The sequence below is a fragment of the Streptomyces sp. NBC_00464 genome (assembly GCF_036013915.1).
In the GTDB taxonomy this organism is placed as follows: domain Bacteria; phylum Actinomycetota; class Actinomycetes; order Streptomycetales; family Streptomycetaceae; genus Streptomyces.
Genome location: NZ_CP107899.1, coordinates 5482085 through 5707241 on the forward strand (window position 1 = coordinate 5482085; position 225157 = coordinate 5707241).

Below are 225157 nucleotides of genomic sequence, written 5' to 3' on the forward strand. Positions count from 1 at the left end.
CCCGCAGGTCAGATCGGCCTTGCCGGGTAACCGCCCCTCCCCGCCTCAGCGCGCCGAGAAGCCGTACACCGTCGTCGACACGTACTCCTCGCCCGGCCGCAGCACCGTGCTCGGGAACTCCGGCCGGTTCGGTGAGTCCGGGAAGTGCTGGGTCTCCAGCGCGATACCGGCACACGGGCCGAACGGCTGCCCGTCGAAGTGGTCCGCCGTGTACAGCTGCATGCCCGGCTCCGTCGTCGTGACGGTCAGGACGCGCCCCGACACCTCGTCGTACAACTCGGCGACCGGACCCGCCACGCCCTCGTCCAGTACGAAGTTGTGGTCGTACTCCTTGGAGACCGGCTGCGGCTCCCGGAAGTCGAACCGGGTCCCGTCCACCGACAGGAACTCGCCCGTCGGCAGCGACTCGGCGTCCGCCGGGGTGATCAGGCCGGCCGCGATCCGCAGCCGCTGGCCCAGCGCACTGCCGGAGTCGGCGCCCGCCAGGTTCCAGTACGTGTGGTTCGTCAGGTTCAGCACGGTCGGCGCGTCCGTCGTCGCCCGGTAAGCGATCCGCAGCGCCCCGTCCTCGTCCAGCGTGTAGGCCACCGAGAGCTCCAGGCGCCCCGGGAAGCCCTCCTCGCCGTCCGCCGCGACCAGGGACAGCTCCACCCCGCCGTCGATCTCGCGGGCGTCCCACACCCGCTTGTCGAAGCCGATGGCCCCGCCGTGCACATGGTTGCGGCCCTCGTTGCGCGTGATGTGATGGGTCGTCCCGTCGAGGACGAACGCCGCCCCGCCGATCCGGTTCGCGTACCGCCCGACCAGTGCGCCGAAGTAGGGCCCCGTGTACCGGACGTACGACGCGAGATCGGGCAGTCCGAGCGCCACCCCGCGCTGCACGCCGTCCCGGTCCGGCACCTCGACGGACTGCACGATGGCGCCGTACGTCAGCACCCGCACGCGCGTACTGCCGCGCTCCAGCGTCCAGCGGTCCACGGCGGTGCCGTCCCCGAGGGTGCCGAAGTGTTCCGTACGCATCACCGTGTTCGAACCCGTCTCCATGATCGAAACCTTAGCCCGGGGGCCGCGCCGCGGTGACATTGCGGTAGGCGATCTCGGCCAGCCGGGCCTGCCCGTTGCGTCCCGGGTGGAACCAGTCCCACTGGCTCAGCTGCTTGCCGGTGAACCGGTAGTCGAACACCGCCCCGCCGTCGTAGCGGCAGCGCGAGTCCTTCGCGCACACCTCGCGCAGCACCTCGTTGTACGCGATGACGCGGTCCTGCACCGCCCCGCGCCGGGCCACCGCCGAGGCGCCCAGGTTGTCGGCGTCACCCAGCATCGACTTGCAGATGCCCAGCTTCCAGATCTGCTTGCCCAGCTGACTGCCCCGGCCCGTGGACCAGAGCCGCTTGAGGTCCGGCACGCTCGACACGTACACCTGCGCCTTCGGCGCCGCACTGCGCAGCTGACGCATCGACGCCTCGAACGACGTGCGGAAATCGGCCACCGGCGTCATGGTCCGCACCGAGTCCCGGCAGGCGTCATTGGCGCCGATCATCACCGTCACCAGATCGGGGTCCTCCTTCGCGGCCAGCGCCATCTGCTCCGGCAACTGCGCGATCCGGGCACCCGTCTCGGCGTGGTTCCAGCTGTGGGCCGCCGCGCCCGAGGCGCCGAGGAGCCGCACCGCCAGGCTGCGCACCGCGCTGTCCGTGCCGGTCGACCAGGAGGCCTCGGGGCAGTCGGCCAGCACCGAACAGGCGTCGAAGCCCCGCGTGATGGAGTCTCCGACCGCGGCGACCGACTCCGGACTGCGGTCCCAGAGCGGTGCGGCAGCAGGCCGCCTGCCCGCGTCGGCCGTCGCGCCCTTGGTCGTCCGGTCGGAGCCGGAGTCACAGCCCGTCAGGACGGCCGTGCCGAGGAACGACACGGCGGCCAGCGCGGCCAGTGCGGTGCGTGAACGGTGCCGTACGGAGCGATCCGGCATTGCCCTCGTCCTCTCCTGTTCCTGTCCCATGCCTCCGGCACACCCGTGCGGCACCGGTCGGCGGGCCCGCGCGCCCTGCCGGGTGAATGCCGAGCGAATCATGGGCCCAGGACCGACGGTACGTCACACCTCGGACGCCGCCGCACGGTAGCTTTTCCACGTCGAACCAGTGGCTCCTTCGGTCACCCGGCTCCACTCGGGTGGCTCTCGAACATCACATCACGTCACATACCCTCCCTTCTCCGGACATTAACTCCCGATACTGTTTACTGATGACAGCCTCGGGAACCGGCCGGTAAGAGGTGGTACGGCGCGAGGCCGCTGGGGAAGGCGAACCTCGTCCCACACTGGAGGTCCCGGTGACGACACGTGGAGTCCTGTACGTCCACTCAGCCCCGCGCGCGCTCTGTCCACACGTCGAATGGGCGGTGGGGGGCGTACTCGGCGTGCGGGTCCAGCTCGACTGGATCAGACAGCCGGCCGCACCCGGCACCTGGCGTTCCGAATTCTCCTGGCAGGCCGGCCCGGGTACGGCGTCCCAGCTCGCCTCCGCGCTGCGCGGCTGGGATCTGCTGCGTTTCGAGGTGACGGCGGAACCGTCGCCGACCGCGGAGGGGGAGCGTTACAGCTCCACGCCCGAGCTGGGCATCTTCCACGCCGTCACCGGCATGCACGGCGACATCCTGGTCCCCGAGGACCGGCTGCGAGCCGCGTTGGCGCGGTCGCTGAGCGGGGAGAGCGACCTGGAGGCGGAGATCGCCAAGCTCCTGGGCAAGCCGTGGGACGACGAACTGGAGTCCTTCCGCCACGCGGGCGAGGGCGCGCCGGTGCGGTGGCTCCACCAGGTGGTGTGACCCCTCCCGGGGCGCTGCCCCGGACCCCGCGCCTCAATCGCCGGCGGGGCTTGAACGCAAGGCCCAACCGGGGCTCCGCCCCGCGCCCCGCGCCTCAAACGCCGGCGGGGCTGGGTTTTGGGCTTCGCCCCGTGCCCCGCGTCTCAATCGTCGGCGGGGCTGGGATGTGGCGGGGCTGGTTTGGCCACTCCTGGCGGTGGGTGCTTTCAAGCGGTGATCAGGCCAAATCAAGCCCCTCCGGCGATTGAGGAGCGGGGGCACGGGGGCAGCGCCCCCGAAAAGGCCCGCGGCACGTGTGAAGCCCGCCTCCCCTCACCGGGGGAAGCGGGCTTCACACGTACAGCCGAAAAGATCACACGCTACGGAACGCCAGCACCACGTTGTGCCCGCCGAAGCCGAACGAGTTGTTGATCGCCGCGATCGGCCCCTCCGGCAGCGCCCGAGGCGCGTCCCGCACGATGTCCGCCTCGACCGCGTCGTCGAGGTTGTCGATGTTGATGGTCGGCGGAGCCATCCGGTGGTGCAGGGCCAGGACCGTCGCGACGGTCTCGATACCGCCCGCGCCACCGAGCAGGTGACCGGTCATCGACTTCGTCGCGGAGATCGCGACATGGTCCAGGTCGTCGCCCAGGATCTTGCGCAGCGCCTTCAGCTCCGCGACATCGCCCTGCGGCGTGGACGTCGCGTGCGCGTTGAGGTGCACGACCTCGGACGGCTTGAGGTCCGTCTGGTCCAGCAGGTTCTGCATCGCCGCGGCGATACCGCGCCCGGTCGGCTCGGGCTGGGCGATGTGGTGGGCGTCCGCGGACAGCCCCTGGCCCAGCACCTCGCAGTAGACCCGGGCGCCGCGCGCGGCGGCGTGCTCCGCGGACTCCAGGACGACGACGCCGGCGCCCTCACCGAGGACGAAACCGTCGCGGCCGGTGTCGTACGGACGCGAGGCCTTCTCGGGCTCGTCGTTGCTCTTGGACATCGCCATCATGTTGGCGAACGCGGCGATCGGCAGCGGGTGGATCGCCGCCTCGGTGCCACCGGCGAGGACCACATCGGCACGGCCGGTGCGGATCATCTCGACGGCGTACCCGATCGCCTCGGCACCCGACGCACAGGCGGAGACCGGGGTGTGGACGCCCGCCCGGGCGTTCACCTCGATACCCACGTTGGCGGCCGGGCCGTTGGGCATGAGCATGGGCACGGTGTGCGGGGAGACGCGGCGTACGCCCTTCTCCTTCAGCACGTCGTACTGGTCGAGCAGGGTGATCACGCCGCCGATGCCGGAGGCGATGACCGAACCCAGCCGCTCGGGCTGGATCTTCTCGTCCTCACCGGCAGGACCGGTGAAGCCCGCGTCCGCCCACGCCTCGCGGGCCGCGATCAGCGCGAACTGCGCCGAGCGGTCCAGCTTGCGGGCGAGCGGTCGGGGCAGGACGTCGCCCGGGTCGACGGCCGCGAGGGCCGCGATCCGGACAGGCAGTTCGGCGAAACGTTCGCCCTCAAGAGGCTTGACGCCGGAACGGCCGGCCATCAGACCTTCCCAGGTCGATGCGGAATCGCCACCCAGCGGAGTGGTTGCGCCGATACCGGTGACGACCACGGTGCGATTGGTCGAGCTCACTGGAAAATCTTCTCCACGTGTAGAGGGTCGTGAATCAGCGGCGCCACCGCCGGGTGGCGACACAGCTGGGCTGGGATCAGCCCTGGTGCTTGAGGATGTACTCGGTGGCGTCGCCCACCGTCTTGAGGTTCTTGACGTCCTCGTCGGGGATCTTGACGTCGAAGCGCTCCTCGGCGGCGACGACGACCTCGACCATGGACAGCGAGTCGACGTCCAGGTCGTCGGTGAAGGACTTCTCCAGCTCGACGTCCTCGGCCGGGATACCGGCGATCTCGTTGACGATCTCGGCGAGACCGTCGAGGATCTCCTTCTGCGTGGCGGCCATGTTGGCGCTCCTTCGGTGTATGTCTGCTGGGTTCGGGCGTCCGGGCGAAAAGGCCCGGTGTGCCTAGGGGAGGGTAACGACCGTTGCGGCGTAGACGAGACCCGCCCCGAAGCCGATGACGAGCGCGGTGTCGCCGCTCTTCGCCTGACCGGTCGCCAGAAGCCGCTCCATTGCGAGCGGAATCGAGGCGGCGGAGGTGTTGCCGGTGGTCTCCACGTCACGGGCGACCATGACGTGTTCCGGCAGCTTCAGGGTCTTCACCATCGAGTCGATGATCCGCATGTTGGCCTGGTGCGGGATGAAGACGTCCAGGTCTTCCGGGGCGATCCCGGCCGCTTCCAGCGCCTGCTGGGCGACCTTCGCCATCTCGAAGACGGCCCAGCGGAAGACCGCCTGGCCCTCCTGCGTGATGGCGGGGAACTTCTCCGGCCGGTCGGCGTGGAAGGTGTCCCACGCCACGGTCTGCTTGATCGTGTCGGACTTGTCGCCCTCGGAGCCCCAGACCGTCGGGCCGATGGCCGGCTCCTTGGACGGGCCGACGATCACGGCACCGGCTCCGTCGCCGAACAGGAACGCCGTCGCGCGGTCGCTCAGGTCGGTGAGGTCGCTCAGCCGCTCCACGCCGATCACGAGTACGTACTCCGCGGAGCCCTCGACGATCATGCCCTTGGCGAGCGTCAGGCCGTAGCCGAAGCCCGCGCAGCCGGCCGAGATGTCGAAGGCGGCGGGCTTGCCCGCGCCGACCTTGTGGGCGATCTCGGTCGCGATGGCCGGGGTCTGCTTGAAGTGCGAGACGGTGGAGACGATGACCGCGCCGATCTGCTCCGGCGTGATCCCGGCGTCGGCGATGGCCTTGCCGGACGCCTCGACGGACATCGCGGACACGGTCTCCTGCTCGGAGGCCCAGTGACGGCTGGCGATTCCGGACCGGGAGCGGATCCACTCGTCGGACGAGTCGATCGTCTCGAGGATCACCTCGTTGGGCACGACACGGGTCGGGCGGTAGCCGCCGACACCCATGATCCGTGCGTACGGGGCGCCCTTGCTGGGCTTGATCTTCGACATGCTCTCGGGCTCCTTAGGCGCCTGCGTGCTCAGCGATGAGCGCGCGGGCCGCGTCGAGGTCGTCGGGGGTCTTGAGCGCGAGGGTCTGCACGCCGGGCAGTGCGCGCTTGGCCAGGCCGGTCAGCGTGCCGCCGGGGCAGGCCTCGATGAGCGCGGTGACGCCCAGCGCCTTGAACGTCTCCATGCACAGGTCCCAGCGGACCGGGTTGGCGACCTGGCCGACCAGCCGGGAGATGACCTCCGCGCCGGTGGCCACGGTCTGCCCGTCGGCGTTCGAGACATATGTCACGGCCGGGTCGGAGACCTCCAGAGCCGTGGCGGCCTCACGGAGACGTTCGACCGCGGGAGCCATGTGGTGCGTGTGGAACGCACCGGCGACCTTGAGCGGGACCACCCGGCGCACGCCCTCGGGCTTGTCCTCGGTGAGCGCGGCGATCTGCGCAGCCGTGCCGGCGGCGACGATCTGACCGGCCCCGTTGACGTTCGCGGGCGTCAGACCGAGCTTCTCCAGGTGCGCGACGGTGACCTCGGGGTCGCCGCCGAGCAGCGCGGCCATGCCGGTCTCGGTGACCGCCGCGGCCTCGGCCATGCCGAGCCCACGGGTGCGTACGAAACGCAGCGCCGCCTCGTCGCCGATGACTCCGGCGAGAGCGGCCGCGGTGATTTCGCCAACGCTGTGACCTGCGACGACACCCGGCGACGCGTCGAGCGCGGCGGCGGAGAGCAGACCGGCGGCGACCAGTAGCGGCTGAGCCACCGCGGTGTCACGGATCTCCTCCGCATCGGCCTTCGTGCCGAAGTGGGCAAGGTCGAGCTCGATGGCGTCGGACCAGGCCGCGATGCGGTCGGAGGCACCGGGGAGGTCGAGCCAGGGAGTCAGGAAGCCGGGCGTCTGAGCGCCTTGGCCGGGAGCGACGAGTACGAGCACCCTCACACTCTCTCTTGTGAACGGTCCGGAACGCCCGTGGGGACAGGGACGAAGAACCGTATGGGGAATTGTTGAAGTCCGACAAAAGTCTAGGACTGGAGATCTCTGTCGGCCAAGCGCCCCAGGATCAGGGCGATCCGCAGAGTGAACGCCGAGCGGACGTCGGAGGGCGACCAGCCGGTGACGTCTGTCACACGTCGGAGCCGGTAGCGCACGGTGTTGGGGTGGACGAACAGCATCCGGGCCGCACCTTCGAGGCTGCTCGCCTGTTCCAGATACACACTCAGCGTCTCCAGGAGGGCCGAACCTGCTTCTTCGAGCGGTCTGTAGATCTCCTCCACCAACTGATCGCGCGCGGCAGGGTCGCCCGCCATCGCGCGCTCCGGCAGCAGATCGTCCGCGAGGACGGGCCGCGGGGCGTCCTGCCAGGCGCTGCACGCCTTGAGTCCGGCGGCGGCCGCCTGCGCGGACCGGGTGGCCGCCAGCAGGTCCGGCACCACGGGACCGGCGACGACCGGACCCGCCGCATACGGGCCGATCAGCGCCTTCGCGACCTGGAGCGGGTTGTCGCTGCCGCCCGCGATGACGACCAGGCGGTTGCCCAGCACCCCGGTCAGGACCTGGAGCTTGGCGTGCCGGGCGGCCCGGCGGATCGCCTCCACCGTCAGCTCGCTGTCCCCGTCCGGGGCCGTACCGAGCAGCACGCATACATGCTCGGGCGAGTTCCAGCCGAGCGCGGCGGCCCGGGACACGGCGCCCTCGTCGGCCTCCCCGGACAGCACCGCGTTGACCACGAGCGATTCGAGGCGGGCGTCCCAGGCGCCCCGGGCCTCGGCGGCCTGGGCGTACACCTGCGCGGTCGCGAAGGCGATCTCCCGCGCATAGACGAGCAGCGCCTCACGCAGTACCGACTCGTCGCCGGGCGCGGCGACTTCGTCGATCGCGGCCTCCATGACCTCGATGGTCGTCCGCACCATCTCGACGGTCTGCCGCAGCGTGATCGCCCGGGTCAGCTCGCGCGGAGCCGTACCGAACACATCGGTGGAGATCGCCTGCGGGGTCTCCGGATGCCGGAACCACTCCGTGAACGCGGCGATACCGGCCTGGGCCACCAGGCCGATCCAGGACCGGTTCTCCGGTGGCATCGCCCGGTACCAGGGCAGCGACTCGTCCATGCGGGCGATCGCGTTCGCGGCCAGCCGGCCGGAGGACTGCTCCAGCCGTTTCAGGGTCGCGGCATGGAGATGGGCGGCGTTCGCAGCGGGCTGCTCAGGATCGGGTCGGGGCACGGGGACAAGACTGCCCTATCCGGACGGGTGCCCGAAGGGGCGGGGCGGGTGGCGGGTCGTACCGCCGGGTAGCCGGCCACGGACGGTCCTTGTTCCGCGGGGCCGGGCTACCGTGGGCGGGTGATTTCCGTATGTCGCTCGGGCGACCGCTTCAGAGGCGGGGACGGGGCGGCCGGCATCGAGTCCCGGCACTCCTTCTCCTTCGGCACCTTCTACGACCCCGACAACCTCCGCTTCGGCCCGATCCTGGCCTGCAACGAGGAGCGCCTCGCCCCCGGCGCGGGCTTCGAGGAGCACCCGCACAGCCACACGGAGATCGTGACCTGGGTGGTGGAGGGCGAGCTGACCCACCGCGACTCGGCCGGTCACGCCACGGTCGTACGGCCCGGGGACGTCCAGCACCTCAGCGCCGCATCCGGCGTCCGGCACGTCGAACGCAACGACGGGGAAGGCCCGTTGACGTTCCTCCAGATGTGGCTCGCACCCCTGGAACCGAGCGGCGAACCCGCGTACACGACCGTCCCCGGCATCGCCGACTCCACCCCGTACGCCCTGCCGGAAGCCGGCGCGATGCTCCATGTGCGCCGGCTGACCGAAGGGGAGCGCACGGCGGTGCCGGACGCGCCGCAGGTGTACGTGCATGTGGTGGCCGGGGACGTGCGGCTCGGCGACGAGGCGCTGGCGGCCGGCGACGCGGTGCGGATCGCCGGGGAGGAGGGCCTGGAGCTGGTGGCGGGCGGGGCGGCCGAGGTGCTGATCTGGGAACTGCCGGCCTGACCTACTGACCGGTGTCCCGGCGCCACATCGACCACATCGGCGGCCCGGACCGGAACGCCATCTCCTCGTGCACGGCGAACCCGTGCCGCTCGTAGAACGTCAGGTTGCGCCGGTTGCTCGACTCCAGGAACACCGGCCGCCCGTCCGTGTCGGCCTGCTCCAGCAGCCCGCCCAGCACCTGAGACCCGCGCCCCGTGCCGCGCGCGTCGGCGTGGGTGCCGATGTACTCGACGTACCAGTGCGCGGGCTCGGCCGGATGGCGGTGCTCCAGCGCCAGCAACCGCAGGCCCGTCCGGGGGAGTTGGGCCCGGCCCGCCCGCAGCAGCGTGCCCGCGTTGCGCAGCAGGTAGCTCACCGGGAGCTTCCACTGCCCGGGTTCCGCCCACACCGCCGCCACCGTGCGGTCCGGGTCGGTCCACACCCGGCCCGCAGGCACCTGCTGGGCCAGATGCGCGGTGAACAGCAGCCGCAGCCGCCGGTCCCGGTCGTGCGGCATCAGCCAGGACCAGACGGGGTCCTCGGCGTAGGCACTGGCGAGGACGGCGGCGAGCGCCGGGACGTCGGAGGCGGTGGCGCGGGCTATGTCGGTCATGGCCGGGGAGGTTAGCGGCTCTCCGCGATCTCCGGGAGTGGGACGGCAAGACCGGCCGACCGGCCAACCGGGCGCGAGTTTCGGCTATCACCGTGAAGCGTCTCGACCCGGCACCGAACCCCGTGGAAATCTTCCGGTGCCTCAGGAATACGTCCCTGGTTCGCCCGCCGTTCGCCCCGGCGGCCTAGTTTTCGCAGGAACGCGCCGACGTTCGCCCCCTGAACCACTCTCCCCCAGAGGTCCCCCTGATGACTTTCAGCACCCATGAACTCCCCCTCACCCGGCGCCGGATGCTCCAGACGGCCGCCGTCACCCTCGGCGCGATCGCTGCCGGCCCGGTCGCCGGGGCGGTCGGCGGGGCGCAGGCCAGTGCGGCCGAGTACCACCTGCCCAAGGGCTTCAACGGAGACATATCCGATCTGAAGCACGTGGTGATCCTGATGCAGGAGAACCGCTCCTTCGACCACTACCTCGGCCAGCTGCCCGGCGTACGCGGGCACCACGACAAGCAGGTCCTGAAGTTCCAGGACGGCACCGACGTCTTCCAGCAGCGCGACGCCACCGGCGCCATCGTGACGCCCGCCGTGTCGACCGCCACCTGGAGCGACAACCACAACTTCTACGGTGCCAACGACGGGCGTTGGAACACCTGGGTGAAGGACAAGGGCGACCACTGCATGTGGTACTACACGCCCGACTACATGCCGTGGATGTACTCGCTCGCCTCCCAGTACACCGTCTGCGACATGAACTTCTGCTCGCTGCACGGGCCGACCATCCCGAACCGCTACTACCTGATGACCGGTGCGGCGGGCGGCGAGGTCACCAACGCCAGGCAGAACGACTACAGCCGCAGCTGGACCACCGTCCCCGAGCAGCTCCAGCAGGCCGGCATCGACTGGCGTGTCTACTCCGACAACAGCGGCAACGGTGTCCGGGGCAGCCTCCAGAGCGGTTACGTCGGTGAGTACGGCTGCAACGTCACCAACAGTTTCGCCTCCTTCGACCCCCGTACGGCGGACGAGGCCGACCTCGCACCGGGCACCGGCAAGATCTGGAAGGCCAACTCCTTCGTCTACGAGGGCGCCACCACGCCCAACGACGACTCCGAGGCGAACCTCGACGCCGTGCTCCGCGACCTGATCGCGGCCTGCGAGCCGGGCGCCGAGCACCCGCTTCCCGAGGTCTCCTGGGTGGTGATGCCCGCCGCGTGGAGCGAGCACCCGGGCTTCGACACGGTGCACGGCGAGCGGTACATGAACAAGGTCCTCAAGACGCTCCAGAGCAACGAGGACATCTGGAACCACACCCTGGTGATCATCACCTACGACGAGAACGACGGAAAGTTCGACCACGTCCTGCCCCCGCGCCCGGAGGAGGGCACGCCCGGCGAGTTCTCCGGCACCACTCCGTACGGGTTCGGCCCCCGGGTGCCGATGGTGCTGGTCTCGCCGTGGACGCGGGGCGGCTATGTCGCATCGGAGGTGTTCGACCACACCTCGACGGTGAAGTTCCTGGAGACCTGGGCCTCCCATCTGGGCAAGCCGTTCACCTGCCCGAACATCACCGACTGGCGCCGCTCCATCGCCGGCGACCTGACCAGCGCGATCGACTTCGCGCACCCCCGGCCGGGCCCGGTCGTCATCGCCGACCCGGTCACCGGGACCCCGCCCAAGCTGCCGGAGGACAGGATGAAGCCGCGCGGCCTCTCCTTCCACCCGCACGCGACCTTCACCGAGGACCGCTCGGCCGGCACGGTGACGGCGTCCATGACCCTGGCCGGCGGCCCGGAGGGCAAGGCGGTGAGCCTCCAGGTCTTCCCCGACCAGTACCTCGCCTTCGACAACGCGCCGTACACGGTGAGCGCGGCGACCCCGCGTTCGTACACCTGGGACACGAACGGGACCGACGGCAGGTACGCCTTCTCCGTCTACGGCCCCGACGGCTTCCTGCGCTCCTTCGCCGGACAGGTGATCCCCGAGAGCGAGAGCAGGGGCAAGAAGCACATCGGCATTCCGCACGTCGAGGCGGAGTTGGTGAGGGGCCGGCGCGCCGAGGTCAGGCTGCGGCTGCACAACGACGGCAAGCACCCCGTCCGTTACGCCCTGAAGGCCAACGACTATCTCGGCGGCACCCGGAAGTTCATCGTTCCCGGCGGCGCCTCCACCGTCGTGCACTGGCCCACCGAGCACGGCTACTACGACGTGGTGCTCACCGCCAACACCGGGACGGGGTGGACCCAGCGGTACGCGGGACGCGTGGCGACGGTCTGACCGGAGCGGTGAGCGACCGCTGACCGACGCGACGGATCCCGGCCCCGACGGGGCCGGGATCCGCCGTGCTCCTCGCGGTGCGGCTACTTCAGGCCGAACGCCCGGACGACGTCCTGCGTGACCTTCAGCCCGTCCGGCCCCTCAGCGGTCGCCCGCAGCGAGACCCAGTCACCGGGGTGGCGCGGCGTGCTGAGGGTCGTCCGCCACTTCCCGTCGCCGGACTTCGTCAGCGTGACGGGCCGCCACGTCTTCCCGTCGTCGTACGACGCCTGGAGCGTGGCCCCGGTCGCCGTGACGCCGCTGGTGTAGCTGGACGAGCTCAGACCCAGCGGTACCCGGCTGCCCGCGCGCACCTGCCCGCGCAGGTCGGTGTCGACGTCGTACCCGAGGTCGAGGACCGGGACCTCCTTCTTGGGAGTGCCCTGCGGCGGCGCCGCCGAGCGGAACGTCCAGGTGGTGTCCGTGGACGTGGACCCGGCCCAGGTGCCGTTGTCGCGGTCCGCCTTGAACCTGAGCGTGTACTCCTGCTCGGCGGCCTGCAGACCGGTGTAGTAGCCGGCGTAGGCGCCCGTGCCCAACACCGTGTCACCACGGCGCAGTTCGGAGGAGGCGGCGCCGCCGGGCGACCGCGCGATGTGGCCGTCGGAGCCACCGGACCAGGCGGGCACGCTCCAGGAGAGCCCGTTGCTGGTACGGCTGGGCCGCCACAGGCCCTCACCGAACCGGGGGGCGTTGACGGGCTTGAACCAGTCACCGGGGTAGCGCTTGCCCGCGGCGTACACCTGCCCCGGCGCGACCTCCAGGACGGAGTCGGCGCCGAGGGAACTCAGGGTGAACCGGTGGTCCTCGTTCCACACGCCGAGCCCGGCCGGTGCCGGAGTGATGTAGTCGGTGCGCTCGTCCGGGTAGCCCTCCTTCTGCGTACCGCCCACGCCCTGACCCCAGGCGGGCGAGAAGAGGCGGTGGCCGAGCCCTTCGCGCGTCCCCGCCTCCTTGCGGAGCGCGTAGAACGAGGTGTCCACACGCGCCAGGTCCGCGGCGTCGGGGGAGTAGACCAGGTCCCGGTCCGGGATGGAACCCTTCTGGTACTGGAGCAGGTCGTACTGGTAGTCCGGGTAGCGGTGCTCGGTGAGGCTCAGGAAGCCGAAGCCGGTCCTCGCCTCCTTGACCAGCCGCGCCCCGTCCGCGCTGCCCGTGCTGGCCAGCGTCAGACCGTGGTTGTCGCCGAACGCCTCGTACAGCCGGCCGAGCTCGTCGTCCACGGTGATCAGCATGGCCGCCCCCGCGTCGGCGGCGGCGCGGGCCCGCTCCTCGGGGCTCGACGTGCCGCGGTCGACGATGACGGCCCTGCCCTTCGCGTTCAGGCCCGTGTAGTCGGCCGGGGTGCCGGCGCCCGCGTACACGGTCCTGAGGATCCGGAGACCGTCGTGGTGGGCGGTGCCGTCCTGCCCGGTGAGTTCGACGGTGCGACCGGTGCCGGTGGTCGCGTCGAGGGCCTTCTGCCGCAGCTGCCAGTGGACCATCAGGTCCTGGACGCCGTTCTCCGTCTGAGCCGTGGGCGAGATGTACAGATCCGTGTACGTCTTGTCCAGGACGAACGCCGAACCGAGGGCGCCACCACCGGCGAGGCTGCGCCGGTACTGGATGACCGTCTGCCCGTTCTCCGTCTCGCGCGGCGCGGTGGCGCGCACCCGGCGGGCCTTGGTGGCGTCGAGGTGCGCCGTCGCACCGCCGGGGCCCACGGCGATGTCCGGAGCGACGAGCATCGCCATGCCGAGGTCGTCAGGGCCTTCCCCGTTCACGTCCAGGAAGCCGAACGCCGAGTAGCTGCGGGGCGGGAGGCGCAGCGTGGTGCTGCCGTACACCGCGACGAAGCCGGGTGCCGCGTTGCCGGGATAGGTCAGGGCGACCGTGCCGTTGGCGGGCTTTCCGTCCCGGCCGGTCAGCTCGATCGTGTAGTCGTAGGCCTCCGGCTCCTTGAACAGGGCGTACGCCGTGTGCGCGACGGCCGCGCCGGTCGCCCGGTCCGTCGCGGTGACCTGACCGGACAGCCCCGTGGCCGCAGTGGACGCGGGCAGACCCGTCGGGTCGATCCGCACCGTCGCCTGCGCGGTGCCGCCCGCCGGGACGGTCACCGACGAGTCGGGCAGCGACACCGTCGCGCTCTTGGTGTCCAGGCTCAGGTCCAGGGTGATGTCGGCCGTGCCGGTGTTGTGGTAGGTGACGGTGCGGTCGACCGGGGCCGCGTCCGCGTTCGGCCACTTGAAGGCCGCCGTCGGAACGGAGCCGGGCGCCTCGATGGTGGATTCCACGGCCGCGGTGACGTCCATGCGTCCGTTGCCCTGCTGATAGGGCGTCATGCCGGTCAGCTTCTTCGACGTCGTCATCAGCGCGTTCTTGATCCGGTCCGCGTCCCAGTCGGGGTGTGCCTGGTGCAGGATCGCGGCGCCGCCCGCGACGTGCGGCGTGGCCATCGACGTACCGCTCATCGACTGGTACATCGGTGCGCCGGCCGCCGGGTGGGCGGCAGCGGCGCTGATGGACACGCCGGGTGCGGAGATGTCCGGCTTCAGGGCGTAGGAGTGCGCCACCGGCCCCATGCTGGAGAAGGCCGCCCGGCCATCACGCTGGTCGACCGCGCCCACCGTCAGCGCGGAGGCCGCGGCGCCGGGCGAACCGATCGAGCCCGCCGTGTAGTTGTTTCCGGCGGCGATCACGAACAGCGGGCCGCCGTCGGCGGACAGCCGGTCGACGGCCTGCGAGAGCGGGTCGGTTCCGTCGGACGAGGTGTTGGTGCCCAGGCTCATCGACACCACGTCGACACCCTGCTCCCGGGCCCACTCCATGCCCTCGATGATCCCCGACTCGGCGCCGCCGCCCGCGTTGGACAGGACCTTGCCGATGTAGAGCTTCGCGCCCGGTGCGACGCCCTTCTCCTTGCCGCCGGACGCGGCGCCCGACCCGGCGATCGTGGAGGCCACATGCGTACCGTGCCCGTGCCCGTCGTCCGCGCTCTCTCCCGGCACGAAGCTCTTCTCGGCCGCGACCACGTCCTTCAGGTCCGGGTGGGTGTCGTCGATCCCGGTGTCGAGGACGGCCACCTTGCTGCCGGTCCCGTCCAGCCCCTTCGCCCAGGCCTCGGGCGCGCGCACCTGCGCGACCGAGTCGCTGAGCGCCGCCTGCACCTTGCGGTCGAGCCACAGCTTGCCGATGCCGCTGTCCGCGTCGAACGCGCGCGTCTTCGGCGCGGCCGACGGGGCGATGTCCTTCCAGAACGCACGGGCGTGACCGGCGTCGGCCTTCATCGCCGTGGCGTCGACCCCGCCGAGCTTCCGCACCTGCGAGGCCCCGTCCGGCGCCGCGGGCGCCACGGCACCGCGCCCGCTCGGCGCGGTGGCGATCACGGGTATGCCATCGGACCGGGCGTCGTCATAGCCCATGTCCACCAGCCCGGTGACGTTGAACAGCTCCGCGTCGAGCTTCCCGGCGGCGATCAGCCCCATCGCCTCGGTGGGGATCACATAGGTGTGGTGTCCGTAGCTCTGCACGCTCACTCCACCGTGAGCGCCCGGGGCCCGGTCGACGGTGACGTCGTCCTGGTCACCGGGCCGGTCCGTGTAGTGGACGACGTCCCCGGTGACCAGCGTGATGTCGTGGGCGGCCTGCCCGGCTGACGCCGTGACCGCGGTGGTCGCACTGCTCGTCGAAGCCGCGTCGTCCGCAGCGGCCGCCGGTGAGACCAGCAGAGCACCGCTGAGCGCCAGGGGCAGAGCGGTGGCGGTTGCCGCGGGGAGATATCGAAGTTTGCGTCTTGGTCGCGTCATAGGTGGGATCTGCGCGGCCGGAGATCCCGCCAATCGCGGTTCCTGTGGCGGGACTGCGTCATGGCGAGAGTTCGTCAGGGAAGCGGACGGCGGCGTTCAGCCGGCGACGGTCAGCTCACGGGCGCGGTTACGCCCTCAGCTCCGCCAGCACCGCGTCCGTGAACGGCGGCCACACCTCGGCCGCCCACGGCCCGAAGGCCCGGTCGGTGAGCGCCACGCAGGCCACCCCGGCGGCGGGGTCGATCCACAGGAACGTGCCCGACTGCCCGAAGTGCCCGAAGGTCGCGGGGGAGGAGGAACCACCGGTCCAGTGCGGTGACTTGTGGTCCCGGATCTCGAAGCCGAGGCCCCAGTCGTTGGGGTTCTGGTGGCCGTATCCCGGCAGGACGCCCTTCAGCCCGGGGTGGACGACGCTCTGCGCCTCCAGCACCGTGCGCGGGTCGAGGAGGCGGGGTGCCTGGACCTCGGCCGCGAACCGCGCCAGGTCGTCGACGGTCGAGACGCCGTCACGGGCGGGCGAGCCGTCCAGGGTCGTCGAGGCCATGCCCAGGGGCTCCAGCACCGCCTGGCGCAGGTACTCCGGGAACGGGATGTCGGTGGCCTTCGCGATGTGGTCGCCCAGCACCTCGAAGCCGGCGTTGGAGTACAGCCGACGGGTGCCGGGCGGGGCCGTGACCCGGTGCTCGTCGAACGCGAGACCGCTGGTGTGGGCGAGCAGGTGGCGGACCGTGGAACCCTCGGGACCGGCCGGCTCGTCGAGCTCGACCGCGCCCTCCTCGTACGCCACCAGGGCCGCGTAGGCCGCGAGCGGCTTGGTGACGGAGGCGAGCGGGAAGCGGTGCGCGGTGGGGCCGTGCCTGCCGAGGACGGTGCCGTCCGCTCGTACGACGGCTGCTGCCGCGGTGGGGACGGGCCAGTTCTCGATCATCGCCAGGCTCTGCATACGTACGAGATTAGTGCCCGTGGCGAGATGCCCCGTGCGGCAGGCTCACATCGCGCGCAGGCCCCGGTCGGCGAAGGTGATCAGCCACTCGAAGCTCTCGTCGACGTCGGTGCTCCACTGAAAGGCGTTGGCCGCCTGCAACGTGGCGAAGCCGTGGCAGAGGCCGCGGAGCATGCGCAGGGCGTGGTTCGCATCGGACTCGGCGATGTCGTAGCCGTGCAGGACCGCCATGAACGCGTCGAGCAACCGTCGGCCTGCGGTGGCCAGCGGATCGTCCGGGCCGGACGGTTCCACGCCGATCGTCGCGGCGTACCGGCCGGGGTGCTCCAGGACGAAGGCGCGGAAGGCACGGGCCGCTGCCGCAAGCGCGTCGCGGCCCGCGTACCCCTGGACCGCGGCGCCGACGGCGTCGGCCGTCTCGCTCAACGCCAGGGCCGCGATGCGGCGGATGAGGTCGTCCTGGCCGCCCACGTGCTTGTACAGGGACGGAGTGCGTACGCCCACCCGCTCGGCCAGCAGCGCCATCGTCAGACGGGAGAGGCCCACCTCGTCGGCGAGCGCGGCACCCGCGGCGACCACGGCCGTCGGGTCCAGGCCGGCCCTAGGCACGGGTGGCGTCCGAGCGGATGAAGGCGAGCATGAGGGAAACCACCTCGTCGGGGAACTGGTCGTGCGGGTAGTGCCCCGCGCCCTCGATCATCTCAAGGCGGCCGAGGCCGGGCGGCAGGGCATCGACGATCGCCGAACCCTCGGCGTGCGGGTCGGCCCAGTCGGGGTCGAGCGTGCCCATGACGACCAGGACCGGGCAGCGGACGTTGCCGAGCTGCGCGCCGGCGTCGGTCGGGGCGCTGCGGCCCATGCCCTGGAGGGCCTTCATCCGGCCGGGCTCGCGCAGCAGGGAGTCGATGCGGCCGAGCCGCTCGTCCCAGTCGGCCGGCTTCACCCCGGGGTAGGCCACATCGAGGTACGCGCGCCACAGCGGCACGCTGCCGAACACGCCCGCGCCGAGCAGGCGCAGCATGCCCCGCCGGAAGCGCTTCACCCGCAGGTCACCGAGGCGGATCGACTGCTTGCGGGTGAACGGCGTCAGCTCGACGACCGCGCTGATCAGGGAGGGTTCCTGCGCTGCGGCGACGGTGGCGGCGCCGCCGGAGATCGAATGGCCGACGAGCACGGCGGGGCCGCCCAGATGACGGATCAGGGCGAGCAGATCGCCGGCGATGGCGGTGCGGCTCCAGTCCGGCCAGTCGGTGCCGGACTCGCCGCAGCCGCGGAGATCGACCGCGGCGACCCGGTAGCCGGCCGTCACGAGTGAAGGAATCACCGTGCGGTACGCGGCGCGGCTGTCGCCCATGCCGTGTGCGAGCACGATCAGCGGACCGGACCCCGCCACCTCGTAAGCGATCGTGCCGCCGTCGACGGCAAGGTATTCGGTCATGACATCCTCCACGTGGCTAATGTTGTTAGCTCAAAGCTATCGTCATTAGCCAGAATCGTCAACGGTCGAAACCCGCATCCGATTGCGCTTGCTTAGAGTGCACTCCAGGGTTCTAGCGTGGAGGACATGACGGTGACGGAGACTGAGATCGCTTCGGCAGGGGTGGACGCCTGCTCATCGGCTCCCCGGCCGCATCCGCGTCCCGAGGGCCAGGACCGCTACACCATCAGCGAGGTGGCCGCCTTCACCGGGCTGAGCGCCCACACCCTGCGCTGGTACGAGCGGATCGGTCTGATGTCGCACGTCGACCGGTCGCACACGGGACAGCGCCGCTTCACCAACGCCGACCTGGACTGGCTCGGCTTCGTCGGCAAGCTGCGGCTGACCGGAATGCCGGTCGCGGACATGGTCCGGTACGCGGAACTGCTGCGCGAGGGCGACCACACCTTCGAGGAACGCAAGGAACTGCTGGAGGCGACCCGCCGCGACGTGAGGACGCGGATCGCGGAGCTCCAGGACACCCTCGCCGTCCTCGACTACAAGATCGAGTTCTACGCAGGCGCCCGACGGGCGCCGGAAAGGCCCAGTGCCTGATGACTGACAACAAGATCGCCACCGTGGAGCTCGGCACCGGCGGCCCGCAGGTCGGTGTCCAGGGGCTCGGCTGCATGGGCATGAGCGAGTTCTACGGCGACACCGACGAGGCCGCCGCCCGCGAAACGCTGGAGACGGCCCTCGCGGCCGGCGTCACGCTCTTCGACACCGCCGACATCTACGGCAGCGGCGCCAACGAGACGTTCATCGCGCCCTTCGTCGGCGCGCACCGCGACGAGATCACCCTCGCCACGAAGTTCGCCATCGAGCGGCGCGACGAAGACCCGCACTACCGGGGCGTGCGCAACGACCCCGCGTACATCCGGCAGGCGGTCGAGAACAGCCTGCGCCGGCTGAACACCGACGTCATCGACCTCTACTACATGCACCGCCGCGACCCGGCCGTCCCGCTCGCCGAGTCCGTGGGCGCGATGGCCGAGCTGGTGCAGCAGGGCAAGGTCAAGCAGCTCGGGCTGAGCGAGGTGACCGGTGCGGAGCTGCGCGAGGCGCACGCCGTGCACCCGATCGCCGCCCTTCAGTCCGAGTGGTCGCTCTTCAGTCGTGACGTCGAGCGCAGCGCCGTGCCCGCCGCCGTGGAGCTGGGCGTGACCTTCGTGCCGTACTCGCCGCTCGGCCGGGGCTTCTTGACCGGGGCGTTCGCGGACGCGGGCAAGGACCTGGCGAAGGACGACTTCCGCCAGTTCCAGCCGCGCTTCACCGGCGACAACGCGAGGACGAACGCCGCCCTCCTTGAGCCCGTCCACAAGATCGCCGCCGCGCACGGGGCCACCGCCGCCCAGGTGGCGCTCGCCTGGGTCCAGCAGCGGGCCCAGGTGCACGGGCTGGCCGTGGTGCCGATTCCCGGCACCCGCAAGAGCAGCCGGCTCCTGGAGAACGTCGGCGCGACCCGGCTGACGCTGTCGGCCGAGGAGCTGGCGCTGCTGGAGCCGATCGCCGGCCAGGTGGCGGGGGACCGCTACCCGGACATGAGCTCGACGTCCGCCGCGCGCGAGTAGGGCCGGGGGCTCCGCCTTCACGCCAGCCCCAGCGCGAACACCGCGAACCCCGCCGCGAGCACCCCCGCCATCGCGCGGCGGGCGTTCGCGGCCCGCGTTCCCGCCTTCCACGGTGCCTCGAACCGCCGGGCGTACCGCGCGATCAGCACCAGCAGCCCCGCGAACACCGGCATCCAGGCCAGCCGGGCCAGGATCCAGCCGAGCGTGTCCGGACCGGTCGTCAGGCCGGGCACCGTACCGGCGAAGGAGGCCGGTACCGCTGCCGCCAGCATCGCCGTCTGGTGCCAGCACAGGATCGTCATCGCCGACAGGTTGATCACCACGACCGGCGCCCACACCAGCGGCCTGCGCAGCAGCCCGCCGATCCGGCCACGCAGCAGGATCGCCGCACCGCTCTGCGCGGCGGCCAGTGCCAGGACCAACAGCGACGGCGGATGCGAGTTGGTACGGGCCTCGCCCGGCACCCCGACCATCGACGCCGGGTAGTGGAAGAGCAGCAGCAGAGCGGCGAACAGCACGCCACCGGCGACGAGGAGGAACCGGGCGCCCCTCTTCCCGATCCGGCCCTCGCCCCAGGAGACGCCGAGCTGGTACGCGAAGAGCCACCCGGGAACGATGTTCAGCATGCTCAGCCAGGAGGGCATGGCGTCGGCGAGCGGTCCGTAGCGCAGCAGGTCGACGACGGCGACCGCGCCGAGCAGCGGGGCCGCGGCCCAGCCGCCGAGCCTCTTCGCCATCCGGATGCAGTACGGCGTCAGCGCGGTGACCACCGCGTACACGCCGACGAACCAGAGCGGCTGGATCACCAGCGTCGACCCGGTCCGCAGCGTGTCGCCCGGCACGCCGAGCGTGTGCAGCACCGGGATCATCGCCGCCCAGACGGCCGTCACCCCGAGCACCGGCCTGCCCAGGCGGGCCATCCTGCCCCGCAGCCAGGCCCCCGTCGTGGACTTCCTCCGGCGGTAGGAGAGCACCGAGGCGTACCCGCCGACCAGGAAGAAGACGCCCAGCATTTGGAGCACCCAGCTGATCGGGGCGAGCGCGCCGAAGGCCGAGAGCGGACTGGCGTTGTGCAGGGCCCCGCCGTCATCGAGCCGGAACCCGCCGAGCAGCCAGTGCCCGGTGGGTACGGCGAGCAGTGCCAGGGCGCGCAGCCCGTCGAGGGCCCGGTCGCGGTGGGCGGGGGTACGGGATTCGATACGGGAAGCGAGGGCGCGCAGACTCATCGCAGGCTCCCTTCCGTGTACGAGCCCACGGTGTACGTGCCGTCCGCGATCGCGGCGAAGGCGTGCAGGGATTCGGTGCCGGGGGCGAAGTACCCGGTGTGGCCGTGGGCGTCGGCGGCGGGCACCCGGCGGGCGCCGAACTCCGGGGAGGTCGGGTCGGCGCCGTGGCCGAGCCCGGCGAACTCGACGTTCGGTACGTTGTCGATCCAGTCGTCGGGGTCCTTGGCGGCCCACACCCGGGCATCGGTGTGCAGGTCGTCGACATGGTCGGCCCGCATCCCGGGCGAGCCGAGGACCACCAGGTCGGTGGCGCGCAGCCGGGACGCGGCGAGACCGCAGACGACCGAGCCGTAGCTGTGGCAGAACACGGTGGGCTCGGGCACGCCGGCGGCCGCGAGTCCGTCCGTGAACCGGGTCAGCCGGTCCGCCCCGGCCTCGGCGAGCGAGCCGGTCGCGGCGTCCACGCCGACGCCGACGGGGGTGGTGTACCCCGCCCAGGCGATCACCGCACTGCCCGGACCGGTTTCCGCGTACAGCGACTTGGCCATACCGGCGGGCGTTCCGTACACATCGTTCGAACGGTCGAAGGTCCCGGCGTCGATGTCCGAACCCGGCACCACGACGGACACCCGGTCCGCGGTGTCCAAGTCTCCGAAGACCTCGGCTACCTGGCCGCGGCCGCGCGGGTCGAACGCGAGGATGTGGCGGTGCGGGTCCGCGGCGAGGCTTGCGTACCGGGGGTCGTGATCCGCCTTCAGGGCCAGGGCGTTGGCCCGGTAGCGCAGTTCGGCCGGGGCGCCGTCCAGGTTCCCGACGACGAGCGGATGCCGGGCGGTCAGGGACCGCTGGTCCTGCTCGCTCAACCCCCGGAAGAACCGTGCCACTTCGGCGGGCGTGTCCCGCTCCGGATCGGGCAGCTGCCGCCCCAGTACGTGATCCGACCGCCAGGCGGCGGTGCCGGGCGGCGGACCCGTCAGCGCCTGCTGGGCATTTCCCGACGCCCATCCGGCGGTCCCTGACACGACGGTGGTCGCCAGGGCGACCGCGACCAAGGTCCTCGCATAGCGGCGCATCCGACCCTCCCTCTCCGGCTGAACCGGCTCGCGCACGCCGTTCGGCGCGTCGGGGAGGAAGGTAGGAGGACGACGGGTGCGGGGGCGTCACACCGGGGGGCCAAGTGCGGGGTGATACCGGGGTAGGGGGCGTACGGGGGGGCTGCCCCCACCTCCGGGCTGGTGTCCTCACCCCTCGCCCGGCACCACCAGCCCCGCCTCGTACGCGAAGATCACCGCCTGGGCGCGGTCGCGCAGGTCCAGCTTGGCCAGCACCCGCCCGATGTGGGTCTTCACCGTCTGCTCCGCCAGCACCAGGTGCCCCGCGATCTCCTGGTTCGACAGCCCTCGCGCGATCAGTTCCAGTACCTCCTTCTCGCGCGGGGTCAGCCCGTTCAGCCGCAGCGCCGGCCCACTGCGCGTGGTGCCCGACGGCCGCTGCCGGGCGAAGTCCGCGATCAGGCGCCGCGTCACGGACGGCGCCAGCAGTGCGTCACCGGCCGCCACCACCCGGACCGCCGAGATCAGGTCGGCCGGCGGGGCGTCCTTCAGCAGGAAGCCGGACGCGCCGACGCGCAGCGCCTCGTACACGTAGTCGTCCACGTCGAAGGTGGTGAGCATCAGCACCTTGGGCACGTGCACCACGCCCACCGGCGGGTTCAGCAGTTCGCGGGCCGCGGCCAGGCCGTCCATCTCGGGCATCCGCACATCCATCAGGACCACGTCCGGATGGGTGCGGCGGCTGACGTCGACGCCCTGGCGGCCGTCAGGGGCCTCACCGACCACGTCGATGTCGGCCTGCGCCGCCAGCAGCGCCGCGAATCCTGCCCGCACCATGGCCTGGTCGTCGACGATGATCACACGGATGGTCAAGAGTGCTCCGGATTCGAGGGCGGGACCAAGGAGGCGGAAGGGGCCGATGCAGGTGGCAGCGGGAGCCGTGCGGCCACCCGGAAGCCGCCGTCCGGCAGCGGGCCGGTATCGAGCGTGCCGCCGGTCAACCGTACGCGTTCCCGCATGCCGACCAGCCCGTGGCCCGTCCCCGTCGTCTCCACCGGAGTACGCGGAGCGAGCGACGAACCCGTGGGTTCCGGCGGGTCGTTGACGACCAGCACCGTCAGATGCGCACCGTCGGAGCTGATCGACACCCGGGTCCGGGCGCCCGGCGCGTGCCGCATCACATTGGCCAGGGCCTCCTGCACGATCCGGTACGCGGACAGGTCCACCGCCGGCGGGACACCCTTCAGCCCGGCGGGCAGCGACAGCTCGGCCGGCAGCCCGGCCCGTACCGTCGCCTCCACCAGCTGCTGCACCCGGTCCAGCCCCGGCTGAGGCGCCCGCTCACCCTCCGTGCCCTCGCTGCGCAGCACCGTCAGCAGTCGCCGCATCTCGGTGAGGGACTCCCGCGCACTCGCGGCGATCGAACCGAACTCCTCGCGCGCCTCGTCCGACAGCCCCTGCAGCCGGTACGGGGCGGAGTCGGCCTGGACCGTGATCACCGACATGTGGTGCGCGACCACGTCGTGGAGCTCGCGGGCGATCCTGGTCCGCTCCTCCAGCAGCGTCCGCTGCGCCCGCTCGGCCTCGTTGATGGTCTCCTGCTCGGCGAGCAGACGCTGCGCGTCGCCCCGTTCCCGTACCGCCGTGCCGATCACCAGCACTACGGCGCCGAGGATCATGAGCAGGATCGAGTTGTTGTCGCCGCGGTCGCTCGAGACCAGATACAGGACGAACCCCGCCACACCCGGCGCCAGCCAGACACCGATCAGCGTCCGCCGCCGCTCGCGCAGGCTCAGTGCCAGGAGCAGGAAGAGGTAGCTGACGAAACCGGGCGGTGTCCACGGCCAGGCGGAGTTCTGCGCGGAGTCCTGGACGAGCAGCACGATCGCGCCCAGGACATCGGCCGGGAAAATGATCCACCAGGCCTCCAGCGGGCGGTGCGCCAGCATCAGGAGCGGCGCGGCCTGCGCGACGCCGAGCGCGCCCGCGATGCCGCCGCTCAGGCCGTACTCGTGCTTCAGGACGGTGATCGTGACCGGGATGAAGACGGCGGCGAGAGCCACGACGACGACGTACGGAAGCAGTCGCTGCCACGGCTTCGGCGCGCCGGACAGGAGGGGTGTCGGGGGATGGGACGGATGGGACAGTGCATGGCCGATCTCGCGCAGATTGCGCAGGGCGGCGCGCGGCAGACCGTCCGCCGGCGGGCGTGCGGGCGGCGGTGACGGGGGCGGGGAGGATGGGGGCATGGCGTGCTCAGGGTAGGCAGCGAAGCCGCCCGGCGGCGTCATACCGGGGTTGCGGTCTGCCGCCGCCGTTGTCGTACGGGGGTATGAGGTCCGGGTACGGGAACGGCCGCTACAGCTCGGCGAGCAGCTGTGCCTTCTTCGCGCTGAACTCGTCGTCCGTCACCAGACCCGCCTGGTGCAGCTCCCCGAGATGACGGATCCGCTCCGCGATGTCCGCCGGGTCCCGTCGTCCCGCGCCCACCAGGGCGGCCGAGGCCGCGACGGGGGTGGTCTGCTTCCTGCGTACGGACTCCAGCACGGCCGCGGCGAAGGGCAGCGACTCGTGCACCGGGCCGTAACCCAGGCCGAAGATCACCGCGGCCGGGTCCTGATCCACGCGGGTCACAGGCGCCGCCATCGACTCCGAACTCGGGGCGGTGCTCGTCAGCAGGCCCGCGCCCGTACCGGTGGCCGCCGGTCCGACGCCCGTACCGGTGGCCGGGCCCACGGACTCCAGCCCGCGCGGCAACAGCCGCAGATAGCCCTCGAAGGCCTCGGGCGAACGCCACTCGACCCCGCTCAGCTCCGTGACCGGGAACGTCTGGTCGCCCGCCTTCCACTTCTCCGAGGAGGCGCCCGTCCAGAACCACCGGAAGGAGATCCGTTCCCCGTCGAAGCTGGCCCTGCCGTCGTACGCCTTGAAACGCATCGGCGCCTCGGGGGCCGCGACCAGGAACCGGTCGGCGGGTTCACCGGCGTCGGGTCCCAGCCTCGCGCGCAGCTCGTCCGCGTAGTACTCGGCGAGTGTCTCGCGTTCGGCGGGGAGCACCAGGCGGTACGGATCGCAGCCGTCCTTCAGCTGCCCGGCCGCCGCTTCCACCAGCGGATCGGCGCCGGGTCTCGGGACCGCACGCAGCACCACCGTGCCCCGCTTGCCCGGGGTCAGCGTCACCGACGACAGCGCCGCGTGCGGCACGCGGCGCTCACGGAGGCTCTGGAGGAGCCTCGGCGTACGGATACCCCGTTCGAAGCGGATGAGCACGGAGTCGGTGTCGAACTCCCAGGTGGCATGAATTCCGGCCAGCACATCACCCATGTGCCTCATCGTATGCGGCACTTGCCCGCTCGTCCCCCCTCGGAGGCCCTCGCAATTCGTGGCCGGTCGCAGTTCTCTACGCGCGTCAGACACGTTCGCGCGATTGATTACGCCCGTCAGACCGTCGCGTGGCCGGAAATCTGTTCGTGGCAGCCGTTGTCGGACGGGGCGCAGGTCACGTCGTCGTAGGCGCCGGCACCGATCGCGGCGAAGTTGCCGAGGCTCTCGGTCCCGGGCTCGAAGTAGCCGCTGTGGCCGACCGCGTCGCCCGCCGACGCGATCCGTGCACCGAAGTCCGGATCGACCGGGTCGGCCCCGTGGCCGAGGCCTCCGACCTCCAGGTTCGGCACGTCCTCGATCCAGTCGCCGTTGTCCCGCATCGCCCACACATTGGCCCGGGTGTGCAGCTGGCCGGCGTTGTCGACCCGCATTCCGGGGCTGCCCGCGACCGCGATGTCCGTCACCCGGCCGGGCAGTTCGTCCGCGGCGACGCCGCACAGGACGGAGCCGTAGCTGTGGCAGAACAACGAGACGGGAGCCGTTCCCGGGAGCGCCCCGACGAGTGCGTCGAGCCGGACCGCCCCGCGCTCGGCGAGGTTCCCCGTGGCCGCGTCCATGCCGATGCCGGCCGGTGCGGTGTAGTCGGCCCAGGCGATCACCGCGGTCCGCACGCCGGGATGCGCGGAGTGCTCGGCCGCGTACAGGGACTTGGCCATGCCGACGGGTGCGGCGTTCGTCTTGCTTCCGGTGCGTTCCAGCGTCAGGAGGTTCGTGTCGACGCCCGGGACGATCACCGAGACCCGGTCGGCCCGGTCGAGGTCGCCGATCACCTCGGCGGCGTGGCCGCGGCCCGTCGGGTCGAACGCGAGGAAGTGCCGGCCGGCGGCGAGCATCGAGCGGAAGCGGTCCGCCCGGTGCTGCGCCTCGGCGCGGCCGTCGGGGGAGAGCCGCTGGTCGTGCACCCGGGTCTGCTCGGTCGTGCGCGCCTGTTCCAGTGCCAGCCGGTTGGCCCGGTAGCGCAGGGTGACCGGGGCGCCGTTCAGATTCCCCACCACGAGCGGGTACTTGCGGGCCAGCCGGGCACTCTGCGCGTCCGTGAGGGCGGCGAAGAAGTGCGCCAGCTTGTAGGGGGGTGCGTCCGCCGAGGGGAGCGTCTGTCCCGCTATCGATCCCTTGGCCCAGGAAGCGAGTGCGACGGTGCGGGGCGCGTCGGACTGCTGATGACGCACGGCGGTCCAGCCGGTGGTCGCCAGCATCACGAACACGACCGCGATGGCGAGAAGAGCGCGCCAGGCGGTGAGCGTGGGGGAGGAGTCGAAGGAAGTCACTTCGGCCCACATTAGGAGACGTGCGTAAGGCGTCGTTAAGCGGGTGACGCACATCACTCGACTATGGGGAAGGGAACGCCGTTTCGCTCACGCTGTGTTCGGCCTTGCGGCACGCTCCGACGCGCCCGGCGTCACCGGGGTGCCGCATCGGGGCGCCGTGGCCCGGTTGTTGTGAGGTCGGTCATGTCCCGCGTCCGAGGCGTGCGCCACACCACCTCAGTTGAGGTGCGCCGTCCCGGCCGGGTGCGCGCGCCAGTCCCCGGCGAGGGCCGGGCCCAACTGGTCCAGGTAGCTCTCGGTCAGCGTCCGCAGCGAGTCCATGCTGCCGTCGCAGCCCCGTCCCCACAGCTGTCCGGTCACCCGCATCACCCCGGAGAACGCGGCGACGGCGACGCGCGGCCGCGGGTCCCGCGCCATGTCCAGGCCCTCGCGCTCGGCGATCAGCCCGGCGATCTGCTCCTCCAGGGCCACGCTGCGCCGCATGTGGGCGGCGAGCAGGGAGGGGGTGGACTCGATCATCTGATACGTCCGCATGTGGAGCTCGACCGGGATGATGGCCTCGATGGCCTCTCCGATACTGTTCCAGGCGCACAGGACCGCGCGGCGCATGGCCTCGAAAGGGGTTTCGGCGGTGGGACGTTGACGGAGTTCGAGGATGAAGCGCGACTCCACCATGTCCTGGACGGCGAAGACGACCGACTCCTTGCCCGCGAAGTAGCGGAAGAAGGTGCGCTGGGAGACCTCGACGGCGTCGGCGATCTCGTCGACGGTGGTCTCCTCGTACCCCTGGGTGGTGAAGAGATCGAGGGCGGCACGGAGCAGGGCGTCCCGGGTGCGGCGCTTCTTGCGTTCGCGCAGCCCGGCCGGAAGGCCTGCGGCTCGTTGCCCGTCGGTCACTGAACTGGTCCTCTTTTCCCTGCTTTGTCCAGCTCAGCCTACCTGTGAGCTACGTGACAGTTACCGACTTGTGAATTGGTTTGTCAACTGTCAGCGACTGACACTAACCTCCGGGTATGACTAGTCAGACCACCGTCGAGAAGGCGTCGCGGGAACCTCAGGACCCTCTCGGCACCCCACCAGTCAAGGGCCTGCGCGGCCACCCCTGGCTGACGCTCTTCTCCGTGGCCATCGGCGTGATGATGGTCGCGCTCGACGGCACGATCGTCGCGATAGCCAACCCCGCGATCCAGCAGGACCTCGGCGCCTCGCTCGCCGATGTCCAGTGGATCACCAACGGCTACATGCTCGCCCTCGCCGTCTCCCTGATCACTGCGGGCAAGCTCGGTGACCGGTTCGGCCACCGCCAGACCTTCCTGATCGGCATCGCCGGCTTCGCCGCGGCGTCGGCGGCCATCGGGTTCTCCAGCAGCGTGGCCCTGGTGATCGTGTTCCGGGTGCTTCAGGGGCTCTTCGGCGCCCTGCTGATGCCTGCCGCGCTCGGCCTGCTGCGCGCCACCTTCCCGGCCGAGAAGCTGAACATGGCGATCGGCATCTGGGGCATGGTGATCGGCGCCTCGACCGCGGGCGGCCCGATCCTGGGCGGCGTGCTCGTCGAGCACGTCAGCTGGCAGTCCGTCTTCTTCATCAACGTGCCGGTCGGTGTGATCGCCCTCGTCATGGGCGTGCTGATCCTCAAGGACCACCGCGCCGAGAACGCGCCGCGCTCCTTCGACATCGCGGGCATCGTGCTGCTGTCGACTGCGATGTTCTGCCTGATCTGGGCGCTCATCAAGGGCGCGGAGTGGGGCTGGGGCGACCCCAAGACGGTCGGCTTCCTGGTCGCCGCCGTCGCCCTGTTCGTCGCGTTCGCCCTCGTCCAGCAGCGCGTCAGGGAACCGCTGATCCCGCTGGCGATGTTCCGCTCCGTACCGCTGTCCGCGGGCACGGTCCTGATGGTGTTGATGGCCTTCGGTTTCATGGGCGGCCTGTTCTTCGTCACCTTCTACCTTCAGAACGTGCACGGTCTGAGCCCGGTCGACAGCGGTCTGCACCTGCTGCCGCTGACCGGGATGATGATCGTCGCCTCGCCGCTCGCGGGCGCCATGATCACCAAGTTCGGCCCGCGGGTTCCGCTCGTCGGCGGCATGGTGAGTACCGCGGTCGCCATGTTCGGTATGTCCCAGCTGACCGTCGACACCAGCACCCTGACCATGTCGATCTGGTTCGCCCTGCTCGGTCTCGGTCTCGCGCCGGTCATGGTCGGCGCCACCGAGGTCATCGTGGGCAACGCCCCGATGGAGCTCTCCGGCGTCGCCGGTGGTCTGCAGCAGGCCGCCATGCAGGTCGGTGGCAGTCTCGGTACGGCGGTGCTGGGCGCGATCATGGCAGCCGGCGTCGATTCCAAGCTGCCCGACAACTGGAAGGAAGCGCAGCTTCCGCCGCTGTCGCCCGAGCAGCTCGACCAGGCGTCCTCCGCGATCAAGGTCGGCATGCCGCCGGTCGCCGAGGGAACCCCGCCGGAGGTCGCGGGCAAGATCGTGAACGTCGCCCACGACACCTTCGTCTCGGGCATGAGCACCGCGTTCATGGTCGCCGGCATCGTCGCGGTCATCGCCGCCCTGGTCGCCACACTGACCAAGCGCGGGGAGAACGCCGAGGCGGGCGTGGGCGCCGGTCACATCTGACCTGACCCGCCCTGGCGCCCCAGGGCGTCAACACGGTACGCACAACAGCCCCGCCGGAACGTTCCGGCGGGGCTGTCGCCTATCAGGGTGGTCCCGCCCCCGGGCCCCTTCCCCAGTCGTTGCCACGCAGCTCAGGGTGGGTGCGGAAGATCCACATCAACACGGGGGCTGATTCATATGCGTACGACCGTTGTCGCGGCCGCCCTGGCCGCCACCGCACTCGTCCCACAGGCTCCGGCCCAAGCCGCTCCCGGCCGGCTCGGGGACTGCGGAAGCGGCCAGCTCTGTCTCTGGGCGAAACCCGACTTCACCGGCGCCCGGCAGGTCCACGAACTCTCCACCATCGACATCGAGAGCTGCGTACCGCTGAAGGCGGGCACCACCGTCCAGGCACTGGCCAACCGCACCGGCCGGCCCGTCACCACCTATCAGTCGGCGGAGTGCGACGAGACCGGCGAGTTCGACACCTACCCGGGAGACGGCACCTGGGTCCCGCACGCCCCGTACCAGGTACGGGCCTTCAAGATCTGGGAGAACTGACCGGACACGGAAAACGCCGCGGGGCGACGGGAGCTGTCAGGCTCCCGCCGCCCCGCGGCCGTTCGTTCGTCCGTGACTACGCGTCGCCGCCCGCGGCGCCGGGGTCTGCCGAGGTCACGTCCAGCAGCTCGTAACGGTCGACCGCGATCTTCAGCGCCGAACGGTCGACCTTCCCCTCCTTCGCGAGCTCGGTGAGCACCGCGAGGACGATCGACTGCGCGTCGATGTGGAAGAACCGCCGGGCCGCCCCGCGGGTGTCCGCGAAGCCGAACCCGTCCGCGCCGAGCGACTGGTACGCACCGGGCACCCAGCGCGCGATCTGGTCCGGCACGGACCGCATCCAGTCAGACACCGCCACGAACGGCCCCTGCGCCCCGGACAGCTTGCGCGTCACATACGGCACGCGCTGCTCCTCCTCCGGGTGCAGCAGGTTGTGCCGCTCGACGTCCACGGCCTCGCGCCGCAGCTCGTTCCAGGAGGTCGCCGACCAGACGTCCGCCTTCACGTTCCACTCGTCGGCGAGGATGCGCTGTGCCTCGACCGCCCAGGGGACCGCCACACCGGACGCCATGATCTGCGCCGGGATCTCGCCCCGCTCGCCGCTGCTGTAGCGGTAGACGCCCGCCAGGATCCCCTCGACGTCCACGTCGGCGGGCTCGGCCGGGTGCTGGATCGGCTCGTTGTACACGGTGAGGTAGTAGAAGACGTCCTCGTTCTCGTCGGGCGTCCCGCCGTACATCCTGCGCAGACCGTCCTTGACGATGTGCGCGATCTCGAACCCGAACGCCGGGTCGTACGCCACACAGGCCGGGTTGGTCGAGGCGAGCAGCTGCGAGTGGCCGTCCGCGTGCTGCAGACCCTCGCCCGTCAGCGTCGTACGGCCGGCCGTCGCACCCAGCACGAAGCCGCGTGCCAGCTGGTCGGCCATCTGCCAGAACTGGTCACCCGTGCGCTGGAAGCCGAACATCGAGTAGAAGACGTACACCGGAATCAGCGGCTCGCCGTGCGTGGCGTACGCCGAACCCGCGGCGATCAGCGACGCCGTGCAGCCCGCCTCGGAGATGCCGTCGTGCAGCATCTGACCGGTCGGCGACTCCTTGTACGCGAGCAGCAGATCGCGGTCCACCGACTCGTACTGCTGCCCGAGCGGGTTGTAGATCTTCGCGCTCGGGAAGAACGCGTCCATACCGAAGGTGCGGTACTCATCGGGCGCGATCAGCACGAAACGCTTGCCGATCTCCTTGTCCCGCATGAGGTCCTTCAGGATGCGGACGAACGCCATGGTGGTGGCGATCGACTGCTGACCCGAACCCTTCTTCGCGGTCGCGTACGTCTTGTCCTCGGGCAGGACCAACGGCTTCGCCCGCACCACACGCGTCGGGACGTAACCGCCCAGACCCTTGCGGCGGTCGTGCATGTACTGGATCTCTTCCGAGTCGCGGCCCGGGTGGTAGTACGGCGGGTTGCCGTCCTCCAGCTGGGAGTCCGCGATCGGGATGTGCAGCCGGTCCCGGAAGCGCTTGAGGTCCTCGGCCGTGAGCTTCTTCATCTGGTGGGTCGCGTTGCGGCCCTCGAAGTTCGGCCCCAGCGTCCAGCCCTTGACCGTCTGCGCCAGGATCACCGTCGGCTGGCCCTTGTGGGCCTTGGCCGCCGCGTACGCCGCGTAGACCTTCTTGTGGTCGTGACCGCCGCGCCCGAGGTGCAGGATCTGCTGGTCGGTCATGTCCTTGACCATGTCGCGCAGCCGCGGGTCGTCACCGAAGAAGTGGTCCCGGATGTACGCACCCGTCTCGGTGGCGTACGTCTGGAACTGGCCGTCCGGCGTCGTGTTCAGCTTGTTGACGAGGATGCCCGTGCGGTCCTGCGCCAGCAGCGGGTCCCAGGAACGGTCCCAGACCAGCTTGATGACGTTCCATCCGGCACCGCGGAACTGCGACTCCAGCTCCTGGATCACCTTGCCGTTGCCGCGCACCGGGCCGTCGAGGCGCTGCAGGTTGCAGTTGACGACGAAGGTCAGGTTGTCCAGGCCCTCACGGGCGGCGATGGAGAGCTGGCCGAGCGACTCCGGCTCGTCCATCTCGCCGTCGCCGAGATACGCCCAGACGTGCGAATCGGAGGTGTCGGCGATGTCGCGCGCCTGCATGTAGCGGTTCATCCGCGCCTGGTAGATCGCGCCGAGCGGGCCGAGGCCCATCGACACGGTCGGGAACTCCCAGAAGTCCGGCATCAGCCGCGGGTGCGGGTAGCTGGACAGTCCGTCGGGCGCCTTCGACTTCTCCTGGCGGAACGCGTCGAGCTGCGTCTCGCTCAGCCGGTCCAGCAGGAAGGCGCGGGCGTAGATCCCGGGGGATGCGTGCCCCTGGAAGAAGATCTGGTCGCCGCCCCGGCCGTCGTCCTTGCCGCGGAAGAAGTGGTTGAAACCCACGTCGTACAGCGAGGCGGAGGACGCGAACGTGGCGATGTGACCGCCCACGCCGATCCCCGGACGCTGAGCGCGCGAGACCATCACGGCCGCGTTCCAGCGGGTCGCGTTGAGGACCTTGCGCTCGATCTCCTCGTCGCCGGGGAAGAACGGCTCGTCCTTCGTGGCGATCGTGTTCACGTAGTCCGTGCTGCGCATCTCCGGCACGGCGACACGCTTCTCGCGCGCGCGCTCGATGAGCCGGAGCATGAGGTAGCGGGCCCGCTCACGGCCTCGCTCGTCGACGGCGGCGTCGAGGGAGTCGAGCCATTCCTGGGTCTCTTCGGGATCGAAATCCGGGACCTGACTCGGAAGGCCGCCAATGATGATCGGGTTGCGATCGGATCCGGAAGCCACGCTGTTCCTTCGCTGTTCGGTGCTGCTCTACGGGGCCTGGGCACGGGGAGACGTCCCCCGGTGTGTCTGCTGCGTACGCCAACCCATCGTGTACCGCGAGGGCGCAAACGTCATCTCTACCCAGAGGTAACCGCCGACTTTCGCGACTCCGTGTCCCGGACGGACGCACGGGCCGCGCCGGATCGGGTGACCGACCGGGCAGGAGTCACCGGGCGGGAGCCGCCCGGCGGGAGACATCAACCAGGAGACATCGGGCAGGAGGCATCGGGCAGGATGAGCCGGGCAGCAGGATGGGTCGGGCCAAACCGCAACCATACGCCCAAGGCGGCCAAGCGTTCCCAAACGCTGTTCGACTCCGATTGCCGGACCGAAACCGCATAAGCTGTTCAAGGACGTAAAGGGTGTGGACGGCAGCGCCGGCTCCCACGGAGGGTCCGCCGACAGTGCGGTGACGTGGCAGGGAACGTCACCGTTTAGGCGGTCTCGTACGCTGGGTACTTGCGCGATCCGCCGCTCCCGTGTGGACTACGGCCAACGCCCCGCGCACGCGCGTGGCTGAAGCATTTTCCGAAACATGATCAGGAGGCAACCCGTGAGCGCGACCGCGGACCACGCGGAGGAGCGGACCAACCCGGCAGCACGCCTGGGGTTCGAGCCCGGACAGGTGGTCCAGGAGATCGGCTACGACGACGACGTCGAGCTGGAGCTCCGTGAGGGCATTGAGGCCACTACCGGCCAGGATCTCGTCGATGAGGAGTACGACGACGTCGCAGACGTCGTCCTGCTCTGGTTCCGCGACGAGGACGGCGACCTTACGGACGCGCTGGTGGATGCCATTGGTCTGCTCGAGGACGGCGGTACGGTCTGGCTGATGACGCCGAAGACCGGCCGTGACGGATACGTCGAGCCGAGCGATATCAACGAGGCTGCCCAGACAGCCGGTCTCGCCCAGACCAAGAGCATCAGTGCGGGCAAGGACTGGACGGGCAGCCGTCTGGTCACGCCGAAGGCGGCCAAGGCCAAGCGCTGAACCGCACTCGCCCCTGAAGGCCCCCGACGGCATCGCGCCGTCCGGGGCCTTCGTACATTCCCGGCGACGCCCGGCACGTCCATCCCCGGCACGTCCATCCCCCGCACGTCCGTTTCCCGTAGGTCCGCAGGAACCTTTCACGGGTGCTGCACGGCCGCCCCGCGCCTCTGCGTAGGGTGGGAGTCACCCGGACAGCCCAGCCCGGTGACGTAGCGAAGGGACGCGTTTCATGGCGATCGAGGTCGGCACCAAGGCCCCGGATTTCGAGCTGAAGGACAACCACGGCCGGACCGTGAAGCTCTCCGACTTCCGCGGTGAGAAGAACGTGGTGCTGCTGTTCTACCCGTTCGCCTTCACCGGCGTCTGCACGGGCGAGCTCTGCGCGCTGCGCGACGAGCTGCCCGCCTTCGAGAACGACGACACGCAGCTGATCGCCGTCTCCAACGACTCCATCCACACGCTGCGCGTCTTCGCCGAGCAGGAGGGTCTCGAGTACCCGCTCGTCTCGGACTTCTGGCCGCACGGCGAGACCTCGCGTGCGTACGGCGTCTTCGACGAGGACAAGGGCTGTGCGGTGCGCGGGACCTTCATCATCGACAAGGAGGGCGTGGTGCGCTGGACGGTCGTCAACGGCCTGCCCGACGCGCGCGACCTGAACGAGTACCTCAAGGCGCTCGGCGCTCTCTGATCCGTGATCCGGTGGATCTCGCGCGACCCGGGCCAAAAGCCTGTTTTGGCCGGGAACCGGTCACTAGGATCCATTCGTTGATCGGATGCCAACACGACGTGGAGGCGCCGGCACCGGCCGGCCCCCAAAGAAACCAATGGGAGGACTCGTGGGAGTCAGCCTCAGCAAGGGCGGCAACGTCTCGCTGACCAAGGCCGCGCCCAACCTGACCGCGGTCATCGTGGGTCTGGGCTGGGACGCTCGTACCACCACCGGCGGCGACTTCGACCTCGACGCCAGCGCCCTGCTGACGAACGCCGAGGGCAAGGTCGGCAACGACGGCAACTTCGTCTTCTTCAACAACCTCAAGAGCCCCGACGGTTCCGTCGAGCACACCGGTGACAACCTCACCGGTGAGGGCGAGGGCGACGACGAGGTCGTCAAGGTGAACCTGGCCGGCGTCCCGGCCGACGTGGACAAGATCGTCTTCCCGGTCTCGATCTACGAGGCCGAGTCCCGCCAGCAGAGCTTCGGCCAGGTGCGCAACGCGTACATCCGCGTGGTCAACCAGGCCGACAACACCGAGCTCGCGCGTTACGACCTCAGCGAGGACGCCTCGACGGAGACCGCCATGGTCTTCGGCGAGCTGTACCGCAACGGTGCGGAGTGGAAGTTCCGCGCCATCGGTCAGGGCTACGCCTCGGGTCTGCGCGGGATCGCGCAGGACTTCGGCGTCAACGTCTAGCAGGCGGTCCGGGGCGCACGTCCCGGACCGCACCAGCATGTCCCGTCCGGCGCCGCACCCTGTGCGGCGCCGGACGCGCTCAGCAGACGGATTCACCGGCTCATCAACGGTTCATCGACTCGGGGAGGACACACCATGGGCGTCACGCTCGCCAAGGGAGGCAATGTCTCCCTCTCCAAGGCCGCACCCAATCTCACCCAGGTGCTCATCGGTCTCGGCTGGGACGCACGATCCACGACGGGGGCGGATTTCGACCTCGACGCCAGCGCACTGCTGTGCCAGTCGGGCCGGGTGCTCGGCGATGAATGGTTCGTGTTCTACAACAACCTCACGAGCCCCGATGGCTCCGTCGAGCACACCGGTGACAATCTCACGGGTGAGGGCGAGGGCGACGACGAGTCGGTCATCGTGAACCTCAACGAGGTGCCGGCCCACTGCGACAAGATCGTTTTTCCGGTCTCCATTCATGAGGCCGACAATCGCGGGCAGACGTTCGGCCAGGTCAGCAATGCGTTCATCCGGGTGGTCAACCAGGCCGACGGCCAGGAACTCGCGCGTTACGACCTCAGCGAGGACGCCTCCACGGAGACCGCGATGATCTTCGGTGAGCTGTACCGGTACAACGGCGAGTGGAAGTTCCGTGCAGTAGGACAGGGGTACGCGTCGGGGCTGCGGGGCATCGCTCTAGACTTCGGGGTCAACGTTTCGTAAAGCCGCGCACGGCGCGGGGGAGCCCCGTGCTCTTCGGGGGAGACCCGTTACATACATGATGGGGTAGCCAGTGGTTCTGAAAACCTTCGGCTGGTCGTTCGCGATTACCGTGATCGGTCTGGTCGCAGCGTGGTTCTACGGGGGGTGGGAAGCCTTCGGAGTGGTGGCGATCCTTTCCGTCCTGGAGATCTCGCTGTCCTTCGACAATGCGGTGATCAACGCCGGAATCCTGAAGAAGATGAGTGCCTTCTGGCAGAAGATCTTCCTCACGATCGGTGTGCTCATCGCGGTCTTCGGTATGCGGCTGGTATTCCCCGTCGTGATCGTGGCCGTCACCGCGGGGCTGGGACCGATCGAGGCGATCGATCTCTCCTTCAACGACCCGGACCGCTACAAGGAACTGGTCACCGACGCCCACCCGGCGATCGCCGCCTTCGGTGGCATGTTCCTGCTCATGATCTTCCTCGACTTCATCTTCGAGGACCGTGACATCCAGTGGCTGCGCTGGATCGAGCGCCCGCTCGCCAAGCTCGGCAAGGTCGACATGCTGTCGGTCTGCATCGCGCTGATCGTCCTGCTGATCTCGGCCCTGACCTTCGCGACCCATGCACACCAGCACGGCGGCGGACACGCGGACAAGGCCGAGACGGTCATGCTCTCGGGCATCGCGGGTCTGATCACGTACCTCGTCGTCGGCGGTCTCTCCGGCTTCTTCGAGAACAAGCTCGAGGAGGAGGAGGAACGCGAGCACGAGGCGGAGGAAGAGGCCAGGCGCGCGGGCAAGAAGGTCTCCGCGATCGCGCTCTCCGGCAAGGCCGCGTTCTTCATGTTCCTCTACCTGGAAGTGCTCGACGCGTCCTTCTCGTTCGACGGTGTCATCGGCGCCTTCGCCATCACCAACGAGATCGTGCTGATGGCCCTGGGTCTCGGTATCGGCGCCATGTACGTCCGTTCGCTCACGGTCTACCTGGTCCGCCAGGGCACCCTGGACGACTACGTCTACCTGGAGCACGGCGCGCACTACGCGATCGGCGCCCTGGCCCTCATCCTGCTCGTCACGATCCAGTACGAGATCCACGAGCTCATCACCGGTTCCGTCGGCGTCATCCTGATCGGCTGGTCCTTCTGGTCCTCGGTCCGGCGCAACAAGGCGATCGCGGCCGATGGAGGCGAAGGCAGTACGGAAGTCTCCGCCGGGGTGTGACCCGGCAGGGAATGAGGAACGCTCTCTGCGGGGCGGCTCGTAAGGCAACGGCTTCGGGAATCACCCGGATCCGGCCCGGGAGCCGCCCCGCAGCGGTGTGTGCGTCGCATGTGCCGCGTGCGACCGGTGGGGCCGACATGTATGGGGGTTGGGGATGGCGTTCTGGAACAGCCTGTGGCCGGGGCGGGAGGCGCAGTTCGAGTCGGGCAACGCGGCCACCAACTCCATCGTGCTCTCGCGGCGGCACCCCACGGTCTCGCTGACGAAACAGGGCGCGCTGACCGGCAACCTCCGGGTCAACCTCTCCTGGCAGATGCGTACGTCCGACATCGAGGGCCGGTCCCGGCAGAGCGGCCGGCTGCTGCGGCCGTTCAAGCTCTTCCAGCCCGATGTGGTCCAGGCGCACACCCAGGGCGTGGTCAACGTCGACCTGGACCTGGGCTGCATGTACGAACTGACGGACGGCACCAAGGGCGTGGTGCAGCCGCTCGGCAATCTGCTCGGTGATCTGAATGCGCCGCCGTACATCAAGCTCAGCGGCGACGACCGTTTCGGATCGGCCTCCGGGGAGACCGTCTACGTCAACCTCGACCAGCGCGACCAGATCAAGCGGATGCTGTGCTTCGTCTACATCTACGACCAGACCCCGGCTTTCGAGCGTACGCACGCGAAGGTGACGCTCTACCCGGGCAACGGTCCGCGCATCGAGATCGAGTTGGAGGAACGCGCCCCGCAGGCCCGCTCGTGTGCCGTGTTCACGCTGGAGAACGTCAAGGGCGAGCTGATCGTGCGGCGCGAGGTGAAGTTCGTGTACGGCTTCCAGTCGGAGCTGGACCGGCTGTACGGGTACGGCATGCAGTGGGGACGCGGCTACAAGACCCGCGCCTAGGGCGTGTTTTGAAAGTCCCGCCTGCCCGGCGGCGTCTGGCACGCACGCTCGCGGCGTTGCGGAAATGCCCTAGTGGCTCCGCTACGAGACCACTTCCGCGCCTTGCGATCGCACGCACCAGACGCCGCCGGGCCCGCCCTTCGGGCGGACGGCGCTACTTTCAAAACACGCCCTAGGTCCGTTCCGCGGGGTGGATCACGGCCGTATGAACTGCGGCCCCTGCGGTGGCAGGACGAAATTCGGGTCGGGTGCGTGCGCTGCCGCCGCCGCTGGCTGCGGATAGCCGTAGGCGGGCTGTGCGGACGCCGGCTGGGGGTAGCCGTAGGCGGAGCTCGGGGGCGGCGCCGCAGGGGCCGCAGCGGGCTGTGGGTAGCCGTACGCGGGCTGCTGGTGCTGGACCGTGGTCTGCGCGTCGGGGCCGGGAGCCGGTGCCGGCGGGAACGCGGGCACCGGCGGCGGTGTCGGGCCGGGCGGCGTCGGGTCGGGCTCGGCGGCGGCCTCCGACTCGTCCACCGAGATGCCGAAGGCGGTCGCGAGACCGATCAGGCCGGTCAGGTACCCCTGCCCCACGGCCCGGAATTTCCAGCCATCGCCGCGCCGGTACAGCTCGCCGCAGATGATCGCGGTCTCCTCGCCCGTCTCCGCCCGCACGTCGAAGTAGGCGAGGGCTTCGCCGCCCGATGCCGCGGCGTCGTAGAGCAGGATGCGGAGATCGCGCACGTGCCCGAAGGCGGCCCCGTCGGAGGACGCGGCGATGACGACCTGGTCGACCGAGGGGTCGAGCGCGTTGAGATCGGCCTCGACGGTGTCCGTCAGACCCTCGGGCAGGCTGCGCTTCGGCAGCCGTCGCACCAGGCCGGAGGGGTGGCGGGGCTGGTTGTAGAAGACGAAGTCCTCGTCGGAGCGCACGCGGCCGCCGGCGCCGAGCAGCAGGGCCGAGGCGTCCACATCGGGAACCCCGGTGCCCGGGGTCCAGCGCAGCACGGCCCGTACGGCCATGGCGTCGAGGGGGACGTTCGAGCCTTTCACCATCGCGTGCGTCATGCCGGTCATCCTGCCTGCTGGCTGCCCGTGCGGACAACGCGGGGGTCGCAAACCGTGTCTCGCGGGAATGTCGGAACGACTCCCTCCGCACCCTTCGGAACCGTCGCTAAATGGACGAGTTACCCGGAATTCATGTGGGCAGGGAACTGCCGACACCCGTCCGTACGTACTATTACCGGCCACACGTTGTCCGGTCGGCCAGGTAGTACGGGGGGAATCACATGCGTCATTTCGGTCATATCGCAGCTGCGACGAGGGGCGATCTGTTCTTCCGGGAGCCGAGCGCCTTCGATGCCGGTTCGCCGGCCCCTGTCCTCGCGGCCGCCCTCGGTGCCACGCTCTACAGCCCCGCCACCCGGCCCAGACTCGCCGACGACGTCATCAAGCAGGCCCGCCGCGGAGTCGTCTCCATGGTGCTGTGCCTGGAGGATTCGATCGACGACTCCGAGGTGGCGGGCGCCGAGGAGAACCTGGTCAGGCAGTTCGCCGACCTTGCGGCGCGCGGTGGCGAAGTGCCCCTGCTGTTCATCCGCGTCCGCGAACCGCACCAGATCACGGACCTCGCGCGCCGGCTCGGCGAATCCGTCCGACTGTTGTCCGGTTTTGTACTTCCCAAGTTCACGCAAGAGCGTGGCGTGCCGTTCATGGAAGCGCTCACCAAGGCCGAGTCCACCGCCGGGCAGCGGCTCTTCGCCATGCCCGTGCTGGAATCCCCCGAGCTGCTGCACCTGGAGACCCGCCAGGAGTCCCTCCAGAAGATCGCCCGGACCGTCGACACGTACCGCGACCGGGTGCTTGCGCTGCGGCTCGGCGTCACCGACTTCTGCTCGGCGTACGGCCTGCGCCGCGCGCCCGACATGACGGCGTACGACGTCCGGATCGTCGGAGACGTCATCGCCGACGTGGTCAACGTGCTGGGCCGGGCGGACGGCACGGGCTTCACCATCACCGGCCCCGTCTGGGAGTACTTCAGGCTCCAGGAGCGCATGTTCAAGCCACAGCTGCGCCGCAGCCCCTTCCTGGAGGGCCGGGCGGAGGAGCTTCGTACGGCCCTGATCGAGCACGACCTGGACGGACTGCTGCGGGAGATCGAGCTCGACCGGGCCAACGGTCTGCTCGGCAAGACGTGCATCCACCCGTCGCACGTCGCACCCGTGCACGCGCTGTCCGTGGTCAGCCACGAGGAGTTCAGCGACGCGCAGGACATCCTGCGGCCGGAGCGCGACGGCGGCGGGGTGCTGCGCTCGTCGTACACGAACAAGATGAATGAAGTGAAGCCCCACCGCGCCTGGGCCGAACGCACGCTGCGGCGGGCCGAGGTCTTCGGCGTGGCGAAGGAGGACGTCGGCTTCGTGGAACTGCTGGCGGCGAGCGTCGCGGAATGAGCGGTGTGCCCGCACGCGCGGGGGCGTGATGCTTGACGGGCGGGTCCGCGTGGGCGGACGCGTGAGAGACCGACGGAAAGAGGCAGCGAACGTGGTGTGGTCGGGTAGCTGGGTCGCGGAGCGGCTGGGCGTCGAGCTGGAGGGCGACGGGGAGCTCCGTGAGCTGCTGGGCCTCGCCCTGCGGCGCAACCCCAAGCGGGCACACCTGCTCGTGTCCAACGTGCTCGGCAAGCACGTGCCCCAGCGCCCCTCGGTGGTGTACGGCGCCGGGGTCGAGCTCGGCCGCCGGGTGCACGAGCTGCTCGGCGAGGACGGTGCGCGGCACGCGGTCGTCCTCGGCTACGCGGAAACGGCCACCGGACTCGGGCACGCCGTCGCCGACGGGCTCGGATCGGCGCCCTACCTCCACTCGACGCGACGCCCCGTAGAAGGCGTGGCACGGGCGGGCGGCTTCGAGGAGTCGCACTCGCACGCCACCTCGCACCTGCTGCTGCCGGAAGACCCGGACCTGCTGGCGGGGGAACGGAGCGGCGAGGCGGACGCCACCGTCGTCGACTCGACCCTCGTTCTCGTGGACGACGAGTTCTCCACCGGCAACACCGTCCTCAACACCATCCGCGCCCTGCACGAGCGCTACCCCCGCAAGCGGTACGTCATCGTGGCGCTGGTCGACATGCGCTCACCGGCCGACCAGGGGCGCCTCGCCGAGTTCGCCGAGGAGATCGGCGCCCGCGTCGACCTGGTGGCGAGGAACACCGGCACGGTCCGCCTCCCCGAAGGTGTCCTGGAGAAGGGGCAGGCGCTGGTCGCCGAGCAGGAAGCGGCCCAGTCGGCGGCGCAGCCCCGCGTGGGGTGGCCCGGGGGAAAGCCCGAGCCGCTGTGCATCCTTCCCCGCCCCCACACCCGGATCGACCTCCAGTGGCCCGCCGGAGTACCCGACGGCGGCCGGCACGGCTTCACCCCCGCACACCGCGCACTCCTGGAACCCGCCCTCCCCGCGATGGCGGACCGCATCGCGCAGGCGCTGGGCGAGCACCCCCGCCGGGTCCTGGTCCTCGGCTTCGAGGAGCTGATGTACGCGCCCCTGCGCCTGGGCACCGCCCTGGAGGAGCGCACCGGCGCCGAGATCCGCTACTCCACCACCACCCGCTCCCCGGTCCTCGCCGTGGACGACCCCGGCTATGCGATACGCACCCGGCTGGCCTTCCCGGCCCACGACGACCCGGCCGACGGCCCCGGCGAGCGCTACGCGTACAACGTCGCGGGCGGCGGCTTCGACGCCGTGGTCCTCGTCGTCGACTCCACCGCCGACACCCACGCACTGCACGGCCCCCGCGGCCTGCTGCAACAACTCACCCCGCACACCGCCCACGTCCTGCTGGCGGTCGTCCCCTCGTACGCACCGCCCGGGGCCCGTGCCGCCGGGCCGGCCCCGGCGTACGCCCCCCAACGGCAGGAAGAGCCCGCCATGCTGCCCGAGCCCCTCCGCGGCCCCGCCTTCTCCTCCTACGCACCGGACGAGGTCGGCTGGCTGCTCCAGGACCTGTCGGACACCGAGCTGGAGGCGCCCACGGAGGAGCGCGAGGAGGCGATACAGAGCGGTGGCGCGCACTACGCCGAGTCGCTGCCCGTCGAGTACCAGCCGTCCGAGCAGTACCAGAACCTGTTCAAGGTGGCCCTGGACCTGTCCGCCGCCCGCATCGCCCGCGCCGTCGGCACGGTCACCGAGACGGTCCTCGCCGAGCGCGGCCCCCGCCCCGTGCTCGTCTCGCTGGCCCGCGCCGGCACCCCCGTCGGCGTACTGATGCGCCGCTGGGCCCGCCTCCGGAACGGCATCGACCTGCCGCACTACGCCGTCTCGATCGTGCGCGGCCGCGGCATCGACGCCAACGCCCTGCGCTGGCTGGCCGCCCACCACAACCCGGCCGACGTGGTCTTCGTCGACGGCTGGACCGGAAAGGGCGCCATCACCCGCGAACTGGCCGCGGCGATCGCCGAGTTCGAGGCGTCCGACGGGACCGAGGGCTTCAACCCGGAGATCGCGGTCCTGGCCGACCCGGGCGGCTGCGTCCGCACCTACGGCACCCGCGAGGACTTCCTGATCCCCTCCGCCTGCCTCAACTCCACGGTGTCCGGACTGATCTCCCGTACGGTCCTGCGCTCCGACCTGGTGGGACCCGACGACTTCCACGGCGCGAAGTTCTACCGGGAACTCGCCGGATCCGATGTCTCCGGCCACTTCCTCGACACCGTCACCGACCGGTTCGGCGAGGTCGTCGACGCCGTGGACGCCGAGGTCAAGGAACTGCTCACGGCCGACCGGGCACCGACCTGGGAGGGCTGGGCCGCGGTGGAGCGCATCAGCGAGGAGTACGGCATCCACGACGTGAACCTCGTCAAGCCGGGCGTCGGCGAGACGACCCGCGTCCTGCTGCGCCGCGTCCCGTGGAAGATCCTCGCCAAGCGAGGCGCCGGCGCCGACCTGGAACACATCAGACTGCTGGCCGAGCAGCGCGGCGTACCGGTCGAAGAGGTCGACGAACTCCCTTACACCTGCGTCGGGTTGATCCACCCCAAGTACACGCGCGGAGCGACCGGCGCGGACGGCAGGGCGGTGGAGTCCAAGTGACGTCCCAGGTGGCCTCCCCTTCGTCCTCCCGGCCGGCTTCCCCCGTGACGCTGGTCGCCAGCGACCTCGACCGCACCCTCATCTACTCGGCAGCAGCCCTCCAGCTCCCGATGCCGGACGCCGAGGCCCCCCGCCTGCTCTGCGTCGAGGTGTACGGCAAGAAGCCCCTCTCGTACGTCACGGAGACGGCCGCCGGCCTGCTCGCCGAACTGACCGGCTCCCCGTCCACGGTCTTCGTACCGACCACCACCCGCACCCGCGAGCAGTACCACCGCATCCATCTCCCGGGCGCCGCCGCCGAATTCGCGATCTGCGCCAACGGAGGGCACATCCTGGTGGACGGCGAGTCCGACCGGGACTGGCAGCGGACCGTGGCCGGCCGGCTGGCCGAGGAGTGCGCCTCGCTCGACGAGATCCGCGCCCACCTCGTCTCCGCCGCCGACCCCGCCTGGCTGCTCAAGGAGCGGGTGGCCGAGGACCTCTTCGCCTACCTCGTCGTCGACCGCGCCCAGCTCCCGCCGGACTGGACGAAGGAACTCGCCGCATGGGCGGAGCCGCGCGGCTGGACCGTGTCACTCCAGGGCCGCAAGATCTACGTCGTACCGCGCCCGCTCACCAAGAGCGCGGCCATGCGCGAGGTCGCCCGCCGCACCGGCGCCACGCTCACCCTGGCCGCCGGTGACTCCCTCCTCGACGCCGACCTGCTGCTCGCCGCCGACCGGGGCTGGCGCCCCGGCCACGGCGAACTGGCCGACGCCGGCTGGAGCGCCCCGCACGTGGAGGCAACCGCGGCGAGCGGTGTGGCCGCGGGCGAGGAGATCCTGCGACGCTTCCTGGAAGCGGCGACGGACCTGCGGCGGGCCGCCTGAGGCGGGGACCGGCCGACCCCGCGACGCGCCCCGAAATCGCTCGTACCCGGCCCTGCCCCGCGACTACAGTCACCGCGTTCCCGCTCATCGGGGGGAGCGTTCGGCCGGACAGGGAGTGGTGCGATGACCAAGGGCAACCAGACAAAGATCACGGACGAGCTGTACGCGTACATGCTGGCGCACAACCCGCCGCTGGACGCGGTGCAGCGCGAACTCGTCGAAACGACGTACGCCCAGCTGCCCGGCCACGCGGGCATGCAGTCGGCCGAGGAACAGGGCCCGCTGCTCGCCTTCCTCGTACGGCTGACCGGGGCCCGGCACATCGTGGAAGTGGGGACCTTCACCGGGTTCTCCGCCCTGGCGATGGCCCAGGCGCTGCCGGACGGCGGAAAGCTGATCGCGTGCGACGTCTCGGAGGAGTGGACCGCCTACGGCCGTGAGGCCTGGACGAAGGCAGGCGTCGCCGACCGGATCGAACTGCGGATCGCCCCGGCCCTCGACACACTGCGGGCCATGCCCGCGGAGCCCCACATCGACTTCGCCTACCTGGACGCGGACAAGGAGAACTACATCGCGTACTGGGAGGAGCTGGTGCCCCGCATGCGCCAGGGCGGCCTCATCACCACGGACAACGTGCTCTTCCACGGCGGCGTGACGGACCCGGGGGCGACCGGGGCGGCAGCCGCCATCCAGGAGTTCAACAACCACGTGTCCGCCGACCCGCGGATGGACAGCGTGCTGCTCACGGTGTCGGACGGACTGACGCTGTCGCGCAAGCGGTAGGCGCGGTCCGCTTGCGCCGGGGCACCGCGACGGCTCAGCCGCAGCAGCCCCCACCGCAGCAACCGCCGCCTCCGCCACCGGCCGAGGGCGCGGGAGCGGAACCGGCAGAGCCGCCCACGGCGACGGCCGAGAGAAGCTTCACGGTGTCCTCGTGCCCGGCGGGGCAGGAGGCGGGTGCCGAGGACTCGGCCATCGGACGGCTGAGCTCGAAGGTGTCTCCGCAGGAGCGGCAGCGGTACTCGTAACGAGGCATGACCCCAGGCTATCGGCCGGGACGCGCAACGGACGGCCGGACGGCCACACGTTCCATGAACCACAGGGTTGCGAACCGCAGGGTCGCGAACCACAGGGTTGCGAACCGCAGGGCTATGAACCCCCGCGCCGGACGACGGGCATTTCCTCGACCGCCCGCCGCCGCGCGAGCCGCTGCTCCTGCGCGGCCTCCTCGGGATGGCGGGCCCGCCAGTACGGATTGTCATGGGGGAGCCCGCCACTGACACGCCCGTACATCCCGAACATCATCAGCAGCAGTCCGACCACGAAGCTGAACAGCACGTTCTGGATCTCGAAGGCGAGGAAGTTGAGCCCGGTGTCCAGCAGGGCGAGATTGACGAAGCCGCTGAGGACGAAGGCGATGCCCAGCACCATGTTGAGCGTCGAGGCGAAGTTGCCGCCGATGACCATCCCGATGAAAAGCAGCAGCCCGACGCAGATCGACAGGACGCTGAGCGCGCCGTTGGTGCTCAGACCCGCGACGGTGTCGCCGCCGGTGTCGAAGAAGCCGACCTGGTCGGTCAGCCCGAGGATGCCGAAGGCGAGAAGCACCAGACCCATCAGCCCGGCGCCGATCCGGTAGACGCGGCTGAGCCGGTGGTCCACGGGGAGGTGCTCATCGAGCCGCGTGGCCTTGCGATGGCCGGCCGGCCGCCGTGCTGGACGCAGTACATGGGTGGCCATGGGGCCTCCTTCACGTACTACCAGGATCCCGCCGGACCGGGGCCGCCGCACGCGGGGGAAGCCCCGGGCGCGATACGTACGCGCCCGCCGCCCCGGTCATCAGGCGCCGGCCCCGCGCTCCTCACGGATCTCGGAGACGACGCGAGCAGCGGTCTGCCGTACGCCCTCCGTCACGGTCAGGAAGTGCCAGTAGTCAGGGTGGCGTCCCTCAAGAGCGGTGACGGCCTGGTCGAGCCGGGCCACCGCGTCGTCGAGCGGCTGGGCATGGCGCGGCTCGGGGGTGTGGCGCCCGGCCATGGCGAGGCGCTGGGCGTCACGGATCGCGAAGCGGGTGCGCTGGATCTCCTGCTGCGGGTCCTTGGCGACGGCGTCCAGCCGCTGCAGCCGGTCACCGGCCGCGGACACCGCTTCGTCCGTGGCGTTGAGCAGCGCCCGTACCGTACTCAACCGCGACGTCGCATCCGCCCAGCGCTGCTCGTCGCGCGCCTTCGCGGCCTCCTTGAGCTTCTCCTCGGCCTGGCGCACATTGACGGCCGCCTGCTCGGGAACGGGCTGGAGGTCCTGCCAGCAGGCCGCCGAGAACCGCCGCCGCAGCTCGCTGAGCACGGGCTCGACGGAGGCCGACCGGGTCGTCAGCGCCTGGGCCCGCGTACGCAGCGTCACCAGCCGTTTGTCGATCTCGGCGGCCCGCTCGGGCAGCTGAGCCGCCTCGACGCGCACGGCTTCGGCATCGCGCAGCACCTGATCGGCGCGCTGGAGGGTCTCGGGCACACCGTGCCGGCCGGCGCCCTGGTTGAGCTTGGTCAGCTCGGGGGCGAGGGCGGCCAGCCGCGCGGCGAGATCGTCCGCCCGCAGTCCGGACGCCCGAACCGCGTCGAGAGCATTGCTCGCGGCCAGGAGCGCCTGTCGCGCCCGCTCCACCGCGGGGGCGAGCCGGGCGAGCTGTGTCTCGGCCGTCCCCAGCAGCGGACCGAGCCCGGCGGCGAACCGGTCGAGCTCGCCCTTGACACGTACGAGCTCATCCTTGGCGGCGGACAGCTCGGTCCGGGCACGGGAGGCGATCGAAGGCTCAAGATCATCCCGGTCGAGATCGTGTGCGTCGACGGCCGTGATGTAGGCGTGGCTGGCCTCGTCGATGCGCCGCCCGAGAGCGGCGAAGCCATCGACGGCCTTCCGGGCGGCCGGTGAACTGTCCACGGCCGTGATGGTCTCGATGGAGATCTGCAGATCGCGCTGAGCGGTGTCGAGCTCGTAGAAGGCCTCCGCGGCGGCGTCCTTCGCCGCCTGCGCCTCGGCCCGCTGCCCCTCCCCGCGCCCGCCGAACCAACGCCGCGTACCGCCCCCGGCGACGGCGGCAGGCAGCGCCGAGACCAACAGCGGCACAGGCAGCAACATCAGCAGAAGAACATCGCGAACGCCGCGGACACGGCGGACGCGGCCGTGCGGCCGGACGGGAACATCGCCGTACCGGCTGACAGGGACATCACTGACGGCGGAACTCCCACCCGCTCTCGCCTGCGGCTTCGCGTGTGTCGCCGTCACATCCCTCTCCCGTGCTGTTTCGCCCTGCCCGGTACATTCTCCCACCAGGTAAGGACGAACACACGGGCCTGTTAGTTCGCGCTTCGTACGGTGACTTCGCCGTTGTCGCTGTGCGCCTTCACCGCGTGCGGGCTGTCATCACTGCGAGGCACCTTCACGGAGACATGCCCGTTGTCGGCCGACGCGGACACGGCGTACCGGTCCTTGCCCGCCGGCAGGTCGATGGTGATGCCCCCGTTGTCACTGACGGTGTCCACGAGATCCGGCACACGCGTGAAGTCGAGCTTCACCGAACCATTGTCCGAACGGGCCACCACGGACGCCGCCGAGATCCGCTCACCACGCACGGAGCCGTTGTCGCTCTTCAGCTCCAGCGGCCCGGTGACATCCCGCACGACGACTCCGCCGTTGTCGGAGAAGAGCTTGAGCGGCGTACCGAACCCGGACGCGGTGACCTTCCCGTTGTCCGCATCCACGGTCAGCGCGAGCCCACGGGGCACCTTCACCTGATGCTGCGCCCCGCAGTCACTGATCATCGCGTCGCACTTCACCCGAAGCGTCAGCGTGTCGCCCTCCAGCTTCCACACGGGATCCGGCCCACTCCCGAGCACGACCCACCCGTCGACCTTGCGGGTCACCTCGATCCGCTCCACATCGGCGGGCACGACCTCCACGGTGGAGTTCTCCGCATCGATGGTCAGCGCCTTCCCGTTGTACGCGAACGACTTGTGCTCGGCGGGGGCGTCCTCCACGTCGGTGCTGCCGCACCCACTGAGCACGCCGACGAGCAGAACGGCACCCCCGGTGGCCATGAGGGCGTTGGTGCGGGTGCGGGTGCGGGTGCGGGTGCGGGTGTGACTGCGACTGTGGATGGTCATGGCGGTGGTGTCCCCCTGGATGGTGCTGCCGGTGTGAGACCAACGTATGCAGCGCCCGGCCGGGGGACGATACGGACGGCTACCGTCTTGGGGTGGGGATATCCCCCGTACCGGCTTCGGCTTCGGGGGCGGGCGTTCGGCGGGGCCGCGGGGTCGGGTAACCGATTGTCGATGGGCGCCGTGAGGCATGTAACCTGTTGCCTCATCCACGGGTGCGTAGCTCAGGGGTAGAGCGCTGCTCTTACAAAGCAGATGTCGGCAGTTCGAAACTGCCCGCGCCCACCGCAGGTCACAGGCCGTTTTGGGGTCCCTCCGCAAGGCGGGCCCCGGGGCCGCAGTACACATTCAGTACACATGCCTAGTGATCTTCCTTGCTCTCCGCGTACCGGGTGAGCGCCGTGACCACGTCCCGCAGGCCGGCCCGTCGGGCTCGCTCGCGGTCGAGCCGGTCGGCCACCTCGTCGAGCCGGTCCGGGAATAGATGCCCGTACGTATCCAGCGTCATGGCGGCCGACTTGTGGCCGAGCATCGTCTGCACCACCTTCACATCGGCGCCTGACGCGATGCTGAGCGACGCTGCGGTGTGCCGCAGCTTGTGCGGGGTGACGCCGAACCCGTCGAGGCCGGCCGCCTTCACTGCCGGGTCGAACACCCGCGGGCGGAAGTTGTCCCCGTACAGCGGGCCCCCGCCCGGGGCGGTGAACAGCAACTCGGTTGGGGCCCTGTCCTTCACGAGCGGCACCAACTCGACCGCGAGCGACCGCAGCAGAGGCACCTTGCGACGCTCGTGCGTCTTCGGCATGCCGAGCACGAGCCCGTGCTCACGCGTCTTCTTGTACGCCTGCCGTACGGAGAGGCGCCGCGCGGGGAGGTCGACGGCCCCGACGGTCACGGCGGACGCCTCACCCCAGCGCAGCCCGGTGTAGGCGAGCAGGAGCAGGAGTAGCCGGTACTCGCCCGCCGCGGCCGCGATCCGGTCGACTTGTGCGTGAGTCAGGTACAGGTGCTCGCGCGGTACCGGCCGGGGGAGTGGCACGCCGGCCGCCGGGTTGACCGCTATCCGCTTCGCCCGGACCGCGTGCCCGAGCACGAGGGACAGCACAAGGTGAATCTTCTGGATCCGGGCGGGTCCTACCTTGCGGCAGCCGTGCGATCCCTCGGCGAGGTGGCCGACCCACTCGGCGATGTCTTCCCACTCGATGCGTCGCACCTGGTGCTGACCCCACCGCGGCTCGACGTGCACCCGCCACGTGTCGAGGTACGTCTCGCGCGTCGTCGGCTCCAGCCCGCCAAGGGTGGTCTTCCACTTCTCGGCCACCTCGGCGAGCGTCGCCTTACCGGCCGCCGCGTCCCGGTACGAGCCGTCCCGCATACGGGCCTCGACCTGGTGCACGTGGTCCTCGGCCTGCGGGAGCTTCTGGAACGTCTTCGACGCGCCCTTGCCGTTCGGCCCGTACCAGCGAACCCGCCACCGGCCGGGCGGCAGACGCTTACTGCCGGCCTTCTTCGCGGCCTGCCACTTCGTCATGGCCTCCCGGTACTCGGCATGCGTCTGCCGGTCCTCAATCCACACTCTGGCCATCGGTCCCCCCCTCATCAGACCAGGCCTTGAAGACTTCGAGCGCTGCGCGCTGTCCTTCCTGGGTCGTCTGGTCCCACCCGACTCCGTCGGGCGTCGCCTTCATGAGGTACATCGCCAGCAACTTTCGGCGCGTCCCTTCGTCCGCACCTTCCGGGTATTTGAGTGGGACTCGCCCTTGGGCCCAGCGCCACGCGAGCGTGCCGTTGACTTCCCCTTCGCCTGTGAGCTCCACCGGCCCCCGCACGCTTTCAGGCAGAAGAAGCGTGATCACTGGAACATCGAGCACCACGGCAAGGGCCATGAGGTCGTCAACGTCGACTCGCCGGACACCTCGCTCTGGGGCCGCTGCTCCGTTCTCAATCTTGTTCACGGCGTCAGCGCTCAACGGGCGCCCACGCTCCTTGAGAGCAGCGGACAGCCCCCGCAGGGTCAGCCCCTGACTCTCGCGCAGCCGCTTCACATTCGCGGCGACGGTGCGTCCTGTCGGTCCCACTTCAATGCGTCCTGTCGTCATGATCCGGACGCTATCAGTCGAGGTTTTCTCGACAAGAGGCCGGATCTTGCGGTGCCGAATCTTCCCGGGTACGCTCCGCATCATCGCTGACTATCCCGCGATGATGCAAGTGTGTGTCGAGAAAAACGCGACAGGAGATTCCCGTGGCACAGCAGCTCATGACTCCGGCGCAGGTGGCTGCGGAGTACGGCATCGCCGCCCAGACGCTCGCCAACTACCGCTGGCAGGGCGTCGGGCCCGCCTACGTGAAGAAGACCCCGGGCCGGGCTGGCCGCGTCGTCTACCGCCGCACCGCGATCGAAGCGTGGCTCGACGCGCAGACCGTGCAGACCGGGGGCGCCGCAGCATGAGTGCAAAGCAAAGCGCCCCGGGGGCAACCGGGGCGCAGAGAGACCAGCGGGCGAGCGGGTCGACCTTCACCGTACCGAAGACGTCTGACGCTGCGCAGCCGATCCGACCCCTGCGGGCCGTGGCAGGGCAAGGGCGCGCGCTGCGCGCGGTACCCGAGCACGTCACCGCGGGCGACGTCACCGCGCTCCGGGCCGAGACGCAGATCGCCGCGCTGCGGGTCGAGGACTGGCCGGCCTACGGGACACCGGCGTGGCTCCACCTCGACCCGAAGGACCCCCGCGCCTACGCGGCCACCCTCGAAGCGGCCGAGCAGCACCGCCGTACTGAGGCCGAGCAGCGACGACTCGACGACCTCATGGACAACGACCCCGTCGGGTGGTGGCGGGAGATCACCGCCGACGCGAACGCGTATGCCGCCCGGCAGGGCTACGTCATTGCGGCCCGCCGCACCGCCGAAGAGATCCGGATCGCCCGCGACAACGCCAACAACCGACCCCCGCACCAGCTGCGCGCATCTCCGGGATGGCCTCCCATTGCGATCCCCGGACAGCCGGGCCGCTACCTCACCCATGGTCAGGAGAACACCGCGTGACCACCTCGTACGACCCCACTTCACCCCTGCCGCCGGACGACGTTCTGACAGCCGGGCTCGCGGACCTCCCCGCTCTTGAGTGGGAAGACGCCCCGGTCGAGCAGGTGGGCCGGAAGCTGCGCCTGACCCGCGCGTCCGACATCGAGCCGGAGCCGGTGGTCTGGGCATGGCTCGACGAGAACGAGGGCCGCATTCCCGCGGGCGCTCTGTCCGTCGCGGCCGGGCGCGAGGGTACGGGGAAGTCCTCGTTCGGCATGTGGATGGCTGCGCAGATCACCCGCGGCCTGCTCCCCGGCAATTACTACGGGCGGCCCCGGGCCGTGTTCTACGTGGCGGTCGAGGACTCGTGGAAACAGACGATCGTGCCCCGCCTCATCGGGGCCGGCGCGGACCTCGACCTTGTGTACCGGGTCGAGGCCGTCGAAGCCGAGTACGGCGAGACCACGCTCAGCCTGCCCCAGGACAACAGCCTCATGGAACAGGCCATCCGGGACCATGACGTCGCCCTGGTCGTCCTCGACCCGCTCATGTCGTGCATCGGAAAGGGCATCGACACCCACCGCGAACGCGACGTGCGCACCGCCCTCGACCCGCTCGCCCGCATGGCCGACCGCACCGGCTGCGTCCTGCTCGGCATCGCCCACTTCGGCAAGGGCGCCGGCACGGACCCATCCGCGCTCATCACCGGATCCGGCGCGTTCAAGAACGTCCCCCGGGCCGTCTTCGGATTCGCCCGCGACGAAGACAACGACTGCCGCGTCATGACGCAGTCGAAGAACAGCCTCGGCCGCGCCGACCTCCCCTCGCTCTCGTACAACATCGAGACGACCGAGGTCCCCACGAAGAAGGGCATCGCGTCCGTCGGCCGTTTCCTCTTCACCGGCGAGTCCGTGCGCAGCGTCTCGGAGATCCTCGCGCAGGGCCAGGAAGGCGACCGCGGCGAGCGAGACGAAGCCGGGGCATGGCTCGTCGACTACCTCGCCGACAACGGCGGCGAGGCGTCCGCAGGTGACGTCATCAAGGCCGCGGAGAAGGACGGATTCGCCAAGCACACCGTGCAGCGGGCCCGCTCGAAAGTCGGCGTCACGTCCCAGAAATCCGGCTTCGGCAAGGGCTGGGTGTGGGTACTCAGCGTCACCGACGACACCGAAGAACACGCGAAGGTGACGAAGATGACGCCGAAACCGAGCTCGGAATCTTCGTCATCTTCGTCACCTTCGCCGTCATCTTCGGCACGCCAGTCACAGAACGTCACAGCGGGCGAGGCGCAGTGCACTGTCTGCCGGACCCCCCTCGACCCGGTGTACGCCGCGTCCGGCGACACCACGCATCCGACTTGCTGACCCCTCCAAGGAGACCCGGTGAACGTTGACGACATCGTGGCCGAGCAGATCACCGCCGCCCGCATCCGTGTCCAGGCAGCCAAGCGCCAGCGCGACGAACTCGCCGCCGCCCGCCGCCGTGGCCTGGTCGCCCGGCACGCCGCCAAGCTCCGCAACCTCGACGCAGCCGAACGGCGCCGCGCCGCAGCGGAGAAGGGGCTCCACGGTACGGAGACCCCCGGCAGCTCCGTCACGCCCCCTGACGCAACTCCGGACGGTTCCATCCGGCCGACGGACGCAACCCCCGACCTCGCCGTGATCCACGCTCAGTTGGAACGCATCGCCGACCGCCTCGACACCGAGGAGATCCGGTGAGGCAGACCACCCCGCAACAGCGCCTCCACTGCCCCGCCTGCCGCGCCACCCGCCCCGCGCGGGAAGTAGGCACGGCCCGCATCGCTGGAGGCCGGCACACCCTCGTCCAGTGCATCGACAAGGCGTGCGAACTCATCTGGGCCGCCCGCCACCCTGCGCATCACACGAACCCGAAGGAGAACCAGTCATGACCGCTGCACCCCGCTTCCGTCGCACCCCGCCCGTCACCCAGTACGGATCCGCAGACCTGAAGCACATGACCGCCGAAGAGATCGCCGTCGCCGACGCGGCCGGCCACCTCCACAACATCACCGACGGCAACGACCCCGACGCCACCGTGGACCACCGCCGCGGCTGCACCACGCCCAACGTTCAGCGCGACCTGCGCGACACCCGCACGATCCGACTCGGCGACCCCGTGATCTACCGCTGCACCACCTGCGAAGCAACCAAGGAGATCTGACATGCCGGCACCCAAGCGCTGGGCCAGCCCCAGCGATCACATGTTCGCCAGCTTTCCCAGCAATGAGCATCTTCCCGAGTCAGCCTGCCCCGCCGTCGAGGCGTTCCTCAACATGCGGGTGCGTGTCGCAGAGGCAGGCGACGCGGTACAAGACGCGGTCCGCGCCCTTGCCACCCTCAGGGAGAAGGACAAAGCCGACCTCATCCAACACGTCATTGATGGTGGCAGCGCTGCCACCTTCGACACCACCAAGACCAGGGCGGCACAGGCCGCGATCGACCATGCGCGAGCCGACGCTGAGATCCTTGAGAAGCAGCTCGGCCCCCTGTACATGGCCGCGTTCAATGCTGTCGAGGCAGCAGCAGCGGAGGGCACCCCTGCCGCCGACACAGCTACCCTCGCCGCCCACACCATCTACACCGCTGCGATCGAAGCAACAGAGCGCGCGCGTCGCGACTACCTCGAAGCGGTCGGTCTCCGCTTCTTCTGGGCGCATCTCGCAGATGGTCATCAGGCAATGGCGACGGCCGGGCTGTCCGACCAACTGATCCTCGATGACGGGCCGATCACCCGTGTCGACGACGCTGTGTTCTCTGCACTGCGGGCCGATGCTCAGGCACACACACGCATCGACGGATCAAGCTCAGTCCGCAGCGACTGGTGAACCACAACGTCGCGCCGAGTCCCCTCACCAGGCGTGACCCACCCCAGGGGGGCACCCCCAAGCCATCGGGGGATCCCAGACGCGGGGGAGGGGACTCGGTGGTCCGTCGGGTTCAAAGGGTTCCAGAGGCCCGTTAGGCGTTACGCAACGTGACGTCACCAACTGGGCCGTCGGCAGTTGCCCGGTTCCTCACCGCGAGGGGCTGGGCGCTGTTGCGCGCAACGGACCACGTGTCGGGGCGTCGCTGCAATCTCGCGCAACTGCCGCCCGCGGCCCCGCAGGTGCCTGCATGCTGGTCGTCCCACTACCGGGAAGGGAGCGCCAGCATGACGCTCAGGTTCATCGGCACCACGTCCGAGCACGGCAACTGCCCGACGCTGTACGAAGTCGAGGAGACCGGCGACATCGTCGTCCAAGGCGACCGCCTCACCGATCCCGAGGACCTTGCCCAGCTGCGCGACGTCGGCGAGCACGAAACGTTCGTCGTGATCCCGCGCGCGCTGCTCACCCGATTCGCCCCCAAGGAGTGACCGTGCCACCGCTGATCCCCTTCGAGGAGATCACCCACCACTTCGCCGAGTTCCAGCACACCGCGTTCCGGCTGGAGACCCGCCGCGGCTACGCCACCGACCGGGCCGGCGCCCGCTTTCAGGCGTTCGTGCGCGGCACGGACCCGGCACCAGAGCCGGGGCACGCGTGGAACGTGAACGTACGGGCCAAGGCCGAGCAGGGCGCACGGTTCTCCCGTGTCCGGATTGTCGATGACCCGCCCACGGACGGGCAGCGGTTCCTCATGGCCACGGCCGCGGGGAACGTGGAGGCGGGCGAGGACATCCGTGTCCTGCCCCGGGCCGACGCTGTACGGCTCGGCCTGCCCGACTTCGATCTGTGGCTGTTCGACTCCCGCACCCTGGTCCGCATGCACATCGACGACACCGACACCACGATCGGTGTGGAGCTCATCGAGGACCCGGGCGAGGTGCTGGCCGCGTGCCGGGCCCGTGACGCCGCTCTGGCCGCTGCTCGGCCTTCTGCCGAGGTCTGGACGCGGGTACGTTCGTCCGTGTGAGTACGGACTTCCAGAGCGGCCGTGAGGCCCTCGGTGCGCGGTTGAACGAGCTGCGCGCCGAGACCGGTCTCAACGGCAAGGAGTTCGCCGAGCGGCTCGGCTGGCAGCGCTCGAAGGTGTCCCGGCTCCAGAACGGCCGGCAGACCGCAACCCCTTATGACCTCGAAGCGTGGGCCGAAGCGTCGGAGCGCCCCGATGCGTCCGCCGAGTTGCTCTCTCGCCTGCGCGGCCTGGAGTCCCAGCAACGGCACTGGCGCCGCCAGCTGGCCGCGGGGCATGCCCCGGTGCAGGACCGGTACGTCGTCGAGTACCGGCGTACCGCCACGATGCGTGGCTACGAACCCACCGTTATTCCGGGGCTGTTCCAGACCCCGGACTACGCCCGCCACCTCCTGGTGCAGAACGCAGAACTGATGCGCTCCCCGCGGGACACGGACGCGGCCGTGCAGGCCCGCATGCACCGGCAGGCTGTCCTGTACGAGGCAGGCAAGCTGTTCCGCGTCCTCATCTGGGAAGGCGCCCTGCACGCATTCGTTGGCACCCGCGACGCGATGGCCGGCCAGCTGGACCGCCTCGTCGGTCTCATCGGCATGTCCACGGTGGAGCTCGGCATCATTCCTCTCGGTGCCCCGATGGGCATCACTCCGAAGCACGGGTTTTGGATCTTCGACGAAGAACGGGTCATCGTCGAGACGATCAACACCGAGTTGCAGTACGACGCTGCCGATGACCTCGCCTTGTACGGCCGCGTGTGGGACCAGCTGTACGCGGCTGCCGCGTTCGGACCGCAGGCGCATCGCCTCATTGCTCGCGCGCGAGGAGCGGTTGCAGCGGCCTGAGCAACCGCCCCCAACCCGTCCACGGGCCCACGCAATCCCGCGCAATCGCCGCGCAGCCCGGCGGCTTCGGTCCCTAGCTTGCTGGTCATGGCCACCTTGGAGAGCACCCAGCCACCCACGGTCTTCGGATGGTGCCACTGGCACAAGGGCCCGTCCGGCACCGCGGTACTGATCCGCATCATCGAGCAGGGCTCCGGCCCCGGGGCGGCCCTGTACGCGTGCGCCCCGTGCCGTGAGCAGCGGCGCCTGGTCCCCATTGACGAGCAGTCGGACGCGGTCGCGTACCGGGCGTATCTGGTTCACACGCAGGCGTGCGCGGCCTGCACCGACACCGGGAGGTGCGACGTCGGGGCGCGACTGTGGAAGGAGTACCGAGCGGCATTGGCCGTGTCGGGCTTCTGAGACGGCCTGCCCGCGACCGTCGCCGATCGGCTGCGGACAGGCAAAAGGGCCCCGGCCGCAACCCGCGGCCGGGGCCCTCACCGTTCACCACTACGGGCGTAGTGCCTGCTCGTCGGCCGCCGGTATTCCGTCGCGATCCGCGACGGAATTACGCCCGTCATACGGGGGGACCTTGAGCGCCATACGGGCTGGTGGGGTGCCCTCCGGGTAGAGGCCCGACTCCCACGCCCATGCGTATCCGTGGGCAAGGAATCCGACGGCGAGCCGTACCGCGTCGGACGCTGTCATACCGGTGCGCATCATCACGGTGAGGTCGTCGTGCAGTTGCTCGTCCACACGGACGGACAGGCCCTTGCCCGGCTTCGGCGGGGTGCTCACAGCCCGACCACCTTGTCCATCAGGGCGAGCAGCTGCTTCTTCGTGATGCGGGTGTCATCGAACGTGACGGTGCACCGGGCACCGTGCGACTCGAAGCGTGCCGGCGGTTCGTCGGTAGGCAGCGACGTGGTGACGATGTGCCCGATGTTCGTGAACGCGACGGCACGGGCGTCCGGGTAGAGGGCGTGCGCCTCGGCGAACAGCTCCCGGGCGCTCTCGAAGGTGAGCTGCGCCGGGTCGTACGTGACGGTCAAGGTGCCGTCCTTGTGCCCGTACAGGAGCGGGACGCCATCGGCGAGGTGGTGCTCAACGAACACGGGCGCGGACTGCGCTTTGGTGCGCAGTGCGGCGAGCAGCGGGAAGTGGGTGTCGATGCTCTGCTGCGCGCGGCAGACGTCCGGGTCGGTGCAGGCGAACAGCTGGGCGCCGTCCGGGCCGCGGTCACCCGTCGGCTGCTGCTCGGTGTCGTCGGCGCCGCAGCGGACGCAGGCGAGCCCGTCAAGCTGGGCGGTGGTGAGGGTGGGTACGGTTGTGCTCATGGTTCGGACTCCTTGCAGTGGAGAGTCCGGCCGGGCCCCGAAGGTGGTTGGACACCCTCGGGGCCGTCCCGTTTCCAGTACGTATGCCGTACACATGAGGACGGGAAGGGCCGGGATGACGCGGGATAACGCCTGATGCGTATTCGCTGGTCAACCGGCTTGTGACGACGTTCCCGCAGGTAGCGGGCCTAGCAGGAACGCACTTACAAAGCAGATGTCGGCGGTTCGAAACCGTCCGCGCCCACCAGCCAGAACGCCCCCGCAGCGAGCCGCTGCGGGGGCGTTGACGGTAGTGAATGACGGCAGTCAGGGGTGGGCTCTGCGTGGTGCGCGCCCTTCCAAGCGACGCATCGTCTCTTGGCGGTCATGCCCCGGGGGTGCCCGCATCCCGTGCAGCCGTACCGGGACCGTGCAGCGTGTACTCGCCCAGTGGCATGTTCTTGAGCAGTAGTGCTCGGTCCAAGAGATTCTCCAGACTGGCATCGAGTCCGCCGTCATCCTCGAAGTAGGCGTTGGTTACCAATGAGAAGGCTCTCGCTATGGGCGATGAGACGGCTGCAGTGGCGCGAATTGTTTCGGAGATCGTGAGCGCGGTCAGGGCTTCCAGAGCGTGCCCTCGTGCTGTGTATATCGCTTCGCTGGACTCGCCATTTTTTTTGGATCTCCAGGATCTGACGCGCTCCGCCCAAGCGGATGCGTGCGTGGAAGTGTGCATATTCGCCCAATGACCTGTTTAGGGAGTTGAGCCTTCCGGGCCCAGAGGCGTCTATCCAATCCTTCGGTGGGGTCTGTCGCTTGGCCTGCTGATACGTGATCCACGTGCCGCCCAGCGACACAGCCCCAGCGATACCGCCCGCGAGCACAGCCGAAGTTCCAGCATCCATAGCGCCCCTCCCACGCGACCACTTCGTTCGTGGACGCCCCAGAATCCCAAGACCTCTGTATCAGTAAAAAGGTTGTAGCTGCAGCGTGATCCACTCGCACCCTCAAATAAGGCCTTCTCCGTCTCTTGTGTCTAGCGTGACCGTTCAGGAGCAGGTGCAGGACCAGGCGTAGGCGATGAATAGGGCGGCCACGGCAAACGTGGCGGCCACCATGCCGGCCAGTCGTCCGCGCCTCCCTGGCCTGGCGGGACGAAGCAGCTCCCAGCCGCCATAGGCGAGGAAGGGCAGCAAGGCACCACCTATACCCTCGGTGACGAGCGGACTGCGTTTCCATCCCCAGACAAACGCCAGAGTCAGACCCCCGACGGCAAGGCAGGCGACTACCGTCAGTACTACCTCTCCGGCGAGCTCCCCCAGGAGTTCTTTTAGGAACGAGCCGATGCCGCGGATCACGCGTAGGGCACGACTCCGAGCAAAAGGAACAGCCACACGCCCCCCAGAGCCAGTCTCGAATGATCGGATGTCGTCACGTAGAGCCGCAGCAGGCTCAGTGAGCAATCACGGCGGAACGGCCAGGTCAGATGGCTTCTCTCGACGGAGTGATCGGGTCCCCAGACCTACGTACTACAAGCAAGGTGCTCCACGCTCTCTTGATCCAATCGAAACGGCCTAGACATCACGCTGCGGCGGACTCGCGATCGAGCTCCGTACCGTGCGCACGAAGACCTCTCTGTTCTCTTCCGCCACTTGAATGTTGCGTTGAAATTCCTGTAGGAACCGCGCACCTTCATTGTTTACCTCTTCTCCGAGCTCGCCGAAGGCAGTCATTCTGCGGAGCCACTCTTGCGTCTCTTCCGTCGATCCCTCCGCGTCAGTCACAATCCGATCTAATTCCTCCAGGGAATAGCGTTGTTGCAACTCCTCCACGTCGTGCGCGTGACGGAACGCCTCTCTGAGCGGCCCCCAATGGAGGTTTGGGGCGAGGTTGTGAATCTGACTCTGCTGCTCTCTCATGCGGCTCACAGCACTTTCCATGTACTTTCCGAACTCATCTTCCCTTTCGATGTTTTTTAGCATTGCTTCTGAGATCGACTCGGCAGCTTGGGAGACCTCGCCGGGGCCAAGAATCGCTATGCGTCTTGCGCGCTCAAGCATGCGCGACGCCGAACGGCTCAAATCTGCGCGATTGGCATCAGGTTGGCTCCCCTCCGTCCGGCGAGCCAGTTCCTTTCTCGTGCGGGTGCACTCATCCCAAGCGTCAAGGAATCCTTCACAGGCAGAAAGGCGTTGCTGCCGCAGCCAATGCGCATGCTCATTTGCAGCTTGATCGTGCGTTTGTCCAAGCACAGTCTCCGCGCTCTTGTCCGCACCGGCTTTCGCAGCCCACGCCGTGACACCCGACCCCAGAACCGACCCGAGAAGCCCGCAGCCCGCTGCAACCAGTGCGACCATCCCATCATCCATAACGGGTCATGATGCCCGACGAGTTGACACCACGGTGGCTGTTTGCCTGGGCTCGCACGAGGCGCACTTGATACCCACCAGCTCTTGAGCCAAGCGCGCGTGCGCGCCACTGGCGAACCCGGAGACGGGGGGCGAAATCCGCCCATTCGGTGAGTGCGCGGCGAGGTTGAGCGATCGTCGAACGCCGCCGTACAGCACCGAAATACCGCAACTGTGCCGACCGTGCGTGTCCGTCAGTACCCGTTGTCATTGCTCTGACGAGGGCGGGAGTCTTCAGCGACCTTGAGGCCGGTAGTTAGCTTCGAGGGGCTCACCAGCTCGCAGCAGGTTCACTTTGCACCATGTGGCCGGATCGCTCCCTTGCCCCCGCTTCGTGCGCCTGTCACACAGTTGATAGGTGGACGAGCGGGGAGGGGGACGCTGCATGATTGCGTCAGGGGAGAACTGGGCCAGGCCTTCGGTTTGGGCGGCGAAACGGTTCGGGCAACAGGCCGGCAGGATCGCTGCTGCCGTTCCGGTGCAGTTGGCTCGGGCTCACGCGCAGGCTCATGCCACGCACCTCACGGCCGGGTTAAAGAAGCGAAGCCCATACGGCTCCACCCTCGCGGAAGCTGTGCGCGAAAATCTGGCTGACACGGCACGGCAATTGAGCGAGTCCGTGCGGGACGTGCGCGGGTACGAGTATGCGGTGATCAACGATCATGCACTGTTCCCTTTCAGGTACGCGAACAGACCCAGGCCTCTTGATCGCGCTCGGTTGCCTTCGAACGCATCCCCCACGCGCCGTCGGCTGTTTCGGGCGCACGGGCCGCAGTCGCCGGAAGGACTGTTCGATCTCGATGACGACCTGACGACGGAGGAGTACCTAGTAGTGCTTGGTCATGTTGGTGCGGGGTCTGGCATGTCGCGGTGACAGGTGGGGCAGGCGCCGGTCCAGGTCGCGAGGAGTGTCTGCAGTTCGCGGACGACTCGGTAGAGGCTCAGGCCGGCGCCGTCTCTTTTGGGGATCGGTTCAGTCGCTGGAGGGTGCAGAAGGCGTGGGCGACCGAGACGAGGGTGACGTGGTGGTGCCAGCCTGGCCAGGTCCGGCCTTCGAAGTGGGCCAGGCCCAGGGCCTGTTTCATCTCCCGGTAGTCGTTCTCGATGCGCCAGCGGAGCTTCGCGGTGCGCACGAGGACGGGCAGCGGGGTGGTCTCTGGCAGGTTGGAGAGCCAGAACTGGACGGGTTCGTCCTGGTCGGCGGGCCATTCGGCCAGCAGCCAGCGGACCGGAAGCTCGGCGGTGGCCGCGGCCATGCGGATCTCACGTCCGGCGGGCCGGATCCGCAGGGCCACGAAGCGCGAGTACATGCGCTTGAACCCGCTGCGGCCGCTGCCCGGCCGTGATCCCTCCCTCCACTGCACCGGCCGCGCGGAGGATTTGCCGGCCGCGATGACCAGGCTCTTCACTCGCTGGGCCGGCTCGGGGTAAGCAAGAATCGGCCGCGGGCCCCGGCCGGAGTAGGCCGGGGTGCATGGCTGTGCGTCCTCGGGTTGCGCGGTGGTCGTGGTCGAGATGCCCACCACGTAGTCGAGACCTCGTTCTTCCAGGCCGAGCCGGAAGGCGGCGGTGTCCCCGTAGCCGCCGTCGGCGATGACCTGGGGCACCTCGATGCCCCAGGACCGCGTCTCATCGATCATGTCGAGGGCCAGCTGCCACTTCTCGACATGCCCCACCTGGGCAGGGATGGCGCACTTGTCACGACGGGCCACCTTGGCCTGGTCGGCCTTTGGCGAGGCAGGATCCCAGCTCCCGGGCAGGAACAGCCGCCAGTTCACCGCCGCCGAGGCGCCGTTGGAAGCCAAGTGGAGCGAGACTCCGGCCTGGCAGTTGGTGACCTTGCCCGCCGTGCCGGTGTACTGCCGGGTCACGCATGCCGAGGCGTCCCCGTCCTTGAGGAAGCCGGTGTCATCGATGACCAGGGCGGTGGGTTTGATGACCGGCTGCATGCGCCAGGCCAGCCGGGCCCGCACATGCGCCGCATCCCACGGACTGGAGGTGACGAAGTGGGCCAGCGCCTGCCGGTTCCCGTCCTCGCCCAGGCGGGCGGCCATCGGCTCCACCGACTTGCGCCCGCCGTCCAGCAGCAGGCCCCGCAGATAGACCCCGCCCCACCGACGCTGATCCGCCCGCGCGAACGGCTCGAACATCTCCGCCGCGAAGTCCTCCAGATCACACCGGACCGCAGCCAACTCCTCACTCAGCACACCCGGTCAACGACACCACCGATCAAGAAGACACGCCATCACAAACCGCACATGACCAAGCCCTACTAGGACTGCACGAAGCCTTTGAGGAGCTCGGGGCCTCCACGAAGCTCGTCTGCTTCTTTTTCACGGCCGACGCGGAAAACGGCATTCACGCGATCTATTGGGGAGAGGCACACCTCGAACCTGACCGCACCTTCACGTGGCCCCACAGCGAACAGCTGCCGGTCGCTCCCCAGCCGCTTGTGTGAGAGCCCGGGCGGGCGCGCGACCCACTGGAGCCCTGCCCGCCTCCGGACCTGATCGGCTGACATCCACGTGGTAGATCAACGGCGGCGGACGCAGGCAACCTTGAGCACATTTTGTGACCGGTGGCTCCGCAAGCTTCCACGGAGGAGGCCACCGGTGATCGAACTTGCAAGACAGGTGTCGGCGACGATGCGCGTGCCAGATCCGTGCCAGATTGAGCGGTCAGCCGCGGTCAGCCGCGGTCAATTGGGGCGTAAGGCGGTGCAGGCACGCGCTGACAGGCTTGGCCCCGCTGTACGGCTGATGACCAGCCAAGACCGTCCTGGGGCCTTGACCCCTGATGTTGAACACACGAGAAACTGGATCCTGAGGATCTGAGAACGGACATCTCGTGGTCATGAAGAACTACCCGCCACAGTTCAAGGCGGACGCGGTCGCGCTGTACGAGTCACGGCCGGAAGCGACGATCAGGTCGGTCGCAGCCGATCTGGGGATCAACCCGGAGACGCTGCGGAACTGGGTGAGGGCGGGCGGGGTGAGCCGTCCCCGGGGACGTCGGACGCAGGAACCGGCCCTGCCGCCGGCCCAGTTGGAGGCCGAGAACGCCGCCCTGCGGAAGAAGGTCCGCGAGCTGGAGGAGGAACGCGAGATCCTGCGCAAAGCGGCGAAGTATTTCGCCGGGGAGACGCCCTGGTGAACCGCTTCCAGTGTGTCGCCGAGGTTGGGGGTTTCTTGCTGGCCAGGGACCAGGAGACTGGGGCTCGTGGCGGTGCCAGATGAGGTAGCGGTCCTCCCGGCGCAGTTCGGCCGAGCCTCATTCGATGCGCATCACGCCTTGGCTGATGGAGCACGCGTAGGCGACCAGGACGAGGCGCACGTCCTCTGGTAGGAGATTGAGGTCGGGGTGCACCTCCAGCTCATCGGACCCATCGAAGTCCAAGCCGAAGGCCTGCTGCATCGGTGCTGGGCCATGTCGGCGAATCAGATCCGAGCGGAAGCCGGTAGCGCGACGTAGGCGCGCGGCTGTGACGGCGACATCGTTCTTCGCGTAGCAATACGGGTAGATCGGGTGGTCGCGAAAGATCGTCAGTGGTCGACTCTGTAAGCGCACCGGAGTGGCATCCGAGAGCGAGGCCACAGCCAGTTCCTCGTACTGGGCGGCGTACAGCCCGTGTCCATAGGCCTCCAAGGTCTGGGTGCGCACGCTCGCGTGACCGCTGTGAGCTCTGGCATGTGCCCGGACCAACGAAGGTAGATTTCTGTACCACAGGTGATCACCGTAGAGGTAGGGCGACGATGAAAACGGATGCAGCGACAGCCAAGCAAGTAACGGCGGATTGGGCCCGTGCCTTCGTCGGCTTCGACATCTGGCGTCCTTTGTGGCTGTTGCGCAGGGTTGGGCCCTTGGTTCAGGGAATCACTCTTGATCGTTCCACTTCGGGTGATGCCTATTTCCCGACCGCGCACATTCACGCATTGACACGGCCGTTCCCAGTCGTCTCTCTGGCCCTTGGTCAACGCTTGGCGTCGAGCTCGGGGGTGCAGGAATCCATCAGGTTTACCGAGCATGCGGAGGAATATCTCGACGCCGCCCGGCGCCTCGCTGGCCAGGCGCGATTGAGTCTCGATGCTCCGCCTACCGTCGGAGAGGTCGTCACTGAACTGCGCGCTTCCGCGATAGCCCAGCACGGTATGGGCCGGCCCGCAGTAGGGGAGGTTGAAGACAGCATCCTCATCCCGTCGGCGAGTGGGGACAGGGACCTGGCAGAGGAAGGGCTGCAACTTGCTCGAGACCTGGTGAAGAAGTGGCCTAAGCACAGGCTTCCCCTGGACTGGGTCGGCGAGAAGGCATGGATCGCTTCCTTGAGCATGGAAGCGGACAATGCCGAGGGTCTGCGAGCCGTTATTGAAAGCCAGGTCAAGGCGCACAAGTTGGCGAAAATCCGCCAGAGCTGAGGTTTCGGCACAGGGACCTCAGACAGCGCACCCACCCGAGTTGTCTCGGGACGAAGAAGTCATCCGTACAGCGGCTCTGTACGCAGGCTGTGCGACCAGCGGGGTTTGGTAGATGCAGGGTCGGCGACTCGCACTCGCCGACCCTGACATACTCGCGCCGTGACGTTCCCCCAGGAGGCAACCGAGCCTCTCGACCCTGCAGAAGCACTGGCCAGCACAGCATGGAGCGTCCTGGACCATGCCTATGGGACAGCGGAGGACGTACCGCAGATTCTGCTGGATCTGATGCACACCGAACTGCGTGTGAGGTCGCAGGCGTTGAGCCGTCTTCATCACGTCGTGCACCACCAGAACACCCTGTACACCGCCACAGCACCGGCCGCCGTGTACGTGGCGGGCATCCTCGGTGACGCCCGGACCCTTGAGGCCGTCGACAAAGAGCGTCACGCGTTCCCCGGACCGATGCGTGTCGAGTTGCTGGGGTGGGTCGACTCCGTCGCCAATGCCGCAGGCGACGCGGCCGCGGCCACCATGCGGCGTTTCGGGTTTCCTCCGGAGGAGTACCCGCCGTTCGTCGCGATCTGCCGGATTCGGCCGCAGCTGTTCCATGCCGTCTCCGCGTTCCTCGAGGAACGCGACCCCGACGTACGTGCAGCAGCCATTTCTGCCTGTATCCCGCTACTGGACGATCCCCGTCTGATTCACCACCGAGACATCTTGATCCCCATGCTGCGCGACAGCTTGGCCACGAGCACGCTTCGGCAGTACCGGGCGAGGGCGATCGACGCGTTGGATGCGTGGGGCCAGAACACCACTGGGTTGGAGGTCCGGCAGGAGCGGTACACGTTCTGTGACGCCGAGCACCAGCCTCAGGCTCGGGCGGCCGAGGCGCAGGCTGGGGACGACGCGGCTTTCCCCTGCTGAAGGCTTCCCGGTTGGCCGTCTCAGATGCCCGGGCCGGAGCCTGGCTGTCAGAGCTCGGTGGGAGGGTGTTGCCATGCAGAACGCGCTCTATGACTCGCCGGAAGAGACTCCGGAACATGCCGTGATCGCTCGCTTCCAGCTGGGCGGCGACGACTTCGGTGAACCTGACCAGAGGTCATTGGTCTTCGAAGCCGAGCGGTCCATCGGGGCCGCGGTCGCAGCGGCTGGTGTGGGTGAGGTCGACGGCAATGAGTTCGGCGGGGGAGAAGCTGTTATCTACGCCTATGGTCCTGACGCCGAAGATTTGTTCCGGGTGATGGAGCCTGGATTGCGCATGCTCCCGTTTCGGCCGGCACATGTCGTGCTGCGCTATGGGGAGCCCGGTGACGACGTGGTGAGCGATCGCGTTGAGCTATAGGCGCGCGTGCCGGATACGTGCCAGATCGGGCGGTCAGCCGCGGTCACTTGGGGAACGTCACGGCGTCCGCGGCTGGTAGAAGCCGTTGTAACGCATAGACGGACTGCGCTGTTGTGATGGCTCAGGCACCGGTGCCAGGCATGCAAAGCAGATGTCGGCGGTTCGAAACCGTCCGCACCCACAGTAGGAAACCGCAGGTGCGAACCCGAAATTGCCTCCTGGTCCACACGGACTGGGAGGCAATTTCTGTGGCCGAAGCCGCTCCGCCGGCTTGCTGTCGAAGGGTTTCAGTTAACCCCGATCGGACTACTAAATCGTCGTTTCGAGCATTTCCTGTGTTTCACTCAGGCATGGACTGGACGACGATTGGCACAGTAGTGGCAGCGGTGGCTGCAGTGGTGGCCGCATCAATTTCACTTGCGCTGTTTCTGGCGAGTCGAAGGCAAGAAAGGCGCAGTGTTGAGAATGACAAGCGAAATCTGTTTCTTTCGCTAAATGAGCAGCTTATGCAGCCGGATCTTCAGCGAGGTAGGGACATCCTCCGTCGACGGGTAAATAGTAAGAGAGATGCCGAGGTCATGTATCGCCGAAAGCGGGATGATCACTGGGCTGTATCGCAGGCCGTGGCAATGTTCGACTTATTGGGGCTGTATGTCAGTCGTGAATACGTGGATAGGGACTTGGTGGTGGCGGAGTGGGGGGAGATGCTTGCCCTTTCCTATGATGGGCATGGAGATTATTTCATTGAAGCCAGGGAGTCGAAACTCAAATGGAAACCCTATCCGCATTATGCCAAATTGGCGGGAGAAGTGATCGCGGAGAGAGGGCTTCAAGGGCTCCCAGAGGCCGGAGTGGCGAGGTTTGCATGATCCGGTAGAGCGTCGGTCAGACGACGCCATGACGTCCATAGCTGACATCAACGGAAGCGGATCGCGACAGCCCTGAATGGGAGCCGGAGGCTTCGAGGGGCAGAGAGTGCCCATCGGTGGCGGTGTTGTGGCCGAACCTACAAGGCGGGTGTCCGGCGATGCTGCGCGTGCCGGATGGCGACAGGCCCTCGCTGGCGGCGGCTTCGGGGTCGTGCCGATTCAGTCAGCTGTCCAATCCGGGCATGGCCCATCAGTGCCCCATCCCTTGACGGGCGTGCCCTGGTCGTCGTTCCGAGGCATGGGGGTGGTCTGCATTTTGAGGTTTCTGAACCCCTGGAAGCGGCTGGGCGGCCAGCATGTATTCGTGTTCACCTGCGCTTCGTGTACGGACTTGACATGGGCCATGTCCGCACGGCCGAGATTGCTACCGAGTAGCAGAGCCTTGGAGAGGTCGGCCTTTCCGAAAATAGCGGTCTCCAGATCGGCGTTGGTGAAGTCAGCGCCACGCAGGTTGGCGCCGTCAAATCTTGCGCCCAGAAGCTCGGTGTCACGGAAGCTCACGCCATGCAGGTCGAGGTTGCGGAAGTCGGCGTCCTTCAACCTCTTGCCGGCGAAATGCATGCCTTCCAGTGACCGCTTCCCGGGGGTGAACCCAGGGATACTTTCGGCAATTTCTACATTGGCGCGCCAGGCTGCTCGCTCCTGCGCGGCGACGAATCCCCTCTCCAGGAACAGCACGCTCAGACCGACAGCGAAGCCCGTAATCAGACCACCGCCGATGCCGGAAAGAACTTCAACGCGTGCGGTCGTTCCTTCTGGGCCCTTCTTGGCCATGCGCCATCCGTAAGTCGCGAGCGCGATTCCTACGATGACCAGGCACACTACGGCTGTCAAATGCAGGGGGCCGATACCATCGATGATTCTCCCTCCAGTGATCCGCTGAGGCACCTTGATCAATCACCGCAAACGACCGCCCCGCAACGGGCCAATCGGATGACTGATCGGCGGTCACCGCAGCACGGCAGGACGGGCGCTCCCGTGCGCTCCTGGTTGGCCAGGGCGCCTCCAGGCCGGGCAATCAAGGGCGGCCGGTCCTTTATCGCTTTGAACGCGCATGTTGGCGGGGTTCGGACAGGCCGGCTGAATCTGTCGATGCCCGTGGGTATCCGCGTCTCCTCGACGTGCAGCAACGGACGCCGTCGCTGTTCGAACCGGCAGTGCAGCCTCGCGCAGTAGGCCGCCCGGGCTTCTTCGTCGATCTGCATCTCGTGTTCGGCGCGCAGCCCGGTCCGGCCGTCGAGGCCCTCGCGCAGGATGTCGGCGTGCCCGGTGTGCCGGATGGACTCGTTGAGCTGAGGACATGGGGAGTCGGATCAGGCGGCGGAGGTCGCGCGCATGATCGCGACGATTGCGGCAGAGACCCGCTCGGCCTGGACGTACCGGGAGTTGGTCACTCCGGAACGGGTGATCCGGATGGGAGGGAGGGAGGGGATCGGGGCGAGTGCTGGGTTGGGGCTGGCGACGAAGGCCCGCTGTAGCGTGACCGCATGGATGAACCCAGGATCAAGGTGTACGGCTCGGGCACCGAGATCACTGTCGCAGCGAACGCCGCCGGCCTGCGGGACCTGGCCGAGCGGCTCGTCAGACTCTCCGACCCCGAACTCCGAGACGGCTACCACGAGCATCTTGAGAGTGGCATCAACCTCGAGGACGGATCGATCAGCCTGATCCTGGAACGCGACGACGACCTGCAGGGCTCCCGCCCATGGGAATCCTTGTCACGGCTGCCCATGTTCCCGTGTGCCCGGCATCGGCCCCTCCCCCTCAGCCCAACTCTCGCCGAACTGGGCTTAGTTGCATCCCCGGAGGCCCTCCCTCTGCATCGTGGCAAGCCGCCGCACCACGCCGATGCACAGAACCCCTGCGACGACATACAGCGCGGCCCCGGCCATGCCTGTCGTCAGTGGGCCTCGGGAGGGGGAGGGATAGGCGAGAAGCTGCGCCGCCACGAAGACCAGCCACCACGAGGTCAGCAGTCCACCGGGGCGCCGCGGGCGGTCGGGTGGAGAGCTGGCAGCCCAGATGTCATTGAGGATCCGCTTGGGGAGAAAGAAGCAGGCGACGGGGATCAGCCACGCGCCTGTGGTCCAGCCGCGCTTCATCCGGTGTCCACCGGGCGCCAGCGCCTCGGCGTTCACCCGCATCTGCCACAGCCAGCGGAGGAAGACGAATCCGGTCAGCAGGAAGGCGAACAGCACCATACCGGTCAGGTTGTCGACCCACGTCTCGCTCCCGGAGGCGGCATGCGAGCCGTCAGGTGCGCGGTAGAGACGCAGCTGAGCGACCAGCAACGCGGCGTTCAGCAGCACACAGGCTCCGAGCGCGGCCACGACTGCGGCCGTCATCGCGGTCGGTACGAAGAGCGGTTCGCCATCAGGCGATGACACGGGACGGGACGCGGCAATGGCGTCGTTGTGAGTCACGCGGCCAGAAACTACTGCGGAGGTCGGCGTTCAGTCCAGCACGAACGGATACCGACGCGGGTATCGGGCTCCGGCTCCGGCGGATGTGGGACGGGGGTACCAACCTCTACTGCGAGGCGCACGCCTTGGTCCCGCTGGAGCAATCACTGGCCCAACGGCTCACCGACTGGTTGCACGGCACCATGCCGGAGGGGCCCTACCCGAACCGCGAGCCGGTCGTCAGGGACTGCCGTGCACGAAGGGTTCCGGGCGGGAGAGGCTGCGTAGCGGAAGGCCTCAGACTGCGACGGAGAGCAGGTCCACCACGAAGACGAGTGTCGAGCCCGCCGGGATCAGCGGCGAGGGTGACTGCTTGCCGTAGCCGAGGCGCGGGGGAACGATGATCTCGCGGCGGCCGCCGACCTTCATCCCTCTGATCCCGCGGTCCCAGCCCTTGATGACCTTCCCGCCGCCCACGGCGAACTTGAACGCCCGGCCCCGATCCCAGGAGCTGTCGAACTCTCTTTCGGACTCGAAGGTGACCCCGACGTAGTGAACCTGGACAACCCTGCCCGGCTTCGCCTCAAGCCCGTCCCCGACAAGGAGGTCGCGGATGGTCAGCTCGGTGGGAGCGTCGCCCTCCGGAAGGTCGATCTCGGGCTTCGTCGGTTCGCTCATTGCCGCCTCATTCGCTCGCCGCCGGACGCTCTCGTGCAGACCGGCCAGGCACATGGTCACTCCATGCAGTAGATCACCATGCTGCCGTGAAGCTGATCGCCTGGAGTGCAGGGATGCGGGTGCCAAGCAGTGGGCCGGCGGACGCGACGAGTCCGAGCCGGCGCACGGGCAGCACGCGCGCCGGATGACCGTGAGCGCCGACGGCGATGTCGCCGTCGCAGTCGCCCCCGTCCAGCAGCGGGCCGGATCTCAGGGAGCGATAGACTTCGATGCTGTAACGGAGTAGCGGGGGAGCGTTGTCTCTGTCTCTTGAGCGACAGAACGGTCTCGACGGTTTCGTCTCCGTCGTTGCCGGCAGCACGGGGCGGAATTATTTTGCACGTGTGGCGATAGATGTGCGGCATGGAATGTTTACGCGAAGGGGTCGCTCGTGAAGCTTGCTGTCATTGTTTCCGTCATTCTCGTCGTGGGCGCCATCGTCGGCATTGGCCGCCTCTTCGTTCGTGACCACAAGATCGAGACGCATGGGCGGGACATCAAGGCTCAGGTGGAAGACATCCGCCATGTCGGCACAAATGACGGCGGGTCCTTCGAAATAGCGTATCGACTCTCCTGGCGCGAGGGTGATGCGAGGAGAACCGTGGACGGCCGGGATACCGTACTCGCCTCCCGCATGCCGCAGTTGCAGAAGGGCTGTGAGGTCGATATCAAGTACCTTGACGATGCCCATATTCTGTTTGTCTTCAACGCGTAGCTGTCGTCGGCTCGTTGACGGGTGCTCTGTTCTGCTGTCATGACAGATTTCCGGTGGTGCGGCAGATTGTGGGCCCGGCTCCGTGCACCTCGGAATCGCGGCGTCGACCGGACTGAGTACTGCTGGCAGCCCCGTCCCGAACCAGCCGTCATGACCACCGTTCGAATTCGACATCGAGGCGCGTGTCGGTGCGCACCCACACTTCGCCCTCAGCGGCCTCGGCCGGGGCGTCGACTCGTTCGATCCCGAGGGATTCGATCAACTTGAGCAGTTCGGCTCGTTCCGCTCGGTCATCGCCGACATCATGCGAGTCGAAGAAGACGTAGTACTGGTCGCTCGGGTCCACGTAGCCCGAGTCCGCCCAGATTCGGGCTACTTCTTGGATTGCCGCGGCTTCGGTCGTGAACGTGGCGGCGCGTGCAGCACCGCGGGTCTCCGGTGACGCGTCGAGGTCGGCGAGGTCCGAGAACCACTGGCCGAAGCGGTCGAGGCCGGCATATCCGTTCTCGAAGAACAGCATCGCGCTCGGCAGATAGCGGTTGGCCCTGTCGACCTGGAGGTATTCCGAACGAGGTTGGTCCGCCGCTTCGATCCGGGCGATCACACCTTGACCGGGCATGAGCACCAGGCTTTGGCCCGCCGGTTCATCTTCGATGGTGTAGGTATCGGAATCCCGGCCCCGGAAGAACGCGGAGAATGCAACGTAGGCTTCCTGGGCGTCGCGTACGGATACCTGCTGGTCGTTGCCGTCACCGACAACGAAGACGAACTGTTTCGGTCCGGGGCTGTAAGGGCGAGCCATAGGTGTCCTTCGCTCAATGTGACAACGCCGCCAGCGTAGTTGAACCCGAGTGGACAGACCTGCCGTTCATCGCCGATGCATTGCCGGAAGAACTGGCAGATCTGTGAGTCGGCCGGCGCGAGCCACTCGCCCGACGGCGGGCACCTCGAAGGAGCAGACCGGTCGCTGCCTTGCGCCGGATGCCTGCCGTCCCCGGCCGCCGACGATGCCGTTCAGTGCAAAACGTTGCGGGGCAGTTCATACCTTCACGGAACGGGCAACGGGGAAGCGAGTGCTGGATCGGCGGTGAGCCGTGAGGCAGGGTGGGGGCCATGTCTACGTACGAGACGATGCCGTTCCACCTCGAAACCGAGCGGCTGATACTGCGGCCGTGGGCCGATTCGGATGCTGTCGAGTTCAGCGCCCTCCTCTCCGAACGAGGCAAGGGGACGCCCACGGTGGAGCGCACCCGGACGTCCATCGCGAAGCTGCTCGCCGAGACGGAGACGACGGGGTTCGCCCTGTTGCCCATCCAGCGCCGTGACGAAGGCGACTTCATCGGCTATTGCGGGTTGATCATCGGCCGCTCCACCGTCGAGGAGCCCGAGATCGCGTATGAGCTGTTCCAGCGCGCGCATGGGTACGGATATGCCACCGAGGCGGCCGGTGCCGTGCTCGATGCCGCTGTGGCGACTGGGCGGAAACGGCTCTGGTCGACCGTCGGCGCGTGGAACACACCGTCGTTCCGCGTCCTTGAGAAGCTCGGGTTCGAGCGGGATCACGTGTCCGTGGAGGACAGTGGTGAAGTGGTGTGGCTCACGCGCTCGTTGCCGTGAGGCGGGCGCCGTCAGGCGGCCGGTCCCGGGCCCGGCGGCAGGTGGACCGTCATGATCAGGTGGCAGGTCCCGGTGCCGGTGCCGCGGTAGGTGTGGGGGGCGTCGCCGTCGAAGGCCGCCGTCTGGCCGGCTTCGACGAGGTGCTCGGTGCCGTCCACGACAAGCGTCATGCGGCCGGACGTCACGCTGACCGTTTCCACCACCCCGGCCTGGTGCGGGTGGCTGGGGTACTCCTCGTCCGGTTCCAGCCGCCAGCGCCAGACCTCGACCGGGGCCGCGCCCGAGGTCGTCAGCATGAGCCGGGCCTCGCTGCCCCGGGATCCCGTCCACAGAGGGGTCACGGCGTCGGCCGTCACGACGCGGACGCGGCCTTCCGCCGGACCTTCCATCAGTGCGGACACCGAGATGCCCAGGGTGTCGGCCAGGCGGACCAGGGTGGCGAAGTTGGGGTTGCCCTGGGCCTTCTCCAGGCCCACCAGCGCACCCTTGCTGACCTGTGCGCGCCGGCCGAGCTCGTCCAGGGACAGGCCCGCACGGGTGCGTGCCGCTCTGACGTTGTGCGCGAGTGTGCGCAGGGCTGTGTCTGTCTCGGCCATCCGATCACCATCCTTGCGAAGACCACTGGAATGCACCGCTCGGTCGTTTGGTTGACACCGGACGGTCGGTTCGTTGTACCTTTGAGTCGTTCCATTGAATGGTAAGGGATGTGCACGTGATTGCTCTGCTGCTGGCCCTGGGCAGCTCGCTCGCCTATGGCTGCGCCGATTTCCTCGGCGGCCTCGGGGCCCGCAAGGCCCATGTCCTGCGCACCGTGATGATTGCCGCCCCGGCTTCCCTCGTGGTCGAGCTCCTGCTGTGGCCCATCCTCGGCGCCTCGTTCAGTGCCGAGACCCTGGGCTGGGGCGCCGCGTCCGGTGTCGCGTCGGCCGCCGCGTTCACGCTGCTCTACCGGACGCTGGCGATCGGCCCGATGAATGTGCTGTCACCCGTGACAGCGCTGGTGTCCGCCATGCTGCCCGTGGGCGTCGGCCTGGTGCAGGGGGAGCGCCTGGGCGCCGCCGGGCTGGTGGGGCTGCCGCTCGCGCTGGCCGCTGTCGTGCTGGTCAGTGCCGGGCACGGCTCGGGATCGGTGCGGCCCTCGCGTACGGCGCTGCTGCTGGCACTCGGTGCGGGTGCCGCCATCGCCCTCCAGCTGGTCTTCCTGCACCAGGCGCCGTCCGACAGCGGGGTCGCCCCGCTGATCATCGGCAGGGCGGTGTCCTCGGCCGTCACGCTGGGTGCCGCCGGGCTGATGTTCCGCCGGCTGGGATCCGAGCGGCCCGCCTACGCGATGTCCGCCACCGCCGGTGTGCTGGACTCGGTCGCCAACCTGCTCTTCCTGCTCGCCGCCCGCAGCGGGGACCTCGCGGTCGTCGCCGTCATCACCGCGCTCTACCCGGCCGGCACCGTCCTGCTCGCCCGCAGCGTGCTGGCCGAACGCATCCACCGCGGCCAGATCGTCGGGCTCACCGCCGCCGCCGCTGCCGTCGGCCTCCTCGCCCTCGCCTGAGCCCTCACCCGACGCGGGAAGGGCTTCGACGCCCCCACCGCGGACCGGCAGCGCCGCCGCATGGGCCGTATCGGCCCGTGGAGGGCCTGACTCCCGCCGCTGTTGTACGTACGAAGGAACGGAGCCCCGCTCATGACCGATTTCCGCCTTGCCCCCGCTGTCGCCGACGCCTTCCCCGACACCCTCGTCGCCGTGGTCACCGCCACCGGCCTGCGTGGCCGCGAGGACTGGCCCGACACGGCCGTCGCGCTGGAGGAACTGGAGCGGCAACTCGCCGACGGGGCCTGGCAGCCCGCCGACGAGACCGACCCCCGTATCGAGGCGTGGCACACCGCCTACCGCTCCTTCGGTACCAACCCCCGGCGCATCCGCCCCAGCGTCGACGCGCTCGGCAGGCGCCTCGCCAAGAAGGGGGCGCTGCCCCGGATCAACCCGCCCGTCGACTCCTACAACGCCGTCTCCGTTCGTCACGGACTGCCCGCAGGGGCCTTCGACCTCGGCCAGGTCACCGGCGACGTCGACATCCGCTACGCGGACGGCAGCGAGGAGTTCACCCCGCTCGGCGAACCCGACACCGTCGAGAATCCCAAGCCCGGCGAGATCATCTACGCGGACACCGGCGGCGTCCTGACCCGGCACTGGAACCACCGCGATGCCCACCGCACCCGCGTCACCGAGGACTCCACCCACGTCGCCTTCATCCTCGAAACGCTCCATGCCACCCGCGACGGTCACCTCCTGAAGGCCGCAGCACTGGAACTGCGGGAGCTGCTTGCCCCGCACGCCCAGCAGACGGCTGTGCATCATCTCGGCCCGGCGCGGTCCCGGATCACCGTGTGAGGGCTGCCGCCGGTCGGGAGCGTCCCCCTCTCGTGGCCGCTGTGCGATTGGTGTGGCGGGTCATGATCGCCGGATGACAGCAACGTGCGGTGCAGGGAGCACAATTGCCTCATGGATCCCCATGGCAGGGCACGGGCGCTGCAGGGCCCCGACGAGCTGCGGAGACTCTTCTCGCTCGTCCTGGACCAGGTCCATCCCGACGCGCTGGGCCTCGCATACCGGTTGGTCGGGACCGGGGCCGCGCTGGCGCAGGGAGTTCCGCTGCCTGCGGGTGACGTGGACATCCTGGTCGGCCGCCGGGGCGACGTCGACAGATTCGCAGCCGGGCTGTCCGGGTTTCCGTGTCTGGACGCACCGGGCTGGCTGCCCGAAGCGCGACAGTACTTCGCGCGGTTCAGGGTCGACGGGACCGATGTGGAGATCAGTACGGTCGAGTGGCCGGCCCACACCGATACGTTCGAGTGCACGGGGCGCGGCCCCTGGGAGCACTGTGTACGCGTCGGGTTCGGCAGTCACGTCGTTCCGGTCGTCCGCCTGGAGTTGAGGCTGGTCTCCGAGCTGGTCCGGAACCGTCCCGACCGGATTGCTCCCCTGATCGAGCACATGCGGGTGCACGGCGCCGATCTTCCTCTCCTGCGGAGGGCCATGAGCGAGCGTGAGGTCGAGCCGAAGCTGCAGGCCCGTGTCATGGAACAACTTCCCCTACTCTGTCCGGCATGCATCAGGCACCAGGGCACGACCGACGGCTCATCTCGCAGCGGCGGCGCCGGGTGTTGACGGTGCCACCCGGGCGCCCTGCCGTGAGCGTGAGGGGACTGGGGGCGCGGGTCGATGACCGCCGATCAGCGTGAGCGCGCGGCGCTGCCCGCCGAGTCCCCTCTGCGCATCCCTGCCTTCCGGCGGTTCCTGCTGGCTCATCTGGTCTCGGCCACGGGGTCGGCGATGGCACCCGTCGCGCTGGCGTTCGCCGTGATCGGGCAGGGCGGGGGAGCCCGGTCGCTCGGGATCGTGCTCACCGCGAACACCGTGCCGACCCTGGTCCTCCTCCTGATGGGCGGCGTGCTCGCGGACCGCATGTCCCGCAGCCGCATTCTCTTTCTGGGGAACCTCGGTGCCGGCGCCGCCCAGGCGGCCGTCGCCCTGCTGGTCGCGACCGGGACGGCGACGACCTTCGCGATCAGTGTCTGCGCCTGCCTCTCGGGGGTGTCGGCCGCCTTCATCGCGCCTGCCGCTCAGGGGATCGCGGCCCGGCTCGTACCGATGGAACAGCTTCAGCAGGCCAACGCGCTGGTCCGGGTGCCCGGCAACGCGGTCAAGGTCATCGGTCCGGTCATCGGCGGGTTCGTCGTCTCGTTCACCGGGCCCGCCTGGGCGCTCGGGTGGGACGCGGCCACCTTCGCCGTTGCCGCCCTTCTCCTGCTCGGGCTCCGGCTTGCCGGGGCCGTCCCCTCCGGTGACGGTGTCGTGGGCGATCTCCGTACCGGCTGGGCCGGGTTCCGCTCCCGGAGCTGGCTCTGGAGCTACACCGCCGCCGGGACCGCTGTCGTGGCGGCCTGGCTGGCCGGCTACCAGCTGCTCGGTCCGCTCGTGGCCGACCACAGCTACTCCGGTGCCCGCTCCTGGGGGCTCGTGCAGGGCTCCTTCGCCGCCGGGCTGCTCGTCGGTACGGTCGTATGCCTCCTCTGGAAGCCGCAACGGCTGATGCTGGTCTGTGTCGTGACGAGTTCGGGCATCATGCTGCCGCTGGCGGCTCTCGGGCTGGAACTGCCCCTGATCTGGGTGCTGGTGACCGCCGTCGTCGCAGGCATCGGACTGGACGTGTCCATCGTCTCCTGGTCCACGATCATGCAGCAGCAGGTATCCGACGGGGAGTTGGGGCGCCTCAGTGCGTTCAACCACGTCGGTGAGCGCATCGCCATCCCGGGGGCGTACCTGCTGGTCGCGGTGGCCTCGGCGCACTGGAGCAGCCGGCAGATTCTTCTGGTGTGTGCGGGGGTCATCCTCGTCGCCTCCCTTGCCAACGCGTGCGTGCGCGACGTGTACCGGATTCGGCGGGCGGGCTGAACTCCATCTGGAGGAGCTCCGGAGTCGTACGGGCGCTGTCCGCGCGTGGGCGGCAGACGTCCGGCGGTTCCGTCCGCTGTTCGTACGGAAGGTGTCTGCCCAGTCGTGCCAGCGGGGAGAACGCCATGAACAGCGGGGACAGCGAGAGGGCGACGGCGGTCACCAGCAGACTCGTACGCAGTCCCCAGTGGCCCGCCAGGAAGCCGCCCAGCAGTGAACCCACCGGGGTCAGGCCCATGCCGGCGAAGTTGATCGTCGCCACCACCCGGCCCTGTATCCCTACGGGTGTGATGGCCTGCCGCACGGCCATGATCGTCACGTTGACCAACTGGCCGAAGGTGCCGAAGAGGAAGTTGACGCCGATGAGTGCGGGGAGTGTGACGGCCGCCGAACCGTGCAGCGCCGGTACGCACAGCATCACACCGTCCGCGATCACCGCCGATGCCACCAGCACCTTGCCGTACCCGAACCTCCCCGGCAGCCTCGCCGCCAGCAGCGACCCCACGACCGCGCCCGGGCCCATCGCGGCGAGTGCCAGGCCGACGGCCGTGCCCGACAGGTGCAGGCCGCGCGGGAGGTACAGCAGATAGACGGTCATCAGGGCGGCGAACCAGAACTGGAAGAGTGCCGAGGCCACACCCACCGCCCGCAGAGAGGCGTTGCCGGCCACGAAGCGGAGGCCCTCGTGGATCTGCTGCCGGATGCGGGCCGGGCCGTCGCTGCCCGCCGGGACCGGTTCGCGCCTGCGGATCCGCCGGATCGACACGGACGACAGCGCGAAGAAGAACGCGCCGGGTACGACGGCGACCGGCCCCGGGAACAGCGACACCAGCAGACCACCGAGTGCGGGACCGCCGATCTGCGCCGCTGATCTGCTGCCCTCCAGCGCGCTGTTGCCCTGCATCAGCCGGTCGCGTGCCACCAGCCGTACGAGCGAGGCCTGGTACGCCACGTCGAAGAACACACTCAGTACGCCGACGAGCAGCGCGACCACGAGCAGTACGGGCAGCCCGAGGAGGCCCAGCAGATACGCGGCGGGGATCACCGCCAGCGCGAATGCCCGTCCGCAGTCCGCCGCCACCATCACCGTACGGGCGCGCCGACGGTCGACCCACGCGCCCGCGAAGAGTGAGAGCAGCAGGATCGGTGCCTGCTCCACCGCACGCAGGACCCCGAGTTGACCGGAACCCGCGTGCAGCGACACCACGGCGAGGAGCGGCAGGACGACCTGGGTGGACTGCGCCCCGAACTGTGACGCGGTCTGGCCCACCCACAGCCTGCGGAAGTCGGCATCCCGCCACAGGCTCGGCCGAGCCCCGGCCCGGCTGCTCCCGGCCGCCTTCATCGCGCGGCCCGGATGAGGCGTACGAACAGGCCTTCATGCCTGGCCTCGGGCGGAGTTGGCGTGGGGATGGTTCGGGTGTGTGACACCGGTTGCACTGGGATCCCTTGACCTGCGGAGCGGAAGACAATGCTCGCCGGCCGGGGCACGGGAGAGTGCACCGGCGGTTCGGGCGAGAAGGCTCGCTGTGCCGCAGATCAGAGGCGGCACGCGATGACGGGTCGATCACGACCTACGACGTCAGCGCGTGCTCGGGCGACCGGGCATCTCCACTCCTGACTGAAGGATCAGACTGTGGGCGAAGACTAGCCGTCCGGGCCCGTGCAGGGGGAGGCGTTTTCCGCCCCTCACATGGTGCGCGCGCAGTTGCCCCGGTCCCGGATCCGCTCACCCGTATGGCCGCGTCCGAGTGGCCGCGCCCGAACGTGCCGAGCAGGGTCGGTCTGACGTAGCCCCACCGGCCTAGGAGTTCTCATGGCACAGACCGCGCCCACGCCGGGCAACTCGTCCTCGTCCCCGTCCCACCCCGGGGGCATCAACCCCTGGGCGGCCGGCGGGATCATGTTCGCCGGTGTTCTGCTGATGGTCGACGGGGTGCTGGGGGCGATCAAGGGCATCGCCGGAATCGCCTCCGACGACGTCTACGCGCGGATCAACAACTACGTCTTCGAGTTCAACGTGACGACCTGGGGATGGATCCACCTCATCCTCGGCATCATCATCGCCGTCGTCGGCTGGGGCATCCTCAAGGGCTCCGTCTGGGCGCGCGGCGCAGGTGTGGGGCTGGCGGCGCTCAACATGATCGCCAACTTCATGTGGCTGCCCTACCAGCCGATCTGGGCCGTCGTCTCCCTCGCGATCGACACCTTCGTGATCTGGGCCCTGTGCACCGACCGCTCGAAGGCGGTCATTTGATGGGCGCCGGCAACGGCGCCGGCCCGGCGGTGGCTCCCACCGCCGGGCCGGCGCGTGCGACAGCGTCGGGCCGGCGCGTGCGACAGCGGCGGATGCCCGCGCCCGACGGGCCCTTCTCCATCGCGGTCCGTGTGTACGGGCCCGAACCGTCCGTCCTGGACGGCGGCCGGGCCATGCCGAAGCTCGCCGTGCGCGACCACTGAACTCGTCGTGCACGACCTTTGAAGGGGAGGTTCTCCATGCCTGAGGAGCACACGAACGAGCTCGTCGAGCTGGCTGCCGAGGCGTACGTCTACGGGTACCCGCTCGTCTTCGACCTGTCGATGGTCGAGACGTGTCTGCACAAGGGGTTCGGCAGCCTGCCGGCCGCGCCCTTCAACCAGTTCTCCCACTCCGACCGGCTCGCCGACGCCGAGGCACACTTCGTGTCCGTCAACAACGACACCGTGTACTCCATCGCCCAGCTCGACCTCTCCGGCGGACCGGTCCTGCTGCACGTCCCGGACACCGACGGGGCCTACTACGTCCTCCAGTTCGTCGACGCCTGGTCCAACAACTTCGCCTACGTCGGCCGCCGGGCCACCGGGACGGAGGCGGGCGACTGGCTCGTCGTGCCGCCCGGCTGGGCAGGCACCGCGCCCGAAGACGTGCGCGGGGTGATCGACGCCCCCACCACGGTCGTCACCATCGTCGGCCGCAACGCCTGTGACGGCCCCGACGACCTGGAGCGGCGGGTCCGCGCGCTCCAGGAACAGCTCACCCTCACCCACCTCGAACCGGGCGAGCACCGCACCGGTCTGCCCGCCCCCGATGCCGGGGTGCCGGCGGAGCTCCGCTTCTTCGAGCAGCTCAGGGTATGGATGGCCGACTTCCCGCCGTCCGCCGCGGACCGGGCCTATCAGGACCGGTTCCAGCCGCTGGGGCTCCTGGAAGAGGGGCCTTCGCCGTATGTCCCGGCCGGTTCCGCTCTCGTACGCGCCCTGACCGAGGGACTGGCCCTGGGCAAGGAACGGGTGGAGGCGGCCAGCCGGTCGGGGGCCGGGGACGGGGGCGGTGGGGGGTGGTCGATGAATCCTCACCTCTTCGACTACAACCTGGACTGGTTCGGCGTCGGGACCATCGACTCGCCGGAGTGGAAGATCGCGGACCGGGAGGCCTCCTACCCGGCCAGGGCCGCGGCGGCTCGCGTCGGGCTGTGGGGGAACCACGGCTACGAGGCCGTGTACGCGCAGACCTTCCACGACGCCGCCGGTGCGCCGCTCAGCGGTGCGCACCGCTACGAGCTCCGCTTCGAGGAGTCGCCGCCGGTCGACGCGTTCTGGTCCGTGACCATGTACGACACCCCGGACTACTTCCTCGTCGCCAATCCGGCGGGGCGGTACTCGATCGGGGACCGTACGCCCGGAATCGTGCGCGCCGACGACGGGTCGCTGACCATTCACATCAGCCGGGAGCGGCCGGCCGACCCGGCCGAGGCGGCGAACTGGCTGCCGGCGCCCGAAGGGGAGTTCCGGCCCATGCTCAGGCTGTACATGCCGCAGCGGGCGATTCTGGACGGGAAGTACGAGATCCCCGCCGTCCGCCGGGTCGGCGAGGCCGGTCGTGGGTGACGCGATCGGGCAGATGCTGGCGTCCGCCGTCGGCATCGCCATCAGCCCGCTGCCGCTGATCGCCGTCATCCTCATGCTCGCGACCCCGCGCGGCCGGTCCAACGGCATCGCGTTCGCGCTCGCCTGGACGGTGTCGCTCGCCGTCCTGGTCACGGTGGTCGTGCTCGCGAGCTCGGGGGCCGACGCCTCCGAGGGCGACGAGGGCCCCGCCACCTGGACCCTGTGGCTGAAACTGGGGCTGGGCGCGCTGTTCGTGCTGATGGCGGCCAAGCAGTGGAAGGGACGGCCGAGGGAGGGGCAGGACGCCGAGCAGCCCAAGTGGATGCAGGCGATCGACGGGTTCACCCCTGGCAAGTCGGCGGGGCTGGCGGCCGTGCTGGCCGTCGCCAATCCGAAGAACCTGGTGCTGGCGGTCGGCGGTGCGGTCTCCATCGCCTCCAGCACGGCGGACACGGGCGGGAAGACCGTCGCCGGTGTGCTGATGGTGGTCGTCGCGTCGCTCTGCACCACGCTGCCGCTGGCCGTCTACCTCTTCGGAGGGAAGCGGTCCGCGAAGGTGCTGGGGGACTGGAAGACCTGGATGGGCCGGCACAATGCCGCGATCATGACGACGGTGCTCGTCGTCCTCGGCGCCAAGTACATCGGCGACGCGATCAGCGGGCTGGCCGGCTGACGCGGCCGGGTCCGGGGCCGGGGTGCGCCGGGGACGGGCGTGCCGGGGAAGGGGTGCGCCGTGGCCGGTGGGCCGGGGCGCACCCGCGGCACGGGACGTTGTCAGTGGTGCGGTCCACACTGGAGACATGTGCCGCAGTATCAAGACCCTTCGTCCGCCGGCCCTCCCCGAAGAGGCGACCGAGGAGGACATCCGCGCCGCCGCCCTGCAGTTCGTCCGCAAGGTGTCCGGCTTCCGCGCCCCGGCCGCGCACAACAGGGAGGTCTTCGACCAGGCAGTCGACGAGATCGCCGAAGCGACGGCCAGACTGCTGGACGGTCTGGAAGTGCGGGGTGGTGTCAGGACGCCGTAGGGACCGGGGCGGAGGCGGCGGCCGCGGCTGCCGCGGGGCGCTTCATCAGGAGTGCGGCGAACGCCCCCGCGACGAACAGGGCCAGGACCGAGAGGGCCGTGCCCAGCCAGCTCGCGCCGAGCCAGTGTGCGCCGAAGTAGCCGAGGCCCACGCTGTAGGCGGCCCAGGCCACGCCTGCAACGGCGGACCAGGGCAGGAATTCCTTCACGTCGCGGTGCGAGGCACCCGCGCCCAGCGAGACGACCGACCGCCCGGCCGGTGCGAAGCGTGCGATGACCACGAGGGCCCCGCCGCCGCGGCTCAGGGCGGCGCCGAGACGTTCCTGCGCCGAGGTGAGACGGCGCGACCGGGCGATGGCGCGGTCCAGGCGCTCGCCGCCGCGCCAGGCCAGCCGGTACGCGACGAGGTCGCCGAGGACCGAGGCGGTGGCCGCGCAGAGGATGAGGGCCAGGACCGAGGGGACCTCGGTCACGTGACGGGCCGCGCCCGCGGCGTCGGCCGCCACGCCGGTGGTGCCCGCGGCGGCGGCCGTGGCGGCCGTGATCACGAGGACCCCGCTCGGCAGCACGGGGAGGAAGACGTCCAGCAGCACGGAGAGGGCGACCACGACGTAGATCCATGGGCTGCCGGTCAGCGCACCCACACTCTCGAGCACCTTCTACTCCCCGATTCGTAACAACGCCGCGACGTCGCAGGGGAGCGGCAGGAGCGGCAGGGCCAGCTGTACAGCGTACGCCTGCCGTTCACCTGGAGATCCATATATATGCGCGATGTTGGGCATCTCACGTGCGTCACAGAGGCGCCGTGCGCACCAGTACTGCCCCCACCGGCACTTCCTGGCCCCTCGCGACCCCCGTACCTCGCGACCAGCCGCACGGTCCGTACCTCGCGCCCGCCGGGGAGCGGATCCCGGCGGGCGCGAGGTCTCGTTGCGGGCCCGGTCGGCGCGGACCCGTGCGGCGGTGTGCGGATCGGGTCAGACGGCGACCGGGGAGCTCGGCTCGGGTGCGCGGTCCTGATCGCTCTTCGCGGTGGTGCGGGACGTGAACAGCCGGTCCAGGGCCAGGGCGCCGGGGCCGGTGAAGACGAGCAGCAGGAAGGCCCAGCAGTAGACGGCCGAGGGCTCGCCGCCGTTCTCCAGGGGGAAGAGGGCCTCGGGCTGGTGGACCTTGAAGTACGCGTACGCCATGGAGCCGGACGAGACGAGCGCGGCGATACGGGTGCCGAGGCCCAGCACCACGAGGCCGCCGCCGACGAGCTGGATGACCGCCGCGTACCAGCCGGGCCAGGTGCCGGCGGGTATGGAGCCGCCGCCCATGGCGCCGCCGAGGATGCCGAAGAGCGAGGCGGCACCGTGGCAGGCGAAGAGCAGGCCTACGACGATGCGGAAGAGCGCGAGGGCATAGGGCTGGGCTTGGTTCAGGCGTGTGTACATGGGGGGAGAGCTCCTTCGGTCTGGTGGGGACGTGAACCGACTGAGCGCCACAGATTAGGTAGACCTCACCAATACTTGCAAGTTCAACGTTTTGTCGACTGGCTGAAAATCGACGGAGCGTCATCGGTCAGCGAGCGATCGAAGGCCAGCTCCAGCACGGTCCCCGACTTCCTCGACTTGGCCTGAACCAATGACAACGCGGCTTTCCGGCCACTCAAGTTCAGTGTCATCAGCTGATTGCCGAACCACGGTCCGCCCGTCCTGCGCCACCGCACCGACGGCGTTCCGGTGCGCCCGTGCCGCGCCAGCAGCCGGCCGAGCAGCCGTCCCGCCCGGCTCCAGGCGAAACGGAAGCCACCCCTGAGCGGGGCGGGTATGGAGTTGTGCACGGGAGAGCAGGTCAGTTGCAGGACGCGGGCCGTCGGCGTGCTGCCGGGGGCCGGAGCGGACGGGGCGGGCTCCGCGATGTACGCGTGGTGCACATCGCCCGACAGCACGCATACCGTCGCGGGCGCCTCCGGCCCCTCGGCCACCTCCCGGATCAGCTCCGTCAGCCACCCGAACGACTCGGGGAACGCCGCCCAATGCTCCAGGTCGGAGCGCTGTCGCAGGAACTCGCCGACGCGCGCCCAGCGGCCGTCCGGCCCGCCCCGCTCGCCCCGGCACAGCGCGGCGCTCCACTGTTCGGCGTCATGGATCAGGGGCGGCAGCAGCCACGGCAGCGAGGTCCCGATCAGGAGGTGGTCGCAGGAACCGGGGGCGGCGAGCGCCTCCTCGCGCAGCCACGCTGCCTCCTGCGGGTGGAGCATCGCCCGCTCCTGTTCGTCGAGCACCCGGGCCGTGCGGCTGTCGACCATGAGCAGTCGTACTCGGCCGAAAATGCGTCGGTAGCTCCAGCGGGTGCGGGTGGGATCGGCGGCGGCCTCGGCGGCGAAGCGGCGCACCGCTTCCGTGGCGTCCTCGGTGGCGTGCACCGCCGTGTGCAGTGGGTCCGCGGCGATGTCGGCGGGGGAGAGGTTGCCCAGGTGCTGGTAGACCCAGTACGACATCAGCCCGCTGACGATCCGCTCGTGCCACCAGGACGTGGCGCGGACGCCGGCCAGCCAGGCGGCGCTGGTGTTCCAGTCGTCGATGACGTCGTGATCGTCGAAGATCATGCTGCTGGGGACCGTCGAGAGCAGCCACCGCACCTCGGGGTCGCGCCACGACTCGTCGTACAGGACGGTGTATTCGTCGTAGTCCGCCACCTCCGCCCCCGGCGGCTCGTTCAGATCGCGCCGGGCGGCCAGCCTGCGGCGGGTGGCCTCGGAGGTCTCGTCCGCGTACACCTGGTCGCCCAGGAGCAGCAGGACGTCGGGGCGTACGGCGTCGGGGTCGGCGGCGAGGCGCGCGGCGAGGGTGTCCAGGGCGTCCGGGCCGACGGGGTCGGTGCGGCCCGGCAGGTGGCCGTCGGCGGGCGGCGCCGCCCAGCGGCAGGAGCCGAACGCGACCCGGACCGTTGCGGGTCCGGCCGTTTCGCCGTCGTCCGCCGAGGTGGGTACGGACGGGGTGGTGATCGTGCTCGGCGGGAACGGGTACTCCTCGGGCGGCCACACCGTGCGGTCGTCGAGCAGGACCTCGTACGGGGTGGTGGACCCGGGGGTCAGTCCGCTCACCACGACCAGGGCGTAGTGGTGCCCGGCGACCGCGAAGGTGCGGGACGATCCCGACGCCCCGTCCGCGCACCGGACTTGGGCCGTGCACGGCCGGTCGGCCTCGACCCAGACGGTGGCGGTGGTGGCGGTCTCCCAGTCGACGTACCGCAGCAGTGGTCCCAGGCGCAGGCCGGCCATGTCGTACTCCTCGCGTCGTTCCGTACGGGACGGTTCCGGTGGACGGTTCCGTACGGCGGATGCGCACGGCGGGTTCGTACCGTACGGAACGACGGGGGAGTCGGGGGTGCGGTTCCGGGGCGGGAATGGGCCCGTCCCGGCCGGTCGGGGGCCGTCAGGCGGCCCCCGGTCCCTCAGTGGGCGGTCAGCAGCCGTTGAGCACGGACTGCAGGGCGCTCTTCTCGGCCGAGTCGACGGTCAGGTCGTAGTAGTGCTTCACGTGCACCCAGGCGCGCACGTACGTGCACTTGTACGCGGTGCGGGAGGGGAGCCAGGTCGCGGGGTCCTGGTCGCTCTTGGACTGGTTGACGTTGTCGGTGACCGCGATGAGCTGAGGACGGGTCAGGTCGTTGGCGTATGCCTGCCGTTGGGCGTTGGTCCAGCTGGAGGCGCCCGAGCGCCAGGCCTCGGCCAGCGGGACCATGTGGTCGATGTCCAGATCGGAGGCGGCCGTCCAGGTGGCCCCGTCGTACTCCGAGTACCAACTGCCGCTGACGGCGGCGCAGCTGGAGTCCTGCGAGACGTTCGTCCCGTCGCGCTTCAGGACGACCTCGCGGGTGTTGCAGGCGCCCGACTGGGTGATCCAGTGCGGGAACTTGTCCCTGCTGTATCCGGTGGACGAGCCCTCCGCCTGCACGGTCAGCTCGCTCAGATACGTGCGGGCGGTGGATGCGGAGACCGGGGTGGGCATGGCCGCCTGGGCGCTGGGGGCGGTGAGCAGTCCGGTGGTTGCGGCGAGGGCGGCGGATGCGGCGAGGACGGCTATGCGACGCGCGTAGACACCTGACATGCGAACTCCCTTGATGTGGGGGGACATTGGGCGGCCCGTTCGGAACGGCCCGGCCATCGTGGCGGCGCCAGGTTTCCGTGGGGTGGGCGCCAGGTAACAGAGTGGCGACATGGGCACGTCACATCAAGGGGTCTGACAAAGAGGCTCGGGGTGCGGGGGCGTACCGGAGTGCGTGCGCGGGCGTACGGAACTGAGGGGACGGCAGGTCCGTGGGCGGGGGCGGGCTCCGACCCGCGGCGGGCCATCCGCTGCGTTACGGGGGCCGGGCCTGCGTGGTCTTAGGGTGGCCGCGTGCTGCTTCCGGTCAACATCACGCTCGGCGTCGTCCTGGCGCTGCTGCTCGCGGCGGCCGCCGCCGTCGCCCGGTTCGCGTCCCTCGGCCGGTCGCGCGAGATCGTCGTGGCCGGGCTGCGGGCCGCGGTCCAGCTCGCCGTGGTCTCCTCGCTGATCGGCTGGGTGGTCCACGCCCTGGCGCCGATGTTCGCGTTCATCGCGCTGATGTACGCCGTGGCCGTGTGGACCGCCGGCCGCCGCGTCACGGGAAACCGCACGTGGCGGTGGGCGGCCGTGCCGATCGGGGTGGGGGTCGCACCGGTGGTGGTCGTGCTGCTGCTCACCGGACTTGTCCCGGTCCGGGGCATCGCCCTGATCCCGGTGACCGGAATCCTCATCGGGGGCGCGCTGACCGCCACGGTGCTCGGCGGCCGGCGGGCGCTGGACGAACTGTCCACGCGGCGGGGGGAGGTGGAGGCGGCGATGGCGCTCGGATTCCTGGACCGCGACGCCCGGCTGGAGATCGCCCGGCCCGCGGCGTCGGACGCGCTGCTGCCGGGGCTCGATCAGACGCGCACGGTGGGGCTCGTCACCCTGCCCGGGGCCTTCGTGGGCATGCTGCTGGGCGGCGCCTCACCGGTACAGGCGGGCGCCGTACAGCTGTTCGTGCTGGTGGCCCTGATGGCCGTACAGGCGGCGGCCGTCGCGACCGTGCTGGAACTCGTGGCGCGGGGGTGGCTGCACCGCGAGCCGACGGAGAGGTCGGACGCGGTGCACTGAGGCCCGGCCCGGTGGGCCGGCGCGTCTACGGGCCGGTGTTCGTGTGGCGGTGCGGCTGTCGGGCGTTCGTACGGGGAGCCGTGGCCGTCACGCGCTGATGTGCAGTACGACCGAGCCGTCCGCCGCCGCTTCCACCCGGATCTGCGACAGGTCGTCGACGTGGGCGTCGGGGGAGAGCGCCGCCGCGCGTGGGCCGACGCCCACGACGCGCATGCCCGCCGCCCGGCCGGCCGCGATGCCCGCCTCGGAGTCCTCGAAGACGATGCAGTCCGCCGGTGCGAAGCCGAGTCCGGCCGCGCCCTTGAGGAAGCCCTCGGGGTCCGGCTTGCTGGCGCCGACGCTCTCGGCGGTGACCCGCAGTTCCGGCATCCGCAGCCCCGCCGCGGTCATCCGGGCCCGGGCCAGAGCCATGTCGGCCGAGGTGACCAGGGCGTGCGGGAGCGTGGCGATCGCGTCCATGAACGCGGCGGCGCCCCCGATCGGGACGACGCCGTCGGTGTCGGCGGTCTCCTCGGCGAGCATCACCCGGTTGTCCGCGTGGTTCTGCTCCATCGGGCGGCCCGGGAGGAGCACCGCCATCGTGGCGTACCCCTGCCGGCCGTGGACCACCTTGAGGGCCGCCTCCGGGTCCAGGCCCTGCCGCAGCGCCCAGCGCCGCCAGCAGCGCTCCACGACGGCGTCGGAGTTCACCAGCGTTCCGTCCATGTCGAGGAGGAGTGCGTGGGCGGTGAGGACGGTGGCCGGCATGGGCGGGCTCCAGAGCGGGGAAGCGAGCGCCGCGGAAGGACGGGCGGCGCGGGAAAAGAGAACAAGTGGCCCCCGCTCGCCGGTCAGGGTGTGCGCGCGGAGGCCACTTTGTTCCATCACGATACAAAAACGGGGACGGGAAAGCGAATCCCGGCGCGAGGGCGGCCGTCCGCGCTGGTCAGTGGCGCCCCCGGCCCGTTGTGGCGCCTTCCAGCTTGCTCCGGGTGTTCGGCCCGTAGACCCCGTCCGGGTCGCCCTGGACGTTCCACCAGATCTGGAAGTCGTGCACGGCCTTCTCGACCCGCTCCGAGTAGTCGTCGTCGATGGGGCCCTGCGCGAGCACCCAGGCCTCCTGGAGCCGGCGCTGCAGTTCGTCCACCTCCGGGCCGTCGTCGCCGCGCTGCAGCGTCGGGCCGCTCGGTGACTGGGCGGGCGGCGCCAGCGCCGGGGGGTTGCTGCTCTCCGCCGTGGCCGCCGGGGACGAGGCGGCGGCCGACCGTGACGGGGACGCCGACGCGGAACGGGACGCCGAGGCGGACGGGGACGGTGACGCGGAGGCGGACGCCGAGGCCGAGGCGGAGGGTGAGCCGGACGCCGGCCGTGAGGGTGACGGGGCGGCGGACGCCGAGGCGGAGACCGACGGCTCGACGCTGTCCTCGGGGAGGCTGGCCACCGTGGAGGGCAGCGCCTGGTCCAGGTCGGCCTCCTGGCTTCTGTCCCCGTTGAACAGCCCGCCCACGAAGGCCGCCGCGCCGACCACCGTGACGACGGCCGCCCCCGCGACCAGCGCCGCGAAGGGCCGGCGGCGGCGTGGCTGTACGGGGTCCGGGCCGGCCGTCACGAGTGCGGTGTCGGTGAAGCCGGCCGCATCGCCCGGGTCCATCGCGTCCGGCAGCGGGCCCGGCCCCGCCGGATCCAGGAACAGCGGCATCGTCGTGGCGGCGTCCCCCGGCTGACCGCCCGGCAGGTGCTGTCCCTGGGAGGGGCCGGATGCGGCCGCCATCGCGTCCTCGCCGCCCAGCGTCACGTACGGCCGGATGCGCAGCGGGTCGAAGTCCTCCGCCGCCGCCATTTCCGCCGACCGCTCGGCGTGGTGCTGTTCCGTGATGCGCTGCTGCTCGGCGGCCCGCCCCCGGTCGTCGAGCTGCCCGGCGGTCTGCTCCGTGAAGCCGGCGTCGTGACCGGTCTGCACCTGCCCGGTCATGCCGTACTGCCCGGCATGGTGCTGCGGTCCGGCGCCACCGTGGGCCGCGCGTGGAGCGCAGGCGCAGTGCGGGCCGGTGCCCGGTCTGTTGTCCGTACCGCACTCCGGGCATATATGTCCGGTCATTGTGGGTCCCCTCCCCTTGAACTGCCTGCGATTATGCAGCCCGCCGCCGGGAAGCCCAATCATGGCGTTCCTCGGCAGGCCATAACGGTGCACAACAGACAGGATGGGGGTGTAGCGGATCCGAGGAGATGTTCTATGGCCCAGCAGTTGAGCCCACCGGCCCCGGCCCCCGGCACCGACCACTCCAAGCGGTCGGTCCTGGTGGCCATCGGCGCACTGCTTCTCGGCATGCTCCTCGCCGCACTCGACCAGACCATCGTCTCCACCGCGCTGCCGACCATCGTCAGCGATCTCGGCGGTCTGGAGCACCTGTCGTGGGTGGTCACGGCCTATCTGCTGGCGTCGACCGCCGCGACTCCGCTCTGGGGCAAGCTCGGCGACCAGTACGGCCGCAAAAGGCTCTTCCAGATCGCCATCGTCATCTTCCTGATCGGCTCGGCCCTCTGCGGCATCGCCCAGAACATGCCGCAGCTGATCGGCTTCCGCGCCCTCCAGGGGCTCGGCGGCGGCGGGCTGATGGTGCTGTCGATGGCGATCGTCGGCGACCTCGTCTCCCCGCGTGAACGCGGCAAGTACCAGGGCCTGTTCGGAGCCGTGTTCGGTGCGACGAGCGTCCTCGGGCCCCTTCTCGGCGGTCTCTTCACCGAGCACCTCAGCTGGCGCTGGGTCTTCTACATCAACCTCCCCATCGGGGTCGTCGCCCTGGCCGTCATCGCCGCCGTGCTGCACATCCCGGTCCGCCGGACGAAGCACACCATCGACTACCTCGGCACCTTCCTCATCGCCTCGGTCGCCACCTGCCTGGTCCTCGTCGCCTCGCTCGGCGGCACCACCTGGGCCTGGGGATCGGCGCAGATCATCGGCCTCGCCGTCCTCAGCGTGGTGCTGCTGATCGCCTTCGTGTACGTGGAGCGGCGCGCGGCCGAGCCCGTCCTGCCGCTGAAGCTGTTCCGGATCAGGACCTTCAGCCTCGTCGCGGTGATCAGCTTCGTCGTCGGCTTCGCGATGTTCGGTGCGATGACCTATCTGCCGACGTTCCTCCAGGTGGTGCACGGCATCACGCCGACGATGTCCGGCGTCCACATGCTCCCCATGGTGTTCGGTCTGCTCATCACCTCGACCGTGTCCGGCCAGATCGTCAGCCGTACGGGCCGCTGGAAGGTCTTCCCGGTCGTCGGCACCGGTCTCACCGCGATCGGCCTGCTGCTGCTGCACCGGCTCACGGAGACCAGCCCCACCTGGGAGATGAGCATCTACTTCTTCGTCTTCGGTGCGGGGCTCGGCCTGGTGATGCAGGTTCTGGTCCTGGTCGTGCAGAACGCCGTCTCGTACCAGGACCTCGGCGTCGCCACCTCGGGCGCGACCTTCTTCCGCTCCATCGGAGCCTCGTTCGGCGTCGCGATCTTCGGCACCATCTTCACCAACCGGCTCACCGACAAGCTCGGCTCCGCCCTCGCCGACCGGCCGCTGCCGCCCGGGGTCAGCGCCGAGGGGCTGGCCGCCGACCCGCGCGCCATCGGCCAGCTGCCCCCCTCGCTCCAGCAGCCCGTACTCAACGCGTACTCGACATCGATCACCGATGTGTTCCTGTACGCCGCCCCCGTCGTCCTGATCGCCTTCGTCTTCGCCTGGCTGCTCAAGGAGGACAAGCTGCGCGGCTCGGTGACCGCCCCCGACTCCACCGAGACGCTGGCGTCGAACCCGGTCGAGCGGTCCTCGTACGACGAGTGCGCACGCGCGCTCTCGGTCCTCGCCACGCGGGAGGGCCGCCGTGAGGTCTACGAGAAGATCACCGAGCGGGCCGGGTACGACCTGTTGCCGGCCGCCAGCTGGATGCTGCTGCGCATCAAACGGCACGGCACCGTCGAACCGGCCCGGCTCGCGGACGTCGCCCCCGTCCCGCTGCGGGTGATCAGTGACGCCGCCCGGCAACTGGAGGAGCGCGGCCTGGCCCGCCGGGTGGGGGTGCAGATGGTGCTCACCGAAACGGGCGCCGAGGCCGTCGTGAAGCTCGCGCGGGCCCGTGAGGACTCCCTGGCCGAGCTGCTGGGCGACTGGTGGGGGCCCGACCGGCCGACCGACCTGGTCGCCCTGGTGTCGGAACTGACGGCGGAGACCAGCGGGTCGAGCAAGGAGCGCCCGCACAGCCCGGAGCCCAAGCGGGACCATGCGGCCGGACACCCGCACGAGCGTCCGACGTAGGGCCCGGCTCCTACAGTTCCTTGGCGAACCAGTGCTCCGCGTACTGGCGGCGGTGGAAGGCCGGGACCTCGCGGTAGCCGTGCTTGGCGTACAGTCCGCGCGCCTCGACCAGGTCGTTACGGGTGTCGAGCCGGATCTGCCGCACGCCGAAGGCCCGCGCCAGGTCCTCGATCGCCGCGAGCAGCAGCCCGCCACCGCCCGTGCCGCGCGCGTCGGGGCGGACGTAGACCCGGGTCAGCTCCGCGATGTCCGCGTCCAGCACGATCAGCCCGGCACAGGCCGTCGCCTTGCCCTCGAAGCGGCCGACGACGAACTCGCCGGTCGGCGGGACGAGGCGCTCGGCGCCGTCGTCGGTGAGCCCCTCGTCGATCTCCGCCACCGTCGCGGGCCGCCCCCAGTAACGGCTGGCGACCTCGTCGTAGTAGTCCCGGCGCAACAGGGCGGCATCCGGGGAGTCGAAACGTTCGGGGCTCACGGTCCAGGTCATCGGGTCATTCTGGCGGGCGCCGGCTGTATGGGGAAACGATTTCGTGCCGCCGCCGCACCCTCGCGGACGCGGACGCCATGGGGAGCGCCGTCCCGCGTCTCACCCGGCGTACGCATGTCCGGGTCACCGGCCACGGGGAGGTCCGGTTCTCACCCCAGTGGCGGTGGCACGACGACCGGCGGGGGCGGTGTCACCGGACGCCGCCCCCGCGCCCGCACCACCAGCAGCAGGGCCGCGACCACCACCACCGCTCCACCGAGCAGCGACAGCACCCAGGCCGGGATGCCGCCCACCGTCAGCAGCTTGTCCCGGTAGTACGTGGTCCGGTACGGGGTGTCCGCGGCGGCCGCCCGCAGCTCGTGGTCCCCGTCGATCAGCTCCGGCCGCGGGAACGACTGGTCGATGGCCGTGACGAACACCGGCTTCCCACCCGTCAGCGCGTCGAGCGCCCCGTACGCACCCTCCTCCCGGCCGGTGTCCACCCGTCCCGCGTACGTCACCACGGGCTGCCGTCCGCCGATGGTGCCGCGCGGCTCCATGCGGTGCGCGGCGAGCACGTACAGACCCAGGGACTGCGGCGTCGCGGCGAGCCGGGACAGGCGCATCGGGTAGACCAGCCGGTCGCTGGCGAAACGCAGCCGCAGCGGGTCGAGATCGCCGCTCAGCGGGCGGCCGGACTCCTGGGGAGCCAGGCGCACGGCCACGTACTCCCACTTCTGCTCGACGTAGGGGCGCAGTGCCGTCGCGAGCCGGTCCGGAAGTTCGAAGCCGTTCTCCTTCAGCCAGCCCTCCAGCGCGGCGGGATCGGTCGCGGCCAGCCGGGCCACGTCGAACGGCCCGAGCCGTTCCCGGCCCACCACCTCGACCGGCGCGGCGGCCGCGGGAGCGGCGGCACCGTCCCCGGACCCGTGGTCCGAACCACCGAACGGCCAGTCCTTCGCACGTGGCCAGAAGTAGTGGCGTGTGGCGGTCACCGGTGCGGTGAGGGTTTGGAGCTCGGAGAAGAGCGAGGCGTCACCGAGCTCGACCGTGGCCCGGTGCGGCACGGGCATGATCCAGGCGGCCTCGGGGGCGTTCCCGCGCACGGTGAGCCGCATCACGATCTGCTCGGTGTTGCCGTCCCAGCCGACGACGGACGTCTCCCGGTCGACCGACACCCGGCTGTCGCGGTCCACGACCATCGCCCCGCAACCACACGCGTAGGCCGGTGCGATCAGCGAGCCGATCTGCAGCGAGAACACCATCATGACCAGGGACAGCGCACGCAGCGCCCACCCGCGCGGCCGATGCCGCACCTCTCGATCTCTCCCCGCACACCGCATGTCCTGTGTTCCTCCCCCGTGGTCACCGATCAGGGGCTCAGACGTGCGGGCGGCCCCACCGGTTCCGGCCGTTCCGGCCCGTCCACACCGCCCGGCCGACCATTCTTTCGGACAAAAGCCGGATGACAGTCAGGTGAAGAGGGGGTGATTGTGTCTACCTCATAGGGCAATGCGAAGGTTTCACAGCATGCCGGACAGAGAACCGGCACCAAACGTTGGGAGGGTCGGCGCAACGTGGCGAACGCGGAGCACAGTGTGCGCACAGACGCGGCGACAGGAGCGAGGACCGGGGCTGCCCGCGCCGTGCTCTGGCTGATCGTGGCCGCATTGGCCGTGCGGCAGATGGCGGTGGTGCTGCGGCAGCCGCCCGGCGAACGCCTCACCGATCTGGAGACATGGATCGGTGAGAACGGTGTGCTTCATGTGACGGGCTCGCTGTACGACACCGACCGGTTCACCGGCACTCCCTTCGCCGGCCTGGTGCTCAAGCCACTGACCCGCACGGCCGAACAGAGCCTCGGCGTCGCCTGGACCTTCGGCTCACTGCTGCTCGTCGCCGCGCTCGGTGTCATCGCTGCCCGCGCCCTGCCCGCCCCCGTCAGCCGCCGTACGGCCCTGCTCGCCGCCCCCGTCACCATCAGTCTGCTGATGCTCTCGCTGCCGGTGCGCAACGCCCTCCACCTGGGACAGACCAGCATCCTGCCAGTCCTCCTGGTTCTCGTCGGCTGCTTCGTGGTCCGCGGCGAACGAGCCTCGGGCGTCCTCATCGGGATCGCGGCCGCGCTCCAGCCCACCGTGCTGCTCTTCGCCGTACTGCTCTGGCTGACGGGCAGACGCCGAGCCGCGCTGACCGGCGGCGCGGCCTTCGCCGCCTGCACGGCGCTGGCCTGGGCCGCCATGCCGCACGACTCGTGGACGTACTGGGTGCACCATGTCGCGGGCGCGGGGCTCGGCGACCAGGCGGACAGCCTCGCCAACCAGTCGCTGCACGGTGCGCTGCTCCGCCTGGGCCTGGCCGGTCCGCTGGAGATCGCCCTGTTCGTGGTGCTGGCCGCGGCCGTCTGCTTCCTCGGACTGCGCCGCGCCGCGCGGTACGCGCGCGACGGCCAGCTGCTGCTCGCCGTGGCCGTCACCGGCTGTGTCTGTGTCGCCGTGGCACCCACCGCCTGGCAGCACCAGCTGTTGTGGGTGCTGCTCGCCGTGGTCGGCCGGGTCGGGAAGCGGGCCTCCGACCGGCTGGTGTGGCCGGCCGTCGTGATCCTCGTCGTCACACTGCCGGGCACGATGCTGCTGCCGAACATCGAGGCGATGTTCCCGGTCCGCGACAACGTGCTGCTGATCGCCGCGCTCGCGGCCGCGTGCGTCGCCCCGTTCCTGCCGCGCACCTCGCCGCACTGGCAGCGGCCGATCCCCACCGACCACGCGTCCCCGGTCGCCGCCCGATGGAGCAGGGTGCCGCTGCTGCCGTTGTGGCGACGGGTGCTCAGCCGGCCGAACCTGCTGCTGGAACTCCTGCTGATCAGGGTCGTCTACTCCGCGTACCAACAGGTCAGGCTGGCCGCGACGGCAGGCCGTGCCACCGCGGAGCACCATGGCCGGCAGATCCACTCGATCGAACAGTGGCTGCACATCGACATCGAGCACTGGGTCAACCACGCGGTCGTCGAGGTCGGCTGGCTGCGGGACTTCTTCGACTACTACTACTCGACGTTCCACTTCATCGTGCCGCTGACCATCCTGGGCGTGCTGTACGTACGCCGCCCCGCGGACTACCGCTGGGTCCGCAGCTCCATCGGCTTCGCCACGCTGCTCGCCCTGGTCGGCTTCTGGCTCTACCCGCTGGCCCCGCCGCGGCTGATGCCCGGGCTCGGCTTCATCGACACGGTCCACGGCGTCCAGGACTTCGCGAAGCCCGACTACGGCACGCTGACCGGGGTGACCAACCAGTACGCGGCGATGCCCTCGCTGCACTTCGGCTGGTCCCTGTGGTGCGGTGTGGTGATCGTGATGCTCGCCCCGAAGGTCTGGATGAAGGCACTGGGGGTGCTGCACCCGCTGTTCACGCTCTCGACGATCGTCGCGACCGGCAACCACTGGGTGCTCGACGCGGTGGGCGGGGCGGCGGTGGTCGCCCTCGGCTTCGGCCTCACGTACGCGCTCTGCGGACCGCGCAGGCTGCGGGCACCGGGGGAGGAGCCGCAGGCGGCCGGGGACGGGGAGAGACCGCGGGACGGCACGGGGGCGACGCCGGCCGCGAAACCGGTCGGACGCGTCACCGAGACCGCCTGACGACGGGCGATGGCCGAAGGGGTGCAGGACGCGAAAACGTCCTGCACCCCTTCGGCATGTGGATCGTCGCTCTCCCAGCATCCGCCCGCCCGGCGGGCCCCGCCACTCCAACGGATCAGCGGGACGGCCCCAGCGTCCAGGCGGCGATGGACAGCGTGACCATCGACACCAGCGTGGACGCCACGACGGAATGGCGGGCGAGGCCGGTGTCCAGGCCGTACTGCCGGGCGTAGATGTAGGCGTTCTGTGCCGTCGGCAGCGCGGAGCAGAGCACTACGGCCAGCACCTGGTGGTCCGGCAGGTGCAGGAGCGGTCCGGCGACGGCGAAGGCGACCAGGGGCTGGACCAGCGTCTTGAGCGCGACCACGACACCGACCTCCACGCGACCGGTGACCCGGCCGGTCCCCTCCGCCCAGGCCCGGTCCGCCCCGGCCCGGTCCGTCCCGGCTGTGCCGTCGGCCGGGCCGCCGTGCAGGGACAGGCCCAGCGTGATCAGCGCCGTCGGTACGGCGGCGGCGCCGAGCACGTCGCAGGAGTGGGTGACGGCGGCAGGCAGCCGCAGCCCGACCGCGGAGACGGCCACCCCGAGCAGCGAGGCCATGATGACGGGATTGCGCACCGGCATGGTGAGCATCCGCCGCAGCCCGCCACCGGCGGGCCCGCCGCCCTGCGTGCCCGAGTCCAGCAGGGTCAGGATCACGGGCGAGACCAGCAGCACCTGGAACAGGATGACCTGCGCGACGAACGAGGCGTCCCCGAGCACGTGCACCGCCACCGGGATGCCCAGATTGGCGGAGTTGACGTAGCCGGACGCCATGCCGCCGACCGCCGCCTCGGCCCTTTCGCGGCCGAAGTACCGTCGGCCCACCGCGTATCCCAGCGCGGTCACGAGGGCCGTGCCCGCGGCGAACGCCGCCATCGACGGATGGGCGAAGGCGGCCGGCCGTGACCCGGACACCATGGTGAACAGGGCGGCGGGCATGGCCACATGGAAGACGAACCGGCCGAGCACCGACTCCGCCTGCGCTCCGAGGAGTCCGCTGCGGCCGGCCGCGTAACCGATGGCGGTCAGGATCCAGATGGGGGCGAAGCCGGAGAGCAGCGCAGGCATGGCCGCCATGATCCCCGTACCCCGGTCCGGCATTCGGACAGGGGTACGGGGATAAGGGGGCGACGCTCAGGCGGACGTGGTGCTCACCTGGAGCTGCTTGATGCCGTTGAGCCAGGCCGACCGCAGCCGCCGCGGGTCGCTGACCAGCCGCAGGTCCGGAAGGACATCCGCGATCGCGTTGAAGATCAGGTTGATCTCCATCACGGCCAGGGACTTGCCCAGACAGAAGTGCGGACCCCCGCCGCCGAAGCCGAGGTGCGGGTTCGGGTCGCGGGAGATGTCGAACTGCTCCGGGTTCTCGAACACCTCGGGGTCGTTGTTGGCGGAGGAGTAGAAGAGCCCGACCCGGTCGCCCTTCTTGATCTGCCGGCCGCCCAGTTCGAGGTCCTGGGTGGCGGTCCGCTGGAAGGAGACCACGGGCGTCGCCCAGCGGACGATCTCCTCGGCGGTCGTCTCCGGCCGCTCGCGCTTGTAGAGCTCCCACTGCTCGGGGTGGGTCAGGAAGGCGTGCATGCCGTGGCTGATGGCGTTGCGCGTGGTCTCGTTGCCGGCCACGGCGAGCAGGATCACGAAGAAGCCGAACTCGTCGGAGGAGAGGTTGCCCTCGCCCTCGGCGGCGACCAGCTGCGAGACGATGTCCTTGGCCGGGCACTCCTTGCGGGCCGCCGCGAGGTTCATCGAGTAGGAGACGATCTCCATCGCCGCCTCGGCGCCGATCTCCTCGGTGATCGCGTACTCCGGATCGTCGTACGAGGCCATCTTGTTCGACCAGTCGAAGATCCGGGCCCGGTCCTCCTGCGGTACGCCGATGAGCTCGGCGATGGCCTGGAGCGGCAGCTCCACGGCGATGTTGGTGACGAAGTCGAAGGAGCCCTCCTCGTCGGCCCCGGCGAGGGCCGTCTCGACGATGGAGCGCGCCCGGTTGCGCAGCGTCTCCTCCAGCGACCGGATGGCGCGGGGCGTGAAGCCGCGCTGGACGATCTGGCGGACCCGGGTGTGCTCGGGCGGGTCCATGTTCAGCATGATCAGCTTCTGGACGTCGATCTGGTCCCGGCTGATCGACTCGTTGAAGCGGATCACCGCGGTGTTGGTGTTCGACGAGAACAGCTCGGGATGGGTCGAGACGTACTTGACGTCCGCGTGCCGGGTGACGACCCAGTAGCCCGAGTCGGCGAAGCCGGATATGCCGGTGGGCTGGGTGCACCACCAGACCGGTGCCGTCTCCCGCATGAGGGCGAACTCCGGGTGCGGTACCCGGGCGTGGAGCAGGTCGGGATCGGTGAAGTCGAACCCTTCGGGCAGATGGGGGCAGGGCATCGGCAGCTCCAGGTCAAGAACTCCAGGTCGGTCCGAGAGCCGTCGGTGCCAAGTCTGACGACCCATCAGATATTGCCCGCAAGGTAGTAACGAGTTCTACAACTGGCAAGAGGCGTGGCCGGATCTGTTGCGTGAAGCATCGGTGAACCGGTCGTCCCGCGGTGGGTACCGGCTGTGAAGCCTGGGCAAGGTGCGTGCAAGACCCTTGCGTACCGGGGGTAAGCCTCATAAGACTGCTTGCAGAACTAGAACGCGTACTAGTTCCTTCCGTGGGCGCCGGGACGCCTCTGCGGAAGTGCGAGGAGAGGACGAGCTCATGGCCGCGGAACCCGTCATCGTCGAAGCCGTACGCACCCCCATCGGCAAGCGCGGGGGTGCGCTCGCCAATCTGCACCCCGCCTATCTGCTGGGCGAGACCTACCGTGAACTTCTCGGCCGGACCGGCATTCACGCCGACTGCGTCGAACAGATCGTCGGCGGCACCGTCACCCATGCCGGCGAACAGTCCATGAACCCCGCACGCAACGCCTGGCTCACCGTGGGACTTCCGTACGAGACCGCCGCGACGACCGTGGACTGTCAGTGCGGCTCCTCGCAGCAGGCCTCCCACATGGTCGCCAACATGGTCGCCGCCGGGGTGATCGACGTCGGCATCAGCTGCGGCGTCGAGGCCATGTCGCGCGTACCGCTGGGCAGCGGCTCCAAGCACGGGCCGGGCAAGCCCTGGCCCGACGAGTGGAACGTCGACCTGCCCAACCAGTTCGAGGCCGCCGAGCGCATCGCCCGCAAGCGCGGCCTCACCCGGGAGAACGTCGACTCGCTCGGCCTCATCTCGCAGGAGCGGGCGGCCGTCGCCTGGGCCGAGGAGCGCTTCAAACGGGAGACGTACGCGGTCCAGGTGCCCACCACCGAGGCCGAACAGGCCGCCGGTCAGGGCATGTGGCGGCTCGTCGACCGCGACGAGGGGCTGCGCGACACCACGATGGAGGGGCTCGCCCGGCTCAAACCCGTGATGCCCACCGCCGTCCACACGGCCGGCAACTCCTCGCAGATATCCGACGGCGCCTGCGCGATCATGTGGGCGTCCAAGCGGATGGCGCGAGCCCTCAAGCTCAAGCCGCGGGCCCGGATCGTCGCCCAGGCACTGGTCGGCTCCGACCCGCACTTCCACCTCGACGGCCCCATAGACGCGACCCGTGCGGTGCTCGGCAAGGCGGGGATGTCGCTCAAGGACATCGACATCGTGGAGATCAACGAGGCCTTCGCGTCCGTGGTGCTGAGCTGGACGCAGGTCTTCGACCAGGACCTGTCGAAGGTGAACGTCAACGGCGGCGCGATCGCGCTCGGCCACCCGGTCGGCGCCACCGGCGCCCGGCTGATCACCACGGCCCTGCACGAACTGGAGCGCAGGGACAAGGAGTTCGCTCTGATCACCATGTGCGCGGGCGGCGCACTGGCGACCGGCACGATCATTCAGCGGCTGTAACGGCACCTGTGCGAAGTGCGGTCCGCGGACCGTGCGCCGGTTCGACGCACCGGCCGCGCGCGGCTGACGGATGCACGACGAGGACCCCCGGCCGCACTGCGGTCGGGGGTCCTCGTCGCTACTGGCTTCGGTCCGGGTGGACTCAGTACCAGCTGTTGGCCTGCCAGAACGACCAGGCGCCACACGGGCTGCCGTAGCGGGAGTTCATGTAGTCCATGCCCCACTTGATCTGGGTGGTGGGGTTGGTCTGCCAGTCGGAGCCGGCGGACGCCATCTTCGAACCGGGCAGCGCCTGGACCAGGCCGTAGGCACCGGAGGAGGCGTTGGTCGCGCTCGGGTTCCAGCCGCTCTCGTGGCTGACGATGTTGCTGAAGCACTGGAACTGCGCGTCGTCACCGATCATCTGCTTCGCCGTGTCCTGTGCACTCGCGGCAGCGGACGTCGGCGCGGCGGAGGTGGCCGCCATGGCCGGGGAGACGCCCAGGGCCACACCGGAGGCACCCAGCAGCACTGCTGCACCGGCGACGGCGGACTTGCGACGGGCGAGGATGTTACGGGCGAACGACACAGGGAACCTAACGTCGGGTACGGGGGAGTCGCATGCTCCGGTCCGAATCCTGCGTGGACCTTTGCGCGTCGACCGCTGTCCGTTCCGGTGGACGCTGCGGTGCTCGGCGACATCTCCATGGTTAGCCGCGTCGTTCAACCACCGCAACGACCCCCGGTACGACCCCGCCTCGCACCCAGGGCCGAAGGTCCCGAACCACCGCAAACCGCTCCATAGCAGGTCGGACGGTGCGCAACCGGGTCCCGTGGCCGTTCCCCGCGCCTCCTAACCCGCTTCGTACAGGACCAAGGTCCTGTGGGTGCCCTCACTCCTCCGGGACCCCGAATGTGACCTGGGCCTCGAAGGCCGCACGCCGAGTGGCCCGGCGCAGCGCCTTCAGCAGCGCGGTTCCGACGGTCAGCGTCAGTACGACGCTGAGTACGGCACGGCCCAGGTCCCAGCCGAGCGAGGTGGCCGTGCAGTACGCGAGGAAGCGCACCAGGTTGTCGCCCAGCGGGTCACCGGGGTGGAAGGAGATGCCCGAGCCGAGCCCCGGCACGATCGTCCACCCGTACAGATTCATGACCGTCCCGTACGCGAACGAGGCCACCGCCCCGTACGCGGCGAGCATCAGCAGCTCGGCGCGCCCGCGTAGCCGGTCCGGTCCGGGCAGCATCCCGGCGCCCATCGCGAACCAGCCCATGGACAGCATCTGGAACGGCATCCACGGGCCCACCCCGCCGGTCAGCAGCGCCGAGGCGAACATCGTCACCGAACCCAGCACGAAGCCGAAGCCCGGCCCGAGCACCCGCCCGCTCAGCACCATCAGGAAGAACATCGGCTCCAGACCGGCCGTGCCCGCCCCCAGCGGGCGCAGCGCCGCACCGACCGCGGCCAGCACCCCCAGCATCGCCACCGCCTTCGCGTCGAGCCCGGCGTCCGCGATCATCGCGACCACCACCCCGACCAGCAGCGGCAGCAGCGCGGCGAAGAGCCACGGCGCGTCCTGGGAGTGCGCCAGCCCGGAATCCGGCCCGGCCAGCAGCGGCCAGCCGAAGGCCGCCACCCCGATCGCGCTGATCAGCACCAGCGCGGCGACGGCCCGCGGCCCGAGCCGCACCGGTCGGGCGCCCCGGCCCGTCGTGCCGGTCATTCGGCACCCCCCAGCGCCGCCCGGACCTGGGACACGGTGAGCCACTCCTGCGGGGCGAGGACCTTGGCGATCTGCGGGGCGAAGGCGGGCGAGGACACCACGACCTCCGCGGTCGGCCCGTCCGCGACGACCTCCCCGTCGGCGAGGATCACCACCCGGTGGGCCAGCTCGGCGGCCAGCTCCACATCGTGGGTGGCCAGCACGATCGCATGGCCCTCGGCCGCCAGCGTGCGCAGCACCCCGACGAGCCGGGCCTTCGCCGCGTAGTCCAGACCGCGGGTCGGTTCGTCCAGAAGCAGCAGAGGGGGCCGGGCGGTGAGCACGAGCGCGAGAGCCAGGGCGAGCCGTTGCCCCTCGGACAGATCACGGGGGTGGGTGGCGTCCGCCACACCCGGCAGCAGCTCCGAGACCAGCGCCCGGCAGCTGCCCGGCGCGGCGCCCGCATCGGCGTCGGCCGCCGCGCACTCGGCGGCGACGGTGTCCGCGTACAGCAGATCGCGCGGCTCCTGCGGTACGAGACCGACGCGGCGCACCATCTCGCGGGGCGGGGTGCTGTGCGGGGTGCGGCCGCCGACGAGCACGGTGCCGGAGGTCGGCTCGACCATGCCGACGAGGGCGGAGAGCAGGGTGGACTTGCCCGCACCGTTGCGCCCCATCAGGGCGACGGTCTCCCCGGGGGCGACGGTGAGCGTCACCCGGCGCAGCGCCTCGACGCGCCCGCGCCGCACGGCGAGGCGTTCGACGCGGGTGGTGGCGTCGGTGACGGGCTCGGGGGCGGGGGCCTCCTGCGCCGTACGGCCGAACAGCCTGGCCAGGGCGGAGCGCCGAGGCGCGGGGTGGGAGGACGACGGAGGGAGAGGTTTCCGGGTTTCCGCGCCGCCGACCGGTCCGGGCGTCACGCCCGCCAGCCGCTCCCGCATCCCCGACGCCCGGCGCCGGGCATCGCGGACCGACAGCGGCAGCGGCTCCCAGCCCGCCAGCCGTCCGAGCGCCACCACCGGCGGATGCACCGGAGAGACGGCCATCACCTCGGCGGGCGCGCCCATCACCGGGGCGGCGCCGGGCGACGGCAGCAGGACGACCTGGTCCGCGTACTGCACCACGCGCTCCAGCCGGTGCTCCGCCATCAGGACGGTCGTCCCCAGATCGTGGACGAGCCGCTGCAGCACCGCGAGGACCTCCTCGGCCGCCGCCGGGTCCAGCGCGGACGTCGGCTCGTCCAGCACCAGGACCCGGGGGTGCGGGGTGAGGACCGAGCCGATCGCGACCCGCTGCTGCTGGCCCCCCGACAGGGTGGCGATCGGCCGGTCGCGCAGCCCGGCGAGCCCCAGCAGATCGAGGGTCTCCTCGACCCGCCGCCGCATCACGTCCGGGGCGAGGCCCAGCGACTCCATGCCGTACGCCAGCTCGTCCTCGACCGTGTCCGTCACGAAGTGGGAGAGCGGATCCTGGCCCACGGTGCCGACGAGATCGGCCAGCTCACGGGGCTTGTGGGTACGGGTGTCCCGCCCGTCGACGGTGACCCGGCCGGTCAGCCGGCCACCGGTGAAGTGCGGTACGAGCCCCGAGACCGCGCCCAGCAATGTCGACTTGCCGACCCCGGACGGCCCGACGAGCAGCACCAGCTCACCCTCGGGAACGGTCAGATCGACCCCCGACAGCGTGGGCCGCTCCGTGCCCTCGTACTGCACCGAAACATCGTCGAACCGGATCACACCTGCTCCTCGAAGCCTGTGGGGGAAGGCGGGACGGGCGAGCCTGAGGGGGAGGGCGGGACCGGCGGGCCTGTGAGGGAGGGCGGGACAGGTGCGACGACCGCCGGCAGCAGGCCGATCAGCACCGCGGCGGCCGGCCACAGAGGCAGCACGGGCGCGGTCAGCGGTACGACCCCGGGGTGCAGCGCCGCCGGATCCGCACTGCCCGCCCAGATCATCGCCACCGCGACCGCCGCACCGGATCCCGCGACCAGCCAGGCCCGCACCCCCCACCGGTCGGGCCGGTAGCGGGTCCGTACCGAACGCGCCCCGCCGAGCCGCAGCCCGGCCATCGCGGCGACCAGACCGGCGATCAGCAGCGGCAGCCCGTACACCGCACCCTGCGCGGCGAGCAGCCCGTACGTACCGGCGCAGACACCCAGCAGCCCGCCGAGCGTGAGGACGTTCGTGGTGTGCCGGACGGCGGCCGGCACCTGGGCGGTACGCCCGTACCCCCGTGCGTCCATCGAGGCCGCCACCGCGACGGACCGCTCCAGCGCACCCTCCAGCACCGGCAGCCCGATCTGGAGCACGGCCCGCACCCCGCCGGTCGGCCGGCCGCGCAGCCGCCGGGCGGTGCGCAGCCGCACCACGTCGGCGACCATGTTGGGCGCGAACGTCATCGCGACGACGACGGCCACCCCGGCCTCGTACAGCGCACCGGGCAGTGACTTCAGCAGCCGGGCCGGATTGGCGAGCGAGTTCGCCGCGCCGACACAGATCAGCAGCGCGGCCAGCTTCGCCCCGTCGTACAGCGCGAACAGCAGCTGCTCGGCGGTGACCCGGCCCCCGATCCGGACGCCCTTCGCCCAGTCCGGCAGCGGCACCTCGGGCAGCGTGAACACGACATGCGTACCCGGGATCGGGGAGCCGAGGAAGGCGGAGAAGAGCAGCCGCACCCCGATGACGAACAGCCCGATCTTGATGAACGCCCCGTACGACCGGGCCCACGGCGCATCCGTGCGGCGCGCGGCCACCACATAGCCCGCCACGCCGACCAGCAGGCCGAGCAGCAGCGGATTCGTCGTCCGGGACGCGGCGGTGGCGAGCCCGAGCGCCCACAGCCACCAGGCCCCGGCGGGCAGCGCGTTGCTCCGGGTGGCGGCGGGGGCCCGCCAGGCACCGAGCCGGTCCGGCGGGGCGTCCGTACGGCCGGTCGTCGTGCCGGTCATCCGCGGCGGCGGCGGGCCTGCGCGACTGCGGCGATGCCGAGGAGCAGGACGGCGCCGACCCCGACGAGGACGCCGGCGGACGGCCCGCCGCCGTCCGAACCGTCGTCACCCGAGGCGACACCCGCCGACGTGGGCGCGGAGGCGTCGGCCGTGGCGGTTTCGCCGTGACCCTGAGCCACCTGCTCGCCGCAGCCGGAGGCCGGATAGCCGGAGATCGCGCAGAGCAGCGCGTCACTGCCGTAACGCAGCGGCTTGGCCACCGACGCGAGGGCCTCCGCACTGCTCGCGTCCTGCGCCACCTGGGCACACGCGGTACGCAGCGCGGGCGGCGTCTCCCCGTCCGGGGCGTCGGCCGCCGTACCGGGATCGATGACGAGCGCGACCCGCTTGGTACCGCCCTCGGCGGGCGTGTCCGCGCAGATCTCCGCGAAGTCGGGGGAGCTGCGCGGCTTGGCCGCGTCCTGCGAGTCCGCGCTCACGGCGAACCGGAAGCCCTGCACCGAACCGTCGTCCGGGCGGACCAGCGACGGCCCCTGGGTGGCATACGCCCACCCGCTGCCGGAGCCCTCCCAGAACGACCAGTAGCGGTAGCCGGCGGCCTGGGCCGTGCCCGTGCCGAGCACGGCCAGGACGGCGCCCAGGACCACCAGCAGTGCGGTGGCCCGTCCGGCTCCGGTGCGCCTCACAGCTGCTGGTTCTTGCGGCGGCCGCTGATCAGGAATCCGGCACCCGCGCCGACGGCGAGCCCGATCCCGACGAACCACCAGACACCGCCGATCCCGTCCCCGTCGCCGCTGTCCTTCTTCTCTTCCTCCTGGGTGGCGGACGCCGTGGGCTTCTTGACGGCGGCGGGCGCCGGCCCGGTCGCGTTCAGCTGGGCGACGAGGTCCGCGCCGCCGAAGTCGTGGACGTCAGCCCCGGTGGCGTGGGCGGCCATGACCAGCTGCGCGTACGCGGCGGGGCCGTTCTCCTTCGCCCAGGCCGCGGAGTTATCCGCCAGCCACTTCACGGACGCGTCGGCCTTGTCCTTGTGACCGGACGCGGACAGGGCGACGACCGCGTCGGCGGTGTTGCCGAAGTCGGGCAGCGGGGCGCTGTCCTCGGCGCCGGGCATCGGCGGCGAGTCGAGGTGGCCGGTCTTCGCGAGGGCGCCGGTGAGGTAGTAGGCGCCGTTCTGGGCCGCCTGCTCGGGCTTGACCGCCTTGCCCTTGGTGCAGGTGGGGTCCTTGACCGCGGCGTTGTTCCCGATGACGAAGCCCTTGCCGAGGGAGCCGAGCACGGCGGCGGCGGTGGCGTCGCCGTTGGCGACGAGCTTGCCGGCCTTGTCGGGCTGGTACGCGAACGCGCCGCCGTCCTTGCCGCCGCAGGGGATGGCGAAGGTGAGCAGGGCGTCGTACGGGGTCTTGCCGCCGTCCGTCGTCACGTCGCCGAGCTTCTGCCCGGCCCGCCCGAGGGTGCCGATGACGATCGAGGTGGAGTTCGCGTCACTGGGGCTGCCGGCGGTGTAACCCCAGCCGCCGTCCTCGTTCTGGACCGACTTCAGCCAGTCGACGCCGTTCGTGACGAGATCCTCGTGCCCGCGGACCTCGTGCAGCGCCTGCACGGCGGCCGCGGTCGCATTGGTGTCGACCATGGTCTTGGCGTCGCAGGGCACGGAGGCGTCGGGCCGGTACGCGGGGAACGCGCCGCTGTCGCACTGCTGGCCGATCAGCCAGTCGACGGCCTTGGCGGCGGGCGTGACACCCACGGTCCGCTGCGCGATGAACGCCAGCGACTGCCGCCAGACCCCGTCGTACGTCGGGTCCTTCGTGCCGTACAGGCCCGAGGGCAGGGCCACGGACGGCGAGGGGGAGGGGGACGGCGCGGCGACTGCGGCCGGGGCTGCGGCCGCACAGAGCACGGTGGCGGTGGCGGCGAGCGCAGCTGCGCTGCGGCGTACGGTCATGGCGGGCGGGGCCTCTCCTGGGGGAACCGGGCACAGGCACACACAGGCACCAGGCTCCGGCTCCGTATACCTCGACGGTGCCGGCCGCCGGGGGGCCCCGACGGCACGAGCCGGTCACGACACGGACAGGGCATTCCGGCTTCCGCCTGCGACGGCGGTTACGGCTGCGGGTCAGCGCCGGATTCGCACCGGCTTCCCCCTGAACGGGCATGATGACGACCCGCCCACTCTACCGGGCGGCCGCTACGGGCCCCTGCCCCGGGCGCCGCGGCCGGGGCAGCGGCCGGGGGCGGACCCCGAGCTCCGCGGCCCGGAACGCCCGAAAAGTTCCGTGGCCCTTTCGTGGAGTGATCGTTAAACTGCCAACCGGCTTGAAAATCGGTCTGGTTGAAGGGGCGGCGGGCATGACCACAGGTCCAGGGGGATTCCCTCCGCCGCCTTCCCGGCCGCCGGGCACCCTGCCGCCTCCCCCTCCCCACCCGCCGCGCACGGATCCTCCCCGGTGGTCGTGGTGGGTCGGAGGGATCGCCATCCCGCTGGTCGGCATCCTGGCGACCGTGATCTTCAGCAAGAACCCCGATCCCGTCTCGGCCCCCGCTCCGGCCCCCGCCCCGGCCTCCAGCAGCCCACGGTCCGAGCCCTCCGCCCGGTCGAGCCCGGACCACGCGTCGGCGGAGACCGAGTCCCCCAGCGCGACCCCGGAGGCCTCGGCCTCCCCGAGCGCATCGTCCACCTCTGATGCCGACCTGGCGGCGCCGGCCGGGTACGAGGCGGCGACCAAGACGATGTGGGGGCTCGCACCGGCCCCCTGCAACCAGAAGGAACAGCAGCTCGTGGACCTCGACGACGGCAGCAGCCGCGTGGAGCCCGCGGGCAACGGTGCAGCGAAGGATCCCCGCGGAGCCGAGCTCCTCTACTGGCCCGTCACGTGCTGGGACCAGGACAACTACCAGGTGCGGGCCCTGCCCAACACCCGCGTGGGGCTCCTGCAGGCAGACATGCCCAAGTCCTTCGAGTCCTGCAAGGCGGCGTCGAGGACCGGCTTCGGAGCCCTCGGACTGTTCAACAGCTATGACCGCCGTAAGCGGGGCTTCGTCGAGGGTGCGGCGCTGTGCTCCGTCACGGACAAGGGAGCCGTCTCCATGGCGCTCATCGACCACATCGACGACGGATCGGACGAGGCGTCGGTCAGCGGCACGCTCTATGTGTGGCCGAAGTCGTCCTGACCCGTGATGGCGCGGTACGTCACCGCGCGGGAGCTGGGCAGCAAGTGCGGTGAGAACGGGCAATTCGTCGTCCGCACGCTCACGGACAAGAGCATCGGGCGCGACGTCGGCGCCATTTCGCTGGACGGAGCCGTCAAGTGGCGTGAGGACGGGCGGACATCCCCGCAGGTCGCCACCACCGGCAACACCGCGGAAGGCCCCGAAGTCGACTCGACAACGTGTGCAAGCCGGGGCGGTCCATGACGGGGCCCTCCTCGTCCTCCACGTCGTCCGCGAGGGCGGCATCGCCTTTCGATTTCCCCCTTCGCGCACTCCCTCAATTCGCAGTAATGCATAAGGTTCCTGGCTAAAAGGACGAATGGCCGGAGTGTGCGACGTGGCTGCGAGCCACTATGGGGACGACTGGCCCGGGGTGATTGTGTGCTGTCGAGTGCTTAATGCCGTTCCGTCCCAAGTGGGGGTGGCGGCACCCTCTCCGTTCCCGGCACCCCTTCTTTTGAAACTGAAGATCCATTACCATCACTTCTCGTTCACATTGACGAGTAAATGGCCTGCAGTTGGTGACTGGGGGCGGGAGTGGTGAATGATGCGTGAACGTAAGCGTAGAAGATGGGGCGTTCCGGGCGGGGTCGCAGCGCTCACGTTCTCGATCCTGACTGCGACGCCGGCGCTGGCTGATGAGTCGGTCGAGGGACTCCAGCAGGTCTCGATTCCGGCAGGTGCGGAGATCGTTGAGGGGACGGCTGCGGAGCCTCCCCGAGTCGGGCTCTCCAAGGCTGCCCCGTCATCCAGTGCATGCCTCGGCCCTGTCGCCGCCTACGGAGTCCAGGGCTGTTTCCAGCATTACGGTGACACCATCTGGTCGGGCGACACGGTGGCGGACGGCATGTCCGCGGCTGTCGGGGTCTACACCGACTACGGTCGCGCCTCCTTCGTCTGCATCAACAAGCAGGGCGCGGGCAGCTGGGCCACGTGCAAGAAGGACTACTGGGAGGAGGGGGACGTGCAGCTTCGTGCCCTCCGCTATGACGGCGATACCGGAAAGTTCTACCAGCCCGAGGCGCGGTCCGGGTGGATTCCGGTCGACGGCCAATTCTGATCCCATAGCAATTACACACAAGGCAATCGGTCGCCTTTTGCGCACCGCACATCGAGGCCGGTTGTGGTTATCCATGGGATATGAACCGCACGCTTGATTTCAGGTTCTGAGTGCATTCGGGAGCTTCGGTGATGTGTTGCGACGCGGGGAAATGTCTCTGGAATGGACGGAGTTGATGTGAGTGGCGCCGTGGCTGCGCTGCTGACGGCAGGGCTGCTGGAGATTCGGTCCCTGGCAAGGCGGGCGCCGGCCGGGAGCGGGCTGCCCGACGCGGAAGGGCGACGGGCTGTCCTTTGTGGGGCCCCGCGCCAAAAAGAAGCTGAAGCGGGAACCCGGCCCGTGATTGCATGAGCCCCATGGTGTCTGCCGAGCGCTTGCTTGCCTTCGCGGTTATGTCGTTCCTTCTGATTGTGATCCCCGGGCCCAGCGTGCTGTTCGTGATCGGGCGGGCGTTGGCGCAGGGGCGGCGTGCCGCGTTGACCACCGTGGTGGGGAACACGCTGGGCGCCTATGTGCTCATCGTGGCCGTGGCTCTCGGGGTCGGGTCGATCGTGGAGCGTTCCGTCCTCGTGTTCACGGTGCTGAAACTGGCCGGTGCCGCCTACTTGGTGTACCTGGGCGTCAAGGCGTGGCGCCAACGTGGTTCGTTGCAGGCCGCGTTCACCGGTGGTGGGGCCGCGCAGAGCGGTCGGCGCACGCTGTGGGAGGGCTTCGCCGTCGGTGTCGCCAACCCGAAGACCATTGTGTTCTTCGCTGCCGTGCTGCCGCAGTTCGTCGACCGTACGCAAGGGCATGTCGTCGTGCAGATGCTGGTGCTCGGACTGGTTTTCAACATCATCGCGGTGGCTTCCGACAGTCTGTGGGGGCTGGTCGCGGCAACCGGACGGGACTGGTTCGCCCGCTCGCCTCGGCGGCTCTCGATGGTCGGAGGCGTCGGCGGGCTCACGATGGTCGGGCTCGGCGTCTCCATCGCTGTGACGGGTCGTAAGGACTGATCCCGCATGCGGAAGAGAGGGCAGAGCCGGCCGTCAGTGCGCGGGCGGTAGCGGCTGGAGCATCCGCACCTCGACCTCGCCCTCGCCCTCGCCCTCGCCGGAGAGCTTGGCCCACCAATGGTGGTAGCGGCTGTAGACCTGCGTCTCGCGGTCGTTGAGAAGAGCCGTCAAGGACTGGGCCTCAGTGGCGAGGCCGTCCCAGGTGGCCGCAGACAGCGGGTGGAACGCCGTGGCCTCGATGCCGTCGGCCGTGGGGCGCCACACGCCGGCGACGTAACCGTCCACCAGCAGGGTGGGCAGCACGTCGCCGTTGCGCCGGATCACGAGGGGGCGGTAGTCCGGGGGTATCACCCGGCTGCGATCGGCGTACGCGAGCAGAACGCTGTCCCACATGGCCATGAGGCGGGGCGGGGCGGGCGTGTCGGCGGGCGGCCTGGAAGCGCCCGGGAGGTCGAACAGCGCGCTGCCGTCCGGGCCTTGGAGCTGTTCGACGACGTCGCCCATGGTCTGGAGCACCGCGCGGACGGGGGCCCTCTGCACCATGGCGAACTGCGCCACGTCCGCGATCGACGCAGGCCCGAACCCCGCCAGATAGCGCAGGATCAAGGTCCGGAGCGCCTGGGCATCCACCACCCGGCCCCTGGGCGCGGGATCGCTGTCGGCCGCCGCGACGAAGGACGGCCGGAGGCCGAAGGACCACGGCGCGTCCGTCGGGGCGTGGTGCAGCGGCGCGTATCCCTTCAGCCCCCACCATCCGCCGTCCTTCTTCTCGGCGCCGAGCCGCTCCTCGGCCCACGCCTGCATCTCCGCGGAGGTCCGGGGCCGGCGGGCGAAGGCCAGCAGTTCCGGAACCAGTTCCTCGGCGTCCGCAGGAGTCAGTCCCGCGTCGGCGAACCGGGCGCCCAGCCGCGAGGCGTACAGCGTCGGCTGCATGGCCGCGCGGAAGGCCGGGTAGTCCCCGGCGTGCACGGCGTGGAGCGTGATGCGCATGAGGGTGGCCTTGACCACCGCCCGTTCGGTGAAGGCGGCGTCGAGCTCGGCCGGGGCGAAATCGGTGAGCCGGTTCCACAGGGCGATGTACGGGGAGGCCGGGTGCTGTGCCTGGAGTGCTGTCACCCGTCGCACTCCGTCCAGGACGCTCAGCGGCGCACGTGCCAGCAGGAGTTGGCGGCTGAGAGTCGCCCGGTTGAGTTCGCGTGCGGTGATCTTCACAGTTGAGGATTGTTCCCTGTTTCCGGCCGTCGCGGGCAGTTCCTAGGCCGGTCGACGGAGGTCCAGCATGCAGAAGACCTTGTCGTACCGGGCTTCGCCGACCGCCACGAAGTCGGGCAGCCGCCCGTACTCGGTGAAGCCCAGCGACCGGTACAGACGCAGAGCGGCGGTGTTGTCGCCCCGGGCGTCCAGGGTGAGGACCTCGATGTCCCGCTCCCGGGCATCGGCGATCAGGGCGGCGGTCAGCGCCCGGCCGACACCGCGACCGTGGGCGGCCCCGTCCACCGCGAGCTTCTCCAGATCCGCGTGCGGCCGATGGGTCGGCCGGGTGTAGCGGCGCCAGTACCCGAACCCGGCAAGAGCGCCGTCCACGTAGGCGGTCCGCAGGGACGCGTCCCCCGCCCGCACCGCGGAGACGACACCGCCGAGCAGCTCCGCCACCTCGTCCCGCGAAGGCGGATCGACCCAGCCCAGCGCGGCACCACCGGCGACCAGGCCGGCCAGGATCCGGTGGGCCGACTCCGCGAACCGGGCCTCCAGCTGTGGATCGGCCGCCAGCTCCCCGGCGTCCAGGACGACGGGCTCATCGCGGGACTCGTCGCGGGGCTGTGTGATCACGGGGGCAACTGTGCCAGCGCTGCGGAGGCCGCTCCGCGCCGGCTCCCCGTTCGGGTGAATAGTCGTTCCGGTTTGTCCTCTGTCGTCCGGTACGCATAGATTCCCGTCCATGCTGTCCGCGAACTGTTTTCTCTCAGCTCGCAGTTGAGCGACAACGCGACCCGTCATCATCGGCTGGGAGGGCCCCGCCCCTATGTCCGGAACCGTCGACCGGTGGACCACCGCACTGCGCAGAGCCTGGAAGGACGGCACGGCGTGGCCGTGGTGCCTGGCGGTCATCGCGGCGGCGTGCGGTTACGCCGTGGCCACCGTCTTCCACCCCGGGTACCTCAGCGCGGACAGCAACACCCAGCTGGGGCAGGCCCTCGGCGACGAGCCGGTGAACGACTGGCATCCACCGGTGATGGCGCTCGCATGGCGGATCCTCATCGGGATCACGGGGGACTTCGCCACCATGGCCGCCCTGCAGGCCGCCGTGCTGTGGGGGACGCTGTGGGTCCTCGCCCGGCTGGTGTGGAAGCGGACCGGCAGTCGCGGGCTCTCCCTCGTGGTTCTGGCCCTCGGTCTCGCGCCGCACATCATGAACCTCACCGGAGTGGTGTGGAAGGACGTGCACCTGGCGTACGCGCTCCTCGCGGTCTTCGCGATCGCGCTGACCGTGCGGGAGTTGCCCCGGGGCCGGGTCAGGACCCGCTGGGCGCTGCTGGTGCTGGGTCTGCTGTTCCTCGCCTACGCCGCCCTCGTACGCAAGAACGGCATCCCCGCCGCGATCCCGGTCTTCGCCCTGCTGGTCCTCGCCGCGTGGCCCGCCCCGGGCCGGCGCCGCTGGCTGGCCGCCACCGGTCTCTTCGTCGCCGTCGTGATGGGCGGCAGCGCCGCGGTGAACGCGGCCACCGCCCCGCTGGCCACGCGCGTGTACGCGGTGATTCCGGTGGACGACCTCGTCCACGTACTCACCCCGGAGCAGGTGCGTGCCGCCGCCGAACGGGCGGGTGCGGACGCGGACTTGCGGGACCGTATGGTCACCGCCGCCGTCACCTGCCAGAAGCGGAGCATCACCTCGGACGGGTACCTCCAGTGCTTCCCGCAGCGAAGGCCGTTCGATGTGACGTATCTGGACCGGCGTGCCGACGTGATCGTGCGCATGTGGGCGCAACAGATGCCGAAGCACTGGAAGGGCTATGCCGAGTACCGGGGGCGGGTCTTCACCAAGCTGCTCTTCCGGAGCAACCAGACCTTCTGGAACGGCACCCGTGTCAACGCCGGTGCCCGGCTGCACCCCGAGGTGCGCGAGCAGCCGTTGAACGACACGCTGCGGTTCGCCCTCCAGAACTACGTGACCGGTTTCGCCCGCGATCTGCCGATGCTCTTCCAGGGCTGGTTCTGGCTGGCCGTCTCGCTGGTGCTGGTGCTGCGTCGCCGGTGGGCCGGCCCGTACACCAGGGAGCTCCGGCTCCTCGGGGCGAGTTCGCTCCTGTACATCCTGGCCTATCTGCCCACCGCGCCGGAGTCCAACTACCGTTACGTGTACTGGCCGGCGCTCTCCGGAACCGTCGCGCTCGCCCTGATCGCGACCGCCTTCGTGGCGCGTCGCCGCGCGGTGGTCACCGGACCCGCCGTGCTGCCGGCCGGCCGGACCCCCGAGGCCGCGCCGGAGCCGGCCGCCCCGGCGGGTCCGCGCGAGGACACCGGTGCCGCCGTGTGACCCCGGACAGTGTCAGTCCTCCTCACACCGCCACGTACGTCACCGGCTCGCTTCCCGTCACCGCTTCCGCGCGTCCCAGCTTCACCAGCCGGCGCAGGTGTGATTCGGCCTCCGAGACGGCGATGTTCCTCGACCCGTAAGGGATCTGCTCCCAGGGGCGGTTCCACTCCATCCGTTCGGCCAGCTGCCACGGCGTGAGCGGTTCGGCGAGCAGCGCGAGGAGGCCCGTCAGGCGTTCCTCGTGGTGGTCCAGGAGCTCCTGTACGCGCCCTGCCGCGTCCGCGAACGCGTACTGATGGGCGGGCAGGACCTCGGCGACGCCGAGGCGGCCGATGCGTTCCAGGGAGTCGAGGTAGTCGCCCAGCGGGTCGGTGGCCGTCGCGTCGTCCGGGTCCTCGTAGAGGCCGACATGCGGGCTGATGCCGGGGAGCAGGTGGTCGCCGGAGAAGAGGCGGCCGCGGCCGGGGAGGTTGGCCGGGTGGTCCTCCTCCAGGTGCAGGCAGACATGGCCCGGGGTGTGGCCCGGTGTCCAGATCGCGCGCAGGGTGCGGCCCGCCAGGTCGAGGAGTTCGCCCGGCACGATCTCGCGGTCCGGGATCGCGGCCCGCAGGCCGGGCAGGGTGCGCATGCGGCCGCCCTTCTCGCGGGCGGCCAGCAGTGGGGCGATGTGGTCCTCGGGTGCGCCGACCGTCGCCAGCTTCGTCGCGAGGTAGGTGAGCCAGGTGCCGGGCTCCGACGCGCGGGTGCGGCGGACGATCGCCGTGTCGGCCGCGTGCATCGCGATCCAGGCCCCGGACACCTCGCGGACCTGGCCGGAGAGGCCGTGGTGGTCGGGGTGGTGGTGGGTGATGACCACGCCGTGGATGTCGGCGACGTCCACGCCCACGGTGGTCAGTCCGGCCGTGAGCGTGTCCCAGGCCTCCGGGTCGTCCCAGCCGGTGTCGATCAGGACCGGGCCCCGGTCCGTGTCGAGGAGGTGGACCAGGGTGTGGCCCAGCGGGTTGTCCGGGATGGGGACCTTGATGCTGTGGACGCCGCCACCGTGGTTGATCACCTGCGTCATGGACTCCCCATCTCTGAGCGGCCGGGGCGGCGTGCGGGGTACGGCCACGACGCGCCGCGTCCACTGTAACGAGAACTTGTTCCAGTGGTAGCCCCGGTCGACCATCTGATCGGTCCGAGGAAGGTTCGGCGGTCGTTGTCCCAGCCGTGGACTCCTGGAACTGGAACTGGTATCAGTTCTGACACGTAGTCAGATGTGTACCGGATGCTCAGTCCGGACGCAGAACCAGTCAACGAGTCGGGTCACGTGCCGCGTCGCGGGAGGCAGCAGCCATGAGCGAGCTTGTCGAACACGGAAAACTGTTCATCGGCGGGGAGTTGGTCGATCCGCTCGGGCGGGATGTCATCGAAGTCATCTCACCGCACACCGAGCAGGTCATCGGCCGCGTGCCGCACGCCGCCGAGGGGGACGTGGACCGGGCCGTCGCCGCCGCCCGGCAGGCGTTCGACCACGGGCCCTGGCCGCGGATGACGCTGGACGAGCGCATCGCCGTCGTCACACGGATCAAGGACGCCTTCGCCGTACGGTACGAGGAGATCGCCCGGGTCATCAGCTCGGAGAACGGCACCCCCTACACCTCCAGCGTCATGGTGCAGGCCCTCGCCGCGATGATGGTGTGGGACGCGGCGATCACCGTCGCCCGCACCTTCCCGTACGAGGAGCGCCGGGACGGGGCACTCGGCCCGCTGCTCGTGCGGCGGGAGCCGGTCGGGGTCGTCGCGGCCGTCGTGCCGTGGAACGTGCCCCAGTTCACCGCCGCAGCCAAGCTCGCGCCCGCGCTGCTCGCCGGATGCTCGGCCGTCCTCAAGGTCTCGCCCGAGTCGCCGCTGGACGCCTACATCCTGGCGGAGATCGTCGCCGAGGCCGGGCTGCCCGAGGGCGTGCTGTCGATCCTGCCCGCCGACCGCGAGGTGAGCGAGTACCTCGTGGGGCACCCGGGCGTCGACAAGGTCTCGTTCACCGGGTCCGTCGCCGCCGGCCGGCGCGTCATGGAGGTCGCCTCGCGCAACCTCACCCGCGTCACCCTGGAACTCGGCGGGAAGTCCGCCGCGGTGATCCTTCCCGACGCCGACCTGGACGCCGCCGTCGCCGGCATCGTGCCCTTCGCCTGGATGATCAACGGGCAGGCCTGTGTGGCCCAGACCCGCATTCTCGTACCGCGTTCCCGGTACGAGGAGACCGCGGAGGCCTTCGCGGCCGCCGCCGGTGCGCTGAAGGTCGGCGACCCGCTCGACCCCGCCACCGAACTCGGACCGCTCGTCGCGCAGCGCCAGCAGCAGCGCTCCCTCGACTACATCCGGATCGGTCAGGAGGAGGGCGCGAAGGTCCTGACCGGGGGCGGGCGCCCGGCATCCCAGGAGCGCGGCTGGTACGTCGAGCCGACGCTCTTCGGTGACGTCGACAACTCCATGCGCATCGCCCGCGAGGAGATCTTCGGCCCGGTCATCTGCCTGCTGCCGTACGGCGACGAGGACGAGGCCGTGAAGATCGCCAACGACTCCGAGTACGGCCTCAGCGGCAGCGTCTGGACCGCCGACACCGAGCGCGGCATCGACATCGCCCGCCGGGTCAGGACCGGTACGTACAGCGTGAACACCTTCAGTCTCGACATGCTCGGCCCGTTCGGCGGCTACAAGAACTCCGGTCTGGGACGGGAGTTCGGGCCCGAGGGGTACGGCGAGTACTTCGAGCACAAGATGATCCACCTGCCCGCCGGGTACGGGGGCGAGGCCTGATGGGGGACCGCTGGAGCATCGAGGTCGACCGGGGCGTCTGCATCGGGTCGGGGATGTGCGTGAACCACGCACCGGGCGGATTCCGGCTGGACACCGCCCGGCAGTCCCACCCCGTCGACCCGGAGACCGACGCCAACGAACAGATCCTCGCTGCCGCCGAGGGATGCCCGGTCGAGGCCATCACGGTCGTGCTGGCGGACTCGGGAGAGGTGGTGTTCCCGCCGGAGGAGTGACCGGGCGCGGGGACGGCTCCCCGGCCGGGCCGCGCCCCCGCGTTCGTCAGGCGGGCGGGGCGACCGGTGTGCCGGGGCGGCCCGAGCGGCGCAGCGCGTCGGCCACGAATCCGTCCGCCTTCAACTCCTCGATCAGTTCCCACAGGAACCGCGCCGTCTCGGGGGTCCGGCTCCGAGTTGTCCCCACCGCCTGCCGGATCTCCATGAACCGGTCCTCGATCAGGCGTACTTCGCCCGGGTGCCCCGCGACGTACTCGGTCAGCGGCTGCCGGATGCCGGCCGCCACCTCCAGGCCCTGCTCACGGAAGACGTCCACGCCCTCCGCGCCGCGCACCACGGTCGCGCGCCGGAGGGTACGGGTCAGGAACAGGTCGTACGCGGAGCCCTGCTTCACGCCGATTCTGACGCCCGCCCGGTCGACCTCGGCTGCGGAGGTGAGGTCCGAGTCGACGGGCACGGCGTACACGCCCTCGATCACCACATAGGGGGAGGTGAAGGCGACTTCGGCCTCGCGCGCCGGCTCGATCGCGAGGAAGCAGATGTCGGCCAGGCCGGCGGCCATCGCCTCGTACGACCTGCGCGCCGCGTCGAAGCAGAGCAGTTCCACCGGCACCCCCAGGCGTGTGCCGATCTCCCGCGCGAGATCGACCGTGACGCCGCTCGGATCGGCGGGTGTGCCCTGGGCCAGGACCGGGTTCCCGAGGTTGACCGAGGCCCTCAGTACACCCGTCGGTGCCAGGTCCGCGGTGACGAAGGCGGATGCGATCTTCATGGAGGGGAGTTTAGGACAACCACCGCGCGGACCGTCCTCAGCGGCCGTTCGTGGGGCCGGCGCCCGACAACAGGTACAGCCGCAGTGCCAGTTGCAGCTCCAGCGCCCGGTCCGGCTCGTTCCAGTCCCGGCCCAGCAGCACCTGGACCCGGTCCAGCCGCTGCACCACCGTGTTCACGTGCACGTGCAGCTCGTCCTTGGCCCGGATCAGGCTGCCGCCCGCGCCGAAGTAGGCGCTCAGCGTCCGCACCAGGTGCGTGCCGCGCTGTGCGTCGTACTCCAGCAGCGGCCCCAGCGCCGCCTTCACGAAGCCGTCGACGTCCTGCGCGTTGCCCAGGACCACGCCCAGGAAGCCGAGTTCGTCCACGCAGGCGCCCTCGCCCGTGCGCCCCAGCACCCGCATGGCCCGCAGACAGCGCGCCGCCTCGCCGTAGGCCGCGGCCAGCTCCCGGGGGCCCCGGGCGGGCCCGGCGGCGGCCACGGTGACGGGGGACTGCGCCAGCTGGCCCAGCTGGGCCGCCGCCGAACGGGCCGCGCGGCCCGCGTCCGTACCGTCGCCCTCGATCAACAGCACGACCGTGCCCGCGTGTTCGGCGCTCACCCCGTGGATGTCGCCGCCGAACAGATAGCGCATGGCGGCCGGGGCCAGCCGCTCCCGCGCACCCGTCTCCGCCACCAGCAGCAGATGCGGGCCGTCCAGGTCGATGCCCAGGCGGCGGCCCCGTTCGGCCAGCCCCGCCGGGTCGCGGCCGGGGTCCGTCAGCAGGTCCGCGATCAGCTCGCCGCGTATCCGGTTCTCCGTCTCGGCCACCGTGCGCCGCAGGAGCAGGAGGAGTCCGGTGACCACGGCCGACCGCTCGAACAGCCGCCGGTCGGAGTCGTCCAGCGGCCGGCTCCGGTGCAGCACCAGACCGGCCAGCAGCTCCTGCCCGGCGAGCACCGCGCAGACCACCCGACCGTCGCGGTGCACCGCACGTGCCCCCGTACGGGACTCCTCGGCCGCCTCCGCCAGCCACCCGGCGTCCATGCCGTCGGCGGCGAAGCCCGTACCGTCCGGGCGCACGGCGGCCAGCGGGCGGCCGCCCGGGTCGTGAATGGTCAGCGGGGAGTCGAGCAGCCCGGCGACGGCCGCCGCCACGTCCTTCACGTCCCTGCCCCGCAGCACCAGGTCCGTCAGCCGGTCGTGCGACTCCTCGGCCCGCTGCATGGCCGCCGAGTGCGCGCGTACGGAGGCGTTGGCCTCGGCCAGCTCCGCGTTGGCCTCCGCGAGTTCGGCGAGGGCCGCGGTCGTGTCGGCCAGTGCGCGGGCCGTGTCGATCGCGATCGCGGCGTGCGCGGCCAGCGAGCAGAGCAGGGCGACCTCGTCGGGGCTGAAGACCCTGGGGGCGCGGTCGGCCGCGAAGAGGACGCCGATCACCTTTCCCGTACCGCCGCGGCTGGAGCCGAGCAGCAGGGGCACGCCCAGGATGGCCACCAGGCCCTCGTCCAGCACGCCGGCGTTGATGTTGCGGGTGTGGCGGAAGCGGTCGTCGGTGCGGTAGTCCGGCGTCGCGTACGGACTCGCCGTCTGCGCCACCAGGCCGCCGAGCCCCTCGCCGAGTTCGAGGCGCAGCCGCTGGAAGAGCACCGACACCGAGCCGTCGGTCACCCGCATGTAGGTGTCGCCCGCCTCCTCGTCCGGGAGCGTGAGGTAGGCCGTGTCCGTGCCCAGCAGCATCCTGGCCCGCCGCACGATCGCCTTCAGCACGTCGTCCAGATCGCGGGAGGCCGCCAGGTCGCCCGCCGTGTCGAAGAGCGCGGTCAGCTGGAGCTCGCGGCGGCGGTGCTGGCGCAGGGCGCCCCTGATCCGCAGCGCGGTGGCCGTGGCCCGCTCCACCTCGGCGAGCTCCTCGGCGGGCACACCGTCCCCCCGGGCCTGCGAGGAGACCGCCCCCAGCGCCTCGGCGGGCGCGTCGTCGGCCAGCAGGTCGAACAGGCGCCGGAGGTGGGGGGCGGCGGAGGGGAGCGGTTCAGGCATGGCGTCCAGCGTTCGTAGGAGGCGGGTCGGGGTCAGTTGGCGGTCCAGCCGCCGTCCATGGAGAGCGAGGTGCCGGTGATGTGCCCGGTGCGCGGCCCGCACAGCCACAGGACCGCCTCGGCGACGTCCGCCGGTTCGATCAGCCGTTTGATCGCGCTGCGCTCCAGCATCACCCGCCCCACCACGTCCGCCTCCGAGATGCCGTGCGTCCGTGCCTGGTCGGCGATCTGGTTCTCGACCAGGGGCGTGCGTACGTAACCGGGGCTGACGCAGTTGCTCGTCACCCCGTGCTCCGCCGCTTCGAGCGCCACCACCTTGCTCAGCCCCTCCAGTGCGTGCTTGGCCGTCACATAGGCCGACTTGTACGGGCTCGCGCGCAGCCCGTGCACCGACGAGATGTTGACCACGCGCCCCCAGCCGCGTTCGTACATGCCCGGCAGGGTCCGGCGCAAGATGCGGAACGGGGTCTCCACCATCACGCGCTGGATGAGCGCGAAGCGTTCCGGCGGGAACTCGTGGACGGGGGCGACGTGCTGGAGCCCCGCGTTGTTGACCACGACGTCCACGTCGGCCGGCAGCGTGTCGACGACCGCCGGGTCGGACAGGTCCACCACCCAGGCCGTCCCGCCGATCTCCTCCGCCAGGCCCTTCGCGGCCTCGCCGGACCGGTCCACGACGTGCACATGTGCACCCGCCGCGGCCAGCGCCTGCGCACAGGCCCGCCCGATGCCGCTCGCCGCTCCGGTCACCAGCGCGGTGCGCCCGGCCAGCAGCGGTTCGGCGGGGGGCTGCGGTGATTCGCCGCCGGGGGAGGGGGCGGGGGGCTCGTGATCCGGTCTGCGGGAAGTCTCCATGGCCGTCACCGTAGGTACGCGGCGGCCCGTGTCACACGGCGCCGGTGCACACACCCTCCCGCCCCGGCATGGTGGCGGCGTACATGGTGCCGCGCGGCGCCGGGACGGCCCGCCGCGGAGCCCCCGGACCGCACAAGGGACCGGCCGCACACACCCGGCACGTGCCGGTGTCCGCCTGCCACATGGGCGCGGGGAGCCCCTGCTCGTAGGTTCCGGCAGCAACCCGATCCCCCGCACGTACCGACCAGGGAGGCACCCGTGCGCCCACCGATCCTGAGACGTCTCCTCCGCCGCGTCGCATCCGCGGCCGCCCTCGGGCTGCTCGCGGCGACGCTGAGCACCACGGCCGCCGCGACACCGGCCGCAGCCGCTGCCGCCGGTCTCCAGCAGGTCACCGGCTTCGGCTCGAACCCCGGCAATCTCCAGATGTACGCCTACACGCCCGCCGGCCTGCCCGCGAACGCCCCCCTGGTCGTCGCCCTGCACGGCTGCACCCAGACGGCCTCCGCGTACTACACCAACTCCGGCTGGCCGCAGTTCGCCGACAAGTGGGGCTTCGCCGTCGTCTTCCCGCAGACCACGTCCGCGAACAACTCCCTCTCCTGCTTCGGCTGGTTCGACCCGGCCGAGGACACCCGGGGCAAGGGCGAGGCGGCGTCCGTCGTGCAGATGGTCGAGTACGCCAAGCAGACGTACGGCTCGGACGGCCGCCGGGTGTACGTCACCGGGCTCTCGGCGGGCGGCGGCATGACGGCGGACCTGCTGGCCGCCTACCCGGACGTCTTCGCGGGCGGTTCGGTGGCCTCGGGCCTGCCCGCGCAGTGTGCGACGAGCCAGGCGGCCGCTTCGGGCTGCCAGACGGGCCCGCAGAAGCTCAGCCCCGCACAGTGGGGCGACAAGGTGCGCAGCGCCTATCCGGGGTACACCGGCCCCTGGCCCCGCGTCGCGGTCTGGCAGGGCACCTCGGACTACACGGTGTACCCGGCCAACGCCACGGCCCTGCGCGACCAGTGGACGGACGTCTGGGGCATCGGTCAGACACCGTCGTCCACCGACACCCTCCCCGGCAACACCACCCGCAGCGTCTACAACGACGCCTCGGGGCGGCCGGCCGTGGAGACGTACTCCGTCTCCGGGATGGGCCACGGCCTGCCCGTCAGCCCCGGATCGGGTGACCAGCAGTGCGGGACGACGGCCGCGTACTTCCTGAACGCGATCTGTTCGACGTACTACACGGGTGTCTTCTGGGGCCTGGACGGCGGCACCCCGGGCGGGGGCGGCGACCAGCTCCCCGCGCCCGCGGGCGTGATTGTCACCGGCACCACGGACACCACCGCCGCGCTGTCCTGGAACGCGGTCGAGGGCGCCGCCTCGTACGCGGTATACCGCAACGGTACGAAGATCGCCTCGCCCACCGCCACCACGTACACGGACACCGGACTCACCGCCGGAACCGCCTACCGCTACACCGTGACGGCGATCGACGCGGCGGGCACGGCCGGTACCGCCTCGGCCCAGGTGACGGCGACCACCACCGGCGGCAGCACCCCGGCGAAGTGCTACACCGCCACCAACTACGCCCAGGTGACGGCGGGCAGGGCCCACACCACCGGCGGTTACGTCTACGCCAACGGCTCGAACCAGAACATGGGCCTGTACAACGTCTTCGTCAGCCACACCCTGAAGGAGTCGCCCGCGGGCTACTTCGTGATCGCCGACAGCGGCTGCACGAGCTGACGGGAGGACCGGCCCGGCAGCCCCTCCGGGCCGGTCCCAGCCTCATACGCGCGCGTACGCCACGAGCCGGTCGGCGACCTCCCGCGCGCCCCGCTCGCCCGTGAGTACCGTGTAGTGGTTCACGTCCTTCACCGCCACCGGCTCCACCCGGGTCCCGTCCAGGTCCGCCGCCGCGAGCCGGCTCTCGTCGTACAGCCCCTGCTCCTCGTCCATCAGACCGCGCGCCGCCCACAGCAGCGTCGCCTCGGCGGGCAGCCTCCGTACGGCCGTGAGCACCTCCGCGTCGAACAGGCCGACGCCGTCCGTGCGGATCGCCTCGATCCGGCAGGACGAGCGCAGGGCGGGCTCCTCGCCCGTCAGATCGCGCTGGATGTACGCGTCCACCTCGTCCGACCAGGAGCCCGCGAACGCCGGGTGCGCCTGCCAGAAGGCGCGGTAGGCGGCCCGGTCCCGGAACGTCATCGACAGCCGGTCCATCGCCGGTCCGATCACCGCCGTCAGCAGTTCGTCGGGCGTCAGATGCGTGGGCGCGGGGAAGCCGATGCCGCCGTCGACGAGCAGCAGCGGCCCGAAGCGGTCCGGGTGGCGCACCGCGGCCAGTGCCGCGACGAACGCGCCCATCGAGTGGCCCGCCAGCACCACCCGTTCCAGGCCCAGGGTCTCGGTCAGGGCGGCGATGTCGTCCGCGTGCGCGGCGATGCCGTACGGGCCGGGGAGACCCGAACTTCCCGCCCTGCCCCGCAGATCCGGGGCGACCAGCGTGACGCGGCCGGCCAGCTGCCGGGCCACCGTGCCCCAGGAGAGCGCGTTGGCCGTGATGCCGTGCAGCGCCACCACCGTCGGCGCCTGCGGATCGGCCGCCGGCCAGCGCAGTGCGGCCAACGTGCCTCCACTCACGGGGACTTCGATCTCCTCGTACGGAATCACTGGTCTCCGGTCTCCTTCCGGTACGGGACGGACCTCAGCCTGGACGGCAACCGGGCCAGGCCGCCCGGCAGCAGATGTACCACGGCCACGAACAGCACGCCCAGCAGGAACAGCGGCTGGGAGAGCGGGACACGGAGCACGGCCGGCAGATCCGCGACCGCGCCCGAACCGGCCAGATCGCCGAGCCGGTGGTCCGCCCATGTGTAGAGGATGCCGCCGGCCATCGGACCCCAGCGGGCCCCCGAGCCGCCCAGTACCACCATCACCAGCAGCGACAGCGTGAAGTCGGACGTGGTGGTCTGGGGGGTGGAGCCGCCGGTCAGCAGCAGGTGCACGATGCCGCCGAGCGCGGCGAGCGCGCCCGCGACGACGAAGGCCGTCAGCTTGAATCCGTACGGTTTCAGGCCCAGCACCTCCACCCGGCGCTCGTTCTCCTTGATGCCCTCCCAGACACGGCCGGTGGGGGAGCGGACGGCCCGGTGGACGACGGCCAGGGTGAGTACGAGGTAGGCCAGCGCGATCCAGTAGAGGTTCGCCGTGTGGTCGATGCCGACCAGCCAGGAGGGCAGCAGATCGGCGGGGGCCGCCCGGCCCTCCTCGCCGCCGGTGACGCCGCCGGGGTTGCGGGACACCAGGATCGAGCCGGCCTGGGCGAAGGCCAGGGTCACCATGGAGAAGCCGATCCCGGTGACGCGCAGGCTCACCGACCCCAGGACCAGGGCCAGCGCGACCCCGAAGAGGAGGCCGAGCACTGCGGCGAGGGCGAAGGGCAGGCCCGCCTCCAGCAGGAACATGTTGGTGGCGTAGCTGCCGGCCGCGAAGTACAGGGCGTGGCCGAACGAGAGCAGTCCGGTGCGGCCCAGCAGCAGGTCGTAGCCCGTGGCCAGGGCTCCGAACAGCAGGCAGGTGGCCAGGAGTTGGAGGCTGCCCGCACTGCCGAGCGGGCCGTCCAGCAGACCGGGCACGGGGACCGCGCTGAACGGTGCCACGGCCAGGACCAGCAGGACGGCGGCCGGCCACCAGCGCAGCAGCCGGGGCGTGCCGGTCGGGGGTATCGGGGCCGCAGCTCCCTCGGTGCGGTCGGGTGTCTCGGTGGTGGTGCTCACGCGAGCCTCCCCGTCAGTCCGCGCGGGCGGATCAGCAGCAGCGCGGCGAGCAGGACGACGACCGCCAGATCGCCGAGGCCCGCCGCGGTGTAGTAGTTGGCGAACTGCTGGACCAGGCCGATGACGACGGACGCCACGGCGGCGCCGGTCACCGAACCCATGCCGCCGGTGACCACGACGACGAACGCGAAGATCAGCAGCGAGGTGCCCTGGCGGGGGTCCACCGAGCCGAAGTACAGCCCGCCGAGTGCCCCGCCGAGCGCGGCGGCGCAGCCCCCGATCGCGAAGACGAGCGTGAACGCCTTGCGGACGTCGACGCCGAGCGCGGTGACCATCGCCCGGTCCTCGACACCGGCCCGTACGACGAGACCGTGCCGGGTCCGGCCGAGGAACAGCCGCAGCGCCACCAGCACCACGACCGCCGCCGCGACCAGGACGAGGCGGTTGACGGGGACCTGCGCGCCCAGCAGTCCGAAGGTGCCGGACAGCGCCTCGGGTCCCGGGAACGTCCGGGCGTCCGGGCCCCAGATGCCCGAGAGCAGCGCCGGGACGGCGAGCCCGACCCCGACGGTGGCGAGCACCTGCTCGCGCGGCCGGGTGTAGAGCGGGCGGACGACCGCGAGTTCCAGGAGCACGGCGGCCACGGTGCCCACCGCCGTACCGAACAGGACCGCGAGGACGAAGCCGGCGCCGCCGGGGCCCGCGCCGGGCAGATGACCGGACGCCGCCCACCAGGTGCCGTACGCACCGATGGAGAGCAGCGCCCCGTGCGCGAAGTTGAGGACGTCCATCAGGCCGAAGATCAGCGAGAGTCCGGACGCCACGAGGAAATAGAGGGCTCCCAGACCGAGTCCGGTCATGGTGAGCAGCACGACGGTGGACATCAGGAATCCGCCTCCGCGGTGTGTGGGGTCAGCGGGCCGTGGCCCACGCCGAGCAGTCGGCGGGCCGCCTCCGCGTCGCCGAGGAGTTCGGCCGCCGGCCCGCGGTGGGCGGTCCGGCCGTCGGCCAGCACCACGCAGTGCGCGGCGAGGCGCCGTACGACGGCGAGGTTCTGCTCCACGAGCAGCACCGGCACCGCCTCGGCGGCCCGTTCCAGCACCTGGGTGACCTCGGTGACGACCTTCGGTGCCAGGCCCTTGGTGGGTTCGTCCGCGATGATCAGCCGGTTGGTGTTGAGCAGGGTGCGGCCGATGGCGACCATCTGCTGCTGGCCGCCGGACAGCGTTCCGGCCAACTGCCTGGCTCGCTGCTTGAGTTCGGGAAAGAGTTCGTGGACCAGTGCGTATGCGGGCTCGCCCGCACCGCGCCGCTCGGCCAGGCGCAGGTTCTCCGCGACGGTCAGTCCGGCGAAGATGCCCCGGTCCTCGGGGGCGTAGCCGATCCCGCGCCGGACCAGCGCGTGCGTGGGCAGCGCCACGGTCTCCTCGCCGTCGAGGCGGACGCTGCCGCTGCGCGGGACGAGGCCGAGGATGCCGCGTACGGTCGTGGTCTTCCCGGCACCGTTGCGGCCGAGCAGCGCGGTCACGCCGTGGCCGGCGACGTCCAGGCCGACGCCGTGCAGGATGTGCCGGCCGCCGATCAGGACGCGCAGGTCGTCGACGGCAAGCAGGGGTTGCTCCGTGGTCACAGCCCCTCCCCGAGGTAGGCCTGCTGCACGGTCGGATCGGCGGTGACGGCCTCGGGGGTGTCCAGGGCGAGCAGCCGGCCGTGGTGCATCACGGCGAGCCGGTCCGCGAGGCCCAGCAGGACGTCCATGTGGTGCTCGACCATGAGGACGGTGCGCCCCTCCTCCCGGTGCAGGGTGCGGATGAGCTCGGTGAGCGCGGGGACCTCCTCGGCGCTCACCCCGGCCATCGGCTCGTCGAGCAGCATCAGCCGGGGCTCGCCCACCAGCAGCACGGCGAGCTCCAGCTTCCGCTTCTCGCCGTGCGACAGCTCGGCGGCGGTGGCCCCGGCCCGGTGGCCGAGACCGGTGCGCTCCAGCACGCCGGCCACCTCGGCGGTGTACGGGTCGGCGCGCCGCCAGAGGCGGTACGAGCCGCCCCGGGCGGCCTGCGCGGCCAGCCGTACGTGGTCGGCGACCGTCATCGCCGGCCAGAGGCTGGATGTCTGGAACGTCCGGCCGATGCCGCGCCGGGCCCGGACGTGCGCGGGGCGGTCCGTCATGTCGGTGCCGTCCAGCGCGATCGTGCCCGCGGTGGGCAGGGTCAGTCCGCTGATCAGGTTGAACAGGGATGTCTTGCCCGCCCCGTTGGGGCCGATGAAGGCGAGGAACTCGCCCTCGCGGACGCTCAGGGTGATGTCCTGGACGATGGTCGCGCCGCCGACGCTCCAGCCGAGCCCGTCCAGCCGGAGCACGGGGGCCGCCGGGTCCGCCGGGTCGTCGCGCCCGAGGGTGTGGGGTGCGGTCACGGTTCAGCCCGCCGAGGGCTTCACGGGCGGTGCCACGGTGTCCATCGCCTCGGTGTCCAGCAGCTCCGGCTTCAGGGCCGCTCCCTTGCCGGTCAGTCGGGCCACGAACATCGGCTGCACCAGGGCGTGGTCCTCGGCCCGGACCTGCTGCTTGCCCTTGGCCCCGTCGAAGGTCCAGCCCTCCAGGGCCTTCACCATCGCGGCCGGGTCGGTGGCGCTGCCCTCGGCGACGGCGTGCACGATCATCTGGGCCGCGGTGAAGCCGTCCGGGGTGAACAGGTCGGGTGTGCCGCCCGCCTTCGTCACCGAGTCGAGCATCGCCTTCTCCACGGCGTTGCCGCCGCCCGCGCCCGGGAAGTAGTGCGCCAGGAACGACACCTTGGACCCGGCCGCCCCGAAGACCGGGTACGAGGCGGTCCCGGCGAGCCCGGTGACGACCTTGCCCGCGCCCAGCACGCCCTGCTGGTCCAGCGCGGTCCACAGCGCCGGGGCGGTGGACCCGGCCCAGGCGACGAAGACCAGGTCGGGGCCGCCCGCCTCGACCTGCCGGGCGAACGGGGTCAGGTCCGTCGCGCTGGGCGGCGCCAGCACGGAGCCGACCTTCGCGCCCTTCGCGCCGAGCACCGCCTTCACGGCGGCGACGTTGGCCTGGCCGAACGTGGAGTCCTGCGCGAGGACCGTGACCTTCTTGCCCTCGGCGTCGCCGAGCATCGCGCCCGCCGTGAGGATGTCCTGGTAGGACTGGCGGCCCGAGCGGAAGGTGTAGTCGTTGATGCCGGTCACCGCGTCGGTGGCCGCCGGGCCGCTGACGTACAGCACCTTGTTCTGCGCGGCGAGCGGCGCCATCTGGAGGGCGACGCCGGAGTCGGTGGTGCCGGCCAGCACCTTGTAGCCCTTGCCGATGAGGTTCTTCGCGGCGGAGACGGCCTTGCCGGGGTCTCCCGCGTCGTCCTGCTCGGTGACCTCGATGCGATGGCCTGCGACCTTGCCGGTGCCCTTCGTCGCGTAGTCCAGGCCCGCCATGAAGCCGTCGCGGTACTGCTTGCCGTAGTCCGCGAGCAGCCCGGTCCGGGAGTAGACCAGGCCGACCTTCACGGACGCGTCGTCGGACTTCCCGGACCCGTCGGATCCGGAGCCGCCCGCCGTGCCGGCGGCGGTGCAGCCGGTCAGCAGTAGACCGGCGGCGGTGAGGGCGGCGGCGGCACGGATGTCGGTGAGGGATCTACGGGATCTGCTGGCTCTGCGACGCATGGTGACCGGCTCCTCGGCGTGTTCCTGTGATGTCGCCGAACCGTATGAACACCGTGCCGTCGTCGATATGGTGCAGGAAACCCCACCTGGCCCATGAGGCGTGTGGGCGCCGCACATGGGCAGGTTCCGGACGAAGTCAGGGGGCCGGATCCGGTGCCGTCAGGTCGATCAGCCGGCACACCGTCTCGATGTCTATCTTCACCTGTGCGATCGAGGCCCGGCCCGACAGCCAGGTGATCAGCGCCGAGTGCCAGGTGTGCTCGATGACCCGGACGGCCGAGAGCTGCTCGGGCGTCGGGTGTTCGATCCCCATCGCGTCCAGGATGATCGCCGTCGTGAGCCGCGAGACCGTGTCCACCTCGGGGCTCACGCTGCGGTCCGCGAACGTCAGGGCGCGGACCATGGCATCCGCCAGATGCGGTTCGCGCTGCATCGCGCGGAAGGCCCCCATCAGGGTGTCGGCGACCCGCTCCGCCGCGTCGTTCCCGGCCGGGGGCCGTTTGCGGAGCGTCCCGTGCAGGTGCTGGAGCTGGTCCTGCATGGTGGCGACCAGCAGATGGACCTTGGAGGGGAAGTAGCGGTACAGGGTGCCCAGGGCGACCCCGGCGGCCTCCGCCACCTCGCGCATCTGGACGGCCTCGAAACCGCCCCGGCTGGCGAGCTGGGCGCTGGCGTGCAGGATGCGGCGGCGGCGGGCCTCCTGGCGTTCCGTCAGGGGCGGCGATGCCGGTCTGGCTTCCGCTGTCATGTGTCCCATCCCGAGGCTTCTCTCCGCGACCGCGAGGCTGCGGCGGCCGGTCCGGCGGCGCACAGCATGCCAGGGTGTGTGCCGTGGCGCGAATCACCTGATCCGGCCGTTGCGCCCTTGCTACCTGCCGGTAGATTCGTAGCTCATTGAACGATCCAGTACTGAAACTTGTTCTAGATTAGCGTGAGCGGATACGCTCCGGCGGACACGCAGTGAGAAGGGGGCCGAGTGTGACCGCTGAGGCCATAGAGTCGGGCCCCCGTACGGGCGTCGATACGTCGGACACGGGAGCGGCCGGTGACCGGCCCCTGCGCATCGCACTCCTCACCTACAAGGGCAACCCCTACTGCGGCGGCCAGGGCGTCTACGTACGCCACCTCGCCCGGGAGCTCGCCCGCCTCGGCCACAGCGTCGAGGTGATCGGCGCCCAGCCCTACCCCGTGCTCGACGAGGGCGTCCCGCTCACCGAGCTGCCGAGCCTGGACCTCTACCGGCAGCCCGACCCGTTCCGCACCCCGAAGCGCGGCGAGTACCGGGACTGGATCGACGCCGCCGAGGTCGCCACCATGTGGACCGGCGGCTTCCCCGAACCGCTCACCTTCAGCCTGCGGGTCCGGCGCCATCTCGCCGCCCGGCGCGGCGAGTTCGACGTCATCCACGACAACCAGACGCTCGGCTACGGGCTCCTCGCCGACCTCGGCGCCCCGCTCGTCACCACGATCCACCACCCCATCACCGTGGACCGGCAGCTCGACCTGGACGCGGCGCCGACCCGCCGCCGCCGCGCCTCCGTACGCCGCTGGTACGCCTTCACCCGCATGCAGAAGCGGGTCGCGCGCAAGCTGCCGTCCGTGCTCACCGTCTCCGGCTCCTCCAAGCAGGAGATCGTCGACCACCTGGGCGTGCGCCCGAACCGGGTCCGCGTCGTGCACATCGGCGCCGACACCGACCTGTGGTCGCCCGATCCCGCCGTCGCCGAGGTGCCCGGCCGGATCGTCACCACCTCCAGCGCCGACGTCCCGCTCAAGGGCCTCGTCCACCTCGTCGAGGCGCTCGCCAAGCTCCGTACCGAGAACCCCGCCGCCCACCTCGTGGTCGTCGGCCGCCGGGCCGAGGACGGGCCGGTCGCCCAGGCCATCGAACGGCACGGGCTCGGGGACGCCGTCGAGTTCGTCAAGGGCATCAGCGACACCGAACTCGTCGACCTGGTGCGCGGCGCCCAGATCGCCTGCGTGCCCTCGCTGTACGAGGGTTTCTCGCTGCCCGCCGCCGAGGCCATGGCCACCGGCACCCCGCTCGTCGCCACCACCGGCGGTGCGATCCCCGAGGTCGCGGGCCCGGACGGCGAGACCTGTCTGGCCGTCCCGCCCGCCGACGCCGGGGCCCTGGCCGACGCGCTGGGCCGGCTGCTCGGCGACCCGGAGCTGCGCGCGCGGCTCGGGGCCGCGGGACGCGAACGGGTCCTCGCCCGGTTCACCTGGAAGCAGGCGGCGATCGGCACCGCCGCGCTCTACCGGGAGGCGATCGCGGCCCGCGCCGCCACCGGCCCCGGCGGCCGACGGTGACACCCCGCCTCCCGATCCCCTGACCTCCGTACTCCCACTCCCGACTCCCTCGACCGCGAAAGCAGGCATTCGTGCTGACCGTGGACTTCACCCGCTTCCCGCTCGCCGCAGGCGACCGAGTGCTCGACCTGGGCTGCGGCGCCGGACGCCACGCCTTCGAGTGCTACCGGCGCGGCGCCCAGGTCGTGGCTCTCGACCAGAACGGCGAGGAGATCCGCGAGGTCGCGAAGTGGTTCGCCGCGATGAAGGAGGCCGGGGAGGCGCCCGAGGGTGCCACCGCCACCGCGATGGAGGGCGACGCGCTCAACCTGCCGTTCCCCGACGAGTCCTTCGACGTCGTGATCATCTCCGAGGTCATGGAGCACATCCCCGACGACAAGGGCGTGCTCGCCGAGATGGTCCGGGTCCTCAAGCCCGGCGGCCGGATCGCGATCACCGTGCCGCGTTACGGCCCCGAGAAGGTCTGCTGGACGCTCTCCGACGCGTACCACGAGGTCGAGGGCGGCCACATCCGCATCTACAAGGCCGACGAGCTGCTGGGCAAGATCCGCGGCGCCGGCCTCAAGCCGTACGGCAGCCATCACGCGCACGCCCTGCACTCGCCGTACTGGTGGCTCAAGTGTGCTTTCGGCGTCGACAACGACAAGGCGCTGCCGGTGCGGGCGTACCACAAGCTTCTCGTCTGGGACATCATGAAGAAGCCGGCGGTCACCCGGGTCGCCGAGCAGCTGCTCAACCCGGTCGTCGGCAAGAGCTTCGTGGCCTACGCGACCAAGCCGCACCTGCCCGCCGCCCGCGCCGCCGGGGCCCCCGTGCAGGCCGACGACTCCGCCAAGGCCGAGGCGTGAGTCTTCCCGAGCGGACCGAACACCTCGTCCTGCCCGGAGTGCTCACCGCCGGGGAGGCGGCACAGACCGTCGCGGCCGTGCTCGCCGTGCAGTGCGACGACGGCGCGATTCCGTGGTTCCGAGGCCACCACCTCGACCCGTGGGACCACACCGAGGCTGCCATGGCCCTGGACGCGTCCGGCGAGCACGCCGCCGCGGAACGCGCGTACGACTGGCTCGCCCGCAACCAGAACGAGGACGGTTCCTGGTACGCGGCCTACCACGACGGCGACCCGCAGCAGCCGACCGACCGCGGCCTGGAGACCAACTTCTGCGCCTATGTGGCCGTCGGCGTCTGGCACCACTACCTCGCCACCGGTGACGACGCGTTCGTCGACCGGATGTGGCCGACGGTCTTCGCCGCCATCGAGTTCGTCCTGCGGCTCCAGCAGCCCGGCGGGCAGATCGGCTGGAAGCAGGAGGCCGACGGCACCCAGGTGACGGACGCGCTGCTGACCGGCTCCTCCTCCATCTACCAGGCCCTGCGCTGCGCGCTCGCCCTCGCCGAGAGTCGCGAAGAGCCGCAGCCCGACTGGGAGTTGGCGACCGGGGCGCTGGGGCACGCGATCCGCAGCCACCCGGAGCGCTTCCTCGACAAGAGCCACTACTCCATGGACTGGTACTACCCGGTCCTCGGCGGCGCGCTCGGCGGACCGGCTGCCACGCGGCGGATCGAGGAGGGCTGGGACCGTTTCGTCGTCCCGGACCTCGGGGTGCGCTGTGTGCTGCCCAACCCGTGGGTGACCGGCGGCGAGAGCTGCGAACTCGCCCTGGCCCTCTGGGTGATGGGCGAGTCCGACCGGGCCCTGGAGATCCTCCAGTCCATCCAGCACCTGCGGGACGGGGGCGGGATGTACTGGACGGGTTACGTCTTCGAGGGGAACCGGGCGTTCTGGCCCGAGGAGCACACTGCGTGGACCGCCGGATCCCTTCTGCTGGCGGTGGCCGCGCTCGGGGGGGACGAGGCGACCACCGCGGTCTTCAGCGGGGAACGGCTGCCGAAGGGGCTGGAGCCGGACTGCTGCGGCTGAGCACGCGCTGTTACTCCGGCGGTGCTCAGCGGCTGGGCACGCGCTGTCTTTCCGGCGCTGCTCAGTGCCGGATGCGGCCGGCCACCGCGTGGCCCACGAAGAGGTAGACCACGGCTGCGAGACCGTATCCGCAGACGACCCGAGCCCACGCCGCGTCGAAGGTGAACAGGTCGTACGACCAGCCTGCGAGCCACCGGGCCGTGTGCTGCACGAACTCGACCAGGTCGTTGGCCCGGTTGGCGTCGAGCAGGTACATCAGAATCCACAGGCCGATGATGAAAGCCATGATGTCGGCCACCACGGCTATGACACGTGCTGCGGTGCTGCTTCCCTTGCCTCTGCTGTAGGACATGGAATCCGGGTTGCCGCTTTCGGCCCGGTGAAACCCGGACGGCGGTCCCGGGTGGCGGGGCCGGGCCGCCGGAGCCAGCCTGGCGGGGGAGTGCCGGGCCCCGGCACCCACCGTGATGTCCCCGGTCAGGGAGGCCCGCCGTGCCCCGTTCCGTCCCGCTTCGCCGACTGCTCGTGGCACTGCTGCTGTCCTGCTCCGTGCTGGTGAGCGCCACCGCGTGCGGGAGCGACGACGGCACCGGCGGCGCGAGCAGTTCGGCATCGCCCACCGGCACGTCGTCGGCCGAGTCGCAGAAGTTCGCCAAGACGAGGTTCGTCGCCAACGCGGGGCTCGCGGCGGGCGCGACGTACCAGTGGATCGTCAAGCCGTACCGCGCGGGGAAGTTCAAGAAGGGCGCGGACGGACGGACCTTCGCGCTCGTCAAGGCCGGGCTCGCCGGCGGGCTCGCCTACAACCGGCTCAAGGCCGCGACGGAGAACGCCAAGGGCGACCCGCTGCTCTCCAAGGCCGTCGCCCCGCTGACCGCGGGCATCGAGTCGCTCAAGGGCCTCGCCACCAAGCTTCGCAAGGGTGAGGCGGGCGAGGGGGACGTCGGCGCGTTCGAGAGCGTCATCAACAGCATCAAGGACGCGGGGAAGAGCGCGGGCGCCGAGGTGAAGGACAAGGTGCCGTCGGCCTCGCAGCTCGGCGGATAACGGCATGTGAGGCGGTCGTCGTCGCACTAGGGTGCGAGCATGACCCTTCTCACGCATGAGCGCTACTGCGACGAAATCGTCCTGAGGACCGAAGCGTTGAGGGCGGCGGTCAGGGGCGCGGACCTCGACGCGAACGTCCCGACCTGCCCGGCGTGGACGCTGCGCGACCTCGCCGTCCACGTCGGCGGCGCGCAGCGCTGGGCCGGCGAGATCGTGCGTACCCGGGCCACCGAGGCACTTGAGGACGAGCAGGTGCCGTCGTTCACGCCCGACGGCGACGACCCCGCCGTGCTGGATGATTGGCTGGCGGACGGGGCGGCGCGGACCGCCGAGACGCTGCGAAAGGCGGGCCCCGGGCTGAAGGCATGGTCCTGGTACCGCCAGGACCAGAGCGCGGGCTTCTGGGCGCGGCGCATGGCGATCGAGACGGTCGTCCACCAGGCGGACGCGGCCCTGACCGCGAAGGTGCCCTACGAGATGGCGGCCGACCTGGCAGCGGACACGATTGACGAGTGGCTTCAGTTCGTCGCCGGCGCCCAGGCCGAGGGCGACTCCGAGGCCGTGGAACTGCGCGGAGCCGGCCGCTCCATCCACCTGCACGCCACCGACGTACCGGACGCCGAGTGGCTGATCGAGTTCGGCGAGGACGGCTTCACCTGGCGCCGCGCGCACGGGAAGGCGACCGTGGCGCTGCGGGGCCCGCTGACTGACCTGATGCTGGTCTTCAACCGCCGCCTCGCCCCGGACAGCGACCGGGTCGAGCTGCTCGGCGACGCGGAGCTGCTGGACTTCTGGCTGGCCCGGTCCTCCTTCGGCTGACCGGCACGGCGGGGCGCCGCCGGTGTGCGGGCCGGGCGGGGCTGGGCCAAGCTGGACGGGATGCCCGCCCCTTTCCCCCAGGAGGTGCCGATGGACCCGGTCCGGGCCCTGGAGCGGATCGCCTTCCTGCTGGAGCGCGACAGGGGCGACACCTACCGCGTCCAGGCCTTCCGCACCGCCGCCCGCACCGTGGCGGCGATGGCCGACGGTGAGGCTGTGGAGCGGGTCACGAACGGCTCCCTGGAACGGGTCAAGGGCATCGGCCCCCGCACCGCCCAGGTGATCCGCGAGGCCGTCGCCGGGCAGACGCCCGCCTATCTGGAGCGGCTGGAGACGGAGACCGCGCGGCGCGGCCCGCTCGCCGAGGGCGGTGAACGGCTGCTCGGCCTGCTGCGCGGCGACTGCCATCTGCACTCCGACTGGTCGGACGGCGGCAGCACCATCGAGGAGATGGGCCGTACGGCGGCGGAGCTCGGCCACGACTGGGCGGTACTCACCGACCACTCGCCCCGGCTGACGGTGGCCCACGGGCTCTCGCCCGAGCGGCTGCGGCAGCAGCTCGACGTGGTGGCCGAACTCAACGAGCGCTGGGCGCCGTTCCGGCTGCTGACCGGCATCGAGTGCGACATCCACCTCGACGGCTCCCTCGACCAGGAGGAGGAGCTGCTGGAACGGCTGGACCTCGTCGTGGTGTCCGTGCACTCCAAGCTGCGGATGGACCCCGGCCCGATGACCCGTCGAATGGTGGCCGCCGTCCGCCACCCGCAGGCGAACGTCCTCGGCCACTGCACCGGGCGCCTGATCACCGGCCGGGGCCGCCCGGAGTCCCGGTTCGACGCGGACGAGGTCTTCGCCGCCTGTGCCGAGTCGGGCACGGCGGTGGAGATCAACAGCAGGCCCGAGCGGCTGGACCCGCCCCGGCGGCTGCTGCGTCAAGCCGTGGACGCGGGCACGCTGTTCGCCGTGGACACCGACGCGCACGCACCCGGACAGCTCGACTGGCAGATCCACGGCTGCGCCCGCGCCGAGGAGTGCGGCGTCCCGGCGGAGCGGGTCGTCACGACATGGACGGCGGACGAGCTGCTCGGCTGGACGCGGGAGGGCCGGCTGCCCGCCCGTGCGGCTCAGACAGAGCCCTGAGCCACCGGCCGCTGTTCCTCGGACGCGGATGAGGCGGAGCGGGAGACCGCCTCGTCCAGCAGGCCGTTGAGCCAGGAGAAGTTGCCGAACTCGGTGAGGAGCAAGTCGATCCTCTCCTGTCGGGCCGTGAGCTTCTGCTCGTCCATGCGGGAGTTGAACACGCCGCCGCCGTGAGTCATGGCCTTGCTGCCGAGATTGCTCTCTCCCCACTGGCGGACGCCGTCGAGGGTGTCCGCGCGCCGCCGCTTGAGATCCGAGGCGATATGAGCGAGCCGGTCGAAGCCGTTCACGTCCTTGAGTTCCAGAGCCTCGCTCGCCATGGCGATCTCCAGCGGCTTGAACACCGATTTCTCCAGGGCGTCGACCTGGACAGTCGTTCCGCCGGCCTTGCGGGCCTGCTGGAGCAGACGGGCCAGCCTCTGGAGCTGAGCGCGCGCGAGGCCGCCGTAGATGCGCGCGGTGTAGGCGACCTCCTGCCCGGGCTCCAGGTGCAGCTCGCGGCTGTGGACACCCGCGATCCGGGCGTCGTTCATGTCGAATGCGTTGACGTGGGTTTCCTGGCTGATGACCTGCCAGCCCTCCGGGCTGTTCCACAGCAGGTTCGTCGTCTCGAACAAGCCGCTCTGGTCGGCGCTTTCGTACTCCTCGGTGCCGAACCAGTCGGTGGGTGCCTGATCCCGGCGGAACTCCCTGGCGGGACCGCTGTTGGATGTGGAGCTGGGGGACTGGTAGTGCCAGGCGGTGAAGTGGTCGTCGTTCACACCCGTCACGGCGAAGGCGCAGCCGTTCATCGTGGCGGTGAACACGAACTCCGACCCGGGGCCCTGGTTCCCGGCGTCCCGGGGTACGCGGGCATGCCCGACCGAGGTGTCGGGGTCCGAGGTGATGCCGGTCAGGTAGGGGATGTACGAAGAGGCCAGATACGCCTGATCCGGCAACACCGGAAGCAGAGCCGCATGTCCGACGAGTGGAGCCAGGAGCGGATCGTCCTGGCCGTACGCCGCGACGTACTTCTCCACGGCGGGGGTGAGCAGGTACGCCGGCATGCCCTCCCGGGAGCGCCGGGTGTCCGGGACCAGGACGAACCAGTGCCGGCCCCATCCCGCCGTGCTCATGCGGTTCACGAACTCCGCCTGGTTCAGGGGCAGGTCCGGCATGCGGTTCCTGATGCCCATCGTGAAGTCCAGGGCCAGAGCGGATTGCGAGAGGAAGGTCTGCGGGTCGTTCACGAGGTCGTCCGCGGGGGTCCGTTGCACCACCGGGTCGTTCGCCCGCCCGGCCTGCGTCCCCCGCTCGGGCCCGGAGCCCCGGGACTCCGCCTCGCGGAGCATCTGGACGATGACGGAGTTGCCGACCGTGCTCTGCAGCGCGCGGAGACCCTGAGGCGGCGCCTCGCGTACGGGCCTGCGCGCGGGTGCGCGGCCGGTGGACCGGGCGTCTTCGTGACCGTGCAAGGGACTTCTTTCGGCGCAGGGTTCAGGCCTGTCCTGTGTACCGAACATACGGGTGCCGGCGCGAGGTACTCCGGGGCAGGGCGTGCCGTCCGGAAGGGCAGAACCGTCGTCGCCGAGTCGGGCACGGCGGTGGAGGTCAGCAGCAGGCCCGAGCGGCTGGACCCGCCCCGGCGGCTGCTGCGCCAGGCCGTGGCCGCGGGAGGGGCGGGTGCCCGCCGGTGCGCGGACGGGGGCCTGAGCCCCGCCGGCAGTGTCACGGAACGCGGGTCATACCGGGGAGGCGGGGCGACGGAGTTGCGGCGCGGCGACGCCCTGGCTGTTGCGCTGGACCTGCGAGATGATCTGTTGGGCGTCCACGCCGAACATGGCCGATTCGCGTAGTAGAGCCCATGTGCGCTGGTAGACGGCGATGCTGTCGGCGTCGTCTATCCAGAGTTCCGCGTGCCAGTCCTCGACGACGACCAGCCTGTCGTCATAGATCCAGAACCCGTTCGCGGGATGGATCTTCAGCGGTGCGGCGAACGGGACGATCCCCAACTCCACCGTGTCGAGGCCGGTGAGGCCGGACAGTCGGTCGAGCTGGGCAGTCAGCACCGCAGGGGGGCATACGAGGGCTCGCAACGCCCCTTCCCACATGATGATCCGGTGCCGCTTCCCGGAGTCGTACAGCGCTTCCTGGCGTCGCACCCGGGCCCGTACGGCTTCTTCGGTGTCCCTGGGGGAGCGCATCAACTGGGCATGACGGGTGAACACGGCGCGGGCGTAGTCCGGAGTCTGCACCATCCCGGGAATGAGGGCGTTCTCCCAGACGTACAGGGTGGTGGTCCGGGCGTGCTCGGCGGTGATCGCGTCCTGGACGGGGCGGTGCCCCGTGGCGAGTTGGCGTCGCCAAGACCTGACGTGGGATTCAAGGCCCTTGAGGCGTGAGTGAAGGTCGGCCACGGCGTCGGGCCGGCCGGTGGCTTCCGCCCATGCTGAGAGGTCGGCGGCGGTCGCGGTCTGCCGCCCGTTCTCCAACTTGTAGATCTTGGAGTGCGGCCAGCCGAGCCGTTCGCCCAGCTGCGGACCGGTGAGCCGGCCCTCGGGGCCCGAGACCCGAAGCTCCCGGAGCCGTGCGCCGAGGGCGTCTCGTGCCGTTTGGAAGTCTGTGCTCACCGGTCACACGCTAGCTGTCAGAGTTGCGAGGCGAAGACGTCGTACCGGATCGCGTGATGCCATGCCGCGTCCCGAGCCTGGGCGTAGCGCATTACTTCAGCCGGCTCGGTGATCAACTGCACGTCAACGAGGTCGTCGTCCTCATCGAAGTTGAGGAGCGCCACGAGCCGTGAGTCGAAGATCCAGAAATCTTCGGCGGGGAGCCTCAGCCGGTCGGTGTCGGCCCGCCCCAAGTTCCGGATGTCCTCTCCGGCCGCGCAGTTACGCCTCGCGTTGTCGAGGAGGTACAACTGGCCCGGTGTCGGCGGGCTGTCGACGATCCGGACCCGCTCGAACCGCTTGCCCTGTCCGGACTGGGCTCGGACGTTCCGGCACCAGCCGTCGTCGTGGTCCCACTGGACAGGCAGGCCGGCAGCGAACTGGGCGTACGTCTCCGTGACTTCATCGGAGGCGAACCGGCGCCGCGTCTCCAACCGCCAAGCCGTGTGCTCGAACGTCTCGAACAGCTTCCCGAACGCCTCCAGGTCGATGATGCGAGGGGTGCGGGTCCTGGGGGCGAAGTCGACCAGCAGTTCCCGGGGCACCACGATCGGTACCTCTCCGGTGTTGAGGTGCTGGAGCTGGGCGACGTCGTCGGGGTCGGTGAGCGGTGGGCCGTGAACGATCACCTCACCACTTTCCAAGTCCTCGTGTACGGAGGGGCATCCGCCCCCACCCGAACCGGTGCCGTTGAAGCGGAGGTTCCGCGCCACTGTCTCCACGTCCTTTCCGTCCGGACCTGCCTGTCTGCACATCATTGCCGGAGGACCTCCTTGTCCGGACCTGACTCCCGGAGCTGCGTGAGACCACACGCGAACAGTCTGCCTATGTGCGCGAACATTCGAGAACACTTGATGGTGCGCCCAACTCGCGTTCTTTAGCGTCGCGTCCCATGGACGACGCGAAGACGACGATGGCGCCCCCGGTGTACCTGATGATGGACGCCCCGAAACCGCCGAAGCCTCATGAGGGGTGCGACGTATGCGGCGCGCTGGTCGACGAGCGGACCGAAGCGGCCCGAGCCGGCGACTGGTCGAGGGTGGTCGACCTCAACGTTGAGATCGGCCGTCACCGCGCCGGGCTGCACAAGTGACCGGGATCGTTCGGGCCGCTTACCGGTACGTCCTTCACAAGATCACGGAGCATCCGGACACCGAAGTCACCTTCGAGGCTGAGTGCCTGTGGTGCGACTGGAAGTCGACACCAGCGACCGATCCGGAGCCCGTCGACGTCGAGTGCATCAGTCATACCGGCGGAGCGGACACAAGTCGTTCCGGAGGCTGTGTACGTCGTTCGCTATGGTCGTCCGGGCGGACTGGGAAGCCTGAGTTCGGGGCCGATGCACGACCGGGTGTCCTCTGCATGGAGAGTTCCCGGGAGTGCCCATGCATCGAGCCCCGCTTGTGAATGGGCGGGGCTCGATGGGTTTCAGTCGGTTGGCAGGAGCAGGGTGCGAGCGCCCCGCAGACGTAGGCGGTTTCGCCAGAGTGCGCGCCCTTCGTGTCCGCGACGAACGCCGACCAACTGTGCGTACTGAAGCTGACCACGGGGGCGGGCTGCTTGCTGTCTCGCACCGGAACGAAACCGGTGTCGGTGCCTGCGATTTCCACGCGGGCTGATTGCTGTAGCTGGACTTGAACCACGTCAGTCCGGTCGAATCCGCAGGCGAACATCCTGGGCTACTGCACCGGCCGGGGCCGCCCGGAGTCCCGGTTCGACGCGGCCGAGGTCTTTGCCCCTGCGCCAAACCGTGGACGCGGGCGCGCTGTTCGCCGTCGACACGGACGCGCACGCCCCCGGCCGGCTCGGCTGGCAGATCCACGTCAGCGCCCGCGCCGAGGAGTGCGGTGTCCCGGCGGAGCGGGTCGTCACGGCGTGGACGGCGGACGAACTGCCGGGTTGGACCCGCGAGGGGCGGGCTCCTGCCGGTGCGCGGGCGGGGTCTTGAGCCGCCGTCAATCGGACAGCCCGTGTTCGGTCCCCTACCTCACAGAGAAGGGGTCGCCTTTCACCGCTTCCAGGAACGCAGCCCAGGCATCCGAGGCGTGGAGCTGAGTTCCGCAACCGAAGTTCTTGCTGTCCCGAACGGCGCGGCCGCCGTTGGCGAGGGGAGCAACTTCCACACAGTCCCCCTGCTGATCCGAATAGGACGACTTGGAGAAAGTTCCGACAATCTCAGGTGCCACGATTACTCTCTTCTTTCAATTTCGCTGTTGGTTGTTGATGAGTTGCCTGATGTGCTTCGTACTCGCCTCCGGGGACATGGCTGCCGAGCGTAGCTGATCGAAGACGTTGACATAAACGGAAAGATCTTCCACCGACTCGACTACCGTCGTGTTCGCGACATTTCGCACGGTTACCGCCTCGACGTTCGGCTCGACCCCGAACGAGAAGGCGACGAACGCGCCGGACATGCCCGCTGCCATGCTTGCCGACTCGGGCAGTATCTGAACGGTGACGTTCTGCCGCTGACCTGCTTCGATGAGTCTCATCCACTGCGCTTCGCAATACTTTGGGGCGTCCGCCAGCGCTGTGATGGCGGGCTCCCAAATGATGGCGGTGAAGTGTGTCCCGCCCCCTTCGATCCGCCTCTGTCGCTCCTGGCGCACCTTGACGAGCTGCCTGATTCTTTCAGGGGCAATAAATGTTGGCCCAGATGCGATGACAGCCTCTGCGTATTCCGGGGTCTGCAAGAGGCCAGGAATGAGGGCTGGCTCCCAGGAGCGAATGTAAGTCGAATCGTTTTCAAGCGTGATGTGATCCGCATAGTCCGGCCGGACCGTGTCCTGATAGTCGAGCCACCAGCCGCGCTCGTTGCTGGAGCGTGCCCAGCGCTCCAGCCTCGCGCGTTCGTCGGTGTCTTGTAGCCCGTAGCGGTCCATGAGGGTCCGGACCTCCAGGGCTGATGCCGACACGGCTCCGCCCTCAAGGCGACTCACCTTGCTGACCGATTTCATGATCGCCTCAGCGGCGGCGGCTTGATCCAAGCCTGCCGCCTCGCGGTATCGCCTCAACGCCGCCCCGAGCCGTCGGCTCCGAACGGTGGGCCTCCCACCTGCGGGCATGGCCACTCCCCTCTCAATGTCCGCCTCAGTGTGCCGCTTTGGGCCACGCCGGAGCCAGTCCACCTAGGGACGCCGTGCTCGCAAATTTGCGAACGAGTCACTTGCGGTGGTGATTCGAACACCTCTAGCGTGGTTGCGCGACGTTCCGTTCGTCGAGATGCGCAACGCGTGATCGCGAACGGGGCAGCAAAGACCCCCGCGACCGTTGCGGGTCCGGGGGCGTGGCCAACGCTTTGAAGGAGCGTCGACATGCTGAATTCTATCGGTCGAGCATTACGGCGAGTGCTCGCCCTTCTGATCCCTGCGGCGCCACCGCTCGCGCCGACGGTGCACCCCCGTCGAACTGCACCCGTCGCGACGCGCCCTCGGCGCCTCGTAGTCAGCCGTGGTGTCGTGAACGTCAGCCCCCAACTCCGCCCGGCTGAAGGTCCGTTCTCACAGGCGGCGTTCGACCGCTGGGAGCGGGCCGAGAATCGGTGGCGCCGGGAGCGGCGGCGGGCGCTCTGGCTGGCGTTGCACGGCATCGATGTGGGGCCGAGTGTGATTCACGGCGTGGCGGTGCGCTGATGAACAACGCATTGAGGTCCTTGGTGGTGCGGCGCTGGAGCCGGCATCCGCGTTGTGTCGGGCTTGCGCGCGTCGAGTTGTATGCCTCGCTGGAGAGTTGGGGCTTGGAGGCTCTGTGGGATCCGGCCGCCCTCGTCCTCTCTGAGCTGCTGACCAACGCGGGGCGTCATGCCCGCGTCTCGCCCGGTCGTGAGATCGAGACCCGCTTCCAGCCGGTGGGTGGTGGTCTGCGCATCGAGGTGCATGACGGCTCGGAGGTCGCGCCGCAGGAGCGCAAACCGGACGAGGACGCGTGTGAGGGCAGGGGCCTCCTGCTTGTCAGTGCCTTCGCTGACGAATGGGGCTTCGGGGACCGGGGTGGCCCGGGGAAGGTCGTCTGGGCGGAGATCGGACTCAACCGGCGCACGGATGGCGGTGACGGCGATGATGGAGGTGCGTAAGTTCCGTACGTGCGCCATCGTGGTGCGGCGCGGTGACCTGGTGCTGGTTCGGGGGCGGTGGCTTGCCGTGACGGGATCCCGCTTGGACCGGTTGGCGACCGGGGGCGTGGTCGTGGTCGTGAGCTTCGATTCGGGGCGTCCGCTGCGGCTCCCCGTTTTCATGCAGCTGACGGTGTTGCGACGTGCCGGCCGGCTGGCACGGCCAGTCTCTGTTGTTCATGACCGGAGTTGGGTGCTGAGGGTTGACGCGTCCGGTTCCCCGCAGGTCTACGAGGTGGAGTGCGCGTCTTGTCATGACAGGTGCGACGCGTCCAACGATGCGGACGCCACCGAGCGTGATCAGTGGTGCATTCGGCACGTGGGGGAGACGGGACACACCGGCTACCGGGAGATCCGTACTGGACTCCTGCGGGCCGTCGCACATGCCGCCGAGGGGAGGGGCGAGGGGTGAGGACGCGCAACCACCTCGTCCTGGTGCTCCTCGCGTTGGATGCGGGCCGGTGGTGGGCGGCGGACTGGGTCCGTGAGCGCCTGCGGCATGCGGTTGGTGTCGTGGACGAGTGGTGGTTCCGGGCGCGTCAGGCGGCGCTGTGCCGGTTCGAGGAGAGCTGGTCGAGGCAGCCCATGGACGAGATCAACGCGTTGGCGATGGAAGAGATCGAGTGGGTGTTCTTCGTGGCCAGGCATCGCGCCGGCGATGTCCGGCACGACACCTCCTTGAGGTAAGACCCTGGGTGCCGTTCGTCGTTCGCCGTGCGATCGGACAGCGGTACCCGCACTTGGTCCCGATCGCATCTCCGATTCGAGGAGTGATCGGGACCAGGTGCTGTAACACCTCGGCCCGACCTCTCCGCCCTGGCAAGCCGTGCTCCTCGTTCCTCGTCCGCTCTACCGCCTCGGCCCAGGCGGGTCCGTACTGGAACAAGGGTGCCAACTGCAACGCATCGATCCGGGCGACCGTTACGTCCCACCCGCGCAGGTGAGCCGGGACTCAGGCGTCACCGGGCACCCCGGCCCCGCCCTGCCCCGGGCTGAGCCCCTCCACCGCGAGGTGGAAGAGGCGGTCGGCCTGGGTGGCGGGGTCCTTGTGGTGCTCGGTGGCCAGGGCGATGCCGACGGAGAGAGTCAGCAGGTCGTGAAAGGTGATGTGCGGTGCGACCGCCTTGTCGCGAATGGCCCGCTGGAGCAGGGGAGTTCCGGCGGCTTCGATTCTGCTGCCGCAGCTGCTCGGGGAGGGCTCTTCGATGGGGGGCTCGTAGCTGAGGATATGGGCGAACCCGCGGGCTGAGACGGCGTACTGGACGAAGGCGTGGAGCCACTCCAGGAGCGCGGTGCGGCTGTTCCCGGTCGTGTGCAGGCGGTGGGCTCGCTCGCACAGGGTCTCGATGCGCTCCTGGAAGACGGCTTCGAGGAGGGCGCGGCGGGTGGGGAAGTGGCGGCGCACGGTCGCCGAACCGACTCCTGCGATGCGGGCGATCTGCTCCTGGGACGCTTCGGCGCCGCGCGCGGCGACCTCGGCCTCGGCGACGGTGAGGATGCGCTGATAGTTGCGTCGAGCATCCGAACGCTGACCGGTCATGATCTCCCCATTGCTAAACGGCGGGCCCCGCCATATCTTAGCGGCAGGTAAAACGGCGGGCCCCGCCGTTTTGCTCTCCCGTCCGCGAGGAGCAGCGATCATGCCCAGCAGCAGCGATATCGTCCTGGTCACCGGCGCCACCGGCCGGCAAGGCGGGGCCACGGCTCGCGCACTTCTGGCCGCCGAGGTGCCCGTACGTGCGCTCGTACGTGATCCGGGGTCGAAGCCCGCCCGGACGATCGAGGCGCTGGGTGCCGAGCTGGTGCGGGCGGATCTTTCCGACCGGGCCTCCCTCGGCCCGGCGGTCGAGGGGGTCCGCGCGGTGTTCTCGGTGCTGATGCCGCCCATGGACGAGACCGGCGTGGACTTCGCGGGCGAACTCGCCCAGGCCACCAACCTGGTGGACGCGGCGAAGGCCGGAGGAGTGCGGCAGTTCGTACAGTCCTCGACCAGTGGAGTCGGTGAGCACACCCGGGTCGCAGGCTGGGCCGAGGGCCGTTGGGCGGCCATGGCGGACTACTTCCACACCAAGCAGGCGATCATGGAGGCGGTGCGTGGTGCGGGCTTTGACCGCTGGACGGTGATCAAGCCCGCCTTCTTCATGGAGAACCTGCCCATGCTGGCGCCCAAGGGGCCCCGCGGCGGACTGCTGACGGTACTGAAGCCCGACACCGAACTGGCTCTCGTGGCCGTGCGGGACATCGGCACGGCCGCGGCGCACGCCCTTCGGGACCCTGACCGGTTCCACCGGGTGGAGCTGGAACTGGCCGGCGACCTGCGCACGATGGAGCAGATCGCGCAGACCCTGTCCGCCGCCTGGAGCGTGCCCGTGACTGCACCCTCCATGACTGTGGAGGAGGCTCTTGGCGCGGGCATGCCGGCGTGGGGAGCCGGACACGAGTGGAACAACGTGGTCCTTCAGCCCGCCCGGCCCGCATTCGCCCGGGAGTTGGGCATTCCGCTCACCACCTTCGCCGCGTGGGCGGATGAGCAGCTGACGCCCGTGTCCGGTTAGACGTGTCCGGTGTGGTGCTCTTCGGTGGCGCCGGCCCGTGGTCGTGGTCGGGGTGTTCAGTGATTGAGCTCCGCCAGCACCCGCAACGTATGCGGGTCCGGCGCGGTCACCAGGAGGTCGGTCACCGGGCCCTTGCGCCACAACTCCAGGCGTTCCGCGATCCGTTCCCTCGGCCCGACGAGCGAGATCTCATCGGCGAACGCATCCGGCACGGCCAGGACCGCCTCTTCCTTGCGGCCCTCCAGGAACAGCTGCTGGATCCGCCGCGCCTCTTCCTCGTACCCCATCCGTGCCATCAGGTCCGCATGGAAGTTGCGGGCCGCCGTGCCCATGCCGCCGATGTAGAAGCCGAGCATCGCCTTCACCGGCAGCAGCCCCTGGGCGACATCGTCACAGACCTGCGCACGGGCCATCGGCGCGATCATGAACCCCTCGGGGAGGCCGCTCAGCGAGGCCTCGTACACATCGGTGCGCAGCGGCGACCAGTACAGCGGCAGCCAGCCGTCCGCGATCCGGGTGGTCTGGGCGATGTTCTTCGGTCCCTCGGCGCCCAGCAGCAACGGGAGCCCGGCGCGCAGCGGATGCGTGATCGGCTTCAGGGGCTTGCCGAGACCGGTGGCGTCCGGGCCGTTGTACGGGTGGGAGTGGAACCGCCCGTCCAGCTCCACGGGTGCCTCTCGGCGCAGCACCTGGCGTACCACGTCGACGTACTCGCGGGTCGCGGTGAGCGGGCTGCGGGGGAACGGGCGGCCGTACCAGCCCTCCACGACCTGCGGGCCGGAGAGCCCGAGGCCGAGCATCATCCGGCCGCCGGAGAGGTGGTCCAGGGTGAGGGCGTGCATCGCGGTCGCGGTCGGGGTGCGGGCCGCCATCTGTGCGATGGCGGTGCCCAGCCGGATACGGGAGGTGTGGGCGGCGATCCAGGTCAGCGGGGTGAAGGCGTCCGAACCCCAGGCCTCCGCCGTCCACACCGACGCATAGCCCAGCTCCTCCGCCTCGCGGGCGAGGTCCAGATGGTCCGGGTTCGGGCCGCGGCCCCAGTATCCGAGAGCGAGTCCGAGCCGCATTCCGCTGCCTCCCACTGTCTCTGACGATGCATCAGATATAGCCGGAGGGTACGACAGCGGCCCCCCGCCCGGAAGGGGCGGGGGGCCGCTGTCGTCGCTGCTTGCGCCGCTGGGTCAGCCGCGCTGGATGCCCGTGGTGTCCTGGAGCACACCACGACGGCCGTCCTGCGTCTGGGCGATGAGGCCCGGACCGCTCTGCTCGACCGCGAGATACCAGGTGCCCGGTGCCAGTTCGGCGATCGGGGCCGGCGAACCGTCCTCGCCGTACAGCGGACGGGCCACCGGCACCGCGAACCAGAACGGGGTGAAGTCACCGGCGGGCGCGGCCTGCTGGGCAGGCGCCTGACCCTGCTGCGGGTCGGGCTGGCCGGGCTGCGGCTGACCGCCGTACGACGGCGCCTGGCCCTGGGGCTGCGGCTGACCGGCGTAGGGCGGCTGCTGCTGGCCACCCGGGTACCCGTAGCCCTGGCCCGGCTGGCCACCGTACGGCGGCTGCACGGCCTGCGGCTTCGGGGCGCCCGCCAGCGGGGCCTTGAGAGCCGGGAGCATCGGGGAGGCGACCGCACCGGCGGCCAGCGCCAGCGAGGCGATCAGGCCGAGGATCAGGCCGGCACCGGCGTCGATCTGGCCCAGGTCGATGATGGTCCAGAACAGGTTCCACGCGGTGAACACCGTGGCGGCCACGCCGAATGCGGCGAGGTCGAGGCCGAGGACCTTGCGCGGCTGGGGCTGCGAGCGGGACAGCACGATCAGTGCGGCACCGACCACACCGACCATGTAGACGCCGATCGCGTTGCCCAGGGAATCCCAGGAGTTCGGCGCGTCGACAGTGGTGCTTCCGTAGTCGAAGTAGTCCAGGAAAGAGGCGATGAACAGCACGACCGCTGCTCCGATCACCACGCCATCGCCTCGAGTGAGGGAGCGGATATTCACGTGAAGGTCCTTAGTCGGTCGTCTCGTCGGGGCGGTCGTCGCTGCCACCGGTACGGCGGGTACGGCGCGAAGCTCGGGAGCGGCCCCCCATCGTACGGATGAATCTATCGTCTGCCCGGGCGGGTTGCGTCCCTGCCCGGTCCTTGGGCAGGCATCCTCCCGAATTCATCGCAGAACCACCCCTTAACTACCCCTTGAGGTAGCTGCTGATGCCGTCCGCGATGCCCTGGGCCGCCTTCTGACGCCAGCCCGCGCTGGTAAGCAGGGCGGCATCCTCAGGATCACGCATATTGCCGCATTCGATGAAGACTTTGGGCACGGTCGACAGATTCAGTCCGCCGAGATCCTTGCGGGTGTCCAAACCGGTATTGCCGCCGATGTAATTGGAAGGCGCACTTCCGGTAGCGCGCACGAAGAGTCCGGCGATCCGGGTGCCCAGATCACGCGAAGGGCCCACGATCTTCGAGGTGTCCGCGCCACCGCCGCGCACCGATGCGGGAAGAATCACATGGAAGCCGCGGTTCCCCGCCGCCGAACCGTCCGCGTGCACCGAGACGACCGCGTCCGCCTTCGCTTTGTTGCCGATCCGGGCCCGCTCGTCGACGCAGGGCCCGAACGCCCGGTCACCGTCGTACGTCAGGATCACCTTCGCCCCCTGTGCCCGGAGCAGGGCCCGCAGCCGGTGCGAGACGTCGAGCGTGAACCGGGCCTCCGCGTAACCGGAGTTGGTCGAGGTGCCGGTGGTGTCGCACTCCTTGTGCGTGGTCCCGATGTCCACCTGGCGGTTGATCTCGGCGGTGTGCAGGTGGTTGTCCGGGTTGTGGCCCGGGTCGATGACGACCGTCTTCCCGGACAGCGGCCCGGACGGGAGGTCCGGAGCGGGCGGCGAGGGCGTGGCGGGCTTCTTCGACGGGGAAGGGCTCGTCCGCACCGGTGACGGCGTCGCCGTGGCGGCCGGAGCGGACGCCGGGGACGGAGCGGCTTCGCCGCCCTTCCCGGGCTGCGCCTGCACGGCGCCGCCGTCACCGCCGCAGCCGGACACGCCCAGACACAGCACGGTCAGCGCTGCCGCGGCGGACAGCTTGCGGCGGCGGGGGGTGGGGGGAACGCTCTCGTCGTGACGCACCCGGCGATGCTATCCGGGAGCCCGCACGCTGTCCGGGCCGATCAGATCCCCGGTGCCGTACGCCGCAGCACGCGCAGCGAATCCGTGACGGAGATCTCGGTGAACGCCCCCGAAGCCAGCGCCCGCAGATAGACCCGGTACGGGGCCTGGCCGCCGTGTGCCGGGTCCGGGAACACGTCGTGGATCACCAGCAGCCCGCCCTCGGCGACATGCGGCGCCCAGCCCTCGTAGTCGCCGTTCGCGTGCTCGTCGGTGTGACCGCCGTCGATGAAGACGAGTCCGAGCCGCCCGCCCCAGACGGCCGCCACCTGCGGCGACCGCCCCACGAGCGCCACCACGTGCTCCTCCAGACCTGCGGCGTGCAGCGTCCGGCGGAACGTGGGCAGGGTGTCCATCCGCCCCACCTCGGGGTCCACCACCGTCGGGTCGTGGTACTCCCAGCCGGGCTGCTGCTCCTCGCTGCCCCGGTGGTGGTCGACGGTGAGCGCCGTGACACCGGCCGCGCGCGCCGCGTCGGCGAGCAGGATGGTGGAGCGCCCGCAGTACGTGCCCACTTCGAGGAGCGGCAGTCCGAGCGCGGCCGCCTCGGCGGCGGCGGCGTACAGCGCGAGTCCCTCGACCACCGGCATGAAGCCCTTGGCGGCCTGGAACGCGGCGAGAATCTCCGGCTTGGGCTCGGCGGCCACGGGGTTCCTCCTGGTGGGGCGGGATGTGCAGCGGGCAGTTCGACGGCGCCCCATCGTGCCGCACGCGGGGGCCGGGGGCGCGCGCGGGGGGTGCGACGCCCGCCCGCACCCCCCGCGGCCGGTGTCTCAGCCCTTGAAGGCCAGCGAGGCGGTACGGGACGCGTTCCCGTACGCGTCGACGGCCACGACCTCTGCCCGGTAGCGGTGGCCCGCCACCGCGCCCGTGACCGGGATGTCCAGGACGTTGGGTCGCGGCAGGAAGTAGTAGTCGGACAGCACCTTGGACGAGACGGCCTTCGCGCCGGTCGTCGTGTCCGTGATGTCGACCCGGTAGTGGTGGACCATCTGATCGTCGGTGGCCTGGGCCACCCGCAGCGCCGTGCCACCTGTGGTGGCCGTTACCGCCTTCAGCGGCTCGCGGGCGGTGAACGTCGGCGCCACCGTGTTCCGCTGCGCGGCCGTGTAGCGGAAGTTGTCCCTGATCTGCTGGTTCGTCGAGCCCTTCAGTCGTACGGTCCAGCCCGGACCGCTCAGCGTGCCGGCGCTGGCGTACGGCGGCTGCCAGCTCGCCGACCACTGGCCGCCCGTGTAGATGTCGTGCCGGTCGGCCGCCATGTTGATCCGGTCGATCTCGGTGCGGTCCTGGTAGACCTCGACGAAGAGCGCCTGCGCGGTGGGCGACTCGAAGCGGTCGGCGAGGCCGTTCTCCGTCACCATCCGGTACCCGTGGTCGACCTCCACGTACGACATCGAACCGTCGTTGACGGAGGTGAAGTCGCCCTGGTACATCGACCGGTCGTCGTTGATGTTGAGGTGCGAGTGACCGGAGAAGAGGATCGCCTGCGGGAAGGCGCTCAGGTCCTCGGCCAACTTCGGGTTGGACGCCTGCTGGCCGTCCATCGTGGTGCCGGTCGTGGGCCGGTGGCCCTGGACGAGCACCGGCTTGTTCGCGTTCGCCGGACCGGCGGTGAGCGCCGCCAGCCGGCTCTTCAGCCAGGTGCGCTGCGCGGTGTCGTTGTTGTACGTCTCGGTGTTCACCGTGAGCAGGTGGACACCCTTGACGTCGGACTCGTAGTAGCCGCCGCCCGAGTCGGGGAACCAGGCCTTCGGGTAGCCGGCGCGGATCGCGGCGAGGCTGTCGTCGTGGTTGCCGTTGGACATCAGGACCTGGGTGCCGGTCATGCCCTTGCGCTCCAGGTTGGCCCGGAAGATGTCCGACACGATGCGGTGGTCGGGGCCCTTGCCGTCACCGTTGTCGTTGATCATGTCGCCGTTCGACAGGATCGCGTCCGGGTGCGGGAAGACCGAGCCGATGGTGTCGAAGAAGCTCTCGTACTTCTTGTCGTTGTGCTCGTGGTCACCGACATGGACGTCCGACATGACGACGAAGCGGGCGAGGGGCTTCTCCTTCGTCTTGATCAGATAGCCGTACGCCATGGGCACACTGGTCTGCTTGCCGTGGAAGGCGACGGCCGTGACGTTGGTGTCCTCGGTGATCCTGAGCGGCCGGCCGGGGGAGTAGACGCGGCTCTCGCGGGTCGGGGTGGTGCCGTCCAGCGTGTAGCGGACGGTGGTGCCGTGCTCGGCGCGGAACTTCAGGGTCACGGCGTGGTCGTACCGTCCGCCGGGGACGCTGACGCCGGGTGCGGCCGGCGGGGCCGAGGGCTGCGGCTGGGCGTGGGCGACGGCCGGGGCGGCGAGGGCCGCGCAGGAGGCGGCGATCACGAGCGGAGTGAGTCTCACGGGGGTCCTTGTCTGCGAAGTGCCTTGATAACGGACCGGTAACCGGTCTGAACCATCGACGGTAGGCAGTGCGGACCAGGCGCAGGGGCGACCCGGCTGACTTTCCGGTGAAGTGCCCGTGAATGTCCGTGGGGCGGCGGCCCGGGACGCCGTACGCCCCCGCCGGACGAACCGGCGGGGGCGTACGGGAGGGGTGAGCCCGGGTCGGGGCGGGCCCCCGGCAGAGCCGTGACGGAGGTGTCAGCAGCTCTGCCAGAGTCGGGTCATGACGCGGACGCCGAAGCGCAGTCCCTCCAGCGGGACACGCTCGTCCACGCCGTGGAACAGCCGGCCGTAGTCCAGGTCGTGCGGGAGCTTCAGGCCCTTGAAGCCGAAGCAGCGGATGCCCAGGTGGGTGAACGCCTTGGCGTCCGTGCCGCCGGGGTTGCAGTACGGCACCGGGTGGCCGTCCGGGTCCTCGGCGCGCACCGCGTCGCACATCGCGTCGACGAGCGGGCCGTCGAACGTCGTCTCCATCGCGATGTCGTGGTTGACCCACTCGCGGGTGACCGAGGGCAGGAGCAGCTTGTCGATCGTGTCGATCAGCTCCTGCTCGTGACCGGGCAGGAAACGGCCGTCGACGCGGGCGGTCGCCTTCCCGGGGATCACGTTGGTCTGGTAGCCGGCGTTGAACATGGTGGGGTTCGCCGAGTTGCGGAGCACCACCTGCATGAAGTCGGAGACCGGGCCCAGCTTCGCGAGGCTGCCCTCGATGTCGTTCTCGTCGAACTCGACACCGTAGAGCCGGGCGGCCTCTTCGAGCAGTGCGCGGACCGGTTCGATCAGCCGGATCGGGAAGGTCTCGCGGCCGATCCGGGTCAGTGACTCGGCGAGGTCGGTGACCGCGTTCTCGTCGTTGGGGGACGAGCCGTGGCCGGCCCGGCCGGTCGCGGTGAGCTCCATCCAGGCCATGCCGCGCTGGGCGTTCTCGATCGGGTAGAGGCGCCGCGTGTCGTCGAGGGCGAAGGAGAACCCGCCGCCCTCCCCGATGGCCTCGGTGACCCCGGCGAACAGCTCCGGGCGGTGCTCGACCAGCCAGTGGGCGCCGAACTTGCCGCCCGCCTCCTCGTCGGCGAGGAAGGCCAGGACGAGGTCCCGGGAGGGCTGCGTACTGGTGCGGGCGAAGTGGCGGGCGGTGGCCAGCATGACGGCCACCGTGTCCTTCATGTCGATCGCGCCGCGGCCCCACAGGTAGCCGTCCCGGATCTCGCCGGAGAACGGCGGCACCTGCCACTCGGAGGCGTCGGCGGGCACCACGTCCAGGTGGCCGTGGACCATCAGGGCGCCGCGCTCGGGATCGCGGCCCGCGATCCGGGCGATGACGCTGGCCCGGCCCGGGGCGGACTCGATGAGCTCGGAGGCGATGCCCACCTCGGCGAGGCGGCCCACCACCCACTCGGCGCTCGCGCGCTCGGTGCTCGTGGGGTTGGAGGTGTCGAAGCGGATCAGTTCGGCGCAGAGGTCCACGACCTCGGCCTGGGCCTCGTCGGAGGCCGGGACCAGGGGTGCGGCGGGGCCGGGGGTGGTGCTCATGCTGCTCCCACGGAGGTGGTGGTGCGGGCGGCGGGGGCGGCGTCGCCCTCGTCGTCGTCCAGGGTGGAGGTGCCGTACGGCCGCACCCAGCCCAGCAGGCCGAGGACGCTGTACAGGACGAAGGCGGTGGCCAGCGAGTTCAGGGCCGGGATGCCGCCGTCGTAGAACTTGCCGACGCAGAACGCCGCGATCCAGATGGCGATCGACATCGGGACCCAGGTCGGCGAGGACTTCGGCAGCGTCTCGGACTCCCGGGTGTCGTCCAGCGGCTTGCGCATCTTCTTTACGACCCAGTACTCGGCCACGATGATGCCGCCGATCGGCGGGATGGCGACGCCGAGGATCGTCAGGAACTCGGTGAAGTGGGTCATGATCCCGACCGCGGACAGGACCGTGCCCGCGATGCCGAGGGCGATCGTGACCGCGCCGCGGTGGACGCGCTTGCCGAAGACGACCTGGAAGAAGTTGACGACGCCGAGCGAGGAGCCGTACAGGTTCCAGTCGTTGATCTTCGCCGTGGACATCAGGACCACGATGACGCCGAAGGCGCCGGAGGTGGAGAGCACGATGTGCGAGACCTCGTTGCTCTTGACCAGGTGGCCCAGGAGCACGCCGGTCATGCCGACGATGTACTCGGAGAGGATCATCGAGGAAGCGCTCTGCAGGAAGACGTGCGAGCCCTTCTTGTTGTAGCGGGTCATCTCCGGGGAGACGATCGCGCCCGTCATGTAGCCGCCCGCGATGGCGGTGGCGGCGACGGCGAGAGGAATCGTTTCGCCGGGCGGCGGCGAGTGGATCAGGTCGCTGAAGGAGTGGTCGTTCAGCGTGGTGATGACGGACCAGGCGACCATCGCGAAGAAGAGCGGGGTGACGATCTTCGCGAAGTTCGCCATGTACTTGAAGCCGAAGATCACCAGGGCGGTGATGGCGATCCCGGCGAACACGCACCACATCCAGGCCGGTCCGCCGACCAGCGCCGAGACGCTGTTGCCGAAGATCGTGTTCTGGACGCCGAACCAGCCGACCAGGCTGACCGCGATGACGAAGCTGACCAGCGCGGAGCCGTTGCGGCCGAAGCCCACCCAGCGGGTCAGCATCGGGGTGGCGAGACCCTCGCGCATCCCGGCCAGGCCGATCGCGAAGATCACGACCTCCAGGATCACCGCGCCGAGCGTGAAGGCGAGGAAGGCGTCGCCGAAGGTCATGCCGACGCCGATGGTGGCGCCGAGCGTGAACTGGGAGATCGAACCGGACTGGGCCAGCCACTGGAGCAGCATCGACCAGAAACCGAACCGCTTGTCGCGCGGGACGCGCGAGAGCGAGTAGTCGTCGCTGCCGATGCTCTTGGCCTCGGGGGCCACGGCGCCGGCCTGCGGGGACGCTGCCATCAGGACTCCTGGGGTGTGCGGCCGAAGGTCTGCAGGTGAGCCAGCGACCCGTAGCGGTTGACGAGGTTGTCGAACTCCACCGCGTCGTGGAAGTCCAGGTGGTCGCCGCCGTAGGCCTTGGCGACCTCCACGGCGTAGCGGGCGGCGGACGCGATGTCGCTCTCGTGACTCGCGCCGGTGCCGCAGCCCGGCACCGCGGCGGCCGACGTGATGGCCAGGCCGACGACGGGAGCGGCCGTCGCGGTGGAGGGCTGAAGGATCGAATTGATGTGGTGTGCCCCATTACCGTACGGGGTGATGTCCTGGGTGGTCACGGGGTACGTGACCAACGGCTCACCGGTCACCACGGCCAGCAGCTCACCGAGCTGCTCGCTGACCCGGAGCACCCAGCCCTCCTTGACGGTGGGCGAAAGGGCGAGGCCCTTGTGGTTGATGATCCGGTTGCCCTTGGTGGTGTCGATGGAGAGCACGGCCTCCATCTCGCCTGTCACCTCGTGCCGGTTCATGGTGGCGATGTCCACGGGCGAGCCCATGAACGGCACCGGGTCGTGCGGCTCGGTCGGCGCGTTGGGGCAGATGTGGGTGGCGACGATCACATCGCCGGGCAGCACATCGCCGCGGCGGCGCATGTCGAGCAGCTTCGCGGCGGTGGCCACGGCCGAGGCCGCGCCGTCGGCGTCGGAGACCAGTCCGGTCACCTCGGGCCGGGCGCCGATGCCGCCGAGCCGTCCGACGACGCCCAGCGTGCGGGCGTCGCCCCCGGCCGTGCGTCCCCGGGAGCCGGGGATGCGGACCATCACGAAGTCCGTCGAGCCCTGCTCGCCGGCGACCGTGGTGACCTCCGCGGACGAGCCCTCGGCCCCCGCTACGGAGTCGAGGTACTCGACGACCGTCTTGCCATTCACCTGGGGATCGTCGAGGAGATCGACGACGTCCAGTACGTACTTCAACATGGGGGGCCTTTCTCGCGCATCCATCACACCCGTCCGGCACCCGGCAGGGAGTGGGGTGCCGGACGGGGTGCTGAGAGCAGATTCGGGATCGGATAGCGTTGAGCGCAACCATTTCCCGTTATTTGCAACTCAGGTCTGAATGGTGAGATCAGGATGACGGACTTCGATCTTGACCGGCGCACCCCCGCCGGAGCCCTGCAAACCGTCGACCGGGCGCTCCTCGTGCTGCTCGCGTTCGAGCGGACCCGACCCGACTGGGGCGTCACCGAGGTCGCGGAGGAGTTCGGCTGGGACACCTCGGTGGCCCAGCGGCTGCTCGCCACCCTCGCGGGGCGCGGCTTCCTGGTCTCCGACCCGGCCACCCGCCGCTACCGCATCGGCCCCGCCGTGCTGCGCCTGGGCAGGCTCTGGGAGCGCTCCGGATCGCTGGAGCTGCTGGCCGGACCGGTCCTGGAGGAGCTGCGCCGGGTCACCGGCGACACCGTGCTGTTCTGTCTGCCGGACAGCTTCCACATGCGGTGCGTGGCCGCCGAGGAGGGCGAGACCGGGCCGCTGCGCTACTACCCGCTGGTCGGCGAGCTCTACCCGGCGCACGCCGGGGCGACCAGCAAGTCGTTCTACGCCTACCTGCCGGACGAGCAGCGCCACCGGCTCTTCCGGGGGCGTCCGATGGCCCGGTTCACCGACCGGACCGTCACCGATCCGGACCTGCTGGAGCAGGAGCTCCTGAAGGTCCGCGCCCAGGGGTACGCCTGGACGGTCGGCGAGTACGACACCGGCATCGCGACCGTCGCCGTGCCGGTCTTCCTCGGACGCGAACCGTACGGAAGCCTCAGCCTGGGTGGCGCGAAGGAACGGTTCGAGGGGGCGCCGGAGAACCGGCTCGAACCGCTCCGCCAGGCCGCCGAACTACTGGAGAGGCGTCTCACCCACCCGCCGCAGCGCCCGAAGCCCAAGGCCCGCCGCACCCGGGCCACCTGACCCGGGAACACCCGCCTCGCACCCGCATGAACCGACCCGAAGAGAACCCCAAGAGGAACCCCGTGAATCTGCTCCTGCTCTCCAACTCCACCCAGCACGGCTGCGGTTACCTGGAACACGCCCTCGACACGGTCGCCGCGTTCCTGCCCTCCGGCGCCCGGCTGGCCTTCGTGCCCTACGCGCTCGCCGACTACACCACGTACACCACGCGCGTCCGCGACGCCCTGGAACCGGCCGGGATCAGCGTCCGCGGGGTCCATGAGAACGCCGACCCCGGCGCCGAACTCGCCGCGTCCGACGCCGTGTTCATCGGCGGCGGCAACTCCTTCCGGCTGCTGAGCGCGCTCTACCGGACCGGTCTGCGCGACGCCGTCACCGAGGCGGTGCGCGAAGGGCTCCCGTACATGGGGGCCAGTGCGGGGACGAACATGGCGGCGCCCACCCTCCGTACGACCAACGACATGCCCATCGTGCAGCCGCCGTCCTTCGAGACGCTCGGCCTCGTCCCGTTCCAGATCAACCCGCACTACCTGGACCCGGACCCAGACAGCACCCACAAGGGCGAGACCCGTGAGGAGCGGCTCACCGAGTTCCTGGAGGAGAACGACGTGCCGGTGCTCGGTCTGCGCGAGGGTTCATGGCTGCGGGTCAACGGGCGCCAGGCCCGGGTCCAGGGCGCCCGCCCCGCCCGGCTGTTCACCCGCGGCGCGCAGCCGCAGGAACTTCCGGTGGGGACGGACGTCTCTCATCTGCTCACGACCGTGTCGCGGTTCGACGTTCCGGTGCGCTGAGCGTCAGCACCAGATCGGTCTCGGTCCGCGGCCCGTGCGCCGGGTGCGAAGCGGGGCGGGCCCGGGGCGCGTATCCGGCGGCCGACCCGGCCAGGACGAAGCTGCCGCTGCCGGGGGCGGCGAGCGCATAGCGGCCCTCCGCGTCCGTGGTGGTGAGCCCGGCCTGCCGGCCGCTCCGGTCGATGAGGGTCACATTGGCGCCGGCCACCGGCGTCCCGTCCGCCTCCAGCACCCGGCCGTGGAAGCCGTCGGAGCCCGCGAAGGGGTGCGGGACGGCGGGGAGCGGCCGGCCGGCCTCTCGCGCGGCGGCGTCGCCCGCGCTGCTCGCCAGCAGCACCGGTGCGGCGGCCTTCCGCTGCGACGGCAGGAACGCCGCCAGTACGAGGCCGACGAGCACCGCACCCGTAGCGATCATGAACGAGGTCCGGAACCCCTCCATGCTGGGCACCGAGACCGGCCCCATCTGCACCGAGGTGTTCGCCAGCACCATGCCGATGACCGCGCTCGACACCGAGGTGCCGATCGAGCGCATCAGGGTGTTCAGACCGTTGGCCGCGCCCGTCTCGGAGGCGTCGACGGCTCCGATGATCAGCGCGGGCAGCGAGGAGTACGCGAGTCCGATGCCGGCCCCGAGCAGTACCGCGATCACGATGGTCTGCCAGGCGGCGCTCATCAGGCCGAGCCCGGCCCCGTAACCGATCGCGATGACCAGCATGCCGAGCATCAGGGTCGTCTTGGGGCCGTACCGGGCGGAGATCCGGGCGTACACCGGGGCGACGAACATCATCGTCAGGCCGAGCGGGGCCACGCACAGGCCGGCGACCACCATGGACTGGCCGAGTCCGTAACCCGTGGACGTCGGCAGCTGGAGCAGCTGCGGAAGGACCAGCGAGACGGCGTAGAAGGCGACCCCGACCATGATCGAGGCGAGGTTGGTGAGCAGCACCTCGCGCCGGGCCGTGGTCCGCAGATCGACCAGAGGCGCGTCGCTCCGCAGCTCGAAGACGCCCCAGAGGACGAGGACCACCAGGGCGGCGGCTATCAGGCCGAGTGTGGTGCCCGAGGTCCAGCCCCAGTCGCTGCCCTTGGTGATCGGCAGCAGCAGGAGGACCAGGCCGAGGGAGAGGCCGAGCGCGCCCGTGACGTCGAACCGTCCGGGAGCGCGCAGCGAGGTCTCCGGCACCGCGAGCACGGTCAGCCCCATGGCGAGCACGCCGAGACCGGCCGAGCCGAAGAAGAGGGTGTGCCAGTCGGCGTGCTGGGCGACCAGGGCGGCGACGGGCAGCGCGAGTCCGCCGCCCACTCCGATCGAGGAGCTCATCAGGGCCATCGCGGAGCCGAGCTTCTCGCGCGGCAGCTCGTCGCGCATGATCCCGATGCCCAGGGGGATCGCGCCCATGGCGAAGCCCTGGAGCGCCCGGCCCACGATCATGATCACGAGGTCGTCGGTGAACGCGCAGATCAGCGAGCCGACCACCATCACGGCGAGGCTGGCCAGCAGCATCCGCCGCTTGCCGTTGAGGTCCCCGAGCCGCCCCATGATCGGGGTGGCGACGGCGCCGGCGAGCAGGGTGGCGGTCATCACCCAGGTCGCGTTGGACGGGTCGGTGTGCAGAAGGGCGGGCAGGTCCTTGATGACGGGGACGAGCAGGGTCTGCATCACCGCGACGGTGATGCCCGCGAAGGCGAGCACGGGGACGATCCCGCGGCCTGTCTTCGATGTCCGCGGATCAGGAAGCTCCGCGGCGGGCTGTTCATGCGTCGTTCGTGGCATACGTGCGGCCTCCGGGCAGCGGAAAGGGGAGGAGTGGGGCGGGAGTGCGGTTCCTGTGGCGGGCAGCACTGACCGCCAAGTACATGCAGGGTGAAACCTTTCGTACGCCCGAGGTATTCCGGTGAATAGGGCAAGAACAGGTCAAGACGGCCTGCCCGGTTTCCGGGCCGGTCGTAAGTCGACGCTCATCTGACCTTCCGTCAGATTGGAACGTGTTCTACTCTTGCGCCGTTCCAGTGGCTGCGACCGGCGAGGATCCGCATGGGCATCGGAATCACCGAAGAACACAGGGAGCTCGCGCAGGCGGTGCGGGGCTGGCTGGCACGTGCCGTGCCGCCCGGAGAAATCCGCAAACTGCTCGACGCGGACGCCCCCGCCGCACGCCCCGTCGAGCCCAGCGCACGCCCCGCGTACTGGGACGGCCTCGCGGAGCAGGGGCTGCTCGGCATCCATCTGCCCGAGACGTACGGGGGCGGAGGCGGCGATCTCCTCGACCTCGCCGTCGTCCTCGAAGAGGCCGGCCGCGCCGCACTGCCCGGCCCGTACCTGGCGAGCGCACTCGCCTCCGCCGTCCTGCACGCCGCGGGCGCCGGTGAGCTGGTGCACGAGCTGGCGGCCGGGACCCGCATCGGGGCCGTCGCCCTCGCCCCCGGCGGTCTCACCGCCGTCGAGCGCGAGGACGGCCACCTTCTGGACGGCGAGCTGCCGCCGGTGCTCTCCGGTGCCGAGGCCGACCTGCTCCTGCTGCCCGCCGCCTCGGCCACCGGCCTTCGCTGGTTCGCCGTCGACACCGCGGCGCAGGGCCTGACCGTGCGCCCGCACCGCAGCGCCGACCCCACCCGGCCCACCGCCGCGGTCCGCGCCGACGGGGTCCTGGTCCCCGCCGGACGGACCCTGCGCACCGACTCCGGCCTCGTCCGCGACCTCGCCGCCGTCCTGTTCGCCGCCGAGGCCTGCGGCACCGCTGCCCGCTCGCTGGACACCGCCACCGAACACGCCAAGGTCCGCGAACAGTTCGGCCGACCCATCGGACAGTTCCAGGGCGTCAAGCACCTGTGCGCCGACATGCTCGTACGCGTCGAACAGGCCCGCGCCCTGGCCTGGGACGCCGCCCGCGCGGCCGCAGAGCCGGAGGGTGTACGGGGCCTGAGCGCCGCGCTCGCCGCGGGAACCGCCCTGGACGCCGCGTACAGCTGCGCCAAGGACGCCATCCAGATCCTCGGCGGGATCGGCTTCACCTGGGAGCACGACGCCCATCTGTATCTGCGCCGCGCCCTGGTGGCACGGCAGCTGCTCGGGGCGGGCGACGACCACCGGCAGCGGGCCGTCCGGCTGGCCGGGGACGGTGCGCGCCGCGAACTCGCCCTGGAACTCCCGGCCGAGGCGGCGGCCCACCGCACGGCGGCCCGCGAGGCCGTCGCCGCCGCCCGCGGCCTCGACCCGAGGGCCGCCCGCCGCGCCCTCGCCCCCACCGGCTACGCGGCCCCGCATCTGCCCGCGCCCTACGGGCTGGACGCCGGCCCCGTACAACAGCTCTCCGTACAGCAGGAGTTGCGTGAGCAGGGCGTGAAGCTGAGCGACCTGGGAATCGCCACCTGGGTGGTGCCCTCCCTCATCGCGCACGGGACCGCCGCGCAGCAGGACCGCTACCTCCTGCCCACCCTGCGCGGCGAACTCCTGTGGTGCCAGCTGTTCTCCGAACCCGGCGCCGGCTCCGACCTCGCCTCACTGCGCACCCGGGCCGAACGGACCCCCGAGGGCTGGCGGATCAACGGCCAGAAGGTGTGGACGAGCGCCGCCCAGTGGGCCGACCACGGGATCCTGCTCGCCAGGACCGACCCGGACGCCCCCAAGCACAAAGGGCTCGGCTACTTCCTCGTCGACATGAAGAACACCGAGGGCATCGACATCCGCCCGCTGAAGGAGATCACCGGCGAATCCCTCTTCAACGAGGTGTACTTCGACGACGTCCTGCTGCCCCACGACGCCCTCGTCGGCGAGGCCGGCGGCGGCTGGCAGGTCGCCCGCAACACCCTGGGCAACGAACGCGTCCACATGGCCGACCAGATGACCTTCGACACCGGCCTGGAAGCCCTGATCGGCCGCGCCGAAGGACTCGACGGCGCCTGCCGGGCCCGGATCGGGGCACTGGCCGCCGAGGCGCACGCGCTGGCCTGCATCACGCTGCGCACCACGCTCCAGCAGGTCTCCGGACTGGAACCGGGCGCGGGAGCCTCCGTACGCAAGCTCGTCCAGACCGCCCACCAGCAGAAGGTCGCCGAACTCGCCCTCGAACTCCTCGGCCCGGACGGCGCGGTGTGCGAAGGGGCGGGGGAGCGGGCGGTGCACGGCTTCCTGATGTCCCGCTGCCTCACCATCGCGGGCGGCACCACGCAGGTTCAGCTCAATGTCGTCGCCGAGCGCATCCTCGGCCTCCCGCGGGACTGAGAGAGGACACGATATGAAGGCGTACATAGTCGGCGTAGGCATGACGAAGTTCGAGAAGCCCGAGAGCCGCGACTGGCAGTACTGGGACATGGTCAGAGAGGCCGGCACCGCCGCGCTCACCGATGCCTCGGTCGCGTACGAGGACATAGAACAGGCCGCCGTCGGCTACTGCTTCCAGGCCTCCACCGCCGGACAGCGCGCCGTCTACGAACTCGGCCTGACCGGGATACCCGTCTACAACGTCAACAACAACTGCGCCACCGGCTCCACCGCCCTGATGATGGCCCGCCAGTTCGTCGAGGGCGGCGGCAGCGACTGCGTCCTCGCGCTCGGCTTCGAGAAGATGGCACGCGGATCGCTCGGCGGCGGCGGGTCCGACGGCGGCGCGGGCGATTTCAAGACGTCCCCGGTGGCCCGGCACTACGGGATCATGGCCGCCGCCCACGGCTTCGAGATGACCCCGCCCACCGCCCAGATCTTCGGCAACGCCGCCCGGGAGCACATGGAGCGCTACGGCACCACCGAGGCGCAGCTCGCCGCCGTCGCCGCCAAGAACCACCGCCACTCGGCGAACAACCCGTACGCCCAGTTCCAGGACCCGTACACGGTCGACGAGGTCCTCGCCGCCAAGCCCATCCACCGCCCGCTGACCCGGCTCCAGTGCTCACCGACCTCCGACGGGGCGGCAGCGGCCGTCGTCGTCTCGGAGCGCTTCGTCGAGCAGCACGGCCTCGGCGACCGGGCCGTCGAGATCGCCGCCCAGGCCATGACGACCGACACCGAGGCCTCCTTCGCCTCCGGCACCTGCATCGACGCGGTCGGCCTGCCCATGTCGCGGGAGGCCGCACGACAGGTGTACGAGACCGCGGGCGTCGGCGCCGACGACCTCGACGTCATCGAGCTCCACGACTGCTTCTCCATCAACGAACTCCTCACCTACGAGGCGCTCGGACTGTGCGGCGAGGGCGAGTCCGGGGCGCTCGTCGAGTCCGGCGCCACCACCTACGGCGGCCGCTGGGTGGTCAATCCGTCCGGCGGGCTGATCTCCAAGGGGCACCCGCTCGGCGCCACCGGAATCGCCCAGGCCGCCGAACTCACCTGGCAGCTCAGGGGCGAGGCCGGGGCCCGCCAGGTGCCGGACGCGCGGACCGGGCTCGCCCACAACATCGGTCTCGGCGGTGCGGCGGTGGTGACACTCCTGCGCCGCTGAGGGCCGGGTGGAGCGCCTCGGTCCTACGCCGCCGGACCGAGGCCGATACGGCCTGGAAACCGATGTACGGGGCACGGGGCGGCTGCGAGTATGACGTTCATGGTTGACGTCTCGACGCCCACACGCCGAAGCAGCGGTACCCGGACCCGTACCTGGGCGGTCGTGCTCGCCGCCTGCACGGGGCAGTTCCTCGTCGTGCTCGACGTGTCCGTCGTCAACGTGGCCCTCCCGTCCATGCGCACCGACCTGGGGCTGAGCGCCGCGGGACTGCAGTGGGTGCTCAACGCGTACGCGATCGCGTTCGCCGGATTCATGCTGCTCGGCGGGCGGGCCGCCGACCTCTACGGCCGCAAGCGGATGTTCCTCGTCGGCCTCGGCCTGTTCACCGCCGCCTCACTGGCCGGCGGACTCGCCCAGGAGGGCTGGCAGTTGCTCGCCGCCCGCGCCGCCCAGGGACTCGGCGCCGCGGTGCTCGCCCCCGCGACCCTCACCCTGCTCACCGCGGCCGTCCCCGAGGGCCCCGCCAGGACCAGGGCCATCGGCACCTGGATGGCCGTCGGCGCGGGCGGCGGCGCGGCCGGCGGACTGGTCGGCGGGGTGCTCACCGACGCCCTGTCCTGGCGGTGGGTCCTGCTCATCAACGTACCCATCGGGGTGCTCGTCCTGGCCGGCGCCGCCCTGTGGCTCGCCGAGGGCCGGGCCGGTGAACGCAGCCGGATCGACCTCCTGGGCGCGCTGCTCGTCACGGCGGGCCTGGCCTCGGTCGCGTACGGCATCGTGCAGACCGAGGAGTCGGGCTGGACCGCGGCCGCGACCCTGCTGCCGCTGTTGGGCGGAGTGGCGCTGCTCGCCCTGTTCGTCCTGGTGGAGGCCCGCACCGCGAAGCCGCTGATGCCGTTGCGGGTGCTGGGAGCGCGGGCGGTGGCGTCGGCGAACGTGGCGATGTTCGTGATCGGCTCGGCCACGTTCTCGATGTGGTACTTCATGACCGTGTACGCGCAGAACGTCCTGGACTACACCGCGCTGGAGGCCGGACTCGCCCTGTTGCCGACCTCGGTGGCCGTCGTGGTCGGCTCCAAGTGCGCGCCGCGGCTGATGGTCCGCACCGGCGCGAAGAACCTGGCGCTGATCGGCACGGCGATGGCCGCCGCGGGCTTCGGCTGGCAGTCCACGATGACGGCCGACGGCGCGTACCTCACCGCGGTCTGTCTGCCCGGCGTGCTGATGATGGCCGGCACCGGCCTCGCGGCCACCCCGCTCGCGACCCTCGCCACCTCGGGCGCGGCCCCCGGCGAGGCGGGTCTGGTCTCCGGCCTCGTCAACACGTCCCGCACGATGGGCGGCGCCCTCGGACTGGCCGTGCTCTCCACGGTCGCCGCGGCCCGCACGGCGGGCTCCACGGACGCGGTGGAGCTCACGGCCGGCTACGCACTGGCCTTCCGGACGGCGGGCGGGGTACTGCTCGGCGGACTGCTGCTGATGGTCGTCTGGCTGCCGCGCCACGGGCCGGCGAAGCGCTGAGGGCTGCGCCGGGTACCGGCCCGCCCTCAGAGCCACCCCTGCTGGCGGGCCGCCCGGACCGCCTCCATCCGGTTGCGTGTGCCCGTCTTCCCGATCGCCGCGGACAGGTAGTTGCGGACGGTGGACTCCGACAGGTGCAGCTTCAGTGCGATGTCGGCGACCGTCGCCCCGTCCACCGAGGCCACCAGCGCATCGCGCTCCCGCGCGGTCAGCGGGCTCGGCCCCGCGCTCAGGGCGGCGGCGGCCAGGGCGGGGTCGATGACGGTCTCCCCGGTCAGCACCCGCCGGATCGCCACCGCGAGCTCCTCGACCGGGCCGTCCTTCACCAGGAACCCCGCAGCACCGGCCTCCATCGCGCGCCGCAGATAGCCCGGCCGGCCGAAGGTGGTCAGGATCAGCACCCGGCAGTCCGGCACCTCCTCGCGCAGATCGGCGGCCGCGTCCAGGCCGCTGCGGCCCGGGAGTTCGATGTCCAGGAGCGCCACATCGGGCCGGGACATCAGGGCGGCGGCCACGATCTCGTCGCCCGCGCCCACCTGGGCGACCACCTCGATGTCCGGCTCCAGCCCGAGCAGCAGAGCGAGCGCGCCGCGCATCATGCCCTGGTCCTCGGCGAGCAGTACCCGTACGGACTTGGTCGGCCGGTGATCCTGCGGCATCTCGTTCACGGGGACAGGGTAGGGGCCGCACCCGCGTCGCCACCCTGTTCCCCGGGCGCGTCCGCCGGAAGCTCAGCCGTCACCACGAAGCCGCCCGACGGTCCCGGCCCCGCCTCCAGCGAGCCGCCCGCCACGGCGAGGCGTTCGGTGAGGCCCTTGAGGCCGGTGCCGCCTATGCCCGGGGAGGGCGGCGGCGCCGGGGTGCGGCCGTCGTCGGTGACCGTGAGGCGGACCCGGTCGGCGGTTCCGTCGACGACGAACGCGCAGGTGGTGGCCGTGGAGTGGCGGACCACGTTGGTGACGGCCTCCCGCACCACCCAGCCCAGCAGCGCCTCCGTCTGCGGTGCGAGCGGGGGGCCCGAGCGCCGGACGGACGGCTCCATGCCGGCGGCGGTCAGCGCGGACCTGGCCCGGTCGAGCTCGGTGGCCAGGCTGCCCTCGCGGTAGCCGGTGACCGCCTCGCGGATCTCGGTGAGTGCCTGGCGTCCGACCGATTCGATGTCGGTGACCTGGAGGAGGGCCGCGTCCATGTCGCGCGGCGCGAGCCTGCGCGCCGCCTCTGACTTGACGACGATCACCGAGAGCGTGTGGCCCAGCAGGTCGTGCAGGTCGCGGGAGAAGCGCAGCCGCTCCTTCTCGACGGCGGTACGGGCCAGTTCCTGCCGGGTGGCGCGCAGTTCCATCACCGTTTCCGACAGGGTGAGGATCGCGGCCGTCACCCCGCCGGAGATGAACGTCCCGTACCCCAGCGTCCATGGCGTCGCCGCGCCGTCCCCCCGCCACGCGGCGATCAGGCTCGCGGCCACGGCGAGGCCGAGCAGCCCGATCCCCAGCTTCCGGTGGCGCAGGATGGTTCCGCAGGCCAGCGAGAGCAGCGGGAAGAAGAGCAGCCAGCTGCCGCCGTACCCGATCGCGAGGCCGAAGGTGATGACGGCCAGCGCGCCCAGCAGGACGTACGACACCGGGCTCTCGCGCTTCTCCTTGACGAATCCGCGGAACACCACGGAGATGTAGAGGGAGTTGAAGGCGAGGAGTCCGATGGCGCCGATCCAGGGGTTGGCCGTCTCGCCCTGGAAGAGGTTGGAGAAGGCGCCCAGGCCCATCAGCAGCCAGGGCAGCAGGGCGTACGGTCCCGGCGGGCCGGGGCGGCGTCCCTCATTCCGCAACCGGCGCCGTTCCTTCCGCGCTTGTCTTCCGTTCCCCGGCGCAATTCCTGGCATGTTCACTCCCGTCACACGGTCCGTGCGGACCGACGGTACGAGATCACGGCGTACGTGCCGAACAGCAGCAGCCACGCGGAGAGTACGGCGAGGGTGGTGGCGCCCGGTGCGTGGCCCTCGGTGGTCGCCCACCCCAGGTCGGCGAACCGGTTGGCGGGAGTGAACCTTCCGGCGGACCGCAGCCACTCGGGCAGCAGCTCCAGCGGGAACCACAGCCCGCCGACGACGCCGAAGCCCATCAGGCAGGCGACGTTGACCACTCCGGTGCCCTGCGGGGTGAGCCGGTAGCCGTTGCCCAGGCCGAGCAGGGTGAAGGGCAGCGCGCCGATCCAGAGCAGCAGGACGAGGACGATCCACTGCCAGGCTGCCATCCGTACGCCGTTGAGCAGTCCGCCGGCCAGCAGCACCGTCAGGATCGTCGGCAGTACGGTCACCGAACCGTTGATCGCCCGGCCCACGACCGCGTGCGTGGGGGAGAGCGGGGTGACCCGCAACTGCTGCAGCCAGCCCAGGGACTTGTCGGACGAGACCCCCGTACCGATCGCCATGGCCGAGCCGAGCGCCCCGTATGCCGCCATGCCGACCATCGAGGCGGTCTTCCAGCCGTCGGATCCGTCGTCGCCGCCGATGTTCGTGAAGATCAGGTACATCATCACGGGCATTCCGGCGCCGAAGACGAGGAAGGTGGCGTCGCGCAGGGTCCGGCGGATTTCGAGCACGATGTAGCGGAACATCAGACGGACTCCTTCTCGGCCTGGTGCGTGGTCCCGGGAGCGATGGCCCCTGGGGCGGTGAGGGAGAGGAAAGCGGCCTCCAGCGTGGCCAGGGAGACCTGGAGGCCCCGGACCAGGCCGAGCCGGGCGAGCTCCACGACGGTGGCGTCGGAATCGTCCGTGTGCAGCACCGCCCGGTCCCCGGTCACCTCGACGGTGACGACACCGGGCAGCAGCTCCAGGCCCGCGGTGGGGCGCCCCGCGAGGTCGAAGGAGACCTGGCTGTGGCCGGCCGCGGCCTTGATGGTCTCGCCGCTGCCGTCCGCGACGATCCGGCCGCGGTCGATGACGACGATCCGGTCGGCGTTCTCGTCGGCCTCCTCCAGATAGTGCGTGGAGAAGAGCACGGTGTTGCCGCGCCGGGCATAGGCGCGCATGGACTCCCAGAACGCATGCCGCCCCTCCACATCCAGGGCGGCGGTCGGCTCGTCCAGCACGATCAGCTCCGGACTGCCGGCCAGTGCGACGGCGAACCGGACCCGCTGGATCTGGCCGCCGGAGAGCTTGTCGATCCGCCGGTTCGCATACTCCGTGACCCCCGCCAGATCCAGCGCCTCGGCGACCGGCAGCGGCTTCGGGTACGTGGAGGCCACGAAGGTGATCAGTTCGCGCACGGTCACCCGCTGGATGGGGCGGCCGTCCTGGAGCATGGCGCCGACCAGACCGGCTCCCACCGCCCGGTCGGGGGTGCGGCCGAACACGCGCACGGTGCCGGCGTCCGGTTCGTTCAGCCCGAGCAGCAGGCTGATCGCCGTGGACTTGCCCGCGCCGTTGCGCCCGAGGAGGGCGACGGTCTCGCCCCGTGCCACGGTCAGGTCGATCCCGTCCACGGCCCGCACGCTCTGTCCGGCCCGCCCGAAGGACTTCACCGCTCCGGTGAAGACCACCGCCGCCTCGTTCCCCGCCGTCTGTTTCATGAGGACCACGCTACGGAGCGTGAGCGCGTCCCGGCAGATGCGCATGTACGGACTCGGCGATGACAAATGTCATGGCCGGCGGGGGGCCGCGGAGAGGGGCAAACGGGCGGCCCGGCAGGGAATCTGACGAGACGTCAGTAGTCTTCACAAGTGCTGGGCGCTGCGTTATACATAGGGCCAACCGGCTAGAACGCGTTCTAGAACGGGCGTGGTCTCCGGTCCCCGCACGACCTCGGTGCGGCCGACGGTGCGGACGGCCGCGCCGAGGTCTTCCACTGTCGAGGAGCAGCTTCCCCATGCCCATTGATGCCGAAAAAGCTCTCGCTGCCGAACCCCGGACCAGCCGGATCAGTTGGGACCACAAGGACGTCCAGCTCTACCACCTCGGGGTCGGCGCAGGCGCCCGCCCCGACCTCGCCGACCCCGCCGTCGACCCCGGCGAACTGCGCTACACGCTGGAGTCCCGGCTCCAGGTGCTGCCCTCCTTCGCCACGGTCGCGGGCGCGGGCAGGGCCATGGCCGGCGGTCTCTCGGCACCCGGGGTCGACATCGACCTCGCGGCCGTCCTGCACGGCGGGCAGACCGTCCGGGTGCACCGGCCGGTCCCGGTGAAGGGCGGCGCAGTGGTGACCTCGAAGGTCGCCGCGGTGTACGACAAGGTCAAGGCGGCCGTGCTGGTGCTGCGTACCGAGGCGGCCGACGACGACGGACCGCTGTGGACCAGCGACTCCCAGATCTTCGTGCGAGGCGAGGGCGGATTCGGCGGCGAGCGCGGCCCGTCCGAGCGAGTGGCCCATCCGGCCGTGGCCCCCGACCACGTCGTGGAACGTCCGGTCCGCCCCGACCAGGCGCTGCTGTACCGCCTCTCCGGGGACTGGAATCCGCTCCACGCCGACCCGGACTTCGCCGCGAAGGCGGGCTTCGACCGGCCGATCCTGCACGGACTGTGCACCTACGGCATGACGCTCAAGGCCGTCACCGACACGGTGCTCGGCGGCGACGTGACCCGTATCCGCTCTTACCGCACCCGGTTCACCGGGGTCGTCTTCCCCGGCGAGACCCTCCGCATCGAGATGTGGACCGCCGAGAACGAGGTGCGGGTCGAGGTGAAGGCCGTGGAACGGGACAACGCCACGGTCCTCGGCGACACCTTCGTCGAGCACTCCTGAACCCGAACCCGAACCCGAACCCGAACCGAAACCGAAACCGAATCCGAACCCACTCCACATGCACCGCACGCCCGTGAGGGGAGCCGCACCATGCGCGCAGCCGTACTGCACGAGATAGGCCAGGACAAACTCGAAGTACTCGACGACGTCGAGGCGGTGGGCTTCGGCCCCGGAAAGGTCAGGCTTCGCGTCCGGGCCACCGGGCTGTGCCACTCCGACATCTCCGCGATGAGCGGGGTGCTGCCGCAGCCCGCCCCCTTCATCCCCGGCCACGAGGGCGCCGGCGAGGTCATCGACGTCGGTGACGGGGTCACCGGGCTGAGTGCGGGGGACCGGGTGCTGGTCTGCTGGCTGCCTGCCTGCGGCACCTGTCAGGCCTGCAAGCGCGGCCAGACCCACCTGTGCCTCGCCGGCTTCATGAACGCGGGCACCCCCAACTTCAAGCGTCCGGGCGGCGATGTCTTCGGGTTCGCCGGGACCGGCACCTTCACCGAGGAGGTCGTCGTCGGCGCGGGCTGCGCGGTGCCGATCCCCGACGACGTGCCGTTCGAGATCGCCGCGCTGATCGGCTGCGGGGTCACCACCGGCCTCGGGGCCGCCATCAACACCGCCCAGGTGGAGGCCGGTTCGTCGGTCGCCGTGATCGGCTGCGGCGGCGTGGGCATCTCCACCATCCAGGGCGCCAGGGTGCAGGGCGCCGCCCAGATCGTCGCGGTGGACCCGGTGGCCTCCCGTCGCGAGGCGGCGCTGCGGTTCGGTGCGACGGAGGCCGTCTCGCCCGACGAGTTCGCCGACGCCAAGCAGCGGATCACCGCGGGCGAGGGCTTCGACTACGTCTTCGAGGTCGTCGGCAAGTCGGTCACGGCCCGCACGGCGTACGAGAACACCCGGCGCGGCGGCACCCTGTGCATCGTCGGCGCGGGCGCCATGGACGACAACTTCCAGGTCAACATGTTCGAGCTGTTCTTCGACGAGAAGCGGATCCTGCCTTCCATGTACGGAGGCGGGGACGTGCTCCGGTCGTACGAGCGGGCCATCGCGCTCTGGCGGGCCGGCCGCATCGACCTCGAATCGATGATCACCCACCGGGTACGGCTCGACGGCATCAACGACGCCCTCGACCAGATGCGGACCGGCGAGTCGCTGCGTACCTGCATCGAACTCTGACGGCCTCACCGCCCCGCCCCCTCCCGAGAGGACCCCGAGAACCGATGTCACTTCCCCTGGACGGACTGTCCGCGATCGTCACCGGAGCCGGCCGCGGCCTCGGACGGGCCGAAGCGCTTGAACTGGCGCGGCTCGGTGCGGCCGTCGTCGTCAACGACTACGGGCAGCCCGGCCGCGACGGCTCGGGCGAGGCGTCGGCCGCACCGGCCGAGGAGGTCGCCGAGGAGATCCGCGCCGCCGGCGGCCGGGCGGTCGCCCACCTCGGCGACGTCTCCGACCACGAGCAGGCCCGCGCCCTGGTGGCACTGGCCGTCGAGACGTACGGCAAGCTCGACATCCTGGTCAACAACGCGGGCATCCTGCGTGACCGGATGATCTTCTCGATGACCGAGGACGAGTGGGACTCGGTCATACGGGTGCACCTCAAGGGCCACTTCAACACCACGCACTTCGCCGCCGCCCACTGGCGGTCCCGCTCCAAGGAGTCCGGCGGCCCGGTCTACGGCCGGATCGTCAACACCTCGTCGGAGGCCTTCCTGGCCGGCTCGGCGGGCCAGCCCAACTACGCGGCGGCCAAGGGCGGCATCGTCGGACTGACCACCTCCACCGCGCTGGCCCTGGCCAAGTACGGCGTCACCGCCAACGCCATCTGCCCGCGCGCCAGGACCCGGATGACCGAGGACGTCTTCGCGGGCTTCCAGGAACCGCAGGACGGGCGGCTCGACGCCCTCGCACCCGAGCACGTCTCGCCCCTCGTCGGCTATCTGGCCTCCCCGGCCGCCGCCAAGGTCAACGGACAACTGCTCGTGGTGCACGGCGGGATGATCGCGATCGTCGAACGTCCCAAGGTGGCGGCGAAGTTCGACGCGGTGAAGGAGACGTTCTCCTTCGACGAGCTGGACGAGCTGATCACCCCGTACTACGCGGACCGGCCGCCGAACGAGACGTTCGCGGCGGCGGAGGTGCTCGGCCTCAAGCGCGGCTGAACCTGTCTCGCACGGGCACAGAGGAGGGCCCCGCAGCCGGCCGGCTGCGGGGGCCCTCCTCTCCCTCGTTCGTTCTTCCTGGGCGGCGGGTCAGGCCGCCCTGCTGCCACCTTCGGAGGGGCGGCGGTGGCGGCCGTGCGGTTGTGCTGCCGTGTCGTCCGTCGCCACACCTCCTCGGTGCTTTCCGGAGCCGCCGGCTTCGGCCCGTTGCGCGTCCGCCCCCGGCGGACGCGTCTGGGTCGTGTCGGATCGCGCCTCAGACATCTGGGAAGTCACCCCGTTGTGATCGCTTACGTGTTTGCCTCCGGGGCCCTCGCGCCACCGCCCGGGAAACGGTCACCGTCGGCGACCGCGGTGCGCGATTGCGTGAGATCCCCGGCCCAACTCTAGTCAGGTGCCGTACGTCCCACGAGAGGCGCCTGCCCCAGTGGAACGGGTCTGCACACAGGAGGAGGCGCCACAGCGGCGGAGGGTTGCCTACCGCTTTCCGCGCAGCCCGCCGGGGCCGTGTCCGGGGCCGCGTGCCCGGCCGGCTCCACGTCGGCGGGGGCCGTCAGGAGCGCCACCGCGCAGGCCGTGTCCCCGTTCGAGTACGGCAGTTTGAGTACGCCGTCGCGCGACCAGACCCCGCTGCCGGCGAGCCAGCCCTCGGGCGCGGCGAGGTGGTGCAGCCGACGGCCCGACGGGCGCCAGATCCCGGCCCAGCTGCCCGCGGCCCCGTCGATCCGCAGGGCCACCGCGCAGCTCTCCGGCATCAGCATCTGCCCCGGCTGCACCGCGAACGGTGTCACGGCGACGTCCGGCAGACGCAGGCACTCGGGGAAGCGCACCGGCAGACAGCTGCCCAGCACCCCCCAGCCGAGCCGGTCGTGCCCCGGCGCGTCGGAGCGGATCAGCAGCAGACCGCTGTCCGGATCGGCGAGCAGCAGCCGGTCGTTGCTGTCCGGGGCGATCTGGAGCAGGGGAGTCATCTCGGCTCCGCGCCCCAGGTCCACGGCGACCGCCTTCACCGGGCCGCCGCCCGCGGGCTCCCGGTCCAGGGCGAGCAGCCGGCCCGCCCGGTCCAGCCACACCCCACCGGAGCAGCGCCCCGGCAGGTCCGCGATGTGTTCCGGCCCGAACGCGCCGCCCGCCACCAGCCAGAGCCCGGTGGAGTACGTGCCGACTGTCAGGGCGTACGCGCTGACGCCGTCCGGCGAGGGCGGCAGCAGGGTCAGCCGGGCGCATTCGATGGCGCCCAGCGGGAGTTCACCGGTGCCCGGCCCGGTCGGGTAGAGCAGCGAGAAGGCATGACGGCCGGCGACCCGGCGAAGGATCAGCACCCGGCCGTCGGCGAGCGGCAGCACCTGCGAGTCGGCCTCCTCCGGCTGGTCCAGCGGGAGCGGCACGGCGTACGGCTCGGGGCCGTCCAGCGTCCAGCGCTCCGCGTACCAGGCGGTCCCGTCTCCCGCTTCCGCCCCGGTGGCGGGGTCGGCGGAGCCACGGGCGGTCGTGAGCCGCGCGGCGTAGGCGCCGTCGGCAGTGAGGGTGAACGCGGGCAGGAGCGTTTCGCCGGGGACCGGCTCCGGCGGGCCCGCCGATGAGACCGGCTCCGGCGCCGCCGACGCGACCGGTTCTGGCGCCGCCGCCGACGCGACCGGCTCCGGTGGAGCCTCCGGCCCGACCGGCCCGACCCGTTCCAGCGGCTCCGGCAGAGCCGCCGCACTCCCGGCCGGGGCCAGGGCCGGGGCCGAAGCTGGGTCCGGCACCTCCTCGGCTTCCGCCGGCTCGTCGGACCCCGGCTCCACCGTCTCGCCGGTTCCGGCCGCCTCAGCGGTCCCGTCCTCGATGGCACAGGCAGTCATCGGGTCATCACCTCCGGCAACCGAAGCTAGTTTTCGCACTCCCTGCCGAACAACACGAGCTACCTCACTTCACACATAAGGGTGGTGATGCCCGGATTCGCCTGAGAAGGCGGGGGTGGGTGTGCTCACCGAGATGCGGGGTGCCTAAGGTTAGGCATTCCTAAGAATTACCTGTGTGATCCTCGACTGGAGCAAGTGATGTCCCTTCGTCGCCGCGGCACCGCCGCAGTCGGCCTGGCCGTAGTGGCCGCCCTGTCCCTCTCGGCCTGCGGGAGCGATGACGGCGACTCCGGCGCCTCGGGCAAGTCCGAGGCCGGCGCCGACAAGAAGGCCGCGGTCGCGACGGGCGGCAAGGACTTCGGCGACGCGGCGAAGAAGACCGCGGCGTACGGCACCGACGCCCCGGCCGGCACGTACCCCCGTACCCTCACGCACGCCATGGGCAGGACCGAGCTCAAGGCGGCCCCGAAGCGGGTCGTCGTGCTCGACGTCGGCGAGTTCGACAACGTCGTCTCGCTGGGCGTGAAGCCGGTGGGCTACGCCCCCTCGGAGGGCGACGCGGCGATCCCGTCGTACCTGAAGAAGGCCGCGGGCGACCCCAAGAACGTCGGCACGATCAACAACCTCAACCTTGAGGCGATCGCCGGGCTCAAGCCCGACCTGATCCTCGGCAGCCAGCTGCGCGCCGCGGACAAGTACGACGAGCTGTCCAAGATCGCGCCGACCGTGTTCTCCATCCGCCCGGGCTTCACCTGGAAGGAGAACTACCTCCTCAACGCCGCGGCGCTGGACAAGACCGCCAAGGCGAAGTCGGCGCTCGGCGCCTACGAGGCGAACGCGAAGAAGCTCGGCGAGGACATCGGCCCGAAGAAGCCGACCATCTCCATGGTCCGCTACCTGCCGGACAAGATCCGCCTCTACGCCAAGGCCTCCTTCATCGGCACCATCCTCGACGACGCAGGCCTGCCGCGGCCCAAGAACCAGCAGATCAACGAGCTGGCCGCGGAGATCAGCCCGGAGAAGATCGACGAGGCGGACGCCGACTGGATCTTCACCGGTGTGTACGGCGACGTGAAGGCCACCAAGCGCGACACCACCCAGGCCAACCCGCTGTGGAAGAACCTGACGGCCGTCAAGGAGGGCCGGGCGAAGAACGTCTCCGACGAGACCTGGTACCTCGGTCTCGGCGTCACGGCCGCGAACCTGGTCCTCGACGACCTGCGCGCGGACCTCGTCAAGTAACGACCTGGCCCGCGAGGCCCCGCGGCGCCGCGCAGCTGTTCACCACGCGGCGCCGCTCAGCGGTTCACCACGCGGCGCCGCATAACCGTTCACCACGCGGCGTCGCGTAACGATTCATGATCGGCCGACCGCCCGATGCCCCGGGTCCGACCGGCCATGGGATGCGGGGCACGGAGGCCAGGTAGCCTTTCCTTCGTGCCCCGTCTGTCTGAAGTCATCGCCGAGCTCGACGCCCTGTGGCCGCCCGAGCGGGCCGAAGGATGGGATGCGGTCGGCACCGTCTGCGGTGATCCGGACGCCGAGGTCGACCGGGTGCTCTTCGCCGTCGACCCCGTACAGGAGATCGCCGACGAGGCGATGAAGCTCGGCGCCCAGCTGATCGTCACCCACCACCCGCTCTATCTGCGCGGTACGACGACGGTCGCGGCCGGCACCTTCAAGGGCCGGGTCGTGCACACCCTCATCAAGCACGACATCGCGCTGCACGTCGCCCACACCAACGCCGACTCCGCGGACCCCGGCGTCTCCGACGCCCTGGCCGGCGCCCTCGACCTGCGCGTCGAGCGGCCCCTCGTACCGGACCCCACGGACCCCGCCGGCCGCCGCGGCCTCGGCCGGATCTGCACGCTCGACCACCCCGAGACCCTCGGCGCGTTCGCCGCCAGGGCCGCCGCCCGGCTGCCCGCCACCGCGCAGGGCATCCGCCTCGCGGGCGACCCCGAGTCTCTCGTGCGGACCGTCGCCGTGAGCGGCGGATCGGGCGACAGCCTCTTCGACGCGGTGCGCGCCGCGGGCGTGGACGCCTTCCTCACCGCGGACCTGCGCCACCACCCGGCCTCCGAGGCCGTCCAGCACTCGTCGCTCGGCCTGGTCGATGCCGCACACTGGGCCACCGAGTGGCCGTGGTGCGAACAGGCCGCGGCACAGCTCGACGCGATTTCCGACCGCCACGGATGGGACCTGCGGGTCCATGTCTCGAAGCAGGTCACCGACCCCTGGACCACCCACCACTCTTCTGGAGCCCCCAACTGAACGCCGCGCCCGCCGACCAGATCCGACTCCTCGACGTCCAGGCCCTCGACCAGCGTCTCTCCCAGCTTGCGCACCGGCGCAACTCCCTGCCCGAGCACGCCGAGATCGAGTCGCTCACGGCCGACCTCGCCCAGCTCCGTGACCTCCTCGTGGCCTCGACGACCGAGGAGAGCGACACCGCCCGCGAGCAGACCAAGGCGGAGCACGACGTCGACCAGGTGCGCCAGCGCGCCGCCCGCGACCAGCAGCGCCTGGACTCCGGCGCGGTCACCTCGCCCAAGGACCTGGAGAGCCTCCAGCGCGAGATCGTCTCCCTCGCCAAGCGCCAGGGTGACCTGGAGGACGTCGTCCTCGAAGTCATGGAGCGCCGCGAGTCCGCCCAGGAGCGGGTCACCGAGCTGACCGACCGGGTCTCCGCCGTGCAGGCCAAGGTCGACGACGCCACCGCCCGCCGGGACGCCGCGACCCAGGAGATCGACACGGAGACCGCGACGGTCACCAAGGAGCGCGAGGTCGTCGCCGGTTCCGTCCCCGCGGACCTGCTCAAGCTGTACGACAAGCTCCGCGCCCAGCAGGGCGGGGTGGGCGCCGCCCGCCTCTACCAGCGCCGCTGCGAGGGCTGCCGCCTCGAGCTCAACATCACCGAGGTCAACGACGTGAAGGCCGCGTCCCGCGACACGGTGCTGCGCTGCGAGAACTGCCACCGCATCCTGGTCCGCACCGCGGACTCGGGTCTGTAATGACGCAGCCGCGCCAGTTCGTCGTCGAGGCCGACGGCGGCTCCCGGGGCAACCCGGGGCCCGCCGGTTACGGCGCGGTCGTCATCGACCCGGCGACGGGGGAGACCCTGGCCGAGGCGGCCGAGTACATCGGCGTCGCGACGAACAACGTCGCCGAGTACAAGGGCCTCATCGCCGGACTCCGGGCCGCTAAGGCACTGGTGCCGGACGGCTCGGACGGCGGCGGACCGCGGGTGCACGTCCGGATGGACTCCAAGCTGGTCGTGGAACAGATGTCGGGCCGCTGGAAGATCAAGCACCCCGACATGAAGCCGCTCGCGGCCGAGGCCGCCCGGATCCTTCCGGCGTCCGCCGTCACCTACGAGTGGATCCCGCGCGAGAAGAACAAGCACGCGGACCGGCTCGCCAACGAGGCGATGGACGCGGGCAAGCGCGGCAAGCAGTGGGAGCCGTCGTCCTCCACGGCGGCCCTCGACACCCCGAGGTCCTCGGTGGCCGCCGCACTGCCGCCGGTCTCCGGCCCGCCCGGCGACGCGACGGCCGGGGCGGCAAGGGCCAGGGCGGCGCTGAACCGGCCCGCCGCCGAGGCCGGGCAGGCCTTGGCCGATGCCCCGCAGGCATCCGTCGGGAGCCCGCAGGCCGCCTCCGCCACCCCGCAGGTCGGCTGGGGCGCCTCCCCGGACCTCGGTGCGCCCGCCACCTTCGTGCTGCTCCGCCACGGCGAGACCGCCCTCACCCCCGAGAAGCGGTTCTCCGGCAGCGGCGGCACCGATCCCGAGCTCTCCGCCGTCGGCCGCGGGCAGGCCGAGCGTGCCGCCGAGGCCTTCGCCGCCCGTGGGACGGTGCAGGAGATCGTCAGCTCCCCGTTGCGCCGCTGCCGCGAGACGGCCGGTGCGGTCGCGGCCCGGCTGGGCCTGGAGGTCCGGATCGAGGAAGGGCTGCGCGAGACGGACTTCGGTGCCTGGGAGGGCCTGACGTTCGGCGAGGTGAAGGAGCGGTACGCCGCCGATCTGGACGCCTGGCTCGCCTCCGCGAAGGCGGCCCCCACCGGAGGCGGCGAGAGCTTCGCCGAGGTGGCCCGCCGCGTCGCCGCCGCCCGCGACCGTCTCGTCACCCGGTACGCCGGCCGCACGGTCCTCGTGGTCACGCATGTCACGCCCATCAAGACGCTGGTCCGGCTGGCGCTGGGCGCACCGCCGGAGTCGCTGTTCCGGATGGAGCTCTCGGCGGCGTCCGTATCGGCCGTGGCCTATTACGCGGACGGCAACGCCTCCGTACGGCTGCTCAACGACACGTCCCACCTGCGGTAGACCCGTCCGGACAGCACTCGGCCCCATCGGCGGGGGGAGGCCGATGGGGCCGAGGCGGTTCCGGGAGGCCGGGGGATTGCCTGCCGGAACCCGGGTCACCCGGAGGCCGGGTCACGTGTCCCTGAAGGTCTCGTGCCCCGGCTGCCGGGGAGCATGCACGCGAAACCGCGCAACTTTTCGGCGCTCAGCCGCGCAGCGCCGCCGCCTCGGCGGCCAGCCGCTCCACCCGGGACCAGTCCCGGGTGGCCACGGCGTCGCCGGGGACCATCCAACTGCCGCCCACACAGCCGACGTTCGGCAGGGCCAGGTAGGAGGGTGCCGAGGCGAGCGAGATGCCGCCGGTCGGGCAGAACCTGGCCTGGGGGAGCGGGGCGGACAGGGCCTTCAGATAGGCCGTGCCGCCCGCAGCCTCGGCCGGGAAGAACTTCATCTCGGTGACCCCGCGCTCCAGCAGCGCGACCACCTCGGACGTCGTGGAGACACCCGGCAGGAACGGCACCCCCGACGCCTTCATCGCGTCCAGCAGCGCGTCCGTCCAGCCGGGGCTCACCAGGAACCGGGCGCCCGCGGCCACGGTGTCCGAGACGTTCCGCGCCGAGATCACCGTGCCGGCGCCGACCACCGCGTCCGGAACCTCTGCCGCGATCGCCTTGATCGCGTCGAGGGCGGCGGTGGTCCGCAGCGTCACCTCGATCGCCGGAAGCCCGCCCGCGACCAGGGCCCGGGCGAGCGGCACCGCGTCGGCGGCGTCCTCCAGCACGACGACGGGCACGACGGGGGCAAGGTCCAGTACGGAGGAGGTCATGCCCTCATCCTGCCCCGCGCACGGCACCGTACGCAACGAACGTTGCACATGATGCAACGCGATGCCGGTCCGGTCAGTGAATCTCCGTCACCACCACATCGAGCTCCCACGTCCGCCCGGACCGCGCGGGCGCCTGGGCCTCCACCACGTACCCCAGGTCCCGCAGCGCCGTCACCAGCTCCGCCGGATCCTTCGGCCGGGCCCCCGCCCGCAGCAGATCGCGGACCATCCGCCCCTTCGTAGCCTTGTTGAAGTGGCTGACCACCGACCGCTTCTCCACCCCGTCCACCAGCTGGGAGTGCAGCACCCGCACGCTCGCCGTGCGCTCCGCCACCGCGCCCTTCGGCTTCCACGCCGCCGTGTACGCGGACGACCGCAGATCCAGCACCAGACCGTCCCCGGCCGCCTCCGGCATGACCTCCGCCATCGGCTCGCGCCAAAAGGCCCCGAGCGCGCCGAGCCCCGGCAGCTTCACCCCCATCGCACAGCGGTACGGCGGAATCCGGTCGCCCACCCGCACCGCGCCCCACAGCCCTGAGAACACCAGCAACGACTTCCCGGCCCGGCGGCGGGCCGCCGTGTCCAGGGACGCCAGGTCCAGCGCGTCGTACAGCACCCCGGTGTACAGCTCCCCGGCCGGACGCGCACCCGCTGTCCGCAGCTCGACGTTCTTCGCGACCTCGCCGCGCAGCCCCTCGCTGAGCCCCAGCACCACGCGGGCCTTCTCCTCGTCCGCCACGCACAGCTCCACCAGCCCGTCCAGCACGGCGGCCCGCGCCCCGGCCAGACCGGGCAGCGAGAGCGACTCGGGCTTCAGAGGTGCTCCGCGCCCCGAGGCGGCCTTTCCTTCGGAGGGCGGCAACAGCACGAGCACGGCGGTTCTCCTTCGTACGTACGGAAAAGGGGCCCCGGCCTGCTCACGGATCCCCGGGATGTCACCCGGACGCCCTGGCACACCCCTCGCGTCAGCGTACGGGGAACAGGTGCCCGCCCGTCCCGCCACCCGGGATGCCGCCCGCCCCGCCCCGCCATACGCTCGGTCCATGCCCCGCCGCCATCTCCATATGACCGGCGCAGCCGACACGCCGCTGCGAGTGGCCCTGCGCGCGCTGCGCACCGAACTCGGACTTCCCGACGGCTTCCCGGCCGACGTGCTCGCCGAGGCGGCCGAAGCGGCGCGGAACCCGGATATCTCCGGACACGAGGACGCCACGGACCTGCCGTTCCTCACCATCGACCCGCCCACCTCCACCGACCTCGACCAGGCGATGCACCTGGAACGCCGGGCCCACGGCTACCGCGTGCACTACGCCATCGCCGACGTCGCCGCCTTCGTCCGCCCCGGCGGCGCGCTCGACACCGAGGCCCACCGCCGGGTGAACACGCTCTACTTCCCCGACGGCAAGGTGTCCCTCCACCCCGAATCGCTCTCCGAGGGCGCCGCCAGCCTGCTGCCCGGCGAGACCCGCCCCGCCGTGCTCTGGGAGATCGACCTCGACGCCGAGGGCCGCGCCGAAGCCACCCGGGTACGCCGCGCCCTCGTGCGCAGCCGCGCCAAACTCGACTACGCGGGCGTGCAGCGGCAGATCGACACGGGCACGGCAGAGGAGCCTCTCGCCCTCCTCAAGGACATCGGCACACTGCGCGAGGAGCAGGAGATCGCCCGCGGCGGCATCTCCCTGGACGTGCCCGAGCAGGAGATCGTCGAGCGCGACGGCGGCTACGGCCTCGAATACCGCGCCCCGCTCCCCGCCGACGGCTGGAACGCCCAGATCTCACTGCTCACCGGCATGGCCGCGGCCCGGCTGATGCAGGAATCCGGCACCGGAATCCTGCGTACGCTTCCCGTCGCCCCCGACGGCGCGGTGGCCCGGCTGCGCCGCTCGGCCGAGGCCCTGCACATCGACTGGCCGCACCACGTCCCGTACGCCCAGGTCGTCCGCTCCCTCGACCCGAAGCGGACCGACCACGCGGCGTTCCTCCAGGAGTGCACCACGCTGCTGCGCGGCGCCGGCTACACCGTGTTCGGGAACGGCGAACTGCCCACCCCCGCCGTGCACGCCGCCGTCGCCGAGCTCTACACCCACTGCACCGCGCCACTGCGCCGCCTCGTCGACCGGTACGCCGCCGAACTCTGCGTCGCGGCCGCCGCGGACCGCGAACCGCCCGAGTGGACCCTGACCGCGCTCCCCGCCCTGCCCAAGGAGATGGCGGACGGGACCCGGCGCGCCAACACCGTGGAGCGCGAGTGCGTCGACCTCGTCGAGGCGGCGCTCCTCAAGGACCGGGTCGGTGAGGTCTTCGACGGTTACGTGGTGGACGTGAAGGAACAGGAACCGGCCACCGGCACCGTCCACATCGACGACCCGGCGATCGTCGCCCGCATCGAGGGCGGCACCGCCGAACTCCCCCTGGGGGAGCGGCTGCGGGTCCGGCTCACCCAGGCGGACCCGGGATCGTCGAAGGTACTGTTCGCGCCCGCGTGAGCGCGGCCACGACGGCGCGCGGATCATCGGCGTGGAACCGGACGGCGACTGCCGAGCAACTCGCGCACCTCGTCCGGCCCGAGCCCGAGCCCCAGCGTGGTGAGCGACGAGCGCGACGAGCGCGGCGATCTCTCCGATGCGCAGAGGCCGAGTGGAAACCTGGGGCTGCGGCAAGGCCAAGGGCAAGGCCGCCGGGCCATACACCCCTGGTCCCCGCCGGGCCTGTCCCCGTCTCATACGATCGCGCCTTCGGCTCCGCACCCCGAGTCCGCAGCAAGAAGGAGGATCGTCATGACCGATCTCGTGGCCCGGCCCGCTACCGACCGCGCCCGCCAGATCCTCGCCGCCGCGCGCACCCTGCTGGAGCAGGAGGGCCCGGACGCCCTCACGATGCGTCGCCTCGCCGGGTGCGTGGGCATCACGGCGCCCTCGCTCTACAAGCACTTCCCGGACAAGTCGTCCGTGGTGAACGCCCTGGCCGACGCGATGCTCAGGGAGACCGCCGGAGTACTCGAAGCGGCCGAGGCCGCGGCCCCGGGCTCCTTCCCCGCCCTGGCCACCGCCTACCGCGCCCACGCCCTGGCCCACCCCCACCTCTACCGCCTCACCACCGGCCACCCCCTCCCGCAGGACCTGGAGGAGCATGCCGCGGCCCCGCTCTTCCGTGCCCTGGCGGGCGACGAGGGGCTTGCCAGAGCGGCCTGGGCCTTCGCCCACGGGATGGTCACGATGGAGCTCAACGGCCGCTTCCCTGCGGACTCCGACGTCGCGGCGGCCTGGACGGCGGGCATCGCGGCCTTCGCCTCGGTCCGCCTCTGACCACTGCGTGCTGTCCTGTGCCACGATCGGGGGAAATGACTCCCATCTCACGGACGGCGGATTCCCCGATGTCCCACTCTGGCGAGCGACCGAGGAAGGGGCGTGACATGTCTGCCATGCCGCACGAACCGCTCTCGCAGGCGGAAGTCCTGCTTGAGGGCTTCCTGGCGCTGGATACGCCGGAGGGCTTCCGGGCCGAGCTGATCGAGGGGGAGATTGTCGTGACGCCGCCGCCGGACGGGGATCATGAGGACTACATCAGCGTGATCATGAAGCAGGTGATCAGGCTGGCACGGACCGATATGGATTTCTCCGGAAACAAGGGGCTGAGGCTGCGCAGCGGCGGGGGCTGCCCCAAGAACCATGTCATCCCCGACGGCACCTTCGCCCCCACCGAACTGCGCCTGTACCGCGGAGCGGATCCCTGGATGCCGTGCGAGGGAGTGGCGCTGGTCGTCGAGGTCACCTCGTCCAAGCCGGCGGCCGACCGCACGGGCAGGCGGCACTGCTACGCCCGGGGCCCCGTCCCGCTCTACCTGCTGGTCGACCGCGAGGAGTCCTCGGTGACACTGTTCAGCGATCCGCAAGGGGACGACTACCGCCAGCACTGCACGGTTCCGTTCGGCAAGCCGGTCCGCCTCCCGGAGCCCTTCGGGATCGATCTGGAGACCGGGGCGTTCCTCTGAGTCGTCCGCTCCGCCCCTGTCCAGGGGCCCCCGCCGGGCGGGTAGCATGGGCGCCACGGCAGACGAGCCGGGCGGACGGCCGCGTGAGGATCTTCGGATTCTCCCGAGGAACGTCCGGGCTCCACAGGGCAGGGTGATGGCTAACGGCCACCCGGGGTGACCCGCGGGACAGTGCCACAGAAAACAGACCGCCTGGGACTTCGGTCCCCGGTAAGGGTGAAACGGTGGTGTAAGAGACCACCAGCGCCTGAGGCGACTCAGGCGGCTAGGTAAACCCCACCCGGAGCAAGGTCAAGAGGGGCCGTCGCAAGACGGCTCTGCGCGAACGTTCGAGGGCGGCCCGCCCGAGTTCGCGGGTAGACCGCACGAGACCGGCAGCAATGCCGGTCCTAGATGGATGGCCGTCTCCCCGGCCGCCGCGAGGCGACCGGGCGACAGAACCCGGCGTACAGCCCGACTCGTCTGCCGCCACCTGCGGCTTCGCCCTGCGGGGGCTGCGCCCGCCGCAGAGGCGAGCGGCCCCGGGGTGCGCCTCGGGCGTCAGGTCGTGTAGTCGGCGTTGATCTTCACGTAGCCCTCGGTCAGGTCGCAGCCGTAGACGGTGAACTCCGCCTCGCCCAGGCCCAGATCGACGTGGATGACCACCTCGGCGCCGGACAGGTGCGCGGCCGCGGCGTCCAGCAGTTCCTGTGCCGAGCCGCCCGGGTAGAGGGTGATGTCGCCGAAGCGGACGGTGACCGTGTCCGGGGTGATCCGGTCGTCGGCGGGGCTGTCCAGCTTGCCGATCGCCATCACGACCCGGCCCCAGTTGGGGTCGGCGCCGTGCACCGCGGTCTTCACCAGAGGCGAGTTGACGACGGCCTTGCCGGCCCGCTTGGCCTGCGCCGCGTCGAGCGCGCCGGTGACCCGGACCTCGATCAGTTTGGAGGCGCCCTCGCCGTCCGAGGCGATGGCCCGTACGAGCGTGAGTGCGCAGCGGTACAGCGCCTGCTCGAACGCCTCCGGGTCCACGGCTCCGGCCAGGCCGTTGGCGAAGACGGCCGCGGTGTCGCTGGTGGAGGTGTCGGTGTCAATGCTCAGCGCGTTGAAGGTGCGGTCCACGACCCGGCGGAAGACCGTGTCCAGTTCGGCCGCGGGCACCTCCGCGTCGGTGAAGAAGAAGGTCAGCAGGGTCGCCATGTTCGGCTCGATCATGCCTACGCCCTTGGCGATGCCCGTGATCACGGCGTCGCCGACGCGCACCGTGCACTGCTTGGCGTGGGTGTCGGTCGTCATGATGGCGGCTGCCGCGGCGCCGAGGTCCGCTGCGGGGAACGGCCGGGGCAGCGCGGCGAGGCCGGTGCGCACCACGTCCATCGGGTAGGGGCGGCCGATCACGCCGGTGGAGGCGATGACCAGTTCCTCGGCGGCGACGCCTGCGGCGGCGGCGACCGTGGACCGCACCTCGACTGCGTCCCGTTCACCGGCCGCGCCGGTGGCCACATTGGCGTTCTTGGAGATGACGACCATGCCGCGACTGTTGCCCGCGGGGGCGTCGGCGCGGCTGAGCAGCACGCTGGGCCCGGCGAACCTGGACCGGGTGAAGACCGCCGCGGACGCGCACGGCACCTCGGAGACGACGGCGGCGAAGTCGTCGCCGTCGTCCTTCAGGCCGAGCCGGGCGGTCACGCCGACAAAACCTCGCGGTGCCACGGATGGCATGTTCATGTGTCCTCCAGTGCTGCGTGACGGTCCGTCCGGCGGCTGCCGACGCCCGTACGGTTCGATGCATGACTATGCTTTACTCTGTAAATATATGCCAGCTGTGTGGGTGTGCTGCCACGGTCTTCGGTGAAAGCAGGTCGCCCGCCGGATGTGCCCGGGCTACCTGACCAGCCGAAAGGCGGGGTGCTCAACCCAGGCCCGCAGGAACTCCGCCGTTCCCGGCGCCATCCAGTCGTCGTCCGCGATCCCCATCACCCCCGCAAGGCCGACGACGGCCGACGCCTGTCCGTCCAGCAGCTCGGCTTTGGCCACGCCCCCGATGACGTCCATGACAGCGGCGGTCGGGAGGGCCGCGGCCACGTGGTCGATCTCGCGATTGCAGCCGGCGCTGACATTGACGGCATGGGTCGGTCTGAAGCCGAGGGCGGCCTCCACCTCGGGCTCGTTCGCGTGCTCAGCCTCGAAGGTGCTCTCGTCGCCGACGCCCGGCCCCATCAGGGAGACCAGGAAGGGACGGCGCCAGTCCTCGCGCTGCGGATTGAATCCCACCAGGGCCGCGAGCTCCTCCGCCACGGAGGTGTTGCCGAGGACCGAAAGCGGGAACGGCTTTCGCCAGTCCTTCTCGCGGCCGTCCCCGACCTCCCGTCGCTCCGCCGGCACATTGACGACGAAGAACCCGGGCCGCTCCTCGGTGAAGCGGGAGGAGAGCCCCACCATCAATGCACGGAACTCCCGCAGCGCAGCCGGGGAGAGCTGCTCCGCCAACTCGATCACCAACGTCGGACCAGACATGCTGGGAGCGTAGTTCGACCGGCTCCGCAGTCACCTCGGTTTTCGTCGGAGCGCTGCGTGGACCTCGCCCGGAGCCAGGACGGGAGACCTGCCCCGGGAGTCATTTGCCGCCTCCTGCGGCTTTGCGCGGAGAAGGGCCTCCGACTCGTGTCGGAGGGCCCTTCCCCGCGTTCATGGGCGCCATGGGCCATCGCGCGGCAACGCCGCGGTCAGAGCCAGCCCGACTGGGCTGCCTTGAGGCCCGCCTCGAAGCGGCTGCTCGCATGCAGTCGTTCCATGAGGGAGGACATCTGGCGCCGCACGGTACGCAGCGACACGCCCAGCCGCTTGGCCGCCGCCTCGTCCGTCAGGCCGCCCGCGAGAAGTTTGAGCAGCTCCTTCTCCGTGGGGCTGATTCTGTCCGACGATCCGGCCGCGCCGAGCGGGATGGCGGTCTCCCACGCCTGGAAGAAGAGGGCGCACAGCGTGGCGACGATGGCGGGCTCACGGGTGCAGAGTGCTCCCCGGCGGGTGTGCGCGGGGTCGATGGGGACTACGGCGACCCGGCGGTCGAAGATGAGAAGCCGTGGGGGCAGGATGGGCGCGGTCCGCACCTGACCGCCCGCCTCGGACATCCAGCGCGCGTAGTCGAGACTCGCCGGATCGTTTCGGACGCTTTCCTGGTAGAGCGTCAGGAGAGTGACTCCCCGCCGCATGGCGTCCTCGTCCAATGGACGCGACGCGTCCAGGCTTTCCTGTGACTGCGCGCCGCCCGGCATCACGGCCAGGCACTCACCGGTCAGTTCCTTGGCGAGGATCTCCAGTTGGGACTGAATCGCGTCCAGCCCGATCAATGGCTGTTCGGCGGAGGCGTCGCCCGCCTCCTGCTGGAGTTCCGCGTGCGTGGCGATTGCGTGCGCAGCCGCCAATTTCGCTGCTGCCAACTGTTGTTGGCGGTGGAGCACCTCTCTTTCCTGTCTTCGCAGCACTACTTCCAGAGCGATCTCCAGGCTGAGTGCACGCATCGCGCCCGGTCTGTCCAGAGACTTCCGGACCAGAGTCAGATCCGCCAGCCGGTCCAGTGATGCGCGTACATCAGCTTCGGAGAGGCTGGACTTCCTGCATAAATCTTCAATTCCCAGGCCGGCCTGAGAGAGCATCAATCGATATACGACTTCCGCATGCGGATCCAAGCCCAACATTTCAAGCAACCTAAACCCCCCCGGGTTCAGCTCAGTGTTTGCCACTGCATGCTATGCATTTTTGATCTTCGCACCACCTTCACGAGAGCGCAAGAAGTTGTTCACCAGTTGGTCGGCGGGGCGGTGGGTGGGGCTGGCGCGAAGGTGCTAGGCCGGTTGGTGCCAGCCTTCGGTACTCCCCATGGCCGAGCGAGGCGGGCACAGTGGTGTTCATCGCAGCAACGGGGCGCAAGCGGACCTGAGCTGATGGTTCATCACATTCCTTCCCACGCCAAACAGGGGTACCGCCATGTCCCAAACTGCCCGAAACCCGAAGGTCGTCGTGCTGGCCGTGTTCGTCGTCGCCCTCCTTGGCGCTGCTGCGCCGGCAGTGGTCGCGGGGCAGGGTCCCGGGCGGCTGGACCCGGCCGCGAGTGCCCGGGGTCTCGTATCCCTCCCGGCCCCGTCCTCGGACGGGATCGGCTGGGACTCCGAGCCGGCGGGTATCGGCTGGGACAGCGTCTCCCTCGACGCGTCGGCCGAAGTGAAGGCCGACGCGATGGTTCCACGGACCTAATTCGCTGTGTTCATGATTCACCTTCACCTGGACAGCGCGCCGGAGACATCCGTTCAGCCTTCCGACGCTCATGCCGTCCATGACCTCATGTGGGCCCATGCGGCCCCGCGGCACCACCTCGAGCATGTCCGAGCGCGCGTTGTGCCCGGCGGGATCGGACTGGTGCTTTTCATCGGAGCATCGGCGGCCGACGAAGCCGACAGCCGGGCCGAGGATCTGATGGACGGCGTCAGGGATTCGGGCGTGCTTGCCCAGTACCGCATTTCGGCCGGATGACTTACCTGGTACTCCGCGCGTAATCACCAGGCGGTATCGGCTCGTTCGGCGTACCGGTCCGACCGATCCCGCCGTGCGTCCAGCCGCATTCGCCGGCGCAAGGACGTGCCTGCTCCATTCCATTACTCCGCAACACCACTTCACCTGAGGATTTGTCATGTCTCGAAACCTTTCGCTCCGCTCGACCTCCATCGCTCTCGCGGTCACCGCCTCCCTGGCGTGTGGCGTGTTCGCCACAGGTGCCGGCACGGCCTACGCAGGTTCGGAGACGACGACCACGGCCGACCCGGCCGACCAGCAGGCCAGCGCAGGCCAGGGCCCGGAGACTGCCGTGTCCGGCGAGGCCGGAGCCGCGGCAGCGGCAAGCGCCCCGACCATCACACGCGGCGATGTCATCGAGAGAGCCAAGACCTGGGTCGGCATCGGCCTGAACTACAGCTGGACCGGCAGCCACAACGGCTACCGCACCGACTGCTCCGGGTACGTGTCGATGGCCTGGCACCTCGGCAGCTCCATGACCACGGACACCTTCGCGGGCAACGGCGTCATCGAGTCGATATCAAAGGGCGACCTCAAGCCGGGCGACGCGCTCCTCAACGACAACAGCGGAGCCAACGGTCACGTGGTGCTCTTCGGCAAGTGGATCGACGGCACGCACAGCAGCTACATGGGCTACGAGTTCACCGGCAGTGGCGTCCACTATCGGCAGATCCCCTACCCGTACTACTCGGGCTACGGCACGTTCCTCCCGGTCCGCAACAAGTCGGTCATCGACGATGTCGTCAGGCCCGCCGATCCGGGGATGACGGACCTGGTGGCTGGTGACTTCAACGGGAACGGGAAGAAGGACCTGGTGGCGGTGGAGGTGTCGTCGGGGAAGCTGTGGCTGTACCCCGGTACCGGCACCGGCACTCTGACCTCGCGGGTCGTGATCGGTACGGGTGGCTGGAACGACATGGCGAATCTTGCTGTGGGTGACCTGAACAAGGACGGCAAGGACGACGTGATCGCCACGGAGGTCGAGACGGGGAAGCTGTTCCTCTACAAGGGGACCGGTAGTGGTCTGACTTCGCGGGTGGAGATCGGTACGGGTGGCTGGAACGGCATGAAGAACGTCCTTGCGGGTGATTTCAATGCTGACGGCAAGGACGATGTCGTCGCTTCGGAGGTCGAGACGGGGAAGTTGTTCCTGTACAAGGGCACCGGTACCGGTGCGCTGACTTCGCGGGTGGAGATCGGTACGGGTGGCTGGAACGGGATGAGCAAGGCCGTCAGTCCTGGCGATATGAACAAGGACGGCAAGGACGACGTGATCGCTGCGGAGAAGTCGACCGGGAAGCTGTTCCTGTACAAGGGCACCGGCAGTGGTCTGGCTGAACGGGTGGAGATCGGTACCGGCGGGTGGAACGGGATCTCCGACTACGCGGGCGGTGACTTCACCGGAGACGGTGTCGGTGACCTGGCGGCTGTCGAGTCCCAGACCGGTGAGACCGGAAAGCTCTACCTCTACAAGGGCACCGGAACCGGCAGCCTCACGGCCCGCACCCAGATCGGCACCGGCGGCTGGTAACAGCCCCCTCACCGGGCGGTGACATCACCGTCCCTGTGCAACGGGGCGGGTCCGGAATCCCTCCGGAACCCGCCCCGGCCTCCAGCGCGCCTCCGGGCCGGTCCCGTGGCGCCTCCCAACTGTCGTCGCATCAGCTCGACTTATGGAAAGAAGCCATGAAGACTCGTCACCTCCGGAGTGCGGCTGCCGCACTGACCGCCGCCTGCGCCCTGTCCGCCATGCTCCAGTGCTCCGCCACCGCTGCGGCCGCGGAGCCGTCCACGACCGTCGAGTACCAGGGACTCTCCCTGCAGATTCCGGCCGGCTGGACCGTCGTCGACCTGGCCACGGCTCCCCACACCTGTGTGCGACTCGACCAGAACACCGTCTACCTGGGGCACCCGGGAACGGAGCAGGACTGCCCCCCGCACCTGATCGCAGAGAAGACCGAGGCGATCATCCTGGAGCCCTTCGCCGGAGCCGGACCCCGCGAGGACGTGCCCCACGTAGACGTCCCGGCGGGCTCCTCCGCCCCGAGCACCCTGCCGGCCACGGACTCCCGCGAGGTCCGACTGGCCTTCGAGGGCGCCGGCGTCTACGCCACCGTCAGCCACGGGCCCTCGTCCGCCGCCATGGAGGAGATCCTGGGAACCGTCACCACCGACGCCACCGCCAAGGCGCAGAACGCCCCGGCGGCTTCCGGGCCGCAGGCTCCCGACACGTCTGCCGCAGCCGCCTCGTCGGTGCCGGGCACGGGGTACAAGGGCAAGGCGTTCGACGCCTGCTCCGCGCCGTCATCGGGTGCCATGTCCGACTGGTCGGCCTCGCCCTACCGGGGTGTGGCCATCTACATGGGCGGACCGAGCCGCTCCTGCTCCCAGCCCAACCTCACCTCCTCATGGGTGTCGCAGCGAAGTGCCGACGGCTGGCATGTGCTCCCCATCTACGCGGGCCTCCAGGCCGGAAGCGTCTCCGCCTCGAACGCGAAGAGCCAGGGCAGTGCGGCCGCCGACGCAGCGGTCGACCTGGCCCAGGGACTGGGCTTCGTACCCGGCACAGTGCTCTACACCGACATGGAGCAGTACTCCTCGACCTACCGCACCAACGTGCTCAACTACCTTTCCGGCTGGACCGATCGACTGCACGACCTGCACTACAGGTCGGGTGTGTACAGCTCTTCCAGCTCAGGCATCAATGACCTCTCCTCCGTCTACTCCTCCGCGACACTCGAGCGTCCGGACGTCGTCTGGGTGGCCAACTGGAACGGCGTGGCCGACACGGCGGATGTGAATCTGCCGGCCGGTCAGTGGGCCAACCACCAGCGCGTCCATCAGTACGCGGGCAACGTCACCGAGTCGTACGGCGGGACGACGATCAACATCGACCGGAACTATGTCGACGTCGGTGCGTCGGTTGCCACCGGAGACCCGGGGATGACGAATCTGGTGGCTGGTGACTTCAACGGGAACGGGAAGAAGGACCTGGTGGCGGTGGAGGTGTCGTCGGGGAAGCTGTGGCTGTACCCCGGCACCGGCACCGGCACTCTGACCTCGCGGGTCGTGATCGGTACGGGTGGCTGGAACGACATGGCGAATCTTGCTGTGGGTGACCTGAACAAGGACGGCAAGGACGATGTCGTGGCGACCGAGAAGGAGACGGGGAAGCTGTTCCTCTACAAGGGGACCGGTAGTGGTCTGACTTCGCGGGTGGAGATCGGTACGGGTGGCTGGAACGGCATGAAGAACGTCCTTGCGGGTGATTTCAATGCTGACGGCAAGGACGACGTTGTCGCTTCGGAGGTCGAGACGGGGAAGTTGTTCCTCTACCCCGGCACCGGTACCGGTGCGCTGACTTCGCGGGTGGAGATCGGTACGGGTGGCTGGAACGGGATGAGCAAGGCCGTCAGTCCTGGCGATATGAACAAGGACGGCAAGGACGACGTGATCGCTGCGGAGAAGTCGACCGGGAAGCTGTTCCTGTACAAGGGCACCGGCAGTGGTCTGGCTGAACGGGTGGAGATCGGTACCGGCGGGTGGAACGGGATCTCCGACTACGCCGGCGGTGACTTCACCGGAGACGGTGTCGGTGACCTGGCGGCTGTCGAGTCCCAGACCGGTGAGACCGGAAAGCTCTACCTCTACAAGGGCACCGGAACCGGCGGCCTCAAGGCCCGTGTCGAGATCGGCACCGGCGGCTGGTAACAGCCCTCTCACCGGGCGGGTCCGCCTGGGAACACGGCGGACCCGCCCTTCTTCATGCCCGAAACCCCGAACCACTCACCCCGAAAGGCTCAGTCATGCCTGCATCCCCTTCGCCCGCCACCTCTGCCCCGGTCCTCGGATTCCTCGCGGCAGCAGTAGCCGGCCTCCTCGCCCTGCCGCTTCTCGCGACCACGGCCTCCGCGGCCTCGGTCAGTACCTGGGACAAGGTCGCCCAGTGCGAGAGCAGCGGGAACTGGACCGTGGTCAGCAACAGTTCTCCCGCTTATTACGGAGGACTGCAGATCAGCCTCCACAACTGGCAGTACTACGGCGGCACGGCCTACGCGGCCTATCCCCACCAGGCAACCAAGAAGGAACAGATACTCATCGCGGAGAAGATCCTGGCCGACCAGGGGGCAGGAGCATGGTCCTGCAGCCCCGGAACCGGACTCTCCACGGATCACGCCGATCCCTACCCGACGCCCGACCCCGCTCCGCCGTCGCCCGCCGATCCGGGGATGACGGACCTGGTGGCTGGTGACTTCAACGGGAACGGGAAGAAGGACCTGGTGGCGGTGGAGGTGTCGTCGGGGAAGCTGTGGCTGTATCCCGGTACCGGCACCGGCACTCTGACCTCGCGGGTCGTGATCGGTACGGGTGGCTGGAACGACATGGCGAATCTTGCTGTGGGTGACCTGAACAAGGACGGCAAGGACGATGTCGTGGCGACCGAGAAGGAGACGGGGAAGCTGTTCCTCTACAAGGGCACCGGTACCGGTGCGCTGGCTTCGCGGGTGGAGATCGGTACGGGTGGCTGGAACGGCATGAAGAACGTCCTTGCGGGTGATTTCAATGCTGACGGCAAGGACGATGTCGTCGCTTCGGAGGTCGAGACGGGGAAGTTGTTCCTGTACCCCGGCACCGGTACCGGTGCGCTGGCTTCGCGGGTGGAGATCGGTACGGGTGGCTGGAACGGGATGAGCAAGGCCGTCAGTCCTGGCGATATGAACAAGGACGGCAAGGACGACGTGATCGCTGCGGAGAAGTCGACCGGGAAACTGTTCCTGTACAAGGGCACCGGCAGTGGTCTGGCTGAACGGGTGGAGATCGGTACCGGCGGGTGGAACGGGATCTCCGACTACGCCGGCGGTGACTTCACCGGAGACGGTGTCGGTGACCTGGCGGCTGTCGAGTCCCAGACCGGTGAGACCGGAAAGCTCTACCTGTACAAGGGCACCGGAACCGGCAGCCTCACGGCCCGCACCCAGATCGGCACCGGCGGCTGGTAACACGGCCCCTCACCGGACCGCACCGCGGATCGTCGACGGCTCAGGACATTGCGGACGCGCCCGCCCGGGTCAGTGATGGCTCAGGACATTGATGACGCGCCCGTTCGGATCGCGTACGAAGAAGCGGCGCACGCCCCACTCCTCGTCGGCCGGGCCGTAGACGATCTCCGCACCATCCCGCACCACCTCCGCGTACACCGCGTCCACGTCCTCCACCTCGACGCTCAGGTCCGGGGTGACGGGGCCGGTCCGGTCGGCGGTCATGATGCTGATCTGGGCCGTGGGGTGGGAGGGGGAGGCGAGCGTCATGATCCATCCGTGGTTCATGACCTCCTCGAAGCCCAGGTGCCGGTAGAAGGCGGCATTGGCCCGCATGGCTTCGGGGGCGTCCCCGCTTCCGTCATCCGTGCCGATCGGGATGTTCGGGACGACGCGGCGGACGGGCATCGGTGACTCCTGTCGGTGGCCGACGTTGAGCAGCCGAGCTTACGGAGTGGGGGCGGAGTGCAGGGTGCGTATTCAGGTGTCGCGCACGTTTTTCGGCGGGTGGATGCGGACCGTGCGGTCTGATTCCGGTGGCCAAGAGGCTTCCGCGGACGGTCAGTTGGGGGCGCCGACCTGGCTGGGTACGCTTTCGATGCTGTGGAGCAGGCGCTCACCGCGATCTTCGGCCATGTCCAGCGTGGCCAGGACGGCCGGCGTCGAGATGCTCGGCAGGACGTAATGGAGCAGGACCGAGATCCGCCGGCCCAGGTCCTCGCGGTTGGACAGGACCTGGGACATCACCTGGATGCCGGAGAAGGATCCCGCCAGCATCTCGGCCGCCTCGCCCGGATCGACGTGCGGCAGCAGCTCTCCCTGCCCCTTGGCGTCCACCAGGAGGTGTTCGAGCCGGTCTATCCAGCCGCGGAACGGCATACCGCGGTCGAGACCCTCCACGGCCTGGTCCATGGCCAGGCCGACGCTGGCGCGGACCAGCGGCTCATGGCGCAGCCGGTAGGCGAGGAGCATGCCCTGGTCCACAAGCTCCTGGAGCTTCGTCAGCTGGGGCGGCAGCGGATCGCTGTGCAGCTGTATGTCCATCACCCCGAGCGCGAGGTCCTCCTTGGAGGCGAAGTGGAAGTACAGAGCGCCCTTGGTCGCCCCCGCACGCGCCAGGATCTCGCTGATGGTGGCGCTGCTGTAGCCGCGCTCGTCGAACACGTCGGCGGCCGCCACCAGGATCGACCGACGGGTCTGGATCGCGCGCGCCTGCTGTGCCATCAGCTTCTCTCTAATGGTGGCGCGGGTCACGCCACAGGGGGTTGGCTGGAAAGGAAAACCGGGCTGTCAGTATCTTACTGCGGGGCGGCTCGGCCCTTTGACTCGGATCCTCCTGGGGGAACTTCATGGTTCAGCTCACCTCACGCAGCGCTTCGATGTCGGTGGAGAGCGTCGAGCACGCCGGGCACCTCGCGGGTGCAGGCCGTGCCGAGGCATCCTCCGGGGTTCCGGCGGAGGAGGCCTCCGCCGGTGGGGAGGAACCCGGCCGCAGAGGGGAGTCGCCCGACCGGCTGAGACAGCTGGTCCACCGGACCGACCCCCAGGATGTCTTCCCCACCGGGCTCACCCGGCTCACCGACACCCAGTTCTCGGTGTCGGCGCACTGGTCGCGGGCCCACCGCTTCTTCGCCCCTGTCGGCGGCCGTCACCAGGACCCGCTGCTCATAGCCGAGACCATGCGGCAGACGACGATGCTGGTCGCCCATGCCCAGTTCGGTGTGCCGGTCGGCGATGCCTTCGTGATGTGGGAGCTGAGGTACACCTCCACGGCCGCACGGCTCGAACTGGGCGACGACCCGTGGGACATCACGGTGGACGTGTCCTGCTCCCGGATCCGCCGGCGCGGCCGGAGTCTCGGCTCCATGCATCTCGAAATTCTCCTGCACCGCCGCGGCACCGTGCTCGCCACCGGCGGCGGCCGGATCAGCTGCACCTCGGCAGCGGCGTACCAGCGGCTGCGCGGCCACCGCAGCGCCGTACTCGACACACCGATACCCCTCCTGCCCGCCGTCGCGCCGCGCACGGTCGGCAGGACCTCCGAACAGGACGTCGTCCTCTCGCCCGGCACCGGGCCCGGCACCGAACCGGGCACCTGGCTGCTGCGCATCGACACCCGGCACCCGACACTCTTCGGCCGCCCCAACGACCATGTGCCGGGCATTCTGCTGCTGGAGGCGGCCCGGCAGGCCGCGCACGCCGCCACCGGTTCGGCCTTCCTGCCGACAGCTCTTCAGGCCGACTTCCTCCAGTACGTGGAGCTGGACCGGCCCTGCCTGATCGAGGCCACGCCCCTTCCGGCCGACGCCGACTCGCCCGCCGGGGTGTTCGTACGGGCCCTCCAGGACGGCGAACCGGCCTTCACCTGCGCCCTCCGCCCGCCGGCCCCCCTCCCGGCCGGACCCGGCGGCGCCCGGAGCGATCTCTCATGACTCCCCGCATCCTCGTCACCGGTGCGACCGGCTTCATCGGCAGCCGGGTGGCCGCCGCCGCCCGCGCGACCCCCGGCGTCCGGCTCCGCCTGATGACCCACCGGACCGCGCTCGACGCCACGGCCGGTCCCGGTTCCGAGACGGTGTACGGGGATCTCGCCGACCCCGGATCGCTGCGCGGCAGCTGCGAGGGAGTCGACGTCGTGATCCACTGCGCCTCCCGGATCGGCTCCGACGAACAGACCGCCCGGACCGTCAACGACCACGGAACCCGTGCGCTGGTCGACGAGGCCGTACGCAGCGGAGTCGGCCGGATCGTCCAGCTGAGCACCGCCTCCGTCTACGGCCGCGGCCCCTTCACCGCGCTGCTCCCGGGCGCGGCCGAGCCCGCCCCCGCCTCCGCCACCAGCCTGACCCGGGTCGCCGCCGAACAGCACGTCCTGGCGGCCGGGGGAGCCGTCCTGCGCCCGCACCTCGTGTACGGGGCGGGGGACCGGTGGGCGATCCCCGGGCTGGTCGCCCTGTTGCGCCACCTGGAGGCGGCGCCGGCCGGCTGTGACGCCCGGCATTCGCTGATCGACGTGGAGACCCTGGGCCGGGCGCTGCTCGGGGCGGCGCTCGCCCCGAGCACGCCGTCCGGCGTCTACCACGTCAACCACCCCGAGCCGGTGACCTGCTCGGAGCTGCTGTCCACGGTGCTCGGCGAACTCGGACTGCCCTGGGCGGGCACGGAGATCGCCCTGGACGAGGCGCGCGACCGGCTGGCCGGCGTCCCGTACGCCACGCACCATTTCGGGATGCTCACCGTGGACCATTGGTTCGCCGACGAACGGGTGTGGCAGGACTTCGGCTGTGCCCCCGGGCCCGGCTTCCGGACGTCCTTCGCCGGGCACGCACCCTGGTACCGGGAGTTCCTCAGCCGCTGAGGCCGGCCCTCACGCGTCCGCCGGGTCCGGAATGCGGGTGCCCGTCCCGCTCACCCGCACCCGCGCGTCGCCCGCCCGCAGGGTGACGGTCAGCGTGCCGGGGCGGCCCATGTCCTCGCCCTGGTGCAGGGTCAGCCCCGCGGTCTCCGGGACCAGGGACAGGGTGCGCAGATATGCGCCGAAGGCGGCCGCCGCCGCGCCCGTCGCCGGGTCCTCGACCACACCGCCGACCGGGAACGGGTCGCGGACGTGGAAGACGGTCTCCGACGCGCGCCAGACCAGCTGGACCGTGGTCAGGTCCAGCCGGTGCATCAGCGCTTCGAGCCGCGCGAAGTCGTAGGAGAGCGCCGCCAGCCGCTCACGGCTCGCGGCGGCCAGCACCAGATGGCGGGCGCCCGCATAGGCGATCCGGGGCGGCAGGGCCGGGTCGAGATCGGCGGCCGGCCAGTCCAGCGCGGCCAGCGCCTCCGTGACGTCCCCCGGCGCGATGTCCGTGACGTGCGGCTCCACGCTGGTGAGGGTCGCCCGCAGTTCGGTCCCCTCGCGGACGACGGTGACCGGCACCGGACCGGCCGCGGTGGCGAACTCCAGGTCCCCGGGACCGTCCCGTTCGGCCAGGGCCAGGGCCGTCGCCACGGTGGCATGGCCGCAGAACGGGACCTCGGCCTTGGGGCTGAAGTAGCGGATCGCGTAACCGCGCACACCGGGCTGCGACACCTCGGTCCGGCCGGTGAGGAACGCCGACTCGCTGTAACCGAGCTCCGCCGCGACGGCGAGCATGCCCGCCTCGTCCATGTCGGAGGCGTCCAGCACGACCCCGGCAGGATTTCCGCCCTCGGGGTCGGCGGAGAAAGCTGTGTAGCGCAGGACCGCGGTCTCGGCAGAATCAGTCATATGCGGGACAACCGCACCGCGGTCAGGGGCATTCCCACCGTGGTCCCGCCCGCCCCTCACCGGGCGGGACGTGTCAGCCCCGGCCCACGTTCAGCCCCGGCCCACGTACGGCATCGCCGTCGCCATCACCGTGACGAACGGGATGTTGGCCTCCAGTGGCAGCTCCGCCATGTGGACCACCGTCCGGGCCACGTCCGCGGCCGCCATCACCGGTTCCACGGCCAGTTCGCCGTTGGCCTGGAGGATTCCGGTCCGCATCCGTTCCGTCATCTCGGTCGCGGCATTGCCGATGTCGATCTGCCCGCTGGCGATCCGGTACGGGCGGCCGTCCAGCGAAAGCGACTTCGTGAGGCCGGTCATGGCGTGCTTGGTCGCGGTGTAGGCGACCGAGTGCGGGCGCGGCGCGTGCGCGGAGACCGAACCGTTGTTGATGATCCGCCCGCCCTGCGGGTCCTGCTCCTTCATCTGCCGGTACGCCGCCTGCGCGCACAGGAACGCCCCCGTCAGGTTCACGTCGACCACCGTGCGCCAGTCGTCGTACGAGAGGTCCTCGACCGGCACCGCGCGCGGCCCGAAGGTCCCCGCGTTGTTGAAGAGCAGATCGAGGCGGCCGAAGCGCTCCCGTACGGAGGAGAACAGGGCGTCCACGTCGCCCGGGCGCGACACATCGGCGGGGACGGTGATCACCCGGGCGTCCGGCCCGGCCAGCGCGGCGGTCTCGGTGAGCGGCTCGGGGCGGCGGCCCGTGAGTGCCACCGACCAGCCGGCGCCGGTCAGGGCGAGGGCCACCGCGCGGCCGATTCCGGAGCCCGCGCCCGTGACCACAGCTGTCTTCGTCGCGGAATTCAACGGTTTGTTGCTCATGGTGCGGCAGCGTACGCCGCCTGCTCGGGAGGGTGCGACCGGGGGCAAATGGTGCCTCCTGGCCGGGGGTTCGCGCGTCCCGCGAGTGATTCCCGCGCCCCGTCCCGGCGATTCCCCGACCGCCGCACCCGAAGTTGATGATCATGGTTTCGGCCGCATACGCGGAGTTTGCCCCTGGGGATCCATTCCTGCCGCATTCCTCATCCAGGCGACGCCCGCGCGACGCGAGCACGACAACCGCCCGATGTGCCGGCCCGGTGGACTTCCCCCACAACACCAGTCAGGGGAGGGACAGATGACGCACTCATCGCACCAGCAGGAGCTGCGCGACGCGGCCCGGCACACCGGTCGCCGCCGCTTTCTCACCGTCACCGGAGCCGCCGCCGCACTCGCGTTCTCCGTCGGTCTGCCGGCCGCGGGAGCGGCGAGCGCCGCCGAGCTCGACAGCCGGAAGATCGGCGAGGACCCGTTCACCCTCGGCGTCGCCTCCGGTGACCCGCTGCCCGACTCCGTCCTGCTGTGGACGAGACTCGCGCCCCGCCCGTTCGAGCCCGACAGCGGACTGCCCGCCGCCCGTGTCGAGGTGCGCTGGGAGCTGGCCCGCGACGAGCGCTTCCGGCACATCCTCCGGCGCGGCACCGCCACCGCCCACCCGGAGTTCCACCACAGCGTCCACGTGGAGGTCAAGGGCCTCGCACCGGACCGCGTGCTCTACTACCGCTTCCGCGCCGGGCAGTGGACCAGCCCCGTCGGCCGGACCCGTACCGCGCCCGCCCCCGGCGCCCACAAGCGCGAACTGTCCCTGGCCGCCGTCTCCTGCCAGGCCTACCACGACGGCTACTTCACCGCGTACAAGCACCTCGCCGAGGAGGACGTCGACGTCGTCTTCCACCTCGGCGACTACCTCTACGAGTACGCCGTCACCGCGACCGGCGGGGCCCGCAACTACACCGACCGCACCCTGCCCGCCCTCTTCAACCGGGAGACGACCACGCTGGAGGACTACCGGCTGCGGTACGCCCTCTACAAGTCCGACCCCGACCTGCGCGCCGCCCACGCCGCGCACCCCTTCGTCGTCACCTGGGACGACCACGAGACCGAGAACAACTACGCGGGCGAGACCCCCGAGAACAACGTGCCGCCCGAGGAGTTCCTGATCCGCCGGGCCGCCGCCTACCGCGCGTACTGGGAGAACCAGCCGCTCCGCACCCCGCAGCGGCCGGACGGACCGGACATGAAGCTCTACCGGCGCCTGCAGTTCGGCCGGCTCGCCCAGTTCGACATCCTCGACACCCGCCAGTACCGCAGCGACCAGGCGTACGGCGACGGCTGGCAGACCCCCGGACCCGAGTCCGAGGACCCCTCGCGCACCCTGACCGGCGCCACCCAGGAGCGCTGGCTGATCGACGGCTGGCGCCGTTCGAAGGCCACCTGGAACGTCGTACCGCAGCAGGTCACCTTCGCCCAGCGGCGCGACGTCCCGACCGACGCCTACAAGCTCTCCATGGACTCCTGGGACGGCTATCCGGCGTCCCGCGACCGCATCCTGAAGGGCGCCGAGTCCACCGGGGTGGACAACCTCATGGTGCTGACCGGTGACGTGCACGTCGGCTACGCCTTCGACCTGAAGCGGGACTTCGACGACCCCGCCTCCCGCACCGTCGGCACCGAGATCGTCGCCACCTCCATCGCCAGCGGCAAGAACGGCGCGGAGAAGCCGGCCAACTGGACGAGCCAGACGACCGCCAACCCGCACATGAAGTTCTACAACGGGCGTCGCGGCTACGTCCTCGTCACCCTCCAGGAGCGCCAGGCGCGCGCCGACTACCGCACGGTGTCCGCCGTCACCACGCCCGGCGCCCCCGTGACGACGGCCGCCTCGTTCGTCACGGAGGTGGGCGACCAGGGCCTCAACCCGGCCTGACCGCAGAGGGGCGGGGTCCCCACTACGACACCGGCACCACGCCGTCCACGGGGTAGCGGACGCCGATGCGCTCACGTACCGCGTCGAGCGTCCGCATCACCGCGAGCGAACCGTCCAGCGGCACCAGCGGGGACTCCGTCTCGCCCGCCCGGACCGCCCGCATCACCTCGGCCGCCTCGAACTGCATCCCCGTCAGGCCCTGCGGCCCCGGACCGGAGGTGATCTCCTCCGCCTCCTTGCCGTCCCGGTGGAGCACGAAGCGCTTCGGGAAGAAGAAGCCCTCCGGGAAGTCCATCCGGCCGGCCGTCCCGATGACCGTGGCGGCCGTCGGGTGATGTCCGACGAGCGAGCAGGACAGCAGCGCGTTGGCCCCCGAGTCCCAGCTCAGCAGCATGCCGGTGTTCAGGTCGACGCCCTCCGGCGACAGCAGCGCATCGGCCTGCACCCGGTCCGGCTCGCCCAGCAGCAGATGCGCGAACGACACCGGATAGACCCCCAGGTCCAGCAGCGCCCCGCCGCCCAGCGCGGGATCGCGCAGCCGGTGCTCGGCGCCGAAGTCACCCGCGAAGCCGAAGTCGGCCTGCACGGTGCGGATCTCGCCGATCGCCCCGTCCCGCACCAGCTCCGTCATCCGCCGGATGACCGGGTTGCAGTACGTCCACATCGCCTCCATCAGGAAGAGGCCGCGGTCCCGGGCGAGCTTCACCAGCTCCCGGGCCTCGCGCTCGTTGATCGTGAACGCCTTCTCGCACAGCACGTGCTTTCCGGCCTCCAGGGCGAGGGCCGTCGCCTCCCGGTGCGCGGAGTGCGGCGTGGCCACGTACACCACGTCGACGTCCTCGTCGGCGACGAGCGCGGCCCAGTTCCCGTACGCCCGCGGTATCCCGAACCGCTCCGCGAACGCCTTCGCCGAGGCATCCGTACGGGAGGCCACGGCCACCACCTCCGCATCGGGCATCGCCTGCAGGTCGGCGGTGAAAGTCGCCGCGATCCCACCTGTCGCCAGCACGCCCCAACGGACAGTCCTGCTCATGCACGCTCCCACAAAGGTGTCGACCATTCCGGCTGAGCTGAGAGCATAGAGGCGGATTCAACAACTATGGAGATGAGAATGCCGGAGAGCGGCGTCAGCCGAGCCCAGCAGATACCCACGCCCGACACCGGGGCCGGAACCGGACTTCCCGGCAGGCCCGCCCCCCTTCCCCCCGGCCCCGCCGCCACCGCCCGGCGCACCGGACTCCTCGTCACCCTGGTCCTCGGCGGACTGACCGCGCTGCCGCCGCTGTCCATGGACATGTACCTCCCGGCGCTCCCCGCCGTCACCGACGCGCTGCACGCACCCGCCGCGACGGTCCAGCTCACCCTGACCGCCTGCCTGACCGGCATGGCGCTCGGCCAGGTCGTCGTCGGCCCGATGAGCGACCGCTGGGGCAGGCGCCGCCCGCTGCTTCTCGGGATGATCGTCTACGTACTCGCCACCGCGATCTGCGTCTTCGCCCCGACCGCCGAACTCCTCATCGGCTTCCGCTTGATCCAGGGCCTCGCGGGCGCGGCCGGCATCGTCATCGCCCGGGCCGTCGTGCGCGACATGTACGACGGCGTGGAGATGGCCAGGTTCTTCTCTACCCTGATGCTCATCTCCGGCGTCGCCCCGGTCATCGCCCCCGTCATCGGCGGACAGGTCCTGCGGCTCACCGACTGGCGGGGCATCTTCGCCGTCCTCACCGTCGTCGGCATCCTGCTCACCCTCGTCGTCTGGAAGTGGCTGCACGAGACCCTGCCGCCCGCTGAGCGCCACACCGGCGGCATCGCGGACGCGCTGCGCACCATGCGCGGGCTGCTCGCCGACCGTGTCTTCAGCGGTTACATGATCGCGGGCAGTCTCGCCTTCGCCGCGCTCTTCGCCTACGTGAGCGCCTCGCCGTTCGTCGTGCAGGAGATCTACGGTGCCTCGCCGCAGACCTTCAGCCTGCTCTTCGGCATCAACTCGGTCGGGCTGATCGCCGTGGGCCAGATCAACGGCAAGATCCTCGTCGGCCGGGTCAGCCTCGACAAGGCGCTCGGCTTCGGCCTCGCGGTCATCGTGCTGGCCGCGACGGCGCTGCTGCTCATGACGTCCGGGGTCTTCGGGGACGTCGGCCTCGTACCGGTGGCGACCGGCCTGTTCGTGCTGATGTCGGCGATGGGCCTGGCGATGCCGAACACCAACACACAGGCGCTGATGCGCACCAAGCACGCCGCCGGTTCCGCCTCGGCGCTGCTCGGCACCTCCCAGTTCCTGATCGGCGCCGTCGCCTCGCCGCTCGTCGGGATCGCCGGGGAGGCCACGGCCGTGCCGATGGCCGTCGTGCAGCTGGTGTGCGCGGTGGGCGCGATGGCGTGCTTCCTGGGGCTGTGCCGGCCCTGGCAGCATCAGGCCGCGCGGTCCTGAGGCTGCGGAAGGGGCGTCGGGCTGCCCGTGGGCGTCAGTCCGCCTGCGGGTAGCCGATCAGGTGCAGCCGGTCCTTGTCGTCGGTCCAGCGGAACAGCCCGACCCCCTCCGCGGACTCCGCGCCCGGCACCCGCACGATCGGCGACAGCGTGTCCGTCGCCCCCGAGGAGACGTCCGCCTCGACCGGGAAGCCGCCACCGGCCAGCACATCGGCCGCGTTGCGCACGTTCGTCGCCCCGTACGCCGTTCCGCCGTCGGTCACGGACGCCAGCACGAGGGTCTTCGACCCCTCGGTGTCCTCGAAGCAGTAGCCCTTGCCGGCCGCCAGATCGAACGCGAGGTTCCCGGCCACCAGATAGTCACCCGACGACGAGACGACCGCCTGCGGGTACTGCCCCGGCGCGATCGCCGGTTTGTGGCACTGCACGGAGACCAGCGCCTTGCCCGTCTTCGTGTCGTGCACCGTCCACAGCTCGTGGCTCTTGGCGAGCTTCGCGCCCTTCGCGAACTGCCACCTGGCCAGCACCACGCCCGGGGCCACGGACGTCGGCACACCGCTCCGCTTGTCGGCGCCCTTGGGCGCCACGTTCCGGCTGAACCAGCCGCCCTGGACCCAGAACTCCCGCGCCCCGCTGACCAGCAGTCCCTTCGACGTCAGCCCGCGCACCTCGGTGAGCTGCTTGCAGGACGCGCAGTCCTTCGGATACTTCAGCGCTTTTGGAGGCACCTTCGTGATCCTGCCGGTCGCCGGGTCCACCACCACGCTCGTGGCCCGGCCGTCGCCGATCACGATGCCGGGACCGGTGACGCTGATGCTCGGCACCGAGGTCCACGGCACCTCGATACGCTGCCGGCTGCCGTCCTCCACGGTGTACACATCGAGGGAGACGATCCGGTCGGCCGGCGCCGGAGCGTCCTCGCCGACCTTTCCGTACGCCCAGGTCACGTAGTACTCCTGGTCGTCCGTCGCCACGGTCAGCAGCTTCGGGAAGTGCATCGCGGCCGGCGGGCGCCAGGCGTCCCCGCTCCAGCCGGCCCGCCCGGTCTCCGGGTCGATGGTCCGCAGCTGGTACTCACCCTCGGCCGTCCGCACCAGATAGGCGAGCCGCCCGGTCGTCCGGGAGAGCGCGTAGTCGGGAGAGGTGCCGATGAGCTCCCAGCCGCGCCGGGTCGTGTACGCGGACGGCACGGTCAGCTGCGTCGCCGGGCCCGCGCTCTGCTTCACCGGCTTCTTCGGCTTGGCGTCGTTCTTCTTGTTGCCGCTGTCACCACCGCCGGCGGACAGCAGGAGCAGCAGAACCAGCACCACCAGCCCGCCGACCAGAGCCAGGCGCACGACCCGCTGCCTCGTGCTCCCACCGCTGACCGGAGTCAGGCGCCGAAACTTCAGTCTCATGGTCCCCCCGATGGGCACGACACGACCTAGCGGCGGTCAGCGTAGCAACTGGCGTGTATGCGTTTACAGTTCGGTCCGGTAGTCATTCCGTTTCGATTCCGTGCGGAGTCCGGGCCCGTCCGCGTCCGCCTACAATTCGTCGGTGAACGTCACCCTCCCCACCGCGGAAGCCCTGCGTGCGGCCCTGGCCGGACTCCTCGACGGGCTGCCGCCCAAGCAGGCCACCCAGGCCGTCGACCGGCTCATCGCCAACTACCGGGGGACCACTCCCACCGACACCCCGCTGCTCCGCGACCGCTCGGACGTCGCCGCGTACGCCGCGTACCGGATGCCCGCGACCTTCGAGGCGGTACGGTCCGCCGTCGACGCCCTGCGCGATGCCGCGCCCGACTGGGTGCCGGCCACGCACACCGACGTCGGCGGCGGCACCGGAGCGGCGAGCTGGGCGGTCGCCGGGGCCTGGGAGGGGCCGCGGACCACCGTCCTGGACTGGGCCGAGCCCGCCCTCGCGCTGGGCCGCGAACTGGCCGGGGCCTCCGGCCTCCCGGGGCTGCGCGCCGCCGAGTGGCAGCGGGCCCGGATCGGCAAGGACCTCGACCTCGACGCCACCGACCTGGTGACCGTCTCCTATGTGCTGGGCGAACTCACCCCCGAGGCCCGCACCGCCCTCGTCGACACCGCGGCCCGCGCGGCGCAGGCCGTCGTGGTCGTCGAGCCCGGCACCCCCGACGGCTACGCCCGCATCATCGAGGCCCGCGACCGGCTCATCGCCGCCGGACTGACCGTCGCCGCGCCCTGCCCGCACAGCGATGCCTGCCCCATCCAGCCGGGCACGGACTGGTGCCACTTCTCGGCCCGGGTCAGCCGCTCCTCGCTGCACCGGAAGGTGAAGGGCGGATCGCTGCCGTACGAGGACGAGAAGTTCAGCTACGTCGTCGCCACCCGCTTCGCCCCCGGGCCCGTGGAGGCGCGGATCACGCGCCGGCCGCAGATCCGCAAGGGCCAGGTGCTCCTGGAGCTCTGCACCCGGGACGAGGCGCTGCAAAGGGCCACGGTCACCAAGCGGCACGGCGCGCTCTACCGCGCCGCCCGGGACATCGACTGGGGCGACGCCTGGCCGCCCCCGCAGGACACGGACCAGGGGCCGTCCGGCCCCTGATCCGCCCGGCCGGCTAGCCGCGCAGCTCCTGGGTGCAGCACTTCACGCTGCCGCCGCCCTTGAGCAGCTCACCGAGATCCATCGGCACCGGTTCGAAGCCGCGGTCGCGCAGCGGGTCGAACAGGCCCGTGGCGGCCTGCGGCAGCAGGACGTGGAGGCCGTCGCTCACCGCGTTCAGGCCGAACGCCGCCGCGTCCGCCTCGCGCGCGATCAGCGCGTCCGGGAAGAGCCGGGCCAGCACCGCCCGGCTGCCCGGCGAGAAGGCAGCCGGGTAGTACATGATCTCGTCGGCCGCGTCGTCCAGGACGCTCAGCGCCGTGTCCAGGTGGTAGTAGCGCGGATCGACCAGATCGAGGCCGATCACCGGCCGCCCGAAGAACTCCTGCGCCTCGTCGTGCGAGAGCGGACTGGACCGGAAGCCGCGCCCCGCCAGGACGTACGACGAGGTCACCGCGAAGTCGCCCTCCCCCTCGTTGACGTGGACCGGCTCATGGATCTCGGTGAAACCGTGGCCGCGGAACCAGTCGCGGTGGGCGGCCGCCTCCGGGAACCGTTCCTCGTACGCGAAGCGCGCCCCCAGCACCCGGCCGTCGATGACGGTGGCCCCGTTGGCGGCGAAGACCATGTCCGGCAGGTCGGGGCGGGGTACGAGGAGCTCGACCGTGTGGCCGAGGGCGCGGTAGCGGCCCAGCAGGTCCTCCCACTGGGTCTGTGCCAGCGGGAGGTCGACGGGTTTGGTGGGGTCCATCCAGGGATTGATGGAGTACGTCACCTTGAAATGCGTCGGGGCGCACATCAGGTAGCGGCGGGGTGTGGCTTCACGAGGCAACTGGGGCTCCTCACGAATCGTCGCTGCGGCATTGGTGGCCGCTGCGGCCGGTGCGTCGCACGGGTGTGTGCGTGAGTTCATGGTGCGCCGTCCGGGCCGTGGGCGCAGTGGACCGATCGGGTGGTTCCGTACAGACGTGTGACGTGTGACCGTCTCGTCCCGTGCACGAGCCGTGGCCACCCCCTTCCAGGGGCTCCGATCACCGGAAATTCATCTGCCATTTCATGACAATAGGTGTGCTAGCGGTCATCGCCGGGCATCGGCTGCCGTACCCCGCTTCAGGACTCTGGCCACCCGAAGCGCAGGATGGTGGGACCATGGGCAGGGGCAACGCTTGAGGTAAGGGGATAGATGGGCGCCGATTTCAGCCGCGGTCGCGGCTCAGAGAACAGGTTTTCCCACTGGCTGCGCCGACGGCCCAAACCGCAGCAGAGCGATGTCGACGGCACCGCGCGGGAGGCGCTGCTCCTGGCTGTCGCCGAGGCCGGGATGCCGATCGCGCCCGCCGCCCACCCGGTCGGCTACCGATGTTCGTGCGAACGTGTCGGTTGTCCCACCCCCGCCAGGCACCCGATCTCCTTCGCCTGGCAGACGCAGTCCACGACCGACCGCGCACAGATCGAGCGCTGGGCCCAGAGTCAGCCGCAGGCCAACTTCATCACGGCGACCGGCATGATCCACGACGTTCTCGACGTCCCGCTGTCGGCGGGCACACAGGCGCTGGAACGGCTGCTTGCCGCCGGTATCGAGGTGGGCCCGGTGGCCAGGTCCGGCGACGACCGGATGCTCTTCTTCACGGCGACGCGCGGTACGCCGGAGGACGAGGACGAGTGGTGGCCGTGCGAGCTGGACTGCCACCCCGAGACGATGGACGAGCACCCCGGACTGCGGTGGCACTGCCGAGGCAGCTATGTGCTGCTGCCGCCGGCGATGCTCCCGGGTGAGCTGGACGTGCGCTGGGTGCGGGGGCCGGAGAACCCGCTGCCCGACCCGCTGACCTTGCTGGAGACCCTGACGGACGCGTGTGCGCGGTTCGTGGGCTCCGCGGAGCAGAGCGACGTCGACCATGAGTCGGTGGCCTGGCCGCTGAGCCGGTAGCCGGGGCGGGAGTGAGGCAGAGGGGTCCGCCCAGGACCCCTTCGCCGCTGTCGGCCCCGGTACGGGATCCGCTCAGGCTCCCTTCGCCGTTGCCGGCCCCGGTACGGGATCCGCCTAGGACCCCTTCGCCGCCGTCAGCCCCGGTACGCGGTTCAGCATGATCACCTTGCCCGACCCGGCGCCCTTCTTCGGGACGTACACCAGCTGGCTGGAGATCCGCTCCTTCGTGAGCGTGCTCTGCACCTCACCGGTCAGCAGCGCCGCGACGTCCTGGGAGACCACCGGGCGCAGCCCCTTCGCCGCGGTCTGCTGCTCGAAGTGCTTGCTGCTGAAGAAGACCAGCGCGCCGCCGTCCGCGGTCTCCAGGCCGAGCGGCCCGAACGCCCCGCTGTTCAGCGGCTGGTCGATGTACTGGTACGAGAAGCCGGCCCGTCGGGTGTTCAGGCGGGTGTTGCGCCATACCGAGGTGGACGATCCGGGAGCGAACACATCCGGCGTGCCCTTTTGCAGGTACCCCGTGTACTGCGCGCCCAAGTCCTTGGGAGCCACTGCCAGTTCCGTGTTGTCCCCGGCCACCGGCACGGCGCGACCCTCGCCGTCCTTCGCGAAGTCCGGGAGCTGGGACGGGGTGGCGACCGACAGATAGGCGGCCTTCCACTCCGCGTCGGGGCCGGACTTGACGAAGACGAACAGCCAGCGGGTGTCCAGCTTCCCGCTGTCCTGGTCGCGGTTGGAGTCCGTGTCCGCGAGGAACCAGCGCGGCCAGCCGGCCTTCTTCGGGATGACGTAGTTCGCGTCGGTCAGTTCCAGCGGCCGGTGGTTCGCGTTGCCGTTCGGGTTGTTCTTCTGCCGGGCCCGCAGACCCGCCTGGTTGATCGCGCCGAGCGGGCCGGTGACCCGGTCCGCGTCCAGCGCGGGGTCGTAGGCCTTGTCCGCCGCGTTGTACGCGGTGGTGAAGTCCTCCAGGGCCGACGCGGCCTCAGACCGCGTCGCCGCCGGGACGACTTCCAGCTCGCCGTGCACCGTCACGCACCCGCTCGCCGTCATGGTCAGCACCGTCGCTGCCGCGAGCCCCGTCGCCAGCCGAACCGGCCTCAGGCTTCTCATCCGTTGCTTTCCGCGCCTTCTGATCCGTCGCACCCGCTGCGGGGCCCTCTGACCGTCCGAACCCTACCGGGGAGAGGAACAGCGCGAGGGTGGGGATCAGATACAGCGCCCACACCGTGATCTGGAGAACGGTCGGATCGGGCTGGAAGTTGAACGTCCCCTTCAGCAGGGTGCCGTACCAGCTGTCCGGCGGAATCGTGGCGCTGATGTCGAACGCCCGGTTCTGCAGACCGCCGAGGAACTCGGCCTCCTGCAAGTCGTGGACGCCGTACGCGAGCACACCCGCCGCGACGACCACCAGCATGCCGCCCGTCCAGGTGAAGAACTTCGCCAGGTTGATCTTCAGCGCGCCCCGGTAGAACAGCCAGCCCAGCACGACGGCCGTGGCGATGCCCAGCACCGCGCCGATCATCGGATGCCAGCCGTCGTCCGCCGCGTGCACCGCACGCCACACGAACAGCGAGGTCTCCAGGCCCTCACGGCCCACCGCGAGCAGCGCCGTGGCGACCAGGGCGCCGGTGCCCATCGCGAGCGCCGCGTCGAGCTTGCCGTGCAGCTCCGCCTTGAGATGCCGTGCGGTGCGGCGCATCCAGAAGACCATCCAGGTCACCAGGCCGACCGAGAGGATGGACAGCGAACCGCCCAGCGCCTCCTGAGCCTTGAACGTCATCTCCTGCGAACCGAATTCGAGACCGGCGCCGAAGGCCAGACTGACGACGATCGCGATGGCGACACCGATCCAGATCGGCAGCAGCTTGTGCCGGTTGCCGGTCTTCACCAGGTACGCGATGAGAATGCAGACGACCAGGCTGGCCTCAAGGCCCTCGCGCAGGCCGATCAGGAAGTTGCTGAACACGTTTCGGTTCCCTTTCCGCTTCGAGTCCCGTTACGAGAACAGCGCCCGGCCCCACCAGTCGTCCTTGTCGCGGACGCCCGGCGGGACGGCGAAGTGCGCCGAACCCACGTGCTGGATGTACTCGTTGAGTGCGTCGTGTGCCGCCAGGCGCCGCTGCAGCGGTACGAACGCCGTGCGGGTGTCGCGCTGGTAGGCGAGGAAGAACAGCCCGGCGTCGAGCCGGCCCAGGCCGTCGGTGCCGTCGGTGAAGGAGTAGCCGCGCCGCAGGATCGTCGCCCCGTCATTGGTGTCGGGGTGCGCGAGCCGTACGTGCGCGCTCGGCAGCATGGCCTTCAGGAACGGCTCGTCGCGCTCCTTGGCCCTGCCGACCGGGGCGCCCTCGCCCTTGTCGCGGCCGAATACGTCCTCCTGCTCCTGCAGCCCGGTCCGGTCCCAGGTCTCGATGTGCATCCGGATGCGCCGGGCCACCAGGTAGGAACCCCCGGTCATCCAGCCGCCCTTGTCCTTCTCGCCGACCCACACGTGCTGGTCGAGGGCGGCGGTGTCGGTGCCGGAGATGTTCCGGGTGCCGTCCTTGAAGCCCATCATGTTGCGCGGGGTCTGGGCGTCGGGCGTCGTCGAGGACGTCTTGCCGAAGCCCAGCTGGGACCAGCGGATCGCGGTGCGGCCCATGCCGATCCTGGCGAGGTTGCGGATGGCGTGCACCGCGACCTGCGGGTCGTCCGCACAGGCCTGGACGCACAGGTCGCCGCCGCTGCGGGCCTTGTCGAGGTTGTCGCCCGGGAACTTCGGCAGCTCGACGAGCGCGTCGGGGCGCCTGTCCTCCAGGCCGAACCGCCCCTTGGCGAACAGCGAGGGGCCGAAGCCGATCGTCAGCGTCAGCCGCGACGGCTTGAGCCCCAGGGCCTCGCCCGTGTCGTCCGGCGGCGCCTCGGCCAGGCCCCCGTAGGCGCCGTCGCCGACCGCGTGGCCGGCCGTCATCCGCTCGGCCGCCCGGGTCCACTCCTTGAGCAGCGCGACCAGTTCCGCCCGGTCCTTCGTCGTCACGTCGAACGCCGCGAAGTGCAGCCGGTCCTGGACGGCCGTGGCGATACCGGCCTGGTGCGCACCGTGGAACGGCACAGCCGCGCCGCTGTCCGCGGCCGTCACGGGGGTGTCCCCGGAGCCCACCGCGGCCACCGCGCCGCCGGCCGCCACCGCGCCGAGCGCGAGCCCGGCGCCGCCCCAGCCGAGCAGCGCCCGCCGCGACGGGGCGCCCGCCGGGGTCTCGTCGTCGGATGTCTGCCGATTCTGCTCGGACATGCCCGGAACCTCTTTCCGGCCGGTTACTTCGTCACCGCGGCGGCGAGCCGCGAGAGGGGCTCGGCCAGCGCGTTGACCGCGTCCGACAGCTCCTTGCGGTCCGCCTTGCCGACCTTCTCGTACGACGTGAACACGTAGGAGTTCTTGTCCGTGCGGTACTTGTCCAGCAGCGTGTTCAACGCAGCGAACTGCTTGTCCAGGGAGGAGGTCAGCGCCGCGTCGTTCTTCGTGGCGATCGGCTTCAGCAGCTCGTAGGACTTCTCCGCGCCCTCGACGTTGGCCTTGAAGTCGACCAGGTCGGTGTGGCTGTAGCGCTCCTCCTCACCGGTGACCTTGCCGGTGGCGACCTCGTCGAGGAGCTCCTTGGCGCCGTTGGCCATCGAGGTCGGGGTGATCTCCGCCGTGCCGACCCGCTTCTGCCAGTCGAGGAGGTCCTTGTAGAGGGTGGGCGCGAGCGCCTTCTCCTCGGCGCCCAGCTTCTTGTCCTGCCACAGCGCCTTCTCCAGGCGGTGCCAGCCGGTCCACTTCTGGCCGTCCTCCAGGCCGTCCTCGCGGACGTCGACCTTCGGGTCGATGTCGCCGAAGGACTCGGCGACCGGCTCGGTGCGCTCCCAGCCGATACGGGAGTCGGCGTACGCCTTCTTCGCGGCCTCGATGTCACCGGCGGCGACGGCGTCCGTGAAGACCTTGACCTTGGGCAGCGTCTCGTCGGCCTGCGCCTGGACGTAGGTGCGGTAGGCGGCGACGGCCTTGTCCATCTCGGGGCTGCGCTTGGCCACCTTGCCGCCGCTCACCTCGATCTTCTGCCGGATGCCGTGGCCCTTCATGCCGGGCTTGCAGGCGATCTCGTACGAACCGGCCTTGATCTCGGCGGTGATGGTGGCCTTGGTACCCGGGCCGATGTTCTCGCGCTCGGCGACGATGCGGTCGTCCGGGAACAGGACGTAGACCTCGGTGACCTTGGAACCCTTGTTCTGCACGGCCAGCTCGATGTGCCCGGCCGGCAGCTTCGTCTTCGAGACCTCGCAGGAGTCGTCCTTGGCGACGACCTGGACGGCGCCCTCGCCCTTGCCGTCGCTCTTCTCGGCGCAGCCCGTGACAGCGGTCAGAGCGGCCACGGTGGCGGCAGCGGTGACGACGGAGAAACGAACGGCTCGCATACGGGCTCCACTTGAGATGAAGGAGAAGGGAGAAACGGATCGGACAAAGGTGGGTGAGGCGGACCTAACTTAACCGAGGCTTACCTGACCGATACCCACCCGTGCAGTGATTCAGCTCTCACTGGGGACTCACAGGAACGGAAGGATCACAGCCGACCCATGAGCGAGCCCCGAACGGGTCAAGCGATGGTCAAGAGGCCCTTTCCGGGACGACGAGAGGCACCCCGGTCCGCGGATGCGGGAACACCTCGACGGGCTGCCGGTAGACCCCGCTGAGCAACGCACTCGTGAACACCTCGCCCGGCGGACCGGCCACCGCGATCCGACCGTCGTGCAGCACGGCGGCCCGGTCCGCGTACGAGGCCGCGAGGCCCAGGTCGTGCAGGACGACGACGACCGCGTCCCCGGCGGCGGCGCGCTCCCGGCAGATCCGCAGCACCAGTTCCTGATGGCGCAGGTCGAGCGCGGCGGTCGGCTCGTCGAGCAGCAGCAGCGGGGCGCGCTGCGCCAGCACCCGGGCCAGTGCGACCCGGGCCCGCTCGCCGCCGGACAGCGCGGAGAAGGGGCGGGCCGCGAACGCGGTCACCTCGGTGGCCGCCATCGCCGCGCGGACCGCGGGATCGTCCTCGTCGGCCCGGTCCGTCCCGGCCCAGGGTGCCCGGCCCATCCGTACGACGTCCTCCACAGGGAACGGGAAGGAGAGCGCCGCGGACTGCGGCAGCACGGCCCGGCGCAGCGCCAGCTCGGGTGCGGACCAGTCGGTGACCGGCCGCCCGTCGATCCGTACCTCCCCGCCGTCGGGGGGCAGGTCGGCGGCCAGCGCGGCCAGCAGGGTCGACTTGCCCGCCCCGTTCGGGCCGACGAGCGCCAGCACCTCGCCCGCGTGCGCCGTCAGGTCGATGGAGTCGAGCACCTGCCGCCCGCCCAGGCGTACCCGCAGCCCGAGCGCCTCGGCGACCGGATCGCCGGGCGAGACGGGCGCGGGCAGCTGCCGGCCCCGTACCGCGAAGAGGTTCCGCAGCGTCCTCATGCCCAACCACCTTGCTTGCGACGGGTCCTGCGCAGCAGCCAGAAGAAGAACGGGCTGCCGAAGAGCGCGGTCAGCACACCGAGCGGCAGCTCGGCGGGGTCGGCGACGGTACGGGCCGCGAGGTCGCCCGCGACGAGTACCAGCGCACCGCCGAGCGCGCTGCCGGGCACGAGGAAGCGGTGCCCCGGCCCGTTCGCCATCCGCAGCAGATGCGGCACCAGCAGCCCCACGAACGAGATGATCCCGGCGACCGCCACCGCGGCGGCGGTCAGCAGCGCCACGACGAGCACCAGCACGATGCGCAGCCGCTCGACGTCGACGCCGAGGTGCCGGGCCGGCCGCTCGCCGAGCGCGAGCAGGTCCAGCTTCCGTGCGTAGAAGGGCGCGAGGACGAGCCCGAGCACCGCGCACGGCAGCACGGCCAGCACCTTCGGCCAGGTGGCCTGGGCCAGCGAACCGAGCTGCCAGAAGGTGATCTGGGTGATCTGCGCGTTGTCGGCGAAGAAGATGAACAGGCCGATCAGTGCGCCCGCGAAGGCGTTGACGGCGATGCCGGTGAGGATCAGCGTCACCACCTCCGTACGGCCGCCGGACCGCGACAGCGCGTACACCAGCAGCACGGTCAGCAGACCGGCGACGAACGCGCAGACGGTGATCGTCCAGTTGCCGAAGAAGCTCAGCCCGAGCGCGATCGAGGCGACCGCGCCGACCGCCGCCCCCGCGGAGATCCCGATGACGCCCGGCTCGGCGAGCGGATTGCCGAACACGCCCTGCATCAGGGCCCCCGCGCAGCCGAGCGACGCGCCGACCAGCAGGGCGAGGACGACGCGCGGCAGCCGTACGTTCCACAGGACGCTCTCGCCGATCCGGTCCAGGGCGTGACCGCCGAGCCCGATCCGGTGCTGGACGGAGGCGAGGACATCGTCGAGCGGGATGCTGTACGCGCCGAGGCCGGCGGACAGCAGGCAGCACAGGAGCAGGGCGGCGAGCAGCCCGGCGGTCAGGGTGGCAGCCGTGGAGCGGCGCGCGCGGGGGACCGCCTGGCCGGCGGATGCTTCGTGTGCGGTGGTCACTTGGCCGCACCGGCCTCGGGGTGGAGCTGGGCGACCAGTTCGCTCAGCACCCGGTCCGTGCGCGGCCCGTAGTTCAGCAGCACCCCGTCGTCGACGGAGAGGATCCGGCGGTCCAGGCCCGCCGGGGTCTCGGCGACGCCCGGAATCTTCACCAGCCCGTCGACACCGCCGACCGAGTCGAGCCCCTTCGTCATCACGAGGATCGCGTCGGGGGCCGCCTTGGCCAGGGCCTCGCTGGTGATGGCGGTGAAGTCCTTCTTCAGTCCGGACGCCTTGCCCGCGTCGACCGCGCCCGCCGCCTCCAGCAGCGAACTCGCCCCGGACTCCCGCCCGCCCAGCAGATACACGGACGCGGAGCCGCGCAGATAGAGGAAGGCGACCCGCGGCTTCTTCGCCCCGTCGGCCGGTGCGGGGACGGACTTCCGCACGGCGTCGATGCGGTCCTGGGTGCGCCTGTCGAGCTCGTCGCCGGACTTCGGTACGCCGAGGGCGGCGGCCACCGTGTCGATCCGGCGGCCCACGTCGGCGAGTTCCTTGGCCGGTTCGACGACCACGAGCGGAATCCCGGCGTCCCGGATCTGGCCGATGGCCTCGGCCGGTCCTGTCGTGGTGTCGGCGAGGACGACGGTGGGCCGCAGGGACAGGACGCTCTCCGCCGACACGTCGTGGGCCCGGGTCACCACGGGGAGCTTCGCCGCCTGTTCGAAGGTGGCGGTGATGTCGCGGGCCACGACCTGCTTGCCGAGGCCGAGCGTGAAGACGATCTCGCTCAGGCTGCCGGTCAGCGGCACGATCCGGTCCGCCGATGTGATGGTGGTCCGCTCGCCGTCCGCCGATGTGACGGTGACGGGCAACTGCGGTGCCGGTGCCGTGGCCAGCGGCTCGATCCGGTCCGCCGCCGGAGCCGTGGAGGCCCCGGCGCCCGCGGCCTTCGCCGCGGGAGTCCCCGTATCCCCGCATCCGGCCAGCAGCAGCGCCGTCGCCAGGAGGGCGGCCGTCAGAACGCCGGTGCGTCTGCGCCGCGGTTGCCCGGCGCCCCGGCCCGGCGGGGCGAAGTCCTTGTCGAAGCGCACTGGGGCACCGTCCTGTCGTTCTGCGGCGTGCAGTTGGTAAGGGATTGAGAGGGAATGTGACGGAAGGGGGTACCGGCACAGGATGTACATATCTTAGGTTAGCCTTACCTGACTTTCTAGATCCCGGAGGGGCCCCTCATGTCCTCGTTCAGACCTGCCCGCGCGCTTGCCGTCGCGCTTCTCGCGGTACTGCCGGCAGCGTTGCTCCCGGCCACCACCGCGCATGCGGCGACCCGCACGGTGCAGGGCGGACGGCTGGACTGGGGCATCAAGTCCTCCTTCCAGAGCTACGTCACGGGCCCGATCGCCCAGGGCAGTTGGGGCCTGACGGGCGGCGCGGCAACGGTCGGCGGCAGCCAGTTCCGCTTCCACTCCGCGACCGGTTCCTACGATCCGGCGAGCGGTGCGTTCCGGGCCGGCTTCTCGGGCGGCGTCCACTTCACCGGCCACAAGAAGACCGACGGCTCCTATGAACTCGACCTCACCATCAGCCGCCCCACGGTCCGGATCGAGGGCGGCGGCGGCACGGTGTACGCGGACATGGTCAGCAAGGACCGGGGGAGCGGCCGCGTCACCTCCACCGCCCAGGTCCCGCTGGCCGCGCTCGGCCTCGCCGGGATCGACATGACGGGCGGTTCCACCCCCATCGCCCTCAACAACGTCCCTGCGACGCTCACTTCACAGGGCGCCAAGGCCTTCGCCGGCTACTACACGGCCGGTACGCCCCTGGACCCGGTCAGCCTCTCCGTGGACACCTCGGCCCCCGCCGCTGAGCCCGCCGCGTCGAAGACCCCCGAGAAGCCGAAGAGCAGCGCGAAGCCGAAGGCCACGGCCGGCCGCTTCGAGGACGCCGCCGTCGACTGGGGCGTGCGCCGCACCTTCCGTGAGTACGTCACCGGCTCGATCGGCCAGGGGAAGTGGACCCTGGCCGGGGGGGCCCAGGACGGCGGGGCACTCTTCCGCTTCCCGCAGGGCACGGGCACGTACGACCCGAAGAAGCAGACCCTGGCGGCGGACTTCGTGGGCAGCGTCCGCTTCACCGGGGCGGGCGGTCTCGACCTGAAGCTCTCCCGGTTCGCGGTGACCCTGAAGTCGGGCACGGGCACGCTCCGCGCCGACGTCCTGAGTGAGAACACCACCCGCAGGGCCGTCCCCCTGGTCACCTTCACGGCAAAGGACTTCGCCCCCAGGGACGGCCTCGCGGTCCTCACGGAGGCCCCCGCCGAGCTGACCGCCGACGGTGCCAAGGCCTTCGGCTCCCTGTACAGGGCGGGCACCACGATGGACCCGGTCTCGCTCGCCGTGGCTGTCACGGCGGCCGCGAAGCTGCCCGCCCTCCCCGACCTGGGCAGCGAGCCGACGCAATCGGCGCAGCCGTCCGACCCGCCCGCCGCGAAGCCCGCCACGGCCGCCGCCACCGTGGCCGACGAGAGCTCCGGGACCGGGCTGTACCTCGCCCTCGGCGGGGCCGGCGTACTGGCCGCGGCCGGCGTGCTGTTCCTCGTACGCCGCAACCGGGCGACGCACGACACCCCCTCCTGACCCCCCGCACCACCCCCCCCGTTGATCGCTGTTCACTCCTGAGGAGACCCCGACCATGGCAGCCACCCGCCGCCCCATAGCCCTTGCCGCAGCCGTCGCCACGGCGGCCGCGCTCGGCGCCGCCTTCGCCCTTCCGGCACTCGCGGCCGAACAGTCCGCGCAGAGCGCCACCGCGGCCGCCCCCGCCATGGAGCTCAAGGACGGCACGCTGGACTGGGGCTTCAAGGAGTCCTTCCGCAAGTACGTCGGCGCCGCCGGAAAGGTCACCGTCAAGGACGGTGCCACGCAGGCCGAGGGCAACGGTGTGTTCACCTTTGTCAACGGCAAGGGCTCGTACGACATGACCACGCACGGCACCGACACGGCCTTCGAGGGCGGCGTCAACTTCTCGGCGCACGGCGGTGTCCTGGACATCACCCTCTCGGACGTCAAGCTCTCCACGGCCGGCACGGGCGGCGCGATCACCGCCGACGTGGCGACCCCGGCCGGCACCGCGAACGATGTGGCGGTCGCCGACCTCGACCTCTCGGCCGTCCGGCCGGGGCAGGGAGCCGGCGGGGCGATGGTCTTCAAGGACATCCCCGCCAAGCTGACGAAGGCGGGCTCCGAGGCCTTCAATGGCCAGTACAAGGAGGGCGAGGTGCTCGACCCCGCCACGCTCACGGTGAAGGCGGTCGCAACCCCGACCGAGAAGCCGACGGACCCGGCCGAGCCGACCGGGAAGCCGACGGAGAAGCCCACCGAGAAGCCGACGGACCCGGCCGGGCCGACCGAGAAGCCCGTGAAGCCCACCACGCAGCCGACGGATGCGACGCCGAAGCCGTCCCCGACCACCACGGTCACCGACAAGCCGGCCGCCGACCCGGGCGCGATCGTCGACGGCACCCTGGACTGGGGCGTCAAGGCCTCCTTCCGTTCGTACGTCACGGGCCCCATCGCCCACGGCAAGGTCGAGACGACCGCCGGTGCCACCGCGTCCGGCAACGGCTACCGCTTCCCCGACGCCACCGGCCACTTCGACGCCGGGAAGCAGACCCTGAGCGCCGCGTTCGACGGCAAGGTCCGCTTCCTGGGCCACGAGGAGAACGGCGCCTACACCCTCGACCTGTCCCTGACCAACCTGGAGATCCAGGCGGACGGCACCAAGGGCAAGCTCATCGCCGACGTGTCCACCAAGGACCGTGAGACGAAGAAGACGGCCACCTACACCGGCCTTGCCGTGGCCGACCTCAAGCTGCCCGCCGGCGGACTCACCGCCAAGGACGGTGTGGTGACCCTCTCGGCCGTACCGGCGGCCCTCACCGCCGACGGCACCAAGGCCTTCGGCGGGATGTACGAGGCGGGCGACCAGCTCGACGCGCTGACCGTCTCGGTCGCCCTCGACAAGGACGCCGAACTCCCGTCGGTCCAGGGCTCGTCCACCGGCGGCTCGACGGGCGGCTCGTCCACCACCGGCTCGTCCACCACCGGCGGTGCGTCCATCGGCGGCACCGTGGGCGGCGCAGGCACGGTCGGCGGCTCGGGCGCCCTCGCCTCCACCGGCTCCGACCTCCCGGCCGGCGCCCTGTTCGCCGCCTCGGGCGTCATCGTGGCCGCCGGTGCGGGAGCGGTCGTCGTGGCCCGCCGTCGCCGTACCGTCTGATCCCCGGCACACCGCCCGGGTGCCGGCCCTCTCGTGGGGCGGGTGCCCGGGCCGGGTGCTTGAATGCGCACGTGAATGACTACGACGTACCCGCCGGAATCGACGTACTGCGCGTGTTCTGCGGCCCCGACGGCCGGCACGGCAACGCGCTCGGAGTCGTACGCGACGGACGCGACCACCCCGACGAGGTCTCCCGGCAGGAGCTCGCCCGGAAGCTCGGCTTCAGCGAGACCGTGTTCGTGGACGACCCAGAGCGCGGTCATCTGGACATCTACACACCGGGTCTCCGGCTGCCGTTCGCCGGGCATCCCGTGGTCGGCGCCGCGTGGCTGCTCGACCTGGAGGTCCTGGAGCTCGGGGTGGGGGAGGTGTTCGCCCGCCAGGACGGGGAGTTCAGCTGGATCTCCGCCCGCCCGGAGTGGGCACCGCCGCGCACGCTTCAGCAGTACGCCTCGGACGCCGAGGTCGACGCGCTGCCCGCCCCGCCGCCGGGTGAGGGCTGGCTCTACGCCTGGGCATGGGAGGACGAGGCCGCGGGCCGGGTGCGGGCGCGGGCGTTCCCCCGGCGGGACGACGGGATCGCGGAGGACGAGGCGACCGGGGCGGCGGCGCTGCTGCTCAGCGACCGGCTGGGCCGGGCCCTGAACATCAGACAGGGCCGCGGCTCCCAGATCCTCACGGCACCCGCACCGGACGGCACGGTGGAGATCGGCGGCCGGGTCGTGCTGGCGCAGGCAGGCCTGTAGCGGCGCGTTCAAGCCCGCGGCGGCGCAACCAAGCCTGCGGCGGCACAATCAAGCCCGTCCGGCGATTGAGGACAAGACAAAGCGGCGGGGCACCCGAGCCCGGGCACCCCACCGCCGGCCGCAAAGCCCTACGCGCTGAGCGGGAACACCTCGCCCAGCTCCCGGAACACCGCGGTGTTCAGCGCGAACGCGCGCTTGCACTCGTCCACGATGCGCTGCTTCTCCAGATCGTCCGCGTCCACCGCGTCCAGCAGCTCGCGGTAACCCCGCTTGAAGGAGGCGGGGTTGGATATCTCCTCGAAGACGTAGAACCGCACCCCGTCACCCTTGTGCGCCAGGCCCCACGTCTTCTCCGCCTTGTCGCGGATGATCTGCCCGCCCGACAGGTCGCCCAGGTAGCGGGTGTAGTGGTGCGCGATGTATCCCGCGGGCCAGGTGCGGGCACACTCGGCCACCCGGCCGGCGTACGCGGCCGTGGCCGGGAGCGGCTCCAGGTCATCGCGCCAGTCCGCACCCCGCAGATGCGCCAGATCCCGCTCCAGCTCGGCGGTGCGCATCAGCTCGGGCTGGATGAACGGCCCGGCGACCGGGTCGTCGGCCAGTGCCTGCGCCCCCTCCTCCAGTGCCCGGTACACGAACCACAGCTGCTCGGTGTAGCGCGTGTACGCGTCCACGCCGAGGCGCCCGCCGAGGAGATCGCTCATGAAGGTCGAGGTCTCGGCCTCGGTGTGCTGCTCGTGCGACGCGGTGCGGATCAGCGTCGAGAAGGGCGTGGCGGTGACGGTTGCGTCCAAGGCGGGCCTCCGGGGACCGAGGGGGACGGGAAGTCCAGAAAGAGACGGAAACACCGGCCCGCCGGGGCTGCTCGCCCGGCGCCTGCCGATGCGTCGATCTTCCTACTTAGGCATACCTAAGTCAACTGCTTCCCGACGGCTTGTCGGTAAAAAGGGCCGGAGGCAACGAGAACGGCCGCCCCGGAAAGGGGCGGCCGTTCAGGGAGGGTGGAGGGGCTTACGGGAGCGTCAGGATGTCGGCGCCCGTCTCCGTCACCACCAGCGTGTGCTCGAACTGCGCGGTGCGCTTGCGGTCCTTCGTGACCACGGTCCAGCCGTCGTCCCACATGTCGTAGTCGTGGGATCCGAGCGTCAGCATCGGCTCGATGGTGAACGTCATCCCGGGCTGCATCACGGTGGTGGCGTGCGGGCTGTCGTAGTGCGGAATGATCAGCCCGGAGTGGAACGAGGAGTTGATCCCGTGCCCCGTGAAGTCCCGCACCACCCCGTAGCCGAAGCGCTTCGCGTACGACTCGATGACCCGGCCGATCACATTGACCTGGCGGCCCGGCCGCACCGCCTTGATCGCCCGCCGCAGCGACTCCTCGGTGCGCTCCACGAGCAGCCGCGACTCCTCGTCCACGTCGCCGCAGAGGTAGGTGGCGTTGTTGTCGCCGTGCACCCCGTTGATGTACGCGGTCACATCGAGGTTCACGATGTCGCCGTCACGCAGCACGGTCGAGTCGGGGATGCCGTGGCAGATCACCTCGTTGAGCGAGGTGCAGAGCGACTTGGGGAAGCCCCGGTAGCCCAGCGTCGACGGATACGCGCCGTGGTCGACCATGAACTCATGGGCGACCCGGTCGAGTTCGTCCGTGGTGACGCCCGGGGCGATGTGCTTCGCGGCCTCGGCCATGGCCTGGGCGGCGATGCGTCCCGCGATGCGCATGCGCTCGACGGTGTCCGCGTCCTGGACCTCCGGGCCGCTGTACGGCGTCGGGGCGGGCTTGCCCACATACTCGGGGCGCCTGATGTTTCCGGGCACGGAACGGACGGGAGTGAGCTCCCCGGGTACAAGCAGCGACTGACCAGACATGCCAGCGAGTCTAACCAGGCTCTCTGGGGCAGCATGGCACCGAGGAAAGGAGCCCGCGATGGCCCTGTTCAAGAAGCGCACGGTCGGCAAGCCGGGCGAGTGGTTCTACTGCCTGGAGCACAGATCGGTCGAGGAGGGCCCCGAGTGCCCGGCCAAGGACCGCTTCGGCCCGTACACCTCCCGCCAGGAGGCGCAGCACGCGATGGAGACCGCGCAGGAGCGGAACCTGGAGTGGGAGACCGACCCCAAGTGGCACGACCGCCCGGGTCAGGACCCGGACGAGAACGCGAGCGGCTGAGGGCGGGGGCCCGGGGCCCGCGCCCCGGGCTCAGCCCGTCGGTGCCGCCGCCCGCAGGGCCTCCTCGCTCCGTGCCCGTCGGCGCAGGGCGTCCTCGTCCGTCTCGGAGTCGTACGTGAGCAGCTTCGGCAGGGCCGCGGCCAGCAGCGCCACCGAGGCGACGCAGGCCACGCCCCCGGACCAGACCGCGGTCCTGGTCCCCGTCCACCCCGCCATGCCGCCGGCCCGCACCTGCCCCAGCTGCGGGCCGACGCTGTACGACAGCACCTCGATGCCCGCGAGCCGGCCCCGCAGCTCCTCCGGGATCGTCTGGTTCCAGATGGTCGAACGGCCGAGCCCGCTGAGCATGTCGCCCGCACCGGCGACCGTCAGGCAGACCAGCACCAGCCCTACGTTGCCGAACCAGCCGGCCGCCGCGATGGCCAGCCCCCAGACGGCCGCACCGAACACCACGAACAGCCCGTGCCGCCGCACCCGCGAGGTCCAGCCGCTGGTCAGGCCGAGCACCAGGGAGCCCACCGAGCCCGCCGCATACATCAGTCCCAGCGACCACTCGGCGTCGAGCTCGTCGGCGAGGAACGGGAAGATCGTGTTCGGGAAGGCGAAGAACATCGCCGCCATGTCGATCGCGTAGGTCCCGAGCAGCACAGGCCGGCTCCAGGCATAGCGCGCCCCCTCCGCGATGCCGCGCAGCGACGGCTTCGTCCCCTGCTCCGCGGGCGGCGCGGGCGCGAGCCTGCGGCACAGCACCACGGACACGGCGAACGTGACCACGGTCACCGCGTACGCCGTGGCGTGCCCCGCATAGGCCACCACCACACCCGCCAGCGCCGGGCCCATGATCGCCCCGGCCTGCCAGCGCAGCGAGTTCAGCGCGGCGGCCGCGCCCAGCTGGTCGTGCGGCACGATGCGGGCCATCAGCGAGTCCAGCGCGGGCCGCTGGAGCCCGGCGAGCGCGGAGACACCGCCGGCCACCACGTAGAGCGGCCACAGCATCGGGTCGGGCAGCGCCGCGTTCACCAGCAGGACGAGCGCGAGCAGACCGAGCCCCGCCTCGGTGGCCAGGATGACCTTGCGGCGGTCGGCCGCGTCGGCGAGCGCACCGCCGTAGAGCCCGAACACGACCAGCGGCACCAGCTCGACCGCGCCCATCGCGCCGACCGCGAGCGGCGACCCGGTGAGGTCCTTGATCTGGAGCGGCAGCGCGATCAGGGCCATGAAGCTGCCGAAGTAGGTGACGATCCCCTGCACCCACAGCAGCCGGAAGTCCGCCGAGGAACGCCAGGGGGAGAGGTCGGGAAGCAGCGCGGCCAGCCTGGCGGCGAGGGAGGTGCGAGAGGTCACGAGGAGCCATGGTCCGTCCCGGTGCGTGCCCGGTGCAAACAGATTTCGGACGTGGAGCCCGCGCGGTGGTGTATCGGGTCACCACCGCGCCGGCGGCGGCGCGGTCAGCTGGTCGGCGAGCCGGGACAGCCGGTCCCGGAACCGCCGCCGGCCGCGCTGCACGGGCGCGCTGTTCTCCCCGGCCGCCGCGCTGACCAGGTGCTGCACCGTGTCCAGGTCCACCTCGTCGCCGCCCGTCACGGAGAGCGCCTCGTGGGCGAGCCCCCGCACCTCCGGATCACCGTTGTCCAGCGACAGGACCGTCGCCCCGGCCCGACGGGCATCGTGCACCCGCTCCAGCAGCCCCTCGCCCGGCCGCTCCGGCACCACCACGAGCAGGGTCTCGCCCCGCCCGGCCGCCTCGATCCGTCCGAGCCCCACCGCCAGGTGCGCCGGGTCGCCGGGCTCCACCCGGTGGCGCACCAGGGTGGGCACCAGCTCGGGCAGCCCCGACCAGGTGGACTCGTCGACCAGATGGGCCGCCAGATGCCACGGCTCGTACACCTCGGTCCCCACCAGCAGCAGCCCGCCGCCGTGCGGCACGACGGACGAGCGCAGCGTCCCGGCGAACCGCCGGGCCGCCGCCGGCCACTGGGTCTTCGCCAGCACCTCACGCAGCAGCGCCACACGTACGGCATCCATGGCCCGGCATCATGCACCAGACCGGGGCCCCGCACCGCGGAACGGCGGCCGGATCATCCGTACGAGTTTTGCGCGCAGGTCCGTCCCAGCTCCGTCCCACTGGCCGGGGACACCGGGTCCGGCCCCCGTACCTGGCAGTAGTGTCGGGGCCATGACTACGAATGACAGCGGCAGCGCCCCCAAGCCCCCCGCCAAGGACCCCTGGGACCTCCCCGACGTGTCCGGGCTGACCATCGGCGTCCTCGGCGGCACCGGGCCGCAGGGCCGCGGACTCGCGTACCGGTTCGCCCGCGCCGGACACGGCGTGATCATCGGCTCCCGTGCGGCGGACCGCGCACAGACCGCCGCCGATGAGCTGGGGCACGGCGTCCGTGGCGCGGACAACGCCGCGTGCGCGCGCGACAGCGACGTGGTGATCGTCGCCGTGCCGTGGGACGGGCACGCCAAGACCCTGGAGTCCCTGCGCGACGAGCTCGTCGGCAAGCTCGTCATCGACTGCGTCAACCCGCTCGGCTTCGACAAGAAGGGCGCCTACGCCCTGAAGCCCGAGGAGGGCAGCGCCGCCGAGCAGGCCGCCGCCCTGCTGCCGGAGTCCCGCGTCACCGCCGCCTTCCACCACCTCTCGGCGGTACTGCTCCAGGACGAGGCGATCGAGGAGATCGACACCGACGTGCTGGTGCTGGGCGAGGCCCGCGCCGACACCGACATCGTCCAGGCGCTGGCCGGCCGGATCCCGGGCATGCGCGGCATCTTCGCGGGCCGGCTCCGCAACGCCCACCAGGTCGAGTCGCTCGTCGCCAACCTGATCTCGGTCAACCGCCGCTACAAGGCACACGCCGGGCTGCGTACCACCGACGTCTGAGCCGGCACCGCACCCTGCTCCCGGCGGCCGGAGGCATGGGGGACACTGGACGGGACCGCGCACCATCCCCCGACAGGAGCCACCCCCATGCCCCGCCTCGCTCTCTACGCCATCGCCGTCTGCGTCCTCGCCGTCGCAGCCGCCGTGATCTCCTTCGTGCAGGGCAGCTGGCTCCTCGGGATCGTCTGGGTGCTGCTGGTCGGACTCTCGTCCAACATGTCCTGGTACTACGTACGCAGGCAGCGCGTGAACGCCCAGGCCGCGCAGTCCGCCCAGGGCGCGTAGGGCGTACAGGGGCGGCCCCCTACCCGTTCATCGAGCAGACCGGATTCTGCGTCTGCCAGAACCGGTAGGCGTCGAGACCGCAGTACGTCTCGAACTCGCTGACGCCCAGCGACCGCAGAATCGCGTCGATGGCGTCGAAGAAGGCCGCGTTCACCTCGGGCACCCACAGCAGCCCGAAGACCGCGATCAGCCCGAACGGCGCGATCGGCTCCACCGCGCGCCGGACCGAGTGCGAGAGCCACGGCTCGATCACCCCGTATCCGTCCAGCCCCGGCACCGGTACGGAGTTCAGGATCGCGGCCGTCACCTGGAGCAGCGCCAGGAAGCCCAGTGCGTACCGGAAGGAGACCGGGACGCCGTCCAGCGCGTCCAGCCAGAACGGCGCGGTGCACACGAGCGCGAACAGGACGTTCGTCAGCGGGCCCGCCGCCGAGATCAGGCTGTGCCGCCAGCGGCCGCGGATCCGGCCCCGCTCGATGAAGACGGCGCCACCGGGCAGCCCGATGCCGCCCATGATCACGAAGAGCACGGGCAGCACGATGCTCAGCAGCGCATGTGTGTACTTCAAGGGGTTGAGGGTCAAGTATCCCTTGGCGCCGATGGAGATGTCGCCGCTGTGCAGGGCCGTCCGGGCGTGGGCGTACTCGTGGAGACAGAGCGAGACGACCCAGGCCGCAGTGACGAACAGGAACGTGGCGAAGCCCGGCTGTTCGGCGAAGTCCGTCCACACCGCCCAGCCGGAGACCGCCGTCACGGCGGCGATTCCGAGGAAGACCGGGCTGATCCGCCGGTCGCTGCGAGCTGGTGCGGTGGTCATCGGCGAGCTCCTGGTGGCTGCGGGCAGGCGGCGAGCCCCGACCGTACAGGCGACACGCGGAAAACGTCTCGCATCGGGCCGGTGGTTCCGTGAAGGGTGGAGGCATGACGGGCGGGGGCAGGGACACGGGCGGGGACAGGGTTACGGCCGGGGTGACCGGGCGCGGTCGGGTGGGTGTGGATGGCCCGGTCCCCGTCGCGGACAATGGGCGCGTGCGCTACGGCATCCTCGGTACCACCCAGGCACTTCGCGACGACGGCACGGCCGTCGCCATCGGCGGGGCGCGGCTGCGTGCCCTGCTCGCCGTGCTCGCGCTGCGCACCGGCCGGACGGTGCCCGTCGCGGTGCTCGTCGACGAGGTGTGGGACGGGGAGCCGCCCGCCGACGCGCCGGGCGCACTGCAGGCGCTGGTGGGGCGGCTGCGGCGGATACTCGGCCATGCGGCGGTCGCCTCGGCGGACAACGGCTACCGGCTGGCCGCCGAGCCGGACAGCGTCGACCTCTACCGCTTCGAACGCCTCGCGGGCGAGGGGGCGCGAGCCCTGGCGGCGGGCGATCCGGCGAAGGCCCTGAGCGTCCTCGACGATGCGCTCGGCCTGTGGCGCGGACCGGCGCTGGCCGACCTGCCCGACCGGCACGCCGTCGCGGCCCGCTGGACCGCCCGCCGCCTCGACGCCCGCAGGACCCGGCTCGACGCGGCGCTCGCGCTCGGCCGGGCCGACGAGGTGCTGCCGGAGCTGGCCGCGCTCTGCGACGAGCACCCCCTCGACGAACCGCTCCAGGCCTTGCGGCTGCGGGCCCTGCGCGACGCCGGGCGCATGGCCCAGGCGCTGGCCGCGTACGACGAGGTGCGCACCGTACTCGCCGACCGGCTCGGCACCGACCCGGGACCCGGGCTGAGCGCGCTGCATGCCGAACTGCTCCGTCAGGAACCGGCCCGGCCCGCCCCGCAGGCCGCCCCTCGCACCCCCGTACCGGCTGTCCGGCAGGGCAATCTCCGGGCCCGGCTCACCAGCTTCGTCGGGCGCGAGCGCGATATCGAAGCCCTGCGCGAGGACCTTTCCCGGGGCCGGCTGGTCACCCTCCTCGGACCCGGCGGGGCCGGCAAGACCCGGCTCTCCCAGGAGACCGCGGAATCCTTCGACCCCGCGTCCTGGCCGGACGGCGTCTGGCTGGCCGAACTCGCGCCCGTCGACGACCCGGAAGCGGTGGCGGAGGCGGTCCTCGGCGCACTCGGCGCCCGCGAGACCGTGCTGCGCGGGGCCGGTGCCGAGGAGCTCCGGGCCGCCGAACGCGGTGCCGATGAACCCCTCGCCCGGCTCACCGAGCACTGCACCCGGCGCCGCATGCTGCTGCTCCTGGACAACTGCGAGCATGTGATCGAGGCCGCCGCGGCCCTCGCCGACCATCTGCTGGCCCGCTGCCCCGAGCTCACCGTCCTCGCCACCAGCCGCGAACCCCTCGGCGTCCCGGGCGAGTTCGTCCGGCCCGTCGAGCCGCTGCCCGACCCGACGGCACTGCGCCTGCTGGCCGAGCGCGGCGCCGCCGCACTGCCGGGCTTCCGCGTCGACGCCGACGAGGCGACCGCGGCGGCCACCGCCGAGATCTGCCGCCGCCTGGACGGTCTGCCGCTCGCCATCGAACTCGCCGCGGCCCGGCTGCGGATGCTCACCCCGCAGCAGATCGCCGACCGGCTCGACGACCGGTTCCGGCTGCTGACGAGCGGCAGCCGCACCGTGCTCCCGCGCCAGCAGACCCTGCGGGCCGTCGTCGACTGGTCCTGGGACCTCCTCGCCGAGGACGAACGCAGCACCCTGCGCCGGCTGTCCGTCTTCGCCGGCGGCTGCACCCTCGAAGCGGCGGAGGCGGTCTGCGCGGACGGGCCGCGGCAGGCGCGGGAGGTCGCCGGGCTGCTCGGATCGCTCGTCGACAAGTCCCTGGTCGTCGCGGCACCCGCGGCGGACGGCGGGATGCGCTACCGCCTCCTGGAGACCGTCGGCGAGTACGCGGACGAGCGGCTCGACGGGACGGGGGAGCGGGACGCGGTGGAGCGCCGGCACCTCGTGTACTTCCGGGAGCTGGCCCGTACCACCGACCCCCTGCTCCGCGGCGCCGGACAGCGCGCCGCCATCGAACTCCTCCGGCGCGAGTACGAGAACCTGCGCACCGCCCTGCGGCACGCCGTCGCCGCGCGCGACGAGCAGGAGTCGCTGTGCCTGGTGATCTCGCTCTCCTGGTACTGGCAGATCCGCAATCTGCGCAGCGACGCCCTGCACTGGGCGGATGCCGCCGCGGCCCTCGGCCCGGACCCGTTCGCCCCACCCGTGCGGCCCGCGCCCTCGATCCACGAACGCTGCACCGACGCGCCCCCGCCCATGGGACCCGAGCTGCTCCAGGAGGCGCGGCGTCAGGTGGCGCTGGTCCAGCTGGTCAGCATGGACCACGCGATGGACGAGTGGACGAACGAGGCCAGCATGGAGCGGCTGCGGGGCATCGCCGCCACCTACCAGGTCGGCCAGCCGCAGACCTGCCGAAGCCCCGCATCGCTCTGGTTCTTCGCCGTCATGCTCACCGGAGGCGTCGCGGACCTGAGGCATCTGCTGGACGAAACGGTCCGTGCGGCAAGGGAGTTCGGCTACGAGTGGGAGCTGGCAGCGGCGCTCCAGATGCGCGCCAACGTGCTCGCCAACCGCCCCGACTGGGCGGGCGAGGCTCATGTGGACGCAGACGAGAGCCTGGAGATCTTCAGCCGGCTCGGCGACGACTGGGGGATGGCCGAGGCGCTCTCCTCGCGTGGCGAGGCGTACGAGAAGACCGGCGACTTCACCCGGGCGGCCGAGGACTACCAGGCCGCGGTCGGCTACGCGGAGAAGCTCGGCGCCCTGGCCCAGGTGTCGGTGCTGCGCACCCGGTACGCCTCCGCGCTCACCGAGCTCGACCGCGGCGCGGAGGGTGAGGCGATCCTGTACGAGGTGCTTGCCGACGGACGGCACACGGGGCACGAGGCGAGGCCGGCGGCCCGGCTGTACCTGGCCCTGTGGCTGGGCCGCAGCGGCCGTACGGACGAGGCCCGTGAGCAGTTCGCCATCCTGCTCGAAGAGTTCAAGTCCCAGACCATGGCGATCTTCGAGGGGTTCGTGCTGGGCGGTCTGGCCTGGCTGGACAACCTGGACGGGGACCATGCCCGCGCCCTGGACCATGTCCGGCAGGCGCTGGCGCACCTGGGCGACCCGCTGACGCAGATGGTGGCGCCCCAGATGGCGGTGATCCACCTGGTCACCGCGGCGTGGGCGCTGGGCGGGCTGGGCGAGGAGCACGGGGCGGAGCTCGGTGCGCGGCTGCTGGCCGCCGGCCGGGCGCTGCTGCCGCAGGGGCACTTCCTGACGTCGATGGAGCGGGAGAACTTCGCCCGGGCCGAGGCCCTGGTCCGTACCGTGCTCGGGGACGACGATGCCTACGAGGCCGCGTACGCCGAGGGCGGCGGCCTCTCCCTGGAGGAGGCCACCGCCCTCGTGGACGCGTACCGGGACTGAGCGGGTCCGAACCTCTTCGGTCAGGAGGTCAGGACTTCTTGCGGAACTTGGCCACCGCGAGCGGGGCCATGACCGCGGTGATGACCACGGTCCAGCCGAGCGTCACCCAGACCGAGTGGGCCAGCGGGCCCCCCATCATCAGGGCGCGTGCGGCGTCGGCCAGGTTGGACAGCGGGTTGTAGTCGGTGAAGGTCTGGAGCCAGCCGGGCATCGTCTTCGTCGGGGCGAAGATCGAGGAGCCGAACTGGAGAGGCATCAGCACGAGCATCCCCATTCCCTGGACGGCCTGGGAGGTCTTGAGAGTCAGCCCGAGCAGGATGAAGATCCACATGATGGCGGCGCCGAACGCGGCCGACAGGGCGATCGCCTCGATCATGCCGAGGACGGACTCCTGGAGCTCCATGCCGAGGGCGAAGCCCATGCCCAGCAGGATGAACGTGGCGACCATCATGCGTCCGAGCTCGACCACGATCTTCGCTATGAGCACCGAGGAACGGGCGATCGGCATCGTGCGGAACCGGTCCATGACCCCCTTGCGGAAGTCGTCGTTGACCCCGGAGCCGACTGCCATGGCGATGTTCATGCCCATCATCGCCATCAGACCGGGGATCAGGTAGTTCAGGTACTCCTGCCGGCCGCCGCCCATGCTGCCGCCGACGGAGCCGCCGAAGACGTACACGAACAGCAGAGTGAAGATGACCGGCATCAGGAGCGCGTCGAACATCGACTCCGGATCCTTCTTGATCTGGAGCAGGTTGCGCCGCACCAGTGCTCCGATGTGGCGCAGGTTGTTCCGCAGTCCGATCCGGCCCTCGTCGTGGATCTTCCCGGCGGGGGCCGTCACGACCGCGTCGGTGGGGGTGGGCGTCAGAGTCGTCGTGCTCATGCCGCGACCTCCTGGGGAATCGTGTCGGTGACGGTGGCCTTGTCGCCGGTGATGGCGAGGAACACCTCGTCCAGGCTGGGCAGGGCGGTGGCGACGTGCGCCAGCCCGAAGCCCCGGGTGCCGAGCAGGCCGATGACGGCGGTGAGCTGCTCGTCGCTGAGGATCGGTACGTACAGCAGTCCCTCGTCCGGGACGGCCTGTGCGCCGGCGACGCCGTCGAGGCCGGTCTCGCGCAGTGCCTGCGCCATCGCGGCCAGTTCGGCCGGGTCCGAGGGCCGGATCTGCAGGGTGCGGCCGCCGACCTTGGCCTTCAGCTCGTCGACGCCGCCGCGGGCGATGATCCTGCCCTTGTCGATGACGGTGAGCTCGTTGGCGAGCTGCTCGGCCTCTTCCATGTACTGGGTGGTGAGCAGCACGGTCGCCCCCTCCGCGACCATGCGCTGCACCTCGTCCCAGACCTCGTTACGGGTACGGGGGTCGAGCCCTGTCGTCGGCTCGTCCAGATAGAGGACGGCCGGGCTGCCGATCATGGAGGCGGCGAGGTCCAGCCGGCGGCGCATTCCGCCGGAGTACTCCATCGCGGCCTTCTTCGCCGCGTCCGTGAGCGAGAAGCGCTCCAGCAGCTCGTCGGCGCGCGAGCGGGCCTTCTTGCGCGGCAGGTCGAGCAGCCGCCCGATCATGTAGAGGTTCTCCCAGCCGGAGAGCTTCTCGTCGACCGAGGCGTACTGCCCGGTCAGGCCGATGGTGCGGCGCAGCGCGCGGGGCTGCTTCACCACGTCGAAGCCCGCCACGACGGCGTGTCCGGCGTCGGGCTGGATCAGGGTGGACAGGACTCGTACGAGGGTGGTCTTGCCGGCGCCGTTGGGGCCGAGCACGCCGAGGACGGTGCCCTCGCGCACATCGAGGTCCACGCCGTCCAGAGCCTTGGTCTCGCCGTAGTGCTTGACCAGCCCCCGTACCTCGACGGCGTTGTTGCCGTTCCTGGGGTTCTTGTCGATTCGCGTCATGTCCACCATCAGACCAGCCGCCACCGACAACGCACCGACAGGCCGCCGACAGCAGGGCGACAGCCCGCCGATGGGGGATGTCGGCGGGCTGTCGGTGGTGCGGCAGTGGTCGTTCGGTCCACTACTAGTGGAACGTGTGCTCCGGCGCCGGGAAGGTGCCGCCGACGACCTCGTCCGCGTACGCCTTCGCGGCGTCGCCGAGGATCTGGCGCAGGTCGGCGTACT

Annotated in this window: 216 protein-coding genes, 1 tRNA gene, 1 other RNA gene, 4 pseudogenes and 1 riboswitch (1 of these 223 only partly in view); of the genes and pseudogenes, 105 read left to right on the forward strand and 117 right to left on the reverse strand. The window is 70.6% G+C overall.

The window, feature by feature from the left end:
* Positions 1–45: 45 nt before the first annotated feature.
* A complete protein-coding gene (locus OG912_RS24600; protein WP_327711267.1) occupies positions 46–1044 on the reverse strand; it encodes an aldose epimerase family protein in 999 nt (332 codons plus the stop codon).
* Between the two features lie 10 nt (positions 1045–1054).
* Positions 1055–1969 carry an SGNH/GDSL hydrolase family protein gene (locus OG912_RS24605; protein ID WP_327711268.1) on the reverse strand — a complete coding sequence of 305 codons (915 nt, stop codon included), beginning with the start codon at positions 1967–1969 and terminating at the stop codon, positions 1055–1057.
* Between the two features lie 359 nt (positions 1970–2328).
* Between OG912_RS24605 and OG912_RS24610 the strand changes: the two genes are divergently transcribed.
* The gene (locus OG912_RS24610; protein ID WP_327711269.1) at positions 2329–2823 is read left to right on the forward strand and encodes a DUF3145 domain-containing protein; all 495 of its coding nucleotides are present in this window, start codon (positions 2329–2331) and stop codon (positions 2821–2823) included.
* 352 nt (positions 2824–3175) lie between these two features.
* On the opposite strand, the gene fabF is transcribed toward OG912_RS24610, so the two are convergent.
* From fabF to OG912_RS24635, 5 genes are all read right to left on the reverse strand, one after another.
* A complete protein-coding gene (gene fabF, locus OG912_RS24615; protein WP_326736017.1) occupies positions 3176–4438 on the reverse strand; it encodes a beta-ketoacyl-ACP synthase II in 1263 nt (420 codons plus the stop codon).
* Between the two features lie 76 nt (positions 4439–4514).
* Positions 4515–4763 (reverse strand): acyl carrier protein, encoded by a 249-nt coding sequence (locus OG912_RS24620; RefSeq protein WP_326736016.1) that lies wholly within the window; start codon positions 4761–4763, stop codon positions 4515–4517.
* 63 nt (positions 4764–4826) lie between these two features.
* Positions 4827–5828, reverse strand: a complete 1002-nt coding sequence (locus tag OG912_RS24625; protein ID WP_326736015.1) for a ketoacyl-ACP synthase III — start codon at positions 5826–5828, stop codon at positions 4827–4829.
* Between the two features lie 13 nt (positions 5829–5841).
* Positions 5842–6756: an ACP S-malonyltransferase gene (locus OG912_RS24630; RefSeq protein WP_327711270.1), complete on the reverse strand. Its 915-nt coding sequence runs from the start codon at positions 6754–6756 to the stop codon at positions 5842–5844.
* 89 nt (positions 6757–6845) lie between these two features.
* On the reverse strand, positions 6846–8045 hold the full coding sequence (locus OG912_RS24635; protein ID WP_326736014.1) for a PucR family transcriptional regulator: 1200 nt from the start codon (positions 8043–8045) through the stop codon (positions 6846–6848).
* Between the two features lie 120 nt (positions 8046–8165).
* On the opposite strand from OG912_RS24635, the gene OG912_RS24640 reads away from it, so the two are divergent.
* The gene (locus OG912_RS24640) at positions 8166–8822 is read left to right on the forward strand and encodes a pirin family protein (protein ID WP_327711271.1); all 657 of its coding nucleotides are present in this window, start codon (positions 8166–8168) and stop codon (positions 8820–8822) included.
* Position 8823: 1 nt separating this feature from the next.
* Here the strand turns inward: OG912_RS24640 and OG912_RS24645 are convergent, their stop codons facing one another.
* Complete coding sequence (locus tag OG912_RS24645; protein ID WP_327711272.1) at positions 8824–9414, reverse strand: GNAT family N-acetyltransferase; 591 nt, start codon at positions 9412–9414, stop codon at positions 8824–8826.
* A gap of 248 nt (positions 9415–9662) precedes the next feature.
* On the opposite strand from OG912_RS24645, the gene OG912_RS24650 reads away from it, so the two are divergent.
* Positions 9663–11687 (forward strand): alkaline phosphatase family protein, encoded by a 2025-nt coding sequence (locus tag OG912_RS24650; protein WP_327711273.1) that lies wholly within the window; start codon positions 9663–9665, stop codon positions 11685–11687.
* Between the two features lie 83 nt (positions 11688–11770).
* Here the strand turns inward: OG912_RS24650 and OG912_RS24655 are convergent, their stop codons facing one another.
* From OG912_RS24655 to OG912_RS24670, 4 genes are all read right to left on the reverse strand, one after another.
* On the reverse strand, positions 11771–15511 hold the full coding sequence (locus tag OG912_RS24655) for a S8 family peptidase (RefSeq protein WP_327711274.1): 3741 nt from the start codon (positions 15509–15511) through the stop codon (positions 11771–11773).
* Between the two features lie 127 nt (positions 15512–15638).
* Complete coding sequence (locus OG912_RS24660) at positions 15639–16454, reverse strand: serine hydrolase domain-containing protein (protein ID WP_327711275.1); 816 nt, start codon at positions 16452–16454, stop codon at positions 15639–15641.
* Positions 16455–16499: 45 nt separating this feature from the next.
* Positions 16500–17033 (reverse strand): TetR/AcrR family transcriptional regulator, encoded by a 534-nt coding sequence (locus OG912_RS24665; RefSeq protein WP_327713533.1) that lies wholly within the window; start codon positions 17031–17033, stop codon positions 16500–16502.
* Between the two features lie 22 nt (positions 17034–17055).
* Entirely contained in the window at positions 17056–17892 is an 837-nt protein-coding gene (locus tag OG912_RS24670; protein ID WP_327711276.1) for an alpha/beta fold hydrolase, read from the reverse strand.
* Between the two features lie 126 nt (positions 17893–18018).
* Here OG912_RS24670 and OG912_RS24675 point away from each other — a divergent pair, with 126 nt between their 5' ends.
* Both OG912_RS24675 and OG912_RS24680 read left to right on the forward strand, forming a co-directional pair.
* Positions 18019–18486, forward strand: a complete 468-nt coding sequence (locus OG912_RS24675) for a MerR family transcriptional regulator (RefSeq protein ID WP_327711277.1) — start codon at positions 18019–18021, stop codon at positions 18484–18486.
* Positions 18486–19502, forward strand: a complete 1017-nt coding sequence (locus OG912_RS24680; protein ID WP_327711278.1) for an aldo/keto reductase — start codon at positions 18486–18488, stop codon at positions 19500–19502. The genes OG912_RS24675 and OG912_RS24680 overlap by 1 nt, the downstream gene beginning before the upstream one ends.
* A 17-nt stretch (positions 19503–19519) precedes the next feature.
* On the opposite strand, the gene OG912_RS24685 is transcribed toward OG912_RS24680, so the two are convergent.
* The 7 genes from OG912_RS24685 to OG912_RS24715 all read right to left on the reverse strand — a co-directional run bounded on the left by OG912_RS24685 (position 19520) and on the right by OG912_RS24715 (position 27329).
* Positions 19520–20728, reverse strand: a complete 1209-nt coding sequence (locus tag OG912_RS24685; RefSeq protein WP_327711279.1) for an acyltransferase family protein — start codon at positions 20726–20728, stop codon at positions 19520–19522.
* Positions 20725–21801, reverse strand: a complete 1077-nt coding sequence (locus OG912_RS24690) for an alpha/beta hydrolase (RefSeq protein ID WP_327711280.1) — start codon at positions 21799–21801, stop codon at positions 20725–20727. Before OG912_RS24690 ends, OG912_RS24685 begins: the two co-directional genes overlap by 4 nt.
* A gap of 168 nt (positions 21802–21969) precedes the next feature.
* Complete coding sequence (locus OG912_RS24695) at positions 21970–22653, reverse strand: response regulator transcription factor (RefSeq protein WP_327711281.1); 684 nt, start codon at positions 22651–22653, stop codon at positions 21970–21972.
* Entirely contained in the window at positions 22650–24029 is a 1380-nt protein-coding gene (locus OG912_RS24700; RefSeq protein ID WP_327711282.1) for a sensor histidine kinase, read from the reverse strand. The genes OG912_RS24695 and OG912_RS24700 overlap by 4 nt, the downstream gene beginning before the upstream one ends.
* A gap of 109 nt (positions 24030–24138) precedes the next feature.
* The gene (locus tag OG912_RS24705) at positions 24139–25104 is read right to left on the reverse strand and encodes a DUF4429 domain-containing protein (protein WP_327711283.1); all 966 of its coding nucleotides are present in this window, start codon (positions 25102–25104) and stop codon (positions 24139–24141) included.
* Between the two features lie 116 nt (positions 25105–25220).
* Positions 25221–26432, reverse strand: a complete 1212-nt coding sequence (locus OG912_RS24710; RefSeq protein WP_327711284.1) for an alpha/beta hydrolase — start codon at positions 26430–26432, stop codon at positions 25221–25223.
* 216 nt (positions 26433–26648) lie between these two features.
* Complete coding sequence (locus tag OG912_RS24715) at positions 26649–27329, reverse strand: TetR family transcriptional regulator (RefSeq protein ID WP_327711285.1); 681 nt, start codon at positions 27327–27329, stop codon at positions 26649–26651.
* A 239-nt stretch (positions 27330–27568) separates the two neighbouring features.
* Between OG912_RS24715 and OG912_RS24720 the strand changes: the two genes are divergently transcribed.
* The gene (locus OG912_RS24720) at positions 27569–29056 is read left to right on the forward strand and encodes an MFS transporter (protein ID WP_443061102.1); all 1488 of its coding nucleotides are present in this window, start codon (positions 27569–27571) and stop codon (positions 29054–29056) included.
* Between the two features lie 177 nt (positions 29057–29233).
* Positions 29234–29596: a peptidase inhibitor family I36 protein gene (locus OG912_RS24725; RefSeq protein WP_327711287.1), complete on the forward strand. Its 363-nt coding sequence runs from the start codon at positions 29234–29236 to the stop codon at positions 29594–29596.
* 76 nt (positions 29597–29672) lie between these two features.
* Here OG912_RS24725 and aceE read toward each other — a convergent pair whose 3' ends face one another.
* A complete protein-coding gene (aceE, locus tag OG912_RS24730; protein WP_327711288.1) occupies positions 29673–32414 on the reverse strand; it encodes a pyruvate dehydrogenase (acetyl-transferring), homodimeric type in 2742 nt (913 codons plus the stop codon).
* 592 nt (positions 32415–33006) lie between these two features.
* Between aceE and OG912_RS24735 the strand changes: the two genes are divergently transcribed.
* The 6 genes from OG912_RS24735 (at position 33007) to OG912_RS24760 (ending at position 37660) form a co-directional block, all read left to right on the forward strand.
* The gene (locus OG912_RS24735; RefSeq protein ID WP_148017457.1) at positions 33007–33444 is read left to right on the forward strand and encodes a DUF3052 domain-containing protein; all 438 of its coding nucleotides are present in this window, start codon (positions 33007–33009) and stop codon (positions 33442–33444) included.
* Positions 33445–33673: 229 nt separating this feature from the next.
* Positions 33674–34132 carry a peroxiredoxin gene (locus tag OG912_RS24740; RefSeq protein WP_327711289.1) on the forward strand — a complete coding sequence of 153 codons (459 nt, stop codon included), beginning with the start codon at positions 33674–33676 and terminating at the stop codon, positions 34130–34132.
* A 148-nt stretch (positions 34133–34280) separates the two neighbouring features.
* On the forward strand, positions 34281–34856 hold the full coding sequence (locus tag OG912_RS24745; RefSeq protein WP_266930369.1) for a TerD family protein: 576 nt from the start codon (positions 34281–34283) through the stop codon (positions 34854–34856).
* A 135-nt stretch (positions 34857–34991) separates the two neighbouring features.
* Positions 34992–35567, forward strand: a complete 576-nt coding sequence (locus tag OG912_RS24750) for a TerD family protein (RefSeq protein ID WP_148017459.1) — start codon at positions 34992–34994, stop codon at positions 35565–35567.
* A gap of 70 nt (positions 35568–35637) precedes the next feature.
* Positions 35638–36771 (forward strand): DUF475 domain-containing protein, encoded by a 1134-nt coding sequence (locus tag OG912_RS24755; RefSeq protein ID WP_327711290.1) that lies wholly within the window; start codon positions 35638–35640, stop codon positions 36769–36771.
* Between the two features lie 154 nt (positions 36772–36925).
* Positions 36926–37660: a TerD family protein gene (locus OG912_RS24760; RefSeq protein WP_326735990.1), complete on the forward strand. Its 735-nt coding sequence runs from the start codon at positions 36926–36928 to the stop codon at positions 37658–37660.
* A gap of 195 nt (positions 37661–37855) precedes the next feature.
* On the opposite strand, the gene OG912_RS24765 is transcribed toward OG912_RS24760, so the two are convergent.
* Positions 37856–38704 (reverse strand): TerD family protein, encoded by an 849-nt coding sequence (locus tag OG912_RS24765; RefSeq protein ID WP_327711291.1) that lies wholly within the window; start codon positions 38702–38704, stop codon positions 37856–37858.
* A 221-nt stretch (positions 38705–38925) separates the two neighbouring features.
* Here OG912_RS24765 and OG912_RS24770 point away from each other — a divergent pair, with 221 nt between their 5' ends.
* The 4 genes from OG912_RS24770 to OG912_RS24785 all read left to right on the forward strand — a co-directional run bounded on the left by OG912_RS24770 (position 38926) and on the right by OG912_RS24785 (position 44370).
* Positions 38926–40089, forward strand: coding sequence for an HpcH/HpaI aldolase/citrate lyase family protein (locus OG912_RS24770; protein WP_327711292.1), 1164 nt, complete (start codon positions 38926–38928; stop codon positions 40087–40089).
* A gap of 28 nt (positions 40090–40117) precedes the next feature.
* Positions 40118–42718, forward strand: a complete 2601-nt coding sequence (locus OG912_RS24775) for a phosphoribosyltransferase (protein ID WP_327713534.1) — start codon at positions 40118–40120, stop codon at positions 42716–42718.
* Complete coding sequence (locus OG912_RS24780; RefSeq protein ID WP_327711293.1) at positions 42715–43587, forward strand: HAD family hydrolase; 873 nt, start codon at positions 42715–42717, stop codon at positions 43585–43587. The genes OG912_RS24775 and OG912_RS24780 overlap by 4 nt, the downstream gene beginning before the upstream one ends.
* A gap of 123 nt (positions 43588–43710) precedes the next feature.
* Positions 43711–44370, forward strand: a complete 660-nt coding sequence (locus tag OG912_RS24785) for an O-methyltransferase (protein ID WP_327711294.1) — start codon at positions 43711–43713, stop codon at positions 44368–44370.
* A 34-nt stretch (positions 44371–44404) separates the two neighbouring features.
* Here OG912_RS24785 and OG912_RS24790 read toward each other — a convergent pair whose 3' ends face one another.
* The 4 genes from OG912_RS24790 to OG912_RS24805 all read right to left on the reverse strand — a co-directional run bounded on the left by OG912_RS24790 (position 44405) and on the right by OG912_RS24805 (position 47681).
* Positions 44405–44623 carry an FmdB family zinc ribbon protein gene (locus OG912_RS24790; RefSeq protein WP_326735985.1) on the reverse strand — a complete coding sequence of 73 codons (219 nt, stop codon included), beginning with the start codon at positions 44621–44623 and terminating at the stop codon, positions 44405–44407.
* Between the two features lie 113 nt (positions 44624–44736).
* On the reverse strand, positions 44737–45327 hold the full coding sequence (locus OG912_RS24795; protein ID WP_327711295.1) for a DUF4383 domain-containing protein: 591 nt from the start codon (positions 45325–45327) through the stop codon (positions 44737–44739).
* Between the two features lie 99 nt (positions 45328–45426).
* Positions 45427–46722, reverse strand: a complete 1296-nt coding sequence (locus OG912_RS24800; protein ID WP_443061017.1) for a hypothetical protein — start codon at positions 46720–46722, stop codon at positions 45427–45429.
* 218 nt (positions 46723–46940) lie between these two features.
* A complete protein-coding gene (locus OG912_RS24805; protein WP_326740591.1) occupies positions 46941–47681 on the reverse strand; it encodes a DUF4097 family beta strand repeat-containing protein in 741 nt (246 codons plus the stop codon).
* A gap of 276 nt (positions 47682–47957) precedes the next feature.
* On the opposite strand from OG912_RS24805, the gene OG912_RS24810 reads away from it, so the two are divergent.
* Positions 47958–48029, forward strand: a tRNA-Val gene (locus OG912_RS24810).
* A 76-nt stretch (positions 48030–48105) separates the two neighbouring features.
* Here the strand turns inward: OG912_RS24810 and OG912_RS24815 are convergent.
* Together OG912_RS24815 and OG912_RS24820 are read right to left on the reverse strand one after the other, a co-directional pair.
* The gene (locus tag OG912_RS24815; protein ID WP_327711297.1) at positions 48106–49329 is read right to left on the reverse strand and encodes a tyrosine-type recombinase/integrase; all 1224 of its coding nucleotides are present in this window, start codon (positions 49327–49329) and stop codon (positions 48106–48108) included.
* Complete coding sequence (locus tag OG912_RS24820; protein WP_327711298.1) at positions 49310–49843, reverse strand: helix-turn-helix domain-containing protein; 534 nt, start codon at positions 49841–49843, stop codon at positions 49310–49312. The genes OG912_RS24815 and OG912_RS24820 overlap by 20 nt, the downstream gene beginning before the upstream one ends.
* A 143-nt stretch (positions 49844–49986) precedes the next feature.
* Between OG912_RS24820 and OG912_RS24825 the strand changes: the two genes are divergently transcribed.
* The 11 genes from OG912_RS24825 (at position 49987) to OG912_RS24875 (ending at position 55920) form a co-directional block, all read left to right on the forward strand.
* Positions 49987–50193, forward strand: coding sequence for a helix-turn-helix transcriptional regulator (locus OG912_RS24825; RefSeq protein WP_327711299.1), 207 nt, complete (start codon positions 49987–49989; stop codon positions 50191–50193).
* A gap of 119 nt (positions 50194–50312) precedes the next feature.
* Positions 50313–50786: a DUF2742 domain-containing protein gene (locus OG912_RS24830; RefSeq protein ID WP_327711300.1), complete on the forward strand. Its 474-nt coding sequence runs from the start codon at positions 50313–50315 to the stop codon at positions 50784–50786.
* Positions 50783–52129 (forward strand): AAA family ATPase, encoded by a 1347-nt coding sequence (locus OG912_RS24835; RefSeq protein WP_327711301.1) that lies wholly within the window; start codon positions 50783–50785, stop codon positions 52127–52129. The genes OG912_RS24830 and OG912_RS24835 overlap by 4 nt, the downstream gene beginning before the upstream one ends.
* Before the next feature lie 18 nt (positions 52130–52147).
* The gene (locus OG912_RS24840) at positions 52148–52483 is read left to right on the forward strand and encodes a hypothetical protein (RefSeq protein ID WP_327711302.1); all 336 of its coding nucleotides are present in this window, start codon (positions 52148–52150) and stop codon (positions 52481–52483) included.
* The gene (locus tag OG912_RS24845; RefSeq protein WP_327711303.1) at positions 52480–52674 is read left to right on the forward strand and encodes a hypothetical protein; all 195 of its coding nucleotides are present in this window, start codon (positions 52480–52482) and stop codon (positions 52672–52674) included. Before OG912_RS24840 ends, OG912_RS24845 begins: the two co-directional genes overlap by 4 nt.
* Positions 52671–52946: a hypothetical protein gene (locus OG912_RS24850; RefSeq protein WP_327711304.1), complete on the forward strand. Its 276-nt coding sequence runs from the start codon at positions 52671–52673 to the stop codon at positions 52944–52946. The genes OG912_RS24845 and OG912_RS24850 overlap by 4 nt, the downstream gene beginning before the upstream one ends.
* A 1-nt stretch (position 52947) precedes the next feature.
* Positions 52948–53610, forward strand: coding sequence for a hypothetical protein (locus OG912_RS24855; protein WP_327711305.1), 663 nt, complete (start codon positions 52948–52950; stop codon positions 53608–53610).
* A gap of 326 nt (positions 53611–53936) precedes the next feature.
* Positions 53937–54140 (forward strand): hypothetical protein, encoded by a 204-nt coding sequence (locus OG912_RS24860; RefSeq protein WP_205375624.1) that lies wholly within the window; start codon positions 53937–53939, stop codon positions 54138–54140.
* A 2-nt stretch (positions 54141–54142) separates the two neighbouring features.
* Positions 54143–54679: a DUF6879 family protein gene (locus OG912_RS24865; RefSeq protein ID WP_327711306.1), complete on the forward strand. Its 537-nt coding sequence runs from the start codon at positions 54143–54145 to the stop codon at positions 54677–54679.
* Entirely contained in the window at positions 54676–55518 is an 843-nt protein-coding gene (locus OG912_RS24870) for a helix-turn-helix domain-containing protein (RefSeq protein WP_327711307.1), read from the forward strand. The genes OG912_RS24865 and OG912_RS24870 overlap by 4 nt, the downstream gene beginning before the upstream one ends.
* An 87-nt stretch (positions 55519–55605) precedes the next feature.
* Positions 55606–55920: a hypothetical protein gene (locus OG912_RS24875; protein ID WP_327711308.1), complete on the forward strand. Its 315-nt coding sequence runs from the start codon at positions 55606–55608 to the stop codon at positions 55918–55920.
* 90 nt (positions 55921–56010) lie between these two features.
* Here the strand turns inward: OG912_RS24875 and OG912_RS24880 are convergent, their stop codons facing one another.
* From OG912_RS24880 to OG912_RS24895, 4 genes are all read right to left on the reverse strand, one after another.
* Positions 56011–56298: a hypothetical protein gene (locus OG912_RS24880; protein WP_327711309.1), complete on the reverse strand. Its 288-nt coding sequence runs from the start codon at positions 56296–56298 to the stop codon at positions 56011–56013.
* On the reverse strand, positions 56295–56837 hold the full coding sequence (locus tag OG912_RS24885; RefSeq protein WP_327711310.1) for a hypothetical protein: 543 nt from the start codon (positions 56835–56837) through the stop codon (positions 56295–56297). The genes OG912_RS24880 and OG912_RS24885 overlap by 4 nt, the downstream gene beginning before the upstream one ends.
* Before the next feature lie 1553 nt (positions 56838–58390).
* Positions 58391–59185: a hypothetical protein gene (locus OG912_RS24890; RefSeq protein ID WP_327711311.1), complete on the reverse strand. Its 795-nt coding sequence runs from the start codon at positions 59183–59185 to the stop codon at positions 58391–58393.
* Between the two features lie 980 nt (positions 59186–60165).
* A complete protein-coding gene (locus OG912_RS24895) occupies positions 60166–61431 on the reverse strand; it encodes an IS701 family transposase (protein WP_443061018.1) in 1266 nt (421 codons plus the stop codon).
* A gap of 646 nt (positions 61432–62077) precedes the next feature.
* Between OG912_RS24895 and OG912_RS24900 the strand changes: the two genes are divergently transcribed.
* Positions 62078–62377, forward strand: coding sequence for a transposase (locus tag OG912_RS24900; RefSeq protein WP_327711312.1), 300 nt, complete (start codon positions 62078–62080; stop codon positions 62375–62377).
* A 117-nt stretch (positions 62378–62494) separates the two neighbouring features.
* Here the strand turns inward: OG912_RS24900 and OG912_RS24905 are convergent, their stop codons facing one another.
* The gene (locus tag OG912_RS24905) at positions 62495–62884 is read right to left on the reverse strand and encodes a hypothetical protein (protein WP_327711313.1); all 390 of its coding nucleotides are present in this window, start codon (positions 62882–62884) and stop codon (positions 62495–62497) included.
* Positions 62885–62976: 92 nt separating this feature from the next.
* Between OG912_RS24905 and OG912_RS24910 the strand changes: the two genes are divergently transcribed.
* From OG912_RS24910 to OG912_RS24925, 4 genes are all read left to right on the forward strand, one after another.
* A complete protein-coding gene (locus tag OG912_RS24910; RefSeq protein WP_327711314.1) occupies positions 62977–63636 on the forward strand; it encodes a hypothetical protein in 660 nt (219 codons plus the stop codon).
* 159 nt (positions 63637–63795) lie between these two features.
* Entirely contained in the window at positions 63796–64560 is a 765-nt protein-coding gene (locus OG912_RS24915; protein WP_327711315.1) for a hypothetical protein, read from the forward strand.
* A gap of 73 nt (positions 64561–64633) precedes the next feature.
* Positions 64634–64978 carry a hypothetical protein gene (locus OG912_RS24920; protein ID WP_327711316.1) on the forward strand — a complete coding sequence of 115 codons (345 nt, stop codon included), beginning with the start codon at positions 64634–64636 and terminating at the stop codon, positions 64976–64978.
* Between the two features lie 350 nt (positions 64979–65328).
* On the forward strand, positions 65329–65847 hold the full coding sequence (locus tag OG912_RS24925; protein ID WP_327711317.1) for a hypothetical protein: 519 nt from the start codon (positions 65329–65331) through the stop codon (positions 65845–65847).
* A gap of 219 nt (positions 65848–66066) precedes the next feature.
* On the opposite strand, the gene OG912_RS24930 is transcribed toward OG912_RS24925, so the two are convergent.
* Positions 66067–66681, reverse strand: a complete 615-nt coding sequence (locus OG912_RS24930; protein ID WP_327711318.1) for a pentapeptide repeat-containing protein — start codon at positions 66679–66681, stop codon at positions 66067–66069.
* Positions 66682–67067: 386 nt separating this feature from the next.
* Positions 67068–67199, reverse strand: a pseudogene (locus OG912_RS24935) (type I restriction endonuclease subunit M); the annotation flags it as partial.
* A gap of 195 nt (positions 67200–67394) precedes the next feature.
* Between OG912_RS24935 and OG912_RS40085 the strand changes: the two are divergent.
* Positions 67395–67526, forward strand: a pseudogene (locus OG912_RS40085) (Imm32 family immunity protein); the annotation flags it as partial.
* 171 nt (positions 67527–67697) lie between these two features.
* Here OG912_RS40085 and OG912_RS24945 read toward each other — a convergent pair.
* Positions 67698–68330 carry a DUF4328 domain-containing protein gene (locus OG912_RS24945; RefSeq protein ID WP_327711320.1) on the reverse strand — a complete coding sequence of 211 codons (633 nt, stop codon included), beginning with the start codon at positions 68328–68330 and terminating at the stop codon, positions 67698–67700.
* A 276-nt stretch (positions 68331–68606) separates the two neighbouring features.
* On the reverse strand, positions 68607–68987 hold the full coding sequence (locus OG912_RS24950; RefSeq protein WP_327711321.1) for an FKBP-type peptidyl-prolyl cis-trans isomerase: 381 nt from the start codon (positions 68985–68987) through the stop codon (positions 68607–68609).
* A 430-nt stretch (positions 68988–69417) separates the two neighbouring features.
* Here OG912_RS24950 and OG912_RS24955 point away from each other — a divergent pair, with 430 nt between their 5' ends.
* Entirely contained in the window at positions 69418–69741 is a 324-nt protein-coding gene (locus tag OG912_RS24955; RefSeq protein WP_327711322.1) for a hypothetical protein, read from the forward strand.
* Positions 69742–69889: 148 nt separating this feature from the next.
* Here the strand turns inward: OG912_RS24955 and OG912_RS24960 are convergent, their stop codons facing one another.
* Positions 69890–70543: a DUF6357 family protein gene (locus OG912_RS24960; protein ID WP_327711323.1), complete on the reverse strand. Its 654-nt coding sequence runs from the start codon at positions 70541–70543 to the stop codon at positions 69890–69892.
* A 311-nt stretch (positions 70544–70854) separates the two neighbouring features.
* Here OG912_RS24960 and OG912_RS24965 point away from each other — a divergent pair, with 311 nt between their 5' ends.
* Positions 70855–71358 carry a GNAT family N-acetyltransferase gene (locus OG912_RS24965; RefSeq protein WP_327711324.1) on the forward strand — a complete coding sequence of 168 codons (504 nt, stop codon included), beginning with the start codon at positions 70855–70857 and terminating at the stop codon, positions 71356–71358.
* 11 nt (positions 71359–71369) lie between these two features.
* On the opposite strand, the gene OG912_RS24970 is transcribed toward OG912_RS24965, so the two are convergent.
* On the reverse strand, positions 71370–71954 hold the full coding sequence (locus OG912_RS24970) for a helix-turn-helix domain-containing protein (protein ID WP_327711325.1): 585 nt from the start codon (positions 71952–71954) through the stop codon (positions 71370–71372).
* A 116-nt stretch (positions 71955–72070) separates the two neighbouring features.
* On the opposite strand from OG912_RS24970, the gene OG912_RS24975 reads away from it, so the two are divergent.
* The 4 genes from OG912_RS24975 to OG912_RS24990 all read left to right on the forward strand — a co-directional run bounded on the left by OG912_RS24975 (position 72071) and on the right by OG912_RS24990 (position 75811).
* Positions 72071–72907, forward strand: coding sequence for an EamA family transporter (locus tag OG912_RS24975; RefSeq protein ID WP_326740590.1), 837 nt, complete (start codon positions 72071–72073; stop codon positions 72905–72907).
* A 132-nt stretch (positions 72908–73039) separates the two neighbouring features.
* Positions 73040–73747 (forward strand): B3/B4 domain-containing protein, encoded by a 708-nt coding sequence (locus tag OG912_RS24980; protein WP_327711326.1) that lies wholly within the window; start codon positions 73040–73042, stop codon positions 73745–73747.
* A gap of 111 nt (positions 73748–73858) precedes the next feature.
* Positions 73859–74524, forward strand: a complete 666-nt coding sequence (locus tag OG912_RS24985) for a hypothetical protein (RefSeq protein WP_327711327.1) — start codon at positions 73859–73861, stop codon at positions 74522–74524.
* A 54-nt stretch (positions 74525–74578) separates the two neighbouring features.
* Positions 74579–75811: an MFS transporter gene (locus OG912_RS24990; protein ID WP_327711328.1), complete on the forward strand. Its 1233-nt coding sequence runs from the start codon at positions 74579–74581 to the stop codon at positions 75809–75811.
* Here the strand turns inward: OG912_RS24990 and OG912_RS24995 are convergent.
* Positions 75744–77156, reverse strand: coding sequence for an MFS transporter (locus OG912_RS24995; RefSeq protein WP_327711329.1), 1413 nt, complete (start codon positions 77154–77156; stop codon positions 75744–75746). The genes OG912_RS24990 and OG912_RS24995 overlap by 68 nt on opposite strands.
* A 471-nt stretch (positions 77157–77627) precedes the next feature.
* Here OG912_RS24995 and OG912_RS25000 point away from each other — a divergent pair, with 471 nt between their 5' ends.
* The 5 genes from OG912_RS25000 to OG912_RS25020 all read left to right on the forward strand — a co-directional run bounded on the left by OG912_RS25000 (position 77628) and on the right by OG912_RS25020 (position 80703).
* Positions 77628–78068, forward strand: a complete 441-nt coding sequence (locus OG912_RS25000; RefSeq protein WP_326735967.1) for a DUF7144 family membrane protein — start codon at positions 77628–77630, stop codon at positions 78066–78068.
* The gene (locus OG912_RS25005; protein WP_327711330.1) at positions 78068–78271 is read left to right on the forward strand and encodes a hypothetical protein; all 204 of its coding nucleotides are present in this window, start codon (positions 78068–78070) and stop codon (positions 78269–78271) included. The genes OG912_RS25000 and OG912_RS25005 overlap by 1 nt, the downstream gene beginning before the upstream one ends.
* A 36-nt stretch (positions 78272–78307) precedes the next feature.
* The gene (locus tag OG912_RS25010) at positions 78308–79678 is read left to right on the forward strand and encodes a DUF1254 domain-containing protein (protein WP_327711331.1); all 1371 of its coding nucleotides are present in this window, start codon (positions 78308–78310) and stop codon (positions 79676–79678) included.
* Positions 79671–80351 (forward strand): GAP family protein, encoded by a 681-nt coding sequence (locus tag OG912_RS25015; RefSeq protein ID WP_327711332.1) that lies wholly within the window; start codon positions 79671–79673, stop codon positions 80349–80351. The genes OG912_RS25010 and OG912_RS25015 overlap by 8 nt, the downstream gene beginning before the upstream one ends.
* Positions 80352–80478: 127 nt before the next feature.
* Positions 80479–80703, forward strand: coding sequence for a DUF2277 domain-containing protein (locus tag OG912_RS25020; protein ID WP_327711333.1), 225 nt, complete (start codon positions 80479–80481; stop codon positions 80701–80703).
* On the opposite strand, the gene OG912_RS25025 is transcribed toward OG912_RS25020, so the two are convergent.
* From OG912_RS25025 to OG912_RS25040, 4 genes are all read right to left on the reverse strand, one after another.
* Entirely contained in the window at positions 80690–81358 is a 669-nt protein-coding gene (locus OG912_RS25025; RefSeq protein ID WP_327711334.1) for a DedA family protein, read from the reverse strand. The two genes, OG912_RS25020 and OG912_RS25025, sit on opposite strands and share 14 nt — an antisense overlap.
* Positions 81359–81679: 321 nt before the next feature.
* A complete protein-coding gene (locus OG912_RS25030; RefSeq protein ID WP_327711335.1) occupies positions 81680–82138 on the reverse strand; it encodes a DoxX family protein in 459 nt (152 codons plus the stop codon).
* Between the two features lie 83 nt (positions 82139–82221).
* Entirely contained in the window at positions 82222–83970 is a 1749-nt protein-coding gene (locus OG912_RS25035; RefSeq protein ID WP_327711336.1) for an alkaline phosphatase D family protein, read from the reverse strand.
* Between the two features lie 184 nt (positions 83971–84154).
* Positions 84155–84799, reverse strand: a complete 645-nt coding sequence (locus tag OG912_RS25040) for an HNH endonuclease family protein (RefSeq protein ID WP_327711337.1) — start codon at positions 84797–84799, stop codon at positions 84155–84157.
* A 291-nt stretch (positions 84800–85090) separates the two neighbouring features.
* Between OG912_RS25040 and OG912_RS25045 the strand changes: the two genes are divergently transcribed.
* A complete protein-coding gene (locus tag OG912_RS25045; RefSeq protein ID WP_327711338.1) occupies positions 85091–85852 on the forward strand; it encodes an ABC transporter permease in 762 nt (253 codons plus the stop codon).
* 87 nt (positions 85853–85939) lie between these two features.
* Here the strand turns inward: OG912_RS25045 and OG912_RS25050 are convergent, their stop codons facing one another.
* Both OG912_RS25050 and OG912_RS25055 read right to left on the reverse strand, forming a co-directional pair.
* Positions 85940–86599, reverse strand: a complete 660-nt coding sequence (locus tag OG912_RS25050) for an HAD-IA family hydrolase (protein WP_327711339.1) — start codon at positions 86597–86599, stop codon at positions 85940–85942.
* 178 nt (positions 86600–86777) lie between these two features.
* Positions 86778–87929 (reverse strand): peptidoglycan-binding domain-containing protein, encoded by a 1152-nt coding sequence (locus tag OG912_RS25055; protein WP_327711340.1) that lies wholly within the window; start codon positions 87927–87929, stop codon positions 86778–86780.
* 135 nt (positions 87930–88064) lie between these two features.
* Here OG912_RS25055 and OG912_RS25060 point away from each other — a divergent pair, with 135 nt between their 5' ends.
* Entirely contained in the window at positions 88065–90131 is a 2067-nt protein-coding gene (locus OG912_RS25060) for an MDR family MFS transporter (RefSeq protein WP_327711341.1), read from the forward strand.
* A 10-nt stretch (positions 90132–90141) separates the two neighbouring features.
* Here OG912_RS25060 and OG912_RS25065 read toward each other — a convergent pair whose 3' ends face one another.
* On the reverse strand, positions 90142–90618 hold the full coding sequence (locus OG912_RS25065) for a GNAT family N-acetyltransferase (RefSeq protein ID WP_327711342.1): 477 nt from the start codon (positions 90616–90618) through the stop codon (positions 90142–90144).
* A gap of 149 nt (positions 90619–90767) precedes the next feature.
* Positions 90768–91862 carry a DUF2330 domain-containing protein gene (locus OG912_RS25070; protein ID WP_327713536.1) on the reverse strand — a complete coding sequence of 365 codons (1095 nt, stop codon included), beginning with the start codon at positions 91860–91862 and terminating at the stop codon, positions 90768–90770.
* A gap of 381 nt (positions 91863–92243) precedes the next feature.
* Here OG912_RS25070 and OG912_RS25075 point away from each other — a divergent pair, with 381 nt between their 5' ends.
* On the forward strand, positions 92244–94229 hold the full coding sequence (locus OG912_RS25075; protein ID WP_327713537.1) for a bifunctional glycosyltransferase 87/phosphatase PAP2 family protein: 1986 nt from the start codon (positions 92244–92246) through the stop codon (positions 94227–94229).
* A 115-nt stretch (positions 94230–94344) separates the two neighbouring features.
* Here the strand turns inward: OG912_RS25075 and OG912_RS25080 are convergent, their stop codons facing one another.
* Both OG912_RS25080 and OG912_RS25085 read right to left on the reverse strand, forming a co-directional pair.
* Positions 94345–95349, reverse strand: coding sequence for an AEC family transporter (locus tag OG912_RS25080; RefSeq protein ID WP_327711343.1), 1005 nt, complete (start codon positions 95347–95349; stop codon positions 94345–94347).
* A gap of 57 nt (positions 95350–95406) precedes the next feature.
* The gene (locus tag OG912_RS25085; protein ID WP_327711344.1) at positions 95407–96657 is read right to left on the reverse strand and encodes a cytochrome P450; all 1251 of its coding nucleotides are present in this window, start codon (positions 96655–96657) and stop codon (positions 95407–95409) included.
* Between the two features lie 316 nt (positions 96658–96973).
* Here OG912_RS25085 and OG912_RS25090 point away from each other — a divergent pair, with 316 nt between their 5' ends.
* Complete coding sequence (locus tag OG912_RS25090; protein WP_326735952.1) at positions 96974–98143, forward strand: steroid 3-ketoacyl-CoA thiolase; 1170 nt, start codon at positions 96974–96976, stop codon at positions 98141–98143.
* A 142-nt stretch (positions 98144–98285) separates the two neighbouring features.
* Here OG912_RS25090 and OG912_RS25095 read toward each other — a convergent pair whose 3' ends face one another.
* From OG912_RS25095 to OG912_RS25120, 6 genes are all read right to left on the reverse strand, one after another.
* Positions 98286–98711 carry a transglycosylase SLT domain-containing protein gene (locus OG912_RS25095; protein ID WP_326735951.1) on the reverse strand — a complete coding sequence of 142 codons (426 nt, stop codon included), beginning with the start codon at positions 98709–98711 and terminating at the stop codon, positions 98286–98288.
* Positions 98712–99015: 304 nt separating this feature from the next.
* Positions 99016–99843, reverse strand: a complete 828-nt coding sequence (locus tag OG912_RS25100; protein ID WP_327711345.1) for an ECF transporter S component — start codon at positions 99841–99843, stop codon at positions 99016–99018.
* Positions 99840–101558: an ABC transporter ATP-binding protein gene (locus OG912_RS25105; protein WP_327711346.1), complete on the reverse strand. Its 1719-nt coding sequence runs from the start codon at positions 101556–101558 to the stop codon at positions 99840–99842. The genes OG912_RS25100 and OG912_RS25105 overlap by 4 nt, the downstream gene beginning before the upstream one ends.
* Positions 101555–102769 carry an energy-coupling factor transporter transmembrane component T gene (locus OG912_RS25110; protein ID WP_327711347.1) on the reverse strand — a complete coding sequence of 405 codons (1215 nt, stop codon included), beginning with the start codon at positions 102767–102769 and terminating at the stop codon, positions 101555–101557. The genes OG912_RS25105 and OG912_RS25110 overlap by 4 nt, the downstream gene beginning before the upstream one ends.
* Positions 102766–103455: an SCO2322 family protein gene (locus OG912_RS25115; protein WP_327711348.1), complete on the reverse strand. Its 690-nt coding sequence runs from the start codon at positions 103453–103455 to the stop codon at positions 102766–102768. Before OG912_RS25115 ends, OG912_RS25110 begins: the two co-directional genes overlap by 4 nt.
* Complete coding sequence (locus tag OG912_RS25120) at positions 103452–104714, reverse strand: prenyltransferase/squalene oxidase repeat-containing protein (protein WP_327711349.1); 1263 nt, start codon at positions 104712–104714, stop codon at positions 103452–103454. Before OG912_RS25120 ends, OG912_RS25115 begins: the two co-directional genes overlap by 4 nt.
* A 128-nt stretch (positions 104715–104842) precedes the next feature.
* A riboswitch (cobalamin riboswitch) is annotated at positions 104843–104913 on the reverse strand.
* A 358-nt stretch (positions 104914–105271) separates the two neighbouring features.
* Between OG912_RS25120 and OG912_RS25125 the strand changes: the two genes are divergently transcribed.
* The 4 genes from OG912_RS25125 to OG912_RS25140 all read left to right on the forward strand — a co-directional run bounded on the left by OG912_RS25125 (position 105272) and on the right by OG912_RS25140 (position 108034).
* Positions 105272–105940 carry a hypothetical protein gene (locus OG912_RS25125; protein WP_327711350.1) on the forward strand — a complete coding sequence of 223 codons (669 nt, stop codon included), beginning with the start codon at positions 105272–105274 and terminating at the stop codon, positions 105938–105940.
* A gap of 6 nt (positions 105941–105946) precedes the next feature.
* Complete coding sequence (locus OG912_RS25130) at positions 105947–106183, forward strand: hypothetical protein (RefSeq protein ID WP_327711351.1); 237 nt, start codon at positions 105947–105949, stop codon at positions 106181–106183.
* 343 nt (positions 106184–106526) lie between these two features.
* On the forward strand, positions 106527–107039 hold the full coding sequence (locus OG912_RS25135) for a hypothetical protein (RefSeq protein ID WP_327713538.1): 513 nt from the start codon (positions 106527–106529) through the stop codon (positions 107037–107039).
* 356 nt (positions 107040–107395) lie between these two features.
* The gene (locus OG912_RS25140) at positions 107396–108034 is read left to right on the forward strand and encodes a LysE family translocator (protein ID WP_326735944.1); all 639 of its coding nucleotides are present in this window, start codon (positions 107396–107398) and stop codon (positions 108032–108034) included.
* A gap of 33 nt (positions 108035–108067) precedes the next feature.
* On the opposite strand, the gene OG912_RS25145 is transcribed toward OG912_RS25140, so the two are convergent.
* Positions 108068–109246: a winged helix DNA-binding domain-containing protein gene (locus OG912_RS25145; protein ID WP_327711352.1), complete on the reverse strand. Its 1179-nt coding sequence runs from the start codon at positions 109244–109246 to the stop codon at positions 108068–108070.
* Between the two features lie 42 nt (positions 109247–109288).
* A complete protein-coding gene (locus OG912_RS25150; RefSeq protein ID WP_327711353.1) occupies positions 109289–109864 on the reverse strand; it encodes a GNAT family N-acetyltransferase in 576 nt (191 codons plus the stop codon).
* 193 nt (positions 109865–110057) lie between these two features.
* On the opposite strand from OG912_RS25150, the gene OG912_RS25155 reads away from it, so the two are divergent.
* Positions 110058–111569, forward strand: coding sequence for a hypothetical protein (locus tag OG912_RS25155; protein ID WP_327711354.1), 1512 nt, complete (start codon positions 110058–110060; stop codon positions 111567–111569).
* Between the two features lie 22 nt (positions 111570–111591).
* On the opposite strand, the gene OG912_RS25160 is transcribed toward OG912_RS25155, so the two are convergent.
* The gene (locus OG912_RS25160; protein ID WP_327711355.1) at positions 111592–112632 is read right to left on the reverse strand and encodes an MBL fold metallo-hydrolase; all 1041 of its coding nucleotides are present in this window, start codon (positions 112630–112632) and stop codon (positions 111592–111594) included.
* Between the two features lie 272 nt (positions 112633–112904).
* On the opposite strand from OG912_RS25160, the gene OG912_RS25165 reads away from it, so the two are divergent.
* Entirely contained in the window at positions 112905–114368 is a 1464-nt protein-coding gene (locus OG912_RS25165; RefSeq protein WP_326735940.1) for an aldehyde dehydrogenase, read from the forward strand.
* Entirely contained in the window at positions 114368–114601 is a 234-nt protein-coding gene (locus OG912_RS25170) for a ferredoxin (protein WP_327711356.1), read from the forward strand. Before OG912_RS25165 ends, OG912_RS25170 begins: the two co-directional genes overlap by 1 nt.
* Positions 114602–114647: 46 nt before the next feature.
* On the opposite strand, the gene OG912_RS25175 is transcribed toward OG912_RS25170, so the two are convergent.
* From OG912_RS25175 to OG912_RS25185, 3 genes are read right to left on the reverse strand one after another with little or no spacing between them, the layout of a single operon-like run.
* The gene (locus OG912_RS25175; protein ID WP_327711357.1) at positions 114648–115373 is read right to left on the reverse strand and encodes a transporter substrate-binding domain-containing protein; all 726 of its coding nucleotides are present in this window, start codon (positions 115371–115373) and stop codon (positions 114648–114650) included.
* A gap of 37 nt (positions 115374–115410) precedes the next feature.
* A complete protein-coding gene (locus OG912_RS25180; RefSeq protein ID WP_327711358.1) occupies positions 115411–117390 on the reverse strand; it encodes a helix-turn-helix domain-containing protein in 1980 nt (659 codons plus the stop codon).
* Positions 117391–117422: 32 nt separating this feature from the next.
* Positions 117423–118244: a 3-hydroxybutyrate dehydrogenase gene (locus tag OG912_RS25185; RefSeq protein WP_327711359.1), complete on the reverse strand. Its 822-nt coding sequence runs from the start codon at positions 118242–118244 to the stop codon at positions 117423–117425.
* 258 nt (positions 118245–118502) lie between these two features.
* Here OG912_RS25185 and OG912_RS25190 point away from each other — a divergent pair, with 258 nt between their 5' ends.
* Positions 118503–119981, forward strand: a complete 1479-nt coding sequence (locus OG912_RS25190) for an extracellular catalytic domain type 1 short-chain-length polyhydroxyalkanoate depolymerase (protein ID WP_327711360.1) — start codon at positions 118503–118505, stop codon at positions 119979–119981.
* Between the two features lie 42 nt (positions 119982–120023).
* Here OG912_RS25190 and OG912_RS25195 read toward each other — a convergent pair whose 3' ends face one another.
* The 7 genes from OG912_RS25195 to OG912_RS25225 all read right to left on the reverse strand — a co-directional run bounded on the left by OG912_RS25195 (position 120024) and on the right by OG912_RS25225 (position 126428).
* On the reverse strand, positions 120024–120908 hold the full coding sequence (locus OG912_RS25195; protein WP_327711361.1) for an alpha/beta fold hydrolase: 885 nt from the start codon (positions 120906–120908) through the stop codon (positions 120024–120026).
* The gene (locus tag OG912_RS25200; RefSeq protein WP_327711362.1) at positions 120905–122014 is read right to left on the reverse strand and encodes a branched-chain amino acid ABC transporter permease; all 1110 of its coding nucleotides are present in this window, start codon (positions 122012–122014) and stop codon (positions 120905–120907) included. Before OG912_RS25200 ends, OG912_RS25195 begins: the two co-directional genes overlap by 4 nt.
* Positions 122011–122898 carry a branched-chain amino acid ABC transporter permease gene (locus OG912_RS25205; protein WP_326735932.1) on the reverse strand — a complete coding sequence of 296 codons (888 nt, stop codon included), beginning with the start codon at positions 122896–122898 and terminating at the stop codon, positions 122011–122013. Before OG912_RS25205 ends, OG912_RS25200 begins: the two co-directional genes overlap by 4 nt.
* Positions 122898–123644 (reverse strand): ABC transporter ATP-binding protein, encoded by a 747-nt coding sequence (locus OG912_RS25210; protein ID WP_327711363.1) that lies wholly within the window; start codon positions 123642–123644, stop codon positions 122898–122900. The genes OG912_RS25205 and OG912_RS25210 overlap by 1 nt, the downstream gene beginning before the upstream one ends.
* Positions 123641–124429, reverse strand: a complete 789-nt coding sequence (locus OG912_RS25215) for an ABC transporter ATP-binding protein (RefSeq protein ID WP_327711364.1) — start codon at positions 124427–124429, stop codon at positions 123641–123643. Before OG912_RS25215 ends, OG912_RS25210 begins: the two co-directional genes overlap by 4 nt.
* Positions 124430–124432: 3 nt before the next feature.
* Positions 124433–125680 (reverse strand): substrate-binding domain-containing protein, encoded by a 1248-nt coding sequence (locus OG912_RS25220; RefSeq protein WP_327711365.1) that lies wholly within the window; start codon positions 125678–125680, stop codon positions 124433–124435.
* Between the two features lie 136 nt (positions 125681–125816).
* On the reverse strand, positions 125817–126428 hold the full coding sequence (locus OG912_RS25225) for a TetR family transcriptional regulator (RefSeq protein ID WP_327711366.1): 612 nt from the start codon (positions 126426–126428) through the stop codon (positions 125817–125819).
* A 230-nt stretch (positions 126429–126658) separates the two neighbouring features.
* Between OG912_RS25225 and OG912_RS25230 the strand changes: the two genes are divergently transcribed.
* The 3 genes from OG912_RS25230 (at position 126659) to OG912_RS25240 (ending at position 129911) form a co-directional block, all read left to right on the forward strand.
* Positions 126659–127993 carry a glycosyltransferase family 4 protein gene (locus OG912_RS25230; RefSeq protein WP_327711367.1) on the forward strand — a complete coding sequence of 445 codons (1335 nt, stop codon included), beginning with the start codon at positions 126659–126661 and terminating at the stop codon, positions 127991–127993.
* A gap of 71 nt (positions 127994–128064) precedes the next feature.
* Positions 128065–128841, forward strand: a complete 777-nt coding sequence (locus tag OG912_RS25235) for a class I SAM-dependent methyltransferase (RefSeq protein WP_327711368.1) — start codon at positions 128065–128067, stop codon at positions 128839–128841.
* On the forward strand, positions 128838–129911 hold the full coding sequence (locus OG912_RS25240) for a prenyltransferase (protein ID WP_327711369.1): 1074 nt from the start codon (positions 128838–128840) through the stop codon (positions 129909–129911). Before OG912_RS25235 ends, OG912_RS25240 begins: the two co-directional genes overlap by 4 nt.
* A 61-nt stretch (positions 129912–129972) precedes the next feature.
* On the opposite strand, the gene OG912_RS25245 is transcribed toward OG912_RS25240, so the two are convergent.
* Entirely contained in the window at positions 129973–130263 is a 291-nt protein-coding gene (locus tag OG912_RS25245; RefSeq protein ID WP_327711370.1) for a hypothetical protein, read from the reverse strand.
* A 140-nt stretch (positions 130264–130403) separates the two neighbouring features.
* Here OG912_RS25245 and OG912_RS25250 point away from each other — a divergent pair, with 140 nt between their 5' ends.
* From OG912_RS25250 to OG912_RS25260, 3 genes are all read left to right on the forward strand, one after another.
* Entirely contained in the window at positions 130404–130958 is a 555-nt protein-coding gene (locus OG912_RS25250) for a hypothetical protein (RefSeq protein WP_327711371.1), read from the forward strand.
* Between the two features lie 39 nt (positions 130959–130997).
* Positions 130998–131777: a maleylpyruvate isomerase family mycothiol-dependent enzyme gene (locus OG912_RS25255; RefSeq protein WP_327711372.1), complete on the forward strand. Its 780-nt coding sequence runs from the start codon at positions 130998–131000 to the stop codon at positions 131775–131777.
* 90 nt (positions 131778–131867) lie between these two features.
* A complete protein-coding gene (locus tag OG912_RS25260; protein ID WP_327713539.1) occupies positions 131868–132917 on the forward strand; it encodes a PHP domain-containing protein in 1050 nt (349 codons plus the stop codon).
* On the opposite strand, the gene OG912_RS25265 is transcribed toward OG912_RS25260, so the two are convergent.
* The 3 genes from OG912_RS25265 to OG912_RS25275 form a co-directional block, all read right to left on the reverse strand.
* Positions 132902–134371 (reverse strand): hypothetical protein, encoded by a 1470-nt coding sequence (locus OG912_RS25265; RefSeq protein WP_327711373.1) that lies wholly within the window; start codon positions 134369–134371, stop codon positions 132902–132904. The two genes, OG912_RS25260 and OG912_RS25265, sit on opposite strands and share 16 nt — an antisense overlap.
* Before the next feature lie 267 nt (positions 134372–134638).
* Positions 134639–135526, reverse strand: coding sequence for a helix-turn-helix domain-containing protein (locus OG912_RS25270; RefSeq protein WP_327711374.1), 888 nt, complete (start codon positions 135524–135526; stop codon positions 134639–134641).
* Between the two features lie 17 nt (positions 135527–135543).
* Positions 135544–136278 (reverse strand): DUF6879 family protein, encoded by a 735-nt coding sequence (locus OG912_RS25275; protein WP_327713540.1) that lies wholly within the window; start codon positions 136276–136278, stop codon positions 135544–135546.
* A gap of 179 nt (positions 136279–136457) precedes the next feature.
* Between OG912_RS25275 and OG912_RS25280 the strand changes: the two genes are divergently transcribed.
* Both OG912_RS25280 and OG912_RS40090 read left to right on the forward strand, forming a co-directional pair.
* A complete protein-coding gene (locus tag OG912_RS25280; RefSeq protein WP_327711375.1) occupies positions 136458–136658 on the forward strand; it encodes a hypothetical protein in 201 nt (66 codons plus the stop codon).
* Positions 136655–136972, forward strand: a complete 318-nt coding sequence (locus OG912_RS40090) for a DUF7848 domain-containing protein (protein ID WP_443061019.1) — start codon at positions 136655–136657, stop codon at positions 136970–136972. The genes OG912_RS25280 and OG912_RS40090 overlap by 4 nt, the downstream gene beginning before the upstream one ends.
* Before the next feature lie 146 nt (positions 136973–137118).
* Here the strand turns inward: OG912_RS40090 and OG912_RS40095 are convergent.
* Positions 137119–137238: pseudogene (locus tag OG912_RS40095) on the reverse strand (hypothetical protein); the annotation flags it as partial.
* Here OG912_RS40095 and OG912_RS25290 point away from each other — a divergent pair.
* Positions 137222–137513 (forward strand): annotated as a pseudogene (locus tag OG912_RS25290) (PHP domain-containing protein); the annotation flags it as partial. The pseudogenes OG912_RS40095 and OG912_RS25290 sit on opposite strands and share 17 nt — an antisense overlap.
* 34 nt (positions 137514–137547) lie before the next feature.
* Here the strand turns inward: OG912_RS25290 and OG912_RS25295 are convergent.
* Together OG912_RS25295 and OG912_RS25300 are read right to left on the reverse strand one after the other, a co-directional pair.
* Positions 137548–137751: a DUF397 domain-containing protein gene (locus tag OG912_RS25295; protein WP_327711377.1), complete on the reverse strand. Its 204-nt coding sequence runs from the start codon at positions 137749–137751 to the stop codon at positions 137548–137550.
* A gap of 15 nt (positions 137752–137766) precedes the next feature.
* A complete protein-coding gene (locus OG912_RS25300) occupies positions 137767–138630 on the reverse strand; it encodes a DUF5753 domain-containing protein (protein ID WP_327711378.1) in 864 nt (287 codons plus the stop codon).
* A gap of 566 nt (positions 138631–139196) precedes the next feature.
* On the opposite strand from OG912_RS25300, the gene OG912_RS25305 reads away from it, so the two are divergent.
* From OG912_RS25305 to OG912_RS25310, 3 genes are all read left to right on the forward strand, one after another.
* Complete coding sequence (locus OG912_RS25305) at positions 139197–139637, forward strand: ATP-binding protein (RefSeq protein WP_327711379.1); 441 nt, start codon at positions 139197–139199, stop codon at positions 139635–139637.
* A 160-nt stretch (positions 139638–139797) separates the two neighbouring features.
* Complete coding sequence (locus OG912_RS40100) at positions 139798–140088, forward strand: DUF7848 domain-containing protein (protein ID WP_443061103.1); 291 nt, start codon at positions 139798–139800, stop codon at positions 140086–140088.
* Positions 140085–140363, forward strand: coding sequence for a hypothetical protein (locus OG912_RS25310; protein ID WP_327711380.1), 279 nt, complete (start codon positions 140085–140087; stop codon positions 140361–140363). Before OG912_RS40100 ends, OG912_RS25310 begins: the two co-directional genes overlap by 4 nt.
* A gap of 265 nt (positions 140364–140628) precedes the next feature.
* Here the strand turns inward: OG912_RS25310 and OG912_RS25315 are convergent, their stop codons facing one another.
* Entirely contained in the window at positions 140629–141216 is a 588-nt protein-coding gene (locus OG912_RS25315; protein WP_327711381.1) for a TetR/AcrR family transcriptional regulator, read from the reverse strand.
* A gap of 100 nt (positions 141217–141316) precedes the next feature.
* Here OG912_RS25315 and OG912_RS25320 point away from each other — a divergent pair, with 100 nt between their 5' ends.
* The gene (locus tag OG912_RS25320; RefSeq protein ID WP_327711382.1) at positions 141317–142231 is read left to right on the forward strand and encodes an NmrA family NAD(P)-binding protein; all 915 of its coding nucleotides are present in this window, start codon (positions 141317–141319) and stop codon (positions 142229–142231) included.
* 56 nt (positions 142232–142287) lie between these two features.
* Here the strand turns inward: OG912_RS25320 and OG912_RS25325 are convergent, their stop codons facing one another.
* The 8 genes from OG912_RS25325 to OG912_RS25360 all read right to left on the reverse strand — a co-directional run bounded on the left by OG912_RS25325 (position 142288) and on the right by OG912_RS25360 (position 151699).
* Positions 142288–143298 (reverse strand): LLM class F420-dependent oxidoreductase, encoded by a 1011-nt coding sequence (locus OG912_RS25325; protein ID WP_327711383.1) that lies wholly within the window; start codon positions 143296–143298, stop codon positions 142288–142290.
* Between the two features lie 114 nt (positions 143299–143412).
* On the reverse strand, positions 143413–144198 hold the full coding sequence (locus OG912_RS25330; protein ID WP_327711384.1) for a hypothetical protein: 786 nt from the start codon (positions 144196–144198) through the stop codon (positions 143413–143415).
* A gap of 220 nt (positions 144199–144418) precedes the next feature.
* The gene (locus tag OG912_RS25335; RefSeq protein ID WP_327711385.1) at positions 144419–145357 is read right to left on the reverse strand and encodes an N-acetylmuramoyl-L-alanine amidase; all 939 of its coding nucleotides are present in this window, start codon (positions 145355–145357) and stop codon (positions 144419–144421) included.
* 41 nt (positions 145358–145398) lie between these two features.
* On the reverse strand, positions 145399–146043 hold the full coding sequence (locus OG912_RS25340) for a class I SAM-dependent methyltransferase (protein ID WP_327711386.1): 645 nt from the start codon (positions 146041–146043) through the stop codon (positions 145399–145401).
* 126 nt (positions 146044–146169) lie between these two features.
* The gene (locus OG912_RS25345) at positions 146170–147786 is read right to left on the reverse strand and encodes a chitobiase/beta-hexosaminidase C-terminal domain-containing protein (protein WP_327711387.1); all 1617 of its coding nucleotides are present in this window, start codon (positions 147784–147786) and stop codon (positions 146170–146172) included.
* Between the two features lie 240 nt (positions 147787–148026).
* Complete coding sequence (locus OG912_RS25350; RefSeq protein WP_327711388.1) at positions 148027–149358, reverse strand: M20/M25/M40 family metallo-hydrolase; 1332 nt, start codon at positions 149356–149358, stop codon at positions 148027–148029.
* Positions 149355–150746, reverse strand: a complete 1392-nt coding sequence (locus OG912_RS25355; protein WP_326735913.1) for a cytosine permease — start codon at positions 150744–150746, stop codon at positions 149355–149357. Before OG912_RS25355 ends, OG912_RS25350 begins: the two co-directional genes overlap by 4 nt.
* Positions 150746–151699 (reverse strand): DUF1177 domain-containing protein, encoded by a 954-nt coding sequence (locus tag OG912_RS25360; protein ID WP_327711389.1) that lies wholly within the window; start codon positions 151697–151699, stop codon positions 150746–150748. The genes OG912_RS25355 and OG912_RS25360 overlap by 1 nt, the downstream gene beginning before the upstream one ends.
* A 153-nt stretch (positions 151700–151852) precedes the next feature.
* Here OG912_RS25360 and OG912_RS25365 point away from each other — a divergent pair, with 153 nt between their 5' ends.
* Both OG912_RS25365 and pepE read left to right on the forward strand, forming a co-directional pair.
* A complete protein-coding gene (locus OG912_RS25365; RefSeq protein ID WP_327711390.1) occupies positions 151853–152680 on the forward strand; it encodes an IclR family transcriptional regulator in 828 nt (275 codons plus the stop codon).
* A 62-nt stretch (positions 152681–152742) separates the two neighbouring features.
* Positions 152743–153471: a dipeptidase PepE gene (gene pepE / locus OG912_RS25370; protein WP_327711391.1), complete on the forward strand. Its 729-nt coding sequence runs from the start codon at positions 152743–152745 to the stop codon at positions 153469–153471.
* On the opposite strand, the gene OG912_RS25375 is transcribed toward pepE, so the two are convergent.
* Positions 153434–155245 (reverse strand): MFS transporter, encoded by a 1812-nt coding sequence (locus OG912_RS25375; protein WP_327711392.1) that lies wholly within the window; start codon positions 155243–155245, stop codon positions 153434–153436. The two genes, pepE and OG912_RS25375, sit on opposite strands and share 38 nt — an antisense overlap.
* Positions 155246–155506: 261 nt before the next feature.
* Here OG912_RS25375 and OG912_RS25380 point away from each other — a divergent pair, with 261 nt between their 5' ends.
* The 3 genes from OG912_RS25380 to OG912_RS25390 all read left to right on the forward strand — a co-directional run bounded on the left by OG912_RS25380 (position 155507) and on the right by OG912_RS25390 (position 160424).
* Positions 155507–157693, forward strand: a complete 2187-nt coding sequence (locus tag OG912_RS25380) for an acyl-CoA dehydrogenase (protein WP_327711393.1) — start codon at positions 155507–155509, stop codon at positions 157691–157693.
* A 13-nt stretch (positions 157694–157706) separates the two neighbouring features.
* Entirely contained in the window at positions 157707–158903 is a 1197-nt protein-coding gene (locus OG912_RS25385) for a lipid-transfer protein (protein WP_327711394.1), read from the forward strand.
* 90 nt (positions 158904–158993) lie between these two features.
* Positions 158994–160424: an MFS transporter gene (locus tag OG912_RS25390; RefSeq protein WP_327711395.1), complete on the forward strand. Its 1431-nt coding sequence runs from the start codon at positions 158994–158996 to the stop codon at positions 160422–160424.
* A 26-nt stretch (positions 160425–160450) separates the two neighbouring features.
* Here the strand turns inward: OG912_RS25390 and OG912_RS25395 are convergent, their stop codons facing one another.
* From OG912_RS25395 to OG912_RS25410, 4 genes are all read right to left on the reverse strand, one after another.
* A complete protein-coding gene (locus tag OG912_RS25395; protein ID WP_326740585.1) occupies positions 160451–161083 on the reverse strand; it encodes a response regulator transcription factor in 633 nt (210 codons plus the stop codon).
* A gap of 5 nt (positions 161084–161088) precedes the next feature.
* On the reverse strand, positions 161089–162249 hold the full coding sequence (locus tag OG912_RS25400) for a sensor histidine kinase (RefSeq protein WP_327711396.1): 1161 nt from the start codon (positions 162247–162249) through the stop codon (positions 161089–161091).
* 65 nt (positions 162250–162314) lie between these two features.
* Positions 162315–163037 carry an ABC transporter permease gene (locus OG912_RS25405; RefSeq protein WP_327711397.1) on the reverse strand — a complete coding sequence of 241 codons (723 nt, stop codon included), beginning with the start codon at positions 163035–163037 and terminating at the stop codon, positions 162315–162317.
* Positions 163037–163993, reverse strand: a complete 957-nt coding sequence (locus OG912_RS25410) for an ABC transporter ATP-binding protein (protein ID WP_327711398.1) — start codon at positions 163991–163993, stop codon at positions 163037–163039. Before OG912_RS25410 ends, OG912_RS25405 begins: the two co-directional genes overlap by 1 nt.
* A gap of 296 nt (positions 163994–164289) precedes the next feature.
* On the opposite strand from OG912_RS25410, the gene OG912_RS25415 reads away from it, so the two are divergent.
* From OG912_RS25415 to OG912_RS25425, 3 genes are all read left to right on the forward strand, one after another.
* Positions 164290–165162, forward strand: a complete 873-nt coding sequence (locus tag OG912_RS25415; protein ID WP_327711399.1) for a MaoC/PaaZ C-terminal domain-containing protein — start codon at positions 164290–164292, stop codon at positions 165160–165162.
* A 90-nt stretch (positions 165163–165252) separates the two neighbouring features.
* Complete coding sequence (locus tag OG912_RS25420; RefSeq protein WP_326735901.1) at positions 165253–166329, forward strand: Zn-dependent alcohol dehydrogenase; 1077 nt, start codon at positions 165253–165255, stop codon at positions 166327–166329.
* 44 nt (positions 166330–166373) lie between these two features.
* On the forward strand, positions 166374–167315 hold the full coding sequence (locus tag OG912_RS25425; protein ID WP_327711400.1) for a 3-oxoacyl-ACP reductase: 942 nt from the start codon (positions 166374–166376) through the stop codon (positions 167313–167315).
* A 386-nt stretch (positions 167316–167701) separates the two neighbouring features.
* Here OG912_RS25425 and OG912_RS25430 read toward each other — a convergent pair whose 3' ends face one another.
* Entirely contained in the window at positions 167702–169159 is a 1458-nt protein-coding gene (locus OG912_RS25430; RefSeq protein ID WP_327711401.1) for a hypothetical protein, read from the reverse strand.
* A gap of 198 nt (positions 169160–169357) precedes the next feature.
* Between OG912_RS25430 and OG912_RS25435 the strand changes: the two genes are divergently transcribed.
* The 4 genes from OG912_RS25435 to OG912_RS25450 all read left to right on the forward strand — a co-directional run bounded on the left by OG912_RS25435 (position 169358) and on the right by OG912_RS25450 (position 173483).
* On the forward strand, positions 169358–170401 hold the full coding sequence (locus OG912_RS25435) for an ABC transporter substrate-binding protein (protein WP_327711402.1): 1044 nt from the start codon (positions 169358–169360) through the stop codon (positions 170399–170401).
* 195 nt (positions 170402–170596) lie between these two features.
* Entirely contained in the window at positions 170597–171433 is an 837-nt protein-coding gene (locus OG912_RS25440; RefSeq protein WP_327711403.1) for a Nif3-like dinuclear metal center hexameric protein, read from the forward strand.
* Entirely contained in the window at positions 171430–172173 is a 744-nt protein-coding gene (locus tag OG912_RS25445; protein ID WP_326740584.1) for a zinc ribbon domain-containing protein, read from the forward strand. The genes OG912_RS25440 and OG912_RS25445 overlap by 4 nt, the downstream gene beginning before the upstream one ends.
* Positions 172173–173483, forward strand: coding sequence for a bifunctional RNase H/acid phosphatase (locus OG912_RS25450; RefSeq protein ID WP_327711404.1), 1311 nt, complete (start codon positions 172173–172175; stop codon positions 173481–173483). Before OG912_RS25445 ends, OG912_RS25450 begins: the two co-directional genes overlap by 1 nt.
* A 184-nt stretch (positions 173484–173667) precedes the next feature.
* Here the strand turns inward: OG912_RS25450 and eda are convergent, their stop codons facing one another.
* On the reverse strand, positions 173668–174288 hold the full coding sequence (eda, locus tag OG912_RS25455) for a bifunctional 4-hydroxy-2-oxoglutarate aldolase/2-dehydro-3-deoxy-phosphogluconate aldolase (protein ID WP_327711405.1): 621 nt from the start codon (positions 174286–174288) through the stop codon (positions 173668–173670).
* Positions 174289–174361: 73 nt separating this feature from the next.
* A complete protein-coding gene (gene yaaA / locus OG912_RS25460; protein ID WP_327711406.1) occupies positions 174362–175162 on the reverse strand; it encodes a peroxide stress protein YaaA in 801 nt (266 codons plus the stop codon).
* A 190-nt stretch (positions 175163–175352) separates the two neighbouring features.
* Here yaaA and OG912_RS25465 point away from each other — a divergent pair, with 190 nt between their 5' ends.
* From OG912_RS25465 to rnpB, 4 genes are all read left to right on the forward strand, one after another.
* Positions 175353–176774: an RNB domain-containing ribonuclease gene (locus OG912_RS25465; RefSeq protein ID WP_327713541.1), complete on the forward strand. Its 1422-nt coding sequence runs from the start codon at positions 175353–175355 to the stop codon at positions 176772–176774.
* A gap of 291 nt (positions 176775–177065) precedes the next feature.
* Complete coding sequence (locus OG912_RS25470; protein ID WP_327711407.1) at positions 177066–177593, forward strand: TetR/AcrR family transcriptional regulator; 528 nt, start codon at positions 177066–177068, stop codon at positions 177591–177593.
* Between the two features lie 116 nt (positions 177594–177709).
* Positions 177710–178279 (forward strand): Uma2 family endonuclease, encoded by a 570-nt coding sequence (locus OG912_RS25475; protein ID WP_327713542.1) that lies wholly within the window; start codon positions 177710–177712, stop codon positions 178277–178279.
* 63 nt (positions 178280–178342) lie between these two features.
* Positions 178343–178744, forward strand: an RNA gene (rnpB, locus tag OG912_RS25480) — RNase P RNA component class A.
* 75 nt (positions 178745–178819) lie between these two features.
* Here the strand turns inward: rnpB and argJ are convergent.
* From argJ to OG912_RS25495, 3 genes are all read right to left on the reverse strand, one after another.
* Positions 178820–179980, reverse strand: a complete 1161-nt coding sequence (argJ, locus tag OG912_RS25485) for a bifunctional glutamate N-acetyltransferase/amino-acid acetyltransferase ArgJ (protein WP_443061104.1) — start codon at positions 179978–179980, stop codon at positions 178820–178822.
* Positions 179981–180142: 162 nt separating this feature from the next.
* Positions 180143–180775, reverse strand: coding sequence for a DUF6368 family protein (locus tag OG912_RS25490; protein ID WP_327711409.1), 633 nt, complete (start codon positions 180773–180775; stop codon positions 180143–180145).
* A 209-nt stretch (positions 180776–180984) separates the two neighbouring features.
* The gene (locus tag OG912_RS25495) at positions 180985–181779 is read right to left on the reverse strand and encodes a helix-turn-helix transcriptional regulator (protein WP_327711410.1); all 795 of its coding nucleotides are present in this window, start codon (positions 181777–181779) and stop codon (positions 180985–180987) included.
* A gap of 466 nt (positions 181780–182245) precedes the next feature.
* Here OG912_RS25495 and OG912_RS25500 point away from each other — a divergent pair, with 466 nt between their 5' ends.
* From OG912_RS25500 to OG912_RS25520, 5 genes are all read left to right on the forward strand, one after another.
* Positions 182246–182512, forward strand: a complete 267-nt coding sequence (locus tag OG912_RS25500; RefSeq protein WP_327711411.1) for a hypothetical protein — start codon at positions 182246–182248, stop codon at positions 182510–182512.
* A gap of 12 nt (positions 182513–182524) precedes the next feature.
* Positions 182525–182788, forward strand: coding sequence for a hypothetical protein (locus OG912_RS25505; protein WP_327711412.1), 264 nt, complete (start codon positions 182525–182527; stop codon positions 182786–182788).
* A gap of 157 nt (positions 182789–182945) precedes the next feature.
* Positions 182946–184358: a C40 family peptidase gene (locus tag OG912_RS25510; protein ID WP_327711413.1), complete on the forward strand. Its 1413-nt coding sequence runs from the start codon at positions 182946–182948 to the stop codon at positions 184356–184358.
* A gap of 155 nt (positions 184359–184513) precedes the next feature.
* Positions 184514–186538, forward strand: a complete 2025-nt coding sequence (locus OG912_RS25515; RefSeq protein WP_327711414.1) for a glycoside hydrolase domain-containing protein — start codon at positions 184514–184516, stop codon at positions 186536–186538.
* Between the two features lie 95 nt (positions 186539–186633).
* Entirely contained in the window at positions 186634–187827 is a 1194-nt protein-coding gene (locus OG912_RS25520) for an FG-GAP-like repeat-containing protein (protein ID WP_327711415.1), read from the forward strand.
* Positions 187828–187896: 69 nt separating this feature from the next.
* Here OG912_RS25520 and OG912_RS25525 read toward each other — a convergent pair whose 3' ends face one another.
* Entirely contained in the window at positions 187897–188274 is a 378-nt protein-coding gene (locus tag OG912_RS25525) for a VOC family protein (protein WP_327711416.1), read from the reverse strand.
* A gap of 153 nt (positions 188275–188427) precedes the next feature.
* Positions 188428–189090, reverse strand: coding sequence for a ScbR family autoregulator-binding transcription factor (locus OG912_RS25530; RefSeq protein WP_327711417.1), 663 nt, complete (start codon positions 189088–189090; stop codon positions 188428–188430).
* A gap of 125 nt (positions 189091–189215) precedes the next feature.
* Between OG912_RS25530 and OG912_RS25535 the strand changes: the two genes are divergently transcribed.
* Together OG912_RS25535 and OG912_RS25540 are read left to right on the forward strand one after the other, a co-directional pair.
* Complete coding sequence (locus OG912_RS25535; protein ID WP_327711418.1) at positions 189216–190298, forward strand: ScbA/BarX family gamma-butyrolactone biosynthesis protein; 1083 nt, start codon at positions 189216–189218, stop codon at positions 190296–190298.
* Positions 190295–191224, forward strand: a complete 930-nt coding sequence (locus OG912_RS25540; RefSeq protein ID WP_327711419.1) for an NAD-dependent epimerase/dehydratase family protein — start codon at positions 190295–190297, stop codon at positions 191222–191224. Before OG912_RS25535 ends, OG912_RS25540 begins: the two co-directional genes overlap by 4 nt.
* Positions 191225–191233: 9 nt before the next feature.
* Here the strand turns inward: OG912_RS25540 and OG912_RS25545 are convergent, their stop codons facing one another.
* Both OG912_RS25545 and OG912_RS25550 read right to left on the reverse strand, forming a co-directional pair.
* Positions 191234–192118, reverse strand: a complete 885-nt coding sequence (locus tag OG912_RS25545) for a PhzF family phenazine biosynthesis protein (RefSeq protein WP_327711420.1) — start codon at positions 192116–192118, stop codon at positions 191234–191236.
* Between the two features lie 90 nt (positions 192119–192208).
* Positions 192209–192982 (reverse strand): SDR family oxidoreductase, encoded by a 774-nt coding sequence (locus tag OG912_RS25550; RefSeq protein WP_327711421.1) that lies wholly within the window; start codon positions 192980–192982, stop codon positions 192209–192211.
* A gap of 295 nt (positions 192983–193277) precedes the next feature.
* Here OG912_RS25550 and OG912_RS25555 point away from each other — a divergent pair, with 295 nt between their 5' ends.
* Positions 193278–194906 carry an alkaline phosphatase D family protein gene (locus OG912_RS25555; RefSeq protein WP_327711422.1) on the forward strand — a complete coding sequence of 543 codons (1629 nt, stop codon included), beginning with the start codon at positions 193278–193280 and terminating at the stop codon, positions 194904–194906.
* Positions 194907–194928: 22 nt separating this feature from the next.
* Here OG912_RS25555 and OG912_RS25560 read toward each other — a convergent pair whose 3' ends face one another.
* Positions 194929–195939 carry a Gfo/Idh/MocA family protein gene (locus OG912_RS25560; protein ID WP_327711423.1) on the reverse strand — a complete coding sequence of 337 codons (1011 nt, stop codon included), beginning with the start codon at positions 195937–195939 and terminating at the stop codon, positions 194929–194931.
* Positions 195940–196017: 78 nt separating this feature from the next.
* On the opposite strand from OG912_RS25560, the gene OG912_RS25565 reads away from it, so the two are divergent.
* A complete protein-coding gene (locus OG912_RS25565; RefSeq protein ID WP_327711424.1) occupies positions 196018–197337 on the forward strand; it encodes a multidrug effflux MFS transporter in 1320 nt (439 codons plus the stop codon).
* A gap of 34 nt (positions 197338–197371) precedes the next feature.
* Here OG912_RS25565 and OG912_RS25570 read toward each other — a convergent pair whose 3' ends face one another.
* Positions 197372–198673: a hypothetical protein gene (locus OG912_RS25570; protein ID WP_327711425.1), complete on the reverse strand. Its 1302-nt coding sequence runs from the start codon at positions 198671–198673 to the stop codon at positions 197372–197374.
* Positions 198674–198875: 202 nt separating this feature from the next.
* Between OG912_RS25570 and OG912_RS25575 the strand changes: the two genes are divergently transcribed.
* Positions 198876–199892, forward strand: coding sequence for a small ribosomal subunit Rsm22 family protein (locus tag OG912_RS25575; protein ID WP_327711426.1), 1017 nt, complete (start codon positions 198876–198878; stop codon positions 199890–199892).
* Positions 199893–199905: 13 nt separating this feature from the next.
* On the opposite strand, the gene ddaH is transcribed toward OG912_RS25575, so the two are convergent.
* Positions 199906–200802, reverse strand: coding sequence for a dimethylargininase (gene ddaH / locus OG912_RS25580; protein WP_443061020.1), 897 nt, complete (start codon positions 200800–200802; stop codon positions 199906–199908).
* 270 nt (positions 200803–201072) lie between these two features.
* Here ddaH and OG912_RS25585 point away from each other — a divergent pair, with 270 nt between their 5' ends.
* The gene (locus tag OG912_RS25585) at positions 201073–201819 is read left to right on the forward strand and encodes a bifunctional DNA primase/polymerase (RefSeq protein ID WP_327711428.1); all 747 of its coding nucleotides are present in this window, start codon (positions 201073–201075) and stop codon (positions 201817–201819) included.
* A gap of 114 nt (positions 201820–201933) precedes the next feature.
* Here OG912_RS25585 and OG912_RS25590 read toward each other — a convergent pair whose 3' ends face one another.
* From OG912_RS25590 to OG912_RS25620, 7 genes are all read right to left on the reverse strand, one after another.
* Positions 201934–202866 carry a hypothetical protein gene (locus OG912_RS25590; protein ID WP_327711429.1) on the reverse strand — a complete coding sequence of 311 codons (933 nt, stop codon included), beginning with the start codon at positions 202864–202866 and terminating at the stop codon, positions 201934–201936.
* A complete protein-coding gene (gene efeU / locus OG912_RS25595) occupies positions 202799–203782 on the reverse strand; it encodes an iron uptake transporter permease EfeU (RefSeq protein WP_326735870.1) in 984 nt (327 codons plus the stop codon). The genes OG912_RS25590 and efeU overlap by 68 nt, the downstream gene beginning before the upstream one ends.
* A gap of 30 nt (positions 203783–203812) precedes the next feature.
* Positions 203813–205084 carry an iron uptake transporter deferrochelatase/peroxidase subunit gene (gene efeB / locus OG912_RS25600; RefSeq protein ID WP_327711430.1) on the reverse strand — a complete coding sequence of 424 codons (1272 nt, stop codon included), beginning with the start codon at positions 205082–205084 and terminating at the stop codon, positions 203813–203815.
* Positions 205085–205107: 23 nt separating this feature from the next.
* On the reverse strand, positions 205108–206244 hold the full coding sequence (efeO, locus tag OG912_RS25605) for an iron uptake system protein EfeO (RefSeq protein WP_326735868.1): 1137 nt from the start codon (positions 206242–206244) through the stop codon (positions 205108–205110).
* 190 nt (positions 206245–206434) lie between these two features.
* Positions 206435–207274, reverse strand: coding sequence for a heme ABC transporter ATP-binding protein (locus OG912_RS25610; RefSeq protein WP_327711431.1), 840 nt, complete (start codon positions 207272–207274; stop codon positions 206435–206437).
* Complete coding sequence (locus tag OG912_RS25615) at positions 207271–208347, reverse strand: FecCD family ABC transporter permease (RefSeq protein WP_327711432.1); 1077 nt, start codon at positions 208345–208347, stop codon at positions 207271–207273. Before OG912_RS25615 ends, OG912_RS25610 begins: the two co-directional genes overlap by 4 nt.
* Positions 208344–209420, reverse strand: a complete 1077-nt coding sequence (locus OG912_RS25620) for a heme/hemin ABC transporter substrate-binding protein (protein WP_327711433.1) — start codon at positions 209418–209420, stop codon at positions 208344–208346. Before OG912_RS25620 ends, OG912_RS25615 begins: the two co-directional genes overlap by 4 nt.
* A 138-nt stretch (positions 209421–209558) precedes the next feature.
* Here OG912_RS25620 and OG912_RS25625 point away from each other — a divergent pair, with 138 nt between their 5' ends.
* The 3 genes from OG912_RS25625 to OG912_RS25635 all read left to right on the forward strand — a co-directional run bounded on the left by OG912_RS25625 (position 209559) and on the right by OG912_RS25635 (position 213350).
* Positions 209559–210962 carry an HtaA domain-containing protein gene (locus OG912_RS25625; RefSeq protein WP_327711434.1) on the forward strand — a complete coding sequence of 468 codons (1404 nt, stop codon included), beginning with the start codon at positions 209559–209561 and terminating at the stop codon, positions 210960–210962.
* Positions 210963–211017: 55 nt separating this feature from the next.
* Complete coding sequence (locus OG912_RS25630) at positions 211018–212604, forward strand: HtaA domain-containing protein (protein ID WP_327711435.1); 1587 nt, start codon at positions 211018–211020, stop codon at positions 212602–212604.
* Positions 212605–212675: 71 nt separating this feature from the next.
* A complete protein-coding gene (locus OG912_RS25635; RefSeq protein WP_327711436.1) occupies positions 212676–213350 on the forward strand; it encodes a PhzF family phenazine biosynthesis protein in 675 nt (224 codons plus the stop codon).
* 128 nt (positions 213351–213478) lie between these two features.
* On the opposite strand, the gene OG912_RS25640 is transcribed toward OG912_RS25635, so the two are convergent.
* On the reverse strand, positions 213479–214144 hold the full coding sequence (locus tag OG912_RS25640) for a biliverdin-producing heme oxygenase (RefSeq protein WP_327711437.1): 666 nt from the start codon (positions 214142–214144) through the stop codon (positions 213479–213481).
* Positions 214145–214361: 217 nt separating this feature from the next.
* Positions 214362–215219, reverse strand: coding sequence for a type I methionyl aminopeptidase (gene map, locus OG912_RS25645; RefSeq protein WP_327711438.1), 858 nt, complete (start codon positions 215217–215219; stop codon positions 214362–214364).
* Positions 215220–215277: 58 nt separating this feature from the next.
* Here map and OG912_RS25650 point away from each other — a divergent pair, with 58 nt between their 5' ends.
* Positions 215278–215517: a hypothetical protein gene (locus OG912_RS25650; RefSeq protein ID WP_327711439.1), complete on the forward strand. Its 240-nt coding sequence runs from the start codon at positions 215278–215280 to the stop codon at positions 215515–215517.
* Between the two features lie 30 nt (positions 215518–215547).
* On the opposite strand, the gene OG912_RS25655 is transcribed toward OG912_RS25650, so the two are convergent.
* Together OG912_RS25655 and OG912_RS25660 are read right to left on the reverse strand one after the other, a co-directional pair.
* Entirely contained in the window at positions 215548–216861 is a 1314-nt protein-coding gene (locus tag OG912_RS25655) for an MFS transporter (RefSeq protein WP_327711440.1), read from the reverse strand.
* A gap of 78 nt (positions 216862–216939) precedes the next feature.
* Positions 216940–217542, reverse strand: coding sequence for a hypothetical protein (locus OG912_RS25660; RefSeq protein ID WP_326735857.1), 603 nt, complete (start codon positions 217540–217542; stop codon positions 216940–216942).
* A 151-nt stretch (positions 217543–217693) separates the two neighbouring features.
* On the opposite strand from OG912_RS25660, the gene npdG reads away from it, so the two are divergent.
* Both npdG and OG912_RS25670 read left to right on the forward strand, forming a co-directional pair.
* Positions 217694–218404 (forward strand): NADPH-dependent F420 reductase, encoded by a 711-nt coding sequence (npdG, locus tag OG912_RS25665; protein WP_326735856.1) that lies wholly within the window; start codon positions 217694–217696, stop codon positions 218402–218404.
* Between the two features lie 87 nt (positions 218405–218491).
* Positions 218492–218689, forward strand: coding sequence for a hypothetical protein (locus tag OG912_RS25670; RefSeq protein ID WP_326735855.1), 198 nt, complete (start codon positions 218492–218494; stop codon positions 218687–218689).
* Positions 218690–218708: 19 nt separating this feature from the next.
* Here OG912_RS25670 and OG912_RS25675 read toward each other — a convergent pair whose 3' ends face one another.
* A complete protein-coding gene (locus OG912_RS25675) occupies positions 218709–219506 on the reverse strand; it encodes a site-2 protease family protein (protein WP_327711441.1) in 798 nt (265 codons plus the stop codon).
* Between the two features lie 212 nt (positions 219507–219718).
* Between OG912_RS25675 and OG912_RS25680 the strand changes: the two genes are divergently transcribed.
* A complete protein-coding gene (locus tag OG912_RS25680) occupies positions 219719–223039 on the forward strand; it encodes an ATP-binding protein (protein ID WP_327711442.1) in 3321 nt (1106 codons plus the stop codon).
* A gap of 28 nt (positions 223040–223067) precedes the next feature.
* Here OG912_RS25680 and OG912_RS25685 read toward each other — a convergent pair whose 3' ends face one another.
* From OG912_RS25685 to panB, 3 genes are all read right to left on the reverse strand, one after another.
* Positions 223068–223925, reverse strand: a complete 858-nt coding sequence (locus OG912_RS25685) for an ABC transporter permease (protein ID WP_326735852.1) — start codon at positions 223923–223925, stop codon at positions 223068–223070.
* Positions 223922–224941, reverse strand: a complete 1020-nt coding sequence (locus OG912_RS25690; protein WP_326735851.1) for an ATP-binding cassette domain-containing protein — start codon at positions 224939–224941, stop codon at positions 223922–223924. Before OG912_RS25690 ends, OG912_RS25685 begins: the two co-directional genes overlap by 4 nt.
* 115 nt (positions 224942–225056) lie before the next feature.
* Positions 225057–225157 carry the 3' portion of a 3-methyl-2-oxobutanoate hydroxymethyltransferase gene (gene panB / locus OG912_RS25695; protein ID WP_326735850.1) on the reverse strand. 787 nt of this gene lie beyond the right edge of the window, so the window shows 101 of its 888 coding nt (coding positions 788–888); the start codon falls outside the window, past its right edge; its stop codon occupies positions 225057–225059.

What these genes read in the sequence shown, in the direction of transcription:
- OG912_RS25675 (WP_327711441.1), bottom strand. Translation starts at nt 219,506, where the DNA reads ATGACCACCGCACCAGCTCGCAGCGACCGGCGGATCAGCCCGGTCTTC.
- OG912_RS25430 (WP_327711401.1), bottom strand. Translation starts at nt 169,159, where the DNA reads ATGACTGCCTGTGCCATCGAGGACGGGACCGCTGAGGCGGCCGGAACC.
- OG912_RS25085 (WP_327711344.1), bottom strand. Translation starts at nt 96,657, where the DNA reads ATGCCCTGCCCCCATCTGCCCGAAGGGTTCGACTTCACCGATCCCGAC.
- OG912_RS25260 (WP_327713539.1), top strand. Translation starts at nt 131,868, where the DNA reads ATGGACCCGGTCCGGGCCCTGGAGCGGATCGCCTTCCTGCTGGAGCGC.
- OG912_RS24660 (WP_327711275.1), bottom strand. Translation starts at nt 16,454, where the DNA reads ATGCAGAGCCTGGCGATGATCGAGAACTGGCCCGTCCCCACCGCGGCA.
- npdG (WP_326735856.1), top strand. Translation starts at nt 217,694, where the DNA reads ATGACTACGAATGACAGCGGCAGCGCCCCCAAGCCCCCCGCCAAGGAC.
- OG912_RS24740 (WP_327711289.1), top strand. Translation starts at nt 33,674, where the DNA reads ATGGCGATCGAGGTCGGCACCAAGGCCCCGGATTTCGAGCTGAAGGAC.
- OG912_RS24795 (WP_327711295.1), bottom strand. Translation starts at nt 45,327, where the DNA reads ATGGCCACCCATGTACTGCGTCCAGCACGGCGGCCGGCCGGCCATCGC.
- OG912_RS25420 (WP_326735901.1), top strand. Translation starts at nt 165,253, where the DNA reads ATGCGCGCAGCCGTACTGCACGAGATAGGCCAGGACAAACTCGAAGTA.
- OG912_RS24890 (WP_327711311.1), bottom strand. Translation starts at nt 59,185, where the DNA reads ATGGATGATGGGATGGTCGCACTGGTTGCAGCGGGCTGCGGGCTTCTC.
- OG912_RS25625 (WP_327711434.1), top strand. Translation starts at nt 209,559, where the DNA reads ATGTCCTCGTTCAGACCTGCCCGCGCGCTTGCCGTCGCGCTTCTCGCG.
- OG912_RS25395 (WP_326740585.1), bottom strand. Translation starts at nt 161,083, where the DNA reads ATGCCGCAGGATCACCGGCCGACCAAGTCCGTACGGGTACTGCTCGCC.
- OG912_RS25670 (WP_326735855.1), top strand. Translation starts at nt 218,492, where the DNA reads ATGCCCCGCCTCGCTCTCTACGCCATCGCCGTCTGCGTCCTCGCCGTC.
- OG912_RS25320 (WP_327711382.1), top strand. Translation starts at nt 141,317, where the DNA reads ATGCCCAGCAGCAGCGATATCGTCCTGGTCACCGGCGCCACCGGCCGG.
- OG912_RS24875 (WP_327711308.1), top strand. Translation starts at nt 55,606, where the DNA reads ATGGCCACCTTGGAGAGCACCCAGCCACCCACGGTCTTCGGATGGTGC.
- OG912_RS25630 (WP_327711435.1), top strand. Translation starts at nt 211,018, where the DNA reads ATGGCAGCCACCCGCCGCCCCATAGCCCTTGCCGCAGCCGTCGCCACG.
- OG912_RS25550 (WP_327711421.1), bottom strand. Translation starts at nt 192,982, where the DNA reads ATGAGCAACAAACCGTTGAATTCCGCGACGAAGACAGCTGTGGTCACG.
- OG912_RS25690 (WP_326735851.1), bottom strand. Translation starts at nt 224,941, where the DNA reads ATGGTGGACATGACGCGAATCGACAAGAACCCCAGGAACGGCAACAAC.
- OG912_RS25255 (WP_327711372.1), top strand. Translation starts at nt 130,998, where the DNA reads ATGACCCTTCTCACGCATGAGCGCTACTGCGACGAAATCGTCCTGAGG.
- OG912_RS24990 (WP_327711328.1), top strand. Translation starts at nt 74,579, where the DNA reads ATGACCGCCGATCAGCGTGAGCGCGCGGCGCTGCCCGCCGAGTCCCCT.
- OG912_RS24700 (WP_327711282.1), bottom strand. Translation starts at nt 24,029, where the DNA reads ATGCCCCCATCCTCCCCGCCCCCGTCACCGCCGCCCGCACGCCCGCCG.
- OG912_RS24770 (WP_327711292.1), top strand. Translation starts at nt 38,926, where the DNA reads ATGCGTCATTTCGGTCATATCGCAGCTGCGACGAGGGGCGATCTGTTC.
- OG912_RS24645 (WP_327711272.1), bottom strand. Translation starts at nt 9,414, where the DNA reads ATGACCGACATAGCCCGCGCCACCGCCTCCGACGTCCCGGCGCTCGCC.
- map (WP_327711438.1), bottom strand. Translation starts at nt 215,219, where the DNA reads ATGTCTGGTCAGTCGCTGCTTGTACCCGGGGAGCTCACTCCCGTCCGT.
- OG912_RS24785 (WP_327711294.1), top strand. Translation starts at nt 43,711, where the DNA reads ATGACCAAGGGCAACCAGACAAAGATCACGGACGAGCTGTACGCGTAC.
- OG912_RS25020 (WP_327711333.1), top strand. Translation starts at nt 80,479, where the DNA reads ATGTGCCGCAGTATCAAGACCCTTCGTCCGCCGGCCCTCCCCGAAGAG.
- OG912_RS25540 (WP_327711419.1), top strand. Translation starts at nt 190,295, where the DNA reads ATGACTCCCCGCATCCTCGTCACCGGTGCGACCGGCTTCATCGGCAGC.
- OG912_RS24960 (WP_327711323.1), bottom strand. Translation starts at nt 70,543, where the DNA reads ATGGCTCGCCCTTACAGCCCCGGACCGAAACAGTTCGTCTTCGTTGTC.
- OG912_RS25505 (WP_327711412.1), top strand. Translation starts at nt 182,525, where the DNA reads ATGATTCACCTTCACCTGGACAGCGCGCCGGAGACATCCGTTCAGCCT.
- argJ (WP_443061104.1), bottom strand. Translation starts at nt 179,980, where the DNA reads ATGCCATCCGTGGCACCGCGAGGTTTTGTCGGCGTGACCGCCCGGCTC.
- OG912_RS25325 (WP_327711383.1), bottom strand. Translation starts at nt 143,298, where the DNA reads ATGCGGCTCGGACTCGCTCTCGGATACTGGGGCCGCGGCCCGAACCCG.
- OG912_RS25510 (WP_327711413.1), top strand. Translation starts at nt 182,946, where the DNA reads ATGTCTCGAAACCTTTCGCTCCGCTCGACCTCCATCGCTCTCGCGGTC.
- OG912_RS25450 (WP_327711404.1), top strand. Translation starts at nt 172,173, where the DNA reads ATGACGCAGCCGCGCCAGTTCGTCGTCGAGGCCGACGGCGGCTCCCGG.
- OG912_RS24720 (WP_443061102.1), top strand. Translation starts at nt 27,569, where the DNA reads ATGATGGTCGCGCTCGACGGCACGATCGTCGCGATAGCCAACCCCGCG.
- OG912_RS25610 (WP_327711431.1), bottom strand. Translation starts at nt 207,274, where the DNA reads ATGAGGACGCTGCGGAACCTCTTCGCGGTACGGGGCCGGCAGCTGCCC.
- OG912_RS25160 (WP_327711355.1), bottom strand. Translation starts at nt 112,632, where the DNA reads ATGACGCAGGTGATCAACCACGGTGGCGGCGTCCACAGCATCAAGGTC.
- OG912_RS25180 (WP_327711358.1), bottom strand. Translation starts at nt 117,390, where the DNA reads ATGCCTGAACCGCTCCCCTCCGCCGCCCCCCACCTCCGGCGCCTGTTC.
- OG912_RS24930 (WP_327711318.1), bottom strand. Translation starts at nt 66,681, where the DNA reads ATGGCCAAGAAGGGCCCAGAAGGAACGACCGCACGCGTTGAAGTTCTT.
- OG912_RS24850 (WP_327711304.1), top strand. Translation starts at nt 52,671, where the DNA reads ATGACCGCTGCACCCCGCTTCCGTCGCACCCCGCCCGTCACCCAGTAC.
- OG912_RS24965 (WP_327711324.1), top strand. Translation starts at nt 70,855, where the DNA reads ATGTCTACGTACGAGACGATGCCGTTCCACCTCGAAACCGAGCGGCTG.
- OG912_RS25050 (WP_327711339.1), bottom strand. Translation starts at nt 86,599, where the DNA reads ATGCCGGCCACCGTCCTCACCGCCCACGCACTCCTCCTCGACATGGAC.
- OG912_RS25300 (WP_327711378.1), bottom strand. Translation starts at nt 138,630, where the DNA reads ATGCCCGCAGGTGGGAGGCCCACCGTTCGGAGCCGACGGCTCGGGGCG.
- OG912_RS25415 (WP_327711399.1), top strand. Translation starts at nt 164,290, where the DNA reads ATGCCCATTGATGCCGAAAAAGCTCTCGCTGCCGAACCCCGGACCAGC.
- OG912_RS25030 (WP_327711335.1), bottom strand. Translation starts at nt 82,138, where the DNA reads ATGTACACACGCCTGAACCAAGCCCAGCCCTATGCCCTCGCGCTCTTC.
- OG912_RS24675 (WP_327711277.1), top strand. Translation starts at nt 18,019, where the DNA reads ATGACGGTGACGGAGACTGAGATCGCTTCGGCAGGGGTGGACGCCTGC.
- OG912_RS25315 (WP_327711381.1), bottom strand. Translation starts at nt 141,216, where the DNA reads ATGACCGGTCAGCGTTCGGATGCTCGACGCAACTATCAGCGCATCCTC.
- OG912_RS25280 (WP_327711375.1), top strand. Translation starts at nt 136,458, where the DNA reads ATGGACGACGCGAAGACGACGATGGCGCCCCCGGTGTACCTGATGATG.
- OG912_RS24725 (WP_327711287.1), top strand. Translation starts at nt 29,234, where the DNA reads ATGCGTACGACCGTTGTCGCGGCCGCCCTGGCCGCCACCGCACTCGTC.
- OG912_RS24705 (WP_327711283.1), bottom strand. Translation starts at nt 25,104, where the DNA reads ATGGGTGATGTGCTGGCCGGAATTCATGCCACCTGGGAGTTCGACACC.
- OG912_RS25565 (WP_327711424.1), top strand. Translation starts at nt 196,018, where the DNA reads ATGCCGGAGAGCGGCGTCAGCCGAGCCCAGCAGATACCCACGCCCGAC.
- OG912_RS25165 (WP_326735940.1), top strand. Translation starts at nt 112,905, where the DNA reads ATGAGCGAGCTTGTCGAACACGGAAAACTGTTCATCGGCGGGGAGTTG.
- OG912_RS25555 (WP_327711422.1), top strand. Translation starts at nt 193,278, where the DNA reads ATGACGCACTCATCGCACCAGCAGGAGCTGCGCGACGCGGCCCGGCAC.
- OG912_RS24625 (WP_326736015.1), bottom strand. Translation starts at nt 5,828, where the DNA reads ATGTCGAAGATCAAGCCCAGCAAGGGCGCCCCGTACGCACGGATCATG.
- OG912_RS24815 (WP_327711297.1), bottom strand. Translation starts at nt 49,329, where the DNA reads ATGGCCAGAGTGTGGATTGAGGACCGGCAGACGCATGCCGAGTACCGG.
- OG912_RS25390 (WP_327711395.1), top strand. Translation starts at nt 158,994, where the DNA reads ATGACGTTCATGGTTGACGTCTCGACGCCCACACGCCGAAGCAGCGGT.
- OG912_RS25135 (WP_327713538.1), top strand. Translation starts at nt 106,527, where the DNA reads ATGCGTGAACGTAAGCGTAGAAGATGGGGCGTTCCGGGCGGGGTCGCA.
- OG912_RS25220 (WP_327711365.1), bottom strand. Translation starts at nt 125,680, where the DNA reads ATGCGTCGCAGAGCCAGCAGATCCCGTAGATCCCTCACCGACATCCGT.
- OG912_RS24925 (WP_327711317.1), top strand. Translation starts at nt 65,329, where the DNA reads ATGGACTGGACGACGATTGGCACAGTAGTGGCAGCGGTGGCTGCAGTG.
- OG912_RS25000 (WP_326735967.1), top strand. Translation starts at nt 77,628, where the DNA reads ATGGCACAGACCGCGCCCACGCCGGGCAACTCGTCCTCGTCCCCGTCC.
- OG912_RS24900 (WP_327711312.1), top strand. Translation starts at nt 62,078, where the DNA reads ATGAAGAACTACCCGCCACAGTTCAAGGCGGACGCGGTCGCGCTGTAC.
- OG912_RS25175 (WP_327711357.1), bottom strand. Translation starts at nt 115,373, where the DNA reads ATGAAGATCGCATCCGCCTTCGTCACCGCGGACCTGGCACCGACGGGT.
- OG912_RS25685 (WP_326735852.1), bottom strand. Translation starts at nt 223,925, where the DNA reads ATGAGCACGACGACTCTGACGCCCACCCCCACCGACGCGGTCGTGACG.
- OG912_RS25560 (WP_327711423.1), bottom strand. Translation starts at nt 195,939, where the DNA reads ATGAGCAGGACTGTCCGTTGGGGCGTGCTGGCGACAGGTGGGATCGCG.
- OG912_RS25100 (WP_327711345.1), bottom strand. Translation starts at nt 99,843, where the DNA reads ATGACCGGCACGACGGGCCGGGGCGCCCGACCGGTGCGGCTCGGGCCG.
- OG912_RS24950 (WP_327711321.1), bottom strand. Translation starts at nt 68,987, where the DNA reads ATGAGCGAACCGACGAAGCCCGAGATCGACCTTCCGGAGGGCGACGCT.
- OG912_RS25385 (WP_327711394.1), top strand. Translation starts at nt 157,707, where the DNA reads ATGAAGGCGTACATAGTCGGCGTAGGCATGACGAAGTTCGAGAAGCCC.
- OG912_RS25410 (WP_327711398.1), bottom strand. Translation starts at nt 163,993, where the DNA reads ATGAAACAGACGGCGGGGAACGAGGCGGCGGTGGTCTTCACCGGAGCG.
- OG912_RS25090 (WP_326735952.1), top strand. Translation starts at nt 96,974, where the DNA reads ATGGCCGCGGAACCCGTCATCGTCGAAGCCGTACGCACCCCCATCGGC.
- OG912_RS24860 (WP_205375624.1), top strand. Translation starts at nt 53,937, where the DNA reads ATGACGCTCAGGTTCATCGGCACCACGTCCGAGCACGGCAACTGCCCG.
- OG912_RS24685 (WP_327711279.1), bottom strand. Translation starts at nt 20,728, where the DNA reads ATGAGTCTGCGCGCCCTCGCTTCCCGTATCGAATCCCGTACCCCCGCC.
- OG912_RS25365 (WP_327711390.1), top strand. Translation starts at nt 151,853, where the DNA reads ATGACGGACTTCGATCTTGACCGGCGCACCCCCGCCGGAGCCCTGCAA.
- OG912_RS25155 (WP_327711354.1), top strand. Translation starts at nt 110,058, where the DNA reads ATGTCCGGAACCGTCGACCGGTGGACCACCGCACTGCGCAGAGCCTGG.
- ddaH (WP_443061020.1), bottom strand. Translation starts at nt 200,802, where the DNA reads ATGAACTCACGCACACACCCGTGCGACGCACCGGCCGCAGCGGCCACC.
- OG912_RS24995 (WP_327711329.1), bottom strand. Translation starts at nt 77,156, where the DNA reads ATGAAGGCGGCCGGGAGCAGCCGGGCCGGGGCTCGGCCGAGCCTGTGG.
- OG912_RS25055 (WP_327711340.1), bottom strand. Translation starts at nt 87,929, where the DNA reads ATGACCGGACATATATGCCCGGAGTGCGGTACGGACAACAGACCGGGC.
- OG912_RS24910 (WP_327711314.1), top strand. Translation starts at nt 62,977, where the DNA reads ATGAAAACGGATGCAGCGACAGCCAAGCAAGTAACGGCGGATTGGGCC.
- OG912_RS25040 (WP_327711337.1), bottom strand. Translation starts at nt 84,799, where the DNA reads ATGTCAGGTGTCTACGCGCGTCGCATAGCCGTCCTCGCCGCATCCGCC.
- OG912_RS24760 (WP_326735990.1), top strand. Translation starts at nt 36,926, where the DNA reads ATGGCGTTCTGGAACAGCCTGTGGCCGGGGCGGGAGGCGCAGTTCGAG.
- OG912_RS24820 (WP_327711298.1), bottom strand. Translation starts at nt 49,843, where the DNA reads ATGACGACAGGACGCATTGAAGTGGGACCGACAGGACGCACCGTCGCC.
- OG912_RS24985 (WP_327711327.1), top strand. Translation starts at nt 73,859, where the DNA reads ATGGATCCCCATGGCAGGGCACGGGCGCTGCAGGGCCCCGACGAGCTG.
- OG912_RS24690 (WP_327711280.1), bottom strand. Translation starts at nt 21,801, where the DNA reads ATGCGCCGCTATGCGAGGACCTTGGTCGCGGTCGCCCTGGCGACCACC.
- OG912_RS25070 (WP_327713536.1), bottom strand. Translation starts at nt 91,862, where the DNA reads ATGGTGTTCTCGCTGCAGATCGGCTCGCTGATCGCACCGGCCTACGCG.
- OG912_RS25110 (WP_327711347.1), bottom strand. Translation starts at nt 102,769, where the DNA reads ATGACCGGCACGACGACCGGCCGTACGGACGCCCCGCCGGACCGGCTC.
- OG912_RS24750 (WP_148017459.1), top strand. Translation starts at nt 34,992, where the DNA reads ATGGGCGTCACGCTCGCCAAGGGAGGCAATGTCTCCCTCTCCAAGGCC.
- OG912_RS25435 (WP_327711402.1), top strand. Translation starts at nt 169,358, where the DNA reads ATGTCCCTTCGTCGCCGCGGCACCGCCGCAGTCGGCCTGGCCGTAGTG.
- OG912_RS24980 (WP_327711326.1), top strand. Translation starts at nt 73,040, where the DNA reads ATGACCGATTTCCGCCTTGCCCCCGCTGTCGCCGACGCCTTCCCCGAC.
- OG912_RS25035 (WP_327711336.1), bottom strand. Translation starts at nt 83,970, where the DNA reads ATGGCCGGCCTGCGCCTGGGACCACTGCTGCGGTACGTCGACTGGGAG.
- OG912_RS25660 (WP_326735857.1), bottom strand. Translation starts at nt 217,542, where the DNA reads ATGGATGCCGTACGTGTGGCGCTGCTGCGTGAGGTGCTGGCGAAGACC.
- OG912_RS25080 (WP_327711343.1), bottom strand. Translation starts at nt 95,349, where the DNA reads ATGGCGGCCATGCCTGCGCTGCTCTCCGGCTTCGCCCCCATCTGGATC.
- OG912_RS25305 (WP_327711379.1), top strand. Translation starts at nt 139,197, where the DNA reads ATGAACAACGCATTGAGGTCCTTGGTGGTGCGGCGCTGGAGCCGGCAT.
- OG912_RS25405 (WP_327711397.1), bottom strand. Translation starts at nt 163,037, where the DNA reads ATGTTCCGCTACATCGTGCTCGAAATCCGCCGGACCCTGCGCGACGCC.
- OG912_RS24680 (WP_327711278.1), top strand. Translation starts at nt 18,486, where the DNA reads ATGACTGACAACAAGATCGCCACCGTGGAGCTCGGCACCGGCGGCCCG.
- OG912_RS25060 (WP_327711341.1), top strand. Translation starts at nt 88,065, where the DNA reads ATGGCCCAGCAGTTGAGCCCACCGGCCCCGGCCCCCGGCACCGACCAC.
- OG912_RS25360 (WP_327711389.1), bottom strand. Translation starts at nt 151,699, where the DNA reads ATGTTGAAGTACGTACTGGACGTCGTCGATCTCCTCGACGATCCCCAG.
- OG912_RS25530 (WP_327711417.1), bottom strand. Translation starts at nt 189,090, where the DNA reads ATGGCACAGCAGGCGCGCGCGATCCAGACCCGTCGGTCGATCCTGGTG.
- OG912_RS25380 (WP_327711393.1), top strand. Translation starts at nt 155,507, where the DNA reads ATGGGCATCGGAATCACCGAAGAACACAGGGAGCTCGCGCAGGCGGTG.
- OG912_RS24885 (WP_327711310.1), bottom strand. Translation starts at nt 56,837, where the DNA reads ATGAGCACAACCGTACCCACCCTCACCACCGCCCAGCTTGACGGGCTC.
- OG912_RS25475 (WP_327713542.1), top strand. Translation starts at nt 177,710, where the DNA reads ATGCCGCACGAACCGCTCTCGCAGGCGGAAGTCCTGCTTGAGGGCTTC.
- OG912_RS25355 (WP_326735913.1), bottom strand. Translation starts at nt 150,746, where the DNA reads ATGGCAGCGTCCCCGCAGGCCGGCGCCGTGGCCCCCGAGGCCAAGAGC.
- OG912_RS24970 (WP_327711325.1), bottom strand. Translation starts at nt 71,954, where the DNA reads ATGGCCGAGACAGACACAGCCCTGCGCACACTCGCGCACAACGTCAGA.
- efeO (WP_326735868.1), bottom strand. Translation starts at nt 206,244, where the DNA reads ATGCGAGCCGTTCGTTTCTCCGTCGTCACCGCTGCCGCCACCGTGGCC.
- OG912_RS25470 (WP_327711407.1), top strand. Translation starts at nt 177,066, where the DNA reads ATGACCGATCTCGTGGCCCGGCCCGCTACCGACCGCGCCCGCCAGATC.
- OG912_RS25525 (WP_327711416.1), bottom strand. Translation starts at nt 188,274, where the DNA reads ATGCCCGTCCGCCGCGTCGTCCCGAACATCCCGATCGGCACGGATGAC.
- OG912_RS25005 (WP_327711330.1), top strand. Translation starts at nt 78,068, where the DNA reads ATGGGCGCCGGCAACGGCGCCGGCCCGGCGGTGGCTCCCACCGCCGGG.
- OG912_RS24600 (WP_327711267.1), bottom strand. Translation starts at nt 1,044, where the DNA reads ATGGAGACGGGTTCGAACACGGTGATGCGTACGGAACACTTCGGCACC.
- OG912_RS25170 (WP_327711356.1), top strand. Translation starts at nt 114,368, where the DNA reads ATGGGGGACCGCTGGAGCATCGAGGTCGACCGGGGCGTCTGCATCGGG.
- OG912_RS24855 (WP_327711305.1), top strand. Translation starts at nt 52,948, where the DNA reads ATGCCGGCACCCAAGCGCTGGGCCAGCCCCAGCGATCACATGTTCGCC.
- OG912_RS25185 (WP_327711359.1), bottom strand. Translation starts at nt 118,244, where the DNA reads ATGGAGACTTCCCGCAGACCGGATCACGAGCCCCCCGCCCCCTCCCCC.
- OG912_RS25465 (WP_327713541.1), top strand. Translation starts at nt 175,353, where the DNA reads ATGACCGGCGCAGCCGACACGCCGCTGCGAGTGGCCCTGCGCGCGCTG.
- OG912_RS24605 (WP_327711268.1), bottom strand. Translation starts at nt 1,969, where the DNA reads ATGCCGGATCGCTCCGTACGGCACCGTTCACGCACCGCACTGGCCGCG.
- OG912_RS25545 (WP_327711420.1), bottom strand. Translation starts at nt 192,118, where the DNA reads ATGACTGATTCTGCCGAGACCGCGGTCCTGCGCTACACAGCTTTCTCC.
- OG912_RS24790 (WP_326735985.1), bottom strand. Translation starts at nt 44,623, where the DNA reads ATGCCTCGTTACGAGTACCGCTGCCGCTCCTGCGGAGACACCTTCGAG.
- OG912_RS25010 (WP_327711331.1), top strand. Translation starts at nt 78,308, where the DNA reads ATGCCTGAGGAGCACACGAACGAGCTCGTCGAGCTGGCTGCCGAGGCG.
- OG912_RS24650 (WP_327711273.1), top strand. Translation starts at nt 9,663, where the DNA reads ATGACTTTCAGCACCCATGAACTCCCCCTCACCCGGCGCCGGATGCTC.
- OG912_RS25130 (WP_327711351.1), top strand. Translation starts at nt 105,947, where the DNA reads ATGGCGCGGTACGTCACCGCGCGGGAGCTGGGCAGCAAGTGCGGTGAG.
- OG912_RS25590 (WP_327711429.1), bottom strand. Translation starts at nt 202,866, where the DNA reads ATGACGGCGAGCGGGTGCGTGACGGTGCACGGCGAGCTGGAAGTCGTC.
- eda (WP_327711405.1), bottom strand. Translation starts at nt 174,288, where the DNA reads ATGACCTCCTCCGTACTGGACCTTGCCCCCGTCGTGCCCGTCGTCGTG.
- OG912_RS25500 (WP_327711411.1), top strand. Translation starts at nt 182,246, where the DNA reads ATGTCCCAAACTGCCCGAAACCCGAAGGTCGTCGTGCTGGCCGTGTTC.
- OG912_RS24800 (WP_443061017.1), bottom strand. Translation starts at nt 46,722, where the DNA reads ATGTTGCTGCCTGTGCCGCTGTTGGTCTCGGCGCTGCCTGCCGCCGTC.
- OG912_RS25375 (WP_327711392.1), bottom strand. Translation starts at nt 155,245, where the DNA reads ATGCCACGAACGACGCATGAACAGCCCGCCGCGGAGCTTCCTGATCCG.
- OG912_RS25225 (WP_327711366.1), bottom strand. Translation starts at nt 126,428, where the DNA reads ATGACAGCGGAAGCCAGACCGGCATCGCCGCCCCTGACGGAACGCCAG.
- OG912_RS25140 (WP_326735944.1), top strand. Translation starts at nt 107,396, where the DNA reads ATGGTGTCTGCCGAGCGCTTGCTTGCCTTCGCGGTTATGTCGTTCCTT.
- OG912_RS25520 (WP_327711415.1), top strand. Translation starts at nt 186,634, where the DNA reads ATGCCTGCATCCCCTTCGCCCGCCACCTCTGCCCCGGTCCTCGGATTC.
- OG912_RS25535 (WP_327711418.1), top strand. Translation starts at nt 189,216, where the DNA reads ATGGTTCAGCTCACCTCACGCAGCGCTTCGATGTCGGTGGAGAGCGTC.
- OG912_RS24670 (WP_327711276.1), bottom strand. Translation starts at nt 17,892, where the DNA reads ATGACCGAATACCTTGCCGTCGACGGCGGCACGATCGCTTACGAGGTG.
- OG912_RS40100 (WP_443061103.1), top strand. Translation starts at nt 139,798, where the DNA reads ATGCAGCTGACGGTGTTGCGACGTGCCGGCCGGCTGGCACGGCCAGTC.
- OG912_RS25650 (WP_327711439.1), top strand. Translation starts at nt 215,278, where the DNA reads ATGGCCCTGTTCAAGAAGCGCACGGTCGGCAAGCCGGGCGAGTGGTTC.
- OG912_RS25425 (WP_327711400.1), top strand. Translation starts at nt 166,374, where the DNA reads ATGTCACTTCCCCTGGACGGACTGTCCGCGATCGTCACCGGAGCCGGC.
- OG912_RS25490 (WP_327711409.1), bottom strand. Translation starts at nt 180,775, where the DNA reads ATGTCTGGTCCGACGTTGGTGATCGAGTTGGCGGAGCAGCTCTCCCCG.
- OG912_RS24620 (WP_326736016.1), bottom strand. Translation starts at nt 4,763, where the DNA reads ATGGCCGCCACGCAGAAGGAGATCCTCGACGGTCTCGCCGAGATCGTC.
- OG912_RS25245 (WP_327711370.1), bottom strand. Translation starts at nt 130,263, where the DNA reads ATGTCCTACAGCAGAGGCAAGGGAAGCAGCACCGCAGCACGTGTCATA.
- efeB (WP_327711430.1), bottom strand. Translation starts at nt 205,084, where the DNA reads ATGTCCGAGCAGAATCGGCAGACATCCGACGACGAGACCCCGGCGGGC.
- OG912_RS24805 (WP_326740591.1), bottom strand. Translation starts at nt 47,681, where the DNA reads ATGGCCACCGGGGGTGCCGTTCTGCTCGTCGGCGTGCTCAGTGGGTGC.
- OG912_RS24775 (WP_327713534.1), top strand. Translation starts at nt 40,118, where the DNA reads ATGCTTGACGGGCGGGTCCGCGTGGGCGGACGCGTGAGAGACCGACGG.
- OG912_RS24920 (WP_327711316.1), top strand. Translation starts at nt 64,634, where the DNA reads ATGCAGAACGCGCTCTATGACTCGCCGGAAGAGACTCCGGAACATGCC.
- OG912_RS25585 (WP_327711428.1), top strand. Translation starts at nt 201,073, where the DNA reads ATGGGCGCCGATTTCAGCCGCGGTCGCGGCTCAGAGAACAGGTTTTCC.
- OG912_RS24655 (WP_327711274.1), bottom strand. Translation starts at nt 15,511, where the DNA reads ATGACGCGACCAAGACGCAAACTTCGATATCTCCCCGCGGCAACCGCC.
- OG912_RS24765 (WP_327711291.1), bottom strand. Translation starts at nt 38,704, where the DNA reads ATGACGCACGCGATGGTGAAAGGCTCGAACGTCCCCCTCGACGCCATG.
- OG912_RS25495 (WP_327711410.1), bottom strand. Translation starts at nt 181,779, where the DNA reads ATGCGTGCACTCAGCCTGGAGATCGCTCTGGAAGTAGTGCTGCGAAGA.
- OG912_RS25065 (WP_327711342.1), bottom strand. Translation starts at nt 90,618, where the DNA reads ATGACCTGGACCGTGAGCCCCGAACGTTTCGACTCCCCGGATGCCGCC.
- OG912_RS25350 (WP_327711388.1), bottom strand. Translation starts at nt 149,358, where the DNA reads ATGAGCACCACCCCCGGCCCCGCCGCACCCCTGGTCCCGGCCTCCGAC.
- OG912_RS25205 (WP_326735932.1), bottom strand. Translation starts at nt 122,898, where the DNA reads ATGTCCACCGTCGTGCTGCTCACCATGACCGGACTCGGTCTGGGAGCC.
- OG912_RS25120 (WP_327711349.1), bottom strand. Translation starts at nt 104,714, where the DNA reads ATGACCGTACGCCGCAGCGCAGCTGCGCTCGCCGCCACCGCCACCGTG.
- OG912_RS25515 (WP_327711414.1), top strand. Translation starts at nt 184,514, where the DNA reads ATGAAGACTCGTCACCTCCGGAGTGCGGCTGCCGCACTGACCGCCGCC.